The 230,686-nt window shown below is 41.7% G+C and carries 220 protein-coding genes and 5 tRNA genes (2 of these 225 only partly in view); 81 read left to right on the forward strand and 144 right to left on the reverse strand.

Annotated features, from left to right (window positions below; all coding sequences use genetic code 11):
• Together GM182_RS06395 and GM182_RS06400 are read right to left on the reverse strand one after the other, a co-directional pair.
• Positions 1 to 2,319, reverse strand: the 5' portion of a protein-coding gene (locus tag GM182_RS06395; protein WP_449186276.1) for an HD domain-containing phosphohydrolase. It extends 234 nt beyond the left edge of the window; the window shows 2,319 of its 2,553 coding nt (coding positions 1–2,319); its start codon is at positions 2,317 to 2,319; its stop codon lies beyond the left edge, outside the window.
• Positions 2,283 to 3,401 (reverse strand): ABC transporter substrate-binding protein, encoded by a 1,119-nt coding sequence (locus GM182_RS06400; protein WP_449186277.1) that lies wholly within the window; start codon positions 3,399 to 3,401, stop codon positions 2,283 to 2,285. Before GM182_RS06400 ends, GM182_RS06395 begins: the two co-directional genes overlap by 37 nt.
• 89 nt (positions 3,402 to 3,490) lie before the next feature.
• Here GM182_RS06400 and GM182_RS06405 point away from each other — a divergent pair, with 89 nt between their 5' ends.
• Both GM182_RS06405 and GM182_RS06410 read left to right on the forward strand, forming a co-directional pair.
• Positions 3,491 to 3,979 carry a hypothetical protein gene (locus GM182_RS06405; protein ID WP_449186278.1) on the forward strand — a complete coding sequence of 163 codons (489 nt, stop codon included), beginning with the start codon at positions 3,491 to 3,493 and terminating at the stop codon, positions 3,977 to 3,979.
• Positions 3,903 to 5,651 carry a peptidoglycan D,D-transpeptidase FtsI family protein gene (locus tag GM182_RS06410; RefSeq protein ID WP_449186279.1) on the forward strand — a complete coding sequence of 583 codons (1,749 nt, stop codon included), beginning with the start codon at positions 3,903 to 3,905 and terminating at the stop codon, positions 5,649 to 5,651. Before GM182_RS06405 ends, GM182_RS06410 begins: the two co-directional genes overlap by 77 nt.
• Before the next feature lie 162 nt (positions 5,652 to 5,813).
• Here GM182_RS06410 and GM182_RS06415 read toward each other — a convergent pair whose 3' ends face one another.
• Positions 5,814 to 7,610: a DUF505 domain-containing protein gene (locus tag GM182_RS06415; protein ID WP_449186280.1), complete on the reverse strand. Its 1,797-nt coding sequence runs from the start codon at positions 7,608 to 7,610 to the stop codon at positions 5,814 to 5,816.
• Positions 7,611 to 7,680: 70 nt separating this feature from the next.
• Positions 7,681 to 8,292 (reverse strand): glycerol-3-phosphate 1-O-acyltransferase PlsY, encoded by a 612-nt coding sequence (plsY, locus tag GM182_RS06420; RefSeq protein WP_449186281.1) that lies wholly within the window; start codon positions 8,290 to 8,292, stop codon positions 7,681 to 7,683.
• A 94-nt stretch (positions 8,293 to 8,386) separates the two neighbouring features.
• On the opposite strand from plsY, the gene GM182_RS06425 reads away from it, so the two are divergent.
• Entirely contained in the window at positions 8,387 to 8,974 is a 588-nt protein-coding gene (locus GM182_RS06425) for a hypothetical protein (RefSeq protein ID WP_449186282.1), read from the forward strand.
• A gap of 3 nt (positions 8,975 to 8,977) precedes the next feature.
• Complete coding sequence (nadA, locus tag GM182_RS06430; RefSeq protein WP_449186283.1) at positions 8,978 to 9,886, forward strand: quinolinate synthase NadA; 909 nt, start codon at positions 8,978 to 8,980, stop codon at positions 9,884 to 9,886.
• On the opposite strand, the gene GM182_RS06435 is transcribed toward nadA, so the two are convergent.
• From GM182_RS06435 to GM182_RS06470, 8 genes are read right to left on the reverse strand one after another with little or no spacing between them, the layout of a single operon-like run.
• Positions 9,883 to 10,233 carry a putative PII-like signaling protein gene (locus GM182_RS06435; protein ID WP_449186284.1) on the reverse strand — a complete coding sequence of 117 codons (351 nt, stop codon included), beginning with the start codon at positions 10,231 to 10,233 and terminating at the stop codon, positions 9,883 to 9,885. The genes nadA and GM182_RS06435 overlap by 4 nt on opposite strands.
• Positions 10,230 to 10,592, reverse strand: coding sequence for a fluoride efflux transporter CrcB (gene crcB / locus GM182_RS06440; protein WP_449186285.1), 363 nt, complete (start codon positions 10,590 to 10,592; stop codon positions 10,230 to 10,232). The genes GM182_RS06435 and crcB overlap by 4 nt, the downstream gene beginning before the upstream one ends.
• Positions 10,589 to 11,437, reverse strand: coding sequence for a carboxylating nicotinate-nucleotide diphosphorylase (nadC, locus tag GM182_RS06445; protein ID WP_449186286.1), 849 nt, complete (start codon positions 11,435 to 11,437; stop codon positions 10,589 to 10,591). Before nadC ends, crcB begins: the two co-directional genes overlap by 4 nt.
• Position 11,438: 1 nt before the next feature.
• On the reverse strand, positions 11,439 to 12,956 hold the full coding sequence (gene nadB, locus GM182_RS06450) for an L-aspartate oxidase (RefSeq protein ID WP_449186287.1): 1,518 nt from the start codon (positions 12,954 to 12,956) through the stop codon (positions 11,439 to 11,441).
• A gap of 12 nt (positions 12,957 to 12,968) precedes the next feature.
• Entirely contained in the window at positions 12,969 to 14,228 is a 1,260-nt protein-coding gene (locus GM182_RS06455; protein ID WP_449186288.1) for an alpha-amylase family glycosyl hydrolase, read from the reverse strand.
• Positions 14,229 to 14,240: 12 nt separating this feature from the next.
• On the reverse strand, positions 14,241 to 15,413 hold the full coding sequence (locus tag GM182_RS06460; RefSeq protein WP_449186289.1) for a tRNA sulfurtransferase: 1,173 nt from the start codon (positions 15,411 to 15,413) through the stop codon (positions 14,241 to 14,243).
• Positions 15,404 to 16,255, reverse strand: coding sequence for a TIM barrel protein (locus tag GM182_RS06465; protein ID WP_449186290.1), 852 nt, complete (start codon positions 16,253 to 16,255; stop codon positions 15,404 to 15,406). Before GM182_RS06465 ends, GM182_RS06460 begins: the two co-directional genes overlap by 10 nt.
• 15 nt (positions 16,256 to 16,270) lie before the next feature.
• On the reverse strand, positions 16,271 to 17,551 hold the full coding sequence (locus GM182_RS06470; RefSeq protein ID WP_449186291.1) for an MFS transporter: 1,281 nt from the start codon (positions 17,549 to 17,551) through the stop codon (positions 16,271 to 16,273).
• Positions 17,552 to 17,821: 270 nt separating this feature from the next.
• Here GM182_RS06470 and GM182_RS06475 point away from each other — a divergent pair, with 270 nt between their 5' ends.
• Positions 17,822 to 19,627 carry an aldehyde ferredoxin oxidoreductase family protein gene (locus GM182_RS06475; RefSeq protein ID WP_449186292.1) on the forward strand — a complete coding sequence of 602 codons (1,806 nt, stop codon included), beginning with the start codon at positions 17,822 to 17,824 and terminating at the stop codon, positions 19,625 to 19,627.
• Positions 19,628 to 19,685: 58 nt separating this feature from the next.
• Positions 19,686 to 20,228 carry a DUF402 domain-containing protein gene (locus GM182_RS06480; protein ID WP_449186293.1) on the forward strand — a complete coding sequence of 181 codons (543 nt, stop codon included), beginning with the start codon at positions 19,686 to 19,688 and terminating at the stop codon, positions 20,226 to 20,228.
• Here the strand turns inward: GM182_RS06480 and GM182_RS06485 are convergent, their stop codons facing one another.
• The 8 genes from GM182_RS06485 to GM182_RS06520 all read right to left on the reverse strand — a co-directional run bounded on the left by GM182_RS06485 (position 20,229) and on the right by GM182_RS06520 (position 26,212).
• Complete coding sequence (locus tag GM182_RS06485) at positions 20,229 to 20,408, reverse strand: hypothetical protein (RefSeq protein WP_449186294.1); 180 nt, start codon at positions 20,406 to 20,408, stop codon at positions 20,229 to 20,231.
• A 183-nt stretch (positions 20,409 to 20,591) separates the two neighbouring features.
• Positions 20,592 to 20,668, reverse strand: a tRNA-Arg gene (locus tag GM182_RS06490).
• Between the two features lie 88 nt (positions 20,669 to 20,756).
• A complete protein-coding gene (locus GM182_RS06495) occupies positions 20,757 to 20,888 on the reverse strand; it encodes a hypothetical protein (RefSeq protein WP_449186295.1) in 132 nt (43 codons plus the stop codon).
• 5 nt (positions 20,889 to 20,893) lie between these two features.
• Entirely contained in the window at positions 20,894 to 21,814 is a 921-nt protein-coding gene (locus GM182_RS06500) for a dipeptidase (protein WP_449186296.1), read from the reverse strand.
• A 1-nt stretch (position 21,815) separates the two neighbouring features.
• On the reverse strand, positions 21,816 to 23,567 hold the full coding sequence (locus GM182_RS06505) for a phosphoenolpyruvate carboxykinase (ATP) (protein WP_449186297.1): 1,752 nt from the start codon (positions 23,565 to 23,567) through the stop codon (positions 21,816 to 21,818).
• 92 nt (positions 23,568 to 23,659) lie between these two features.
• Positions 23,660 to 24,559 carry a hypothetical protein gene (locus GM182_RS06510; RefSeq protein WP_449186298.1) on the reverse strand — a complete coding sequence of 300 codons (900 nt, stop codon included), beginning with the start codon at positions 24,557 to 24,559 and terminating at the stop codon, positions 23,660 to 23,662.
• Positions 24,546 to 25,478 carry an ABC transporter ATP-binding protein gene (locus GM182_RS06515; RefSeq protein ID WP_449186299.1) on the reverse strand — a complete coding sequence of 311 codons (933 nt, stop codon included), beginning with the start codon at positions 25,476 to 25,478 and terminating at the stop codon, positions 24,546 to 24,548. Before GM182_RS06515 ends, GM182_RS06510 begins: the two co-directional genes overlap by 14 nt.
• Positions 25,475 to 26,212, reverse strand: a complete 738-nt coding sequence (locus GM182_RS06520) for an ATP-binding cassette domain-containing protein (protein WP_449186300.1) — start codon at positions 26,210 to 26,212, stop codon at positions 25,475 to 25,477. The genes GM182_RS06515 and GM182_RS06520 overlap by 4 nt, the downstream gene beginning before the upstream one ends.
• 58 nt (positions 26,213 to 26,270) lie before the next feature.
• Here GM182_RS06520 and GM182_RS06525 point away from each other — a divergent pair, with 58 nt between their 5' ends.
• Entirely contained in the window at positions 26,271 to 26,981 is a 711-nt protein-coding gene (locus tag GM182_RS06525; protein WP_449186301.1) for a lamin tail domain-containing protein, read from the forward strand.
• A gap of 48 nt (positions 26,982 to 27,029) precedes the next feature.
• The gene (locus GM182_RS06530; protein WP_449186302.1) at positions 27,030 to 27,758 is read left to right on the forward strand and encodes a lamin tail domain-containing protein; all 729 of its coding nucleotides are present in this window, start codon (positions 27,030 to 27,032) and stop codon (positions 27,756 to 27,758) included.
• Between the two features lie 167 nt (positions 27,759 to 27,925).
• Here GM182_RS06530 and gltA read toward each other — a convergent pair whose 3' ends face one another.
• Entirely contained in the window at positions 27,926 to 29,341 is a 1,416-nt protein-coding gene (gene gltA / locus GM182_RS06535) for an NADPH-dependent glutamate synthase (RefSeq protein WP_449186303.1), read from the reverse strand.
• A complete protein-coding gene (locus GM182_RS06540) occupies positions 29,341 to 30,192 on the reverse strand; it encodes a sulfide/dihydroorotate dehydrogenase-like FAD/NAD-binding protein (RefSeq protein WP_449186304.1) in 852 nt (283 codons plus the stop codon). Before GM182_RS06540 ends, gltA begins: the two co-directional genes overlap by 1 nt.
• Positions 30,193 to 30,408: 216 nt before the next feature.
• Here GM182_RS06540 and GM182_RS06545 point away from each other — a divergent pair, with 216 nt between their 5' ends.
• From GM182_RS06545 to GM182_RS06555, 3 genes are read left to right on the forward strand one after another with little or no spacing between them, the layout of a single operon-like run.
• Entirely contained in the window at positions 30,409 to 30,624 is a 216-nt protein-coding gene (locus tag GM182_RS06545) for a DUF3783 domain-containing protein (RefSeq protein WP_449186305.1), read from the forward strand.
• A complete protein-coding gene (locus GM182_RS06550) occupies positions 30,614 to 31,711 on the forward strand; it encodes a hypothetical protein (protein WP_449186306.1) in 1,098 nt (365 codons plus the stop codon). Before GM182_RS06545 ends, GM182_RS06550 begins: the two co-directional genes overlap by 11 nt.
• Before the next feature lie 2 nt (positions 31,712 to 31,713).
• The gene (locus GM182_RS06555; protein ID WP_449186307.1) at positions 31,714 to 32,169 is read left to right on the forward strand and encodes a PH domain-containing protein; all 456 of its coding nucleotides are present in this window, start codon (positions 31,714 to 31,716) and stop codon (positions 32,167 to 32,169) included.
• Here GM182_RS06555 and GM182_RS06560 read toward each other — a convergent pair.
• Genes GM182_RS06560 through mazG form a run of 3 tightly spaced genes read right to left on the reverse strand, consistent with a single transcriptional unit; the run spans position 32,166 to position 34,919 of the window.
• Complete coding sequence (locus GM182_RS06560; protein ID WP_449186308.1) at positions 32,166 to 33,437, reverse strand: M16 family metallopeptidase; 1,272 nt, start codon at positions 33,435 to 33,437, stop codon at positions 32,166 to 32,168. The genes GM182_RS06555 and GM182_RS06560 overlap by 4 nt on opposite strands.
• Positions 33,431 to 33,691: an RNA-binding S4 domain-containing protein gene (locus GM182_RS06565; RefSeq protein WP_449186309.1), complete on the reverse strand. Its 261-nt coding sequence runs from the start codon at positions 33,689 to 33,691 to the stop codon at positions 33,431 to 33,433. The genes GM182_RS06560 and GM182_RS06565 overlap by 7 nt, the downstream gene beginning before the upstream one ends.
• Complete coding sequence (gene mazG, locus GM182_RS06570) at positions 33,678 to 34,919, reverse strand: nucleoside triphosphate pyrophosphohydrolase (protein ID WP_449186310.1); 1,242 nt, start codon at positions 34,917 to 34,919, stop codon at positions 33,678 to 33,680. The genes GM182_RS06565 and mazG overlap by 14 nt, the downstream gene beginning before the upstream one ends.
• Positions 34,920 to 35,042: 123 nt before the next feature.
• Between mazG and GM182_RS06575 the strand changes: the two genes are divergently transcribed.
• On the forward strand, positions 35,043 to 37,055 hold the full coding sequence (locus tag GM182_RS06575; protein ID WP_449186311.1) for a sodium-translocating pyrophosphatase: 2,013 nt from the start codon (positions 35,043 to 35,045) through the stop codon (positions 37,053 to 37,055).
• A 326-nt stretch (positions 37,056 to 37,381) separates the two neighbouring features.
• Here GM182_RS06575 and GM182_RS06580 read toward each other — a convergent pair whose 3' ends face one another.
• From GM182_RS06580 to GM182_RS06615, 8 genes are all read right to left on the reverse strand, one after another.
• Positions 37,382 to 37,708 carry an HU family DNA-binding protein gene (locus GM182_RS06580; protein ID WP_449186312.1) on the reverse strand — a complete coding sequence of 109 codons (327 nt, stop codon included), beginning with the start codon at positions 37,706 to 37,708 and terminating at the stop codon, positions 37,382 to 37,384.
• 205 nt (positions 37,709 to 37,913) lie between these two features.
• Positions 37,914 to 38,002, reverse strand: a tRNA-Leu gene (locus GM182_RS06585).
• Between the two features lie 27 nt (positions 38,003 to 38,029).
• Positions 38,030 to 38,287: a hypothetical protein gene (locus GM182_RS06590; protein WP_449186313.1), complete on the reverse strand. Its 258-nt coding sequence runs from the start codon at positions 38,285 to 38,287 to the stop codon at positions 38,030 to 38,032.
• A gap of 23 nt (positions 38,288 to 38,310) precedes the next feature.
• Positions 38,311 to 39,390 (reverse strand): S-methyl-5-thioribose-1-phosphate isomerase, encoded by a 1,080-nt coding sequence (mtnA, locus tag GM182_RS06595; protein WP_449186314.1) that lies wholly within the window; start codon positions 39,388 to 39,390, stop codon positions 38,311 to 38,313.
• A gap of 1 nt (position 39,391) precedes the next feature.
• On the reverse strand, positions 39,392 to 40,369 hold the full coding sequence (locus GM182_RS06600; RefSeq protein WP_449186315.1) for an L-threonylcarbamoyladenylate synthase: 978 nt from the start codon (positions 40,367 to 40,369) through the stop codon (positions 39,392 to 39,394).
• A gap of 3 nt (positions 40,370 to 40,372) precedes the next feature.
• Positions 40,373 to 42,250 carry an LVIVD repeat-containing protein gene (locus GM182_RS06605; protein ID WP_449186316.1) on the reverse strand — a complete coding sequence of 626 codons (1,878 nt, stop codon included), beginning with the start codon at positions 42,248 to 42,250 and terminating at the stop codon, positions 40,373 to 40,375.
• 153 nt (positions 42,251 to 42,403) lie between these two features.
• A complete protein-coding gene (fba, locus tag GM182_RS06610; RefSeq protein ID WP_449186317.1) occupies positions 42,404 to 43,342 on the reverse strand; it encodes a class II fructose-1,6-bisphosphate aldolase in 939 nt (312 codons plus the stop codon).
• A 146-nt stretch (positions 43,343 to 43,488) separates the two neighbouring features.
• A complete protein-coding gene (locus GM182_RS06615; protein WP_449186318.1) occupies positions 43,489 to 43,701 on the reverse strand; it encodes a hypothetical protein in 213 nt (70 codons plus the stop codon).
• 79 nt (positions 43,702 to 43,780) lie between these two features.
• On the opposite strand from GM182_RS06615, the gene alaS reads away from it, so the two are divergent.
• A complete protein-coding gene (alaS, locus tag GM182_RS06620) occupies positions 43,781 to 46,432 on the forward strand; it encodes an alanine--tRNA ligase (protein WP_449186319.1) in 2,652 nt (883 codons plus the stop codon).
• A gap of 86 nt (positions 46,433 to 46,518) precedes the next feature.
• On the forward strand, positions 46,519 to 46,881 hold the full coding sequence (locus GM182_RS06625) for a hypothetical protein (RefSeq protein ID WP_449186320.1): 363 nt from the start codon (positions 46,519 to 46,521) through the stop codon (positions 46,879 to 46,881).
• On the opposite strand, the gene rgy is transcribed toward GM182_RS06625, so the two are convergent.
• The 3 genes from rgy to GM182_RS06640 form a co-directional block, all read right to left on the reverse strand.
• The gene (gene rgy, locus GM182_RS06630; RefSeq protein ID WP_449186321.1) at positions 46,872 to 48,692 is read right to left on the reverse strand and encodes a reverse gyrase; all 1,821 of its coding nucleotides are present in this window, start codon (positions 48,690 to 48,692) and stop codon (positions 46,872 to 46,874) included. The two genes, GM182_RS06625 and rgy, sit on opposite strands and share 10 nt — an antisense overlap.
• Positions 48,658 to 49,992, reverse strand: a complete 1,335-nt coding sequence (locus GM182_RS06635; protein ID WP_449186322.1) for a DEAD/DEAH box helicase — start codon at positions 49,990 to 49,992, stop codon at positions 48,658 to 48,660. The genes rgy and GM182_RS06635 overlap by 35 nt, the downstream gene beginning before the upstream one ends.
• Before the next feature lie 110 nt (positions 49,993 to 50,102).
• Positions 50,103 to 50,606: a rubrerythrin family protein gene (locus GM182_RS06640; RefSeq protein ID WP_449186323.1), complete on the reverse strand. Its 504-nt coding sequence runs from the start codon at positions 50,604 to 50,606 to the stop codon at positions 50,103 to 50,105.
• Between the two features lie 118 nt (positions 50,607 to 50,724).
• On the opposite strand from GM182_RS06640, the gene GM182_RS06645 reads away from it, so the two are divergent.
• The 3 genes from GM182_RS06645 to GM182_RS06655 are packed head-to-tail and all read left to right on the forward strand — an operon-like array spanning position 50,725 to position 54,267.
• Positions 50,725 to 51,831 (forward strand): MFS transporter, encoded by a 1,107-nt coding sequence (locus GM182_RS06645; RefSeq protein WP_449186324.1) that lies wholly within the window; start codon positions 50,725 to 50,727, stop codon positions 51,829 to 51,831.
• Between the two features lie 14 nt (positions 51,832 to 51,845).
• On the forward strand, positions 51,846 to 53,072 hold the full coding sequence (locus tag GM182_RS06650; RefSeq protein WP_449186325.1) for an alpha/beta hydrolase: 1,227 nt from the start codon (positions 51,846 to 51,848) through the stop codon (positions 53,070 to 53,072).
• Complete coding sequence (locus GM182_RS06655) at positions 53,065 to 54,267, forward strand: esterase/lipase family protein (protein ID WP_449186326.1); 1,203 nt, start codon at positions 53,065 to 53,067, stop codon at positions 54,265 to 54,267. Before GM182_RS06650 ends, GM182_RS06655 begins: the two co-directional genes overlap by 8 nt.
• 11 nt (positions 54,268 to 54,278) lie before the next feature.
• Here GM182_RS06655 and GM182_RS06660 read toward each other — a convergent pair whose 3' ends face one another.
• The gene (locus GM182_RS06660) at positions 54,279 to 54,512 is read right to left on the reverse strand and encodes a hypothetical protein (protein WP_449186327.1); all 234 of its coding nucleotides are present in this window, start codon (positions 54,510 to 54,512) and stop codon (positions 54,279 to 54,281) included.
• Positions 54,513 to 54,582: 70 nt separating this feature from the next.
• Between GM182_RS06660 and GM182_RS06665 the strand changes: the two genes are divergently transcribed.
• Positions 54,583 to 55,380: a ZIP family metal transporter gene (locus tag GM182_RS06665; protein ID WP_449186328.1), complete on the forward strand. Its 798-nt coding sequence runs from the start codon at positions 54,583 to 54,585 to the stop codon at positions 55,378 to 55,380.
• Positions 55,381 to 55,437: 57 nt separating this feature from the next.
• Here the strand turns inward: GM182_RS06665 and GM182_RS06670 are convergent, their stop codons facing one another.
• Positions 55,438 to 56,286 (reverse strand): methyl-accepting chemotaxis protein, encoded by an 849-nt coding sequence (locus tag GM182_RS06670; protein WP_449186329.1) that lies wholly within the window; start codon positions 56,284 to 56,286, stop codon positions 55,438 to 55,440.
• A gap of 10 nt (positions 56,287 to 56,296) precedes the next feature.
• On the reverse strand, positions 56,297 to 57,064 hold the full coding sequence (locus GM182_RS06675; protein WP_449187300.1) for an oxygen-binding di-iron domain-containing protein: 768 nt from the start codon (positions 57,062 to 57,064) through the stop codon (positions 56,297 to 56,299).
• Positions 57,065 to 57,154: 90 nt separating this feature from the next.
• Here GM182_RS06675 and sfsA point away from each other — a divergent pair, with 90 nt between their 5' ends.
• The 3 genes from sfsA to GM182_RS06690 all read left to right on the forward strand — a co-directional run bounded on the left by sfsA (position 57,155) and on the right by GM182_RS06690 (position 60,030).
• Positions 57,155 to 57,847, forward strand: a complete 693-nt coding sequence (sfsA, locus tag GM182_RS06680) for a DNA/RNA nuclease SfsA (protein ID WP_449186330.1) — start codon at positions 57,155 to 57,157, stop codon at positions 57,845 to 57,847.
• Positions 57,848 to 57,945: 98 nt separating this feature from the next.
• Positions 57,946 to 59,262: an NCS2 family permease gene (locus GM182_RS06685; RefSeq protein WP_449186331.1), complete on the forward strand. Its 1,317-nt coding sequence runs from the start codon at positions 57,946 to 57,948 to the stop codon at positions 59,260 to 59,262.
• A gap of 102 nt (positions 59,263 to 59,364) precedes the next feature.
• Positions 59,365 to 60,030, forward strand: coding sequence for a hypothetical protein (locus GM182_RS06690; RefSeq protein ID WP_449186332.1), 666 nt, complete (start codon positions 59,365 to 59,367; stop codon positions 60,028 to 60,030).
• Here GM182_RS06690 and GM182_RS06695 read toward each other — a convergent pair.
• Both GM182_RS06695 and GM182_RS06700 read right to left on the reverse strand, forming a co-directional pair.
• Complete coding sequence (locus GM182_RS06695) at positions 60,027 to 61,817, reverse strand: molybdopterin-dependent oxidoreductase (protein ID WP_449186333.1); 1,791 nt, start codon at positions 61,815 to 61,817, stop codon at positions 60,027 to 60,029. The two genes, GM182_RS06690 and GM182_RS06695, sit on opposite strands and share 4 nt — an antisense overlap.
• Positions 61,814 to 62,248, reverse strand: coding sequence for a hypothetical protein (locus GM182_RS06700; RefSeq protein ID WP_449186334.1), 435 nt, complete (start codon positions 62,246 to 62,248; stop codon positions 61,814 to 61,816). The genes GM182_RS06695 and GM182_RS06700 overlap by 4 nt, the downstream gene beginning before the upstream one ends.
• 61 nt (positions 62,249 to 62,309) lie before the next feature.
• On the opposite strand from GM182_RS06700, the gene gltX reads away from it, so the two are divergent.
• Together gltX and GM182_RS06710 are read left to right on the forward strand one after the other, a co-directional pair.
• On the forward strand, positions 62,310 to 63,725 hold the full coding sequence (gene gltX / locus GM182_RS06705) for a glutamate--tRNA ligase (RefSeq protein WP_449186335.1): 1,416 nt from the start codon (positions 62,310 to 62,312) through the stop codon (positions 63,723 to 63,725).
• Positions 63,726 to 63,953: 228 nt separating this feature from the next.
• Complete coding sequence (locus GM182_RS06710) at positions 63,954 to 64,415, forward strand: YbhB/YbcL family Raf kinase inhibitor-like protein (protein WP_449186336.1); 462 nt, start codon at positions 63,954 to 63,956, stop codon at positions 64,413 to 64,415.
• A 96-nt stretch (positions 64,416 to 64,511) separates the two neighbouring features.
• Here the strand turns inward: GM182_RS06710 and GM182_RS06715 are convergent, their stop codons facing one another.
• From GM182_RS06715 to GM182_RS06760, 10 genes are all read right to left on the reverse strand, one after another.
• Positions 64,512 to 64,847, reverse strand: coding sequence for a hypothetical protein (locus GM182_RS06715; RefSeq protein WP_449186337.1), 336 nt, complete (start codon positions 64,845 to 64,847; stop codon positions 64,512 to 64,514).
• A gap of 18 nt (positions 64,848 to 64,865) precedes the next feature.
• Positions 64,866 to 65,768 carry a nitronate monooxygenase gene (locus GM182_RS06720; protein ID WP_449186338.1) on the reverse strand — a complete coding sequence of 301 codons (903 nt, stop codon included), beginning with the start codon at positions 65,766 to 65,768 and terminating at the stop codon, positions 64,866 to 64,868.
• Positions 65,769 to 66,185 (reverse strand): 3-hydroxyacyl-ACP dehydratase FabZ family protein, encoded by a 417-nt coding sequence (locus GM182_RS06725; protein WP_449186339.1) that lies wholly within the window; start codon positions 66,183 to 66,185, stop codon positions 65,769 to 65,771.
• 3 nt (positions 66,186 to 66,188) lie between these two features.
• On the reverse strand, positions 66,189 to 66,503 hold the full coding sequence (locus GM182_RS06730) for a hypothetical protein (protein WP_449186340.1): 315 nt from the start codon (positions 66,501 to 66,503) through the stop codon (positions 66,189 to 66,191).
• Entirely contained in the window at positions 66,500 to 67,003 is a 504-nt protein-coding gene (locus tag GM182_RS06735; RefSeq protein WP_449186341.1) for an RNA polymerase sigma factor, read from the reverse strand. Before GM182_RS06735 ends, GM182_RS06730 begins: the two co-directional genes overlap by 4 nt.
• The gene (gene fabF, locus GM182_RS06740; protein ID WP_449186342.1) at positions 67,000 to 68,229 is read right to left on the reverse strand and encodes a beta-ketoacyl-ACP synthase II; all 1,230 of its coding nucleotides are present in this window, start codon (positions 68,227 to 68,229) and stop codon (positions 67,000 to 67,002) included. The genes GM182_RS06735 and fabF overlap by 4 nt, the downstream gene beginning before the upstream one ends.
• 5 nt (positions 68,230 to 68,234) lie before the next feature.
• On the reverse strand, positions 68,235 to 68,474 hold the full coding sequence (locus GM182_RS06745) for an acyl carrier protein (RefSeq protein ID WP_449186343.1): 240 nt from the start codon (positions 68,472 to 68,474) through the stop codon (positions 68,235 to 68,237).
• A 22-nt stretch (positions 68,475 to 68,496) separates the two neighbouring features.
• Positions 68,497 to 69,219, reverse strand: coding sequence for an SDR family oxidoreductase (locus GM182_RS06750; protein ID WP_449186344.1), 723 nt, complete (start codon positions 69,217 to 69,219; stop codon positions 68,497 to 68,499).
• Positions 69,200 to 70,087 (reverse strand): ACP S-malonyltransferase, encoded by an 888-nt coding sequence (locus tag GM182_RS06755; RefSeq protein WP_449186345.1) that lies wholly within the window; start codon positions 70,085 to 70,087, stop codon positions 69,200 to 69,202. Before GM182_RS06755 ends, GM182_RS06750 begins: the two co-directional genes overlap by 20 nt.
• Positions 70,088 to 70,150: 63 nt before the next feature.
• Complete coding sequence (locus GM182_RS06760) at positions 70,151 to 70,777, reverse strand: GerMN domain-containing protein (RefSeq protein WP_449186346.1); 627 nt, start codon at positions 70,775 to 70,777, stop codon at positions 70,151 to 70,153.
• A gap of 85 nt (positions 70,778 to 70,862) precedes the next feature.
• On the opposite strand from GM182_RS06760, the gene GM182_RS06765 reads away from it, so the two are divergent.
• Positions 70,863 to 71,609, forward strand: a complete 747-nt coding sequence (locus tag GM182_RS06765) for a pseudouridine synthase (RefSeq protein ID WP_449186347.1) — start codon at positions 70,863 to 70,865, stop codon at positions 71,607 to 71,609.
• A 23-nt stretch (positions 71,610 to 71,632) separates the two neighbouring features.
• Here the strand turns inward: GM182_RS06765 and GM182_RS06770 are convergent, their stop codons facing one another.
• The 7 genes from GM182_RS06770 to GM182_RS06800 form a co-directional block, all read right to left on the reverse strand.
• On the reverse strand, positions 71,633 to 72,037 hold the full coding sequence (locus GM182_RS06770; RefSeq protein ID WP_449186348.1) for a hypothetical protein: 405 nt from the start codon (positions 72,035 to 72,037) through the stop codon (positions 71,633 to 71,635).
• A 1-nt stretch (position 72,038) separates the two neighbouring features.
• Entirely contained in the window at positions 72,039 to 73,367 is a 1,329-nt protein-coding gene (locus GM182_RS06775; protein ID WP_449186349.1) for a hypothetical protein, read from the reverse strand.
• A 167-nt stretch (positions 73,368 to 73,534) separates the two neighbouring features.
• A complete protein-coding gene (locus GM182_RS06780; protein WP_449186350.1) occupies positions 73,535 to 74,323 on the reverse strand; it encodes a hypothetical protein in 789 nt (262 codons plus the stop codon).
• Positions 74,323 to 75,492, reverse strand: a complete 1,170-nt coding sequence (gene kbl, locus GM182_RS06785; RefSeq protein WP_528085274.1) for a glycine C-acetyltransferase — start codon at positions 75,490 to 75,492, stop codon at positions 74,323 to 74,325. The genes GM182_RS06780 and kbl overlap by 1 nt, the downstream gene beginning before the upstream one ends.
• A gap of 76 nt (positions 75,493 to 75,568) precedes the next feature.
• Entirely contained in the window at positions 75,569 to 76,588 is a 1,020-nt protein-coding gene (locus tag GM182_RS06790) for a hypothetical protein (RefSeq protein ID WP_449186351.1), read from the reverse strand.
• Positions 76,589 to 76,592: 4 nt separating this feature from the next.
• On the reverse strand, positions 76,593 to 77,030 hold the full coding sequence (locus GM182_RS06795) for a hypothetical protein (RefSeq protein WP_449186352.1): 438 nt from the start codon (positions 77,028 to 77,030) through the stop codon (positions 76,593 to 76,595).
• Entirely contained in the window at positions 77,027 to 78,220 is a 1,194-nt protein-coding gene (locus GM182_RS06800; protein WP_449186353.1) for a hypothetical protein, read from the reverse strand. Before GM182_RS06800 ends, GM182_RS06795 begins: the two co-directional genes overlap by 4 nt.
• Before the next feature lie 153 nt (positions 78,221 to 78,373).
• On the opposite strand from GM182_RS06800, the gene GM182_RS06805 reads away from it, so the two are divergent.
• Positions 78,374 to 78,802 (forward strand): PPC domain-containing DNA-binding protein, encoded by a 429-nt coding sequence (locus tag GM182_RS06805; protein ID WP_449186354.1) that lies wholly within the window; start codon positions 78,374 to 78,376, stop codon positions 78,800 to 78,802.
• Between the two features lie 53 nt (positions 78,803 to 78,855).
• Positions 78,856 to 79,695 (forward strand): prolipoprotein diacylglyceryl transferase, encoded by an 840-nt coding sequence (gene lgt, locus GM182_RS06810; protein WP_449186355.1) that lies wholly within the window; start codon positions 78,856 to 78,858, stop codon positions 79,693 to 79,695.
• A 27-nt stretch (positions 79,696 to 79,722) separates the two neighbouring features.
• Here the strand turns inward: lgt and GM182_RS06815 are convergent, their stop codons facing one another.
• The 14 genes from GM182_RS06815 to GM182_RS06880 form a co-directional block, all read right to left on the reverse strand.
• Positions 79,723 to 80,118, reverse strand: a complete 396-nt coding sequence (locus GM182_RS06815; RefSeq protein WP_449186356.1) for a hypothetical protein — start codon at positions 80,116 to 80,118, stop codon at positions 79,723 to 79,725.
• Between the two features lie 16 nt (positions 80,119 to 80,134).
• Entirely contained in the window at positions 80,135 to 81,463 is a 1,329-nt protein-coding gene (locus tag GM182_RS06820; RefSeq protein ID WP_449186357.1) for a hypothetical protein, read from the reverse strand.
• Positions 81,464 to 81,630: 167 nt separating this feature from the next.
• Complete coding sequence (locus GM182_RS06825; RefSeq protein WP_449186358.1) at positions 81,631 to 84,297, reverse strand: adenosylcobalamin-dependent ribonucleoside-diphosphate reductase; 2,667 nt, start codon at positions 84,295 to 84,297, stop codon at positions 81,631 to 81,633.
• A gap of 46 nt (positions 84,298 to 84,343) precedes the next feature.
• Positions 84,344 to 85,141 carry a carotenoid biosynthesis protein gene (locus GM182_RS06830; RefSeq protein WP_449186359.1) on the reverse strand — a complete coding sequence of 266 codons (798 nt, stop codon included), beginning with the start codon at positions 85,139 to 85,141 and terminating at the stop codon, positions 84,344 to 84,346.
• A gap of 440 nt (positions 85,142 to 85,581) precedes the next feature.
• A complete protein-coding gene (locus GM182_RS06835; protein WP_449186360.1) occupies positions 85,582 to 86,481 on the reverse strand; it encodes a histone deacetylase family protein in 900 nt (299 codons plus the stop codon).
• A 169-nt stretch (positions 86,482 to 86,650) separates the two neighbouring features.
• Complete coding sequence (gene recO, locus GM182_RS06840; RefSeq protein WP_449186361.1) at positions 86,651 to 87,409, reverse strand: DNA repair protein RecO; 759 nt, start codon at positions 87,407 to 87,409, stop codon at positions 86,651 to 86,653.
• A gap of 30 nt (positions 87,410 to 87,439) precedes the next feature.
• Complete coding sequence (gene deoC, locus GM182_RS06845) at positions 87,440 to 88,279, reverse strand: deoxyribose-phosphate aldolase (RefSeq protein WP_449186362.1); 840 nt, start codon at positions 88,277 to 88,279, stop codon at positions 87,440 to 87,442.
• 1 nt (position 88,280) lies between these two features.
• Complete coding sequence (locus GM182_RS06850; RefSeq protein WP_449186363.1) at positions 88,281 to 88,952, reverse strand: endonuclease V; 672 nt, start codon at positions 88,950 to 88,952, stop codon at positions 88,281 to 88,283.
• Entirely contained in the window at positions 88,909 to 89,826 is a 918-nt protein-coding gene (gene era / locus GM182_RS06855; RefSeq protein WP_449186364.1) for a GTPase Era, read from the reverse strand. The genes GM182_RS06850 and era overlap by 44 nt, the downstream gene beginning before the upstream one ends.
• Positions 89,827 to 89,879: 53 nt before the next feature.
• Positions 89,880 to 90,293 (reverse strand): cytidine deaminase, encoded by a 414-nt coding sequence (locus GM182_RS06860; protein ID WP_449186365.1) that lies wholly within the window; start codon positions 90,291 to 90,293, stop codon positions 89,880 to 89,882.
• Between the two features lie 4 nt (positions 90,294 to 90,297).
• Positions 90,298 to 90,729, reverse strand: coding sequence for a diacylglycerol kinase (locus GM182_RS06865; protein ID WP_449186366.1), 432 nt, complete (start codon positions 90,727 to 90,729; stop codon positions 90,298 to 90,300).
• Positions 90,698 to 91,144 (reverse strand): rRNA maturation RNase YbeY, encoded by a 447-nt coding sequence (ybeY, locus tag GM182_RS06870; protein WP_449187302.1) that lies wholly within the window; start codon positions 91,142 to 91,144, stop codon positions 90,698 to 90,700. The genes GM182_RS06865 and ybeY overlap by 32 nt, the downstream gene beginning before the upstream one ends.
• On the reverse strand, positions 91,110 to 93,239 hold the full coding sequence (locus GM182_RS06875; RefSeq protein WP_449186367.1) for an HD family phosphohydrolase: 2,130 nt from the start codon (positions 93,237 to 93,239) through the stop codon (positions 91,110 to 91,112). Before GM182_RS06875 ends, ybeY begins: the two co-directional genes overlap by 35 nt.
• Positions 93,226 to 94,221, reverse strand: a complete 996-nt coding sequence (locus GM182_RS06880) for a PhoH family protein (RefSeq protein WP_449186368.1) — start codon at positions 94,219 to 94,221, stop codon at positions 93,226 to 93,228. Before GM182_RS06880 ends, GM182_RS06875 begins: the two co-directional genes overlap by 14 nt.
• Before the next feature lie 65 nt (positions 94,222 to 94,286).
• On the opposite strand from GM182_RS06880, the gene GM182_RS06885 reads away from it, so the two are divergent.
• Entirely contained in the window at positions 94,287 to 95,246 is a 960-nt protein-coding gene (locus GM182_RS06885; RefSeq protein WP_449186369.1) for an AEC family transporter, read from the forward strand.
• Here GM182_RS06885 and GM182_RS06890 read toward each other — a convergent pair.
• A complete protein-coding gene (locus GM182_RS06890) occupies positions 95,230 to 96,678 on the reverse strand; it encodes an NAD(P)H-hydrate dehydratase (protein WP_449186370.1) in 1,449 nt (482 codons plus the stop codon). The two genes, GM182_RS06885 and GM182_RS06890, sit on opposite strands and share 17 nt — an antisense overlap.
• A 47-nt stretch (positions 96,679 to 96,725) precedes the next feature.
• On the opposite strand from GM182_RS06890, the gene GM182_RS06895 reads away from it, so the two are divergent.
• From GM182_RS06895 to GM182_RS06905, 3 genes are all read left to right on the forward strand, one after another.
• A complete protein-coding gene (locus tag GM182_RS06895) occupies positions 96,726 to 97,673 on the forward strand; it encodes a DEAD/DEAH box helicase family protein (protein WP_449186371.1) in 948 nt (315 codons plus the stop codon).
• 30 nt (positions 97,674 to 97,703) lie between these two features.
• Positions 97,704 to 97,967 (forward strand): stage V sporulation protein S, encoded by a 264-nt coding sequence (locus GM182_RS06900; protein WP_449187303.1) that lies wholly within the window; start codon positions 97,704 to 97,706, stop codon positions 97,965 to 97,967.
• A 109-nt stretch (positions 97,968 to 98,076) separates the two neighbouring features.
• On the forward strand, positions 98,077 to 98,706 hold the full coding sequence (locus GM182_RS06905; protein WP_449186372.1) for a chemotaxis protein CheC: 630 nt from the start codon (positions 98,077 to 98,079) through the stop codon (positions 98,704 to 98,706).
• Positions 98,707 to 98,889: 183 nt separating this feature from the next.
• Here the strand turns inward: GM182_RS06905 and GM182_RS06910 are convergent, their stop codons facing one another.
• The 10 genes from GM182_RS06910 to GM182_RS06955 form a co-directional block, all read right to left on the reverse strand.
• Positions 98,890 to 99,963, reverse strand: a complete 1,074-nt coding sequence (locus GM182_RS06910; RefSeq protein ID WP_449186373.1) for a methyl-accepting chemotaxis protein — start codon at positions 99,961 to 99,963, stop codon at positions 98,890 to 98,892.
• A gap of 47 nt (positions 99,964 to 100,010) precedes the next feature.
• Positions 100,011 to 100,943 (reverse strand): radical SAM protein, encoded by a 933-nt coding sequence (locus tag GM182_RS06915; RefSeq protein ID WP_449186374.1) that lies wholly within the window; start codon positions 100,941 to 100,943, stop codon positions 100,011 to 100,013.
• Positions 100,944 to 100,986: 43 nt separating this feature from the next.
• Positions 100,987 to 101,868, reverse strand: coding sequence for a nucleotide-binding protein (locus tag GM182_RS06920; protein WP_449186375.1), 882 nt, complete (start codon positions 101,866 to 101,868; stop codon positions 100,987 to 100,989).
• Positions 101,865 to 102,722 (reverse strand): nucleotide-binding protein, encoded by an 858-nt coding sequence (locus GM182_RS06925; RefSeq protein ID WP_449186376.1) that lies wholly within the window; start codon positions 102,720 to 102,722, stop codon positions 101,865 to 101,867. Before GM182_RS06925 ends, GM182_RS06920 begins: the two co-directional genes overlap by 4 nt.
• 20 nt (positions 102,723 to 102,742) lie before the next feature.
• A complete protein-coding gene (locus GM182_RS06930) occupies positions 102,743 to 103,099 on the reverse strand; it encodes a NifB/NifX family molybdenum-iron cluster-binding protein (RefSeq protein ID WP_449186377.1) in 357 nt (118 codons plus the stop codon).
• A complete protein-coding gene (locus GM182_RS06935) occupies positions 103,089 to 103,613 on the reverse strand; it encodes a NifB/NifX family molybdenum-iron cluster-binding protein (RefSeq protein ID WP_449186378.1) in 525 nt (174 codons plus the stop codon). The genes GM182_RS06930 and GM182_RS06935 overlap by 11 nt, the downstream gene beginning before the upstream one ends.
• Before the next feature lie 177 nt (positions 103,614 to 103,790).
• On the reverse strand, positions 103,791 to 104,144 hold the full coding sequence (locus tag GM182_RS06940) for a hypothetical protein (RefSeq protein WP_449186379.1): 354 nt from the start codon (positions 104,142 to 104,144) through the stop codon (positions 103,791 to 103,793).
• Between the two features lie 18 nt (positions 104,145 to 104,162).
• Positions 104,163 to 104,390 (reverse strand): DUF5320 domain-containing protein, encoded by a 228-nt coding sequence (locus GM182_RS06945; protein ID WP_449186380.1) that lies wholly within the window; start codon positions 104,388 to 104,390, stop codon positions 104,163 to 104,165.
• Positions 104,391 to 104,523: 133 nt separating this feature from the next.
• Positions 104,524 to 107,061: a S8 family serine peptidase gene (locus tag GM182_RS06950; RefSeq protein ID WP_449186381.1), complete on the reverse strand. Its 2,538-nt coding sequence runs from the start codon at positions 107,059 to 107,061 to the stop codon at positions 104,524 to 104,526.
• Between the two features lie 504 nt (positions 107,062 to 107,565).
• Positions 107,566 to 109,761 carry a methyl-accepting chemotaxis protein gene (locus tag GM182_RS06955; RefSeq protein WP_449186382.1) on the reverse strand — a complete coding sequence of 732 codons (2,196 nt, stop codon included), beginning with the start codon at positions 109,759 to 109,761 and terminating at the stop codon, positions 107,566 to 107,568.
• A gap of 157 nt (positions 109,762 to 109,918) precedes the next feature.
• Between GM182_RS06955 and GM182_RS06960 the strand changes: the two genes are divergently transcribed.
• The 4 genes from GM182_RS06960 to GM182_RS06975 are packed head-to-tail and all read left to right on the forward strand — an operon-like array spanning position 109,919 to position 113,347.
• On the forward strand, positions 109,919 to 110,989 hold the full coding sequence (locus GM182_RS06960; protein ID WP_449186383.1) for a pyridoxal phosphate-dependent aminotransferase: 1,071 nt from the start codon (positions 109,919 to 109,921) through the stop codon (positions 110,987 to 110,989).
• 3 nt (positions 110,990 to 110,992) lie between these two features.
• Positions 110,993 to 111,676 carry a phosphocholine cytidylyltransferase family protein gene (locus GM182_RS06965; protein WP_449186384.1) on the forward strand — a complete coding sequence of 228 codons (684 nt, stop codon included), beginning with the start codon at positions 110,993 to 110,995 and terminating at the stop codon, positions 111,674 to 111,676.
• Positions 111,598 to 112,323 (forward strand): CDP-alcohol phosphatidyltransferase family protein, encoded by a 726-nt coding sequence (locus GM182_RS06970; protein ID WP_449186385.1) that lies wholly within the window; start codon positions 111,598 to 111,600, stop codon positions 112,321 to 112,323. The genes GM182_RS06965 and GM182_RS06970 overlap by 79 nt, the downstream gene beginning before the upstream one ends.
• Positions 112,313 to 113,347 carry a lysylphosphatidylglycerol synthase transmembrane domain-containing protein gene (locus GM182_RS06975; RefSeq protein ID WP_449186386.1) on the forward strand — a complete coding sequence of 345 codons (1,035 nt, stop codon included), beginning with the start codon at positions 112,313 to 112,315 and terminating at the stop codon, positions 113,345 to 113,347. The genes GM182_RS06970 and GM182_RS06975 overlap by 11 nt, the downstream gene beginning before the upstream one ends.
• Here the strand turns inward: GM182_RS06975 and GM182_RS06980 are convergent.
• From GM182_RS06980 to GM182_RS06990, 3 genes are all read right to left on the reverse strand, one after another.
• Complete coding sequence (locus tag GM182_RS06980; RefSeq protein ID WP_449186387.1) at positions 113,295 to 113,699, reverse strand: bactofilin family protein; 405 nt, start codon at positions 113,697 to 113,699, stop codon at positions 113,295 to 113,297. The two genes, GM182_RS06975 and GM182_RS06980, sit on opposite strands and share 53 nt — an antisense overlap.
• Positions 113,699 to 114,409 (reverse strand): anaerobic ribonucleoside-triphosphate reductase activating protein, encoded by a 711-nt coding sequence (locus GM182_RS06985; RefSeq protein WP_449186388.1) that lies wholly within the window; start codon positions 114,407 to 114,409, stop codon positions 113,699 to 113,701. Before GM182_RS06985 ends, GM182_RS06980 begins: the two co-directional genes overlap by 1 nt.
• A 62-nt stretch (positions 114,410 to 114,471) precedes the next feature.
• On the reverse strand, positions 114,472 to 115,935 hold the full coding sequence (locus tag GM182_RS06990) for a glycogen/starch synthase (RefSeq protein ID WP_449186389.1): 1,464 nt from the start codon (positions 115,933 to 115,935) through the stop codon (positions 114,472 to 114,474).
• Between the two features lie 69 nt (positions 115,936 to 116,004).
• Here GM182_RS06990 and cobB point away from each other — a divergent pair, with 69 nt between their 5' ends.
• Both cobB and GM182_RS07000 read left to right on the forward strand, forming a co-directional pair.
• Positions 116,005 to 116,742, forward strand: coding sequence for an NAD-dependent protein deacetylase (gene cobB, locus GM182_RS06995; protein WP_449186390.1), 738 nt, complete (start codon positions 116,005 to 116,007; stop codon positions 116,740 to 116,742).
• Positions 116,743 to 116,831: 89 nt separating this feature from the next.
• A complete protein-coding gene (locus tag GM182_RS07000; RefSeq protein ID WP_449186391.1) occupies positions 116,832 to 117,041 on the forward strand; it encodes a cold-shock protein in 210 nt (69 codons plus the stop codon).
• Positions 117,042 to 117,109: 68 nt separating this feature from the next.
• On the opposite strand, the gene GM182_RS07005 is transcribed toward GM182_RS07000, so the two are convergent.
• Entirely contained in the window at positions 117,110 to 117,535 is a 426-nt protein-coding gene (locus GM182_RS07005) for a bacteriohemerythrin (RefSeq protein WP_449186392.1), read from the reverse strand.
• A gap of 60 nt (positions 117,536 to 117,595) precedes the next feature.
• Here GM182_RS07005 and GM182_RS07010 point away from each other — a divergent pair, with 60 nt between their 5' ends.
• A complete protein-coding gene (locus tag GM182_RS07010; protein WP_449186393.1) occupies positions 117,596 to 118,684 on the forward strand; it encodes a VIT1/CCC1 transporter family protein in 1,089 nt (362 codons plus the stop codon).
• A 117-nt stretch (positions 118,685 to 118,801) separates the two neighbouring features.
• Here the strand turns inward: GM182_RS07010 and GM182_RS07015 are convergent, their stop codons facing one another.
• Positions 118,802 to 119,416 carry a TetR/AcrR family transcriptional regulator gene (locus GM182_RS07015; RefSeq protein ID WP_449186394.1) on the reverse strand — a complete coding sequence of 205 codons (615 nt, stop codon included), beginning with the start codon at positions 119,414 to 119,416 and terminating at the stop codon, positions 118,802 to 118,804.
• Positions 119,417 to 119,751: 335 nt separating this feature from the next.
• On the opposite strand from GM182_RS07015, the gene GM182_RS07020 reads away from it, so the two are divergent.
• The 6 genes from GM182_RS07020 (at position 119,752) to GM182_RS07045 (ending at position 122,890) form a co-directional block, all read left to right on the forward strand.
• Positions 119,752 to 120,114, forward strand: coding sequence for a class II SORL domain-containing protein (locus GM182_RS07020; protein WP_449186395.1), 363 nt, complete (start codon positions 119,752 to 119,754; stop codon positions 120,112 to 120,114).
• 47 nt (positions 120,115 to 120,161) lie between these two features.
• On the forward strand, positions 120,162 to 120,806 hold the full coding sequence (locus GM182_RS07025; protein WP_449186396.1) for a peroxiredoxin: 645 nt from the start codon (positions 120,162 to 120,164) through the stop codon (positions 120,804 to 120,806).
• A 68-nt stretch (positions 120,807 to 120,874) separates the two neighbouring features.
• Positions 120,875 to 121,381, forward strand: coding sequence for a thioredoxin-dependent thiol peroxidase (gene bcp, locus GM182_RS07030; protein WP_449186397.1), 507 nt, complete (start codon positions 120,875 to 120,877; stop codon positions 121,379 to 121,381).
• Positions 121,371 to 121,571 (forward strand): DUF3783 domain-containing protein, encoded by a 201-nt coding sequence (locus GM182_RS07035; RefSeq protein WP_449186398.1) that lies wholly within the window; start codon positions 121,371 to 121,373, stop codon positions 121,569 to 121,571. Before bcp ends, GM182_RS07035 begins: the two co-directional genes overlap by 11 nt.
• Before the next feature lie 51 nt (positions 121,572 to 121,622).
• Entirely contained in the window at positions 121,623 to 122,357 is a 735-nt protein-coding gene (locus GM182_RS07040) for a copper amine oxidase N-terminal domain-containing protein (protein WP_449186399.1), read from the forward strand.
• Positions 122,357 to 122,890: a hypothetical protein gene (locus GM182_RS07045; RefSeq protein WP_449186400.1), complete on the forward strand. Its 534-nt coding sequence runs from the start codon at positions 122,357 to 122,359 to the stop codon at positions 122,888 to 122,890. Before GM182_RS07040 ends, GM182_RS07045 begins: the two co-directional genes overlap by 1 nt.
• Positions 122,891 to 122,898: 8 nt before the next feature.
• Here GM182_RS07045 and GM182_RS07050 read toward each other — a convergent pair whose 3' ends face one another.
• Together GM182_RS07050 and GM182_RS07055 are read right to left on the reverse strand one after the other, a co-directional pair.
• Entirely contained in the window at positions 122,899 to 123,174 is a 276-nt protein-coding gene (locus GM182_RS07050) for a hypothetical protein (RefSeq protein ID WP_449186401.1), read from the reverse strand.
• 12 nt (positions 123,175 to 123,186) lie between these two features.
• Positions 123,187 to 123,873 carry a GAP family protein gene (locus tag GM182_RS07055; RefSeq protein ID WP_449186402.1) on the reverse strand — a complete coding sequence of 229 codons (687 nt, stop codon included), beginning with the start codon at positions 123,871 to 123,873 and terminating at the stop codon, positions 123,187 to 123,189.
• A gap of 133 nt (positions 123,874 to 124,006) precedes the next feature.
• Here GM182_RS07055 and GM182_RS07060 point away from each other — a divergent pair, with 133 nt between their 5' ends.
• Complete coding sequence (locus tag GM182_RS07060) at positions 124,007 to 124,441, forward strand: OsmC family protein (RefSeq protein ID WP_449186403.1); 435 nt, start codon at positions 124,007 to 124,009, stop codon at positions 124,439 to 124,441.
• A 127-nt stretch (positions 124,442 to 124,568) separates the two neighbouring features.
• Here the strand turns inward: GM182_RS07060 and GM182_RS07065 are convergent, their stop codons facing one another.
• The 7 genes from GM182_RS07065 to GM182_RS07095 all read right to left on the reverse strand — a co-directional run bounded on the left by GM182_RS07065 (position 124,569) and on the right by GM182_RS07095 (position 132,803).
• Complete coding sequence (locus GM182_RS07065; protein WP_449186404.1) at positions 124,569 to 125,042, reverse strand: hydrogenase maturation protease; 474 nt, start codon at positions 125,040 to 125,042, stop codon at positions 124,569 to 124,571.
• Between the two features lie 2 nt (positions 125,043 to 125,044).
• Positions 125,045 to 126,352 carry a Ni/Fe hydrogenase subunit alpha gene (locus GM182_RS07070; protein ID WP_449186405.1) on the reverse strand — a complete coding sequence of 436 codons (1,308 nt, stop codon included), beginning with the start codon at positions 126,350 to 126,352 and terminating at the stop codon, positions 125,045 to 125,047.
• Position 126,353: 1 nt separating this feature from the next.
• Positions 126,354 to 127,151: an NADH-quinone oxidoreductase subunit B family protein gene (locus tag GM182_RS07075; RefSeq protein ID WP_449186406.1), complete on the reverse strand. Its 798-nt coding sequence runs from the start codon at positions 127,149 to 127,151 to the stop codon at positions 126,354 to 126,356.
• A gap of 13 nt (positions 127,152 to 127,164) precedes the next feature.
• A complete protein-coding gene (locus GM182_RS07080; protein ID WP_449186407.1) occupies positions 127,165 to 128,025 on the reverse strand; it encodes an iron-sulfur cluster-binding protein in 861 nt (286 codons plus the stop codon).
• Entirely contained in the window at positions 128,015 to 129,040 is a 1,026-nt protein-coding gene (locus GM182_RS07085; RefSeq protein ID WP_449186408.1) for a 4Fe-4S dicluster domain-containing protein, read from the reverse strand. The genes GM182_RS07080 and GM182_RS07085 overlap by 11 nt, the downstream gene beginning before the upstream one ends.
• Positions 129,041 to 129,186: 146 nt before the next feature.
• The gene (locus GM182_RS07090) at positions 129,187 to 130,191 is read right to left on the reverse strand and encodes a TDT family transporter (RefSeq protein WP_449186409.1); all 1,005 of its coding nucleotides are present in this window, start codon (positions 130,189 to 130,191) and stop codon (positions 129,187 to 129,189) included.
• Between the two features lie 206 nt (positions 130,192 to 130,397).
• Positions 130,398 to 132,803: a PEP/pyruvate-binding domain-containing protein gene (locus tag GM182_RS07095; protein WP_449186410.1), complete on the reverse strand. Its 2,406-nt coding sequence runs from the start codon at positions 132,801 to 132,803 to the stop codon at positions 130,398 to 130,400.
• Between the two features lie 130 nt (positions 132,804 to 132,933).
• Here GM182_RS07095 and GM182_RS07100 point away from each other — a divergent pair, with 130 nt between their 5' ends.
• Positions 132,934 to 138,555 (forward strand): hypothetical protein, encoded by a 5,622-nt coding sequence (locus GM182_RS07100; protein ID WP_449186411.1) that lies wholly within the window; start codon positions 132,934 to 132,936, stop codon positions 138,553 to 138,555.
• Positions 138,556 to 138,624: 69 nt separating this feature from the next.
• On the opposite strand, the gene GM182_RS07105 is transcribed toward GM182_RS07100, so the two are convergent.
• The 3 genes from GM182_RS07105 to hypF all read right to left on the reverse strand — a co-directional run bounded on the left by GM182_RS07105 (position 138,625) and on the right by hypF (position 142,158).
• Positions 138,625 to 139,071, reverse strand: coding sequence for a CGGC domain-containing protein (locus tag GM182_RS07105; RefSeq protein ID WP_449186412.1), 447 nt, complete (start codon positions 139,069 to 139,071; stop codon positions 138,625 to 138,627).
• Between the two features lie 144 nt (positions 139,072 to 139,215).
• Positions 139,216 to 139,941 (reverse strand): hydrogenase nickel incorporation protein HypB, encoded by a 726-nt coding sequence (gene hypB, locus GM182_RS07110; RefSeq protein ID WP_449186413.1) that lies wholly within the window; start codon positions 139,939 to 139,941, stop codon positions 139,216 to 139,218.
• Positions 139,942 to 139,956: 15 nt separating this feature from the next.
• The gene (gene hypF / locus GM182_RS07115) at positions 139,957 to 142,158 is read right to left on the reverse strand and encodes a carbamoyltransferase HypF (RefSeq protein ID WP_449186414.1); all 2,202 of its coding nucleotides are present in this window, start codon (positions 142,156 to 142,158) and stop codon (positions 139,957 to 139,959) included.
• A 122-nt stretch (positions 142,159 to 142,280) separates the two neighbouring features.
• Here hypF and GM182_RS07120 point away from each other — a divergent pair, with 122 nt between their 5' ends.
• The 8 genes from GM182_RS07120 to GM182_RS07155 all read left to right on the forward strand — a co-directional run bounded on the left by GM182_RS07120 (position 142,281) and on the right by GM182_RS07155 (position 147,352).
• Positions 142,281 to 142,511, forward strand: a complete 231-nt coding sequence (locus GM182_RS07120; protein ID WP_449186415.1) for a HypC/HybG/HupF family hydrogenase formation chaperone — start codon at positions 142,281 to 142,283, stop codon at positions 142,509 to 142,511.
• On the forward strand, positions 142,475 to 143,545 hold the full coding sequence (gene hypD / locus GM182_RS07125) for a hydrogenase formation protein HypD (protein WP_449186416.1): 1,071 nt from the start codon (positions 142,475 to 142,477) through the stop codon (positions 143,543 to 143,545). The genes GM182_RS07120 and hypD overlap by 37 nt, the downstream gene beginning before the upstream one ends.
• 3 nt (positions 143,546 to 143,548) lie before the next feature.
• The gene (hypE, locus tag GM182_RS07130; protein WP_449186417.1) at positions 143,549 to 144,547 is read left to right on the forward strand and encodes a hydrogenase expression/formation protein HypE; all 999 of its coding nucleotides are present in this window, start codon (positions 143,549 to 143,551) and stop codon (positions 144,545 to 144,547) included.
• A gap of 10 nt (positions 144,548 to 144,557) precedes the next feature.
• Positions 144,558 to 144,899, forward strand: coding sequence for a hydrogenase maturation nickel metallochaperone HypA/HybF (locus GM182_RS07135; protein WP_449186418.1), 342 nt, complete (start codon positions 144,558 to 144,560; stop codon positions 144,897 to 144,899).
• A gap of 192 nt (positions 144,900 to 145,091) precedes the next feature.
• The gene (locus tag GM182_RS07140) at positions 145,092 to 145,712 is read left to right on the forward strand and encodes an energy-coupling factor ABC transporter permease (RefSeq protein WP_449186419.1); all 621 of its coding nucleotides are present in this window, start codon (positions 145,092 to 145,094) and stop codon (positions 145,710 to 145,712) included.
• A 1-nt stretch (position 145,713) separates the two neighbouring features.
• On the forward strand, positions 145,714 to 145,965 hold the full coding sequence (locus GM182_RS07145; protein WP_449186420.1) for a PDGLE domain-containing protein: 252 nt from the start codon (positions 145,714 to 145,716) through the stop codon (positions 145,963 to 145,965).
• On the forward strand, positions 145,965 to 146,654 hold the full coding sequence (locus GM182_RS07150; RefSeq protein ID WP_449186421.1) for an energy-coupling factor transporter transmembrane component T family protein: 690 nt from the start codon (positions 145,965 to 145,967) through the stop codon (positions 146,652 to 146,654). The genes GM182_RS07145 and GM182_RS07150 overlap by 1 nt, the downstream gene beginning before the upstream one ends.
• Positions 146,642 to 147,352, forward strand: a complete 711-nt coding sequence (locus tag GM182_RS07155) for an energy-coupling factor ABC transporter ATP-binding protein (RefSeq protein ID WP_449186422.1) — start codon at positions 146,642 to 146,644, stop codon at positions 147,350 to 147,352. Before GM182_RS07150 ends, GM182_RS07155 begins: the two co-directional genes overlap by 13 nt.
• A 272-nt stretch (positions 147,353 to 147,624) precedes the next feature.
• Here the strand turns inward: GM182_RS07155 and GM182_RS07160 are convergent, their stop codons facing one another.
• The 18 genes from GM182_RS07160 to GM182_RS07245 all read right to left on the reverse strand — a co-directional run bounded on the left by GM182_RS07160 (position 147,625) and on the right by GM182_RS07245 (position 161,855).
• Positions 147,625 to 148,971, reverse strand: a complete 1,347-nt coding sequence (locus tag GM182_RS07160) for a stalk domain-containing protein (RefSeq protein WP_449186423.1) — start codon at positions 148,969 to 148,971, stop codon at positions 147,625 to 147,627.
• Complete coding sequence (locus GM182_RS07165; protein WP_449186424.1) at positions 148,968 to 150,152, reverse strand: phosphodiester glycosidase family protein; 1,185 nt, start codon at positions 150,150 to 150,152, stop codon at positions 148,968 to 148,970. Before GM182_RS07165 ends, GM182_RS07160 begins: the two co-directional genes overlap by 4 nt.
• Before the next feature lie 101 nt (positions 150,153 to 150,253).
• Positions 150,254 to 150,832, reverse strand: coding sequence for a 4Fe-4S dicluster domain-containing protein (locus GM182_RS07170; protein ID WP_449186425.1), 579 nt, complete (start codon positions 150,830 to 150,832; stop codon positions 150,254 to 150,256).
• Positions 150,829 to 151,320: an NADH-quinone oxidoreductase subunit B family protein gene (locus GM182_RS07175; RefSeq protein ID WP_449186426.1), complete on the reverse strand. Its 492-nt coding sequence runs from the start codon at positions 151,318 to 151,320 to the stop codon at positions 150,829 to 150,831. The genes GM182_RS07170 and GM182_RS07175 overlap by 4 nt, the downstream gene beginning before the upstream one ends.
• Complete coding sequence (locus tag GM182_RS07180) at positions 151,317 to 152,219, reverse strand: respiratory chain complex I subunit 1 family protein (protein ID WP_449186427.1); 903 nt, start codon at positions 152,217 to 152,219, stop codon at positions 151,317 to 151,319. The genes GM182_RS07175 and GM182_RS07180 overlap by 4 nt, the downstream gene beginning before the upstream one ends.
• 19 nt (positions 152,220 to 152,238) lie before the next feature.
• Positions 152,239 to 155,385 (reverse strand): proton-conducting transporter transmembrane domain-containing protein, encoded by a 3,147-nt coding sequence (locus tag GM182_RS07185; protein ID WP_449186428.1) that lies wholly within the window; start codon positions 155,383 to 155,385, stop codon positions 152,239 to 152,241.
• Entirely contained in the window at positions 155,382 to 155,729 is a 348-nt protein-coding gene (locus GM182_RS07190; RefSeq protein WP_449186429.1) for a sodium:proton antiporter, read from the reverse strand. The genes GM182_RS07185 and GM182_RS07190 overlap by 4 nt, the downstream gene beginning before the upstream one ends.
• Positions 155,722 to 156,156 (reverse strand): MnhB domain-containing protein, encoded by a 435-nt coding sequence (locus GM182_RS07195; protein WP_449186430.1) that lies wholly within the window; start codon positions 156,154 to 156,156, stop codon positions 155,722 to 155,724. Before GM182_RS07195 ends, GM182_RS07190 begins: the two co-directional genes overlap by 8 nt.
• Positions 156,140 to 156,433, reverse strand: a complete 294-nt coding sequence (gene mbhE, locus GM182_RS07200) for a hydrogen gas-evolving membrane-bound hydrogenase subunit E (RefSeq protein ID WP_449186431.1) — start codon at positions 156,431 to 156,433, stop codon at positions 156,140 to 156,142. Before mbhE ends, GM182_RS07195 begins: the two co-directional genes overlap by 17 nt.
• A complete protein-coding gene (locus GM182_RS07205) occupies positions 156,433 to 156,675 on the reverse strand; it encodes a Na(+)/H(+) antiporter subunit B (protein ID WP_449186432.1) in 243 nt (80 codons plus the stop codon). The genes mbhE and GM182_RS07205 overlap by 1 nt, the downstream gene beginning before the upstream one ends.
• Complete coding sequence (locus GM182_RS07210) at positions 156,672 to 156,995, reverse strand: cation:proton antiporter (RefSeq protein WP_449186433.1); 324 nt, start codon at positions 156,993 to 156,995, stop codon at positions 156,672 to 156,674. The genes GM182_RS07205 and GM182_RS07210 overlap by 4 nt, the downstream gene beginning before the upstream one ends.
• Entirely contained in the window at positions 156,995 to 157,252 is a 258-nt protein-coding gene (locus tag GM182_RS07215; RefSeq protein ID WP_449186434.1) for a monovalent cation/H+ antiporter complex subunit F, read from the reverse strand. Before GM182_RS07215 ends, GM182_RS07210 begins: the two co-directional genes overlap by 1 nt.
• Positions 157,249 to 157,752 (reverse strand): Na+/H+ antiporter subunit E, encoded by a 504-nt coding sequence (locus GM182_RS07220; protein WP_449186435.1) that lies wholly within the window; start codon positions 157,750 to 157,752, stop codon positions 157,249 to 157,251. The genes GM182_RS07215 and GM182_RS07220 overlap by 4 nt, the downstream gene beginning before the upstream one ends.
• Before the next feature lie 12 nt (positions 157,753 to 157,764).
• Complete coding sequence (locus GM182_RS07225) at positions 157,765 to 158,841, reverse strand: hydrogenase large subunit (protein WP_449186436.1); 1,077 nt, start codon at positions 158,839 to 158,841, stop codon at positions 157,765 to 157,767.
• A 15-nt stretch (positions 158,842 to 158,856) separates the two neighbouring features.
• Positions 158,857 to 159,267: an NADH-quinone oxidoreductase subunit C gene (locus tag GM182_RS07230; protein WP_449186437.1), complete on the reverse strand. Its 411-nt coding sequence runs from the start codon at positions 159,265 to 159,267 to the stop codon at positions 158,857 to 158,859.
• A 167-nt stretch (positions 159,268 to 159,434) separates the two neighbouring features.
• Positions 159,435 to 160,439, reverse strand: coding sequence for a YbbN family protein (locus tag GM182_RS07235; RefSeq protein WP_449186438.1), 1,005 nt, complete (start codon positions 160,437 to 160,439; stop codon positions 159,435 to 159,437).
• Positions 160,436 to 160,789 carry a cupin domain-containing protein gene (locus GM182_RS07240; protein ID WP_449186439.1) on the reverse strand — a complete coding sequence of 118 codons (354 nt, stop codon included), beginning with the start codon at positions 160,787 to 160,789 and terminating at the stop codon, positions 160,436 to 160,438. Before GM182_RS07240 ends, GM182_RS07235 begins: the two co-directional genes overlap by 4 nt.
• On the reverse strand, positions 160,767 to 161,855 hold the full coding sequence (locus tag GM182_RS07245; RefSeq protein WP_449186440.1) for a mechanosensitive ion channel family protein: 1,089 nt from the start codon (positions 161,853 to 161,855) through the stop codon (positions 160,767 to 160,769). Before GM182_RS07245 ends, GM182_RS07240 begins: the two co-directional genes overlap by 23 nt.
• Before the next feature lie 63 nt (positions 161,856 to 161,918).
• On the opposite strand from GM182_RS07245, the gene GM182_RS07250 reads away from it, so the two are divergent.
• Positions 161,919 to 162,755, forward strand: coding sequence for a hypothetical protein (locus tag GM182_RS07250; RefSeq protein WP_449186441.1), 837 nt, complete (start codon positions 161,919 to 161,921; stop codon positions 162,753 to 162,755).
• Positions 162,756 to 162,771: 16 nt separating this feature from the next.
• Here the strand turns inward: GM182_RS07250 and GM182_RS07255 are convergent, their stop codons facing one another.
• From GM182_RS07255 to GM182_RS07270, 4 genes are all read right to left on the reverse strand, one after another.
• A complete protein-coding gene (locus GM182_RS07255; RefSeq protein WP_449186442.1) occupies positions 162,772 to 165,228 on the reverse strand; it encodes a copper amine oxidase N-terminal domain-containing protein in 2,457 nt (818 codons plus the stop codon).
• 161 nt (positions 165,229 to 165,389) lie between these two features.
• Entirely contained in the window at positions 165,390 to 167,834 is a 2,445-nt protein-coding gene (locus GM182_RS07260) for a copper amine oxidase N-terminal domain-containing protein (protein ID WP_449186443.1), read from the reverse strand.
• Positions 167,835 to 168,026: 192 nt separating this feature from the next.
• Entirely contained in the window at positions 168,027 to 170,510 is a 2,484-nt protein-coding gene (locus GM182_RS07265) for a copper amine oxidase N-terminal domain-containing protein (protein ID WP_449186444.1), read from the reverse strand.
• Between the two features lie 187 nt (positions 170,511 to 170,697).
• A complete protein-coding gene (locus tag GM182_RS07270) occupies positions 170,698 to 171,702 on the reverse strand; it encodes a P1 family peptidase (protein WP_449186445.1) in 1,005 nt (334 codons plus the stop codon).
• A 131-nt stretch (positions 171,703 to 171,833) separates the two neighbouring features.
• Between GM182_RS07270 and GM182_RS07275 the strand changes: the two genes are divergently transcribed.
• The 5 genes from GM182_RS07275 (at position 171,834) to GM182_RS07295 (ending at position 173,795) form a co-directional block, all read left to right on the forward strand.
• Positions 171,834 to 171,921: transfer RNA gene (locus GM182_RS07275), tRNA-Leu, on the forward strand.
• 6 nt (positions 171,922 to 171,927) lie between these two features.
• Positions 171,928 to 172,004: transfer RNA gene (locus tag GM182_RS07280), tRNA-Asp, on the forward strand.
• Between the two features lie 14 nt (positions 172,005 to 172,018).
• Positions 172,019 to 172,094 (forward strand) — tRNA-Phe (locus GM182_RS07285).
• Positions 172,095 to 172,605: 511 nt separating this feature from the next.
• The gene (gene udk / locus GM182_RS07290; protein ID WP_449186446.1) at positions 172,606 to 173,223 is read left to right on the forward strand and encodes a uridine kinase; all 618 of its coding nucleotides are present in this window, start codon (positions 172,606 to 172,608) and stop codon (positions 173,221 to 173,223) included.
• 164 nt (positions 173,224 to 173,387) lie between these two features.
• On the forward strand, positions 173,388 to 173,795 hold the full coding sequence (locus GM182_RS07295; RefSeq protein ID WP_449186447.1) for a hypothetical protein: 408 nt from the start codon (positions 173,388 to 173,390) through the stop codon (positions 173,793 to 173,795).
• Between the two features lie 429 nt (positions 173,796 to 174,224).
• Here the strand turns inward: GM182_RS07295 and GM182_RS07300 are convergent, their stop codons facing one another.
• Both GM182_RS07300 and GM182_RS07305 read right to left on the reverse strand, forming a co-directional pair.
• Positions 174,225 to 175,559, reverse strand: coding sequence for a hypothetical protein (locus GM182_RS07300; protein WP_449186448.1), 1,335 nt, complete (start codon positions 175,557 to 175,559; stop codon positions 174,225 to 174,227).
• Positions 175,560 to 175,710: 151 nt separating this feature from the next.
• Complete coding sequence (locus GM182_RS07305) at positions 175,711 to 176,103, reverse strand: hypothetical protein (RefSeq protein WP_449186449.1); 393 nt, start codon at positions 176,101 to 176,103, stop codon at positions 175,711 to 175,713.
• A 349-nt stretch (positions 176,104 to 176,452) separates the two neighbouring features.
• Here GM182_RS07305 and GM182_RS07310 point away from each other — a divergent pair, with 349 nt between their 5' ends.
• Complete coding sequence (locus GM182_RS07310; protein WP_449186450.1) at positions 176,453 to 180,988, forward strand: C1 family peptidase; 4,536 nt, start codon at positions 176,453 to 176,455, stop codon at positions 180,986 to 180,988.
• A gap of 747 nt (positions 180,989 to 181,735) precedes the next feature.
• On the opposite strand, the gene GM182_RS07315 is transcribed toward GM182_RS07310, so the two are convergent.
• The 5 genes from GM182_RS07315 to pfdA all read right to left on the reverse strand — a co-directional run bounded on the left by GM182_RS07315 (position 181,736) and on the right by pfdA (position 184,916).
• The gene (locus tag GM182_RS07315) at positions 181,736 to 181,996 is read right to left on the reverse strand and encodes a hypothetical protein (protein WP_449186451.1); all 261 of its coding nucleotides are present in this window, start codon (positions 181,994 to 181,996) and stop codon (positions 181,736 to 181,738) included.
• 108 nt (positions 181,997 to 182,104) lie between these two features.
• Positions 182,105 to 182,242 carry a hypothetical protein gene (locus GM182_RS07320; protein ID WP_449186452.1) on the reverse strand — a complete coding sequence of 46 codons (138 nt, stop codon included), beginning with the start codon at positions 182,240 to 182,242 and terminating at the stop codon, positions 182,105 to 182,107.
• A 329-nt stretch (positions 182,243 to 182,571) separates the two neighbouring features.
• Positions 182,572 to 184,152 carry a methyl-accepting chemotaxis protein gene (locus tag GM182_RS07325; RefSeq protein ID WP_449186453.1) on the reverse strand — a complete coding sequence of 527 codons (1,581 nt, stop codon included), beginning with the start codon at positions 184,150 to 184,152 and terminating at the stop codon, positions 182,572 to 182,574.
• Positions 184,153 to 184,301: 149 nt separating this feature from the next.
• Complete coding sequence (locus tag GM182_RS07330) at positions 184,302 to 184,469, reverse strand: hypothetical protein (protein WP_449186454.1); 168 nt, start codon at positions 184,467 to 184,469, stop codon at positions 184,302 to 184,304.
• 6 nt (positions 184,470 to 184,475) lie between these two features.
• Positions 184,476 to 184,916, reverse strand: coding sequence for a prefoldin subunit alpha (gene pfdA, locus GM182_RS07335; RefSeq protein WP_449186455.1), 441 nt, complete (start codon positions 184,914 to 184,916; stop codon positions 184,476 to 184,478).
• Positions 184,917 to 185,068: 152 nt separating this feature from the next.
• Here pfdA and GM182_RS07340 point away from each other — a divergent pair, with 152 nt between their 5' ends.
• Positions 185,069 to 186,676, forward strand: coding sequence for a FapA family protein (locus tag GM182_RS07340; RefSeq protein ID WP_449186456.1), 1,608 nt, complete (start codon positions 185,069 to 185,071; stop codon positions 186,674 to 186,676).
• Between the two features lies 1 nt (position 186,677).
• Here GM182_RS07340 and GM182_RS07345 read toward each other — a convergent pair whose 3' ends face one another.
• Positions 186,678 to 187,997, reverse strand: a complete 1,320-nt coding sequence (locus GM182_RS07345) for an EAL domain-containing protein (protein ID WP_449186457.1) — start codon at positions 187,995 to 187,997, stop codon at positions 186,678 to 186,680.
• Between the two features lie 15 nt (positions 187,998 to 188,012).
• Positions 188,013 to 191,273, reverse strand: coding sequence for a GGDEF domain-containing protein (locus tag GM182_RS07350; RefSeq protein ID WP_449186458.1), 3,261 nt, complete (start codon positions 191,271 to 191,273; stop codon positions 188,013 to 188,015).
• A gap of 83 nt (positions 191,274 to 191,356) precedes the next feature.
• Here GM182_RS07350 and GM182_RS07355 point away from each other — a divergent pair, with 83 nt between their 5' ends.
• The 3 genes from GM182_RS07355 to GM182_RS07365 all read left to right on the forward strand — a co-directional run bounded on the left by GM182_RS07355 (position 191,357) and on the right by GM182_RS07365 (position 195,286).
• Entirely contained in the window at positions 191,357 to 192,019 is a 663-nt protein-coding gene (locus GM182_RS07355; RefSeq protein ID WP_449186459.1) for a hypothetical protein, read from the forward strand.
• 11 nt (positions 192,020 to 192,030) lie between these two features.
• Positions 192,031 to 193,050 carry a mechanosensitive ion channel family protein gene (locus tag GM182_RS07360; protein WP_449186460.1) on the forward strand — a complete coding sequence of 340 codons (1,020 nt, stop codon included), beginning with the start codon at positions 192,031 to 192,033 and terminating at the stop codon, positions 193,048 to 193,050.
• A gap of 316 nt (positions 193,051 to 193,366) precedes the next feature.
• Positions 193,367 to 195,286, forward strand: a complete 1,920-nt coding sequence (locus GM182_RS07365; RefSeq protein WP_449186461.1) for an S-layer homology domain-containing protein — start codon at positions 193,367 to 193,369, stop codon at positions 195,284 to 195,286.
• Positions 195,287 to 195,476: 190 nt separating this feature from the next.
• On the opposite strand, the gene GM182_RS07370 is transcribed toward GM182_RS07365, so the two are convergent.
• Positions 195,477 to 196,928, reverse strand: coding sequence for a sodium-dependent transporter (locus GM182_RS07370; protein WP_449186462.1), 1,452 nt, complete (start codon positions 196,926 to 196,928; stop codon positions 195,477 to 195,479).
• 139 nt (positions 196,929 to 197,067) lie between these two features.
• Between GM182_RS07370 and GM182_RS07375 the strand changes: the two genes are divergently transcribed.
• From GM182_RS07375 to GM182_RS07415, 9 genes are all read left to right on the forward strand, one after another.
• The gene (locus GM182_RS07375; RefSeq protein WP_449186463.1) at positions 197,068 to 197,985 is read left to right on the forward strand and encodes a cation diffusion facilitator family transporter; all 918 of its coding nucleotides are present in this window, start codon (positions 197,068 to 197,070) and stop codon (positions 197,983 to 197,985) included.
• Positions 197,982 to 198,461 carry a TetR/AcrR family transcriptional regulator gene (locus GM182_RS07380; RefSeq protein ID WP_449186464.1) on the forward strand — a complete coding sequence of 160 codons (480 nt, stop codon included), beginning with the start codon at positions 197,982 to 197,984 and terminating at the stop codon, positions 198,459 to 198,461. Before GM182_RS07375 ends, GM182_RS07380 begins: the two co-directional genes overlap by 4 nt.
• Before the next feature lie 35 nt (positions 198,462 to 198,496).
• The gene (locus GM182_RS07385) at positions 198,497 to 200,689 is read left to right on the forward strand and encodes a hypothetical protein (RefSeq protein WP_449186465.1); all 2,193 of its coding nucleotides are present in this window, start codon (positions 198,497 to 198,499) and stop codon (positions 200,687 to 200,689) included.
• 72 nt (positions 200,690 to 200,761) lie between these two features.
• Positions 200,762 to 201,607 (forward strand): DegV family protein, encoded by an 846-nt coding sequence (locus tag GM182_RS07390; protein WP_449186466.1) that lies wholly within the window; start codon positions 200,762 to 200,764, stop codon positions 201,605 to 201,607.
• Entirely contained in the window at positions 201,595 to 203,727 is a 2,133-nt protein-coding gene (locus GM182_RS07395; protein ID WP_449186467.1) for a DUF2207 domain-containing protein, read from the forward strand. The genes GM182_RS07390 and GM182_RS07395 overlap by 13 nt, the downstream gene beginning before the upstream one ends.
• A 138-nt stretch (positions 203,728 to 203,865) precedes the next feature.
• On the forward strand, positions 203,866 to 205,227 hold the full coding sequence (gene gdhA / locus GM182_RS07400) for an NADP-specific glutamate dehydrogenase (RefSeq protein WP_449186468.1): 1,362 nt from the start codon (positions 203,866 to 203,868) through the stop codon (positions 205,225 to 205,227).
• A 226-nt stretch (positions 205,228 to 205,453) separates the two neighbouring features.
• Positions 205,454 to 206,083, forward strand: coding sequence for a hypothetical protein (locus tag GM182_RS07405; protein WP_449186469.1), 630 nt, complete (start codon positions 205,454 to 205,456; stop codon positions 206,081 to 206,083).
• Complete coding sequence (locus GM182_RS07410; protein ID WP_449186470.1) at positions 206,076 to 206,738, forward strand: hypothetical protein; 663 nt, start codon at positions 206,076 to 206,078, stop codon at positions 206,736 to 206,738. Before GM182_RS07405 ends, GM182_RS07410 begins: the two co-directional genes overlap by 8 nt.
• A 47-nt stretch (positions 206,739 to 206,785) precedes the next feature.
• Positions 206,786 to 207,490, forward strand: a complete 705-nt coding sequence (locus GM182_RS07415; protein ID WP_449186471.1) for a hypothetical protein — start codon at positions 206,786 to 206,788, stop codon at positions 207,488 to 207,490.
• Between the two features lie 92 nt (positions 207,491 to 207,582).
• On the opposite strand, the gene GM182_RS07420 is transcribed toward GM182_RS07415, so the two are convergent.
• Both GM182_RS07420 and GM182_RS07425 read right to left on the reverse strand, forming a co-directional pair.
• A complete protein-coding gene (locus GM182_RS07420; RefSeq protein ID WP_449186472.1) occupies positions 207,583 to 207,729 on the reverse strand; it encodes a hypothetical protein in 147 nt (48 codons plus the stop codon).
• A gap of 73 nt (positions 207,730 to 207,802) precedes the next feature.
• Complete coding sequence (locus GM182_RS07425) at positions 207,803 to 208,681, reverse strand: AEC family transporter (protein ID WP_449186473.1); 879 nt, start codon at positions 208,679 to 208,681, stop codon at positions 207,803 to 207,805.
• Between the two features lie 68 nt (positions 208,682 to 208,749).
• Here GM182_RS07425 and GM182_RS07430 point away from each other — a divergent pair, with 68 nt between their 5' ends.
• Together GM182_RS07430 and GM182_RS07435 are read left to right on the forward strand one after the other, a co-directional pair.
• Positions 208,750 to 209,430: a DUF554 domain-containing protein gene (locus tag GM182_RS07430; protein WP_449186474.1), complete on the forward strand. Its 681-nt coding sequence runs from the start codon at positions 208,750 to 208,752 to the stop codon at positions 209,428 to 209,430.
• Between the two features lie 112 nt (positions 209,431 to 209,542).
• Complete coding sequence (locus tag GM182_RS07435; RefSeq protein ID WP_449186475.1) at positions 209,543 to 210,301, forward strand: hypothetical protein; 759 nt, start codon at positions 209,543 to 209,545, stop codon at positions 210,299 to 210,301.
• A gap of 85 nt (positions 210,302 to 210,386) precedes the next feature.
• Here the strand turns inward: GM182_RS07435 and GM182_RS07440 are convergent, their stop codons facing one another.
• A complete protein-coding gene (locus tag GM182_RS07440) occupies positions 210,387 to 211,835 on the reverse strand; it encodes a hypothetical protein (RefSeq protein ID WP_449186476.1) in 1,449 nt (482 codons plus the stop codon).
• A 361-nt stretch (positions 211,836 to 212,196) separates the two neighbouring features.
• Between GM182_RS07440 and GM182_RS07445 the strand changes: the two genes are divergently transcribed.
• Entirely contained in the window at positions 212,197 to 214,197 is a 2,001-nt protein-coding gene (locus GM182_RS07445) for an McrB family protein (protein WP_449186477.1), read from the forward strand.
• Entirely contained in the window at positions 214,175 to 215,302 is a 1,128-nt protein-coding gene (locus GM182_RS07450) for a 5-methylcytosine restriction system specificity protein McrC (protein WP_449186478.1), read from the forward strand. Before GM182_RS07445 ends, GM182_RS07450 begins: the two co-directional genes overlap by 23 nt.
• Here the strand turns inward: GM182_RS07450 and GM182_RS07455 are convergent.
• From GM182_RS07455 to GM182_RS07480, 6 genes are read right to left on the reverse strand one after another with little or no spacing between them, the layout of a single operon-like run.
• On the reverse strand, positions 215,289 to 216,857 hold the full coding sequence (locus tag GM182_RS07455; RefSeq protein WP_449186479.1) for a stalk domain-containing protein: 1,569 nt from the start codon (positions 216,855 to 216,857) through the stop codon (positions 215,289 to 215,291). The two genes, GM182_RS07450 and GM182_RS07455, sit on opposite strands and share 14 nt — an antisense overlap.
• An 18-nt stretch (positions 216,858 to 216,875) precedes the next feature.
• Positions 216,876 to 217,163, reverse strand: coding sequence for a ferritin family protein (locus tag GM182_RS07460; protein WP_449186480.1), 288 nt, complete (start codon positions 217,161 to 217,163; stop codon positions 216,876 to 216,878).
• Positions 217,091 to 217,885 carry an amidase domain-containing protein gene (locus tag GM182_RS07465; protein WP_449186481.1) on the reverse strand — a complete coding sequence of 265 codons (795 nt, stop codon included), beginning with the start codon at positions 217,883 to 217,885 and terminating at the stop codon, positions 217,091 to 217,093. Before GM182_RS07465 ends, GM182_RS07460 begins: the two co-directional genes overlap by 73 nt.
• 58 nt (positions 217,886 to 217,943) lie before the next feature.
• On the reverse strand, positions 217,944 to 218,639 hold the full coding sequence (locus tag GM182_RS07470; protein ID WP_449186482.1) for an aspartate/glutamate racemase family protein: 696 nt from the start codon (positions 218,637 to 218,639) through the stop codon (positions 217,944 to 217,946).
• A 26-nt stretch (positions 218,640 to 218,665) separates the two neighbouring features.
• Positions 218,666 to 219,022, reverse strand: a complete 357-nt coding sequence (locus GM182_RS07475) for a DUF302 domain-containing protein (RefSeq protein ID WP_449186483.1) — start codon at positions 219,020 to 219,022, stop codon at positions 218,666 to 218,668.
• Positions 219,015 to 219,902: a DMT family transporter gene (locus GM182_RS07480; RefSeq protein ID WP_449186484.1), complete on the reverse strand. Its 888-nt coding sequence runs from the start codon at positions 219,900 to 219,902 to the stop codon at positions 219,015 to 219,017. Before GM182_RS07480 ends, GM182_RS07475 begins: the two co-directional genes overlap by 8 nt.
• Positions 219,903 to 220,044: 142 nt before the next feature.
• Between GM182_RS07480 and GM182_RS07485 the strand changes: the two genes are divergently transcribed.
• The 3 genes from GM182_RS07485 (at position 220,045) to GM182_RS07495 (ending at position 224,895) form a co-directional block, all read left to right on the forward strand.
• Positions 220,045 to 220,743, forward strand: a complete 699-nt coding sequence (locus GM182_RS07485) for a DUF2202 domain-containing protein (protein ID WP_449186485.1) — start codon at positions 220,045 to 220,047, stop codon at positions 220,741 to 220,743.
• 151 nt (positions 220,744 to 220,894) lie between these two features.
• Positions 220,895 to 222,499, forward strand: coding sequence for a methyl-accepting chemotaxis protein (locus GM182_RS07490; RefSeq protein WP_449186486.1), 1,605 nt, complete (start codon positions 220,895 to 220,897; stop codon positions 222,497 to 222,499).
• Between the two features lie 113 nt (positions 222,500 to 222,612).
• Positions 222,613 to 224,895, forward strand: coding sequence for a methyl-accepting chemotaxis protein (locus GM182_RS07495; protein WP_449186487.1), 2,283 nt, complete (start codon positions 222,613 to 222,615; stop codon positions 224,893 to 224,895).
• A gap of 35 nt (positions 224,896 to 224,930) precedes the next feature.
• Here GM182_RS07495 and GM182_RS07500 read toward each other — a convergent pair whose 3' ends face one another.
• Positions 224,931 to 225,248 (reverse strand): YbjQ family protein, encoded by a 318-nt coding sequence (locus tag GM182_RS07500; RefSeq protein ID WP_449186488.1) that lies wholly within the window; start codon positions 225,246 to 225,248, stop codon positions 224,931 to 224,933.
• A 56-nt stretch (positions 225,249 to 225,304) separates the two neighbouring features.
• Entirely contained in the window at positions 225,305 to 226,300 is a 996-nt protein-coding gene (locus GM182_RS07505; protein ID WP_449186489.1) for an AF_0692 family protein, read from the reverse strand.
• An 83-nt stretch (positions 226,301 to 226,383) separates the two neighbouring features.
• On the opposite strand from GM182_RS07505, the gene GM182_RS07510 reads away from it, so the two are divergent.
• Positions 226,384 to 226,911, forward strand: coding sequence for a DUF998 domain-containing protein (locus tag GM182_RS07510; protein ID WP_449186490.1), 528 nt, complete (start codon positions 226,384 to 226,386; stop codon positions 226,909 to 226,911).
• A gap of 3 nt (positions 226,912 to 226,914) precedes the next feature.
• Here the strand turns inward: GM182_RS07510 and GM182_RS07515 are convergent, their stop codons facing one another.
• Positions 226,915 to 230,686: the 3' portion of a PDDEXK-like endonuclease domain-containing protein gene (locus GM182_RS07515; protein ID WP_449186491.1), read on the reverse strand. It continues 935 nt past the right edge of the window; only the last 3,772 of its 4,707 coding nucleotides appear in the window; its start codon lies off the right edge, out of view; it ends in the stop codon at positions 226,915 to 226,917.

Consider the following 230,686-nt stretch of genomic DNA (forward strand, 5'->3'; position numbering starts at 1 on the left):
GTCTTTGTCAAATAGCACGGCAATATGATCACCATCAAGTCGTCCCACATCTGCTCTGGAACCATATGCCTCTTTGAGCATAGATTCTGCAATATCCAAAATCTTGTCGCCAATATGCTTTCCATACTTAGTGTTGATATAAAACATGCCATTGACATCAACAATCATAAACATATATTTATTAAGCGTTCGGAAGACCTTTTCCATAATTTCAGGAGAACGGAAAGATAGAGGTGAAGGCACCTGTTCTTTAACTTCGGCAACCTTCCCGTCTTTATATAGCTCAATAAAGGCATCGACAATATCGGGATCAAACTGCTTACCCTTACCCTTAATAAGCTCATTTATCGCCACATCCTCTGGTAAGGCATGTCTATATGGTCTATCAGTTGTCATAGCATCATAGGCATCGACAACGGCAATAATACGGGCAATGAGAGGAAGGTCTTTTCCCTTTAAGCCACCGGGATACCCCATACCATCATAACGGGTATGGTGATGCAGGATACCGGGAATAAGGTCGGTAAATCTACCAAGCTTTTCAATGATAGATGCCGATATAATAGGATGTTTTTTCATATACTCCCACTCATCATCGCTCAAGGGTGCAGGTTTCAAAAGGACCCTATCAGGCACGCCCTCTTTTCCCATATCGTGGAGTAAGGCCGCTTTATATACCTTATCAATGTCTTCCGATGAAAGATTGAGCTTCTCGGCAAGTAGCTTGCCATATAAAGCTACTCGACTACTATGACCAGCCGTATATGGATCTTTAACCTCCAGAGCGCTGAGAAGGGCGAGTAAAGAATTAAGAACGATCTCATCAGAAGAGGCCTTCAGCCTAGAGAGCATAATACGGACGGTAAGCATATATGAAACAATGCTAACAAGATCCTCAAGAAGCCTGATATCTTTGCTCCTCTCATCTCTTATCAAAACCACCAGTAAACCCTCTATCATATCCCCGAAACCCAATGTTGAGATTATAGCCCTATCAAATGTAGATATAAAATTCACACCTGTCATAATTGTATCTTTAACATTCGCACCCTTTTTTATTTCCTCCACATAGGTACCTGTCATTCCCCTAAAGTATTTGTCCCAATAATTGCTATATACCCTCATGCCAGTGGCAGTTCCACCTAAAGGAACAACACCAGCATATGCTTTTATACGATATGCATCTCCCTCTTTTACCATCATGAAAACCGCATCAACATCAAGAACATCACGCACACTATCCATAATCTTATTAAGATAGGTTGTATCATTCTCATCAAATTCCCCGCCAAGCCGCGAAAACAAACTGTAAATACCAGAAAGGGTAGTTTCAACACCGGCAAACTTATCAAGTTCATAGGCAAGATTATCAAGGAGAACATAGATAATATTAGCCGGATATAGGTAAGAGTAACTCCGCCTACGATGTTTCGTAATGATAGTCCTATCAAGCATCTGGGATCTAACATAGGTTGTATATACATGTTGGAGATCATCAAGGGGTAAAAAGTACCGATACTCTAAGAAATGGTATATTCCATACAAAATATACGCAACTAAGGCAAAGAAAATGTAATACCGCAATACAAAATGTCCAAAGGGAAATACCTGCTCGTCAAAGACAAGTGCCATAGATAAAAATCTACCGCGGGCATATGAAATAGCCCTATTGCCACTCACAAGAACATTTTCGTCATCCTTTTTAACTAAGAATGCCGACATATCAAAGACCTCACCCAGTGCAATAGGCATTCCCTCAGCGGTAAAGAGCATGACATTGACCTTGTCGGTATTTATCGTAGAACTCAAAATTCTATAGACACTACTTTCCAGATAACGAGCTGGAAATACAACAACAATAAGCTTATTTTTATCCCAAGACGGAACAAAGCCTACTACCATACCATAATAGGTCAAATACATTCGGGGAATGACTTTAACAGGTTCATCATCCATATACCGCTTAATCTTTGGATATATGACCATGGCACTATACTTTGAAATACCATCTAAATTGGTAGACCACAATTGTCCATTGTCATATGCTATGTAACCAACATCTTTTATGGAAGCAGCTGCATTTTTATCTCCATATACAACAGAGGCAAACACCGATATATCACGGAGCATATGAGATTCAACAGATTCAAGCAGAACTTTTGTTGTAGTAATATATTTATCTTTGAGGTGGTCATTGTATTTTTGCCACTGAGTATAAACAAAGATGGTATAGAATGTCAGCAATAGAAATAATATAACAACAACAGCAAGAAACCGCCTTTTCATTCCGATAGATTCTGCTTGGTAACTATATGCCATGTTTCTCCCTCTGCTTTCAAAATGGTAATTGTCTTAAAGTCTCTTTCATATACATTATCTCTTTCTACAAAGGATATCGTCCCCGTTCTCCCCGAAAATTTCATATTCAAGAGCGCTTTCACAACGGCATCGGGAGAACGAGCCCCTGAAGTAACAACAGAAAGCACACTTGCAAGTGCATCATATGAAAGATCATAGTCATAATCTAACATGCCTACTTGCTTGATAGGAAGATAGTACACATAAAGATTTAAGCCATCTGGAAACCAACGGGTAAACATATATTTAACAGCACTATCTGTCATAAGAAAATTCCTGTAATCACCACTAAGTGCCAAAACAGTCTTATACAAATCGGCAAGCTTATAATCAACTACAAACACATACACATCATCTTTATTTAGCCGATATTCATTGACAATAGCATCTACCGTGTTTTTTACACTTACAGGATCAGACATATTTACAACCTCTTCATCGACAACAACAGAAGAGGCTGTTTCTTTAAAAACACGGGCCACCTCTCCAGACCATGTAATATTTTCTGAGTCCACCAATACAATAACAGGTTTATTAGGACCACTCTCTGTATACCAGCGGGCAAAAGCACTAACAACAGGCTCGTCGTTGTAGATAATTCTAAAAAATCTATAATACAGATTTTTCAGCTCTGGAGATGAGGAACTTTGAGAAATAACAGGTATTTTCATACCATGTCTTGTCATTGCCGACAATAGTAATTTGGTCTCGGACGAGATATCCGTACCAACAATGGCGACAATTCTTCTACCATAGGCCATATCCTGCTGTATACGGTTGATAAACGCATCTATATCCGCTTCCGTGTTTTTAGGTGTAAAATCAACAACCCTCACAGGCATGATACTCCGAGAATATCGCTCATAAGCATCGCTAAAACCATTAATCATGGCAGGGCCAACATAAGGTGATGACACGACATAGACATACACAGGGGTAAAGAAGTAGTAGAAAACATATATGGCAACAAAGACAATGACAAATATGAGCCATGAAATCCAATGTCCTTTTATCTCTTCAAATATCTCTCTCAACATATCCATGCTGTAAACATTTTACAATGAATCCATGCCTCTGAAAAACCTTTTAGTGCTTTATAATATAGTAAATAACTCTCCTAGGAGGCGGTCATATGAATATAATAAGCATGATAATCGTTATCTTAATGTTAATCATAACAGCCATTGCTGCAATACCCATGATGGGAATGGAACCAATCACTTACGGTATACCACCATATACTGTTAGCTTAACACCGGGGATTATTGTAATTATTCTCTCCACCCTATATCTTGTTTTTATACTGATAACTATACTTATTGCACAAAGCATTTCAAAACACAGTGAAAGGTCTATATCAGGGCTTGCACAAAAACTTGCAGATTGCCAATATGAAAAGAACAAACTTGTAGATGAAAACAGGCAGCTCATTAACGCCAAACAAGATTTAGAAAAGAAGGTACAGGAACTGGAAGAAGAACTAAAGAATCTTAGAGAAATGTATAATAAACAACTAGCTGTTATAGAAAGGCTGACACAAAACAATGAGGAAGAAAAGACGGAAACTTCTGAGAAATCAGAAAAGCACTCAACAGATCAACCCGACGGAACAGAGCAGTAAGCCGAGAAGTACACCACAAGCTGATGGTGGAAAGCCCTGTTATGCAGGACAGGGCTTTCTTGTTATTGTAATACTGCTTTTTATAGCGTTTCTTATGTTCATTAGTATTCATATGACCATTATCTTCGGCTACAGTCCCACACTCTTAAAGCTATATTCCCCATTTGGAATCAACATAGGTAAGGGAGTTAGAGGGGCTATTATAGAAGGAGGAAAATACAATCTGCCACTGGCATACTCTATTCCCACCTATACATTATGGGTAAACCCCAATGAGCCTTCAACAGAAGGACAATACCTAATGATTGCTTACAGATTAGGACTTATCAGTCCATCTGCTCCCCGTGAAAAAAAGGAAAATGTTATCAGAGAGGTAGCAAACATTATCAAAGGGAAGATTCCACCAGACATGCCTATTAAAGTAAAACATACCAATTATAAATATTGGTGGGTAGACGACACAGAAGAACGCATATACCCCCATCACACTGCATCGTACACAATAGCAGCTCCTATCATAGGATTCACCACACCAAATGGCACTGGTATAGATGGTCTTGAACTAACACTTAATGATATACTGCGCACCAAATACATACCATATAAGAGTTTTCTTCTAAGAAATCCGGACATAGCCGTTAAAACCACAATAGACTTAGGTATACAGTACAAAGCAGAAACCCTGCTCGATAAGATAGATGAAGAAATCAAGCCCATGTCATCGTGGATTGTTGTTATGACCCCTACAGGGGCTATTAAAGCCATGGCCATTAGACCAACCACACGACTTGATAAAAACCGAAAGCCCGTTTATAATCCCGTCATTAGCGGACGTTTCGAGATGGGCTCTGTTTTAAAACCGCTCACACTTATGTGGGCAATGGAAAAAATCGGATTAAAACTCACAGACACTTTTGATGACCCCGGTAGCTTTCAGGTAGGTAAGTATACCATCAAATCTGTTATACCTGCTGGAAAAAATGCAACAGTACTGAAGGGACTAAAATTATCGGCAAATGTTGTGTTTGCACAAATAGCACTGAAATTAGGCTATGAAAACTATATATCAGAAGCTAAACTTTTCGGACTGGACAAACCAACAGGTATAGAGCTTCCCGGTGAGGTATCCGGTATACTTCCCCCTAAAGGCGATGTTTACCTTGCAGTATCGGGCTTTGGATATGGCATCTACATAACCCCCATTGAACTTCTTAGAGCATATACCCCTATTGCAACAGGAGGGTTATTATATAATCCTACCCTACTAGAGGGTGTGTATATTGGAGATAAATACATACCTGCCCCGCACAAGCCCCCCAAGAGGGTTATATCGGAAAAGGTCGCCGATACAGTTAGGAAGGCACTAACCGAAGTAGTACAGGACTCTATTGTCAGGGCAAGGGTGTTTGTCTCCGGAAAAGAGATCAAAGTTGCAGGAAAAACAGGAACAGCAGAAATTGCCATGCATGGAGAATATTCCTCTAAACAGCGTATGTTTACATTTATTGGTATGTTTCCAGCAGACAATCCTGAGTATATTATTATGACGAGTGTATACAGACCAGAGCATCTTCCTAAAGGTGTACGCTTTGCATCCCAAGTAGCAGCCCCCATATTCCGAGAAATAGCCACATTTATTGCAACAAGAGAGGGTATGCTTCCCAACAAATAAAATGCTTTTCTTAGATACACAGAAACCCGATAGAAGCCACGATATAACCTAATAATCAACTTCTATTTTGTGTCCGCATATTTTCACCATGAAGTTTGTTTCAAACGATAAGCAAAAAGGGGAGGTTCACACCTCCCCTCTATCAAACGCTTACATGCTTCTTTACACTTCTACAAGAACCTCTACCCAGTCGTGCTCTTTCTTGTTGATCTCATCAACAGCCTTAAGCAGATACTGACCTGCCTCAGACAGGCTGTTTGTCAGAATAAACTTAGCCTCACGGGCAAGAACAAGTATCTTGTTAAAGGTATCTGGGTCTACACCCACAGCCTTTTCTACATACTTCCAGTTTTCTGGTTTAATTCTCACCTTGTGCTCCTTGACATAGAGAGAACCAACCTCTCTAACTGCCTCAAGCAACCTGATAACAAGTGGTGTAACAGGTGTTGCCAAGCCTGTTGGTGTTCCAGAAAGAGCTCTCTTCATGTACTGACCAGCCTGTGTGAGAACAACAACACCTGTGGGTAGCAGATTGACAAGCCCCTTAGCCTCGAGTTTCTGCAAACCAACACGTGCATCTTCCTCTTCGCCCTTGAAATATGGCTGAATAAGCTCTTCTTCTACAAAGAGGCCTCTTGTAAATGGTATACGGCCCAACAGCTTGGCCTCAACTTTGGTAATCAGTGGTCTCTTGCGAACCTCTGTTGCCAGTCTTGCAAACATCAAACCAGCCTTGGTAGGATATGCGTCAGATACAAGACCTTCCTCACGGGCAAGGTTATACCACTCTACATTTGGTGCTGCAAACTCAAGACGGGTAATGGTAATGGCCTTAACTGCCTCGGAGTTTACATCCTTACCTGTACGATTCTCCATAACTTCTTTACCATAAGGTGTTATCTCATAGACAAGGTATTTACCACTACCCTTGCGGTGCTCGCGAGATGTAATAAGGTCAAAAGCCTCAAGGTTAAACAGTGCCAGAGGTACATCATACTCTTTAAACTCCCAGTTCTCCTTGACATATTTCTTAATCTGGTCTACTGTGGGGAATATCTCAGGATTCTGCTCAAACTTCTCCCACAGAGTTTCAATAACATCCATGAGCTTAATCTCAAGGTCGTCAACATGGAATGTTGGAATCTTCTTGTAAACACCCTTGCGATAAATCTTATAGGCAAGATAGAGATGCTCACCGGCTGGAAGTATCTCCTCACTCATACCCATAAAACCACGAATCATGAGTATCTCTTTTTCAGATTCAGAAAGCATATCGCCCCTCATAGCACGGGCAATAAGCTCCAAGATGCTCTCATCGATGACAACATCCATAAATGTTGCTGCACCCTTCTTAAGGGCCATGCGAATCTGCTGACCAAGTCCTGTAAGGGCATAAATGTCAGATGTTGGAACAGAGAATGCGATAAGTCTCATAGACTCAAGCTCAAGAAGCTTATCCCCACCAACAGGGAGTCTTCCCCTCTCACCGGGACCTGGTGGCATATCTTTAATATACTCTGCAAGCTCTTTGGTAATAACCAGTCTGGGGTGGCTTGCATCGTAAACATCAGAGAGTGCCTCTGCCTCTGGTGTTAACTTACCATCTTCGGCAAACCCTCTCTTTGTGAGCTCATCGGCAACCCTACCTTTCACCCTGCTTTGAGCCTGACGACTATATCTAATCATGGATATCACTTCACTGCCAATCCACCTAAAGGAGTCTTCCCACTCCTCAGGTTTAGGCAGTTTACCTGCCTCAATGAGGTTCTCCATAATCTCTGCAAGCATATTACCTGCAAATGTCAGTTCATACTCATCAATACCAGCTAGACGGACAAGTCCGGCAAGCTCAAGCTGCCACAGTGTTTCACGCTGGGCATCGCTATAAGAGCTAACATCTACTTCGCCCTTTCTATAAAGATTTTGAATCATCAGTGCATGATCTTTCAGTATAACCATGCCATTCACCTCCGCCAAAGATTTTTATGATACACCCTCCACATGAGGGATTACCAGATAATAAAAGTTTTTATACATCCCTCTTCTTCTGCCAAGGCATACGTGTTTTTCGCTCTGTTCCATTTATAAGCCTGACAACATTGCTGCGATGTGCAAATACTATAAGCAAAAACATAAAAAGAAATGTCAAAGTAACAGGCATAGGGGCGTAAAAATAGGCACACAAAGTGCCAAATAAAAATGCCATCATAGATGCCAACGAAACATAGTTGGTAATTGAGGCCACAGCAACCCATACTAAAAATGCAAACAGAGCACAACCTGTACAAAGTCCAAGTCCCACCCCAAATGAAGTGGCTATTCCCTTTCCACCTCTAAACTTCAAATAGACAGAAAATATATGCCCAACAACAGCAGCTGCACCTGTTAGAGCCCACACCTTAGGGTCACTGAAGAACATACGGGCAACAACAACGGGAATCAAACCTTTAGAGATATCCAGAAGAGCCGTAAGGCCACCGGCCTTGGCACCAAGCACCCTGTAAACATTGGTTGCCCCCGTGTTTCCGCTACCTTCTTTCCGCACATCAACACCATACATATATTTACCAATAAGATATCCAAATGGTATTGCCCCCAAAAAATAGGCAAACAAAACAGGTAGCCACCAACCTGTTTCCACAGACACCCCTCCATTCTTTCCTTTCTGTTAGCATTCTAACATAGGCACCCTCATAGTAGAATATAAATACAACAGATAAGGGAGGGGACCACAGATGGCAGAAAACGAGAATGCAAATGGCCAAGAAACACAAGAAAAGAAAAAGGATAGCCCTCTTGTATGGCTCATCATACTTGTTATCAATATTGCCCTCATATTCTTTATGTGGAACTATTATCAGAAGCTAAAAACACAGGTGGTACAGGAAACCATAGGCACAGCAACAGTAACCAGAACAGCGACGACAACAGTACAGGAGAAAGCCATTGTAGGGTATGACCTTGCAGAGGTATTATACGATGACCTGAAAACGGCCCACGACCAGATGTTAGAGCAAGATTTTACAACAGCCCAAGAGACACTGACCCATGCCGTCAATGTAGCAGGCTTAACCTTAAAAATTATTTCTGTTGAAAGTGGTAATGAGACTATTGATGCAAAACTCAAAGAATTTCGCACCCAGCTATCATCTGTGGCCTATTATCTCAGTCAAACCCTTGAACTTCTATACAAAGAACAAAATGATAAGGCCATGGCCTACTTTACCAAGAATATCGACCTTGAAAAACTAAAAACGATGATAAATGATGGAAAGCAATACTACATTAAATTACTCATAGAAGCCAGTATAAAGGAGGAATAAAGCGTGTCGATAAAAGAAGAGATACTGAAACTCAAAAAAGAAAAAGACATCGTTATTGTGGCCCATAATTATCAACCACCCATTGTGCAGGATGTTGCAGACTTCTTAGGGGACTCTCTGGCACTGGCACGGCAGATTACGCAGATACCGCAGAAAAAGATTATATTTGCCGGTGTGAGGTTTATGGCAGAAACTGCCAAGATACTAGCCCCAGAGAAAACGATACTTCACCCTGTACCCAGTGCAGGGTGTGGTATGGCATGGATGATAGAACCTGAAGATGTAAGAAAACTAAAAGCCCAGCATCCAGATGCACTGGTGGCATGTTACATTAATACAACAGCAGCGGTCAAAGCAGAGTGTGATGTTGTTGTTACATCTGCTAGTGCACTAAAAATCATAGAAAAAGTAGATACCAAGAAAATCATATTTCTACCAGACAAAAATTTAGGCAGGTGGGTGGCAAACCACTTTCCCGATAAAGAGTTTATCTTCTACGATGGTTTTTGCTATGTTCACAACTACCTCAAACCAGAAGATATACTGGATGTAAAAAAGGAACACCCTGAGGCACATGTGATGGTGCACGCTGAAACTCCACCTGAAGTATGGGAATATGCAGATATCGTAACATCCACAAGTGGAATGATTCGCTATGTTGAAGAACATCCGGAGGTCAAAGAGTTCATTGTCGGTACAGAAGTGGGTATGATATACAGGCTGAAAACACTCTTTCCAGATAAAGATTTTTACGCTGTGAAACGGCCTATGGTATGTAGAAACATGAAAGCCATCACAGCAGAAGATATACTAAGAAGTCTCAAAGAAGAAACATATCCAGTACATGTACCAGAGCATATAGCCCAGAGGGCAAGAGCAGGTATTGAAAAGATGCTTGAGCTAACCCGTTAGCCTTTGGTGTATCTATAAACCATAACCTTTTCCATGGTGATAAGCCCCTCCACCATCACCTCATCAAGCCACTCAAGGAGGGGCTTTATTTTTTCCATCTTATCGACAATTTCTATAACAACAGGCATATCCTCAGAGAGTCTCAGCACAGATACCGTATGAACCCTACTAGCACCTCCAAAACCCATAATTCCTCTTAGCACCGTAGCACCGGCAAGTCCCATTTCTTTGGCCTTGAGAACAATAGCTTCATACATATGTTTACCCTTGTATCTATTACATTTCTTGCACCTATCACTATCCCCTATAAATATTCTTAGCAATACATCTTCCTCTACTATTTTCATACAATCCACCTCCCCACAATAATACCGGCATAGACGCTAATAAGCCCTACACCCACCTGTCCCACGACATTGAGCCAAAATTGAGGCAATGGTATAAGATTGACACTCTCAAGCATGAACGATGAAAATGTCGTAAATCCTCCAAGGAAGCCAACCATGAGGAGAAGACGACTCTCATAGGATAGAAAACCAAACCCTTCAAGGGAAAAGAGAAAACCTATAAGAAATGAACCAATAATATTTACGGCAAATGTACCAACGGGAAAATCTCCACCATACATATTTTGTACAAGACCACCAATAATAAAGCGAGACAATGCCCCAAATCCACCGCCAATAAACACAATAACGTACTTCAAACCTTCATCACCTCAAACGAGATATCAAGCCATGTGCTCTTTGTAATAGTAGAAGATGAAGACACATATACCCCAAGCACACCTTTTTCTGCAAGAGATTTCACCCTATCGACAGTAATCCCTCCTGATATCTCTATGGCGGTGGTGGGTGAAATATCACGAATAATCTTAATAGATTTCACAATATCATCGTCATTCATGTTGTCAAGCATTATGATATCTACCCCAAGTCCAGCTGCCTCAAGCACCATATCCACATTTTCACATTCAACTTCTATCTTTGCCGTATACGGGGCTGTCTTCCTTACGGCCTCTACTGCCCCAGTAATAGAGCCAAAGACCATAATATGGTTATCTTTTACCATCACGGCATCCATAAGTGTATACCGGTGATTCACACTGCCACCTACCCATGAGGCATATTTCTCAAACAATCTAAGCCCCGGAGTCGTTTTACGTGTATCAAGAAGGGTAAATCCCTCCGGTAAAGATGCAACAAACCTGCGGGCAGAAGTGGCTATACCACTAAGCCTTTGCAGAAGATTAAGATATGTGCGTTCTACCATCAAAAGGGCATAGGCTGGACCCTCTACATATCCAAGTACATCACCTATACGAAAACTCTCACCATCTTCCTTATACCAATGTATATCTACAGGGGCAATCTCATCATAAAAATAGGAGGCAAAGATACTACCGGCAAGCACCCCTTCATCTTTGGCAATAAACTCACCACGAACGGGTATTTTCATCTGCGGTACATCGGGAATAGAGATATCGCCAAAGTGTAAATCTTCAGACAGAAATCTCTTCACACTCTCTCTTATATAGGTAGGATTTAACATATTACACTCCTCCCATTCTCTCAAGACATTGCCTGATTTCTTTCAGTGTAATATGGCTATGCTTTTTTTCCTTCCACTTTTCGGGGTAGTCTTCACGGTAGTGAGCCCCTCTGCTTTCCGTACGCCACCATCCACTACATATAGTGGCACCGGATAGCATGATCTGGGCCCATCGTTGAGAACCAAGTGGTAGATTACCATTTTCCATGTGTGATAGCAGTTTTCTGGCAACCTTTCTCAGTCCATAACCATTACGGATAATACCTGCATGACGACTCATCTGCCCCTTGAGGTGGCCATCGGAAGAGAGATTCTCATACTCTTTAGATTCAAATTTGGGAACCTCTCTATGGGGTTCTTGGGTGGCATACCACCACGCCCTGAATGTTGAGCGATAGCCCATAACCACACACTCAAGCAGTGAATTAGATGCCAACCTGTTTGCACCGTGAAGCCCCGTTGAGGCTGCCTCCCCTATCACCATAAGCCTCTTTATATCACTCTGACCCCACCAGTCCACCTTTATACCACCAATATAGTAATGGGCAGCAGGATATACAGGCACAAGTTCCCTTAGTGGATCTATACCCTCTTTGCGAAGCACCTCTACAATATGTGGAAATCTCTCTTCTATATCAATACCTTTTTCTTGAATGGGACGAAAATCTAGATATGCACCACCACGCCGATGAATGGCTCGGGCAACGATATCTCGAGGGGCAAGCTCTGCCATGGGATGCTCTTCTACCATAAATCTTTCACCTTTACTATCAAGTAAAATAGCCCCTTCACCTCTCACTGCTTCGGTGATGAGAAATGCCTTACCTCCACCAAAAAACACTGTAGGGTGAAATTGTATAAACTCTGTATCTCGAAGCACAGCCCCATAATGGGCTGCCAGAGCAATACCCACCCCATCTTGATCGGCATTACCTGTGGAGTGGATATACATACCTGTATACCCACCTGTTGCCAGTATCACAGCTGAGGCATATATATCCTCTGTGTGTCCATTTGTCTTCACCCTGACACCGTATGCTTCGCCATCTTCTACGAGAAGATCAACAAGCCTACCCCTTACTTTCTCCACACCTGATACAAACTTGAAAAGATAGTGCATCATGCCTTTACCTGTCTCATCTTTGATATGGAGAATACGCCTCCGAGAGTGAGCACCTTCTCTGGTCATATCGAGAGTGCCATCAGGATTTTTATCAAACGGCACTCCGAGATGTACAAGATGTGAGACAATCTGTGCTCCTTCAGAAATAATTCCTCGGGCTACATCCTCCTCCACAAGTCCGTCCCCGGCAATAACGGTATCCTGTAAGTGAGCATCCACACTATCTTCAGGAGATAGGGCTGCGGCAATACCACCTTGAGCAAGAACACTATTGGAACGGTCTACTCCACCACCAATAACCCATATTGTAGGTATACCAAGAGCCTTCAGTCTATACGCAGCCATAAGTCCCGAGAGCCCTGCACCAACGACAACAACATCCCTTACAGACGGCATACAACCACCTTCTTATAACTTAGGAAGATATAGGAGCTTTGGAGTATCGATAGGAACATAGGCGTAGCCATCACCTAAACCTCTGATTTCAACATCTTTGCCAGAAAGGATATCGCGGGCCTTTTGAACCCCACTATCCCACTGTGTCCCCAGCTCCACCCTCACACCATCTACTGATACACCTGAGAGGTTAAAAATACCAAGAAGATATTCCTCATCGCTATAACGAAGCAATGCAAATATACCATCGGGGGCATCAACCCTTAAGGGGACGGCATCTCCTTCCTGCCATACACCAAGGCTATGGCGAAGTCTATTTAACCCTTTAAAGAGGTTAAACCATCGCACATCTCTATCCTTTGTTGTCCATGTGCCATATGAAGAAAAAATATCCATCTTCTCAGTCTCTCCATACTCCTGCCCCTGCGAAATCATAGGTACACCGGGAAGGAAATACATAAACACTGTCCAGTGAAGAAGTCTCTCTGGCTCCTTTATCATGGCTGCGGCACGTGGCCAATCATGATTTTCAAGGAAATTGACAAGCACACATTTTTCTGAATAGATATCATTCATCATCCATACCTTTTCATACATCTTGTCGTATGTGCCAGTACCTGTCCATATAGCATACATGGTCTTATAAAGCTCGTAGTTGTATATGGCATCAAACACCTGACACAGTTCATACTGAGGAGATTCTGAAAGCCATATGAGTTTCCCCTCGGGATCTACTTGGTCTTTGACAAATGTCCAGAAATCTGTGCGTATGAGACCGGCAACATCTGCCCTAAAACCATCAAATCCAAAGTTCTTCCAGTAGGCAAGAACATCGGCAAGATAATACCAAACATCGCCTACATCAAAGTCATAATCGTAGACATCCCACCAATCTTCTATTTGCCTGGTAAAATTACCCTCTTCATCTTTTAAAATCCACTCAGGATGGTCTCTAACAATATTGCTATCTGTAGCCGTATGATGAAGTACAGCATCGTAGATAACCCTAAATCCCATAGCATGTGCCTCTGAGATAAACACGGCAAGGTCTCTTTCCGTGCCAAGCATGGAATCAATGGCAAAGTAATCTTTTATGGCATACGGAGAACCATATGCACCTTTTCTGTCTTCCTCACCAGTAGGATGAAAGGGCATGAGATAAAGCACATCGACACCGAGATTTTTAAGCCTCTCAAGGTCCTCAGTCATAGCCCTAAAACTGCCATAGTACCTTGGAAACATCTGATATATGGTCCACGATGTATCAAACATATCTACCCCTCCCTAAAACTGCCACAGTTTCTGGGCATCTATCTTTTCTACTTTATAATCCTTCGGAAATTTCAGTTTTCTGAGATCATGAACGCTAATACGCGGTTTGGAAACAACCTTGGGCGGTACAAACTCACAACCGGGAGCAGCCTTTTCAACAGCTTTTCGCATACCAAAACGGGCCAGATGGTCAAATATCTCTTCTTTGGCATAGCCGGCTACTGGGTGCATTACTGGCACAAAAGCCCCACGTTCTGTGAAAGTAAGAGCATAAGGCGTTTGACTGGCCTGCTCACCAACTATAGTACCCATAGCAATAAACTGGTATCCACGCTTTTTAGCTATAAATGAGGCAACCTTAAGCATACTATATTTGCAAACCATACATGTGTTTTTCTTAAACTCCTTCGTTACCTGTGTTAGAAATTCCCTCCAAGGCACAATGATGAGGTTGATTTTACCTTCAGGATAAACATCGGCAAGACCAGAGGCCAGATGTCTTACACGATCAGTCATAGCATTTACACCTTGGTCCATGTAAATAAGTTCTACATCAACCCCACGTCTCATAAGAAGCAGTGCTGCCAGCACAGAATCGGGTCCACCGGAGAACAGCACACCAGCCTTTGCCTCTTCAACATGTATAGGGAGCCCTTGCATACCCTGTGCCTCTCCATTCATATCCCACATAATAAACTGACCATTTTTCAGCTCTGCACCTATGCTGACAGGAGACACCTCTAAAGGCTCAAGACCATCGTATGATTCTGCCGCAAGAAACCTTTGTTTCTGCAAAGATGTAAGATAGGAAAGTATCTCCTTCTTGTACTGCCTTGCCTTATCAACATTATCGGTCTTATAAATAAAGAAGTATGGAGCTATGGGACCTTCTTGGGGTACAAAACTGTCAAGCATATCTTTCCACTCTTCCTCTTTCCCAACAAGAGCCTTCGATACACGAGAAACACCGGGGGTTGTACGAAGAAGGAGTATGATATCGTCTATCTGCTCTGACGAGACATCTATCCACCATTTACCCATCTTCTGGTAAGGTTTGACAGGAATACCCCAACGCTTACTTCTCTTTACGATATTCTTCATCAAAACCTCTATCATACGCTCACGGGTACCCTGTGCCTTTATGCCAATTTCACCACCAAGGCGGAACATCACCTTTATCTCCAAGTGCTGATCCCCCTTTCAAGGACAACATATCGATTTTTTAGCATCATTGCATCATCTTCAAGGATAGGACTTTCAACAACAACAACACCCTCTATCTCCCTATCTACCATAAGAGATAGCCAACCGTCAACATCGATAGTAGCCTCGGCAAACGGTAGATGTCGTATCTCACCCTTCGCCCCAAACTCTATACCGGAAAAGTGGATGTGCATATCCTTTAGTATCTCTGGCCCCATAGTTTTCTCCAGTTTCGTAAGAACATAATCCCAATCGTTATAGCCATTGACCTTGCCTATGGTGCGAGCCTGTAGATGGGCAAAGTCGATACAAGGTTTCAACCTACCACCAGACATCTTATACAGCTTGATAAGCTCATCAAGAGAACCAAACTGGGACGTCTTTCCCATTAACTCTGGTCTAATATCTATGTGTATTCCTTCTCTATCCAAGTCTTCAAGAACCATCTCCAACTCATGCCACACAATATCAAGCACCTTATCAGATGGCCTTCCTTGATACCATGCAGGATGAAAGACAACAGATGTTGCCCCAGCAAGGTAACCAATATATGCTGAGTTAAATAGATACTTCCTACTCCGAATACGTTTTTCTTCATCAAGAGAAGCAAAGTTGATCCAGTACGGAGCATGAACAGTTAATGTGAGACCTAACTTCTCAGCTGTATACCTAACCTTTTCAGCCATAGCAGGCTTGAGGTATACACCCCTAACAAATTCAAGCTCCATACCATCAAGTCCCAGTGATGCTAAATATTCAAGTCCCCCTATCACACTCCTATCTGGAGCCGATAGGGGGATACCGGCCGTGCTTATTTTCAACATATAGATACTTCCTTTCTATTTTCGGGCTATAATCTCCTCATATCTATTCTGTGCCCCTGTTTCATATGTCAGCAAAGCACCGACAAACGCAATGAGGGCAAGGAAGAATAAGAACCAGAACCCTTTTATATATCCATCTATACTATACACCTTTACACCATCAACAACCTTCAGCACACAACCATCTAGAATTTTTCCAAACCATGGGCGGGCTATAGCAGAACCAAGGAAACCACCCATATTAACGATAGAAGTGGCAATACCAGAAAATCTTGGCATATTAACCTCTTTAGACGCAGTATAAGAAATAATCAGACCGGCAGATGTAAAACCTATAAGGAAGAACATAATATAAAGTGCCAGTCCCACAGTAAGCCAACCGGCCCTTATACCCCATATCATGATGGGATACAAAGATGCGTATATACCAACAACGGTGGCCATATACCATCTTCTACTGCGTAGCATATCGGACATGCTACCATGGGTAACAGCACCAAGCATGTGTCCTACAATCGATGCCATAACATAATTAGCTGCAGCGGTCTTAGATATATGATAGACATCTTGGAGAAATTTATTACCCCACTGGGCCGAAAATGCTATAAATGAGGCATATATACCAAAGAACACAAGCATTGGGAACCATGTATATTTGTTCTTCAGGGCTGATACAAGCCCCTTCCATATACTGACATCACTATGTTCATACTTGTCACCCTGTGGTGTATTTCTAACAAACAAGAAGATGAGAATGGCAATAATCAAAGAAGTAACACCAATAATGACACTAGTGTTCCGCCAGCCATATTTTTCTATCATGATAACAAGAGGTGTCTCTGCAATGAGGGCACCGATTTTTCCCATAAACACCGTAAGGCCCGACATACGGGTAAACTCTGTAGGAGAAAACCATGATGCCTGTATCCTCAGCGTCGATATAAATATCACACTAACACCTATACCGATGATGAATCGTCCCAACATGACAACATGCACACTAGGTGCATAGGCAAATATCAGTGAACCAAGAAAAGTCACAAGCATACCAGTAGCCGCAGTATATCTTGGCCCTATAGAATCTGCAAGCATACCAGCAGGCAGTTGCATAAGCATATAAGCCCATGAATACATGGCACCAATCATACCTATCACAGCGGCAGTGGTGCCAAACTCCTTCATAATAAAGTCTCCCATGCTACCCATTGAATAACGATGGAAGAAAACAAGCATGTAAGCTGTTACCATCACACCCCATACAAGCCATTTTTTATAACCAGTGGATGTCTCATTCATAATACCCCGCACCTCCCATTAATATGCCAATAGTCAAGAAATTATAACACTTCATGTGAAAGCACTTGGGATTGTAAACACCACCACACCAATTACTACATAATGCAAATTTATATATGCAATTTGCATGTCTTTGCTATATAATGTTAAATAGAAAATCACCCTCTCCGAGTCTATACGACCCTCTGGGCCGTATAGACCGATAGGGCACGCCCGGCAACGGACGTACCTGCTGTTGCAAAGGGGAGGAATAAAGGGAGGGTGATATTTATGAACTACGGCGGATGGGCCGGAAAAATTCTTCGTGTCAATCTCACCACAGGAGAGATTTCTGTTGAGCCACTGAACATGAAGTGGGCCAAGGACTATGTTGGTGGCAGAGGACTTGCTACCAAATACTTCTTTGAAGAGGTACCCCACAATGTTGATCCTCTATCCCCAGAAAACAAGCTAATATTTGCCACAGGTCCCGCTACAGGTACTAACGCACCAACTGGTGGCCGTTATATGGTCGTCACCAGAGGTCCACTAACAGGTACCATTGCATCTTCTAACTCTGGTGGCTTCTTCGGTGCAGAGCTGAAGAAAGCCGGTTGGGACATGATTATCTTTGAGGGCAAGGCAGAAAAGCCCGTGTATCTCTACATCAACGACGATAAAGTCGAACTGAGAGATGCCTCTCATCTATGGGGTAAAGGCGTATCTGCAACAACACGCACCCTGAAAGAGGAAATTGGCGACGACAAGATAGAGGTTGCCGCCATAGGTCCCGCTGGTGAAAACCTCGTAAAATTTGCAGCCGTTGTCAATGACGAGCACCGTGCTGCCGGTCGTACCGGCGTAGGTGCCGTAATGGGTTCTAAGAACCTTAAAGCCGTTGTCGTCAGAGGACACGGCGATGTAAAGGTTGCAGATCCAGAGAAATTCAGAGATGCCCTTGTCAAATCTATGCAGAAGATTAAAGAGAATGGTATTACAGGTCAGGGTCTGCCAAACTATGGTACTGCCGTTCTCGTCAACATCATCAACAAGGCGGGTATCTTCCCCGTTAAGAACTTCCAGACAGGTGTATTTGAAAAAGCCGAAGAAATCTCCGGTGAAGCACTGGCAGAGAAGTACCTTGTTACCAACAAAGGTTGCTTCGCATGTCCTATTGCTTGTGGCCGTGTAACAAAGATTAACGGTGAAGAGGGAGAAGGTCCTGAGTATGAATCTATCTGGGCACTGGGTGCCGATTGTGGTATCGGAGACCTCAAAGCCATCGTAAAGGCCAACTATATATGCGATGATATGGGTCTTGATACCATTTCTGCCGGTGCAACCATAGCAGCAGCCATGGAAATGTATGAAAAGGGCATTATACCTAAAGAAGACATTGGCGAAGGTCCTGAGCTAAAGTTCGGAAATGCAGAGGCTTTACTCTACTGGCTCGAGAAATTGGCCAAGAGAGAGGGCTTTGGAGACAAGCTGGCAGAAGGTTCATACAGACTTGGTGAGATGTATGGACATCCCGAGTACTCCATGAGCGTGAAAAAGCAGGAGCTTCCTGCATATGACCCAAGAGGTGTTCAGGGTCATGCACTAGCATATGCCACCAACAACCGTGGTGGTTGTCACGTTAGAGCTTACCTCATATCCCCTGAGGTACTGGCCACTCCAGAGGCAATTGACAGATTTGCCCTTGAAGGCAAAGCCCAGTGGGTTAAGATATTCCAGGATCTCACAGGCTTTATAGACTCCTCCGGTTTGTGTCTGTTTACATCTTTCGCACTGGGTGCTGAAGACTACGCAGCACTTGTCAGTGCTATCACCGGTGTCGAGTACACAGCAGATAAAGCACTCGAGGTTGGAGAGAGAATATGGAATCTTGAGAGACTCTACAACCTTGATGTAGGCTTCACCAAAGAAGACGACACTCTTCCTAAGAGACTCCTTGAGGAGCCCATGCCCGAAGGTCCATCTAAAGGATGGGTTGCCAAAGTACCAGAACTTCTACCAGAGTACTATAAAGTCAGAGGATGGGACGAGGAAGGTCGTCCTACATTCGAGACACTACAGCGTTTGGGTATTATATAAAACATCAAAAGGGGGCCCCTGGCCCCCTTTTTCCATTCTATAAAAGGGTTGTGATAGGGTGATTGAAAAAGTCTTCAGAATATATACAGATAAATACGCAAGGGAAGAGGTATATAGGGAAGGAATAAAGAAAATTTCTGCTCCAATAAAAAAGCTTATTACAGGACATGATTTTATATACTATGAAAGGCCATTCATTAAAGCATTCAAGAAAACCCCTATTATTTATAAACAGGCTCTTGTTATACCTTCTTTATCTGTAAGAATCAGTAAATTGTACACTGAAGGGTTTAAACCTTACAACAATTATAATTTCTACATAGATATAGGCAAAGTAGAAAAACACGATGGCTATATACTCTTCAAAGACCTATTCCTTGACATCATAGAGTTCACAGACGGCAGCAAGATTATCGAAGACAAAGAAGAGCTGGAAGAGGCACTAAAAAGAGGTTGGATAACAGAAGATGAATACAACCATGCAAAGGCCATATGCCAGAACATATGGGAAGAGGTTAAAGACATTCCTGTGGAAGAGCTTGTAAAAAGATACATAGACACCAAACCCAAAGCACTATTTACACCACCAATAGAGAGGTAGTTAGCAATCATGTTCTATGATTTTCCACATACCCTTATCGTCATATAACCTGACATAATATGAAGTGGTAGCCAGCACAATCCACATGCCAAGGCTGTTTATAGAACCCCAAACACTATTTATTATTGCTAACAAGAGCATATCCAAACTAACACGAAGAGCGTAATCAAGTATTAACACAACGTAACTACAATCTTATAAACACATATTTTCATTATGCACAAATATATATATCTTGGCAAATCTCACAGAAGTAAAAAGTGAAAACAGACTATCTTTCTCGGTAGATGTCTTTTATATGCCTGTATAAAGCTAAATTCAGAGGTCAAAAAGCAAACAGGGGAGGCATAAACCTCCCCTGTTTGGTGAGCCCGGAGGGATTCGAACCCCCAACCTGTGGATCCGTAGTCCACTGCTCTATCCAGTTGAGCTACGGGCCCAGCAAAGGGTATTTTACCATAGATGCCCTATATAGTCAAGAATAGAACAATTTGATATAAACGTGATAACAAAAACGATTTCTTTTAACTACTCTTCTTCGCCCTCATCTTCATCTATATCCCAGTCGTCGTCTTCCTCCTCTTCCCATACGAGCTCTTCCTCTTCTTCATCGTCATCATCGTGAAAGATATTCTCTCTTATCCAATCATAAAAGCCCATAGATATCACTCCTCGGGCAGATTTTCATTCATTACCCTCAACCAGTTTTTATATGCTATCTTGGCAGCCACCTCTTCACCAAATGCCTCTATAAGGTGGTTACCAAGCAGCGGCATCATATCGGCACCATCAAGATTTTCAGGGTATTTAGATAAACCATCAAAATCTGAACCCAGTGCTACATGATCTTCACCCATAACCTTCATCATATGTTCAGCATGCCTGACAATATCGATAGGTGTTGCCTTATCTTCACACGTTAGGAACATGGGAGCAAAGTTGATGCCCACAACACCACCACGACGGGCAATCTCTTCCATAAACTCATCAGGCAGATTGCGGGGTATATCGCACAGACTACGGGCACAAGAATGGGTGGCAACAACAGTACCATCAAAGTGTTTAAAGACATCTTCTACTCCCTCATCGTTGAGGTGGCTAATATCAAGCACCCAACCAAGGTCCCCAATTATGGCCAGAGCCTCTTTGCCAAGAGTAGAAAGTCCTCTTCCTGTTTGGGGTTTGCCAAATAAACTGCCATCGGCAAAGGTGTTAATGCGGCTCCACACCAAAGATGCCATCCTCACACCAAGCATATGAAATACCCTGAGAAGTTCAGGATAACCATCAATGGGAATAAGCCCTTCAAATGCAAGCATAACATGGGGCTCTTCTGCATCCCCTGATGGCAAATCGTGTTTTGTAAATACCCTCTTTACCTCTTCAAGCCTATGAAACAGCTCTATCTGCCTCAGTGCCTGCTTTGTAGCATCTTCGCCACCACCAATATAGATGGCATATGTTTGAAAAATGACATTACCCTCTTTTAGTTTGGCAGGACTGGATACAAGGCTATCTATATCTCTTGTCTTGATGGCCTTACTGAGAAAGTCACTGTGGCCATCGGCAAACTTTAGCCCACCCATCTTAAAGCGCCTCCACAATACGTTTTGGCACACCCATCTTTTCAAGGTATGCCTTTCTCTCTTCACGCATTCTCTTTACCCAGTTCATATATATATCCATCTTACCCATCTTCTCAAAGAAGAGCTTGGGCTGTAGAATCTCAGCAGGCACTATCTTCAAAAGCTCGGCATTTTCAGGGGCATTTACATCAACAACATAATAGCCCATATCGGGGTCTTCAACCCATTTAATAGTGCCCCTAAACAGGTGTTCAAGCATGGCAGAAGAGTGGCGAATCTTTACCTTAAGGGCTTTACCCTCTTTCTCCGCCTTGGCATCACCACCAACATAACCTGTATTCATCATAAATGTAATGATGTCTGAAAATCTCTCAAGAAGCTCGGCAAATCTTTCAGCCTGCAGAGAGTCTTTCTCTGGGAAAAATGGATTGGTAAATGGTGAACGCACTTTGCCACGCTCTTTACCGGCAGCAGATGTCTTTGTTGTCTCGCCAAGCATAAAGTAGGCAGCAGCCTGATATGGGTCTTTAAACAGCACAATACCAGGAGTTGCTGCATCTTCACCCTCGTCTCTATTGAGAATGCCCATGAACTTCAGTGGGGGAATATCTTTAAGACCATAGGCATCAGGTATAAGGTTCATGGGGATAACAGACCTGCCGTTCTGAGTCCAGACGACAAAGTCCCAGCCATCTTCGGGCACACCATATTCATTCACAACATCTTCGGCCTTTACCCTACCCTCAATATAGGCATCAACATTTTCTGCAGGGTTACCTGTCATAATGAAGATATCTCTATATCTCTTTACATCTTCTGGTGAGAGAATTGTTTTAGAAAAGTCATATGTGCCATCTTCATTTATGTACACATTTTCTACCCATGCATCAGGATGTACAGTGCCATTGTAGATAATGGGCTCATTTTCTGGATTCAGTCCAAATGTCTTTGCAAAACAACCATTCTCCGTAATACCTATTCTGCCATCAGACCACAACACTATCATATCGTCCTGTATAGGCTTTGTCACATCACCCTGCTTGGAGAATGTCGTTGTGGTCTTACCTGTACCAGAAAGACCCAATATGGCAACTGTATAAAGTTCATCTCCTACCTGAACGGCCTTGGCACCGGCGTGGAACACAAGACCTCCCTTGCGGTATACATATTCATTGAGCATTCTCAGAGCACCTTTTTTGCTCTCGCCAAAATAGTCAGAACCTATAACATATGTCACAAAGTTGTCAAGGTCTACAAACACACCCATCTGACCGGGTAGCTCATCGATAAGAAGACCGGGGGTCATAACAAGGGTAAAGGTAGGGTTAAACGGCTTTTTTAGGCTCTCTTCATCTTCTACCATCTCACGTGGCACAGCTAAAATCTGCTGCATAGCGGCAATGTTGGCACCATCGGGTGTGTATATCCACCTTACAGGCACAGCCCTATCATCGGCACCAATATAGCCATCTATGAATATAACCTTGCCCTGTTTTCTTATATAGTCTTTCTGCATGTCAATATACCTCTGTGCTTCTTCTCTTGGCATAACATTTCCAGAATATTTTTCCTTATCGGCATATGGGGCAAGCACATAGGTGTACTTTGCCATGCGGGCTTTCCTCATGGTAATACGGTCAAGGTTACCATAAGCAGACTTCAAAACTGTGGGAATCTCTGAGGCCATCTGTCTCAACTCTTCTTGAGAAGGATTGACTATCACCTCTACATCATCAAAATTCATATCAAACATCTCCCCTGCACCTCCGCACAAAATATATAAATAAAAATACAATAGGTATAGTACTACAAAAAGTGAATTTAGGCATCAAATTTTAGAAGGAGTTAAGACATTCCCTTTAGTACCTTATCTATCTTCTTACCTGCATTAAATGCCTCCCTGAGGGTATCTATAACACCATATATCTCAGGAACAACCTGTCCAAGCATAACAACATATACAAACAACGTACCGAGCACCGCAGCAGACATCGAAGAAGCCCCTACATAGATAGCATATATGGCAAACATAAGATAGGCAATATGGCTAACAAGTGTGCCAACAAAGAAATCAAGAATTAAAAGCCTTTTATATCTATCAAAAAGAGAATACACGATATGGCGTATACCTAGCCTTTCCTTTTCCAGTATTCCTAGTAGATGGATATCCTCTTTGCCGTCAAGGGTATCAGCCAGATACTCTTTTTTCTTTCTTCTCTCATCGTCTATTTCATAGTCTTTCTTCGTATACCAAGCTGTTTCCCATACAAGATAAAGCATAGTAAAGAGAGCATATACCCCGGCAGCTATTGCCACCTTATGAGACAGGCTCCACATGGCAAAGATAATAAAGAAAATACGTACAAAATACACAAATCCCCAACTGGCCTCTGTGTTAATCACAGAGACAAATTCATAAACATCTGATACACAAACCGATGCCATCTCACCTGGCAGGCCTTTCCCACTCTTCACGGCACTCATCAGTACCATTGGAGAAAGATATCGGATAATAATAGCCTTGACATAGGTAGAAAGATACGTTGCAATTTCAGAGATCAAAGCGCCAGCAAGAAGCATACCAGCCATAATAAGAGCTGCAACAATACCCTCTCGGCTCAGCTGATGAGAAAGTACATCTTCCATCTTCTTAAAACCAAGTACCCACAACATTTGGCCAGTTATAGCCAAAAGAGAAAGAAGCAGAACATGTGGAATAAACCTCATCATCTTACGGAGAAGCATTGTCTTCTACCTCCATAAGCATACGACAGCCACCTACGATATCGGCAAAATAATCTATATCCTCTGCCATTGAAACAAGTGCACTCGTTGCCGTTTGGGAAAGCCAGTAAAACATCAGTGCCATGCCCGGACGTGAGAGAAGAACCATGCCTACAAACATTAGAGCTCTACCCATTACCATGCCCACCTTATTTTCAAGGGCAGATAGCAATCTCACCCTTGCAAACACGAGCATACTTTCTGTAAAATCCTTTACACCACTACTGAACCACTTTACATATCTGTTTGTACCCAATAGGAGTATATCCTCTCTACCTACAAGAATATCCCTTGCCATACCTTCGGCATAAGCCCTTTTTTCACGAACGGATTTAGATATATCTCCCATGTGAGAGGTATGCCTCATAACAAACAGTGATATAGCACCAGATAGTAAAGCACCAATACCTATCAATGGTGCTTTCCAAAGAACAAACAGCATTACAAGAAAAGCTATAGATATTCTCATAAAGGAAAAACCAAAATATGTCCACAATGACAAACTACATTCATGGCCACTGGAAAAGGCGCTATCCACAACCTCACCAGAAGACTTGACACTACGATGTAAATCCACAAGGTATCTTTCTATATACGATGCCACCATTCTCATACGACCACGATACATAAGGTCAGTAAACAGCACAAACACAGCACCACCAAAAACCACATCTGATGTTTGAAGGGCAACATATAGGTGAACATACCTCATAAGAAGTGAATCCACCACCAAGCCAAATGCCACAGGTATGGCATATAACATGGCAATATGAAAAATATATATAATCACACCTATGGCAAAGACTTTTCTCTCCCTAGTGGTTAAAAAGCTCCATGCCGCTTGTAGCGTAGAAAAATAATCGCGAAAGAATTTATTCATCGCCAAAACTTCTCTGTCATCTGTTTCTCTGCAGATATATACTTTTTCAGCAGACTATCTTTTTCATGTTCTTCAAGCTTACCCACCTTGGTAATCTTGCCATTTTCCAATGTGGCAAATATATCGGCCATAGCAAGAATAGACAAACGATGGGACACAACAATCAGCGTCTTATCTTTGGCAAATGCCTTTATCCTATCCACGACCTCCTTTTCAGACTCTTTGTCTACCCCCTCTAGGGGCTCATCAAGGATAAGCACCTGAGGATTTCTCAGCACTCCACGGGCAAGCAGTAAACGGCTTTTTTCTCCACCTGATGGCTGAAAGTCTTCATATGCCACCTTATCGATACCGCCCCACTGAAGCACCCTCTCCCACATACCAACAAATTTTAGAGCATACTCGATATCCCCTTCGGTGGCATCCTCCTTAGCCATGAGAAGATTTTCTCTAATACTTCTCCGAAATAGATGACTTCTTTGGGATAACATAAACGATATACCTCTCCACTCATTAAGGATACTTCGAAGTGGCATGTCGTTGATAATCACGCTACCTGAGAGGGGTTCCACAAGTCCCATAAGAACCCTGAGCAGTGTTGATTTACCCTCACCAGAAGGGCCAAGCAACGCTATCTTATCACCTGCATTTATACGCAGTGTCACACCATCAAGGATTACCCTCTCATGAAATCTCACCTTGATATTGTTTAACAAAGCATATATAAAGTTCACATAGCATCACCAAGGCTGATTATAACATATCTAAAACATGGGATGATATTATAAAAATATGGAAGGCAGAAAAAATGGTTTTACTTTAATAGAGTTGCTTGTCGTTATTATCATCTTAGGTATACTTGTTGCTATTGCTATTCCTCTATACGCAGATGCTATAGAACAAGGAAAAAGTACCACCAGACTTGCCAACCTTAAGAGCATTCAGAAGCTCATAGAAGTTAAACATCCTAAACCAGCAGAGGACACATGGCAAAGTTATATTGAAAGCGACATAGGAAATACACCTGTGTGTCCTTACACTGGACAACCATTTCAAATGCTGACAGGTACACTGGATGTTACAAATCCTGAGAATATATGCAAAGTTGCCTACCACAAAATAGATGACATGAAATATATACTTACCTCCTATCATTTCATAGCCGGATGGTATGAAAGAACTCCTGTTATCATTAAAACGATTAACTACAGGCATGGTTGTTCAGATGAATCAGTAATTATAGAAAATTATGGAAGCCAATCCATAAATATAGGTGGCTGGACCCTTAGTGATACTCTTGGAAGCTATAGATATACATTTACATTTTCAACCAACACTATAATTGCCCCCTTTTCACAGATAAAAGTACCTAGTAACCCCAAATATCAAGATATAGGTCATTGGAACAGAGGTTGCACCGGTGGTATTTGGAACGACACAGGAGATACTGCTGTGTTGAAAAATGCCAAGGGCGACATAATAGATACCTATACCTACCCTTAGAACTCAATAAATTAAAATAATTCCCATAAATTGGGGTATCATGAAAACATGAAGAAATATGAGCGGGGTTTCACATTGATAGAATTGGTGGTTGTTATCATCATACTTGGCATACTTATTGCTGTAGCCATACCTCTCTATACCGATGCTATAAGTGCCAGTAAAAAAACTGTCAGATTAGCCAACCTTAAAGCAATACAAAAAGAAATAGAAGTCAAATACCCTAAACCCGAAGAAAATCAGTGGGTTAGCTATATAGAAAAAGAAATAGGAAATATTCCTCTTTGCCCCTACTCTGGTAAACCATTCGAAATGCTAACAGGAACACTGGATATTAGCGATCCAGAAAATATATGCAAAGTGGCGTACCACAAGATAAACGACCAAGAATATACTTTGACGTCCTACAATTTCTGGGTTGGATTATTGAAAAGGGTTCCAATATACATCTCTCACATAGCTTATGTAGGACCATGTAAAGATGAATATATCACAATACGAAACTATGGCGAAAACGATGTAAGTTTAAACCGCTGGAAAATAAGCAATTCCCAAGGAGCTAGCTTCATCTTCCGTAAAAATACTGTCCTTCCTGCTTTTTCCTCGATGTCAATCCCTAGCTACCCTAGAGTTTACAGACCTATAGGGTGGTGGAGACAAGCAGATTGGAATGCAGCCTGCAACTCAAATAATCCCAATGGCATATGGAAAGACAGCGGAGATACTGGCACATTATACGACAATAGCGGAAACATTATAGACATATATTCTTATTAGTATAGTCGTAATAGACAATGGTAAAGTTGTGGCAGAGGGAACACATGAAGAGCTTATAAACAGCTGTGACATCTACAGAAACCTTATTCAAAACCAGATTATGAAAGACTAACTAATAAAAAAGGGCTCCCTATCGGGAGCCCTTAATATCTATACAGAGATAATGCTTACTGTTTGTTTTGAAGATACTCGTCAATGGCAAGGGCTGCTTTTCTACCATCACCCATTGCCAATATAACAGTTGCCTCACCGCGAATAGCGTCTCCACCGGCAAAGACACCGGGAATGGATGTCATGAGGTTCTCATCAACAACGATGGTGCCCCTCTTATCAACTTCTAGGCCAGGTGTTGTCTGGAAGATAATCTTACCGGCTGTCTTACCAATGGCAATAACGACAGTATCGGCCTCAAGCTCTACATACTCACCGGTACCGCGAATCTTTCTCTTACCGCGGGAGTCTCTCTCATCAAGGGCCTCCATCTTCTCAAACTTCACCTTGACAACACGACCTTTTTCATCACCAATAAACTCAACAGGGTTAAGGAGAAGCTCAAAGTGGATACCCTCTTCTCTGGCGTGATGTACCTCTTCTTCTCTTGCAGAGATATCCTCTTCACCACGACGATATGTAATATACACATCGGCACCCAGTCTTCTGGCTGTTCTGGCTGCATCCATGGCTGTATTACCAGCACCGATAATAACAACCTTCTTACCTACATGAACAGGGGTATCGTATTCTGGGAACTTGTAGGCCTTCATAAGGTTGACACGGGTCAGGAACTCATTGGCAGTGTAGACACCACCAAGGTTGACACCGGGTATATTCAGCAGCCTTGGAGTACCGGCACCACTTGCTATAAACACGGCATCGTACTCCTCCATAAGCTCAGGAATGGTAACAGTACGACCGACTACATAGTTGAGCTTAAACTCAACACCCATTCTCTTCAGCTTCTCCACCTCATGCTCAACAAGGTCGTTGGGCAAACGGAACTCAGGAATACCGTAGACAAGAACACCACCCACTTCGTGAAGTGCCTCAAATACAGTAACCTGATAACCCTTCTTGGCAAGCTCAGATGCAGCTGTAAGACCGGCAGGACCACTACCAATAATGGCAACCTTCTGGTCCTTCTTCTCTATGCTCTGAATCATCTCTTCAAGAAGCTCTTCCTCTATACCGGTCTTGCGGGCATAGTCGGCAACAAATCTCTCAAGCTTACCAATGTTGATCTTGTCACCAATCTTACCCATAACACAGTCTTTTTCACACTGGTCTTCCTGAGGACATACACGACCTGTGATAGCGGGCAGTGTGTTGTTCATCCATATGATACGAAGGGCTTCTTTGATATTGCCCTCCTCAACCTGCTTGATAAATAGAGGTATCTTGATGTGTACAGGACAACCCTTAATACAGGGGGCATACTCTTCAGGACACTTTACACATCTGAATGCCTCCTGCTGTGCACTGTCAAGGTCATATCCATAGTTAACCTCTAAGAAGTTATGTATTCTCTCCTCCGGAGCCTGCTCCGGGGTGGGTATTCTCTTTAGTTTCTTAGGATCAATTCCCATTACTGAGCACCCCCCTGAATAGATTCCAAATAGAGCTTCATAGAGAACTGCTCTTTATCAAGGTAGAAGTTATTTCTGCTGATAAGCTCCTCAAAGTCCACCTTATAAGCATCAAATGATGGACCATCTACACAGGCAAACTTAACCTCTCCACCAACAGTTACACGGCAGGCACCGCACATACCTGTTCCATCTACCATGATAGGATGCAGATCAACCTCCATCTCCACTCCGTACTCTTTAACAACATTAAATACGGCATACTGAACCTCTGTTGGACCAACAATAAATACCATGTCTGGCTTATCTTCCTCCATAATTTTCTTGACAGAATCAACCGCGTGAACCCCTAAATCAGGAATCCATGTCTCTGTCATAGGATAGGCATCGATGATATGTTTGTCAGAGAAAGACTCAAACTCTTCCTGCATAAACAGCAGTGGCTCAGGGGTAACATGAAGGGTAATCAGTGTATTCCCTTCTTCTTTCCACATCTTTGCAATGGGATAAACCTCAACAAGGCCTGTCATAATACCTATGGCAAGAATCTTTTTGCCACTAAAATGCTCTGCAGGATTACCCAAAGGACCGGCGATATCAAGCAGATATCCGCCCTCTTGCAGTTCTACTTCCATTCTCTTGGTGGTTTTACCTCTTGTAAGAACAATGAGGTCTACCCAACCCTCTTCTTTACTCCATCTGACAGGAGTAACAGGAATGCGCTCACCATTCTCAAATGCTCTGATAATGACGAACTGTCCAGGCTGAACCTTCTCAGCCACATGAGGGGCCTCTACCTTATACAGGGTCTGATTAACGGTCAGCCCCTTCTTCTCAAGAATTTTATACACCCTCTACACCTCCCAAGGCTTTTTCACATATTTACTCTTTTCCAAACAAAGGGTCTATCTAATAAACTTTTGAGTATTATACACGACAATTGTGAAAATAGGCACATTTATGTAGTGCATACTCTTTTGCTTTATGCACTGATATTTTCGCACCATATCTATCATCATATTTACTGAGCTAAAATATATTAAAAGACATAAAAGGTGGTGAAAAGCATGGATAAATACCCCATATTCATCATGCACGGTGTACCCAGAGATAAATTATCTGAAGTTATGCAGGCTGTTCGCTCAGTGCTCGGTAAGGATGTCATCTTTAGCATAACAACAGAAACCAATCTACAGTGGAAAGTTCATGATTTAATAGAAGAGTTAATTTCAGAACATGAGCACATGAAAAAGTTTAGAAGCAAAAATGACGATGAAAATTAAACTGGCAGACACAAGCAAATTAAACTTGGGCATTGCCGGTATATCCATGCTCCCATTCTTGTATATAGCCTCGATGGCCCACCGGTGGAGCGCCGAGAGCGATGTGCCAACATATATCCTCAAAAATATACACAATGTCATGCTATGGGGTTTAGGATTTTATATATTCCTCATTGTGGTAAAGGCTATATACGAAAGAGGCATACCACTACGCTCTGTCATCATAGCCGGTAGTATAGCATTTATCTACAAATTTACAGGCAACACTATGCTTGCATGGATACCGGCATTTATTATTGTTCTCTACGACATTGAGCTTATTATGACAGGTGAAGGCAAAAACATTGTGTCATTCTCGGTTGTAGGTAGTGTGATACTGACATTTGCAGTATATGCAACAACAGAAATTGTTAGATATGAAATGATAGGTATAGGTGGAACGATACTTCTACTTTCTGAGCTATTGCTATCTCCACCAATGCAAAGCGTTCCTAAGGTGAAAAACGCACAAGCTATAGATTTTATAAGGAAACTCGTTAGTAAGGAAGTGCTGGCGGTGTTCCTTCCTTTTATTCCACTAATGTTCATATATGAAATATCTAAAGGATTCCAGGCTCCTGTGGAGTTTCTCAATATTACTATATATGCGTATACAGCAGTCATCATTATCTATACGATCACCTTTATTTACAGCATAACAAGATACTGTCCACTTTGTGGTTTTTACAGTATTATAGGTACGTTGCTTTATATATTCGCATGGTATTACAAGGTTCTACTTAACGGACATTCGCTTGTCGCATTTGGAGTAGGAGTATTAGGCATTAGCCTATTACATATAGGACTGTCGTTTTTCGCAGAGGTAACAACCCGCATAGTTATAGCCGGTATTGATATCATTGCCATAGGTCTACTCATACTGGCAGGAAGGTTCATGCTCTTTGCAGGTGATTTTATGAATAACCTACTACAGCAAATGCCCATTGAAACAATATTTATTACAGGAATCTCTGATATAGTAGGTATAGGAATGGTGCTTTCGGGCTTAAACACCATTAGGGAAAAACTTGCCGAGTGGAGGCGATAAGCATGGAGGAAAAGAAAAAAGAAGAAAAACCCAGAGAGAAACGCTTTCGTATCTCTTGGTTTAACTACACATGGCACATACTGCTGGCCCTGTGGCTTCTGTTCTTGGGAATATATCCCAATGAAGCTTTAAGGCAGTATGGTCTTATCTCAACAGCCATATTTATCATACTCATTGTTATTATTGCCCGTATAAGGTTAGAGGTTATTATAAAAGATGATAAGCTTGTTATCGTTGAGGGTATCATATCCAAACATGTTAGAGAAGTGTTTCTCCGAGACATTCGCACCATAGATATCAGGCAAAATATCATAGAACGCATATTTGGTTTCGGCGATGTCATGATCGCCACATCGGCTACATCTGGTTATGAAATCATCTTAGAAAACATAGGTGCTCCTTATAAACTCAAACAGGAAATAGAAAAGGCTAGGGCTAAAATGGCTCAGAGGGATTAATTTCCCTCTGAGCCATATACAACTTCAGAAGGCTTTTCCTTACCAATAAGGTATGAAAACTCTTCCGCTACATCGCCAAGAGTTAATGATTCTAATTTCTTTACATCTTTGACTGGATCCCATAAACTCCCATTAAATGCCACATTCATAAGATGTGCAAGAGCTGTGCTATACATACTATCTGAAGACATCATTGTAGATCCAATAACATAGGTCTTTACCCGGTCAAATTCCTCCTCGGATATTTCACCGTTTTTCAAGCGGGATACCTCTTTCTGCCAGATTTCTTTTACATTACTAAGTACACCGGGCATAATATCCATATACCACACAAGGCTCGTACCTGCAACAGATCCCGACACAGTAGCACCTATAGAATAGGCCCATCCCTTTTTATCTCTAATTTCTTGCACAAGATGAGAAAACGATGTGCCACCTAAAATGGCAGAGATAAGAGATATGTGATATTTCTTCTCTCGCCACTGCTCGGTTCTGTAAGGATATAGCTCTATACCAACCCTATAATATGTCTGATTGGTATCCTGCTTTTTATATATCTGCTCAGACACAAACTTAGCCATATCAACATCAGACCAAGGAGCTTTTTTCTCTTGATACCACCAAGAAGGCATATCCATATGTCTAATATATGCCTTTATATCCTCATATGGAACACTGCCAATTGTGGTGAAATATATTGGATACTGGAAAAACTTTTCTTTCCAAAAAGACACAAGTCCTTCACGGGAGATACTCTTTACAACATTAGGAAACCCTATAACATCGTATCCCAACCTATGTTCTCCCCACATCGCTTTTTGGAACAAGACAGCGGCCTTTTCGGAGGGATCATCATCTATCATGGCCATCTCTCTTAAGACAACTTCTTTCTCTACCTCCAGATCCTCTTCTCTAAATAGAGGGAAAAATGCCAGTTCAAATAGCAGCTGCAGTGATAGTTGCCACTTCGTTGTGGGCATCTGCACCAAAAACACCATGTAATCATAGGTTGTATAGGCATTAATACGCCCACCACTACCCTCTGCAGCCATCATAATAGCCCTAGCATCGGGGAAACTTTTAGTACCTCTAAACACCATATGCTCTATGAGATGTGCCAGGCCTTCCCTTCCCTTATCTTCCGCTAAAGCCCCCACAGGTACAAGAAGGGCAGACACCTGGGTAAGTGTATCCCTCTCCTCATAGGAAACAACAAAGCCGTCTATGATTTCCTCAAGTATGTGATTTCTCTTGGGAAAGACTACCACTCCCGGCTCACCTCTTCTTTGGATATGAGTTTGACATAATCGGGAGATATACGCTTATTTGTAGGAACCTCAACAACCTCATACTCAAGTAGCCATCGCCCTAATCTCACCTTTATCTTATCTCCTACCTTTACACGATAAGAAGGCTTGGCAACCTTTCCATTTACCCACACAAGCCCTTCACGGCATAATGCCTCTGCTAAGGTTCTCCTTTTGACAATTCGAGACAGTTGCATAAATTTATCCAGTCTCATTTTTCTTTACCTCCTGATACAACTTTTCCATTTCATCAAGTGTCATATCTCTTAGATCAAGCCCTCGTTCTTCTGCTAACTTCTTCATAGCTCTAAAACGTCTACGGAACTTTTCTGTAGTATAACTGAGAGCACCTTCAGGGTCAATACCTGCCAGCCTTGCAAGGTTAACGGCAACAAACAAGAGGTCTCCTATTTCCTCTCTAAGATTTTTTCTGTCGTTTTTCTTTATGGCTTCCCATACCTCTCTAACCTCTTCTTCTACCTTATCCATAACCTCTTCAAGACGTGTCCAGTCAAATCCATATTGGGCCGCTTCATCTTGAACCCTAAATGCCCATATAAGGGCAGAAGGACGGGGCTTTTTCTTTTCCTCACCTTTCTTCTCCTTCTTTTTCCATTTCTCCCACTTAGAGAGGACAGCAGCTGCATCGTCGCTCTCTTCAAGGGCAAACACATGAGGGTGGCGACCTATCATCTTGTATGTTTCCTTTTTAATAACCTCCACCATGTCAAATTGTTTTTTCTCTTCGGCAATAGTTACATGAAGAAGCAGATGTAGAAGAATATCTCCTACTTCACCGGCATATTCATCTATATCACCCTCCGCAATAGCATTCATAAGCTCAATAAGCTCTTCTTGAGAGAGTGCCACAAGCATCTGAGGCGTTAGCTTTCTATCCCATGGACATTCTTTCCTAAGAATATGCACAATACTGCGTATACGTAGATACCAATATGGTTCTGGGGCATCATTCCAAAACTCTTCAACTTCAATCTTTCTAACAAACTCTTCCTGTGCTGGCGTCTCTATACTACCGGGTCTTTTTTTTCTCACTTCCATTATTGCCCTCTCACCTGTATACCCAAGACTCTTTAGATAAAAGGCAAGCATTGTTCCTGTACGTCCCACACCTGCACCACAGTGCACAAGCACAGGAGCTCCCTGAGAACGTTTGCGCCATACAAATTCAAGAAACTCCCATACCTGATATTCCTCAGGCACAGACATATCCTTTATGGGTAGATGGAGATAATTGCGTGGTGACATTCCCATCTGAGAAAGGGCATAACTATCCAGTGGCTTCTCAGTCAAAGAAACAATGGCTTTTATGCCCTGCTGTTTGATGTATTCCCAATGACTGGGAAGAGATGGCTTGGCACTACCGGCTATCACACCATCCTCCAACCATGAAAAGTTTAGTAAATCTATATCAAATTTATTCATCTATATTCACCTCCGTATAACACTACGTTCTATGCCATTATATACCAGTAGCGAATGACATAATATGCAAATATTTGTGCATTTTTGGTAGAATGTTCATATACTATATGCACATGGAGGTGAATGTTTATGAACCTTGGTCTCATCGGCCTCATCACGGCAATTGTCGGACTATCGTTCGCACTTTACATGGCCGTATACATCACCCGAATCAAGGTAGAAAATGAAAGAATTAAAGAACTACAAAATGCCATTCGTGAAGGAGCTATGGCATTTCTCACACAGGAATACATGGTAGTTTTGCCATGGGCTCTTGTTGTCTTCGGACTGTTGTGGTGGATATTAAACATTAAGGTAGCATTGGCATTTTTATTTGGTGCATCTTTATCACTTCTTGCAGGATATACAGGCATGTATATAGCAACTGAGGCAAATGGTAAAACAACAGAGGCAGCCAAGAAGGGTATAGGTCAGGCCCTTAGGGTTGCATTCACAGGTGGCTCAGTTATGGGACTAATGGTATCAAGTTTTGGTATCTTGGGTATATCTATCATTCTTCTTTTATATGGACCATATCTGCAAAATGACTTTCTCAAAGAGGCCGCCAAGGTTATCAGTGGTTTCTCCATGGGGGCTTCCTTTGTTGCCCTGTTTGCCCGTGTTGGTGGCGGTATCTACACCAAGGCAGCCGATGTGGGCGCCGACCTTGTGGGTAAAGTAGAGGCTGGTATTCCTGAGGATGATCCAAGAAATCCAGCCGTTATTGCAGACAATGTCGGTGATAATGTCGGTGATATAGCAGGCATGGGAGCAGACCTTTATGAATCTTATGTTGGTGCTACAGTGGCATCTCTACTCCTCGGATATTCCTATTACGCATCTCAAGGTGGAGACGCCATGAAAGGACTGTCGTTTCCTATATTTGTTGTTGTCATCGGTCTCATCTCCGCTCTCATAACTGTTCTCACCGTTAGATATCTGGCAAAATCTGAAAAATACCATCCGGCCATCATATTCCATATAGGTAATGGTATTGTGGCAGTATTATTTATTGGACTCATATTCTGGGTAAAGTCATATCTGAATGTATCGATGAATGAGGTATGGGCTACAATCATAGGACTCCTCACTGGTATCTTTATAGGCATAGTGACAGACTACTACACAATGCGTACCCCTGTAAAGAAGATTGCAGAGGCATCACAAACCGGCCCTGCTACAAATATCCTTATGGGTCTTGCTGTAGGAATGGAATCAACTCTGCTTTCCACTCTGGCTATAGCAGTAGCGGTACTGTGGACATATAACCTTACGGGCCTCTATGGAATAGCACTGGCCGGTATTGGTATGCTATCCACACTAGGTTTCTCTCTGTCTGTTGATGCATATGGTCCTATCGCCGACAATGCCGGTGGTATTGCCGAAATGTCTCACCAGCCACCAGAAGTTAGAGAGCGCACAGATATGCTAGACAGCTTAGGTAACACAACAGCAGCTATTGGTAAAGGGTTTGCTATAGGCTCCGCTGCCCTGACAGCACTTGCCCTATTCTCCGCCTACCAGGAGGCCGTGAATATAAAGGTGCTCAACCTCGTTGACCCTAAGATTGTATTTGGTTTCTTCGTCGGTGGCGTACTTCCCTTCTTCTTCTCGGCCCTAGTTATCAATGCCGTATCTAAGGCCGCAGAAGAAATGGTCGAAGAGGTTAGAAGGCAGTTTAGAGAGATACCCGGTATCATGGAAGGCACCGGTAAACCTGATTATGCCTCCTGTGTACGTATTAGCACCAAAGGGGCCCTTAAGGCAATGGTTGTACCAGCTCTTATTGCCGTCGTCGTCCCATTCCTTATATTCTTTACCATAGGTAAAGAGGCCCTTGGTGGAGCACTTGCGGGTCAGACACTAACGGCCTTCCTTCTTGCCCTGTTTATGGCAAACTCCGGTGGTGCATGGGATAACGCCAAGAAACTCATTGAATCGGGCTTTTTGGGTGGTAAAGGCTCAGATGCCCATAAAGCAGCCGTTGTTGGAGATACAGTTGGTGATCCACTAAAGGACACAGCAGGACCATCTCTTAATATCCTTATGAAGCTGACAACCATCATTTCCCTCGTATTTATTGCTGCACTTGTGTAAAAGCATTTCAGACTTGACTATAAGGGGGCTCGTATGAGCCCCCTTTATCTTTTCTATACTTCTAAGAAAGCAGACATAAAATCATACTATGTAGAAATACAAAAACTTTCAAATGACATGCTACTTGTGGGAGTACCTCACCAACTTACCTTATGAAATAAAAATCCGTTAGCAAGCATTATGCACTACATATTGGCATAAAAACTATCTGCAATCTAATCTACTCATCGTTTATATCCATATCAGAAGAAGGCACAAATTCCAACGCAAAAAAACAAAAAGGGGAAAGCTAACGCCTTCCCCTCAGGTAGAAACCACCCACCTATTTATTTCTTCTTTTTCTTCTTGCAGGGCTTTTTCTTCTTTGTCTTCTTGGCCTCTTCCATAACGGCAGCTTTCAGCTTAGAACCTACACGGAACACAGGAACAATTCTCTTTGGAACCTTAATAGGTTCTTTGGTCTGGGGATTGATGTAAGTTCTCTCTTTACGCTCTGCTACAGTGAATGTACCAAAACCTGTGAGTTTAACTTCCTCTTTCTTCTTCAAAGTCTCCATAACTACCTCGGTAAATGCATCGATAACAGCCTTAACCTGTTTCTGAGGAAGTCCTGTCTTCTCAGCAATGGCCTTGACGAGAGTCTTCTTGTCCATACACATACCCTCCTTTCTGAAGCGGGATTATTAACAATTTTCTTTTACACAAGATATATTACAACATTAACTGCGATTTTTTCGCATCAGATAGAGGTATCTATAAGTATTTGGGGTATATTTTATAAAGTTCCTGTAAAGAACATCATATATATGGGGTTAATTTAAAACAAAGAGGGCCGATGTACCATCGGCCCTCTCTATCTGGTGCCGAGGGCGGGATTCGAACCCGCACGGGCTTTAGGGCCCAGAGGATTTTGAGTCCCCTGCGTCTTCCAGTTCCGCCACCTCGGCACACTGCAAGGTTTATTTTACCATCTTTTAGGCATATGTATCAAGTCTTCTACGGTAATAGTATTGTCTTGTATTAGATTCCTGCACTCTATTGTCAACATCCTTACTACGGCTATTTCTCACACTTCTATATGGAGCATATGTCTGCACCCTCATGGCCTCATAGCGGGCATTCCTTGCCAGCCTTGCATTTTCAGAACGACCCACAGAGGCTGACCTCACTGGTACAGCCTTTCTTATTGGGTCTACTGGCACAAACCTGTATGCCGATATTCCACTAAGCATGGTCCATCACCTCTATATATATTCTACTCAATATCTACATCGGAATGCCTGCTGAAAAATTCTCTTATAGCCTCCTCATTAGGATGCCATATGGTACCAAGCTCGGTGATAATACCGGTAATAAGATGGTGAGGTGTCACATCAAATACAGGATTATATACATCTATATCTTCCGGTGTAATAGGACAACCACCACACAGCATAACCTCTTCTTTAGACCTTTCTTCAATGGGTATATCTTCACCGGTAACAGTATCAAAGTCGAATGTAGACACGGGAGCAGCAACAAAGAAAGGTATCCCCATAGAGTGGGCAACAGTGGCAAGCATAAATGTACCTATCTTGTTGGCTGTATCTCCATTTCTGGCAATGCGATCGGCACCAACAATAATAGCCCTTACCCTTTTCTCTTTCATGGTGATGGCAGAGGCACCATCGGCTATCAGTGAAAATGGTATACCCTCTTTCTTCAGCTCATAGGCCGTCAGTCTTGCTCCTTGTAGAAAAGGCCGTGTCTCCAGAGGATATACGTGCATCTTCTTACCAGCCCAGTATATAGCCCTAATGACACCAAGAGCTGTACCTATACCACCTGTAGCCAGTGCACCTGTATTACAAATAGTCATGATACGGATATCGTCCATACTCTGGAATATCTCCAGCCCATGCCGTGCTATGGCCATATCTTCTTCTTGCTGTCTTTTGAGTAGCTTTCTGGCTCTCTCTATAAGCAAAGTCCGTATCTCAAAGGGCATGGCATCACCAAGAGGTAAATCCTCCAGTGCCCTATCTATCTCTTTGGCAAGATTAACGGCTGTTGGTCTAGCACTTTTCAGCTTCTGGGCAATCTCCAAAAACTTCTCAGGGGTATATGAAGAGGAGGCTTCAAGGTCGGTAATGGCGAGCACAAGCCCAAAGACACCCACAATACCAAGCAAAGGTGCTCCCCTAACAATCATCTCCTTGATGGCGTTGTATATATCTTCTGCTGTTTTACCCTCTACCCATACCTCTTCACGGGGTAGTTTCCTTTGGTCAAGCATCTTTAAAACACCATATGTTTCATCCCATATAATGGGTTTTACTCCCGGAGCTACATTCATATCACTCACCTCCATGGATATATGTGGCCGCACGACTCATTCGCTCGTTAACAGCCATTCCAACCCCTTCATTTTCTACCATAAGTGCGGCAATAACTTCCCCTTCCATTCTATCAGCATCTCTCAATGCCATATACAGCCTAGCAGCTGCATCCTTCTCATCACTGCCCAGCGATATAAATCTGTCTGTAATATCCCTATATTTTTCCAATGCTATGGCGATAGCACCATGCTCCTCAACAAATCTCATAAACGCCTCTTCATCTTTAAAAACATGTAGCGGTTTTTCAGGGGCATAGTGCCTATAGGCATGGCCCGGTGAAAGGGGTCTACCATCTTTGGGTTTTACATGTATCTCTACAGGTTTACCGGTAACCTTCTGTATATCTTCAGGTGTAATAGCACCCAACCTGTATATCTTTAGTGGCACATCGGTGGCATCTACCACCGTAGACTCTACTCCTACGGCCACAGATCCACCATCTATGATAAACACCTTGTCACCAAAATCTTCAAAGACATGCTGTGCCGATGTGGGACTGGGTCTTCCAGATAAGTTGGCACTGGGAGCGGCAATAGGTGTACCGGCATACTCAATAAGCTTTAGGGCATATGGATGTGCAGGCATTCTCACCGCCACAGTAGGAAGACCACCTCTAACAACAGATGGTACAGAACCTTTAGCAGGAAGAATAATAGATAGAGGACCGGGCCACAAATTTTCCATCATTGCCCTTGCATAATCTGGTATATATTCATAGAGAAAATCAAGCCAGTAAAGGGTATCTATATGTACAATAAGCGGATTATCTGCCGGTCTACCCTTTAGTGCAAAGATCTGCCTTACGGCATCAGGATTAAAGGCATCGGCACCAAGCCCATAAACGGTCTCTGTGGGAAAAGAGACAACCCCACCGTTTCTAATAATATTAGCCCCTTTTTTCACACATACGAGGGAACCACTCTCACGGCAAACCACCAGCTATACCTCCAAGATGGCAACACCACGCCTGCCATCTAAGAAATACATATAATCGCCAACCCACATGGCGTAGTTGAAGATATCACCCATATCTTCAATACGTTCAACTTCCTTTAAGCCCCTTGAAACATCATATTTCACTATGTCCCACTCTTTACCGCCCACCTGCGCTGATGCATAAAGATAACCATCTCTATACAGAAGATTTTTCAGATGGGGAACTTCATATTCCTCCACATTACTACCATCAATAATCCATAGCTTGTGCTTATCTTCATGATAGGACGATACATATAGTCTTCTACCATCGGTAATGCCATCTTCTACCATGCCAACATCTAACCCACCGATAATCTTCAGACCTTCGTCTGATGTGGAAATATATCTGACACCACTTCTACCACCGAAGGCCTTATACCCAATCTTAATATACCCTACATCGTGAACCATTTGAACCTCTTGTATGTCATCACCCGATATATGAAACACTATAACATCGCCTGACGGATACAAGTGTATATATGCCGTATCATCCTCAAACCAAACATATTTCACATGTATCCCTCTTTTCTCATATACAACCTTAGGTTCTTCAGGTGTTGAGATATCCATAACTATCATACCGGCATCAGATACGGCAAATAACAGGTTATCTTTGATGTAAACATCATATGTGGTAAAAGATGATTTTGTTTCTGGCAGTCTAATTCTGCTTACCTCTGTCAAAACATCATTGTTCTTCTTCAAAATGACAATACCCTTATAGAGTATGCGACCTTTGAAAAACTCTTTAATAATGTTCTCTCCGCCCCGAGAAGACCAAATACCACCGACATATATGTAATCGTCTTTTTTTTCAAGATGCCATGCCCAGAAGCCTTTAACACGGGATATCTCTGATGGTTTTTCCGGCTTGGATATATCCAGCTCAACAGCCCCTTCAACCGCCCCTAAAAGGAGTCTATCATTTTCTTTAATCGCCCCATACCACGGACTAAAGGATTTCACCCACCGTTGTTTACTATCACGCCACAGTAATAACCCCTCATTTTCAAAGCCAACAAGAATCACTCCGTCATGTTCATAAACCGTGGTGGGAAAACCGTCAACCTTAAAGAGACATCTGTCATCGCCGGGAGAAAATTTCATTATTTCCCCTGTATTCTTTAAAACATAGAGACTATAACCATCAATAAACGATGAAACGACATCACCTATATCTTTTACCATACCCAAATACTTTTTTTCAGGAAGCTTATACAACTTGAGGCTGTTGTCTTTTTTCAAAACGGCAATACCGGGAGATTGAGAAGCAAGTAAGATGCCGGCATCATCGTATCTATCTACCTGTCTAATATTAGAAGGATCAGATATATCAAGAATGATAACATCACTACCCGAACGTACAGCAACATAAGTATCACCTATAACAAATAAACCGGACATGTTCTCATCAAAGAAAATACCCACATCTTCTACCCCATGAGGTGTAATTTCATATACCACAAGGTAGGTACTAAAGACACTTCCTACAACAGCTAAAACAAGATTACCTACAAGTTTGACATCAACCACTAGGGTACCAATTTCCTCTTTTAATGGAATAAACTCATCTCCCCTACGGGCATATATCCATAAACCTGTACCAGAAAGCACAAGATATTCATTGGATATCTCCACCTTATATGCCTCTTTACCACTAAGAAGATACTCTATCTCTGTGGATAAATCCTTCTCTACATGTAGTCTTACAAGTCCTGAGCGCATACTCTCTCCATCAACAGGATCACGCCAAGAAGCAGCAAGGTAAAAATACCCGTCATGATATTTGATATCAAAGACATCCTTAAGAAGGCCCCTACGCCCTACAACTTTCATATGCCACGCTCCCTGATACAAGTTTTTTATTTCATATCACATATATTTTACCGCTTAAACACTGTTTCTAAACATTATGCAGAGTTTTAACAGAAAAAGGAGGCACAACATAGTTGTGCCTCCCTATCATATATAAATGGCGGCGAGGAGGTGTTAAGCCTTACCAGAAGCACCCAAAAGTCTCAGTCTGGCTCTAACAACCTCTGTTACATATTTTTTGCCCTCACCAAGGTACTTACGAGGATCAAACTGTGCAGGATTCTCTACAAGATATTTACGGAGCCCTGCAAGGAATGAGATACGCAAATCTGTATCAGTATTAACCTTATTAATACCACCCTTAACAGTTTCCACCAGTAGATCGCTAGGCACACCTTTGACACCTTCCAGCTTGGCACCGTACCTATTGGCAAGCTCTACCATATCCTGAGGGACAGAAGAAGCACCATGAAGTACCAGAGGAATGCCTGTGCGTTTCTTGACCTCTTTCAATCTCTCTATATCAAGCTTGGGCTCGCCCTTAAACTTAAATGCACCATGAGATGTACCAATAGCTGGAGCAAGAAAATCAACACCTGTTTCCTTAACAAACTGTTCTGCTTCCTCAGGATTGACAAGTATGCTCTCGGCACTCTGAACATTGTCCTCAATACCAGCCAAAGTACCCAGCTCTGCCTCCACAGATACACCTGCGGCATGGGCAATTTCCACAATTTTCTTTGTAATAGCCATGTTTTCTTCAAAGGGCTTATCAGAGGCATCTATCATGACAGAACCATAACCTGCCTTAATGGCAGCCATAATGTACTCAAGACGCTTGCCGTGGTCAAGGTGCAGGGATACAGGTATAGGCAACCTCTCAGCGTAACGTCTTACCATTTCCACAAATATCTCAGCACCAAGATATGGATCACCATTACCTGCATACTTAATGGCACCCTCACTGGTCTCAATAATGACAGGTGCATTCTCTGCTACTGCACCGTCTAAAATGGCCTGCAAGAATTCAAGATTATTTATGTTAAATGCAGGCACAGCATAATACTCCTTATTGGCCTTATCTAAAATGACTTTGGTGTTTACATATGGCATATATACCACCTCCCAAATTTATATTACCACCGCTACCTCACCGTAGCAGTTAAGTATATCAAACAAACAGTATATAGGGATATGTTTATTGCATACCAAAGCCAGCATTTGCATAATTCGCAGGCATCTAACAAGCAAGTTATAGCTTATTTATTATCAGATTGTTCTTTCTCAGAAACTTTATCAATATACAAGTACATCAGATAGGCAATAATTGTAGGAACAACAACAAATGATGTAAATGTAGCCAACTGGAGTCCAGACTTACCAGATGGAGTAGCACCACCTAAAAAGTCTACAGCAAGGGGATACAAAACAATGAGAAACAAGATAACAAGAATATTCTGCCAGTACTTCATAATATGTCGCCTCCTTATCAGAGGAAATCTATATCTGTATTATACTATAGTAAACGCCGCACTTTAGGAGGTGACACATATGAAACCACTCAGTGGTGATGAGATACGCGAATCTTTCCTTGAATTCTTTGAGAAAAACGGACACAAGAGGCTTCCATCTAGTAGTCTGATACCTGATGACCCTACGCTACTGTTCACAACAGCCGGTATGGTACAGTTTAAACCATATTTTTTAGGGAAAAAAGAACCACCATTTGACAGTGCAACAACAGTACAAAAATCTTTCCGCACATCAGACCTAGAAAATGTAGGCCGCACAACGAGACACCACACATTCTTTGAGATGCTTGGCAACTTCTCATTTGGTAGATACTTTAAAGAAGGTGCTATCACATTTGCATGGCAGCTCATTACAGAGGTATGGAAACTTCCAGTAGATAGACTGTGGGTTTCTATATACGAAGAAGATGAAGAGGCATATGAAATATGGAGCAAGAAGATAGGTGTGCCAGACAGCAGAATAGTAAGAATGGGCAAAGACGACAACTTCTGGGGACCACCAGGCCCCACAGGCCCTTGTGGACCATGTACAGAAATTCACTTTGATATGGGTGAGGATTGGCCATGTGACCATCCCGAACTGGGACCTGCCTCTGAATGTGAGAGATTTAGAGAGTTTTGGAACCTCGTGTTTATGCAGTATCATCAAGACGAAGAAGGCAATCTACACCCACTAAAGAGAAAAGGTATAGACACAGGAATGGGGCTTGAGCGCATGGCATCTATCATGCAGGGCACCATTTCTAACTTTGAAACAGACCTCTTTGCACCTATTCTTGCCTACCTAAAAGACCTTACAGGCAAACCATACGACCCCAAAGGCGGTGAGTACACAACAGCCTACCGTGTCGTCATGGACCATATCAGAGCCCTGACATTTGTCATAGCCGATGGTGCATATCCTTCCAATGAGGGTAGAGGCTATGTTGTCAGAAGGGTTATCAGAAGAGCATTAAGATTTGGTAAGAAACTGGGACTGGAAAAACCATTCTTATACGATGTTGTACCCGTCGTTGTAGATAGATATAAACATGTCTATCCCGAGATAGAGGAAAAGATGAAGATTACCATGTCCATCCTCAAGGCAGAGGAGGAAAACTTCTTCCGCACCATCGGACAAGGACTGAATATCCTCGAGAATTATGTGGAACAGGCCAAGAAAGAAGGCAGAAACTTCCTCACAGGCAAAGAGGCGTTTAAGCTGTATGACACATACGGTGTGCCTGTAGACTTTATCAAAGACACTCTGGAGGAAATGGGCTTTACCATTAAAGAAGAAGAGCTGGAAGAAGAGCTGGAAAAGGCAAGGGAGAGAAGCCGCAAATCTTGGAAAGGTGGTCAAAAAGAACTTATAGACAATGAACTGAAGAAAGCACTACCCGAGAACTTCTCCTCTACCTTTGTCGGGTATGAGAAAGAGGAAGAAGATACCAAGATTATGGCAATCCTGAAAGATGGTAAAGCCGTAGAGGAAGCGGGAGAGGGAGAAGAAATATCGTTTGTTCTTGAGAAAACACCATTCTATGCAGAAAGTGGTGGCCAGATACCCGACCATGGTTATGTGGAAACAGAAACAGGTAGAGTGGAAGTGTATGATGTTCAGAAGCACCTTGATGGCAAAGTTTTCCTACATACAGGTAAGGTTGTAAAAGGTACTGTTAAGGTAGGACAAGAGGCCCATGCAGAGATAGATCACGAAAGAAGGGCAGCTATAAGAAGGGCCCACACAGGCACACATATTATGTACAAGGTCATGAGAGATGTGCTCGGTAGCCATGTATCTCAGGCAGGTTCTATGGTTGGACCCGACTACATACGCTTCGACTTTACACACTTTGAAGCACTGAAACCAGAAGAGAAGAAAGAGATAGAGAAGCGTGTAATGGAGGCAATACTTGCCAATATGCCCGTAACAGTACATCATCTTACACTGGAAGAGGCACTATCCCGTGGTGCTGTAGCAGAATTTATGGACAAGTATCAGGAAAAGGTCAGAGTTGTTGAGATAGGTAATGGCTGGACATTGGACCTGTGCGGTGGTACCCACGCATCGGCTACAGGTGATATAGGCATACTGAAGATAATCTATGAAGGATCGGTCTCTACTGGCGTACGTCGTATAGAAGCATACACCGGCATGAAGGCACTCGAAAGGTATCAGGAGCTGGAAGACACTGTAACAACACTGGCACGTAAGCTATCCACTTCGCCTGAACGTATAGATGAAATCATAGAGAAGATGAAAACAGAGCTGAAAGAGACCCAGAAAGAGCTGGAAAGAACCAAAGAGAAGCTTACCGTTGCCATGATACCAGCCATTGACGCCGAGGGTGAAATGATGGGAGACATATACATACTGGCTAAGGTTCTATCCGATGTGAGTGCCGATGACCTGAGAATGATATCCGACCAGATTCGTTCAAGGCATGAAAAAGCCGTCGTCATACTCGGTGGTATTAAAGACGACAGGCCTATCATGATTGCCGCGGCAACAAAGAACCTAACAGATAAACTGCATATGGGCAACATCGTTAGAGAGGCAGCCAAAGTCATGAAAGGTGGCGGTGGCGGCAGACCAGATATGGCTCAAGCAGGCGGTAAAGACGCCAGCAAACTATCAGCTGCTGTTATGCAGGCCGCCGATATGGTGAAAAAGGCATTACAAGAATGATAATTAAAAGCCGGTAGTAATATTAGGGGGCGGGAGTCCGCCCCCTGTTTTATACTGAATATATAAAGACATACGAGGTGAATATAGTGCCCGAAAAAGAAGCATTTCACACAGGATACACAAGGCCAGAACTGTGGAACCCACATGAAGACCCCAGTGGAACGCTACAGGAACGCTCTCGTATTCTTGATAAAGAGCTACAGGAGCTCCGACTAAAAAAGCAGGCACTATCATTTGCCGAACGCATAAGAATAGAACATGCCTACAAAGAAGCTGTAAAAAAACTATGGAAATATCGTATTATTAGCACGCTAGCTGTTGTTATCGCCTACTTTATACTCAATCCTTTTTCGGATATAGACTACAAAACTGTTATATTCACATGGCTTTTACTTCCCATGGTAGACGCATGGCTAAGAGAAGTAAGAGAAATAGATTTTTACAAGTAAGCATTTACTTCATCGTAAACTTCCTTTAGTAGCTCCATATATTCATATTCACCATCTTCTACACCATCCATCTTTTTATAAAGCAATGCTGTTCTATCCGGTGAAATAAATTCATGGAATTCTCTATTCAAATAATCATAGACTTGTATACCTATCTTGGTCGGTATGAGATACCCTTTGGGGGATACCCTTACATATCCTCGCTTCTTGATTGTTTCCAGTATCTTTCCATAAGTTGAAGGTCTACCTATACCTTTTTCCTTCATCTGCCTGATAACCTCTTCTTCCCTCATAGGCCATGCCAGTGGTTTCTTAACAACCTCCACATTCAAAGAAACTTGACTCCCCACTTCAGGCACATATCTTAGAGAATATATCTTAATATCCTTGAAGAATACAAGGTAACCCTCTTTTTCTACCTCCATAGGAACCTCTATATTATCAAACCCCTTTAAGAGCACGGTAAGATATTTCAAAAGTGCATTTACAGACTGCGATGCCATAAAGCGTCTAAAAATCAGGCCATATAGCCTGCCATGGTCTTTCGTATACTCATCTCTCCCCCTGACCACATCCCAAAATTCCATAACATCAATAGGTCTTGTAGGTCTGATACATTCGTGTGCCCCCTGCATGTGTTCAGATGTCTGAATGTCCCAATACTTGCCATGAAACAGCTCTTCTCCATATTTCTCAGTGATATACATCTTAGCCACCTTTATGCCATCTTCAGAAACCCTAGTACTATCTGTTCTGTGATAGGTTATAAAACCTCCCTCAAAAAGAGCCTGTGCTAAATCCATAGTGTAGGAAGCACTAAAACCCAGTATACGGGAGGCATCTGAAAGCAACAAATCGGTTGAATATGGTGGCAGAGGAGATTTCTCTCTTACCTCTACAGAAGCACTCTCTACAGTAACAATATCATCGGGCTTATCTTCTATTTCTATATAAAAATCTTCTATAAAGGGAAAAGCCACCCTGTATACATCCTTTTGCTGGCGGGACAACTGATATCTCTCTATTATCCATCCAAGCACGGGAGATTGCACTCTACCTGCAGAAAGCCCTTTTCTACCAAAGTATTTGCTGACCCGTTCAGATAAGAAGAAACCCACCCATCTGTCTTCTATACGCCTGACAAGGGCCGCCTCTACCCTACGGGTATCAATCTGACGAATATCCTCAAGTGCCTGCAACAGCGCCTTTCTAGTAATCTCTCTAAACTCCATTCGATATACAGACTTTCCATAGGGGGCAAGATACGCTCCCACTTCGTAGGCGATACGCTCACCTTCACTATCGGGGTCGGTTGCGATAAGAAGACCATCAACAGCAAGGGCGAGATTTCTATACACCCTAATAATATCCAGTTTATCCCTATACTCTATCCCGTCAGGAACGAGACTAACAGCCTGTCCCCCATCGAACATCTTGATTGTGTCCATGATAGGATAAAATCCACTGTCTTCTATACTAACACCATAAAACACTTGATGTGGCCAACGACGAGGAGATACTTCCACAATATCTGAAGTGTGTCCTATTGTAGCTCCAATAACGATAAGCATTGTACCAAATGATACCTCGGCAACCCTAACAATAAAACCTCCCGATGTTTCTATATACCGAAACACACCTCCACCAAGAAGAGAAGCTATTGTCTCCACCTTGTGAGGAGATTCAACAAGCATAAGGTAACTTCTAAATGGTATCTGTCCCTCTTTCTCTTTATGCTCTCGACTTAGGTCAACCTTTTCACGGAGAGCCTCTATATCAACCTCCATCTTTGTGCTGAAATGTAATACCATAGAGGCTAGCTCGTCTCATAAATGCCAGCATTAACTTTTCATCGGTATCGGCTACAAACGATACACCAAATGTAAAACCACTACCTGTAAACCTTGAGGTTCGACCACTGGCCTGAATATAGGTTGTAATATCTGGATATATAATCCTTATTCCGTTTTCCTCTTCAGAAACACTCCATGCCTTTCTGTCAGCCACCTCTTTGACTTTCTTCATAATTTCTTGCCAGTCTGATGGCACCGGTCCCCCTATAAATGTTGACCACCACTTGGATATATCTGCATCAGGCTTCAAAACAATCTCTCCACGGGGTACGCCAACAAATACCGTATATCTAATAACATCGGGCATATCTATACCCCTAACAAGCACACCATAAAAGGCAGCCTTACCAACAAGCACATCAAGTTTTCCCTCTGAAAGGTCTTCTAAAGTCTCCGGGGATCCAACATCTGCCCGAATACCCGCCCTTTGCAAAGTTTCCAGTAATTCACCCTCATCAGCTCCCCTTGGCAAAAAGACAATACCACCTTTACCCATAACCTGAATAAATCTCACAACATCATCAAGCATCTGATCTCGTGTCTCGTAAATGCTATAAATATCTTCTACATTTCTAAATCCGACAAATCGAGAAGAACGAAATGATATACCAAACTCTTCTCTAAGTCTTTGTCTCTGTCTGGGCGAGGCTTTAAATGTTGCAGACGATAAGATCATGCTCCCTCGTGTAACATTCATGAGCCTATCTAAATTTTTAGGATTCTTCATAAAGGCATCAACATCATCAACAATAGAAAGTCTTGACCTCCACTTTATCTCAGGATAAATCACACGAAATGCTTGAGCGGTCATAACAGCAATGTGAAAATCTCCAGAGATAATAGATTCTTTGGTTTTCTTATCATACAGAAGAATGGTCTTGCCTGTGTTTAATGTTTCATTCATAGAGAGGATTTTTTCGTACACAGTTGTAGCCAATGCCTTAGTAGGCACAATAAATATAGCCTTACCACGACACAGGAGGGCTTCTATAAGAGAAAATGTTGTCTTGCCTATACCAACAGGACCTATGGTAACAACACTACCACCTCGGTACCTTTGGTATATCCAGTATCTCTGATACGCATTGGGAACCCCAAGCCCGATACTCCTGTATGCATCTTCACGGGTCTTGTAATAGCTATAAAAATATTTATCAAGAACCTCAAGAGGAACTCTGAGTGTATACAGCTCCTCATCGGTTATCGTTTTATATCTTAAAGAGCCTCTGAGAAAGTATTCTCTCTTTTTAATCTCCATAGCATGCCCTCCTTACCCTTTCTTCATATAGCATACCAAGGACAAGCCCAAACATATTCAAATAGAAAAGGGGGCACATAGGTGCCCCCTTTCACTTCCAATAGAGACAATTAGAATTCTACAAATTTCTCGCCGGGAACACCACAAACAGGACATTTTTCCGGTACTTCGTCCTCTACGGTGTAACCACACACAGGACAGATATAAATCTTCTTTGCGGGGTAATCCTCACCCTTCTCAAGTAATTCTTTCGCTTTCTTGTACATGTCAGCGTGAATCTTCTCTGCCTCTATAGCATAGTGCATAGAACGTACTGCATCTTTCTCTTCCTGAAACTCGGCAGCATTTTCATAAACAGGATACATTTCTTCAATCTCAAATGTCTCTCCATCAATACCAGCTTGCACATTCTCCTCCAGTGAGCCTATCTTACCAAGCACCCTAAAGTGATTACGAGCATGAACAAACTCTGCATGGGCTATAGCCCTGAAAAGCTTTGCAAGACCGGATTTCCCCTTCCTCTCTGCTTCTTCGGCAAAGATAAGATACTTCATATGGGCCATAGATTCTCCGGCAAATGCTTCCTCCAAAAACTTCTTTGTCATTTCACGCATGATACCTTCCCCCTTTCTGGAATCTATTTATAAGTTTATTATACTCCAAAATAAAAACATCTCTATGTACAACATATTTTGCTACAATATCGTGAAACATTGGGGAGGGGGGATAGGTATGCTTTGGAGTGTAACGGCATTCCATTTTCTTGTGGATTTCTTTGGTGCATTTTTCAAACCGTTGGGACCATTGTTCACACAAATGCTGGGTATCCGTACACGCGATTTTGCCACGCTACTGACAACCGTTGGCGGTATAGCAGCTCTAACACAGATACTATGGGGAATACTCGCAGATAGATGTCGCCGTGAAGGGATACTCGTTACCGCTATTGTGCTATTCGAGATATTGGCTGTATCGATGATTGGATTTGTCAAATCATTTGTCATGCTAGGTGTACTTGTCCTCATAGTTCGAGTTGCCAATTCGGCATTTCATCCAGTGGGAGCCAGCATAGCAGGACATGAAAGAAAAAGCACTAAGATAGCCATCTTCTCTATCATGGGAGGATTTGGTGCCGCTATAGCACCTGCCCTTATCACATGGTATGTAGGTCAGTTTGGCATAGACAAGGTATGGATCCTCGGAGCCATAGGAGGAACATTGGCGCTACTAATATCCATACCACTGTGGACATTCACCAAAGAAACAGTTTCTCATGTTGTTATACCTCATATATCTCTATGGAAAGTATTAACTGGTGTTTTTCTTGTTGTTAGTCTTCGCTCATTTATCATGGAGATATTCCATACATATCTGCCATTTTATGTTGAGTTAAAAGGTGGCTCTATACTATTAGGCGGTATCACATTGACACTAGGCATGCTTCTTGGCACCATTACCAACTATTTTGGTGCATACTATAGAGACAAGAAGGGCATACAGTTCGTCAATCTTGTGGCATTTAGTGGCATGGCAATATTTAGCCTGCTTTTCTATATAACAAATAACGATATCGTTAGAACTGTGGCATTTATCCTCTTCGATGCATCGGCATTTTTTTCAATGTCTGCCAACCTTGTTGAAGCACAGTTTCTGCTGCCAGAGAACAAGGGCTTTGCATCCAGCATAGCCATGGGCTTTTCTTGGGCTATAGGACAGTTTCTTGCCAGTGGATATGCTTCAATATTTGGAAACAATGTTCCATTCATGATTCTTAGCATGGTAGTGCTGAGTTTTCTTATGGTGCCTATGTCTGTTATTATGAAGAAAAGGGCAGCATAAGAAGGTGAAAACATGTGCTTGACATAACACTACACGATGGTGACATAGTAGAATTTAGGGCATATTCAGAGACATTCAGAAGTGAAATTGTGCTATTTAGGGCATATATACACGGGGATATATCCCCAGAGTTCTTGACAAACAAGGTAGATATATATGCCAAGCTACCTTTATCCGGAGAGGTATCCCCTACCCCACATGTTGTTGGAAATATTAAACCTTTCAAGCCCACCCTTATTGAGGTACTACCTAACGACAAACACATGTGGCAACCGGTATCATCGCTAAAAGATAAAGTGGTCTTCGTGCTCGTTCATGGTATTAACCCGGAAGAAATACTGGCATCGTATCCTGACAAATATGACATCTGGAAAACAGCCTACAAATATCATGTATGGGATACAGCACACGAATACATTTACAAGCACATAGAAAACGTCACCATTCTCCATTACATATACCCATCAGCTATGGAAAGGTTACAAACAAATGCCAAAGCCCTTAGAGACAAGCTTCTGAATACAGACATAGAAAAGGCCAAAGGAATTTTCTTTATCGGTCATAGCATGGGAGGGCTTATCATCAGACAGATGCTGGACTGTAGCGAGTGGTTCAGAGACATTACCACACATGCCTTTACCCTTAACACTCCCCATAGAGGTAGTCCATTGGCATCGCTTATGTTCACCCCACCAGAGTTCTGGAAGTGGATAGAAGAGGGAGCCAATGAAGAGAAATTAAAAACTGTAAGAAATATCAGATTGACTGTGGCAATGACATATCACCGTGGTGGGGGAGTTATGGCACAAGGATACCTTGATTTGCGGTGGGATAGCTTAGACAAATTAGAACCATTTCCTCAAATGCTCTCACCAGAAATATACAAGCTTAACACGAGCGAACAATTTACCCGCTATACATTTACCACCTCTACCATTCCACGCCACAATCTGGCCTATCCTATACTCAAGCTTGCCGACAGAATGTATCATGAACCTCGAGACCACATAGGCCTTATCATGATGCAAAGACTCATGGAAGCCATGGGGGAGATAGTAGGGACAGGACTCTGGTATGAAGGTGATGGCCTCGTACCCATATCTAGTCAGATACCAGTGAAATATATGGAAGATGGATTCACATTTGACATATTAGGGCCAATGACAGCTGACCACATAGACATCTTTACCAGTCCCAAGGTCTGGTCGGCTGTCATTGATAGGGTGAAAACATATGTCTGATAGCGATATATATCAAGAAGGCAATATCGTAGAGTGGCAAAGAAAATTACCATTTAGTAAGAAATATATCACCATTTTCCGGGCATATATACACGGCGATATCAACGAAGATTTATTTAATAAGCTAGATATTCTTACCCATGAATATGACCGCACAGTTGTCGTAGGCAATAAAAAACCATTCACCCCAGATATAGCACTACTCGATGAAGAGAATCTTGTAGACTATCATCCCGTCAAAAAGGTTGATGGCGATGTGTTCATACTCGTGCATGGTATCAACTCATCGGAAATTACCGGAGAGGATACTACAGCCACCTTTTACACAGAGCATCGTAGAAAATTCGTACACACCTACATTAAGAAACATTTTCCAGATGCTACCATACTTCACTTTCTGTATCCATCATCCATGAGAACACTACAGGAGAATGGTAATGCCTTCATAAACACCATTAAATCCTTATCTGGCATAGAAAACAGTCGTCTATACCTTATAGGTTATAGCTTAGGAGGGCTTGTGATAAGGTATGCAATAAACCATGATAGATTCATTAGATATCTCAATCCCCCCGTGCTAACCATCAATACACCTCACAGGGGCACTCCCCTTGTATCGCTATCATTCGCACCATCTGAGTTTTGGGAATATGCAGGTAATATATCGGGAAACACAAAGGAAACTGCAACACTCATTAAAGACTTAAAGCAAGCACTGATACTTACATATATGACAGGGGCAATAATGGCACCGGGATACTTAGCACTAAGATGGGATCATGGAGAGCATTTTGATAGATTTTCCACAATGGTATCTGAAACCCTCTACAAACTCAATACCAATGATGGATATACAAACTATATGTTCTCGTCATCGGTCATACCAAGACACCACAAAGTGGAAGCATTGAAGGTACTTATTGAAAAATACAGGTACAATCCTATGGCAACCCGTATAGGGCTATTTCTCTGTCACAGGCTCATTACAGATATCGGCAAGCTCCTTAAAGTTAACAGATGGCCAGAATCAGATGGTGCCACTCCTCTGAGCAGTCAACTACCTGTAAAATATCTCGAAGAACCTATGCACTTTACACCTTTAGGGCCATTTGAGGGGGATCATATAGGAATTATCCTGAGTGACAGCATGTGGGATAAAACACTGTCTACACTAAAAGAAATCGGGGGACGATAGCCCCCCGAAAATCAGTCAATGTCTCCATACTTCTCCTTGTATTTTGCGAGCTTTGCTTTGAGCATCTGGATTTCCCTCTTTAACATGCGGTTTTCCGCCTCATAACCATCAAGGGCAATTTGCGTCTGTTGAAGAAGCCTTGAGGCCTCAAAGTATTTAAATTTATAAGACGAAGCAAGGCTCTCAAAGTCCATGGCAATTTTACGTAGGCGGGCAACTTCCTCCTCAAGTTCTTGTGTAGTCATAACACATCATCTCCTTACATCATGCTATATCTCTAAAAGTCATTATAATACTTAAAGAGGTGATGCGAAAGTGAATATCGCTGAACTTAATCCTGTTTTCTTGGCATTCCTTGCTACCCTATACACATGGTTTATGACAGCGCTGGGTGCCGGTATTGTTCTGTTTTTTAAAAGCCCCAGTAGAAAATTTCTCGATATGATGTTGGGATTTGCCGGAGGTGTAATGGTAGCTGCCAGCTTCTGGTCACTCCTCGCACCATCGATAGAGATGTCAAAGGATATGGGACTCATCCCGTGGATACCACCGGCAATAGGATTCTTACTTGGAGGAGCCACACTAAGAATCATAGACATGTTTCTTCCACACCTACATCCATTTGAAGACAACCCTGAAGGACCAAAGACTTCATGGAGACGAACAACACTCCTTATTCTCGCCATTACACTCCATAACATTCCCGAGGGTCTGGCCGTTGGTGTGGGGTTTGGAGCTGCGGGATCAGGTTTACCCGGCGCATCATTCGCCGGTGCTCTGGCACTTGCCATAGGAATTGGTATACAAAACTTTCCTGAGGGTATGGCAGTATCGATGCCACTACGCAGAGAGGGGTTATCTGTATGGAAAAGCTTTTGGTGGGGTCAGCTATCTGGTATCGTAGAAATTATCGCCGGTGTTATAGGTGCATACTGGGTTATACACATGAGAGGTTTACTCCCTTATGCATTGGCATTCGCCGCAGGTGCCATGATATATGTCGTTATCGAAGAGCTTATTCCCGAAGCTCAACGCGAAGGTTCAGATATACCCACCATAGGCTTTATGATAGGCTTCGTCATCATGATGATACTCGATGTAGCACTGGGATAACCTTATAAAAATAAGGGGGCATATGCCCCCTTTATTTCACTTATAAAATAGTCAATATCAGACTTTAAGCTCAGCTATCTTATTCTGCGCCTTGGCTATTGAAGATATAACCCTTTCTATAACCTCAGTTTCCTCTCTTACCTCTTCCATAACCTCAATAGCATCGTTGAGACTGGCAACGATAGACTGCAAATCTTTTGTGGCACCTTCCATTGTCTCCATAACGGCGGCCATGGTCTTTTTATTCTCCTCAAGGAAGACAAGCATCTTCTGGGTAGCATTGCTAAATAGCTTAAACATGCTACCAACTTTCTTTACACCCTCAAGAGACTTTTTCACTTCACTCATCATATGCTCTACTTTGGCGGAAATACGTTCACTAACCTCGGCAGTTTGCTTGGCAAGCTTCTGTATTTCATCGGCAACCACGGCAAACCCCTTACCTGCCTCACCGGCACGGGCTGCTTCAATAGCAGCATTAAGGGCAAGAAGTTTTGTTCTCTTGGCAATTTTCTGTATATCTTCAACCATCTCTGTAATTTCCATAAAACCCTCCAGGGCTTTCATGGTATCGTCTACAACAGATTCAACCTCATCGGCAATACCCTCAAGAGATGTACCATACTGTTTTATCTCCTCAAGAAGGTCTTCACCCAATTTTTCAACGGCCTCTATGTTATGAATAAGTCTATCTGTATTCTCAACAAAGCCATCTTGCAGACGTGCTATATCATTTTGTATTTCATAAAATAAATCTGTCATACGAGCCACTTTAACCTGTATCTTCTCACCACGCCTAACAAGAGCCTCGTCAAATTTTGCGGTAAACGAGTGCATAACCTCCACTTTAAACATTGCGTCGGAGAAGGTCTTTATAAGATTGTTTACCATATCCTGTCCTGGCATAGTGGCTCACCTACCTTCCGTATACTTCATCTATGATGTCAGAGCCACATCTAAGATTTTCAAACCAACTGAGGAACTTTTCTGTCATTTCTCTTGGATAAATAGCACCGTGCTGTGGAACCATCCACTCAATATCAAACCCCTTTACCATAGAAACCCACTTACGACATGCAGCATTGGATGCCATATATCTTTTGTGAAATGCCTCTACAATGGCATTCTTAAGATGCCACTCAAAATCTTCTACTTTACGAGACTTTGTACCTGGTGGCAACACAGAAGCACCAATATCTGAGCTAAATAATACTTTGGCAACAGGATCATAAAGTGTGAACTCACCCGGTGAGTGGAGATAATGGGCTGGAATAACCTTCAGAACATTTCCTGAAGAGAACCTAATTTCCATACCTTTATCTGGTATACCAACAATTCGTTTTTCATCATATACTCCAAAATGTGGTAAAAATCTTGTCCACAATTCAGAAACATATACCTTTGCACGCTCAGATACATTAAGCCACATCATGATACCAGATGTAACATCTGGATCTTGGTGGCTGTAGAAAAGACCAGTCAGCCTTGTTGGGTCTATAACCTCAGAGACATTGGCAAGAACAGTGGCAAACACATGGGCACCTCCTGGGTCAAGTAGAAAAGCCTCACTACCATCTATGATAAGAAACTGGTTTACAGGAATACCCTCCGATCCGCCAATATCGGTGCCAAGCATAATAAACTTATGCTGACCGTCATCGTAAAGTACTTCGTTATCAAATATCATGGCACCTACCCCCTTTCTTTGCTATATGGCAACCACAATATACACCGTTTCAACTATAATTTTAACACAAGGGGAGGGATTTTATTCGTGATAAAGCTCAATGCAGACATAGGAAAAAACCATACCCAAGGTACGTTTATTAAAAGGATAAACAGATTCGTAGCAGAGGTAGAAGTAAATGGTAAAAGATATCATGCTCATCTACACGATTCAGGCAGATTAGGAGAACTACTTATTCCGGGAAAACCTATCATGCTTATTCCACACAAATCTCCCAAAACCGACTTTAAAGTTATTGCCATACACAGAGATGGATATGGATGGATACTTCTAAACTCTGGCATGCATAGACGTATTATAGAAGCTATACTGAGACAAAAGCTTGTAGATGAATTTCGAGAGATAAAAGACTTCAGGGCAGAATACAGGGTGGGTAGCCATCGTATTGACTTTTTACTAACATTTAAAGATTATCAGGCACTCATGGAAGTTAAAGGTTGTACACTATTTGAAGGAAAAACTTGCCTTTTTCCAGATGCTCCAACAAAAAGAGGGGCTGATCATGTCAAACTCCTTGCCCAGCACACACCATCTTTTTTAACATTTCTTGTATGCCATCAAGATATAGAAACAGTCAAACCCAATTGTAAGGAAGATGCAATTTTTTGCAAGAATCTCAAAGAGGCGGTAAAAGCAGGTGTAAAGCCTATAGCAGTAAAAATCAGTTACCATGATGGCCATGTATATTATGCAGGAAAGGCACATGTAGAAATTCCCTAATGTTAAGAAACCTCTATTGACGAGCATTTTTCTCTTTGATAGCATAAAGGTGTATTTAGATTATTAACAAAACAAGCGGGGGAACAGGGGGGATACAAATGGAAGCTATTTCTCGTTTTTTTAAAGTTGAAGAGCATGGCTCCACAGTAAGACGTGAGATTCTAGCCGGTATCACGACATTCATGACAATGGCCTACATTCTCGTCGTTAATCCCGGTATGCTATCGGCCGCCATGGGTAAAGCAGCTATTCCTTCCATCTTAACGGCTACTGCTCTATCAGCAGGATTTGCCACTATTCTCATGGGTATTTATGCCAACAAACCATTTGCACTGGCTGCGGGCATGGGACTAAATGCCTACTTTGCGTTTACAGTTGCCCCACAGTATGGGTGGCAGGTAGCACTTGCTGCAGTCTTCGTAGAAGGTTTAATATTTATAGTGCTTAGTCTTACCAGTGTTAGAAGTGCCGTTGCCCATTCTATACCAAACTCACTAAAACATGCTATAGGCGCTGGTATAGGCATCTTCCTAACATTTATAGGCTTACAGCATATGGGTTTCATTGCACCAGATCAGGCAACAATGGTGTCACTTGGAAAATCTGCACTGGCCAAACCTGAATTCTTAATAGCCGTGTTTGGCCTTATACTTGCCAGCGTTCTTATTAAACTAAAGGTACCCGGTGCTCTACTTATAACCATTATTGTTAATACCATTATAGGCATGGTATTTGGCCTCATTGATATACCAAGCAAACTGTTCTCTCTTCCAACTCTCGACTATACATTTTTAAAACTAGATTTCCACGGTCTTATGAATGCCGGTGCGCTTGGTGTCATATTCTCGTTCTTCATGGTAGACTTCTTTGACACACTGGGCACCGTCACCGGTCTCAGTGCCAAAGCCGGTTACCTAACAGAAGATGGTAAGATACCCGATATAGATAAGGTGCTTCTTACAGACGCCGTGGGTACCACTGTAGGTGCACTACTGGGAACCTCCACTGTCACCACATATATTGAGAGCGCCTCAGGTATTGAGGAAGGTGGCCGCACTGGCCTAACAGCTGTTACTACAGGTATACTGTTCTTATTGGTTGGACTATTCATCTCTCCACTTGTTGCCGTTATAAAAGACTTTGTTACAGCACCAGTGCTCGTCCTTGTAGGATATTTCATGATGAGTACATTCTTCGAAGTAGATTTTTCAGATCCATCTGAGGCTATTCCAGCATTCTTGGTACTTGTAACAATACCCCTTACATATTCCATTGCCGATGGAATCGGTGTAGGTTTTATCACATATACACTTATAAAGCTGTTATCTGGTAAAGGCAAAGATGTTCATCCACTGATGTATGTTCTTGCCATCATATTTGTTCTCTACTTCATGTATCTTGGCGGTGTATTTTAAGACTCCTAGTGGCACACTTCCCATCAATATACACCTCTCTGCAGGGGGCTATAAGGCCCCCTATTTTTTATAATTAACATACCAATGTTTGGAGGTGATATTATGAACGAACTCACAATTGGTATTATCATCTTTGTAGTGCTTGTCTTGTTTGGCATTGCCAAGAGCATGATAGGAAGTGCGAAGAACAAGGTCGTATATTCTGATGGCTGGCAAGGCACACTACACGAATACAAACGTAGCCAGTCAATAAACAAAGGTAGTGAGACAAGTTTCTCCTCCAAAGCCCAGATTGAAGAAGTCATTGAGGCTCTACAGATGCTCAAGGAAAAGTTTGGCATAGACAACCCCGAAGAGTATATAGACCTGCACCTAAAAACACCGAAGAGAAAAATCACATTGACCGGAGATGGGCCCCTCAAAGAAAACCAGTGGACAACCAAGAAAGAAAGGATAAATATAGACTATCTCAAGTCTCTGCTTGATATACCGGGTCCCGACCTTAGCCACATAGGTTTTCATAATATCCTTATCACAGATACACTTCAGATGCTCTTCCAGACCAGTGGGGGCTGGAAAAAAGTCACATATGAGCTAACATACGACCTTTTCAATTTGCCCAGCTTTAATGGATATGAAGTCCTCTCTAAGATAGAAAAGAAACTTGAGAAAGGAAAAACTTACATCAAAGAACCGGGCAAACCTTACATCACGGATTTAGATCCCCTATTTAGCAAGGTAAAGGTAAAATATGAAGACGCCTACTAATATAGTTTCTCTATAGACACAAATGTATCAGACACCTTAGAGTTTGGTCCCATATCGGAAAGCTCTATGTTGATGAGGGAAGCCAGTTGACTTCCCCAGCTCCCATGAAACATCCTCAGTACACCGGGTACAACATCATCTGATATGCGGGCAGTGGCCACCATCTGCCCGCTTTGGTTTTTCAGCAAGACCTTGTCCCCATCTTCAATGCCCATGGCCTCTGCATCATCGGGAGAGATAAGTACTTCGTCTTCTGTCTGCCTAAACACCCAATACTGGGAGTGGATACGGTACTTATACGACGGTGTTAGAAGCATGAACTTTTCCTTTTCTATATGAGGCCCTATGTACTTTTCTATCTCCTGCCACTGTGGGGAAATGGGCTCTTTTCGTGTATGGATATCTGGTAGAGGTGCATAACCTATTTCCATAAGCATATTTATATCAACACCGGCTTTCCCAAGAACATGCTCTATAACATGCCAGTCTTCTTCATACAGCTCTGGCTGAGTAAGTCCTAACCTATGTGCAATCTCTCTTGCAAAATCCATATTGTTTATGGCATGCTCTGGAGGAGTGTATATTCTGCTGTTCAGCCCCACATACCTGTGGCCATAGGATATCATGACATCTTCATACTCTACAGATGCAGCAGCGGGAATAATAAGGTCGGCATACCGTGCCGTATCTGTCATAAACAGCTCATGAACGACGGTGAAGTTAGAAGGTCTTTCCAACACATCGGCTATAACATGACCTTTAGGCAAGGTGTTCACAGGATTGGCATTCATGACAACAAATACAGTATCTTCCATATCCTTTATATGCTCTGCCATCTGGGTGAGACTAAACACCTCACCAGTAGCAAGGTGTCTTCCACTGACATAGTCTGTGTCTATACCGTAAGCCGGCCTATCGTAGTAAAAGAGTGGCTTTCTATGAGTAATATATGGAAGGAGAGATATGAGTCTAACAGCCATACCTCCGCCTTCTCTCCTCTGGAAACCATATCCCATAAAGATAAACGGCTTCTTGGCATTTTTCATAGCATGAGCCAGCTTTCTGACATCGTCATATCCTAAACCTGATATACTCTCAAGCTCGTCTATAGAAAGGGGAATATCTACAGGTACATGATAGCCCTCATCTTTCAGCACAAGCATTATCTGAAGAGCCAGTGCTACATCTCCACCGGGGTTTATCCTGACAAGTTCAAAGTGCTTTGCCGTTTCATTGTGGAGCACATCTACAACAAATACCTTGCCCCCTGCCCGTTTTGTCTGCAAAGCATATGTAAATGCATGAATCGATGTCTGTTCTACATTGGCCCCCCAGATAATAACGAGGTCTGAACCTTTCATGTCACCAATATCCATACCATAGCCTATTTCCCACGACTGTCTAAGGCCCTCAGACCCTGCCTCGGCACATATATCCCATCTTATATCTGGAGCACCAAGAACATGAAAAAGCCTATGATGAAAACGACGAGACAGGAGCATCATATTGCCAGAATAGTCTATGCGTATGGTGCGGGTATGTCTCTCTATCTGTCTTGTCACTATATTCAGTGCCTCATCAAGAGACACTGCCCCCCAGCCATCTCCCGTTTTGAAGAGAGGCATTGTAATTCTATCTTTGTGCTTTGCGGTGTTCAGAAGAAACTGAGATTTCGGACATGTAATACCATCGGTACCGGGATGGTCCCTACGGGGAACAAGTACATCGTCTCTATACACAAACTGGCATCCATCGAAGCAGTTGCGAGGACAGGTTACATACTTCACTCCTTATGTTTCCTCCTAACAAAAACTGCCGACAAAGCATTCTGCGTATATAACATGAGAATGACAGGCAAGAAGAGAAGCACTACAATAAGTGGTATTGTGAGAAAATTCAGCGCCTTCACAGCCACAGAAAAACCCACGAGGAATATCAGGGCAACGGTGATGGCAAGTCCTGTCTTCTGCACAGATGCTATTTTTCTCTTTATCTGCTCAAATTCTCTATCAACTTCATCTATTATGGCAATACCCTCATCGCCTAGCTCTTCTTTTAAAATGGCATATGCAACAGACTTAATATCTTTCTTTCCTGCAGCGGTAAACTTATTGTATATCTTACCCATTATAAGATCAGCCTGTTTCTTGCCAAGCTTATCTTCCAACACTTCCCACAAGAGAAGCATATATGTGCGATAAAGTCTATCATCTTTCACCGCCATCACCTCTACAACCATTATAATAGTGATAAAGAAAAATCTATAAGGAGGGATTGAAGTGGAGAGGTTAAGATTTGCACCATCTCCCACAGGATACTTACATGTTGGAGGTGCCAGAACGGCACTATTTAACTATCTGTATGCCAAAAAGGTGGGAGGCACATTCATTTTAAGAATAGAAGACACAGATCCAGAGAGGTCGAAACCTGAGTACTCTGAACAGATTCTCAGGTCTATGAAATGGCTAGGTCTTCACTGGGATGAGGGGCCATATTACCAGTCTAAGCGCATGGAAAGGTATAGAGAAGTTGTGGGGTACCTTCTTGATAATGGACTTGCCTATGAGTGTTTCTGCACACCTGAGGAGCTTGAGGCTCGCAGAAAAGAGGCACAGAAACAGGGTAAACCCTACAAATATGACCGTCGATGCCTATATCTGTCTGAAGAGGAAAAGGAGAAACTGAGGGCTGAGGGTAGAAAACCTGCCATCCGTATTAAACTACCCGATGAAAATCCTGACAGAGAAATCAAGTGGCATGACCTCGTCAAAGGTGATATATCCATCAAGATATCTGAGCTTGATGACTTTATCATTGTACGTTCTGATGGAACACCAACATACAACTTTGCCGTCGTTGTAGATGACCACGACATGGGTGTCACCCTCGTTATGCGTGGAGAAGACCATATCTCCAATACACCAAAGCAGATTATCCTTTACGAGATACTGGGTTGGGATGTGCCTAAGTTTGCACACATACCCATGATTCTTGGTGAAGACAAGACAAAGCTCTCTAAGAGACATGGTGCAGTATCTGTAGAGGAGTATAAGAAGCAGGGCTACCTTGCCAAGGCCATGTTTAACTTCTTGGCACTCCTTGGTGCTTCCTACGAGGAGAACAGAGAGGTTTATGAGCCCGAAGAACTTATACAGCTTTTTGATATAAATAAGATTACATCCCACCCTGCTGTGTTCGACCACGACAAACTAAGACACATCAACAGGGAACATCTCAAGAGACTGTCTCTTGAAGAACTGAAAAAGGAACTTGAGCCATTTATGGAGGAAAAAGGCTATCAGTGGCCCGACAACTGGGAAGTTGTGCTTGAGCTTCTCAGGGAAAGGGCATATACCCTTCTTGACTTTGTTGACAAGGGAGATTTCTTCTTCACAGATGACTTCCAGTGGGATGAAAAAGCTCAGAAGCAGTGGGAAAAGGGAAAAGATATGGTGCCAGCGCTGGCAGACCTTGCCGATGCATTTGAGGCACTGCCCCAGTGGAATGCAGAAAACATCGAGCAGGCTATGAGAGATGTGGCAGCCAAAAAAGAGTTTAAGCCAAGAAAGTTCTTCCCTATTGTCAGAATAGCCGTATCTGGAAAGACCGTTGGCCCTTCTTTGTTCCATATGCTTGAGGCTATGCCCAAAGACACCGTCGTTAGAAGACTAAGAAAAGCTGCATCGCAAGTGTAAATATAGTTATCTCATCATCTTCAGGAAAGGGGTCCAGATGGGCCCCTTTTTATTTTTTGTCCCACATATCGGGACAAAGCGTTTCAAAAAGTGGGACAACATAAAAACCTTCATGAAAACCTTTGTAATACAATACTTATAGAGGTGGGGGTTATGAAAAAGCTTTTCTGGGTCATTTTCATTGTCATGTTTATTTCATTATCTGCATGTTCGCAGGGGGTGGATAATATGAAAACGCTGAGTGTATCACTTGATTTTCAGAGGTTTCCCCGTCAGTATACATGCGATGGGGCAGATATATCTCCCAAGATACATGTTGGGAATATACCGGGAGGCACAAAGGCACTGGCTATTATTATGGATGACCCAGATGCCCCGGTAGGCACATGGGTACACTGGGTAGCATGGAACATCACACCAACATCTACCATACCCGAGGCAGTGCCCAAGACAAGAAATGCCGTAAAAGATGGTATATCTTTCACGCAGGGCATCAATGATTTTCATAAGATAGGCTATGGAGGACCTTGTCCACCAAGGGGCCATGGGGACCATCACTATCACATTAAGATATACGCCCTTGACAGCACATTAAACTTATCGGGCAATGTTACCAAACAGATGCTTGAAAAAGCCATGAAAGGGCATATTCTTGCATGGGGTGAAGCTATAGCCGTATACAGCAGATAGCACTTTGTCCCCTAATCTCGGACAATGTGTCCGAAAAATCAGGACAAGAGAAAAGGGGCGGGCATATACCCGCCCCTTCTTATTACTGAAAAAATATTATTCCACCTCTTCAGCCTTTTTTATCTCTGTTTCATCTACACCCGCTTCAACCGCCTCACGACGTTTAGCGGCAATCTGGGTTTCTATATCCCTCAGTTCCTGCTCCAGTTTCAAAATTCTTTCAAGAAAGTCGTCAAGCACAGGTTCCAGTGCGTGGGCATCACGCTTATCTCTATATAAAGACATAATGGTTTCACCGGCATCTTCATATGTCTTTTTCATAAGGGTAAGCACCCTCTTTTTCTCCGCTGTAAGTTTTGCTATATCTGCAAGTACTTTCATTTTCTGACCTGCTGTTTCAGCGGTTTTCTTGATGTTGTCCATTAGCCCCATGACCACCACCTCCAAATGTTATTTTAACACCTTTGCAAAATCTTTTATAATCTCGGCCACGGGCTTTATATCCCATATACTACCTGCCGACTGCCCTATCATATACATCCCACCGTCAGGATCCCCATCCTCTACGGCTCTGCGGAGTGTGCCACGGGCAAGCTGCTCAAAAAGCTTTTCGTCACCTTTCATCTCAGCATCTAGTAGTTTGCGGGCAAGAGCATTTTTATAGAGTCGCATACCATGTCTAAACCGATAACCTACCTCTACAGTAGAACGTTCATTTGCCTTAAGTACAATTTCCCTATATGTATCACTGACAGGTGCCTCCTCAGAGGCAACAAAGCGTGTACCCATTTGGATACCAGCAGCACCAAGCACCTTCATAGCTTGGGCAGCCTCGGGCACACCAATACCACCGGCAACGATAACAGGTACCTTCTTTATCTTCTGCAGGGTAGCCGTTAGAAGCGGAAGAGTTGACACATGGCCTATATGTCCTCCTGACTCTTTGCCTTCAACAACAACACCATCTACCCCCATACGCTCCATACGAACAGCCAGAGAGGCTGAACCGACAAGGGGAAAAACCTTTACACCATGTTCCTTAAGCTCTTTAAGGAATGGCGCCGGGGAACCAGCCCCCGTGGTGACAACAGGAACCCCCTCTTCTATCACCACTTTTATCTGATCCTCTATATAGCCCATAAGAAGCATGAGATTGACACCGAAAGGTTTAGAAGTCAGTCTCTTCACCTTTCTAATCTCTTCTCTCAGCTCCTCAGGCTTCATACCGGCGCCACCTATTATGCCAAGCCCCCCCGCTTCTGACACAGCTGCCACAAGTGGAGCCTTTGCCACATGAGCCATACCACCCTGAAATATAGGGTATTCTATACCCAATAGGTCGCAGATATCCACCTACTCTCCCTCCCTCACAAGTACCCTAACTGTAGCCTTTGCACATACTTTACCATCTTTTTCTACCTGTCCATCTATAGTATAAAGACCTGCTTTTAGTGGTGTCGCCTTTGCATTTATCTGCAGCCGATCACCAGGTCTGACAATCTCTTTAAAACGTGCATTCTTTACATCTGTAAGAAGTGTAACGGGATTATGAAACTCTTTATCCATTAGATGATATACAAGAATTCCACCAACCTGAGCTATCATTTCAACAAGGAGCACCCCCGGCATAATGGGATTACCGGGAAAATGACCCTCAAATATCGGCAGCTTTTCATCTACAGTGTAGTATCCTATTATTCCATCTTCTGTTAGCTCATAGTCATCAACAAACAGCATGGGCCACTTGTGTGGTAAGGGTATCTGCTTCATGTATCATTTCCTCCTTATTGCAAGATATGTAATGGCTGCAGCCGTTGCAGCACCTCCTATAACACCTGTTATGATACCAATACCTGTAATAAGTTTTTTCTTTCTATATCGCTCTTCTTCTTCTTTTATTCTAACAGCTTCTCTCCACTGCCTGCTCTTGGGCTTATGAGTATACCGCGAAAGAAGAGCCAAGCTACCAAAGAACTCTTGCCACTCCTCATATTCCGCCCTTGCTTTAGGGTCTGTGGCGATAAGTTTCTCAATACGCATCTCTTCTTCAGGAGTCAATTCTCCCCTGATAAACTCTGCCATCTTCATGCCTTTTTCCCCCTTACCCACATGGCTTTCAGATGTTTTCTTGCCCTGTGAAGAATGACCCTCACATTACCGGGTGAAGTGCCTATCATATCGGCTATCTCTTCAAACGTGTAGTTATAGACATCTCTTAGCAGTATGACAGCCCTCTCCCTATCTGGCAACCTCATAAGCAGGTCTTCTATCTCCAGATGTATATCGGGAGACGGTGTGCTAAGATACCTCGGCAGGCTATATGTGCTTTTCCTATGCCTCAGCATACGCATAGATTCATTAACGGTAATGCGATAGAGCCATGTCCACAGGGACGATTTGCCTTTGAAACCTTTTAAATGCTCCCACATCTTGAGGGCAACATTTTGCAGCACATCTTCGGCATCTTCTTTGTTTCCTACAAAGCGATATGCCAATGTATATATATCCCTTTCAAATCGGGCAAACAGCTTCTCAAATGCCTCTACATCGCCTTTTTTAGCCCGTTTGATAAGGTCTTTTTCATTCACTCTTCCCACCTCTTAAAGATAACAGCACTATTGTGCCCACCAAATCCAAATGACTCCTTCAGTGCATATCTAATATCTTTTTTCACAGCCTCATTCGGTGTATAGTTGAGATCGCATTCTGGATCTGGTTCTTCAAAGTTAATGGTTGGTGGTACCATGTCCTCATTGATGGCAAGTATTGTGGCTATAGCCTCAATAGCACCGGCACCGCCAAGAAGGTGTCCTGTCATAGACTTAGTAGAGGATATATGCACCTTGTAAGCATACTCACCTAAAGCCTTCTTCAGCACCTTGGTCTCTGTCGTGTCATTGGCAGGTGTAGATGTACCGTGTGCATTGACATAGTCTATATCTTCGGGCTGGATACCCGCCTCCTCCATGGCAAGCTCTATGGCTTTAGCCTGGGTGTCTGCCTCAGGATTAGGTGCTGTGATGTGATATGCATCAGATGTAGCACCATAGCCCACTATCTCTGCATATATCTTGGCCCCACGCTTCATGGCATGTTCCAAAGTTTCTATAACAAGCACCGCTGCACCCTCAGCCATAACAAAACCATCGTGGTCTTTGTCAAACGGTCTGGAGGCATGCTTGGGATCATCGTTTCTACGAGACAATGCCCTTGCAGATGCAAAACCGGAAACACCCAAAGGTGTCAATCCTGCCTCTGTTCCTCCCACAACTGCTACATCGGCTGTACCAGCCTTCAGTAGCCTATAGGCAAGACCTATGGCATCAAGTGAAGAGGCACAGGCTGTAACTGGTGTAAACGATTGTCCCTTTAAACCGAGTCTCAGCGCTATATTGGCACCTGCCATGTTAGGTATCAGCATAGGTACAGAAAGGGCAGATACATAACGAGGCCCCTTCTTCAATAGAATCTCTTTGTTTTTTTCCAGTGTATCAAGACCTCCCATGCCTGTGGCAATAATGGTTGAAACCCTGTACGGATCATAGTCTTTAATATCTGCATCTTTCCAAGCCTCTTCAGCGGCAACAATGGCAAGCTTGGAAAATCTATCAAGACGGCGAGACTCCTTCCTATCGAAGAAATCTTCATCTTTATAATCCCATACTTTACCACCAAATGTTACAGGCAGGCCCCACTCCACAAGCTCGGGAATGGTATCTATACCATTGGCACCACTAAAAATTCCTTCTTTAAATTTGGCTACACCAATACCAAGAGGGCTCACGGCCCCCATACCGGTAACCACAACACGCATGGTTATCAACCTACCTTTTCTAAGATATAATCAACAACCTTACCGACAGTATCCAGTTTGGGAAGATCCTCATCTGGTATCTGGATAGAAAAGGCATCTTCAATATCCATTGTGAGGTCTACAAGGTCGAGAGAGTCAAGACCAATGTCATCGACAAGCTTGCTCTCCTCTGTAATACCATCTGTATCAAAGCCTCTGTCTTTGAGAATCTCTGTGAGTTTGTTCATGATTTCTTCTCTGGTCATGTTCATCAACCCCCTTTATGTTTTATATTCCCAGTGATGCTCCGCCATCTACGGCAATCGTTTGTCCTGTAATATAGGAAGCTTTTTCTGATAGCAAAAAGCCTATCACCGATGCAATTTCATCAGGTGTTGCTATACGTCTTAGAGGACATCTCTTAATATACTCTTCTTTAATAACATCAGGCAATACCTGTGTCATAGGTGTATCAACAAACCCCGGGGCAACAGCATTAATACGGATATTTTTTCTGCCCATCTCAAGGGCAACACTTTTAATAAATCCGCTCATTGCGGACTTTGTAGCAGCATATATAGACTGCCCTATGTTGCCAGTGATACCAACAATAGAGGACAAGAGCACAATAGAACCGCCACCTCTCCTCATCTTCAAGATGGCATATTTCGTGGCAAGTATTGCACCCTTCAGATTGACATCTACAACATCGTCTATGTACTCCTCTTTATACCTCATAAGGAGGTTATCTTTGGTAATACCTGAGGCATAAACCATGCCATGAACTTCTTTTAGCGAGTCAAAAAATGCCTTTAGAGACTGTCTGTCTCTGACATCTACTTGATACGTAAAGAGTTTGTCGCTTTCTATGTCTGCAAGTCCCTTTAGTCCACTGCGATATGTTGCGTGAACGGTAGCCCCCTCCTCAAGAAGGGCTTTAGTTGTGGCAAGTCCTATGCCACCAGAAGCACCAATAACAACAATGTGCTTGTCATTCAAGTTCAGTTTCAAGTCTCTTCACCTCGTACACCTCAGTTTTCATACTTCTATCTATACGCTTTGTCAATTTGGAAAGCACCGGTTTCGGTGCAAACTCAACAATAGTATCAACACCATACTCCTTCAGTCTCTTCACAGCTCGCACCCAATTTACAGGAGTCTGTATACCATCAAGAAGACCCAATTTCACCCTAACAGGACCAACAACAAACTCATCCTGTGCATTGCTATACAGTGGTATCTCCAGCGTCTCGCCGGGTATACGGTCCACAACCTCTGCAAATTTCTGTCTTACTGGTTCCATAAGTGGTGTATGGAATGGTATGCTGGCAGCATCAAGTTTCCTTACTTTCCAGCCCATGCCCTTGAAAAACTCATAGGCCTTCTCAAAGTCTTCTATAACACCACCAACCAGTGTCTGATTCTCCGCGTTGATATTAGACAGATAAAGGTCTACTGGAGCCATAGGAAGCATAGCCTTCACCTGCTCAAGAGGCTTAAATACAATAAGAATAAAGCCTTCTGGGGCATACCTATCCATATACTCTGCCCTGAGATAGACTGTTTCAAGCATGGTCTCAAAATCTGTTAGTCCACCTACCAAAGCAGCTGTATATTCACCAAGGGAATGACCAAGCACCACATCAGGTCTTTGTCCTTCTTTCATAGCCTGCCTGGCAGCCGCATAGGTATATGCCATTATGCCTACCTGAGCATAAATACTCTTCTTTATTTCATCTTCTGTACCATTTTCAAGCACAGAGAGAAAATCTTTACCCAGTCTCTTTTCTATAGAGGCCTTAATATCCTCTGGCAGATACTTACCTATCTGTGCTATATGACTACCTTGTCCTGCAAATGCCCATGCTACCTTACCCATCACACCCACCCCTTTCTATGTATTCACCTTATTAGATAGGAGGAAGTATGTTATTGTTACACATTACTTACACGGATGCAATGGCTGGTCACTAAGCCCAACATGTCCCCAGAAATCCTCCACATATTTACCGTCAATAGGGCCAGAGGATTTACCCTCTACGGTGATATATGTGCTATCTATGCCAAACTGGGCTGGTATACCAGCAATAGCACACAGGGCTAGGCTTTCAGAGGTGGCACTGGGGTATTTAGGAAACAAAATTTCCTTAGAAAAGTCTATATACACAACACCATCTTTAATTTCCACTTTCTTTACCTTTGTACCACTGGGCAGTACAGGATACATGCCATCAATCTTTACAGGAGGATTGGCAAGATACTCCAAAGCCACCTTTATAAGTGCTTCGGTAGATGTATCAGGAAGCGATGCAGTTAGAGTAACAGTAGCCAGTGATAAATCTTCTCCATTTTTCAGCGTTAGCATATAGAAAGTAATAGTAGCTGTTTTATATGCCTGATAGTTATTAGACTCCACAGAACCAGACGAAGTAATAGACTGTGTTCCACTTCCTGGTTTTGGATTAATCTCCCTTTCACGGGAAAAATGAACGGCAATAACAACAATCATGAGAGCAATAACAAGCAGAGTGAAATATATCCACATACGCAATTTTTTGTTTTTACTCAACTTTAGCACCTCCTTTTATACCCATTTTATTCTACTCCCATATTCCGCATATGAAACAGGTAATATATAAGTAGGAGGTGGCAGTATGCGACTAGATAAATACCTTGTATGGTCTGGATTTGGCACAAGAAAAGGTGTAAAGAAAAATCTCATACGTAAAGGGGCAGTAACAGTTAATGGCAAAGTTGTCAGAGACTCTTCATATAAACTGCAAAAGGGAGACGTTGTAGAGGTATCGGGCGAAATTGTACCTTGGCCTACAGAGCATGTATATATTATGCTTAATAAGCCCCAAGGTGTCATTACAGCCACAGAAGATGATTTCCATGGCACAGTTATGGACCTTATAGACCATCCACTGGTACATAAGATGTTTCCTGTAGGCAGATTAGATAAAAATACCGAAGGCCTACTGATCATTACAACAGACGGCATCTTGGGCCATAGGCTTATATCTCCTAAATATAGGGTGGAGAGAGAATACTATGTAGAAACTGAAGGGAAAATCAATGAAGATATGCTAAGGCAGGCCAAAGAAGAGGGCCTTGTGCTGGAAAAAAGTGGCACACTCATGAAGGTCAAAGACTATGACATCATAGAAAACGAAGAAGATGGTGCCAAACTGCATATGATACTGACAGAGGGCAAATACCACGAGGTAAAACGCATTATAGGTGCCTGCGGAAGCAGAGTTTCTTATCTCAAAAGGCTGAGATATGGGCCACTGACCCTTGATGAAGAGCTTGAACCCGGCCAGTGGCGAGAACTCACAGAAGAAGAAATAGAGGCTCTGAAAAAGGCTGTTGGTATGGCAGAGGAAGAAGAGAAATAGAGGGGGAGCGATGCTCCCCCTTTTTACTTTGACATTACCTGGGCCAGCCCTGCCAATGTAAGACTGACAAACACAGTTGTAACTACCCCATAAATGGCATGCGAAAACCACATACCTGTAAAGAAATAAACGGCAGACACTGTTAAGACATAGGGCAAGATGACATAGTATCTAAGTGTTTCTATCAGCCAAAACACGCTCAGCCACATGGCAAGGGCAAACATAAGCGATAGCCATGGAAAGAAAAACACATAGGTCATTTGGCATATACCCCAGATGGGAAATAGATGACGAAAAACGAGGTCGATAGTAAATGCCAATATTCCCATAACATACCAAGGAATGTGTTTATACCACCTTTTTACAAGTAGCACAATGATTAGCATGGCAACCAGAGTATGTGGCTTTCCCATCCATGGATAACACATCTTAGTCTACCACCCTAAATCTCATATTGACATATATTGGTGCACTAATAACTGCAGTACATGCCGAGTGGCCACTACCTTGCCAATAAATGCCACTACCTTGCCAATAAATTTTAGATGCCACATGCAACCATACGGTGCCATGTATCTGGGCCACATGGTTTTTCTCTGCTCCCATATCGTATGTAGCATAAATGGGAACAAATGATGTATCGGGAATGTAGTTCAAGTTATACCAAAGGGACTCATCTATATTTCCACTGTGCGATAACAATATCGGTAACAAACCATAAGTTTGCAGCTGCATTTCACCGGTAGAGTCTTCAGCCTGCCAGTAAACATAGCTTTTTTCTTTCCTAAGGTTATAAACCGTAGCACTACCAGATATCTTCCCGTCATCTTCAGCGCCAGAAAAAGCACTAATCCACCGAAAATGAGAGGGATTTATAAACCTTTCACTATCTCCAGCTTTGACCCATCCTGTGAAGTCAAGCAATGTATCTTTATATATGCCAAAGTGAAGATTCATACTACTAAAACCCACCAGCTGAGGAGAAAGATATGAGACACCATATGCAGAGGCATATTCAGACATTAACGCCTGGGTCATATCATCTCTGATAAATAGCCCAATACCCACAACTTTATACTCTTCTTGAGAGCTTCTTATATTTACCAGTGGCAAAACCTTTATTCCACCGCTAAAACCAATATTCTTCTCGCCTTTACATGAACTAATACTTGCATTTATATAAGGAAACACAACAGAGTATTTCTTAATAGGTCCGTACACATCATCTGCACTATACCCATGGGGGCTGAGAAAATGACCTTGACTATTTGTCAGAAGCTTATAATTTCCTCCAAGAGAAACCTGTGAAGTTGACTGGGAAGCATACATATTCGCCGATGCCAAATAACTCATTGCCTTATATACACCATTGCCATAACTATCAGAAAAAATGGGGACATAAGAATGTTTGTCTTCATCGAATTGATAGATATTCCACACATAGGAATATGTAACATCACCCAATAGTATCATCAGATTACCTGTAGTTTTGTTATCTTCACTGTAAAAATACATATCATAAAGGGTGCCATATGGGGTGTCATAATGCCATCCTTCATATCGCTTACCATCAATAGTGACACTATCTGGGGTCCCATCGTGAAAGGCTGCCATTTTTCCACTTACATATACAATCCACATATGTCCTCCAATAGAAGATTTTACATGCCTTGCAGAAACAGTAAAACCCCCAAAGAGAAAAATAGACAAGGCAAATACTACTAAACTGAGAATAACACCCCACAACTTTTTATTCATATACATACCCCCATGGGTAAACCATCACACTTCACACATCTTACATTAGTATAACAAAACTTTTACTATAACACAAGTAATTTGAGAATCCACCAATATGAGATTAAGCAGCAGTTATAAACAGCAGGGAGAAAGATTTATACCAAGAAGATAACGAAGTAAACCCCTTACAGTTCCAGCCACATCTCCAAGAGGCCTATACCTTTAACACGGTCTCCTTCTTTTACCCCCCATCGGGGAGATATCATCATGTCTAAGGTAAGGGGTCCTATATCAACAGAAGCATGAAGGTATTTACTCCCCGTAAATGGGTTAATGTCCTCTTTCACCCTTTCTACATGACCTATAAAAACATATTGATTGCGCCAGCCTGTGTACTCTATATATTTATCTATAAACTCCTCAGGCTTATATGTCTTAATAAGATTAGCAAACATCGCACTGGCACTCCCATCTTTCTCTGCCTTCCTAAACTTCTCTTCAAGCTCTTTATTCACAGGTGGCAAAACATCTACCTCTGCTGTCACTATACTCAGCACGGGTATAGAGCTGGGATGCACATGGTATGGTGTCAGAACATCTACCTTAATAGAAACAGCAGGCTCGCTAAGTACCAAAGTGCCAAGAAAAGACTTGGTAGCTTCGTCCCATGTGACATCAAGTCTTTGAGGTCTGTATACATTCCACACCTTGGTAAATGCGGGAAGCATATAGAGTATATCTTCACCCTGTCTGGGTACCACAAGGGCTATGGGATCTTCTCTAAGCACATAAAAGTATATAGGGGCAGGTCGTGCACCGGTTACAGGTAGTGCATTCCATGTATATGGACTGTCATCTCCAAACTTTACAACATGGGGCTTTTGTTTTAAAGCTTCCATTATCAAAGAGTCGGGAGAGCCTGTAAAGCCTCCCGACTCCAGTAGCCACAATAATTCACGGCTTTCGTTTGCCACTATTTAATAACCCCCAGCTCACGGCCAACCTTGGCAAACTTCTCTACTGCAAAGTCAAGGTCTTCTTTAGAGTGGGCTGCAGAAATCATAACCCTGATACGGGCTGTTCCAAGGGGCACTGTTGGATAGACAATAGCCTGTGCAAAGATATCCTCTTCAAAGAGCCTCTTAGAAAACTCCTGTGCCAGTTTTTCCTCACCGAGTATTACAGGGGTAATAGGTGTCTGGCTGATACCTGTGTCAAAGCCAAGAGCCTTCATCTTCTCTTTGAAGTACTTGGCATTGTCCCACAGTCTTTCAACAAGCTCTCCGCTCTCCATCAGCACATCAACAGCTGCCATGGCAGCACCCACATCTGCGGGAGTTGGAGCAGAGGAGAACAGGAATGGTCTTGCCTTCTGCTTGAGGTAGTCTATGATAATCTGCTTACCGGCTGCAAATCCGCCAATGATACCAAATGCCTTGGAGAGGGTACCCACCTCAATATCTACTTTGCCGTGTAGACCAAAGTGGTCAACAATACCTCTTCCTGCCTCACCAAGTACACCTTCACCATGGGCATCGTCTACCATCATAATGGCACTAAACTCGTTGGCTATCTCATACAGTTTGTCAAGTGGTGCAATGTCTCCATCCATAGAGAACACACCATCGGTGACAACAAGCATCCTCTTGCCCTTATACTCTGGAGCATATTCCTTCATCTTTTTATACAGATCATCGGGATCAATATGCTCATAGACAACAATCTTAGCCTTAGACAACCTTGCACCGTCAATGATAGATGCGTGATTCAGCCTATCAGAGAAAATAACATCTTCTTTACCAACAACAGATGGAATAACACCAAGGTTGGCATTGAAACCTGTCTGGAACAGTATGGCAGCATCGACACGCTTAAACTCTGCTAGCTTCTTCTCAAGCTCTACATGTATCTTCATAGTACCGGCAATAGTACGCACGGCACCGGGGCCCACACCCCACTCATCAATATACTTCTTGGCATTCTCCTTCAGCCTTGGGTCATTGGCAAAGCCAAGGTAGTTGTTGGAACATAGGTTGAGAACCTTCTTACCATCAACAACAATCCATGCCCCCTGTGGGCTCTCAAGGGTGCGTATGGTAACATACCTTCCCTCTTCTTTGAGACGCTCAAGCTCTTCTTCCATCCATTTCAGCTTTTCCTCCACCACATATCCCCCCTTTAAAGGTATTTTCATAGATAGTATACCGCATTGGACATACTTAAGTTGTTGCATAAGACACAGAAGGCTGTTTTTCAAACAGATAAGGATTTATATAACCCAGAAGAAGCAATATACCGACAAATACAATACCGCCACCTTCGGGAAACAAACCCATTTCAAATAACAGCAACGATAAAACAGCCACAACAGAGCATATAGGCAGTCTCTTCCAGTAGTGCCACTGAATAGACAAGACAAACAGTCCCCATATAAAGAATACATGCCACAGATAATTGGGCCGGAAATATCCATATTTATAGGCACCATACAGTGCAATAAGAGACATAACAGATGTAATAATACCCAATATAAATGGCAGTGAATACCTCCATCTAAACCACACAACACCAGTTAAACATATAGCAAGTAGAAATATCACACCTGCAACAACGACATGATAAGCCGCATCTTCGGGAAAACAGCAGGAAAATACCATGTGAGAGTGCTCGGCAAGGAGATAAAAGGCCAAGCCCGTGATGACAAACTCCGGATACGACTGAAAATCTATCTGGAAGTAATCAAGAGTAGCAGAAATGATAAATATTGCACTACCCATGTAAGGCAAAATGACAAATGGAAAAGACCAGAGACTATATTTAGTGGGCCTTTTTAGGAGATAGAGCAGAGCCAGTGATAAACCCACAAGCAAAACTCTTAAAGCCAATACCACGACAACACTACCACTAAAGTAATGAGTACCGTGGGTAAAGTCATACCATATTAAGTATAGAGATTTCTCCTGCATAAACAAACCATATGCAAATATGCCAAACACAGGAAATAAAGAACGATAACGCCATATGGCAAATACTATACCCAGCAATATAATGAGCAGAAGCACATTATACACAAGAGAAATCACAAAGAATCTTGCCCTCTGTGCCAACGGAAAAACAGCCATACGAAACCATCGATGTGTAGATAAAGAAACCCACATGCCATCGCCAAACAGAAACATAACAGCAAAACTGATAACAACAAGATTAAGAAGTAATCCTCCAAACTTCTTTTCAGACATACACTCACCCCTTAAAATGTCCCAGATCTACATACTGTTTAATGAAATACAAACCGGCCAGCGACAACCACATAGATAACATAAGGAAATGTTGAAACACAAGAACCGACAGCAAAGCCAAAACACCCAATAAAACCTTGAGACCACGGGGTAGCTTCTGCCAAACATCCATAGCTCCCCACATAAATACAGATGCAAGCAAGATAGCCAAGATTATGCTATACATTGACATAGGTGGAAAAAACACCCATATACCTATATAAGGTAAAAACCAATTGAAAAAGAGCTCCAATGCAAAGAAGGTTACCGACAGTGCAATATAGTTATGCACCTTATCCAGCCAAAAATTCTTCCACAACCATGCAAGCAGTACCAAAAACATTACCGTCTCCACTTTAAACACAAAGGGATGCATAAACACATATCCCCAATCCACCATCACTCATTCACCACCTGAATAGTCCTATCCACATAAAGGGGCATATCAAAGAAAATAGTAGTAATACTTCCATCACTTAAATAGACATCTGCCAATACTCTCAATATGACCACACCTTTTATATGAAACCAAGCCTTATCACCATAATTCCTTATGGCTCCACCTTTCACAGAAACATAGACGGGAATCTTCATATGCCCATATGGACACCTGATATGACCAGCTGGCAGTAAAAACTTCTCCCCCGTATGCAGAAATAGTTTGCCATTTTCCACTCGCCAGTGGCTATCTAAAATAGAAGCACGATATCCATCACCTGTTATCGCATGGTTAAAAATCACATTACCCGCATAGGGAGGGTTAAACATACGGAAGTCCCTTAGGGCATCTTTGTCTGTCACAAATACATCGTTTAACACTTTACCGGTAATGTCTTTGGCCAAGAAGCGAACATTGGCATACTGCAGATACACCCCTTTGACATCTTTAATCGTCTCTATATGGGTATATTTGCTGATCTCCATATTGGTATCTATGCTCATTACAATATCTGACAGTGGCACATCTACAATAAACCCTACTCTGTAGACATCTCGCCCCTTATCTTGCTCATAACCAAAGCGGACAGTAGAAACAGGAATATCAGACAGATAAAGGGAACCTGCCACATCAGCCCATACATAGGTATCATCTGAATAAGGTGGATATGTAGCCGTTGCCACAAAATGAAAATCTATATACTCCATATAATCATTAGAAAGTCTACCGTAATGCTCCGTTATATACTTTTCGGCATAGAAGAAATAATCAGGGTCACGCAGACATAAATCAGGAAGCGAACCAAAGCCACCCCACTCATATTTTCCTTTAAACATCCAATATGAAAGATCAAATTCTCCTCTTCCACATCTGTCAACAAGCACATATTGGAATTCAATGTACATCATATCTTTGTAAATACTTTCATATCTATATAGCATGCCATAGGGAGTGGAAACATACTGCCCTTCTGAGCGTCTATAGCTGTTCCAAGCTACTGCCTTTCCACCAGGATATACCATCATATGTAGTGTGCCTTCTATATCCCCGAGATAGAAGTGGGAATATACCAAAATACCAGATGCCCACCACAGACTCAAAATAATAACAAATACAGAAAGATACTCATAAACAAACAAAAATACTTTCTTCATCGCCAACCCCCATAGTATTATCTGAAACAATATTTAACAAACACTTCATACACAATATAGCATTTAATTAATATTTCTTGCTCTTACATAATATAGCATAAAACTTACACAGCAAACTTCATTGTAGTAAACTACTAAAGGGAGGTGATAGACATGAATGTACTGACAAGAACATTCAAGGAAGGAAGAACAGAGGTTGTTCGTATCGTGGGAGGGGACTTCTTTGAGGCACTTCAGAAAGTGCTAGAAGAGAAAGACATCAAGATGGGTAAGGTATCATTTATCGGCTCTTTTAAGAAGGTCAAAGTGGGATATTACGACGACAAGACACAGTCTTATGTGGGCATTGAATTTAACGAGGGACCATATGAGGTTATTGCCGGTGAGGGTAATATCTCTATGAAAGATGGCAAACCATTCCCCCACATCCATGTGGCACTGGGAGACCATCAGGGTAAGATGTTTGGTGGACATCTCATGGAGGCAGAGGTGCTTCTTGTAGAGATGTTTATAGAGGTGCTCGAGGGTCAGCCCCTTGAGAGAAAACCCGATGAGGAGACAGGACTGACCATCTGGAAATGAAAAAGCTCTGTATCTTCTCTCTCATACTGATACCGGTATTTTGGGGGGCGTATTTGGTACTCAACAGGGCGGTACCATACCCGCCCCCATTTAATCTCTACGGCATTTCTCTTGCCACAGGGGCTATAGCAGGCTATATTGTGTATGCCTACAGGGTAAGAAAACTGAAACTTGACACAAATCTTGCCGATGATCTCGCCCTGTGTGCCATTATCGGTGGTATCTTAGGGGCAAGGCTGGGGTATGTGCTATTTTACGACCCCGTATATTTCTGGCATCACCCACTCGAGATTATAGGTATTGTCGGGGGTAAATTTGTGGGTCTCAGAGGCCTATCTATCTTTGGCACTATCTTCGGAGGCCTTATAGCTGTGCTCATATGTGAAAGGGTAAAGAAAATACCGTGGCATACATTTCTTAGATATCTTGATGCCGTCGCCCCTGGCATACTACTAGGGCAGGCTATAGGCAGGTGGGGAAACTTTTTCAACAGAGAACTGTGGGGATACCCAACAAATGTACCGTGGGCACTTATTGTTCCCCCAGAAAGGCGTTTCTATGAAGGCATGAGCTTTGCTAAGTACAGCACCTTTCACCCCACATTCTTGTACGAGGGCACACTTAACCTCATTGGCATATGCCTCATGCTCTATGTGGAAAGAAAGTGGAAGGAAAAGGGCAAATACTTTCCCGGATTTACAGCCTCTTTGTGGTTCATATGGTATGGCACTGTGAGGTTCATTATAGAATTTGTCAGGGTAGAACCGAAAGTTGTATTTGGCATACTCACAGAGGGGCAGACATTTGGACTTATTGCCGTCATTATTGGAGTGCTCTTCGATATATACATGTGGAAAAAGATAAAGGTGGAAAAACCACAGACGGAAGAATAAAAGAAAGGGGGCATTATGCCCCCAATATCACTTCTTTTCCAGCACCAGCCTTTGAATAGCATATACTAAGAAAACCACCCCAGCAAAGGACAACATCATAAAAACATGGGTATGTGCTCCCCCAATAACCAACAAGACAATAAACACCGATTTTATCCATTTATCGCTATTTGCCAACCACCCTACCCACGACCACAAAGCAATGTAGAACACAAAAACTGATAGAAACAACAACACAGTATTTATAGGTGGAAAATATATCCATACCCCTATAACAGGCAAGATATACCACGAGATTATATCTAGCACCGATAATGCAAGCACGACATGCCACCATCTTACATAGTGTCTTAAAGATCTAACAGTGTATAAGACAAGCCATAGAATGAACACCGATTCGATGTTAAACAAATAGGAATGCATAAAAATAAAACTCCAGTTAGTCATTTGGCACCACCACATTAAAAATCTGTTTTACAGGAATGGGTACATCTAGCATCATTGACGTTGTAGACCCATCATTCCAGTGAACATCTGCATATACCCTAACAAGCACATTGCCCTCAATATAGAGGAGTGCCTGGGGGGTATAATTGGGAACAGTCCACGCTACACTGGCATAAATAGGAATCATAGGCAAATCGTTCGGTTTATAATTGGGCAAAGACCAGCTATAAATGTCGTAATATGATGGTGAAGCAAGCTGTAGAGGCATGGAAAACAATCCCCCTGTGGTTAGCTGCGCATGGGTTCTATCAACACTCCAATAAGAGGTATAAACAGGTGAAAAATATAAACTTTCCACAGTAGATGTTACCCCGGTAGTAGTTAAGGTAATAAAGGACACCGCTGTTTTAGCCGTTGTGAAACCTGCCATAGGCGGATTAAATAACTCACTGTTTTCTAAGTTATCACCTCCAAATAGAAATGCATTATCTATATAACTACCGAGATTTGTATCTTTGATCTTCCAAGTCATACTGATACTCTTTACATATGTGCGGGATATCTCTATATCCTTTACTAAGCTGTATGGGAAATTTTCCAAGCTATATAGTACCCTTTTCAACTTATCCTTTCTAACAATAATCCCAGAACCAACAGCCAAAGCATTAAAGTTCCCCTGATATATTTTCTGTATAGGCTGTACTCTAACGCCATCTTCCACATGTATACTTTGATAGTAATTCTCCGTACCACGAACATCGTATTGTATAAGTACATCTGTATCAGGGGCAAGTTCTGTTCCCGCCTTGATAGGTTCAACATCCTCTAAATTAGCATCCTCAGAAAAAGCAGCTTCCTTATTCATTGGAAGATAATAATCGTCATTCGAAGAGAGCAAACTCCCACCATATAATCTATCTTGCTTGGTGCCATCACCATGCAACGATAGTTCGGCCTTTTGCAGTAAATTCTCTTTCTTATGGTAGAAAGCATTTAAAATATAACTTTTTCCAGCAAACTCATATAGCTGCCATCTGTAGGCAGTTCCGTGAGGACCAACCAGAACTTCTAACCATTGAGGACTGTTAAAAGAATCATTCTGGAAGAAATACAAAGTTCCATAAGTGGTAGCAGCATATCCCCCTCGAAAGTAGATATTTCCCACAGTGGCTACAGCCTTCCCATCGTCTAAGACTGTAATGTAAATATGGTGCTTATCAATAACCAATGGAATTTTTATATCTCCAAATTCTTGAGGAATCGACACCAACAACATTAAAACAATAACGATAGATAAGATGCCCCCCATCCATTTCTTCATATAATGCAATCCCCTTTTACAATTTTCTAAAATTAGGATAGCATAAAAACCACATATAAACATAAATGTCAACAAGACTAATAGGAAAACGGAGGTTAAAAATGGGTAAATAGAGGATTAGCTCAGACATAGAAAAAGTGGGAGCCTCACGGCTCCCACTTTCCTTTTTAGCTTGATGTGCACATACTCCAGCCACACACAGGACATGTAATACAACCTGATTCATGGGATAGTTTTTCATTACCACAAACAGGACATACTGTTACTTCTCCACTATCTTCCTTTACAGGCACCAGTTTTTCTGTCATCTCTATCTCAAGCATAGGCATTGGTGCCATGCCAGAAATATCTTCTTCATCAAAGAAATCTCTTAGATAAGGATATCTGTGTACCAATCTATCTATCACCTTACGGGCATATGGGCTTGCGGGATATGGCTCATGATACTCCTTCTGGGTCTCTGCCACATACACCTGCATATCCAGACTACCATCTCTGTACACGGTTACACCCTTAGCACCAAGTCTTTCAGCAAGCACAAACGCCTTCTTCACATCGGCAACAGACACACTATTGGCCATATTGATAGTCTTAGAAATAGAATTTGTTATCCATTTCTGGAAGGTTGTTTGGGCTATAACATGGTCAGCCCAGTGTATATCCATGGCTGTAATAAATACCTCTTTCAGGTCTTCTGGTATATCTTCAAGGTCTTTGAGAGACCCACCAGCAGACGATATTTTCTCAAGAAGCACTTCATCAAACATGCCTCTCTTTCTCAATACTTCTTCAAAGACCTTGTTGGTGTAATAGTAGGTACCCACCGTTGTCACCTTCTTAAAGACCAGCGAGAACAGTGGCTCAATACCAGAAGAGGTATCAGAAATCATAGATACAGAACCCGTAGGGGGTGCTGTCGTATGGTCTACATTGCGTATACCATACTGTTTTATCTCTTCCGCAAGCTTATCCCACGGTAGCGTAGGCTCACCAGTATATACCCCGGCTACTGGCAGTTTACCTTCCTTATAATCTGTCTCTTCCCAGTAAGAGAAAGGTCCTCTCTCCTTGGCAAGCTCAAGGCTCTCCTCCATAGAATAGTATGTGAGATATTCAGCCAGTCTTTCCATAAACTTGTAGCCCTCTTCAGACGTATAAGGTATACCCAGTCTAAATAGAGCATTGGCAACTCCCATAATACCTACACCAATGTTGCGACCGGCCCTTGTGTGGTCTCTAATTTTGTCTAGAGGGAAATTATTGACATCTACGAAGTTGTCAAGAAGCCTTGCGGTTGTGCGTATAGTTTTAGCATATGCCTCCCAGTCAAAGTACGGTTTTTCCTCTTCATCATATCTTACAAATGCCTCGACATTGACAGAGGCAAGATTACAGGATTCATAGGGGTAAAGGAACTCTTCTCCACAAGGATTTGTGACTCTAATCTCCCCCAGCTTGTTTTTTCTGATGTTATACCTATTTCCGTTGTGGAAGTATAAAAATGCTGGGTCGCCCTTGGCCCATGCATACTCGGCCACTTTATCGAGAATTTCACGGGCTCTCATTTTCTGAAGTACAGCCTTATTTCTGGGGTTGATAAGGTCTATCTCCTCATCGGAGTAGACGGCTTCCCAGAAGTGCTCATCAGAACCAACGGAGAGGTTAAAAGTAGACAGGTAATTATCTCCCCTGTTTTTCTCTTTGGCCTTAATAAAGTCCATTACCTGTGGATGCCAATATTCCAGTATGGCCATACCTGCACCACGACGGACACCACCCTGAGAGATAACAGAAAGTACCCTATCGTAAAGCTCAAGGAATGATATAGGGCCAGAGGCAACACCAACAGTTCTTTTAACAATATCACCTTTTGGCCTTAGCACGCTTAGGTTAATACCCACTCCACCACCCATCTGGGCTATAATGGCCATCTCCTTGGCAGTATCCATAATGGCATCAAGGGAGTCATCTGTTGAAACAGTAAAACATGCTGAGAGCATACCCAGTGGCCTACCGGCATTGACAAGGGCTGGTGTGTTAGGCATAAACTGCTGATGTGTCATTCCCTTGAAAAATTCACGCACTTTCTGTTTAGCCTTATCAAAGTACTTGCCACTTTCAAGCATAGACAAAACTTTAGAAAGAGGATACTTCATATGTCCGTCTTGTGCAAGCAGGTCATAGAGATACAGAAACCTCTCAAAGTGATATTTATTTAGCGGAAAGCCTTCATCTATCTTGTAAAGATTATCAAACTGCTCTGGCTCTTCCTGCCACTTCTTTCTATATTCTTCAACTTCAGCCTTCATTTTATCGGTGTACTTGTGGCCACCGTCTTTATCAAATATAGCACCATCGTATAGGATTTCTGGAATAGCACCGAGCACAGCCACACGGGTAAAGAGCCCGTCAACATCTTCAAGAAATCTATCAGGATCACTGGGATCCTTCCACAGATAACGGATTGTCAGTAACCTGACAGCATTGAGAGAAAATCTTTTTTCTGCAGGGGAAAGAGTATCTTTTTTCAGTAGTTTTTTCTTCTCTTCCCTAATCTGTCTCTTACGCTCTCTGTATAGAATAAAGGCCTTGGCAACATCAAACAGGCCCCTACGCATAAATGTCAGCTCAATAACATCTTGCACCTGCTCCACCTGAGGTGTACCACTGGGATATAGGTTCTCCAGTGTTTCAACAACCTCATCGACAATATCATCTACAAGGGTGGTAGAATACATACCCACCTCTTTGAGGGCACCACCAACAGCACGGACAATTCGACTACGGTCAAATGGCACCTGTCTTCCATCACGCTTTATAACATGGGTAATCAAAGCAAAGCCCTCCTTTCATGAAAAGGGTAAGTCCCTTTTCATGTTATCAGAGGACATCGTACATAGAAGTTCCAAAAATTTCAATTAATAGAGATAAGACCACAGGCACAATGAGATAAGGTTTGGTAGCATACAGACCTGACCAGAAAAACACAATAAAAGAAGTCAAATAAAAGGCCCATCTAATCATGACTATATCTTGAGGTACAACCTCTTTTGTAAAACCATATAGTTTTACAATAATTCCAATAAATAACATTAATCCCCATAGAACATAATACATAACAAGATATGGCACATACTTCAAGGCGAACATACCACTAAGCCACAAGATAGGATATGAAAGCCCCCACATAACATATATCCACCATGCTGGTTTTCTCATATTGGATAGAAATATATAAGAAAGTCCCACCACAAATCCGGCAAGAAACCAACCCCAGAAATTGTAAAGGGGAATACCCATAAAATCAGTAGATGGCTGTAAACCTTTTTTCCATACCCAGACACCAGCATGTGCCATAACGGGGTCGAGAGCTATATCAATGATAAGTGTAAAAAAGGCAGTGGCAAATGGATATAAAACAATTGACAGATTAGAACGGCCTATAATTTGGATACTGGTAAAAATGATAATCGCCCAACCAGAGGGGATAGCCAGAGGCACACCAAATGGCATTAATAAAAATCCATGGTAATCATAGGCATGTATGTAATTAACACCGAGTACCTCCATAATAAGACCCAACAGGAAAATAGATACGATAAATGCCCAATAATCCCTGTATTGATACAACATATACAGAAACATAAAAATTAGAAGCAACTCAATAAAGATTGTCACAGCTTTCACCTCCAATCTCTATTTCATTTTACCTACAACATAATTTTCAAACATTCTTTAGAAATACCTCTTGACAATACAAAGAGTTTTATGCATAATGAATAGCCATATGCAGAATATGGTATATAGGTGTGAGGAGGTGATGCATATGCTAAGCATATACGATAGGCTGATGAAAACCCTCGTATATAAAGAGGATAAGAAGATACTACAAGGTGCAATGAATACAGCGGCATTAGGCGCCGTGGAAATGGGGCTGAGGTTCTAACCTCAGCCCTCTACCAAATTAAGAAAGGAGGTGATACATATGAAAAGGACAGAAAAGATATTTACAGTCAAACAGCAGCACAAAGAAGACAAGAACTACTTTACCGGTCTTCTGTTAGGAACACTGGAGCTTCTTGCAAAGACTGCATAAGCTCCCTCCCCTCTCCTCCGGCTCATTCTACTTTTATAAAATCTTCTACAATAGACCTCCATAGCTGGGCTGTCTTAGGAAAGTTGAACCCTCCGCCACCAAGTAGCACAACGGGAAACCCCCTCTTTCTGCTACACCGTGCGAGCACGGGAGCAACAGCATGATAGAACCGTTCTGTCAGGTTAATACCACTCATAGGATCATCTTTGTGTCCATCTACACCAATCTGTATTATGAGAAGTTCGGGCATAAACGAGGGTATGATGCGAGGAAATAATGGCACCAACCTCTGTATGACACTCTCTTCCGACTCACCGGGTTTTACAGGTATATTGATATTTCTATCGTCATTTTCATCTTCATAGCCCGACGTATAAGGATATTGGGTAGAAGGGTCTTGGTGGATAGAGATGGTAAACACATCGGGATCATCTTTAAATCCTTTCCATGTACCATCACCATGGTGGACATCCCAGTCTATAACCATAACCCTATTTAGCCCATGATGCTTTCTGGCATACTCTATGCCCACACCAATATCATTGAAAATACAAAATCCCTTTCCCCTCTTCCTCTCTGCATGGTGCCAACCACCACATACATTAACGGCTACACCACCATGTTCAAGGGCCTTATCAATGGCCGTAAGGGTAGCTCCAACAGACCACAAAGCCGGTTCATAAAGACCTGCTGTTGGAGTATCTATAGAGGCAGGGGCACCATGCTTTACAAGACCCAGATACTCTGGGGTGTGGAACAAGAGTATCTCCTCATCGGTTGCCTTGCGTGGTGGCACTATCTCAATACCATCTATCTTGGCTATCTCCTCAGCCCCCCACTTGCACCTGATAGACCTCATAGGATGCCCTTCCCCAAAGTCGTAAGACAGTAGCTCGTCAAACCAAACAAGTGTTCCTTTCACAACACTCACCTCCTATTAGTAAATAAAACTCGTATCAAATTAGAAGCAAACTAAAAAGAAACTATAGCGGCATATATCCCTATACCCGACACTGTTCCTTCATCTTCACGCTCCTAACCCCAAACAATTCAAGACCATATATAAAGCAATCCACAGTGCCAATGTATATCTATCCACTACTCTTTCCTCCAAATGAATAAAATGCATGCTTAACAGATTCTGATACAGAAATGGTGGCAAACGTTCTATCAAGTATCAAACGATAGGCATCTTCAGATATAAAATCCTCACTGTAGTGCCATGGAAGCTTTTTTAATCTCACAATTTCCTTGAGCACCTGATTGGAAATCGTATATGTACCCAGTTTTACACCGTGGATAACATTGCACTGCTCACATACAAGATAACCTTCATATGGCGTGTAGTACCACATCTCTTTTTCATCATATTCCTTACCGCATATACCACATGTGGCACCACTCATAAATACACGATAGCCCATAACCCCAATGTATTCCAGCAAGAACTTGGCAATAGCCGTTTTACCTGTCATTTTAGAGTGCAAAAACGATACCAATGTATCCCACTCAGCATATGATTCGCTATCCTTCATAACACTACTATCAACTAAAGTGGCAATCCCCATACGAAGCATAGGATATTTTCTGAGAAGTTTGGGGGGAAGAGTATCTACCTGAGCTGCTGTCAGCACATACCTATCTCCTATAGGATAGAGTATCATCTCGCCACCTTCCAAGGGTTCAAACGATGCTCCCCATTTATGGGTGTCTTTCCTGGCACCACGAACAAGAACATCAATCTTTCCCAAATCAGATGTCAAGACAACAATATAAATAGCCTTCTCATCTCTGTGAAGCCTTTTATCAAGGATAATACCGTGAGTGGAAATATACTTACTCCTGGCCATAATAAAAAGGAGGGGACCCCTCCCCTCCCATCAATATCCCTGTCCGTCGTCGGTCATATCGGCATCTTCACCGTGATACAGGGCTATATACTGCTCCATAATCTGCACCGTGCGAGATGTTCCCAGCCTATTGGCACCAGCTTCTATCATCTTCAGGGCAGCCTCTGCTGTGCGAATACCACCAGATGCCTTAACACCTTTATAAGGACCAACAACTTCTCTCAGCAACCTGACATCTTCCACAGTGGCTCCACCACCCAAGAAACCGGTAGATGTCTTTACAAAGTCGGCACCGGCTGCCATGGCTATAGCAGCGGCAACCTTCTTTTCATCTTCTGTGAGAAGGCCTGTTTCCAATATGACCTTGACAACAACGTCTCTCTCCTCTCCACCGGCAGCTCTGATAACCTCGGCAATATGCTTTTCTACCATGTAATAGTTCTTTTCCTTAAGATAGCCTATAGGAATAACCATATCTACCTCATCTACACCCATTTCTACAACCTTTTCTGTCTCATAGGCCTTCATAAGGGCTGTACCGGCACCTAGCGGAAAGTCAATAACGGCAACAACAGCAACCCCGGTATCTGTCTCCTCTTCTTCCTCGATGACCATGGGGAATTCATCGGCCACATTTTCTGGCTCAGGAATCTCCTCAATGTACTCTCCCTCAGGAATACCTGTGAGGTCACTAACCAGTTCCACAGCCAGTGGTACATGTATAGGATTGACACATACTCCGTAAAAACCATAATGATATGCCTCTTCAACAAGCTTACGTACCTGTGCTGTTGTAGCCTCAGGCTTCAGAAGCGTATGGTCAAAAAACCTTGCAAATTCTGTAGGCTTAAGCATATTCTTTTCCTCCATGTTATAAACCTCCCTCTTTCCTCAATTTATTGGCATATATGTGTGCACTGCGTATTACCTTAGGTATTTTATACCCATCGGCCATAGACTTGATGATTTCTACAGCCCTTTCCGGAGATATGCGATAACCCGGTGAGATATAAACAGGTCCTCCCCTCTTCCCCAGCTTCACCTCATAACCCAGCACCATACCATCTTCAGGGTCTATAACCTTACCATCTACAACATTACCATACAGGAGCTTCTTGGCAAAACCTATGGTCTTTTTGTCAAAGATAAAGCCCATATGTGTGGCAATACCAACACGCAGTGGATGAATAATGCCCTGTCCATCAAAGATGATAAGATCGAGGTCTCCAGCAATATCCTTCAGAAGCTCATACAAAAGAGGTCCTTCTCTAAACACAAGGTATGTGGGAATATAAGGAAATACATATTTTCCACTGTAGCCATACCAATCAAGCATCTTAAGAGATGGATACTCAAACACAGTGCATGCGGCATATGCATAAGGGGAATACATATTGGCAGACACATCGACAACACCAAAGACAAATCTATCTTTTAGGGGAGGCTCATCGTCAAGAATGAGCCTCTCCCTGATATAACGCTGAACTTCTCTTGCCTGCTTAAGATTCTTTGGGTAGAGTAAATCCGAGATCGGTAAGGACACCGAGCTTTCCTCTCCAATCCTCTTTAACCTTCACCCACAGTTCAAGGTAGACCTTCTTACCCAAGATAAGCTCAAGCTCCTGTCTGGCCTGTGTACCTATCTCCTTAATACGCCTACCACCTTTGCCTATAATAATGGGCTTCTGGCTATCTTTTTCCACATATATAGTGGCATATATAACTACAATATCCCCCTTATCCTCTAGCTTGTCTATAATAACAGCCGTGCTGTGGGGCACCTCTTCATGGGTTAGATATAGTATCTTCTCTCTGATAATATCAGATATACGTATGGCAAGGTCTACATCGGTACCCATCTCTGGTGGGAAAAATAGCGGTCCCTCTGGAAGGTATTTTGCCAAGGTTTTCTCTAAAGCATCAATATTCCATCCTTTCAGTGCAGATACGGCAACAACATCACCAAACTCTGCAGGAAGACCTTCCACAAACGCAGATACAATATCGTCTACCTCGTTTCTATCAACAAGGTCTATCTTATTGACAACAAGTACACGGGGGACACTGAGAGACTGAAGATACTCGGCAATGTAAATATCACCCTTACCGGGTTTTCTTGTACTGGCATCAACAATCATGACATTGACATCCATATCTTTAGCATACTTCAGGGCCGTCTTTGTCATAATCTCACCCAGCTTGTGAAACGGTTTGTGAATGCCGGGCAAATCTACCATAATCAGTTGATAGTCCTCTGTCGTCTTCACACCTCTGATAACATAGCGCGTTGTCTGTGGTTTGGGAGAAACAATTGACAGTTTCCAACCCAAGATTGTGTTCATAAGTGTGGATTTTCCTACATTAGGTCTTCCGATAAAGCCGGCAAATCCCGACCTAAATCCTTCTTTTACCTCCACGGCTATACCTCCTAAGCATTTGTTTTATATGTATACATTACCAAAACATCCCACTATTTAGTCTCTATCATATCCTCAGAAAAGGCATATGGCAAAAGCTCCTGCATAGACTTCACATCAACACCATCTTTGTGGGGCAGAATAATCCACTCTACACCAAAGTCAAATAGTATCTGCCTACAGGCACCACAGGGTGGTGTAGCATTTCCTGTTGGTCCAACAATACATACGACAACAAACTTTCTCACACCTTCAGATATACCTTTGTAGATAGCCAACCGCTCGGCACAAATACCAAGATTCATCACCGGTGGCTCAACATTAGTACCGGTAAAAATACGGCCATCTTCTGCAAGCACGGCTGCTCCCACATGAAAGTGTGAAAATGGTGCATACGAATGTTTTTGGGCCTCACGGGCTTTCTCAATTAAAACAGGTATATATTCCTGCAGTGCATCTCTGGTCATAGTATCACCCCCATATGGAGAAAATTATAAATATCACTGCGATGGCAACCGCCCATAGTCCTATACCGTATAAGGGACCCCATAATTTTATAAATTCCCATAACCCTATAACAGATGCTATGGCAACGGCAACAACAGTATTCCCTGCTGCCATATCCTTGATTCTACCTATCACAGGATGATGATCTTCATGAACAAAGTCGCACAAAGCTTCTATAGCAGAGTTTGTTCCCTCAGACACAAGAACCACGGCAGACATAACAAGAAATATAGGCAAAAACGACCTATCAAGCCAAAGAAACAACAGGCCACCTGCAGTGGTGACATATATGGCTATTCTATAATTGCGTTGACTTAGTAGAAAACGAATACCCCTCAGACCATAGATAAAAGACTTGTAAAGTCTATTGCCCGAAGGTGTTTCTGAGGTGTTCATAGACCTTTGCCTCCAGCGATTTTTGAACCTTCATCATCTTCTCGTACTCCTCTTCTGTCTCATCATCATAACCCATAAGATGCAAAATGCCATGTATAAGCATACGAAAGACCTCTTCTTCAAATGGTACTTTATGTTCTTCTGCTTGAAGTGCTACTGTATCCAGTGAAATAATAACTTCTCCCAATATTTTCTTAGAACGAACTTTGGTATTCATCTCAAACGACAAGACATCTGTAGGCTTATCTATTCCCCTGTATTCCTTATTAAGCTTGTGAATAACATCATCGGTGGTGAAATATACATGCACCTCATTGTATCGTGGTGAATACCCCATATTGGAAAGAACAAGGTTAACAACTTCCTTGACCTTTGCCTCACTAATCTTTATTGACGGATGGTCGCTTGTCATCATTACTCCCACTGTCTGTTCCCTCCCCGCTCTCCTGTTTATCCTTAGGCTCCTTAGATTCTTTCTTCTGCTTATTTTTCTTACCATATATTTCTTCTACATTGTCATACCGTATTCTGCCATGATACATATCCCTCAGTACATCGCAGAATACCTCTTTGATCTTATTCATCTCTTCAAATGACAGCCTTGAACGGTCAAGTTGTCCATCTTCGAGACGTTCCTTAAATATCTCCTCTACCTTGGCACATATAGCCTCTCGTGAATGGTCAGGCATAGATCTTACCGCCGCCTCAATAGAATCAGCAAGCATAAGAATTGTTGTTTCCTTACTTGATGGTAGAGGACCATCATAGCGAAAGTCTTTTTCATAAACTTCCTCACCAAGAGCCTTGGCCTTCTTATAGAAATATTTTATAAGCATAGTGCCATGATGGGTTGTAACAAAATCTTCAAGAATGGTAGGAAGTTTATATTTTCTTATAAGCTTAACTCCCTCTTTGACATGGGCTTTGATACGCTGTGCACTGACATATGGAGGAGACTCATCATGTGGATTTGGCATACCGGGCTTAAGGTTTTCTATAAAATACTCAGGATGATAGAGTTTACCCACATCATGATACAGTGCTCCAACATATGCAAGCAATGAATCTGCTCCAATGGCCTCAGCTGCCTTCTGACAGAGTATTGCCACAGCATACGAATGCTGATATGTACCCGGTGCCTCCATAGATAGTCTCTTCAGTAGTGGATGAGTTGGTTGCATCAATCTGATAAGATTGAGCGGCGTAATAATGCGCCAGCGTCTTTCTAAAAATGGTATGAGGAAAAACACAACAATAACAGAACCGGGGACCATGACAGCGGTCCAAATAGCCTCAAGTAATGCTGCCTTCATATTACTCACCACTACATAAGAAGCTATACCTGTAGACACAGCAGAATATGCCATGAGCCCAATCATTGTCGATAGCATATATTTACCCATGCGCATGAGTCTAAACGGATATATGGAACCAAACAAGAGTATTAGAGCCGATGCAATGAGTATAGTTGGCACAGAAAAGCGCCATATTAAAATAGCCAATACGGCTATCGATGTTGCAATGGTAATACGGGTGCCAAGGACAGCATACATCAGAACAAGCCCCAATGTCCATGCCACCCAGAACCCTACCCTTTCATAGGGGAAATACCACATAAGCACAAAAAACAGGCCATACCACACAGCCATAATATAGGGAAGCATAAATACCGTACGTCCATATCTCTGTCTCCGCCACAGGTAAAGACCATATATACCCAATGCAATAAGAGCAGTTAGAACTAAACCTTCTGCCAACTTAGAGTAGAAACCAGTGGTTGTATAGCCTACCATATTGAGAATATGGATATCAGCCGGGGCGACAATCTGCCCCTTTTTCAATATGAGGTCTCCTTTAGAAACAAATTTTACAGGAGTAGACAAGGTCAGAGATTGGGACACCAATTTGCTTTCAACATAAGCCTCATCTACATCATCTGTAACACCGGGAATAAGCAGCTTGAGAATTCCCTTAACTACTTCCCTATATTCAGAAAAGACACCTTCGTCTGACAGAGCTCTTTCTATATCTTTGTCTATATCATCAGGGCTTGTGATTCCGTTATATATAAGGCGATTTCCAACCTTATAGATCAGCCCCGAAAGGATAGGATAGTCATCAGGGCTAACACTCAGCAGCAACTTTACCAACTTATCTGCTCTATCGGCTCCAAACACATCTTTATACCTAACCACGTCTCCGGGAGAAAAGTCGTCATAGTTCATAAGGGTCGTTAATACATCTATTCTTGTAGAAAACAGGTTGATTACCGATACTAAACGATATCGAGGTGGCAAAAGGGCATTGTATATCTCAGCTTTCATGAGTTTAATAGCATCTTGATCTACCACAATAGCAGTCTTACGGGCATAGATATCTGACGGTGCAGGTTTCCCTACGGAGACGGGAACATATGTAATAAAAATAGAGCCGGCAATAGTCGCAAACAAGATAATAGAACCAATTATCAGGTGGAGTAGCCTAGATTTACGCTTTTTACTCTTCGCCACCGCTCAACCTACCTCTCAATCGGTCATAGTCTGTCTCTTTTTCATATACCTTATATGCCCTGATAATCTTCTGAACAAGATCATGTCTGACATTGTCAGTCTCATCAAGAAATACCATGGCAATACCCCTGACATCCTTCAGTACCTCAAGGGCATGGAGTAAGCCACTTCTACCGGGGTGCTCCAAGTCTATCTGCATAATATCACCGGTGATGACCAGCTTCGAACCCCAACCTAATCTTGTCAACGCCATCTTCATCTGTTCTATCGTTGTATTCTGGGCTTCGTCCATGATAATAAACGAGTCGTTGAATGTACGCCCTCTCATGTATGCAAGGGGAGCTATCTCTATAATGTTTTTCTGTATATATTTATTTACCCTATCAAATCCCATCATGTCATATAAAGCGTCGTAAAGGGGTCGAAAATATGGATCAACCTTTTGAAGAATATCTCCGGGCAAAAAGCCAAGTTTCTCTCCAGCCTCTATAACAGGTCTTGTTAAGACGATACGGGAAACCTTGTGTGCCTTAAAATACGCCACAGCCATAGCAACACTAATGTAAGTTTTACCTGTGCCTGCCGGTCCTATAACAAATACCACATCGTTTTCCTGTATGGCCTTTACTATACGCCTCTGACCTGCAGTTTTAGGCTTAATAACCTTACCCCTATACGTCTTGACAATAGCATCGGGGGCAAGATCGGCTCCTTTTACTTTTCCATGGACAAAGTCATTGGCAACACGAATCATGTCTTCAGGGGAATAATCCATATGGTCACCTTCCAAAAGTCCTTTGATAAACTGATAGGCCATATCGACGGCCTCTTTTTCTCCTATGATGTATATTTCATCGCCCGATAGCGTTATACTCACCTCAAAAACAGACTCAATAGCCTTGAGATTGTCCGATGACACACCGCTCAGTTCCGCTGCATGCCTCTCACCGATACGCATCTGTTTAATATCCGACAACAACATACACCTCCTTATCACCATTATAATGAGTGTCGTGGCATAATATAACACAAAAAGGGAGGGTAGCCATGGAAAAGGGTTTAATATTGGCTATACATAAGGTGCTAATATTCGCTGGTATTATGCTCCTTGCATACCTATACAAGGTATTATCTCCAAGTATTAATGAAAAAGACGGAGACAGACTCACTAAGATTGTCTACAACATCACGCTTCCTTTACTTCTTCTGTATGTTTCATATACAGCCAATATTCCCAAAGATATGTGGCTGGTGCCCATTATTGCCTTTATAGCCATAATGCTAACATGGGTTATTATCAAACTCCTGTTTGCGGAATTTGTCCCTCCAGATGAAGGGAAACTGCTGGAAATTACTGCCACCATGGGTAATACCGCATATATGGGCTATCCTATAGTAGAAAGTTTGCTGGGTGTTTCTGCATTGACATATGCCGTGGCATATAACATAACCCAGACAACAACATTTCTCACCATCATATACCCTACACTGGGAGGCAAAGGTAAAAAGAAAAAGATTCTATCTCCTCCACTTATAGGCTTTATTATTGGTTTCCTTTTGAGATTTATCATACCAATGACCCCACCCTCATGGGCCAGTGGCTGGGATATTGTTATTTCAATAGCAGAAACAGTGGGAAAAACATCAAGTCCCCTTATCATGCTCAGTCTTGGTCTTATTACCAGCTTCAGAGGGATATTTCAATACATACGATTCCTATTCTTTACATTCATTGGAAAATTCGTTATTACACCTGTCGTTCACTTGGGTGTTGTACTTGTAGCCTTGTACCTCTTGCCACTGATACCCAATATCACCCATCTCAGTTATTTAGCGGCTATGGCTATAATGCTTCAAGCAACAATGCCCGTTATGATGGCCAGTGTCATATACGCATCAGGTGCAGGGCTCGACAGTAAAAAGGCCGCCGCAGCGGTTACACTGACCACTGTGGCAAGCCTTATGCTCATTCCTGTTTTTTACTGGATTATCAGGACGATCTTTTAAAAATTTCTGTAAAGAAATCTATATTGATAACCTTATGGGGCAGTAACATACCACCCTTTTCTTTCATATAATCTGCCCACCAACCGTGCATATACACACCAGCCCACGATGCTGTGGCTACGTCAAGTCCTCTGGCAATAAGGCCTCCTATCATACCTGAAAGCACATCACCTGAACCTCCAACAGCCAGCAGCTCATTGCCCGATGTATTAATCCACCTCACAGAGCCTGAAGCCGTAATCGTGCGTCTACCTTTGAGCACAGCAACAGGGGCATAGTTAAGAAGTTCCTGAGTGGTACGCAGTCTATTGTTTTTCACCTTCTCTACATCAGTGCCAAGCAACCGTGCCGCCTCACCAGGATGAGGTGTAATGACATAACTACCTTTCATGCCAATAAGAATATCCCTGCGTATAGCGGAGGCATCAACAACACGGGGTATAGGGATATCTAAGATATTGTCTATAAAAGGTGGTAACTCCTTCATACCCGGTCCCAAGACAATGGCATCAATCTTGTCAAGCAATGCCGTATCGAACTCGTTCCATCCTATAACAATAAGCTCTGGATATCTACCAGCCACATAAGATTTTATCTTATCGGGTACAGCAACATAGATAAGCCCTGTACGCATAGCCATGGCACCAAGAGCTGCCATGAGTGGTGCCCCACTGTAGATGTCCCCACCACCGACAATAAGAAGTCTTCCCGCCTCACCTTTATGACTAGGAGACACTAGCGATGCCAGAGCTACCTGAACATCCTCTTTTACCACGGCCCAATGTGTTACAGATATGCCAGATAGCCATACAGACAGGGGTACTCCAATAGAATCGACTCTTATCTTGCCAGAAAACATAAAGCCCGGCTCAAGAAATAGTCCCAGCTTAGGTAGTCCAAATGTGATAGTATAATCAGCTGGAAACACACTCCCCATAGGCATACCCGTATCAGCAGAAAGTCCCGATGGCATATCTACAGCAATATTTACACGGGTGGATACCTCAGACATATAGCTAACAACATCGGCATATATCCCATCTAAAGGTCGTTTCAGTCCCACACCAAACAGGGCATCAACAGCAACATCCATACTCTCAACGGCAAAGATATCCTTAAGAGGAAAAACTCTTCCACCAGAGCGCGTAAACAAACGCCTTTGCATAATAGCCAGCTGTGACTTTGGTTCAGATGCATATACCTTTACAGGTATATTCCACGACAATAGATATCTGGCAACGGCATAACCATCACCACCATTATTCCCCGGTCCAACAAGGATAGTTACCTCTGCCGGGTCCAATGTGGTCAGTATAAATTCACCAACACTTCTGCCAGCACTCTCCATAAGAACAGAACCGGGAATACCAAGAGCTTCTTGCACCAGTGCATCTTGCAGTGACATTTCACCTGCTCCCACAAGTGGCAACATACAATATCACCCCCACAAGGTATATATTAATAGAAGAGGTGATAGATATGAAAGAAATTATTAGGGACGCATTTTCATATTGGTTAAAGGCCAATGTAGAAGATGCCAATATGAGACAAATTTTAGCCCGTAGCATGGGCTGGGAGTACACAGAAGTGAATGGGCTACCTGAAACAGAACTCGTTGATATCTATCTTATTACCAACAAGAAGATGATATCACCAGCGATTGATTACATTCCTGTGCACCGTAGCAGCCATCTTGTACACACATTCGACTTTGATGACATCAAAGATAGATTTATCAGAAAGGGCAGACTAACAATAGGAGGGAACCCGGGGACAGGAAAAACAGCACTTGCATATCTTCTTATTCGTTCACTGCCAAGACCATTCTGGTTTATCAAGCTTAAAGGAAATGTGCACATAGAGGCTGAGGACATCGAAAAGCTGGCACTGGCAACTGATACACCTGTGCTTTTATTTGCCGATAAAGATATGTACGATGTCCATATTGGGGGCATTAAACCCAGTGATACAACAATCACACTTATGCTTGACAGACATGGAGATATCAATCTTGGCGCCCACAGTCCCGATGCAGCACGTTATATGGTAGAAGAGATATTAAAGGCACCGGCAGAGAAACCGAAAGGCAAACGCATATGGTTAGAGATAGCACTATATATTAGAAACAAGGTGAGAAATCCAGAATTTGCAAAAGACATATGGGAATCGGGACTTGATACAGCATGGCAAAACCTTATAAACAGTCTTCCGGAACCTGCTCTCTTTCTTCTAAAAGTTGTAGCCACTGAGGGCGAAGTTGTTGCACCCAAAAAACTTATTAAGCTAAAGTATCCCAAAGTAAAAAAGTTAGACTTTATAGAAAAACTTGTCTCTGTCGGTATACTCCATAGAAATAAAAATGGACACTTTACACTCCTTCACCCATATTGGAAGAAAAAGATAAATGGTATAATAAATATCGGGTAAAAACCCATTAGAAAAGGAGGGGATCAAGTGATGGAAGTTCTGAAGATCTCTGCTAAGACTGACCCTAAGAAGGCCGCCGGTGCTCTCGCCGAGGTTATCCGTAAGAGCGGTGAGGCCGAGCTGCAGGCAATTGGTGCTGGTGCTGTAAACCAGGCTGTTAAGGCAATCGCTATCGCTCGTGGTTATCTTGCACCAAATGGTATTGATTTGGTGTGCATCCCCGGTTTTACCGATGTCAAGATCGGTGAGGAGGAGCGCACAGCTATTAAGTTTATCGTTGAGCCCAAAGAGTAAGTAGACAATGGGGGTAACATGGCCCACCGCCTGAGGCGGTGGGTTTTTTCATTGCAAGACACATAGGATATAATAGAGTGATGAGTGAATACAAAGACAGGTGGTAAAAATGCCCGAAGAAAGTGCAGTTAACAGCGATGCCCTAATGTCCATGCTGGGTGAAATTGGTAGTATTGCCATGGGTGCTGCCTCTATCTCGTTATCGGAACTCACAGGTAGGAAAATTCAGTTTACCTCACCAAAGGTATGGCTTGGTGACAAGCCCGTGGTAGAAAATCCCGGTGATATGAAAATCCTCATATCTGTTAACTATAAGGGCGACATCACAGGCTCATCACTGATGACACTGAGAGAGGGCATGGCTATCAAAATAGCCAACCTCATGCTTGCCCCTATGGGCATGGAAGTTTCAGAGCTTGACGATCTCGCGTCTTCAGCTCTTATGGAGGCCATGAATCAAATGATGGGTGCCGCTGCAAGGGCACTATCTGAGCTAACAGGAGCTTTTATAGACATTACAACCCCCACTTTCCTTCTACTGGAAAACGGTCTTACCGAAGACATGCTTGAAGATATCAAGAAAAATATGAAAGGCAAAGTGGCCTCTGTCCAGTTTACGGTGTGGATTGATGGCGAGGAGCAAGAAGGTCATATGTACATTTTCTATCCCCTTTCCCTCGCCGCTAAACTCGTTATTAACACACTGAAGAATATGAATAGCATGAAGAAAAAGAAATGACATAGTCTTTGAATCCCGCTACTTGGATCAATTACAGAACACAGAGCCTTGTAACTAAAATCAACAAAATAAACTACCAGAGACTCTATTCCACACAATAAGCAAAAAGCTTTACAGAGCTTTTTTCTTTAAAAATCAAAGGGGATGGTATACCATCCCCTTTGATATCAACAATATAATCAGTTACTGTATGCTCTCAAGCAAATCTTCTATAGACTTATCTATCCTCTCTATCTCATTCTCAACATATGCCATTTCCTTAATAGACTCAACAAGCCTATCCATAGTAGAGGCTATACGCTTGATAGAGTCAGAAACCTCTGTCACAGAAGCAGATAGTTCTTCAGACACGGCGGCAAGGTCTGACCCCATAATATCTACTTTTTCTATGGCATCCATAATAACCCGTACCTTATTGTTGGTCTCCGCTACCAGCTTCTGAAGATTTTTCACATCTTCTATACGGGTAAGACTATTATCGTATGCCTCATGAATAAGCTTTACAAGATTTTTCACCGTTTGCCTTACCTCTTCTGCTGCTTCTCGAGAACTATCAGCCAGATCCCTTATTTCCATGGCAACCACAGAAAAACCTTTGCCTGCCTCACCAGCACGGGCAGCCTCTATAGAGGCGTTGAGAGATAGCAGTTTCGTCTTGTTTGCAATAGACTCAATATGACTCGTAATATTCTCAATATCACCAACAGCTCTCTCCAGTTCCTTAAGTCGCCGAGAATCCGAATGTATATTCTCCACCTCTTTACCAATAGAAGCCTCCACATGCACAAGGCTATGCTCAGCATCAGTAGTAGAAGCCTCTATGGTGCTAATAGTCTGAGACAGAAGTTCAACACTACTAGCCAAAGACTGGGCCGCGACATCGAGTTGGGAAGAAATACTTTCCACATTGCTAAGAGAATCCGACACAACTTTAGACGACTCTTCAATAAGCTCCATAGCCTTTCTCAGGCTCTCCCTCTGCATACCAAGAGCCTCAGATGTATCGCTTATGGAACTGGAAATACCATGCACCCGACTTTTTAGCATCTGAACTTCATTATGAAGGTCTTTGAGAGCCTGTATAAACTTCGTGAGCATATCTCCCTCGTATCCTGCCACATGGGACTCATACACTTCCTTATGCTCCTCCAGTACCTTCTTGGCATGAGCCACATCTCTAAACAATTTCCAGTTTATAAGGTATGCCACTCCAAAACCTATGGCAAAAAATAAAATAGCCACTAAAACATACCACATAAAATAAACCTCCCTCACTAAAAAAGATATCCACCCCTGTATATCTATTATATCCTCCACACCTTGTATCGGTAGAAATATGTACCGTGGGCTGGCACTATCTCAACATCATCTCGGGAGGCAAGGTCTTCCAGCAACTTTTCTACATCCCAACCTTTACATTCTGCCACTTTACGTATTTGCTCTTCTCGCATAGGATGCCTTTTAATAATCCGCAGTATCCCTTCTACGGGGTTATCTCCAGCCACATAAAATGTACCCTCTTCCATACTACCCAGTGGTATAGCACCCAGTATCTGAGTAGCCCTTTCCAGCGTCTCTTTATCAGGCATTTCTACCCACTTTTCAGCCGGTGGTCTAATAGGCACATTGATATATACCCTCTGGGGTTTTAGCCTATCTATGACTTCCTTCATCCTATAAAGGGTATCCTCCTCATCGTTTATGCCTTTTACAAGCATAACCTCTAACCACATCTCGCCTTCCATCTCCTGTCTCATGGCAAACAAGCCATCAATAACCTTTTCAAATTTGAGGTCTCTATGGGGCCTATTAATTCTTCTCCATGTATCCTCATCGGGTGCATCAAAGGTTGGCATAAGAACAGATACGGGTTTTAGGTCTCTTCTCACATCTTTGTCGTATAAAAGGGCACCATTGGTAATAACAGACAGTGGAAGGGGACTATAGTCTTTTATCATGCGGATGACCTCACCTATTCCCAAATACAGGGTGGGCTCTCCCTCGCCTACCAATGTGATAAAGTCCACATCGGTATATTTATTTAAGGCATCTTTGACCTCTGCAAAGATGTCTTCTGGTGGAAAGAACATCTGCCGCGTATTGGTAAATGTCTTTGTGCGTCCCAGCTGACAGTAGACACATGAGTAGTTGCATGTTTTCGGGGGAATAGGGCTAATACCAAGGCTCTGCCCAAGTCTGCGAGAAGGCACAGGACCAAACACATATCTATACTCCACAGATAACCACCTCCAATGAAAAATGGGGAGGTTTCCCTCCCCACTATATCTGGAACTTTTCTTCTATGGTCTTGATAATACCCATAATGGCCTTTGCCGACGGACTATCGGGAAACACCTCTATAATAGGCTTTGCCATACGGGTAGCCTCTACCACCTGGGGGTCAAATGGTATCTTGCCAAGAAAATCTACACCATTTTCACGGCACCAGTTTTCTATCTCGGCAGTCTTCTCTTCAGACAGATCATATTTATTGACAACAACACCAAAGGGTATACCAAAGTGATCTATCATCTCTGCAGCCCTTTCAAGGTCGTGAAGACCTGATACTGTAGGCTCAGTAACGACGATAACATAGTTTGTGCCTGTAATAGAAGATGTGGCAGGACATGCTACACCGGGGGCACCATCTATGATGATAGATGGCTTCTCAGGATTTTCAAGGGCCTTTTGAAGTGCAATACGCCTTACCTCGGCCACAAGACCACCACTTGTCTCTTCACCGGGAAACAACCTTGCATAGGCAATGGGCCCACGCTCTGACTCACCCCAATAGTACTCACCAGATTTTTCATCGTACATATCAATCACCTTAACAGGACATGCATAGTAACAGTAGGCACATCCTTCACATGCAAAGGTATTGATGTAGTAATTACCTTCTTTATCTATACGCACGGCATCAAAGATACATACATCTTTACAGATACCACATTTTATACACCCTTCATTGTTAATAACGGCCTTTTTAGAAGCTACATAGTCGTACTTCTCTTTCATTTCGGGGTCAAAAAGCATATAGAGGTTAGAGGCATCAACATCACCATCTACGGCAATCCTACCCTTAAAGTATGTAGCCAGAGAACCTGTCAGTGTCGTTTTACCTGTACCACCTTTTCCACTGATAACGGCTATCTGTATCATCCGTGCTTCACCACCTTCTGGTAGACATCCTCAAATATATCCTTGACAAATGGCAGATGCTCTGCAAGAATACCACCACGAGAATAAACGCTGGCAATCTCCCTGCTAAATGGTATGCGGGCAAGTACTGGTAGCTCTCTGTCTTTTATAAAGTTTTCAAGGGGCTCGAATGGATTATCTTTATCATCTCTGTTGATGATAACACCGGCACGAAGCCCCAGCTCACGCACAATATCGTGGGCCACCTCAAGATCGTGAAGTCCAAACGGGGTTGGCTCTGTCACCAGTATGACATAATCTGCCCCATCTATGGCCTCAACAACAGGACATGATGCACCAGGCGCACCATCGGCAATGATGAGCCTATCACCAGGCACCTTGTGTTTGGCCTGGCGCACTACAGGTGTTGCAGACAACTCACCAATATTCATAAGTCCCATATAGTAATCAAGGGTATCTGAAACCTTACCCCATCTGACATAGCCAATAGGTTTCAACTCCTCTGTGATAGCCCCCTTTTCAGGGCACACATACTGACATAGCATACATCCATGACAGAGATTATCAAAGACCATAACAGTCTTTTTTCCAACGACAATGGCACCCTTTTGACATGCCTTCTGGCACTCACCACAGAAAGTGCATATATCTAAGTTGACACGGGGAAGTTTCTTATAAACTGTTTCTTCTCCCTGCCACTCTATCTTATCTTTAAAAAATAAGTGACCATTAGGCTCTTCTGCATCGAGGTCTACAAGATAAACTGGTTCATGCTGGCTGGCAACATATGCAAGATTGACAGATACCGTAGTCTTACCTGTACCACCTTTACCACTGATAACAGCTATGTACACAGGGCTTCACCACCTTTCTGTTATCTGCAATCACCTTTGGGAAATCCGTCTTTTACAGGCACAAGTTTGCCATTTCTGTAGGCATCTATAGCATCTTTTACTGTTCCGTCATATTTATATGCGGTAATACCGGCACGCTCTAGTATGGGAAACACACCGGCACCCGGGGCATCGCCAGAGACAATCTCGGTAATACCCTTGTCAAGTAAAAATTTCAGAAAAATAGAGGCAACACCACTATCTTCCACAAAGGGGTTTTCTATCCATACAATCTCATCGCCCTCAACAAATCCAATAAACGGCACCTTACAAAAACCTTTGAATAGCTTAGCATTTTCAGAGGGAGAGGTGGCAAAGACGCAGAAATTACCAGCCACCTCTGCCACCTCCAAATCCTCCTCTGCCACGGCCCATACCACGACCGCCGCCAAAGCCTCGGCCGCCACCCATTCCACGGCCACCACCGAAACCTCCGCCCATGCCTCTACCACGGCCTCCACCGAAGCCGCCTCCGAAACCTCCACCCATGCCAGGACCCATGCCACCACCAGGGCGACCGGCTACTGGCGTAGGCTGAAGGGCACCATTCCTAAAAGCCTCAAGGGCCTGTGCTACTGTCATACCAGATGCATCCCACATATTGATACCCACTTCCATGAGGGCTGTCATGGCATTGGTACCAGGTACTGCACCAGATATAACATCGGTAACACCGGCCTCAGAAAGCATCATGACAAATCTTGGACCGGCACCGTGTGCCTCGTTCAGCATTGGGTTCGGTTCAAACTGAACAGAACCATCTGGCTGCACCCAACCTATATATGGAGCACGGGCAAATCTGCTTGCTACCGGGCTATTAATATCTGGACCTTCAGATAGTATAACTACCATACTAACCACCTCCCAAAAAGTTTATATATATTCACACTTTCAAGTATACCACATATATAAAAAGTGTATACATCTCATATGAATATCACAACGTATTTTCACACCAACATCTGTAAACTTTTCTACAAAGAAAAAGGGGCGGACACCCCGCCCCTTGTGCTTAAAGGATAAGGGGTATTACCAACCCCATCCACCGCGTCCTCTTCCACGGCCAAAACCGCCACGACCGCCAAAGCCTCTTCCGCCTCTACGGCCAAAACCACGGCCATATCCCATACCGTATCCCATACCACGGCCCCAGCCACGACCTCTTCCACGGCCAAAGCCCATGCCGTATCCACCAAAGAAGCCACCGAACCATCTACCAAGGCCACGGCCAAGGGCATAACCCCAGTTATAGTAAGGGGCAAACCATCCATAAGGTCTTCTATATCCTCCAGCATAGTTTACCGGTGTAGCAGGATAACCATATCCTCCTCTGGCCCATACTGGACCAAGTCCATCTGGTCCTGTGCAATCTCCATAAGGCATACTACTCACCTCCCTTTATTACACTTCAGGTTCGGCAGGTGGTGCAGGAGGCACCCTGCCCTCTAGTTGAGCAAGTCTTTCTCTAACAAGTCTCAGCTCTGCCTCAAGATAGGCCTCATACTGTCTAAGCCACTGTTTTTCCATCTCTGCAGCATACTGAGGATCGACATAGCCGTATGGGCCATATCCCCAAGCAGCCCATCCACGGCGCCATCCCCATCCTGATCCTCTACCCCAGAACCACATTCTGACCACCTCCCATGTTTTTTCTCTATGTAGATTATACCATATACATACAAAATGTATACACTATATTTCAAAACATACAAAATAAGGGGCGAGAGTAGTCTCGCCCCTATTTAAAACTATTTTTGTTGTTTTATCTTCCCAACTTATAGATACTAATAGAATCCTCCCCAACATTACCAGCTGCATCATATGCCTTAACAGTTATAGTATGCCATCCTCTTGTAAGAGATAGTGCAACATAATAATCTCCGTCAGATACCTCCTCACTAGTATATAAGGATCCATCAACATATACCTCTACAGATTTAACCCCAACATTATCGGAAACACTGAAATAGACATAAACTGCACTACCTCTAACAGAACTACCATCATCAGGAGAAGTTATCGTAACTGATGGGGCTACATTATCCTCTTCCGTATCGCTGCTATTGGAGAATGTTACTTTAATAGATGATTCTGCCGAATTACCAGCAGAATCATAGGCTTTAGCCGTAATAGTATATTCTCCATCATCGTACTTAGATGTATCTATAACAAATTCGTAAGGTGAGGTAGTATCTGTAGCATACAAGTCATCATTAACATAAAGCTCAACTTTAGAAACACCTACATTATCAGATGCACTAACGGTGACAGTAACATTACCGCTAAGAGTACTACCATCTTCTGGAGATGTAATGCTAACGCTTGGAGCCTGTGTATCATCTTCTCCACTGTTATCATCATCAGATGAAGAGGAACCAGCAGATGCTCCAGAAACTACTATAGCAAATGGCTGGGGACCCTCTGGAACATTATATCCTGTCACCTTAATCGTATAGGTTCCAACAGCCGCATCCGGCAAATATACAACTTCTACATTGTTTATCCTATCTGGAGAATCATAAAGCATATAGTTTCCATAGTAAGAGGTACCATTAGGAGTTGTTACTTGAAGGTCAAGATCATTGACCAGATACTTAGAGGCTTCTGGAGAACCAGGATAATCTCTCCACACAAGCACAACTTTGACATTCCCAGATTCCTTTACATCAAAGGTATAAGTCCAACTATCACCTGTGTTCAGAGAAGTTGTATCACTCTCATCAAGTAGCAGGTTATTTCCATTAAGTATATTATCCATACTAATCCTACCCCAACCATAATCCTTAGAAACAACAGCATCACCTAATGGTTTAGCAGTAGCTATTAGAAGTGCCTTGATTAAAGAAGAAGATGGATCTTTGATACCAACAATATCTTGTAGATACTGCCTAACCACTGCAACAAAACCAGCGGTTATAGGAGTAGCCATAGAGGTGCCACCCATCCATGCATAATCTCCACCGTCACCTTCAACCGTATCACCAGGCCAAAATTCACTATCATCTGCAACTTGAGACTTTACTGACAATATCCAGGTACCGGGAGCAACAACATCGGGCTTGATTCTACCATCAGATGTCCAACCACGGGAAGAGAACAATGCTATTTCATTTATATTATCTGCATAAAATTCGTAATCATCTGGAATATAAGGATTACCAACTCTATAACTTTCAGACGCACCAACAGTTATACAATTCTTGGCCGTAGACGGAGGAGTAACAGAATCATATACAACCTTGTTATTATCATAATCATAACCATCATTACCCGCTGCAAACAGAATAGTCATATCGGAGTAATTCCACGTAAACTCATCAACTTGCTGTGACTCTGTATCATATGCGTTACCACAATATTCCAATGGACATCCCCAAGAGTTTGTATGAATACGAGCACCATCTTGATAAGGAGTAATAAAGAGATCATTCAAATCATTTGGCAAACCTCCAAGTCCACCACGAGAATCTAGAACAGACTGAAAAACAACCTGGGCCTCTGGAGCCATACCTTTAATCTTTCCATCTGATGCCACACCCCTGCCGGCAACTGAACCAAAAACGTGTGTGCCGTGTGCAGCAGGATCCGACCAATCATTGGTTCTACCCAAAGCGTAAACTTTCAGCAGAGCGTCTTTCAAATCGGGGTGCAAGGTATCCATGTCACCAGTATCAACACCAGTATCTGCAATACCAACAATCTGGCCTTTTCCTGTTAAACTCTCTGCGGAATAAGACCAAGCGGTTGGATCAACTTCTATAATCTGTGCCGCCACATCATTGTAAAGCTTTCTCACGGGAACAGCTTCAACCCATGAAACAAACGGATCCATTTTAAATACATCTTCGGCTTTCTTGCCCTTAATTCTGTAGGTCTTTCCTTTCCCTTGAGCCAAGGTTTTTACTAGAAGGTCGTTAGCCCCTCTAGCCTTTTTAGAAATTCTATACTCATAAGGATATTCATAGACAGCACTAACATAAGGCAATTTAGAAATCTCCTTTAACTGATTCCCATTAGCCTTAACAATGAATGCATAATCAGGTACATAGTCACCAATAGATACCCCTATCTTAGCAAGAGTAGACTTCCATTCGGCCTTTACTGGAGCCTTAAATTGAACAATATAAAGCCCATCCTCATAGCTTTTACCCGGTTTAATCTTGGGTGGCGTACCATTCTTAAGATATAACTGAGGCTTTACTTGAGCGTTTATTGTCTTCACTGAGCCTGGAACAACTGGAACTGATAGAAGGGATAAGGTTAAGGCCAGCAAAGTAAACACAATTAGTACTTTCTTCATAGTACTACCTCCTTTCAAAAGTGATGCAAATTTATTTTACAAACACACCCTTCAAAAATTACATTCTTTCTCATATATTAGAAATATAAATGCAAAAACATGCTCATAGAAACATTTTGAATGCAAAGCTTTAATGCATACACTTAGTCATGTAGCGATCACACAAACAGACAAAAACCGTATCCTATCAGCACATAAAATATGCACCTACATATACCATTTATCTGCATACATATATAAAACAAAATTCGCAAGGAACATCCCTATATTCACTATCATACAGATACATATCAGTATCATATGATAAAATCAACAATGCATAAATTAAATATGTAAAGAAACTTCACATCAATACACAAGATAAATATTTATTTTTACTGTCATCATGAATCTTTTTGAAAACAATCTGCTTAGCTATGCTTTTCAAAAAAAACTATTCTTTTTCAAAAAAAGAGGAGGGAGCCCTATCGGGCTCCCTAGTATCAAGTGCTGTAGGGGGGTGTCCTACAACTTGAAGGCTTTTATTTTGTCGTTCAGTGCTGCCACAATCTGAGTCAGTTCTTCACCACTGCGGGCTACAAGTTCCGCAGATTGGGCCTGCTGCCTAATAGCATCAGCTATATTCTCAACACTCATCTTTACCCGCTCAAGAGACTGCCTGACAGTGGTTACAGACTCTGTAATCTCTCTAGCAGCGGCACTCTGCTCCTGGGCTGCTGCCGCTGTATTTTCTATCATGGCAGACATATCACGAATCATATCAACAATATGAACAAACTTTTCACCAACATTGGTGGCAAGTTGTGCTGTCTTGTCAACAGCCTCAACAACCTCTGCCGTCGTTTTTTCAACATCTTTCGTAGACATCTGTATATGCCTGAGCATCTGTGCAATGTTTTCTGTAGCCTCTTTGGACTGTTCGGCCAATTTTCTAATCTCATCGGCAACAACGGCAAAACCTCTTCCTGCCTCTCCCGCACGAGCTGCCTCTATAGCGGCGTTAAGGGCAAGAAGATTTGTCTGCTCAGCGATGTCTGAAATGGTTTTCACAATCTGGCCAATATTGCTAGCCGCCTCTACTAGCTCTGCTATTTTCTGAGACTCAAGGTGTGTAGCATCCTTAATGCCGGCAACAGCGGTGATAACTTCTTCTATCATCTTCTGACCTTCTTCGGCACCATTTGCCACACCCTCAGCCTGTGTAGCAAGATTTGTTGCGGCATCGGCAACAGACGCCGCTGCTGCTGCAACCTGAGTAATACCATCTTCAACGGCCACTACACCTTCCATAGATTCGTTAGTAACAGTCTTAACATCTTCTGCCTGTGCGGCAACCTCTTCGGTAGAAGCCATCGTTTCCTCAGAAATAGCAGCAAGATCTTCTGCCTTATGTGCAAGCTTATTGGCAGATTCGTGAACATCACCTATAAGATTCCTAAAGGACTTCTCAGCATGATCCATAGCCCTATATATCTGACCAACCTCATCATTTGCCTTATAGTCGGTAAAGTCCACTGTCAAATCTCCACTGGCAAATTGCAGTATCTTTTTCTGAAGAGTACCAAGAGGTGCAAGCATCTTGGACACAAAGACTGCAGACATAAGAGCTGCAATAACCAAGACAATAACGGTGGCAATAATAATGGCATTTCTCAGATTGCCTACAGGGGCAAGAATTTCTGACATATCCTTCTGGGCTATAATACCCCACTTGATTTCATGATGTTCAAATGGCATATAGGCAACAAGCACCTTGTGCCCTCGGTAATCTATATCTTCTTCAACACCTGTAGCATGATTCTTGAATATCTCATCAAGTGCATCCATCTTTATCTTTTGCTTCAAAATGGCATCTTTATCAAACCGGGTAGCACTTCTGAGGTACCCATCTGGGCCAACAATGTATGTCTGCCCAGTGTCACCCATACCTGCCGTATTGGTCATAATGGAGTTGATATCATCAATATTAATTTGTACGGCCAAGAAGCCAACAACTTGCCCATATTCATCGGCAAGGGCAATACCCGCAAATGCAGCAGGAATACCGCCACTGGGAGCATACTTGGCAAAATCTACATAGTGAACACCGGTTGTAGCCGTTTTCAACAGCTTGTATAACTTGGCCAGATTAGAATCCTTCCATGGACCATCTACAAGATTAGTGGCAAAATCTTTTTCCTTGTAGGCTGTATATACGACATTACCATCGGTATCAATGAGAAATATATCGTAAAACTTATTGGCCTCTCTAAGCTTTTCAAGAATAGGATGATAATAGGAATGATAATCATCATAAGAATACAGTTTAGAAACAAGATCATCAGGAATTCCATCTATAGAGCGGATTGTTACAAGTTTATTTTTCTGTCCCGGTGGATTAGGATTCAGCTCTATATATGCCTTCTGCAAAAGTTCCATACGCTCAGTAGCTGTATCAGCTATTTCATAAAAAGCTGTAGAGAAACTTGTAACAGCAGAAACAATATCATTATTTTGAGAAAGTGCATAAAGCACCCTATCCAACTGATTAAAATACTGATGGAGAGTAATAGTCCTATTATCCCTTGCAACAATAAGTTTACCCTTCTCGCTGGCCAAAAGGCTCTTAGAAGAATAAGAAATAGACAACCAAGCAATAACTATCGCTGCCACAATCACTATCGCCACTGTGGCAACAATAGTTTTCATTTTTATACTCAACACTCCTCACCTCCACACTTAGTATCCCCACACTATGATATCAAAAAAGTTAAAACTCGAGTGTTTATTAAGGACATACCAGCAACTACTCTAATATATTCTTTCCCCGTTAAATGCTGTATAATTTATCAGAATATTCTTGGAGGCGTGGTGTGCTGTGAAAATAAACAAGTATATAGCGTCGGCAGAGGCCTACTCATCGCCGGGATGGCCTGACAATATAGAAGATATAATCAGACTCGGTATGAACGAAGGTGATTTTATATCACCCCATGTTATAGAATACATAAAGTCCCTTAGCATAGATCTCATCGCAAGGCATTATCCACCGGGAGAAGTTCCACAGCTTATAGAAACCATTAAGCAAGTGCATGACATGGGAGAAAATGTTGAGGTTCTACTCTATCCCGGCTCAGACAATGGTATAGACAACCTTATAAGGACATTTTCCGAACCGGGAGATACTATCATCATGAGGCTACCCGAATATGGAAATACTGTCTTGTTTGCCCAGACACACGGTCTAAATATACAATACATAGAGGTTGACCCTATTAATAACCTTAGCGTAGACACCCTACTACAGGCATACTATAAATATCATCCCGCTATTATATATTTCTCCAATCCACACAATCCATCAGGACAATTTATACCACCATCTGAACTAAACAGACTAGCCGAAGAAGCCCAAGACTCTCTCATCATCATCGATGAGGCATATATACATTTTGCCGACATCACATTTACAGGGGCACTACCCTTGGTAGAAAAATACCCCAATATTGCGGTTACGCGCACATTCTCTAAACTATTTGGCCTTGCCGGTCTGCGTATAGGGTTTACCACCGTCAACAAGACAATAGCCCACCATCTCCGTATACTCCAGCGTATCAAAGACCTAACATTTATATCTCAGATGGCAGCATTGAAAAGTTTAGAACACATAGAAGAGTATCGCCAAGCTGCTAGAGACATCATGGAAAGCAGGGCATATGTGGAAAATAGTCTCAGAGAATTAGGTTTTCATGTGATAGGTCCTTCATATGGAAACTTTGTATTATTTAAGCCAACAATCGATCCCAAAGTGCTTTATGAGAGACTGCACGAGCGAGGTTATATTACACGCTTCTATACCGACCCACGTATGGCGAAGTATATGAGGGTATCTATCTGGAAAAAAACCATTATGGAAGGCTTTATTAGAACATTGAAGGAAGTGTTGTAAAAGATGTGGACAGTGATACTTGCAGCAGGTCTGGGAACAAGACTTGAGAGAGAAGACACAGATAAACCTAAGCCTCTTGTATCCATAGGAAACGAAACATTCCTTGACAGGCTCTATCGCATGCTGAAGCCTTATACAGACATGTTTGTTATCGTAGGAGGACACGGATATCACTATGTAGAATCATGGGCAGAGGATAAAGATGATGTTATGACCATTCAGAATCCAGAATACGCCGATACAGGTAACAGCCTCTCGGCACTGCTGGGCCTTATGGTTGTACCAGAAAAACAAGATGTCATTCTTACCGACGGGGATGTTGTCATAAAAAAAGAGTACGTAGAAAAACTTGCAGGCATAGGGGGCAGCGCGTTTCTTGTCAGCAAGACAGAACTTGACGAAGAGGCAATGAAGGCAAAGATAGAAGATGGTTGCATTGTAAGGCTCGGTAAAGGTATAAACGGTGATGGTGAGACAGTAGGCATGCAAAAACTGTCTGCTAAAATGGTAGATAATTATATATGGCACTTTGACAGAGAAAAACATATTATGGGTTATTATGAAGATGTGCTAACAGAAATTTTAACGAAGGAGTGCGTCAAACCTATATGGGTAGAGAAAATACACTGGGCAGAGATAGACACAAGGGAGGATCTACAGCGAGCCAAAGAGATTGGCCTCATCTGACATATAAAGAAGTACTGGATAATCTTGGAAAACCTCTTCCTATATGGGAATACTTCTTTCTCAGATACATCTATGGCTTTCTTGTGTATATCAACATAAACTGGCTGCACCTCCACCCCAATACTATCTCTCTGCTTTCTATGGCATCGGCTATCGGAGGGGTATATGCATTCTGGCAAGGCAGTTTTTTATGGGGAGCACTTCTCTTTGAGCTGGCATTTATACTCGACTGTGTTGATGGTCCCACCGCTCGCATTGCAAAGAAGACATCGAAATTAGGGGTTGCACTTGAAGTATGGACAGATAGCATAAGGCTCATAGGTAGTATGTGGGGCCTTGTTCATGGGCTTGGTGGAAATAGTACCACCATGTTACTGGGTATGATTTATAGCATTTCCTTTGGAGCCGGTGTATGGCTATATACCAAGAGTGTAGAAAGTGCCATGAAAGGTGGAGAAAGCATCAACCAGTGGATATCTTCAGGGCCTTTCTGGAAAATACCCACATGGATTGAGCTGGAAACAGTGGGCTTCTTTATACTCCCACTCATAGGCAAACCCTTATGGGGACTATGGATTTTGGCAATTTTTCACCCTATTATGACACTCATCATGACAATCCATGGAGTGATAACAGGTGAAGAATAAGCACCTTGTCAGGAACATATTCATAGCAATCGTCTTATCTCTATCGGCATTTATCATAGTAGGAGATAAGGACATATTTACAGCTTTAAAGCTACTTCACACAATACCCGCCTACATATGGCTCATAGGTGCATCACTTATTGTCATCAAGTGGTTCATTGAGGGGCTAATATTCTATATACTGATAAGAGAAAAAGGGTACAAACCCAAGTATCTATCCCTTGTAAAATTCACTATCGCCAGTTACTTATTCCACTACATTACACCTTTCCAGAGTGGTGGACAGGCATTTCAAATCTACTATCTATCTCTTATGGAAATGCCTCCCGGAGTAGCCACTGGCGTTATTGTTATACGTAGTTTCATGTTTCAGATAGCTATCATCATGGCTATAGCATTGGGTATTCCTGCTATAAACCGCGTAGGACACATGAGGATAGGTCACTTTGCATGGTTGGCCTTTGGACTTGTGCTTCTACTGATACTCACATATTTTCTTATGGCCTCACGAAAGATATGGCGTAGTGGTCCCATGAAAGGATTGCGAAATCTTATATACAAGAAGTACCAAAAGTTCTATAGAAAATTAGCGGGAGAGCTCATACTCTTTAGAAAAATCTGGCGAACAACAAAGCATTCTACACTTATCATAGGGGCTATTCTATCCTTCATCCAAATGGTGCTATTTATCTCTCCTCTTATTGTTGTGCTTTATTATCTTGAGCCCACCATCAATGTCATTAGCACTTTTGAGCTAGCCCTGATATCCGATATCATCGGAGGGCTTATGCCAACCCCCGGTGGCAGTGGTGGTGTAGAGGGTGCCATGACAATTATTCTCACAGCCTCCGGCATAGCCAAAACAGATGCCCTACTTGCCGTAGGCATCTGGAGATTACTGGCATACTATATGCCCATTGGAGCAGGCATGATAGCCTTACTCCTATCGGGCATCGATAACCCAGAGGATTTTATAGGAAAGAAAGAGCATACCCAAGAAGAAGACCAAAACTCAGAAATGTAAATGGATCATTTTTAATGGCAATATTTTTCACCTTAGCTGGCCTCAGCACATCACCCCAAGATGCCATAATGGCGATATTATCGTAATGTCCCCCATCCACAATAAGCTCTGAATACAAGATAGCCACATTTTTCACATAACCAGAAAGGATAACTTTACTATAGAGGGCTGCAAGAGAACCATCAATATGCCCACTTATTTTTACTTTGCCACGAAGAGATGCTACATTACCTTTAATAGTGCCCTTGACAAGAAGAACACCACCCATAACAACAATATCTCCTTCGTAGACCTCTCCTTCAGGCACAATAAATACATCCTCTTTTCCCACAACCGCCTTATTCTTTTCCACTACCATCTCACCTCCACTTTACCCACATGGGGTTTTACAATATCCGCAAACTTTTCAAGTGCTTCTCTACTGTATGTATCATCGGGAGATGCACTCCCATCAAGCACCTTATCTTTATGGTATCGTTGAATGGCATAGTAGGGTGCTCCCTTTATCCACTGGGCTATATCGTAAAAATCTTCTTCATCCACATATGTGGGTACTGCCGTTGTTCTTAGTTCAAATGGTATATCAGAAGACATGAGTATATCTAAAGACTCAGAGACAGCCTTTACCATATTTCTACCTTCCTCTTCTGACAAACCAATGGCCCTATAATAGTTTTGCCTCGACGTCTTGATATCCATAGCTACATAGTCTACAAGCCCCTCTTCAATATAACCATTTAGCATATCAGGATTACTACCGTTGGTATCGAGTTTAAGCTTATATCCCAGAGACTTTACCTTTTCCATAAAACTGGTAAGACTTTTACCGTGAAGTGTTGGCTCTCCACCGGTAATACATAGCCCCTTTAGCATGCCTTTTCTTTTTTTCAGAAAATCAAGCACATCTTTTTCTTCATAAATACCCTCTACAAGGGGGGGCACAACAAGCTCTGGGTTATGACAGAAAGGACAGCGGAAATTACAACCAATGGTAAAAACGGTGGCACTAATGGTGCCCGGGAAGTCCACCATCGTAAGCTTCTGCAAATATGCAAATTTCATATATAACCCCTCCTATCTCAGACTTCCCAGACCCGCTCACCGATTAGTAGTATATCAAACCCTCACAGCGGTCTTCTATATTTAATAAATGGTAAATAAGTGGCAAACATATCGTTGTAAATACGCTTATACCGCTTTATGGCCTTATCCCATGTAAAGTGAGAAACAACATGCTCCCTACCATTGCGACCAATGAGTCTAAGAAACTTGGGGGTTGAAACAGCAAGATTGCCCATGCTGATAATAGCATCGGCAAGGGCACCGGGGTCAGACGGTGGTACCAGCTTACCTGTACCTCTATCACCATAAGAGACAATGTCAAGAATAATATCCTTCAGGCCCCCTACCCTTGATGCTATGGGAACAGCCTCCATAGCCATGGCCTCAAGAGCCACGAGACCAAAGGGCTCAAACTTAGAAGGCACGACTACAAAGTCAGATGCCCCATATAGCTCTCTCACCTCATCACGGGCTAAAAACCTTCCAAAGTAGTAGACATTATCAGGATATTGCGAGGAAAGATTATACACAAGTTCTTTCAGCCCCGGATCTCCATCTCCACCAATGATAAATCTCATCTCCGCCTTGTTGGGGCTGTCTTTACTACCGTCAAGCACCATACGTATAGCATCGGCCAGTATATCAAGCCCTTTTTGGGCCCTGTCAAACCTACCTACAAAGAGATACATAATGCCATCTTTCATACCAATATCTTCAAGGATAATGCGCCTTCTCTCTTCCCTGGGTTTTGTATTCCACTTGATATTGTCAAGATTCCAGTATTCCGTATCAGCACCATTCCACACGTATGTCACCTTACCATCAAATAAATGAAAATACTTATCCCATTCTTCGTGTAGATAGGAGTACGATACCGTTGTGAGGAAGTCACTGTTGTAAGCACCAAACTTTTCAAGGTCAAACCCCTCACCATAGAGCCAACGACCATCTACAAATTCCCCATATCCCATCTCATACATCTTGCGTATCGTTGTAGAACCATAGCAAATACGATTTATGGTAAGCACAATAGGAATACGAAAATATTTCTTTATAAGGGCTCCGGCAAGTGTTGTATGCCAGTCGTGTATGTGAAACACTTTAGGCTTTCTACCCTCATGTGCTATAAGGTAGTTCATAAGTCCTGGAACCGCTGCGGCAAAGTGAAATATCTTATCAACAACATCTTCATCTGTTGGCCCATATACATGGGGATTATCCATAACAGGGTCAGATAGGGCAAACACCCTAACACCATCACGCCAACCTTCCCACACATCTATAGTCTGCCAAGAAGAACCCACTCTGGCCTCATATGTAAGAAACTTTCTAAATCTCAGAGGGTAAGCCTCTGGCATATGCTGAATACCATGAGATGGCATAAACATCCATACATCATCACCACTACGCTGAAGATACGTTGCAATAGAAGTTACGGCTTCACCTAATCCACCAATCTTCACAGGTAAAAATTCAAACGATGCCTTGGCAACAAGCATAGTATCGCCTCCCATCTGGTACCCCATAGGAGGATACCCCGTAAGTTTATTATAAGCCGAAGAGTACTTCTGTAGAATGTAAAGGGAGGTGGTCATATGGAGAGTATAAAAAAACTGGCAGATATGATACTTGAAAGCCAGTATGCCATAGCATTTACAGGAGCCGGTGCCAGCACAGAAAGCGGTATACCAGATTTCAGAGGTCCAAATGGTTTATGGAAACAGTATAGGGCAGAAGAAATAGCCTCACGTTGGGCCCTTGAGAACAACACCCATGATTTTTTTGAGTTTTACCGTATGAGACTGGCAGCTATGGAAAACATAAAACCCAATAGGGTGCACTATGGCTTAGCAGAACTAGAGAATATGGGACTGCTAAAGGCTGTCATCACTCAAAACATAGATGGCCTTCATAAGAAAGCCGGTAGCAAGAGAGTATATGAGATACACGGTAACATTAGAGAAGCATACTGTGACAGGTGTGGTAAAAAGTACCCAGCAGAAAAGCTCCTTGAAGAAGACATACCTACCTGCGATGTCTGTGGAGGCATTGTCAGGCCTAATGTTGTGCTCTTTGGCGAGGGACTACCACAGGACCAGTGGATAGGTGCAGTAAGAGAAGCAGAAGCGGCCGACCTTGTCTTGTCTATAGGCTCATCTCTCACTGTATACCCTGCAGCCATGATACCCATAACTGTCAAAGAAGCCGGTGGCAAACTCGTTATTATCAACCTGGAACCAACTGGTTATGACAGCATGGCAGATCTTGTCATTCACGAGAAAGCTGGAGATGTTATAGAAGCACTACTTGAGGAGATAAAAAACAGGGGTTGACTTTTATTACGGGGCATGTTATAGTTAGTTATCTCCTCAGAGAGAAAAGAAATTTTCCCTGAGAGAAGAAATTAAGCTTTAGGAGGAACATGATTATGTTAGAAGGAAGAGTTAAATGGTTTAACGAGAAGAAGGGTTACGGTTTCATCACCAGAAATGACGGCGGAGAGGATGTTTTCGTACATTACTCTGGCATCAATGGTGACGGTTTTAAGACACTAGAAGAGGGCGACCTCGTGGAGTTCGAGATTAAGGATACTCCTAAGGGACCTCAGGCTGTCAATGTTAGCGTAAAGTAATAACTTAGACAGGAAAGAAAACGATATAAAGGGGAGGCTTACACCTCCCCTTTTTTCTTTAGAGAAAATTACTCCTCTGGGGCAACAACGCCCTTCTCCATAAGATAGGCACCCAGCTTTTTGTCTGTACCGGTGATGTGTCCTACAAGCCAGTCGATAAGCACCCTCTGAATATCCGCAAGTAGTTTCTCACTAACACCATTTATCATGTACTCCTTAATAAGCTCATTAACTTCATTCATGAACCATAGATGCTGCTGTCTATGAGCCTCATATTCTGGATAATCTGTCTGAATCATCATCTTTTCCTCTGTGCTGAAGTGCTCATCGGTGTAGTCTGCAATAAAACCTAGCACATCCACCATCTGCTCATTGGTAATACTTCCAGAATTGATAAGTTCGATAAGCTTGGCAATACGTCTAACAAGTTCCTTATGCTGGCTATCTATTGTTGGGTGCCCTACACTGAGACTGTCTGACCACTTAATCTCCATACAAAATTCCTCCTTACTGTTGGTATTATCATTATATATAAGAAAGGAGGGAAATAATATATGCAAGAATACCTGAAAACAGCGTACAGCTTTTATATAGATGAGAGCACCGACTCAGTTGTATATAAGTACCTTGCAGATATAGAAACAGATGAGAAGCTAAAAGAGGAGTTTCTCAGACTGGCCAAAGTAGAGGCAGACCATGCACTATTCTGGAGAAAATTCTTAGAAAAAAGAGGGGTATCTGTCAAACCACCTAAAGTATCAAAGGGAAAACTCCTTTATGCCAAACTACTCCGTAAAATACTGGGGGCTGGTGCCACCGTTTCTATATTAGAGCTAGGTGAATCTCAAGCTGTCAATAAATATTATGAATATCTCAAAGCCAATCAAGACCTTACAGAAGATGAAGTCAGTGCCATTAAACAGATTATCTTTGAAGAGCTGGAGCATGAAAAGATATTTGCCGAGGAGAAAAAGCGTTTCCACACAGAAAATGTTAGAGACTTTGTTCTTGGTATGAACGACGGGCTAGTAGAAATACTTGGTGCCGTCTTTGGTCTATCTGCTGTCTATCCTGATAAGCCATTTCTTGTGGGTTTTAGTGGCCTTATTGTCGGTGTAGCCGGGTCTCTATCCATGGCAGTAGGCACTTTTATCTCTGTCAGGTCCCAAAGACAGGTCAATGAGAGTATAAGGAAAAACATGGAGATACTTCTCGATGTTGCACCAGACATAGCAGCCGAAAAAGAAATAGAGAAACTTGTAGAAAACGGCATTCCCGAAAATGTCGCTAAGGAAATTGTGGAAAAACTAAGAGAAGAAGGCCTCCTAAAAGCCCTTCTCCCTGAAGAAGAAGACGAAAACGAGATAAGGGCAGCACTCTATACCGGCCTTGCCTATCTATTTGGCGTATCGTTCTCTGTTATTCCCTTCTTCCTTGCACCAACATCATTTACCGCACTCATTTTCTCTGTGATACTGGCCAGTTTGGCACTAGCCAGTGTTGGCACCCTTGTTGCCATGTTCTCTGGCATAGATACCAAGAAAAAGGCCACAGAGATGGTAACAACAGGACTGGGAGCAGCCCTTATATCCTATGGATTTGGTACATTGATGGATAAGGTCTTTGGCATAGGGGCATTGTAAAACAGACTATCAGCCGGGGGAGGATATTCCTCCCCCTTTTTATAAAGCCAAAGAGGAGTGTTTTATGCTATCCCACAGCTATAAGATATAAAACACTGTCATCTTTCCACTACAACTTTAACCCTCGGCGTTCGCCACACTTTTTATTCCATCCCAGATAACATCGGCAATATCATCGGGGTTAGGAAGCTTAATAAGATCAGGGGTCAGTTTAAAGAGGGAATAAGCACCCAAAGCACTAATCAGCACAATACCACTACCCTTAGGCATACCCTTGATACCAAGCTCTTTTTCAATAAACTCATATATAATCTTCCAAAACTCGGAAACATATTTCTCTCGCAGCGGAGTGCCCGGTGTAAATATCACACGCATAAAGACAACAAGCATATAAGGTAAATCCTCATGTTCTCTATGTTTTTGCTCAACATAGCGGAAAATCTGTCTAATCTTTTCTTTCGGTGACAGATTAAGGCCAGCAAGGGCATTATATGCCTGCTTCACTTCACTCATATATGTATCAAGCATTTCACGGAGCAAATCTTCTTTGCTCTTCCAGTAATGGAAAAAAGCCCCCTTGCTAACACCAGCCTCACGAACAATAGTATTAACAGAGGTATCACTATAGCCCTTTTCGGCAAACAACTTCATAGCAACCTTAACGATTTTTTCCTTCGTTGTCTCTTTACCCTCTTTGTCTACCTTAGAAAGTATTTTCTTGATATGTCTCATAGTTTTTCACCTCATGTATTATAACACAAACCGACCAGTCAGTTGCTAATATACCCATAACTCGATATTTATGAATATATATTACCTTATTAGAGGGACCTCAACACATGCCTATAGTCATATAAAGTAAATCGCATCAACCAGATAATTTTATGAATAAACTAACACCCACTATAGTAAAATATAAATGTAGGGGGTCTGACATCACAATAAATAGATACAAAAATACACCATGCAAATGCTTGACATCGCACAAAAGTTATGGTACACTAACATTAGAAAAGTTCCAAAAGTTGAGGAGACCACCTAAAAACAAAAAGAAGGAGGGGATAGGGATGTTTGGAAACACCATTAAGACCGGAGACTTCAAGGGAGAAAAGCATGTACCAACAATCAAGCTTCTTGGAGAACTGAAAAAGGGCAAACCTGTAGACATTGAGGTAAAGGTTGGAGAAGAGATTGCCCACCCCAACACTCCAGAACATCACATATCTTGGATAGAGCTCTACTTTGTAGATGAGACAAATAGGGCTATCCTTATTGGCAGAGTAGCATTCACAGAGCACGGAGCACAGGGTATCACCGTAGAGCCAAGAGCTGTATTTACTGCCAAGTTTGACAAACCCGGTACACTTGTTGCACTGTCTTACTGCAACCTGCACGGTGTTTGGGAAAACACACTGAAACTCGAGTTTTAATCACAAAGACCAAAAACAACAAAAAATAAAATAGGAGGTGACCGATTATGATCGTAATCGGACAGAAGTTTCCAGAAGTAGAGGTAAAAACAACACACGGAATGATGAAACTGCCTGAGGCATTTAAGGGCAAATGGTTCATACTCTTCAGTCACCCAGCTGATTTTACACCTGTTTGTACAACTGAGTTCTACGCCATGCAGAAGAGACTTGACGAGTTCAAGAAGCTCGGTGTTGAGGTTATCGGTCTCAGTGTAGACCAGGTATTCTCCCACCTCAAGTGGATGGAGTGGATTGAGGAGAAGCTCGGTGAGAAAATTGAGTTCCCCGTCATCGCAGATGACAGAGGTAACGTTGCCGAGGCACTTGGCATGATTCCAGAGGGTGCCACAATCACAGCCCGTGCAGTCTTTGTAGTAGATCCCAATGGTGTCATCAGGGCTATCGTTTACTACCCAGCAGAGGTAGGCCGTGACTGGGACGAGATTATCCGACTCGTTAAGGCATTGCAGACATCTGATGCCAAGGGTGTTGCCCTACCACACAAGTGGCCCAACAACGAGCTCATCGGCGACAAGGCTATTGTTCCTCCTGCAGGCACAGTTGACCAGATCAAAGAGCGTGAAGAGGCAAAGGCCAAAGGCGAGATTGAGTGCTACGACTGGTGGTTCTGCTATAAAGAGCTTAAATAACATACTCCACATACAAAACATGTTAGGGGGCTTGATGCCCCCTTTTTTCACAAAGGGAGGGGATAGATATGCCTTGCAAGAAGAAAAGTCCAAAGCAGCAGAAACCTTGGAAAGCACCAGAGTTTTGCTTACCTGATAGCGAAAGCAATACCCACTGTCTAAAAGATTATCTCAAGAAAGGCTGGGTTGTTCTATATTTTTATCCCAAGGCCAATACAAGCGGATGTACCAAAGAGGCTATAGGATTTACAGAGCTAAAAGACGAGTTTGAAAAACTCGGTGCCACCATTATAGGGATCAGCCCCGATAAGCCCGAAAAGATAAAGAAGTTTATAGAAGACCATGACCTAAAGATACTACTGCTTTCAGACACTGAAAAAGAAGTGCTGAAGGCATACGGAGCATGGGGTAAGAAGAAAAACTATGGAAGGGAATATGAAGGTGTTATTAGAAGCACTTTTATCATAAATCCTGATGGCATGGTAGTAAAGTCGTGGAAAAATGTCAGGGTCAAAGGACATATGGAAAAAGTACTTGAGACACTGAAGAAACTGGTGGAGGAATATGAAGGATAAAAACTACAAGGTTGTTATACTTGATGGATTCACAAATGAAGAAATCTCTCAGATTGTAAAAGCCATAAAACCCATGTTTCAGGGGCGGGATATCATCTTTGCCCGCCCCACATTTCACACAAAGAAGTGGACAGTTGAGAAACTTATAGAGGTATTACACGAGGAGATAGAAGAGCATAAGTGTAATTAGATGTCACAAACTTATCTTCACCTCCGTATATATACATGGAGGTGAAGATATATGAAGACAATTAAACAATTTGGATTATTCGTATTAATAACGGCAACTATTCTCATGATTATGCCTTCAACTAGTTTCGGTTTTACCTCAACCTCAGGTTGGTTAGACTGTCCTTTTGGAGAACATAACGACCATTATCCAGGAAAGTGCAGAAGATATATAGACACAGACCATGATGGTATATGTGACCACTCAGAAGCTCCACCTGAAATTAGAGGATATACATACCCTGATACAGGAATATTTCTACTATTAAAGATAGAAACATCTACCATATGGAATGCTCAATTCTCAAACGGCAAACTAGTAGCATATTCTAGTATTTCAACTGATGTACCACCATTCATAGATCCTACCGTAAACAGAACAATGGTTCCTCTAAGATTTGTAGCAGAAAACCTCAACCTTAAAGTAGACTGGAACAACAAAACCAGAGAAATAGTTATCACATCCTCTATAGAAAATATCAAGATCATTATTCATATGCCCATTTCAGAGGCACAACAACATGGCCCATACCTTGTGTATCCAGGCAGTCCCATAGTAGAACTATATCAAAATGGAAATATATCCAAATTGAATCTTACAAATCTAAATGGTAAAAACATGGGAATTCCATTTATATACCAATCTAGAACATTTGTGCCCTTAAGATTCGTATCAGAAATTTTTGGAGCAAATATTCAGTGGTATCCAGACACCCGATCTATAACAATAGTAAGGGGGGAACAATAATGAATTTAGGAAGATGGCTACCCTCTTTTACCCTCATAATCGCAATTTTAACAATAACCATTTTATTCATCCAACCAACATTTGCATGGGATGACTGCCCATTTGGCGAGACTAATGACACATATCCTGGGAAATGCCCTCATTATATAGACACCAACCACAACGGTATATGCGATCATTCGGAACCAGCCCCTGCTAACAATATCGGTACCCAGGACACAAATGTAAGCCAAAGTAAATCCGCATCCTCTTCAAGCGTTAACTTCTTTATTGCAACAATTATAGGAATCTTCATAGTAGCTACCGCAGAAATATTAAGAAAAAAGAACAACAGAATCGTATGCTGGTGTCTTAATGTAATATTAGCAATAGGTTTTCTACTATCCGGTATATCCGGCCTTATGCTGTTAATATCTCCATCACGAATATACGGTAATGCACATATTGCATCATCGACTATCATCTTCGTCGTAGGAATATATCATATTTATAGACACCTATCTTACTACCGAAATATTCCCAAGGTGCCATGAGCTAGGGCTTATGGCACCTCTATTCCCCATTTATTAACAGGAATATTGATATCTGCTCCTCTATCTTTGAGACATCTAATCAAGAAAAAGAAAAAATCATCAGGTAATCTTGTTCTTATACGCACAAGATACCTATCCCCCTCTACATGCTCTATGAACTCAACAATATCCCTTACACTACCCACAATCTCTTTACGAATCTCTACACCGCCCCTGTATGCCCTCACACTGCCAATACCACCCTGAGAGCATCCACATGTTGTCAGTTCAAAGTCTACACGCATATATACCACCTCCTACTTGAAGATGGCTATAAACCCCTCCTTCAGTAGTGGAAAGGCAATAATAACAAGAAGAATACTGGCAACCACTTCAAGATATGGCAGCATCTTACCCTTTGCCTTTTTCACAAATCTAATGTTGCCAACGATGTAGGCAAGTATAGAAAGTCCCCAGAATGGAACAGAGAAGATAATGTTGTAAAGAAGAAGGAGCAAAAACTGAAGCACAGGAGAAGAGGTGTACGAAGCAAGTTTCAAACTAAAAACAATATACGGCCCCATAGAGCACGGAAGCAGAAGAAAAGATAGAATAACACCCACTACATAGCTACTACCCGGTGATGTGGCTTTTTCTAAATATGCCCTAATGGTGCTCTTTTCACTTTCTGGTGTAAGCCCTCTGCTACCACGAAACGCATCAAGAATGGCAAGCACGGCCAATATACAACCGGCACCACCTATTATCAGATTGAGCCACGGGATAACACCTGGTGGCAAGAGTCGGTATCCCCACAAGAGAGCCCCACCAAGAGTCATATAACCTGTAATAATACCCAGTGTAAAGGCCAATCCACTTTTCAGTGCCTGAACAGGACTACCCTTAATAATGTTCAATGTAAGCATAACCAGTAAAGCATTAATGCAACACGGATTAACAGAATCGGCCAGCGCAAGACCCCAGAGTGATAGCCAGAAATCCATAACATCCACCACCTTGTTTATATAAAAGCATGTTTCTTAACTCACTTTGAGTATACCCGATTTGGGTAAAGTAGGATAGACTAAAGTTAGGAGATAATATATCTCCTAAACTACTAACTTGGAGGTGCCTAAGATGGCAGAAGTAAAATTTAGAGTATCGGCAAATTTAATTGGTAAGTTTACAGTGGAGGGAAAAATCAGAAAACACACACTAACACTTGATGAACCTGCAGATCTTGGCGGAGACGACAAAGGACCCAATCCTGTAGAGCTAATACTCCTTGCACAGGCTGGATGTATTCTCATGGTAGGAAGAGTTGTGGCAATGGAAATGGGCATTACCATCAACAGCTTCAAAGTTGATGTTGTAGGTGTACTGAACCCTGAGAAATTCATGGGCAAACCCACCGAAGACAGGGCAGGATTCAAAGAAATCACATTAAAGGTATATATAGATGCCGACGCAGACAGAGATACACTCAAGAAATGGTTAGAAATAGTAGAAGAAAGATGTCCGGTAAAAGATAATCTTGTCAATCATACACCTGTAAAAGTAGAACTTGCATAGCAACCTTCCCTTAGGCAGAACCGCAAATGCGGTTCTGCCTTTTGTCAACCAAACCAGTGATAGCCAAAACAAAAAGTGGGGGCATCATGCCCCCCGAATAAAAAACAAGAACCTTAGAGGTGATGCCTCAGCAGGTATAGTGCAGGTGATGAAGCAGTTTCAAAAGCTCTGCACTTAGCACATGGAGGTTTTTCCGCAAACATTGAGATAGCTCTGTAGATGGTTTTATGTTGTCTTCATCTACCCCTATAAGATAAAACACTTTTCTGGCACCGGCAATCTCCGGCATGGTTTTTTCAAGCAGCTCAAGACTGTCAATAACACCTATCATATGAGCATGTTTCATAGAAGCCTCAAGTTTTTTCACATCTTTAGCCGACATGGACTTTGCTTTCCCACATGGGAAGTTTTCACCTACCACGGCATCAACAAACACTAGTGTGTCCTCACCGCTGTAGAAATGCGGAAGCCGTAGAACATCAGTATGTAAAAAAACTCCTTTGGCATACTCAGGCATAAGCCCATCCATATACTTGTACAAATGATAGCCTATGCCCTCATCACCCATTACGTCGTTACCCAAGAACACAACAAGAATCATGCCTATTCCTCCCTGATAAGATGAACACTACAAGAGATACATGGGTCATATGCCCTTGGCACCATTTCAAGATACTTTACAAGCTCGTCATCGTCTATATCAGGATTTTCTAAAAGAACCCCCTCTGCCATCTTCTGGGTATCCCTATGCATAATATTGAAGTTGTAGGCAGTAGGAGTAACAAGGTCGGCAAACACAACATTACCATCATCGTCATACTCTACAGTGTAGGAGATAATACCTCTGGGTGCCTCTGTAATAGCTACTCCTCTACCGGCCTTTGGTTTAACCTCTACCCTGTCATTGTCAAGGGGCATGTCAAGAAGTTTTCTCAGCACCTCCAGAGAGGCATCGACAAAGTAAAGAAGCTCTATGGCCTGTGAGAGGTTGTTATAGAAAGCGTTGTTAAAGCGCAGCTTTCCACTCTCCACAAGCTCTTTATAAATCTTCAAAGATTCACCCCAAAGTGTATCACCATTTAGTGCCAAACGGGACAAGGCACCTACCATGAACTCCTTACCCTCAAGATATGCAAACTTGGCAAACGAATGGGAGACTGGTTTTTCTATAAGATATTCTCTATACTCCTCTACAGGAAATTCCACCCCACTTGTAGAGGTAACAATCTCGCCAAAGGTGTCAAACTCATCTGTTTGTTTTAGTGCCACATGGTTGTACTCACCATCAAGATACTTCGGCATCTGGAGCGAAGCCAGTATATCTATGGCAACCTTGGCAGTATCTCTAATCTCTTCAAGTTGTCTATATGCCTTATCCATTTCTTCCCTGGTGGGTATCCTTCCAAAGCCACCTACTACAGCATTTTCCTGATGAATCTCTCTACCGCCAACCATAGCCTGAATGTAGTTGGCAACCTTCTTCATCATAAGCCCTTTTGTAACTTCTGTTCCATACTTATCGGCCATAGCTATGGCATCAGGATAACCCAAGAAATCAGGCAAGGCAAGTAAAAACACATGAAGAGAATGGCTCTCAATAAAAGAAGCATACACAAGGAGCTTTCTGAGCAGTTTGGTAAGCGTGCCAACCTCGATATCAAATGCCCTCTCTGTAGCCATGATAGATGTCAGCTTATGAGAGGCCGAGCATATGGCACATATACGGCTATACATATCAGTGGCAACATCATAGGGTTTACCTCTGGTGATATATTCAAAGAACCTTGGTCCCTCAACAAGCCTTAAAACTGCCTTGACATTTGTTCCCTCTCTGTATACCTCTATCATACCCCTACCCTCTACACGGGCAAGGTGTTCAACAGTTATTATTTTCTTCTGTATCTTCCCCACTTTACTCACCTCTCACCAGAGATTTAAACTTCTCAAGAATCTCCTGACTATGTCCACCAAATACCTTCATACGCTTTATGGCCTCAAGTGGATCTACCCCATTTTTCTCCATCATCTTTGCCATGGCATCTACACGCTGAATCTCCCTAATAGGACCACGACAACCCATGCAAGGAAGCCCCAAAGATGGACATCTTGCCCCACAACCGGCAACGGTGAATGGACCAAGACAAGGTTTACCCTCCTCTATGACAACACAGGGATTACCCTTTTGCCTACACTCTTGACATACGGGAAAATCTTTCTGCTCGGGCCAAGTAGACCATATAAATGTTGCAAGGAAATAGAGAAACTCATCTTTTTCTATAGGACAGCCAGGCAGGTAAAAATCTACATCAATAACCTTATCAAGTGGTCTTGGCGGCATAACCTTCATATCAAATGTAGTACCCTCACCATAGACGGCCTTAATAGCCTCATTTAAGTCAAACCCCGCTCCAATATCGACACTTTGCACACCACCATGGCATGCACATGTGCCCATGGCAACCACATATTTGGCCTTCTCTCTAACCTTCCTCACAAGATGCTCATCATCTTCGGTAACAACAGCGCCCTCTATAAATGCAACATCAACAGATTCCTCTATCTTAGAGGCCGAAGTTGCCATGTGGAAACAGACAATCTCCACCTCTGTAAATATGTCAATCAGTTTATCTTCTATATTGAGAACATTGAGCTGGCACCCGTAACATGATGTTGTAGGATAAAAACCCACTCTTAGTTTTTTCTTCTCCATGACAGCCCCTCCTTTACTCCATGAGTTCTGGGTGCCTCTGCACCTGTCTGTAGGAAAATACTGGCCCATCTTTGCATACGTAAAGCATGCTGTCAGAGCTTCCCACATTACAGTGCCCGCACTTACCGATACCGCACTTCATTCTTCTCTCAAATGTGGCATATATGTAATCAGGGTCAAAACCACGCTCAATAACCTCATCAAATATGCTCTGATACATACGAGGAGGTCCACACATAATAACAACACTATTTTTCGGATCAACATTGGCCTGTGGAATAAACAGATGGCACCTACCTTTGCATACGCCCTCTACCTCTTCTCTTGTCACCGTCTGTATAACCTTAACACCATCACCCTTATATGTACGGGCTATAGCCTCAAGTTCGTTGTAATATAAGAGGTCTCTCTTGGTTCGTGCAGAGTTAATAAGTGTGATATTGCCATAATCCCAGCGGTTATCAAGGGCATAGAGAAATACACTTCTCAGTGGTGCCATACCAAGCCCCGCTGATAAAAACAAAAGGTCTTTGCCCTTCCACTCATCTATAGGAAAACCATTACCATAAGGTCCACGAATCCATACATAATCTCCCTCGTGCAAATTATGTATAACCGTTGTCACCCTTCCGATACGCCTTATCGTCAAGGCGAAAAATCCTTTCTGGGTAGGAGGAGAACATAAAGATATAGGTACCTCTCCTATGCCCGGCAAATTAACCTGCACGAATTTTGCCGGCCTATCATAATTTCTTTCAAACTCCTCTTGGTCTTTCGGATCTACAAACGATATAACAAACATCTTTTCCGTCGGTGTTACCTTAAATATCTTCTTTATCACAGCCTTTTTTGGCTGAAGAGGATTACTTAGCATGCTCGCTCACCTCACTGAGTTTCTGAAGGTTTTTCCAGAAGCTAATACCTGCAGGGCAGAAAGCTGTGCATCTACCACAGCCTACACAGTAAGATAGAGTGGTTCCATAAGCAGGTGAAATCTTACAGTTGTATCTGTTTTTCATTCTGTCGGCCACCGTAGGGCGGAAATTATGACCACCGGCAACAAGGGCATGATGCTCAAACTGACAAGAATCCCATACCCTCTCCTGAATAGCATGTACACCATCTATAGAAGGAACATCTCTTACCTCATAACACCTACAAGTAGGACATGTGGTATTGCAGTTTCCACATGCAAGACACTCTTCAGACAACTCTTCCCATATATCAGAATATCTGTGCATCTCAAGCACTCCACGAAGAACATATGCATCCATATCCCACTTAAAGCCCTTTCTTCTATCTTCCTGATACCTTTCAAATGCCTTGAAGTCATCAGTACTAGCCTCTTTCAAGCCCACCTTATCTGCCAAAGCTTGTCCCTTCTCTGACAACACCCTAACCAGCCATCCATCTGGTAGCGGATGAAGGAAAATATCAAAACCATCGGTAGAAAAAGATGTATGGGTTACATTACATGCACAAAATTCATCGGGCTTACAATCATAGCCTACAATAAACAGATGCTTTCTTCTGCGGCTGTAGTAAAAATCTGCGGGATACCCCATAAACACGCTGTCAAGCCTTTTGAGTCCCTCTATATCACAGTGATGAAGGCCAAAGAGAACAATAGGTCCCATGTCTTCCTCGGGAATAGAAACCTTGCCCTTTTCTCTATCAATCTCGAACATAACCTCATGTGGTGGATATACAAACTTCTTCGGTGGCGAAATAGTGCGAACATATCTCAGATCCATGTCATCAAAGCGGGAAACCTTCCTGAAATCATGGGTCTTCTTGCTAATCTTCACAGGACCGTATATCTCTCCATAGTCCTTCAGTGCCTCAAAGAACCGGTCCCTGTCTTCATACCTCAGTTTTAGGTATCGCACCGCTGTCCCTCCTCTACCAGTTTATTATTAAATATGACTATGAACTTTTCACTTCCACCTTCATTATATAGGAAATATAAGATGTAGGAGAAAAGTGAACTTTCGAGGAGGGAAAATTAGGAGATAATGATAAAATCCTCAGGGGATTAACCCCTGAGGATAAACTTTGCCGTATTGTAGCTCACAACAATAAAGAAGTATATCAGTGTGACATACAGTAGCCAGGCTATCCACTGAAAAATAGATATTTGGAATGTCTTGTAAAGCATGATTGTCGATATGGTGTAGGCTCCAAGCGGGAATGTATATGCCCACCACCCCAGTCCATATGGTATCTCTGTGTTTTTGCGGTAGTGGTATGTAACAAGCACAGATATCACATAGCTCCACAGGCCAAAGCCCCACATGAAGATAGAAGCAGGGGCCAAGTTTAGAGAAACACCCAGCGCACCGAGTGATGCCTTCATACTCATGAGACCTATTGTGCCTACCCCTATGGGACCTAAAGATATCCACACGGTTGGGGCAACCTTTGCATGGGGTAGTGAATGCTTTACCATGCGGAAAAATATGATATTTCCAAAGAATATAAACAGGAAAAATCCTATAGACCACATGGCAATATTAATCACCGCCACAAGAGAAGCATATGCACCAGCACTTTTCACAAGGACATTACCGAGCATCGGCACAACAATAGCACCTACAGGGGGGATAAGCCATGAATAATTGGCATGCTCAAGGTCTACCCCATCTTCTGTAAACATCACATAACCCATAATGCAGGCAAAGCCAAACACAAGAAAAGCTCCAATAACATACATAATCCACGCAAATGTCTGGTATCCGTCAAACGGCTTCATTAGCATAGCCCCACTACCAAGTACCAAACATGCCACAGGCATAGTGGGAAAGAAACTAATCTTATACGGAGAGAGTAGGTCAGTTATAACATCTTTCCAGTACAAAATCCACCTTAGTGTCCACGGTATAAGAAGCAATGCTGCCATAACAAGGTTTATATAGTAAATCACTCTGCCTACTATGGGAAACCCTATAAGATATGTGGCATTTGCCACTGCACCTGTGCCCATTACTGCAGCAAACCATGCCGGTGGAAACGTTTTTATAGCAAAAGCTTTTCTATTCATATAAACCACCTCCAGAAGAGTATTTTTAATATTTGTGAAAAGCAGATTACAAGAGGAAAAGCATAGAATGAGGCGGTATTATGTACCCCTCCACCAGCACGGACATCTCTTTGTTCCAAATCGTTTTATCACCATAGAGTTCACCTATAAGAAGGATAACAAACTTTGGTGAAGTAGGAAGAATCTATATGAAAAGAGGGGAGATATTACTCTCCCCTCCTCACCACACCATTACTGCCATCTACTTCTACATACATGCCATCTTTTAGCACTTTGGTAGCCTCTCCTGTTCCCATCACTGCTGGTATGCCATACTCACGGGCAACAATAGCAGCATGGGACAGGGGCCCTCCAGTATCTACAACAACACCACTGGCAAGGGCAAACAGTGGTGTCCACGCAGGTGTTGTATATGGTGCCACCAATATGGCCCCCTCTTCCATCTTGTCAAACTCATCTTGAGATCTGATAACACACACCTTTCCCCTTCCAATACCGGGGCTACCGGGTATGCCGGTAATAATAACATTGTCATCGGCAGTGGTCTCTTGTTTCAAAGGAGAGATATCTATAAACGGCAGTTTTTCCAGCTTGTACCACAGCTTTTTTCTATCTTTGATAATTTTCGCCATAGTCTTTTCATCTTTTACAACCTCATGAAATCTTATAAAGAAAATATCTTCAGGAGATGAAATAAATCCTTTGTCATACAAAGACTTACCCATATCCAGATACATGCGCCTTAAGAAATGTGAGGGTATCATTGCCATATACCTTGTATCCTCTCTAAGCACCTGAAACTGCCTTGCATTCATTAGCGTATGAACAAATCTCTTCCTAAAAAACGGCACTTTCATAAGAGGATGTGACATGACCTCCATAAGAGCATTTTCATATATTGTGTTGTCTTCTACGCTCCTGTCACCTATTACCAGTCCTTTAATAATCTGCAACGGTACCTCTGGCCTATCTATCCACATACCATCAGACATATACAAGACACTTCCAGCCTCTCTGTAGCCATATTCCCTAAGAAACTTATCAAACGCCCTTCTGAAATCTTTTGCCCGTTTATCGGTGTTTATAATGGAGACAAGCTCCTGAGCAGTATGTTTTTCAAACAGTTCTCTTAAATACTCGTTTTTTCTTATCATATCTGCAAGTTTCTCAAGTTCGCGGTTAGAGCGGGTAATAACCGTGTCAAGCCCTGTAAATGCCAGTGTACCCAAATGGTGCTCTTTTTTCATCACCTTTAGCCACACACGAAGCAGTGCAAAATGTAGCATTGAACTATAAAGATATTTGCTCCTGAGTTTGCCTGCGATAGTTGTCATCTGCATAGCTTTCTTAATGTAAAAAAGCCTTTCTTTAGGTGTTTTCGGCACATACCTTTCTATATCTGCCTTTACATCTTCGGTCTTTTTCACCATCGGGTCTTTCTTCCAGTCCTTGGCATTGGCAATCAGCCCCTTTACAATAAGTGTCAGTGGTGCCAAAGGTAACATTGGGGTAACTATAAACTCAGCTACACCGTGCGGTGTTGTCCACAGGAAATAATCCAGAACAGCTGGCATGCCGTTTTTCCATATAAGCATGTTCTTTCTCACGCCACCAACCCTGATACCCAGCGGGGCAAAGGGGTTTATCACAGCATCGCGAAAGACAATATTCATAAAATCACCCTCGGCTGGATAAGGCCTTCGTGTCAGCATTTCGGATATAATGCGAAATGCATTTAGCTTGGCTATATTCATCTTCAGTTTGGGAATAGGTAGTGTAGTGATAGGACGCGACTGAAGTATATAAAGCTTGTCATTTTTTATAGCCCACTCAACATCTTGATATGCACCAAAGTAATCTTCAAGCTTCTGTCCCATAGTGGCAAGTCTATAAGCCCACTTCGGGGATAGTATATCCCCATCGTCACCCACAGTATGCTCAACAACACTCATGCGAAGCCAACCGTGACGAATAACATAGACCTCTGGTGTCTTCAAACCCGAAACCATCAGCTCACCTATACCCTTTATGACGTTGATAACCGTTTCATTGCGTCTGCCCGATATGGGGTTCGCCGTAAACATCACACCGGATATATCGGGATGCACCATCTCTTGGACCAAAACAGCCATCTTTACTTCGTTATGGGATATTCCCCTCTTCTCGCGATAGTCTACCACCCTATCACCCCATACGGAGGCGTAGCAGATCTTCACAGCACGAATAACATCGTCTACACCTTTCACATCAAGCACCGTTTCATACTGCCCCGCAAAGGCGGCGGCTGATGTATCTTCCACCGTGGCAGATGAGCGAACGGCAACAGGCACACCGCCAAGCTTTTCATAGGCAAGCTTCAACTCTTCTTTTATCTCATCTGGCAAATCACAGCTTTTTATGGCCTCTCTTATCTCCCGTGGAGATGCACCAGATTTTATGAGCCCATCTATCCCACACATGGTGATAACCCGCTCATAAGCCTCTGAGGACAGCACAAACCCCTTAGGCACGGGCATACCGGCAGATACAAGATGCCCCAAAGAAGCAGCCTTACCACCTACAAGAGAAACATCTGTAGAACCCTCCTCACCAAGCCATACAATGTAACCCAACCCCACCATCTCCCTCTTAGTATTAACATCGTTTATAGATATTATAGACAGGGATTACTTACGTTTTTATCATATAAGTGATAATTAATTGATATAATATATTACAACCATAAAAAGGATTAGAAAAAAAATGTCCACAAGCGAATTTTTGGCGCTATATAAATCTGGAGAAATAAGTATTGAGGAACTAATCATATCTCTTGGTAAGGCAGGTATACCCCCTTCAACAATAGCAGATATTATTCTCAAATACACACCTATTACCATAGAACAAGTTGCATACCTGCTACATGAATCCCAAACATGGAATGACGAAGACATTGCATCGTGGTTATACTCCAAAACAAGCAACGATATTTCAAGAACCGCAAAATGGTTGTCCGATAAAATTAGATGGAATAAAGAAAGAATAATAGAATGGATTGCATCTTATCTTAAAAGTAGTGATATCCCCCAACTGGCTACTTTAATCATGGATACACTTGATTTAACCCCATATGACACAGCATACACCCTCATTTCCCAAAACATAGCATCAAAAGAAATGGTACTCAGTTGGTTAATGTCATATAGTTATACTCCTCCCCTTGAGATGGCTACGTGGCTTGTCAAAAACAATTACAAAACATTAGAAGAAATAACCAACTGGCTATTAAACGAAAAACAACTAGGAATAAAAGCTATAGCCAGCTGGCTAAAAAGAAACAATTTTCTAACTACTAGTGAAATAGTGAAATGGATACAAGAACATTCCTCTAACAAATATATCGTTGCTTCATGGATATCGGCACAAAGTGATAATATAGATATCACTATATCATGGCTGTTAGAAAACTCTAATTCATCGATAAATAGAATTCTATATTGGTTACGATATACAGAAAAAGTTCCTTTAGAAGACATAGCAGAATGGCTTGCAAACCATCCGAAATACATGGCCATGTCCCCTGTTAAAGCCAGACTACTAAAATTCTTAAATGCTTTCTCAGAAAAAATAGCAAATTGGCTATATAAAAAGGCTAATTTTAGACTATACGATATTGCAAGCTGGTTACTTCAACAAAGAAAATGGTCCTTCAACAAAACAGCAATTTGGGTTAGAAATATAAGCCAAATGGATGAGTTCAAAGTAGCTACATGGGCTATAAAATATCTAAAGGTACCAATATCGGAAATTCTTAACTGGTTAACACATCAAACAAACAATAAAGACAAAGTGGCTCGCTGGATTATAACACATACCCAAACTACCCCCCAAATTTCATATTCGCTAATGGTTAACTTCCTAGAATGGGATGCCATTCAAGCCATAAATTTTTTAATATCATTTAACAAAGACACCAAATTAGATATACTAAGTTGGTTAGAAATTAATAATCGAAATTGGAAAGCATTAGCAACTCTACTAGTAGAAAAAGGCCAAGTAAATCCTATAGAAGTGGCTAACTGGCTGGTTAACAAGAAACTCTTTCCATTAGACAATATTATCTATTGGTTATATTCATATGAAAATAACACATGTAGAATTGTTCAGTGGCTTCAATATGAGGTAAAAGTAAAAGACAACAAATGTTTCTCACTATTAGCAAGTACCAAACAATCAGAAATTTTTACCATAGCATCTTGTATATACAAAACATACAACACCTCTCCACTAAAACTAGCAAACTGGATACGAGAAACAAACAATACTCCCATACCACACATTATTAACTGGTTGTTCTATAAAACGCATATCAATATACCTACACTCTCTTCCTGGAAATATTTTCCACAATATAGCAGTGCATACCAAACAGCCATATGGCTATTTACCCAAGTCAAACTTAATATTGAAGATATTGTGGATTGGCTATACTCAACCAAACAATGCTCAATGAAGAATATAGGGCACTGGCTCGTATACGAAGCACATTTTTCTCCTATACAAGCTGCTAACATTCTTATGTTAGTAACCAAAGAACCCATCAAGATAGCCAACTGGCTAAAATACGACATCCATGAAAACAATGACAGAATAAAAAATTGGTTACTAGAAAAAGAATCAATCCATATCATGGAATCCATATTGTGGCTAAAAGAACATTCAATTATTTCGTGCTCTGAAATAATTGAATATCTTCAAATTTCAACACAGAAAATCGATCCCATGATTTCTACACTATTAAGACAGAATCTTTGCTCAAAAGAAGAAATTGCCCATGCACTAGGCACCCAAAAACCTATCATACTATTCAAAATCTCAGAGTGGTTACTTACACATAAACAGACAAACATTTCAGAAATCATAAAATGGCTATATACCAATGACCTACCAATAGATACAATCTTAGAATGGCTATCCAAACAAGGAGTAGTAACCAATGAAAGAATATACGAGATAGGTAATTGCCTCATCGAAGAATTAGATTTTCCTGTCTTAGAATCATTAAAATACTTACTTCAATACTTTTCCACAACAAAAGAAGTCATTGTCAAATGGCTAACTCAAAACAAAAAGTATATATTCGCTCTTCTTAACTCCAATATAGATATAACCCAACAAGAAGCCTTACATATAGCTCAAATACTTATAGACACCAATGCAGTACCAATTGAAGATATAGCCACATGGTTAGTAGAGAAATGTGGGTTGAATTTTTTCAAGGTAGCAACATGGTTAAAAGAACGAACAAACACATCATTAACAACAATAGCACTGTGGCTAAAAACTATACTCCATAACAATATAGATGAACTCCTAGACGTAGTTCAAAACCTATATGCCCCTCGCTTTCAATACCGTGACAAACTATTGTTATTTTTAGTAAGTAAGTCGATATTTTCATACAAAGAAATCTCTTCTTGGCTATTCACAAATCGTACGACTGAGGCTATCATTAAACTTCTCAAGGATAGTTCACCGTTATCTGCTGAAGAAATTGTTTTATATCTTACAAACAACCAAAGGATAGAATCATACACCATTAAATGGCTGGCTATACAAACTAACAGGAATATAGAAGAAGCAATCATATGGATCATAGAAAATACGAATATTGATCCAGCATACTTAATAAATATAGCCCTTTATAAGTTAAATCTGAACTTTGATCAAATTTACAACATACTAACTCATCATCCATCAATACCTCAAAAGGACGCCAAAGAACTAATACAATGGGTATTAGAAAAATCCAAGTGGAAAATATCTGATGCAATAAAGTTTATTACAATGTATTACTATATTGATTCATACAGTCTGGCTAATGCTCTCCTAAAAATAACTAAAAAATCCCCAGAAAGTATCATTAAAATAACTTTTCGGCAAATAAATTGGTCATTACAAGAGTTGTTTACCTGGTTAAACCAAACTACACATCTTAGCGCAAGCGATATTGCAGAGTGGATTCTAAACAATGGATATTATAGTGGAACCGAAATAGCAACATACTTGTGGGAAAACAAATTACTATCAGCTGAAGAAATTTCTATATTTCTACACAAGAAAAACGGATACAACATCCAACAAGTTTATAATTGGCTAACAACAAAAGGAAATATGACGCCGGAACAGGCCTTTCACTACCTTTTTACTTTAGACAATACCACCATTGAAGATATATTTAAATCTATTAGTAATAGAATACACAACAAGGAAGATATTAGGAACATATTTAAATCGATACTAAAACTAGCTGATGATACCCCAGAAAACATCATAAAAATAAGCTTTAAATATATAAAATGGCCTATACAAGATTTAGTATCATGGTTAATAAAAGAAGGAAACTATAATGTAACAGACGCAATTAAATGGATAGTAAACAACAATCTCTATACCCTTGAAGAACTATCTATATATTTATTAGAAAAACAATTACTGTCATTAGATGAAATCTATATATTATTACAAGAAAATAAGCGTTTTGAAGTAGAACAAGGCTATAAATGGTTAACCAACATAGCCCAAATGTCCCCAAAACAAGCTATCAACTGGATAATCACCCATGATAATGTTTCTATTCAAGACATTGCATCTCTTGTAGCAAATATATATGAGACTAATGATCCCAAGCATATAGCATCATGGATATTAAAGAACACCAATGTTCCACTATCAGAAATAATAAACTGGCTAAAAGAAAATACCAATGCTATATATACTGCAAATTGGCAGATAGAAGAAGCCAAATTAGATTTCTCTGATACCATCAAATGGCTAATAGATAAAGAAAAGATCACGCTGCACTCCGCTATAAAATGGATAATGCATACTAAAAAGGTTAACGCAAGGGATGGAAGTATACTTCTCTCACACTACATAAATGTAGATATAATATCTATCATTGATACACTTAAGACCTACTTTGATATCAGCGCAAACGATATATACCACATTTTAGAGGCTAAGGAAAAAATCACCGTAACTACCCCGGATGAATTGGCCAGTTGGTTGTATCAAAACAGTTCATGGAACATTGTTGAAATTATAACGCTAATAAAACAAAGTACCAACTGGGAAGCAGAGAAAATTATCATATGGCTTGAAAAAAATTACACCACAAATAAAACTCATATAGCAAATATTCTTATAGATGCTGCTATATGGCATCCGAAAGACGCTATCAGTTGGCTTTACAAAAACAACTACAACCCAGACGCAATATCTCAATGGTTTTCTAAATATATCACGACAGAATTTTCAACTTTTCCTAACGACTTGACCCAATGGCTATGGTTTAATGACAAATGGAAACCAATAGATATTATTGCATTCCTTACAAACATGGGGATTAATCCATCAGACATTGCCACATGGATAGTCAATAATACATCATTGGAACCAAATCAAATTGTGAATTTAATTACTCAAACAGTATCATGGTCAGAATACACAATAACTGATTGGTTAGTCAAAATTAGCAACAACAACATTTACCAGGCAACAAGTTGGATCAGTAAAACACTTAAAATGGATTTTAAATCTATTATTAGGCTATATATCCATAGAAAGTATTTTGAATACGGAGATATCATAGATTTTATAGCTAACACATTAGGATTATCGTACTTAGGAACCATATCATGGCTAAAAAATGTAAGCTCATATTGTAACTTTGCCAACTTCATATTCTCAATACCCCAAATAAAACAAGATACATACAAAGCACTAACGCTAGCACTGGATAATACAACTACTCCCTCCAAACTCTTTAACCAAGTCAAATGCCTAATGAAGTATCACTCTATAAAGCTAGAAACTTTAGTAGATTACATAACTAATCAAATAAAACTACCTCTAAGCCAAATAATTAATTTTTTATACAGAAAAGAAATCTATCCTCCTGAAGAATTACTCTCATTCATTCAGATAAAGCTAAAAAACCAATCCATTAAAGGGGTTGTTTTTTGGGCAAAAAAGCACACAGATATTAACGAAAAAGACATCATGAAGTGGATAATAGGTAAACATTCATATAAAGAGATATATCACATGTTTTCTAAAGTAGATACAAATTATAAACGATGGGGCAGAGTGGCCGTATATTTGAAAACCAAACTAGGTTACTCCATTGAAGAAATTATGAATATATTTGAAACACGAAACAAGAATACAATAGAAAATATTGAAGATCTTCGTGAATTCCTGGTTTGGCTTTACAACGAAACAGTTCTAGAAAAAGAAGATATACTAAGGTGGTTAACCGAGAAACTATATTTTCCAGAAGAAGAGGTAAATATCTTTTTAAATAAGAAATTGCATATCTAGAACTTCCTATATCCCTTCAAATACGCCAAAGTTGTTTACATATCAATTTATTTACATTATCTAATCGTTCTAGTCGTATGCCTTGCGTGTCTCCTCGTCGCAGAGAGTTGGGGCTATAATCTCTTCCCATTCTGGAGAGTCCCATGTGCCCAGTTTCTTGTGCATGTCATAGTATTTCTGGGGTATCGGGTGAGTCCCTATTACCACCTTTAACCCAAATCGCTTCTCTATATAACCCTTAAAATACTGAATATACGGGCATGGTGGATAACCTACCACAAAGCCTGTTGCCAGATGTATAACCTCGGCACCGTTCTTCTTCATCTCTTCTGGTGCATACTCTATGTTGCCACCGGGACAGCCACCACATGTCGTGTAGCCCACTACTTCTACTTCCTTGTCTTTATAAATGCTAAATGCACCTTCACGATTTCTAAGAGCCCTAAAGCATTTTCCCCCTGCACATGTTCTGTACCTATCACAGATGATAATACCAATCTTGACCTTCTCAGACATTTCCCCTTCCCCCTCTCTGGTTGACAGTTATATAGTGTTATTTTAATACTTTTTTGAAACAGTGGTATCAACCTTCTTCTATCACAAAATAGCCCCCGCATATGCGGGGGCTGTGGGGAAGGAGCCCCTAGTATGGGGAAAACCTTACTCGCCAAAGTGCTCTTTATACAAGCTCACTATATAGTCTGCTATCTCTTTGGCATCGGCTTCAGATTTGCCAAATGTGAATATCTTGGCATGGCCATTTACCTGCCTGACATACTCTTTCATCTTCTCTACATCGGCACCTACGGCATCTGCTATATCAACTTTAGAGATGATAACTACATCGGCTATGTTGAACATCTTGGGGTATTTAATGGGTTTATCTTCGCCCTCTGTGGTAGAAACCATAACCCACTTATAGTGAGTACCAAGCTCAAAAGAGGCAGGACATACAAGGTTACCAACATCTTCAACAAAGAGCACATCTATATCATTCAGTGGTATCTCCTTCAGTGCCTCATTGACCCATGGGGCTTCAAGGTGACATGTGCCACCCCACTTTGATGTGCGTATCTGGTAGGCATAGGCACCCTTGGCCCTCACCCTATCGGCATCGTTTTCTGTCTCAAGGTCGCCCTCTACAACACCGATTTTCAGAGGAAGCACATCAATGAGATACTCTATCAGCGTTGTCTTACCTGCTCCCGGTGAGCCCATGAGGTTGATACTGAGCACCTTTGCAAAGTCAAATATGCCCCTATTCCTCTCTGCATACACATCGTTAGACTCAAGGGCTTTTCTCATTACCTTAATTGTCTTCTTTTCTTCATGCTCATGTTCATGTTCGTGATGATGGTGATGTTCGTGGTCATGTCCACCGCACATAAATAGTCCCCCTTTCTATAGTCTGCTTCCGTAATATAAAAATCCCAGTGATATACCCTCATCAGAGGGAGATACCTGCCTATGTATAAGGGGTGTTAGCCCATTATCTCTAAGTCCTTTTACAACCTTCTCAAGTAGGAGCATGTTTTGCCACACACCACCTGAGAGGGCAATATCCTTTATACCTGTCTGTCTACTCATATCCACAGCCACATTCACCATGATGTCGGCTATGGTGTTGTGAAACCGCCTTGCCACAACCTCGCGGGGCACACCGCTTCTGTAGTCATCAAGGGCTTGCCTCAGAATATATGTTGTGGAAATAGTGCCATCTTTGATAGACACATCATAGATGCCCTCATCGTCTGCCCTTTCTGCATACTGTTGGAGCATGATAGCGGGCTCTGCCTCATATGTTGCCTCCTTCACAATATCAAGAAGTGCTGACATGGTGTCAAAGATACGCCCCATACCACGGCTATGTGGAGTATAAGAAGAGGCAATAATACGCACCCACTCATCATCTTCACCTATCACATTGAGAAACGCCTTCTTCAGCCTCCACACCTGACGTGCTGCCTTATCGCCACCAACAAGGGGAATAGGCTCAAAGTGGTAAAGAATATCAAAGTCTTTTAGACCAAATACACCCATTTCACTGCCCCAAATGGTGCCATCTTTGCCGTAGCCTGTGCCGTCCATAATGAGACCAAGTGCTTTCTCTTTACCATACTCTGCCATGACAGATAGGGCATGCCCGTGGTGATGGTATATCTCTACCACAGCATCTGCCTCTACAGCCTCAATGGCATACTGACGGCTAAAGTACATAGGATGTTTATCAAGAACAAGGGTATCTATGTGGTCTACCTGAAAGAGTTTCAAGAAATGTCTCATCATAAAGCGATAACCTTCACCGTTGGAGACAGCCTCAAGATCACCAAGATACTGGGACAATATGGCATAGTTATCTTTCAGGATACCAAAAGCACCTTTCATGTCGGCACCGGCAGAGACAACAACTTTCCCCTTAGGATTTTCAAGGAGTGTTGGGAACGGCACAAAGCCCCTGGCACGGCGTATGTGATAATACTCACCTTCAAATATTGTCCCCACACTATCGTCAATAAAGGCATATATCTCCCTTTCACCAACAAGTATAAAATCGGCTATATCGTGAAGCTTGGCATATGCCTCGTCATCTTTATAGATAATGCGCTCACCAGACACATTGGCACTGGTCATGACAAGGTAAGGGGGTGCACCTTCGGCAAATATCAGGTGGTGCATTGGGGTATAAGGAAGGAAAACCCCAAGCCTGTTTTGCCCCGGTGCCACCTCATCGACTATAGGTGTATCTTCATACTTCCACAGCAAGAGTATGGGAGCCTGTGGCGATGTTAGCCACTTTTCAGCCTCTGGTGATACCTTTACAATGTTCTTCACATGCTCTATATCTTTCACCATGATGGCAAAGGGTTTCGTAGGTCTATGTTTTCTCTTTCTCAGTTTCCTAACGGCCTCACCATTTGTGGCATCTACGGCAAGGTTATAGCCTCCCAACCCCTTGATAGCAACAACATACCCCTCTCTAAGGAGCTTTGCCACCATCTGAAATGGATCACCGGGCACCCTGTTTCCATCCATATCTGTGAGATAGTAGGTGGGACCGCATTCAGGACATGCCACAGGCTGGGCATGAAAGCGTCTATCTGCTGGGTTTTCATATTCTCTACGACAATCGTCGCACATGGGCCACCTATCCATTGTCGTCTTGTCCCTGTCATAGGGCACATCTTTTATGATGGTAAATCTGGGCCCGCAGTTTGTGCAGTTGATATATGGATATCTATACCTTCTATCTGCTGGGTCAAACATCTCCCTGAGGCAGTCATCGCACACCGCCACATCAGGTGGAATAATGGTGATAGATGAGCTTTGTTTTTCAGACTTCAGTATTTCAAAGGCATGCTCTCCTTCTACTTCGGGAATCTCATATGTGTCTACATGGGTAATAAGGGCAAGAGGTGGCTTCTTGGCTGTTATGTCGTCTATAAAGGCCTTGATAGCATCGGGTTTTCCTTGCACCTCTATAACAACACCACTGCTGGTATTTTTCACCCAGCCAATAAGTCCGTGCTCATTTGCTATACGCCAGATAAAGGGCCTAAATCCTACACCCTGAACAATGCCTCTTACCTGAATGCGATATCTCACACATGCTCACTCTCCAAAGTTGTATTATTGCTTCTCACTATTAACATAGCATATGTTTAGAAAGTAGGATTATCCTACATCATAAACTTTTGATACTATGAACTTGAAAGGAGTGAATGCGTATGTGCTTAGGTGTACCCATGAAAATCGTGAAGAAGATAGATGATAAACATGCCCTCGCCGAGGCACTCGGTGCACGTCGTGAAATAAACATTATGGCAACCCCAGAGGTAAAAGAGGGGCAGTATGTCATGGTCCACGCTGGTATGGCTATATCCATAGTTGAAGACAAAGAGGCAGAGGAGGCTTTAGAAATATGGGAAGAACTGATGAACGTCTGGCAAGACTCGTAGACTATATAAAAAACTATAAGAAACCTGCAAAGATCATGGAAGTATGTGGCACCCACACATTTCAATACTTTGCCACAGGTATTAGAGACATGCTTCCGGAAAATATCAGGCTACTGTCTGGCCCCGGATGCCCTGTGTGTGTCACCCCAAACAGCTACATTGACAGGGTTATAAAAATCGTAGAGACATATCCACAGGTCATCATTACAACATTTGGCGACATGCTAAAGGTACCGGGCTCAGATATGAAAAGCCTATCCCATATGAAAGCAGAAGGGGCCGATATCAGGGTGGTATATGCCCCAGAAGATGCCGTTAAAATAGCTAAAGACACAGATAGACCGGTAATATTCCTATCTGTGGGATTTGAAACAACTATCCCTACAGCAGCTGCTGCATTGAAGATAGCAGAAGAAGAAAACATCACAAACTTTTACATGCTCCTTTCACACAAGCTTGTTATACCGGCACTAAAGGCACTGCTGAGCGATCCAGAAGCAGACATAGATGGGTTTATACTGCCGGGTCATGTCAGTGCCATAATAGGCAGAAAGGTTTATGAGCCTGTGTTAAAAGCATATGGTCGCCCCGGCGTTATTGCAGGCTTTGAGGCACATCACCTCATTGTTGGAACTGCTACACTCCTTAAGCTCATAGAAGACGGTAAGGTAGAGGTAATAAATGCATACCCCGAGGTTGTTAGAGAAGAGGGAAATCCGAGGGCATGGGCGCTTGTAGAAACATTCTTTGAAGAGGCCGATGAAGAGTGGCGAGGATTTGGCACAATACCCATGAGTGGACACAAGTTTAAAAAAGAGTATATGCACAGAGACGCCAAAGGGGCTTTTCCTGTAGAAGTGCCACCCGAAAGGGAAACACCGGGATGCAGATGTCCCGATGTTGTCAAAGGAAAAGCCATACCAACAGATTGCCCACACTTTGGAAAGGGATGCACTCCACTGCACCCACTGGGACCATGTATGGTCTCATCTGAAGGGGCATGTGCTGCATATTACAAGTACAGGAGGTCATAAAAGATGGAAGATAAAATTCTGCTGGGACACGGGTCAGGAGGGCTTCTCACCCATCAGCTTATAGAAGAGGTGTTTATGCCTGCATTTGGCGATAGCCCACTAAAGACCATGGACGATGCCACCCTTTTAAATGTTGAAGGTCATATTGTCGTATCTACAGACACATTTACGGTAACCCCCCTATTTTTCCCCGGCGGAGATATAGGCAAGTTGGCAGTCAATGGCACCGTCAACGATGTAGCAGTCTCTACAGGTAAACCTTTATATCTCACGGTGGGCTTTGTCATAGAAGAGGGCTTCCCTATAGCAGATTTGAAGAAAATCGTCATGAGCATGAAAGAAGCGGCCGAGCGGGTCGGTGTGAAGATTGTGGCAGGAGACACCAAGGTTGTAGAAAAGGGGAAAGCCGATGGTGTATATATAAACACCACAGGCATAGGAATATATGAAGGGCTTGGGAAACTCTCTAGGGAGCCCATCAAACCCGGCGATAAGGTCATTGTCAGTGGACCCATTGGTGACCATGCGGCAACAATCATGATAAACAGAGAAAATCTTGGCATCACAGCAGACATACAAAGCGACTGTGGCCCCGTGGTAGATATAGTGAAAAAAGCACTTGAAGTGGGCGGTGTCAAGTGGATGAGAGACCCCACAAGAGGTGGTGTTGGCACCACACTCAATGAACTTGTGTGGGGTAGAGACTTTGGCGTTCTTCTATTTGAAGAGAACATACCTATAAGAGATGAGGTCAGGGGTATATCTGAGCTACTGGGTATAGACCCGCTGTATATGGCATGTGAGGGAAGAGTGCTTCTTGTCGTAGAAGAAAACATGGCAGATAGAGTACTGGAGGCTATAAAAGGTCTACCAGAGGCAAAAGATAGTGCCATTATAGGTGAAATAGAAAGCAAGCATCCCGGCAAGGTCAGGTTGAAAACCCGATGGGCAGAGAGATTTGTGCCTATGCTACCGGGCCAGCAGCTGCCACGCATATGTTGAGGTGAGAAGAATGCACGAGCTATCGGTAGCAGAAAGCATATGGAATATACTGGAAGACGAGCTAAAGAAAATAGGAGGCGGTAAGCTCCTCAGTGTGAAAATTGTTATAGGTGAACTCAGCGGTGTTGTACCCGATGCCCTGGACTTTTACCTCAACCTTCTCAAAGACGATAAGGGACAACCCGATGTCACATTTCACTACACACATGTACCTGTTAAGTTTCAGTGTGGGTCTTGTGGACATACATTCACCGTAGACCGGCCCATGTTTGCATGCCCCCAGTGTGGAAGTGTAGATGTCAAAATCATATCAGGCAACGAGTTTTATATAGAGGAAATAGAGGTGGAGTAAAAAACCTCCACATATATCACTGCCCCACCTTGTGAGGTGGGGCAGTTTTTCTTTCACAATCCTCAACAGTTTATATTAAGCAGTCATTCCGAACTTTGTATGAAGTTTCACAAAATGGTAATACCTACACTTTCATTTTCTGATAGCATAGAAGTGTGAAGAAAATAAAAAAGTTCATATGGAGGTGGGAAAATGCACATTCCTGACGGACTACTGTCTACGCCGGTTATCGCCGGAACCTATCTTATCACTGCAGGTACTGTACTATACGCTTCAAAAAAGGCCAAAGACATCCCAGAGGAAAAACTTCCTCTGCTGGGCCTCACCGCAGCCGCAATATTTGTGGCCCAGATGGTAAATTTCCCCGTAATGGCAGGAGTATCAGGTCATCTACTGGGAGCTGCACTTGTGGCAATATTATTCGGTCCGTACGCCTCGGTTCTGGTGATGACGGCGGTGCTTATCATTCAAACTTTCCTCTTTGGTGATGGAGGAGTTACGGCACTCGGTGCCAACATCTTCAACATGGGTATCATAGGGGCTTTTGTCGGGTACTACACCTATCATTACTTAAAGAAAATTAATACTTATTTGGCATCTTTCCTCGCTGGTTGGATTTCTGTCATGTTGGGAGCACTGGCAGCTTCTATAGAGATAGGAATATCTGGCATTGTCCCATTCGTGCCGTTCTTAACACTTATGCTCACATACCATAGTGTCATTGGTGTCATAGAGGGTGTATTGACAATGGTACTTGTCAAGGCACTACAGGGAGAGGTAGAAAAAGAATCTCTGCCAAGTGAGGTGAACTAATATGAAGAAGGCATACATAGTATTCGGTGCTTTTATACTGGTTTTTATACTGCTTATACCATTTGCCTCAACATCTCCCGATGGACTGGAAAATGCCATGGAACACTTTTCTGTGGCAGAACATGCCATTTATAATGCCCCACTTTCTTATGGGGATTCTTTTATAACCGGTGTTATTGCCGCCATTATAGGCATGGCACTCGTTAGCTGCATCTTATATATATACATCAAACTGACAAAGAAGGTGGCATAGTGTACACAGCCCTGATACTGCTGTTCACCTTTTTATCAAGTCAAATCAGGAGTTTAGCAGAGGGCTTATTTATAGCAGCCATATGGGCTGTATTAATGGTATATTTTGGTCTCAGCAGGAAAACACTAAAAGCACTGTCTGTCTTGGGGGTCGTGGAGATGATGATGTTTATTCTCATTCTCCTGACCCCCGGTCCTCCTCTTTTTAGTATCGGTCCCATTGTTATCACGACAACAGGCCTCTACCTATTCTTTAGGGCCATTGTCCGCTGGTTCTTTGCCGTGTCTTTAACCCTCCAGATTACAGAAACAGTAGGTATCGAAACACTAATGACAGAGTGGGAGAAGATAGGGATACCAGAAATACTGATAAAAATCATTCTCCTTACATATAGATATCTATTTATCTTCTTAGATACACTGAAGAATCTTCTCGTAGCCATCAAGATGAGGGATATATCCTTAAACCCACTAAGAAAAGAGGGAAGATATATAGGTAGTAGTGTTGTTAAACAGCTACTTTTAGAGAGCTTTCACAGATATAAATTTGTCAGCCTTGCCATATCAATGAGAGGTGGCATGTATATCAGTGGATATTCTCCTCATCTGAAAAGCAGAAAGATAAAACCGCAGTTTATACATATAGCTTTACTATGCCTTATAGGGGGAAGCATTTTATGGTTACTCTAAAGAACCTTACAGCAGGATATGAAAATGCCCCCATTATCCAAAACATCAATATGGACATAAAAGAAGGAGAGATTGTTGGGCTACTGGGACATAATGGTTCAGGAAAAACAACACTTGCATTAACACTGCTGGGATTTACAAAGATATTTAGTGGAAAAGCGGAGATAGACGGTATAGATGTGAAGAAAGAAAAAAGAGAAATCAGAAAGCTCGTCTCCATGCTCATGCAAGTGCCTGACAACCAGCTATTTGCAAGAACAATATATGAAGAGCTGGCTATAGCACCCTACAAACGGGGCCTATCACAAACAGAGATAGAGGACATAGTAAACACAATAGCCACGCAAATAGGCATGAAAGATAAACTCCATCATCCCGTTCACAAGCTCAGCTTTGGTCAAAAGAAAAAGGTGGCAATGGGTGTGCTTTTATCTATAGACCCAAAGTATTACATACTTGATGAACCTATGGCAGGACTTGACTTTGAAGGTAGGTCTTTCATGGAAAAGACCATAAAAGAGCTGAAAGAGAGAGGCAAAGGAATACTTCTCATATCTCACGATGTATTATCGCTAACACTATGCCACAAAATATACATCATGAAAAACGGAAAGGTTGTAGAAGTAGTAGATAGAAAAAACATCAAAGATATCATTCCAGACCTTCCACAGTGGGGTCTCTACATGCCAACATTGTAAAAACCCTCAATGTTTACAAAATAAATTACGATATCAACAATTTATATTATAATAACTACAAACAGGGCAAAGAAGTGTTCTCCCTCCCCCTTTCGGAAGAACCCCCTCAATAAGGCTCCCTCTCAGGGGGCCTTTTTAGGATAATTTACAAGTATGAAATAATAGCAAATTAATCATACCCTATTTTCACATTTGGGTATATAATACATACCGCAACTTCCGATAAATCCCCCTTTCGGAAGTGGTGCGTCCCGTCCCTTCGGGGACGGGGTTTATCTATGTATCACAGCCACTCTACCGTCCCCGTCCCAATCTGCCTTCCAACCTGTCATTTCACCGATAAATCTCAGAGGCACATACGTACGGGAATATATAATCTGGGGTGGAACATCTGAGGGCATATCGTATACACTACCATTTACACGGGCACGGGCATAACCTATCCACATTTCTATCTTTGTAACGCTTTCCCAATAGCGATAAGAATCCGTCTCATCTGGTTTCTGGGGTATTACCACAACAACCTTTTTATCCTTAGGCACCCACCACAATTTAGCGCCCAATGCCTCAAGGAAAAACCTCATGGGAACAAGGGTTCTTCCATTTCTAATAGTGGCAGGGGCATCGGTAGTCACACACTTATAGTTTATACCGTCATACACAATTAGCACCTTTTCACCTATTGGTGCTGCTACAAATTTCGTATTGTTATCGGCAAGAAAATCCAGAAGCCCCGACTTCACAGAGCCACACCATGTACGCACAGGCTCACCATAACTATCGAGTTTACAATCACCGTTTTGACAAACTTTCAGTGTAATCTTGAGAGGATATTGATACTTATCAAATATAGTGACATAACCGATATCCACCTGTTTAGTTCCCTTACCATACTTCTGGGCAATCTTATAAGCCTCACCATACAGGCTATTACCTATGTCCAGCGAGACCCAACCCTCAGGATAAAGCTTATATTTAGGGGCATTGTAATTAACATAACGCTTGGCTTTGATGAAGATATCAAAGGAAAAGACCAAGTCAAATGTAGATTGATTATAAATAGTAACTGTGGCATTATTTAGTGTGAGGTTGCCACCACTGTTTTCATAAACAACATCACCTTGGGTATACACAGAATGAGACTGGAAGATATCGGTTAGAATATCACCTGGAACCTTTTTTAGAACTATCCGTTTGGCTATAGGTCTCCAGAAGCTCACAAGTTTATGTTCAGAGGAGTGCATCTGTATTTGCTCATAAACCAACGGTAATATGGGATCTCCTTTGGGTAAAGTAGAACGGGCAATAACAGAGTAGGCAAAATCTTTGTCCTTATAAAAACGGTCTGACACGGTAGCCTTTACATGCCATGTGTCACTGTCAGAAGAGAAGACATAACTATCATCACCGGACAATGGAACAAGCCACGGGGCCAATCTAACAGCTTCACCCTCTTCACCAGATACAGTAATATCGAACACCGGCGTATCTCCCCAATATATAACACGGGGACCATCCACAGAGATAGATGCACCGGCATTCACATTAGGTAATACCAAACCAACAAGCATACCGATAAATAGGACAAATATAACGGCAACTATGAAGTATCTTCTCATGGTCTATCACTCCCACATGTACTTTTCCAGCCTATACCCACAGGCATTGGCCTTGGCCTGCCATCAGATGGCCTATTAACAACTTTGACATCATCACCTATGCGCTCTACCATCACTGTAGAACCACCGCTATCAAGGGCAAGAAGATACACAAAGCCGTTTTTCATAGCCCAATCAATAACCTCACTGGTTAAAACACCGTTTGAGTACCCATTTTGTCTACCATCAAAGACAAGCATGGTAAGTTTGAAGTCATTTGTCATTCCAATAAAGGAGAAAGGATGTCTCTTCGTGTGGTAATCATCTGTCCAGAAATCGGCCTTATCGCCCTTATATATCAGCATAGGACCACCTGAAAAGATAACAGATACATCTTCTATGGGAACATATTCATCTGGGGTATTATCGCCAAACCACTCACCCCACGGCACCCTTACATAAGAACGAATAGATACATCATCACCACTGCAAAGTTCTCCATCTTTTAGCACTACCATCATGCCACCAGCCTCATGTGGGTTGGTTGGTGATGTCAGTCTGCCCACCACCTTGCCATCTCTGACAAGGTAGGCATTGCCCCACGAAGCATCAATATACTCATTGACATCTTCAGTGTAAATCACAACCTTAACTTTACTCCAGTCGTGCTGACCGTTCTCAGGATTAAAAAGTATCCACCTATCTCCTTTACCCCATGGACCATTATCGGTATAGCAAGAGGATTCTAAAAATGTGTATATATAGGGCTGACCACGCATCCACATATATCTTCCATCTTTCAACCCTATAAAGCTACCTCGGGTGGAAGCACCCACATAGTGGTAAATATGGCCATCGGCAACATATGTGCCAATAGGAGCTTTGAAATACATATTGGTGCGATTAAACAAATCACCGTTTATGGCAACATAGACATCACTTCTTGCCTCTACCATCTTGTCAAGACCCACACCATCCTGCGAAAAACCATCGGGAGGTGTCAGCACAGTAAGACATGTGGGAGATATGGGAAACTTTGCCATATAGCCAACAAGTGGACCTGCTGGCGTTTTGCCTTTTAGGGTATAAATAGGCCCCTTGCCATACACTTTGATATAAAATGTACTGCCAAAGGCACTAAAAGAAATAATAAACAAAGAAACAACCACTATCCCAAGGAGGAAAATTTTAACTTTCTTCACATATACCACCTCATACATCATTTTTCATTAATATACCATAGACTTATGGCAAAACAAAAAGGGGAGCCGAAGCTCCCCACACACCACCTACAGCATGATACTTACCTTAAACCCTCTTTACCCAGAAGCTTATCCATATCGGGATAAGAGCCTTCTTCAAGTATCTTATCTATGATGGCATCTATCTCTTCAGGTTTATGATCTTTCTTGCACTGAGGGCATACCGCTGCCTTTAAAAGGTTCCTTGGTGTAACCTCTTTCATCATACGCTTTACCATGGTATTAGAGGGTCTTGGCACCTTCTTACCACATACAGGACAAGACACCATAGGTACCTTTCCTGTCTCTATGGCACTTATCCTGTCAGATGTCACCCTAAACGGTTCTTTGTCATCGTTGTAAAGGGCCTCTACAGGACACACCTCTACACATATCATGCAGTTTATACACCTATCGTAGTGTAGTGTCCAACGTTTACCATCCTCTTCAGGTTTAATCTCTATAGCATTTGCCGGGCAGTTCAGCACGCACATATTACACATAATGCAGTTTTCGGGTATATAGCCAACCCTTCCCCTAAAACCCTCCGGCAACTGCACTGGTTCCTTAGGAAACTTTTTTGTCATAGGCTCTGTAAACAGATTTTCCCATATGTGCTTCAGTATTACACCGACCTTCATCGTCCCATCACCATCCCTGCAGGATCAACCACAAGGGGTTTCTCCTGATACTGACCTTTTCTCTTTGCCTTTAGTATCTTCTTTGCCTCAAGAAGGGCTGTGAGTATACCCTCAGGTTTGGGTGGACAACCAAGTACATAAAGGTCAACAGGATACAAGTTATCAAGGGGACCCTCAAGGGCATAACTTCCCCTGAATACACCACCAGACACACCACACGAGCCAACAGCAATGACAACATGGGGATCGGGTACCTGAGAGAGAACCTCCATAACGCTCTCTTTGGCAACAGCGGTAACAGGACCGGTAACAAGAACAACATCGGCATGTCTCGGTGTGCCTACCCACTTGATACCGAATCTCTCGGCATCATATCGTGGGGTAAACAGCGGTGTTATCTCTATCTCACAACCGTTACATGAACCGGCATTGATACGATATACCCAAATAGAATTTTCTGGGTCAAACAGCAGGCTCCACAAACTCACATTCCCCACCCCCTCATGAGGTATACAATGACAAGTCCTATGATACCTATGGCAAGCGGTACTGTGGCGTAAAACTTCACCGCCTGATCTATCTTTATTCTACTGGCAGCATTTCTTACCACAGATATGGTGAAGAATACAAGTACACCATCTATTACAAGAGAGGCTATCCAGTACCATACACCTGTGACGCCTGCAGGAAGCAGATACAAGAGTGTTATCAGCTGCATAAGGGCAAGCATCTTCATGTTCTTTGAGAGCTTGGCTATGGCAAGATACCTTCCACCAATCTCCACAAAGGGACCTTCTGCTATCTCACTCTCTGCCTCACCAATATCCACAGGGACAACACCTACTTTGGCGGGAGCCACAAACAGGAATAAAATAAATGGAATAAGCAGTAGTGGCCATTTTATTAGCGGTATAGAAGAAGCACTGCAAGCCTCAAGTGTGCGACAGCCCGTTACCATAATAGTAATGACAATGGCAAATATGAAGGATATTTCATAGGCAAATGCCATCTGCATCTCACGAGACACACCCACACGGCTATAGGGACTATGAAAGGCAAGACCGGTAAGGAGTATTCCCAGAGTTCCACCAACCATTAAATACATGAGCAGTATCAGGTCGCCTTTTCTCATGAACACCATAATAAGCGGTATAAATGCCCCTGCAAACATCAGCACAAGTCCACTGAAGAGCATAAGCATATTCGTGTCTTCAGGCAATTTCACCTTCTTGGTAAGAAGCTTGACAAAGTCAAGCCAAGACTGGGTAATAGGAGGTCCTACCCTACCCTGAATGCGAGCTGTCATCTTTCTCTCTATACCATCATATAGAAGGGCAACCAGCGGAAGCAGTAGCCCCAATACGATGTATGTTATATATATGTTCACCATCACCACCCCTTTCCCCTCATATGTGTGCAAGTTTTAGCACTACTGCCAGGGTGATAGAGACATATAGTGCATAGTCCGGTAGATATCCCGTGTAAACACCCCTAAGCACATCGGCAACTGTTTGTGTAAGAAATGCCACACCTTGATGCCATGTATCAAAGTAGGAAATATACTGACCTACATGTCCCATAGGCCAGAGCATATCACTAAGAGCTGGTAGATTCTCATCTGTAGGTTCGTAGAAAGTACCACCCCTAAATACTTTACCTTTTCTCTCTGCTGGAGCAGATAGCCCGTAGAATATCAGGAACAAGATAAATGACAGCACAAACAGGGTAATAATCATCAGCGCTGTATACTTTCCACCACCAGATGTGCCAAGCACAAGCTCTTTCCATGTCAGCGGAACAGTTACTTTAAATGGTGCAAGGGCAGTAGATAACTTCTCAAAGAAAGGCCACGGATAGATACCAAGTCCCAATGTGATAAGAGAATATATAGCCAGAGGCACGATAGAAAGCTCTCCACCTTTCTGGGGCTTGCCAGATAGGGCAATGATAAACCTCAGACCATACATCATAGACATGGCAGAACCAATCATCATGAGCACTGCCACAATGCCAAAGCCACCATCAAGGGCTCCTTGATACATAAGCCATTTGGACACGAAGCCAGACAGTGGTGGCACACCGGCAAGAGACATAAACAAGACTATGGCAAGGTAGAATATGGCAGGATGTACCCCACCTTTACCTTTCAGCTCATCTATCTTTGTGGTTCCATAGACAAGAAGTATCACATAGGCAACAATAAACAAACCCGTTTCAAATACGGCATGGCCCAGTGCATGAAGCCATGCACCACTGAGTGCTGCACCGCCAATAAGCACACCGGCAAGGACATAAGACATCTGACTGATAGAAGAATATGCCAGTATCCCCATGAGGTCATCGGCAACAATAGCCCTGTAGCCAGCCCATACAACCGTAATACCGGCAAGTAGTATAAGAATATAGTTCAGCTTAGCCGGCAGTGTAGCATAGGCAGCAGCTATAAACAGCAAGAAGAATGCCACCTTAGAAACAGCACCAGATAGATAACCGGCAACCACAGGATGTGCGTCTCTATACCCATACTCTGCCCAGACATGAAGTGGAAACATACCAAGCTTGAGGGCCATTGCCACACCTACAAGAGCTGCGGCAAATACATAGGAAAGACTGCTCATAGCGTAGCTACCAGTACCGACATATAGGGCAACAATACCTACCATGAAGATGTAAGAAAGAACAGTCATCATGGTGGAGTAGTAAACGCCACTCATAGCCCTGCGGGACTCTGTAAGGAACATGAAGAATGCCATCACACTCATGAGTTCCCAGAAATATAGAAGCACAAACATGCTGCTTGTGTTCAGCACAGCGAGGAGTGATGCAAAAGCCACAAACAAGAGGGCATCTTTTACGCCATCTGCCTTGCCATCACCTTGTATATGAATAAACGCAACGCCAAACACGGCAAGATAGGCAAGCACAGAAACAACTGCAGGCACCGTGGCACCAAGCATAGTATATACACCATAGCCACCGGCACCAATTCCAAGCAATATGCCAACAACCCTAAGTCCGGGTATAAGGCATATCACCGCAGAACCAAGAAGCAATCCCAGTGCTATAAGAAAGCTACCCGATGGCATAAGAGAGGCATATGGTAGCACCGATGATAGTGTATCTTTGCCGGCAGTGGCAATATGCTCAAGCACATGGGGCATAAAGCCAAGTACCACTACTGTGATACCAAGCAATAGAGCAGAAAGTAAGATATAACCATTTTCCTTTATCTTCTCACCGACATCAAAGAGCACGGCTGTAAGCCTGAGGTAATAGAAGATTTCTACAGCTGCAGCAAGAAGAATGAATATTACAGGGGGCAGTCCCCATTTCTGATATACAGATACAAGGATAAGAAACTTAGAGAAGAAACCGGGCAGTGGTGGAAGTCCCATAAGAGAAAGTGCACCTACAGCATACATAGCACCGGAGAGATTCCTTCCACTACCCTTGAGCCCCTCTATGTCCCTTGTATGTCTACCCTCTATCAGACTACCGGTAGACATAAACAGAAGGGCCTTAGATAAAGCGTGCACCAGCATGTGCATCAGTGCTGCGGCAATACCAATAGGTGTAAATGTAGAAAGGGCTGCCACGATGTAGCCCATCTGGGCAGATGAAGAATGGGCAAGCATTCTCTTTACATCTTTCTGCCTAAGGGCAGAAAGCTCTCCCCATAAGGAGGTGAGAATACCCCACACAAGTAGAATCAGAAGTATTCTGTCAAAGTAAGGAGTATTTTTCACTATAATTAAGACCCTGACAATTCCCACCAGTCCTATTTTAATAAGAGTACCTGAAAGCATAGCAGATATGGGAGATGGAGCAGATGGGTGCGCATCGGGAAGCCAGCTGTTTAGTGGGAACATAGCACCCTCAACACCGAGACCAACAAGAAGAAGTGCTATAGCGGTAATATCAAGCATAGGATGAGCTCCTATTTTAGAGGCGATATCGTAAATATTCAGTGTATGATATGCACCATACAGTATGGCAATACCCAGCAGTATGAAAGAGGTTGCCATACTACCAAGCACAAGATATTTAAATGATGCCTCAAGCGTAGAAGCCTCAGCCTCCGTAGATACAAGAATATATGCGGCAATAGATGCCACCTCTAAGAATACAAACATGTTAAACAGGTCACCTGTCATCGCCACACCTACTGCACCGGCAATCATAACCTGCATAGTGGCAAAGTACTGAACCCATTTATCTTCTTTCACATAACCTATAGAGTAGATAGTGGCAAGGAAGCCTATGAAGTATATAAGCGTTGTGAGAAGGGCTCCCCATATATCTATTCTCCAGTTGATACCCATAGGTGGTATGTAGCCACCCATAATAACCTCTATGGTATGACCACCAAGCACCTTCATAAGTGTATCTATCGCCACTATAAGACCGGCACCTGTGGTCAGTATGGCTATCCATGCAGATACCTTTTTATTTTTCACAAAGGCATATACAAACGGTATGAGAAAGGCACCAAGCAAAGGAAATACTATAAGCAGTGATGCCCACTGGTCACCAAGTCCTAAGAACCCCATCATCCCCTCAACCTCCTCATATCACGAAGATCTACAGATCCTGTCTTCTTAAATAGATACACAGCAAAACCCAGTGCCAAAGCTGTCAGCGCTATATCAATAACAATAGATGTCAGTGTAAGGGCCTGAGGAATAGGATCAGCAGCCTTTGTCGTGAAACTTACATCAAAGAATATAGGAGCAGTACCACCTTTAACATAGCCAAGGGACACAAGAAACACATTTAAAGCTGTTGTCATCACGGCAAGGCCCATAACGGCTTTGATGGCATTTTTAGACAGTAGCAAAACGGCCAGTCCCAAGAGGAACATCACCATGAGTATGCCGTAAAAGATAACACTAAGCATCGGCCCCCACCCCCTTTACAAGTCCGACAACAATTTCGCCGGCACCACCAAGCACCTTGATACCAACGGAGATATTCATCAAGGCTATAACACCACTACTGAGCAAGCTTCTAAATGTCCCATCGCCCCAGAGTTTACCTACAAAATCACCAAAGAAATAGCCAGTGTATACAAGTCCCAGAAATGCCCATAGCAGGAATAGAAGGGCTCCCAAACTATCGGCAATGGTTAGGCTTCGGAGCGATACATATTGGTAGACGGCCTTTATTCCCATGGCAAGGTATACAAGGGCAAGAGCTCCTATAATTGCCACACCACCTTGAAAACCTCCACCCGGTGTAAGATGTCCGTGTATGATGACATAAGCACCAAAGACCAGTATGAAAGGATACAGCAGTCTTGCTGTCTTATCAGCTACTATGGTCACTCTTCTTACCCCCTTTCATGCGGGAGATTGTCCAGTAGAAACCAAGAACCGCAACAAAGAATATGGTTGCCTCACCCAGCGTGTCATATCCTCTGTATCCAAACACGATAGAAGTTACTATGTTAGAGGCATGTGTTCTTCCTATAGCATCTTTGAGGATATGCATACCCACATATGTGGCACCCATTGGGTCACCAAATGTCCTTACACTATAGACGCTAAGGCCGAGGTAGAAGAAAATACCTATAAGTACCACGGCAACAATGATTTTTCTCATCATCTCTCCTCACCTCGCTTTGTGAGGCGTATGGCAACAAGAAACACAAATGGGCTAAGAACTGCCCCAACAGCGGCCTCTGCAATGGCAACATCGGGAGCATGAAGAAGCAGAAACTCTAGCACAGCAAGAACACCAATAACCTCAAGGGCAACAACATTGTAAAGATTGTTATTGCTAAACAGTATATATATGGCGGCAAGTGCCATCAGAGTTACAACACCTATATGTACATAAATCACTGCTCATCACCGCCTTCTGTAAAGAGGTTGATTTTACCCTCCACTTTAATACCAGCCTCAAGAGAAGCCCTAACAACCATATTGGAAGACACGGCAGATGTGATTAGCATAAAGAGATACACAAGAAGTGCCTTCACAGCCGTGGTTATATCCATGCTGTAGAGGGCAACACCAAGTGCAAACCAGAACATTGACATACTTGTTGCAATGGTAACAGCCTGCATTTTTTGATAACCGTCTTTAAAGCGAAATACTCCAACAACAGACCCTATAAGAAACAAGAAGGCAAAGCCAAACGAGATATAGGCATATATGTCCATTAGTCCCACCTCCCTGCAATAAAGCGGGCAAAGGCAAGGTTGCCAAGGAAATCAAGCAGAGCCAGTGTTAGGGCTATATCCATATATATATTTCTTCCGGCATAAGCGGAAAACATCATAAGAGCAGCAATTCCCATAGCCCCTATGGTATCCAGAGCTGCAAGTTTTTCCAGTATGGTCTTACCGGTAAACACAATATATAGCATGGGAATGGAAAGTAGTATAAGTCCTACAAACATGTAAACCCACACACTCATGGCAAAACCCTCCTTACACCGCGATTGAGAGCAGCGGCAATATCCTCGTACCACTTCTCTTTATCGCCAATGGCAATCCAGTGAATATATAGCGTCTTTTTCTCTGGTTCTATCTTTGCCGTGATAGTTCCCGGCGTCAGTGTTATAGAATTTGCCAGCATCACCATAGACTCAACAGACTGGTTAGGCACCTGTATGGCAACCACACCGGCGTCTACATCGGGCTTTTTTAGTCCCATGGCCCTCATCCAAACATCTATAGATGCCTTCACAATCTCTATCCACAGCACACCTAGGTAGGCAATGAAACCAAGCCACTTAGCAGGGTTTACCAGCACATCTACCCACTTTGTTTCAGCAAGCATAGAAGCACCGGCAAATGCCGCAAATAGGGCAACAAGCACACCTGTGACAAGCTCCCACACATTCAAAGACATGGTCAACAGGAGCCACAGGACAAATGCCCAGATGAAAATTCCTATAAATGCCTTCCCTTTCACAGTCATCCCCCCTTATCTATCCATACAAGACATACATGGGTCAACATGAAGCACAAGTAGTGGTGCATCGGCAATAGAAGCACCCTTCATCATCTCAGCAAGGGCCGGCAAGTTCATAATGGTAGGTGTTCTTATCTTCAACCTGTGGGGCTTATTAGTACCGTTAGAGATAAGGTGATAAATCAGCTCACCACGGGGTGCTTCAACCCTTGCTATGGTCTCAGCTGGAGCCACAACAGGTGGTACCCTTGGAATTCTGTATGGTCCAGATGGCATTTTCTTCAGAGCCTGCCTAATAATCTTGATTGACTCAAGCACTTCAAGGGCTCTGACAACAGCACGGGCAAAGATATCTCCACCATCTACCACAGGCACTTCAAATTCTATTTCAGGGTACACGCTATAAGGGGCATCTCTTCTTATATCTGTATCAATGCCGGTACCTCTGGCAACAGGACCAAGCACACCCCACTCATATGCCTGCTGGGGTGTCATCTTACCTACACCTTCGGTCCTCATACGGAAAGTCTTATCATTGATAACAACATCAACGGCCTTGGCAACATTCTTTTCAAGCTCATCAAGCATCTTTAGTATCATGTCAGGATCTTTGATATCTCTCCTCGTTCCACCAATGGTATTGATGGCATAGTTGACACGGTTGCCTGATATGGCCTCAAGTACATCCATAACAGCCTCTCTTATACCAAATAGGAACATGAATAGAGAGTCAAAGCCAATAGCATGGGCACCAAGACCAAACCACAAAATGTGTGAATGAATTCTCTCAAGCTCACCAACAACGACCCTAATATACTCGCCACGCTCGGGCACCTGCAAGCCCAAGGCCTTCTCTACAGCCTGCACATATGCCCATGTGTGGTGCATAGAACATATACCACAAACACGCTCAACAAGACCCAAGTTCTGCATGTAGTTTTTCTTTGTGGCAAGCTTTTCTATACCACGGTGCGATACACCAATACGCATTTTGACCTCTTTGATAACCTCACCCTCTATCTCCAGCTCAAAGTACTCTCCCTCTTCAAGGGAAGGATGAAAAGGACCAAGTGGAAATTTATAAGACATCTGCAGTTCCCCCCTTTAAGACCTTAGATAAACGCCACGTTCCATATGCTCTGGAATAAGCAGCCTTGCCGGGTTGGGATGACCTTCAAACTCCACGGCAAATAGGTCCATAATCTCCCTTTCAGCCCAACCAGCAGCGGGAAGTTTAGGCGTAAGCGATGGTACTTTCTTATCGTCAGGCACCTGAATCTTCAAAGAAATGACGCTGGGACCATCGGCAAAGTGATACTCCAAAAATAATCTGTCTCCCTTCGGCTCTGGATAACAGGTAATAGTGACAAGTCTTACCTTATTTACAATAAAACTGTCAATAATGGCAAACAATTCAGAGATACTCTCTATCTCTACAACAAAGTCTTTCTCACTCCCCTTTCGGGGCACCATTTTTTCTTTATAGGTATCTAAAAATTCCATCGGAAATCCCACATCTATCACCCCGCAATGTTTTATTTCTAGTGATATTTTAAACTAAAAGTGTAATGTTGGGTAATAATACAAACAAACAACTTGTTGCTTCCTTCTGACGGCAAAAATGAAAAAGGGCGGTGACTTTTCACCGCCCCCATCAGTTTCATAGCAATTAAACTTTTATATTATCTCTGGAGCATATCATCAATGATTTTCAAAGATTTCTCGGCAATATCTTCTTCCACTCTCTGAAAGGCATCTTCTTTCCACACATAAAAACCATCTTGGTATGTCTCCAGATAAGACTTTATATACGATGGTGGCCTAAATCCTATCCATGCGAGCACCGGTCTGCCACCTCTAAATGCCATAACAAGAGGAATACCCTCTGCCTCCTTACCAAATAGTACGCTTGTCAGCTTTCCATACTCATCAGAATACCGAGAAACATCTATAAACCTCACATGGTCTTCTCCATAGATCTTCTTAAGCCAGAGATACATACCTTTGGTATAGGGACACGATGTTGTACCAAATACAAGAAAGCCATCCTTCACTGTATCGGTAGCTGAAGGCATCTGCAAATTTTCAATTTCTACATAAACATCTTGCATTTGCTTTAGCGTTGGCTTTTTCACCCTTTGCCACTGCCCAACAAGGTTTTCTACAGCCTGCATCTGTGTAGATGTTATCTTCACCGTGGCATTTTTCATATACAGATAAGGTGAAGTATTCTCCAGCGCCTTCTTATATATATCTATGATCTTTGCGGGTTCTACTATACCTATAGACACTCCCTTGATGCTACCTGTATCTGAAAAATACAGAGCTATAGGAAGTTTGGGGTTCTCTGGAGGATTTAAAGCCCTTAACACCTTAATCAGCACATCGTAAGACTCATATGCTGTAGTTGGAGAGATAATAGGGTTAATTTCCCAAAGCTGAAATGGTATACCATTATCATTTAGTTCCTTTTCTACCTTCGCACACTTCTCCGCACATGTAACACTACCCCAGAAAGCAATGCTACCTTTAGGAATGTTATCTACACTTGTGGTAGCTGAAACACTACCTGTAGATGTCTGGGACACTGTAGCAGTAGGACCCGATGTATTACCACAACCAGCCAAAAGCAAAGTCATGGAAAGTAAAAAGACCATAAATACAAATAGAGATTTTCTAATCTTCACCCTCTCTTCACCTCGTTGATAACGGCAAGAAGTTTCAAGGTATCTTCCCCTATATTTTCAACGCCATGACCGGTGCCCTCAGGGGTTATGGTAATAGTTCCCCCAGTAATAACAACTTCTTTATCCCCATCTATGTACTTTGCCTTACCAGAAAGCACATAATACACCTCTTCTGTACCTTCATGGACATGGAAACCAACAGAGGCCCCCGGGGGCACCTCAACCAAGGCAATCTTTCTCAGCGGACTACCATTATAGGGCATATCCTCTACAAACCATGTGATATATATTGTTCCCTTACCACCTCTAAAGTTCTCATAAGCCTGTCTATTGCCTGTCTGTATAACCATGCTTGCTTCCCCCTTTTCCCATAAGCTTTTCCAGCTGCGCGGTATTGATATCTCTTATATGTATATCATGCTGAGAGAATGGTATCTCAACTCCGGCCTCGTCAAAGGCCTTTTTCACCTCTTTAACAAACATATCTGTTACCTTCCATCGTGCAAGTGGAGCGGGATTGTGCATGCGAAATAGTACATTGATATTAATAGAAGAGTTCCCAAACTCTTGATAGGCCACTATAGGAGGATATTGCTTATTGACATCTGGCACATTTTCGGCTATCTTCATAGCCACATCGGAAATAATTTTATATGCCTTCATAAGGTCTGAGCCATAAGAAACACCTACAGATACGACAATACCAAACTTACCACTACCTGCAGAAGAAGATTTAACAACACTTTGAGCCATCTTATTGTTAGGCACAATAACATCTACCCCCTGCATAGGAGCATAGAGGACAGTATTTCTCCATGTAATATCTTTGACAAACCCCTCTATCTCATCACCAACAATGACATAGTCTCCGGGCTTAATCTGATGGGCAACAATCATGGTAAAACCTGAAAAGATATTAGAAAGCACATCCTGAACAGCAAGCGCCACTGCCACACCACCAACACCTAAAGTGGTAATCAGAGGGGTTATCGGCACACCTATGGCATCAAGGGCTACAAGTATACCTATAGATAAGATTGTCCACCTCAGTATTGACCATAAAAGCCCTGTGATGGGCATATTTTTAAAGAAAACCTCACTGTAAAGACCCAGCACAAACTCCACAAATACACCAATGGCCCAGAATATCAGGAAAAAGAGAAGAAACACATCTGTTTTATGGGCAAGACTACGCATATAAGGCGACAAGGGAAGATAGGGTATAATCAGATAAAAGGCAGAAAGAAAGATAAAGAGTATGCTATAAAGCTTTAGCGATGGCAAAATTTCGGCAAAGCGATAGCTTTTTTTCTTTAGCCAAGCTTCAAATTTTGTCATAACAAACCACACAATAAGTGACAGCAGAGCTGCCCCGAATAAGTACTCAGCTATATAGAGCCATGCCAGTGTCTTCATATTTACTATGATACAACTTATATTTCATATAGCTATATAATTAACCAAAGGGGAGACAGACAGATGGCGCTAATAAGAATAAGAAATAAAGACGATATACTGGCCGAGGATATACTTGTGCTTATAGAGCCATCGGCTGAAGAGATAGCTCCTCTTGTTTTGGAAAAGGTTTCTCAGATGCTCTCTAATCTACATATAAACTATGACGTAGACACCTTAAAAGAACTCATAGAAATGACCATTCCTCCCAAATGCTTGCTATGGCCAATAAAACCGGCTTTATCTAAATACCATAACAGAAAGCCCCTAATAATAACATTCTGGGTAGAAGATAACAACTTAACGGATTATATAACGATCGATTATTCTTATTACCAGTCCATATACAGATTTGACTTCTTAAATGTGGAAATTACACTGGATAATTATGTAGAAAGAGAATCGCACCGTCGGTATAACGAGCAAATATCGTATGAAGCTACTTGGAATAACAGAAAGGATATATTCGACATCTGGTATACCATACAGAGCAATATAAAGACTGTAGCTGCCAAAATATCGAAAAGATCAAACTCTGTCATTCTTACAGAAACTACAGAAAGTGAGTTTCGTAACTATAAAATCACCCACTTTTACGCGGCAACAACAGAATACACCATCAACTACACAGAAGAAACACACTATACAGGCAAACGTCTTAAAAGGGTAAAGAAACTAAAAAGAGAACTATTTATAGAAACGGACACTATGGAGCTAGATACCAAAGAATATGTATATGATGAAGAATTTTGGGAACAATTTGGAAAAATACTATCACAATTAGAAAAAGAACAGTTGCCAGATCACAAAGAAATTCATAGAATCCTAAAAAGGTACGGCAAGGTTAAAAGGAGGGGATAACCCCCTCCTATGTACCCTATCGTTCTATAGTAACCTTACGCTCTGCTCCATCCCAACCAACTTTGGCCTCAAATATCTCACTGATAAATCTTACAGGAACAAATGTACGGCTATTGTATATAAACGGCACTCCCATATTTTGGCCTTGGTAATTCTTCATATCTATTACATGGGTACCTGATGAGTCGGTAACAACAACTGTTGTACTGCCAGGATAAACTTTATATCTCCCTCTCATCTCGGCACTGGACTTGGGCATGCTCACAATAACTGTTCGTGTTCCAGAAGATACCTTACCCTTAATCGTTATAGTTCTCTCGGTACCATTCCACTTGACCTCAAAGCTCAGCCCCTCAAGTATGAATCTCAGTGGAACAACTGTTCTACTTACCGATGGGTCTATAAACGGAGCTGTGTCCATTGTTGCAGACGAACCATTGAGCATATAACTCTTTCTATCTATCCACATTTCTATATAGTCGTAAAGCTCAACATTGTAAGATTTCCAACTGGAACAGTTACCTGAAACACATAGTCTAACTTGAATAGTATGAGTACCTCTATTCTTTAGTGGTACAGTTATTTGATTATCACCAGCTGACACTTTAAATGTATACAGTTTGCTTCCCTCTTTAACCTCGAGGGTACCTGTTTTAGCAACATGAACCTTCATCACATGAGAACGCATATAAGTACGTGTGGCTGTATTCACCGTAGGATTATTAATTGTCACATACCGTGTAACATTCACGGAGTTGGAATAACCGCTATTCACAGTATATGGACCAGATTTTACCAGTGCATATGCTACGACTGTATAGTTTCCTGCCTTAGGTAAATTTAAATATATGGTCCTAACACCGCCTTGCGACAATGTCACAGATGTTGTATAAGTACTAGCACCAGAAACACGTACAACTATCTTATGCTTTGATGGAATATAGGAAGATACACGCAGTTTCACCCGATTGGCAGTAGTCCTTGTAGGATACACACTGATTGCAGGTGGTTTTGCCTCTGTATATAAAAGACATATAGAACTTGAAGAGTATCCTTTCCACGATGTCGTTGTGCTACCTAAAAGTTTGTAGTAACGCAGAGAAACACTATTGGCAAACCCTAACACATATCTTTTACGAGATGACAGGTGAAGATTTAAATAGCGAACTTGCCCATCACCATGCAACATAAAGCCACCCATAACAGTATTGCTATTGGTACGATCAATGACTTGCAGTAATCCCAACACATTGTCAAAAACCCGAAGTGACACTCTGTTTATATAGGTGTAATAGCAACCATCAGAGCGCCTAGCATAAGTACTTACATCTTTCAAACTTACAGAAGGCACGGAAATACGTCCTTTATGCCACTGTACAATATAGCCATTGTATCTTTGTAACCCAAGCGGTATAAATATACCATTAGGGATACCATATCCCGTATCTACCTGAACTCTTCCCCTTATGCTATAGGAATACGTGGAAGATTTTAAATAATAGTAGCTTCCATCATTCCAGAGGGCAATGTAGGTACCACCACTCCCTCCAAAAACAGAAACAACATAATTACCTCTCATAGCCATTCCCCACAGAAGAGAAATGCCGGATGAGGCAAAGGTTTTTGATCTAAGAGCTCCACTTGTCATATTAACAGATATAAAAGAAGCACCAGATGATTGAATAGTCGTGATATAGGCTCTTTCATTCCCTTTCATTTCCATATCAGCATCATTGATAAGGCCGATGGAAAATCCTCTACCAGTATAACTAACAGAAAGATCATTAGGGTTAAGCTTGTAAATTTTCATCTTATGAGATACTTTTCCATAATACAGTAAATACATATAGGATGAGAACAAGCTAGGACTATCCACAGCGTAAATTCCCGTAAAAAGTCTATTCCTTTTAATAGCCAGAGTATTACCTGATGGACCAGCTTCCACAAGCACTAAACTACTTTTATCACTACTAGGAAATCTCATCAATACTATGACTCTATGAATTTCTGTTTTTAAAGGAGAGGTACTAATGATTTTTCCCAAAAACTCAATATCTATCCTTTTGGGTTCCTCGTTCACTGCAAATTTATAGCTAACATAGCGAAGCATACGCATAGTTCTCTTGTCAACGAGAATAACATACAGATACTTCTGAGAATTTCTCGTGATCTTAGCAACAACCCAGAGTTTATCCGGTCCGTGTGGATATACACGAAGAACATAATATGACGAAGTTAGGTTATATGTACCTTTCAGAACACCATTCACATATTTATAAACAGCATGTGTAGAGGCAATATATTCTGTATTCCCCTCTTTGGCAACATCCACCATATACTGAACATTTCGATACGTCTTTATATTGCCATAGAAGGCCATACCAGTAGTAGCCTCGGCATATGGTAAAGACCCAATAACCAAGACCGACAAAAACAATACAAATACAAGAATGAAAACAAGCAGTCTTTTCATTTTTTACACCCCCAATTTAATAAACAGCAGGAAAACTCCCTAAGAGGAAATAAGGAGGTTCCATAAATAGTGTAGACCCGTCAGGTAAATTTCCAATAAAAATTATCCCTTGTCTAATACTAAATGCAAAAGGGAGGGCATAGTAGCCCTCCCTTTAGATCCTATCTCTCTATGGTAACCTTCCGCTCTGCTCCATCCCAACCTACTTTCCCTTCAAATATTTCACTGATGAATCTCACCGGCACATATGTCCTGTTTTCATAGATAAACGGTATCCCCATGTCTTGCCCTTTGTAGTTCCTCATGTCTACCACGTATGTCCCTTTCCTATCCTTTACCTCAACCTTCGGATTTCCCATATACACCGTGTATCTCCCTCTCTTGCTAGGCTTTACCTTCGGCATATTGATAATTACTGTCCGATTCCCTCTACTTACACTCCCTTTTACCGTTATCGTCCTTGCACTTCCATCCCACTTCACCTGAAAACTCAGACCTTCCAATATGAACCTCAGTGGCACCACAGTGCGAGATGCTACGGGATCTATAAACGGTGCTGCATCCATGGCCTTGTCTTCACCATTCAGTTTGTAAGCCCTCTTACCTATCCACATCTCTATGTAGTCGTAGAGCTCAATGTTATACGTTTGCCAAGCAGTGCATATCCCTTCAGAACACAAACGCACCTTTATCGTATGCCGTCCTCTACCTTTCATATTTATAGTTACTGTATTATCACCAACCCTAGCTCTCATCTTATAAACCATGTTTCCCTCTTGGACTTCTAAAGTACCCGTCACAGCAACCTTAACATTGAAAGAAAATGTTCGTTTATATGTTCTCGAATCCATAGTTACAATAGGAAGCGGTACTTCCTTTGTTCTCTGAATCTGAAGTGTATTACTTGATAGGGCAACCGTAGGGCTTAATCCAGATTGCATATATTCTTTGACATATATAAGATATTTTCCTGGTGTGGGAAGCTCAACATTAAAATACCTTACATCATTCTTCGATAGACGATAAGTTGTAAATTGCCTTGGTTGTTCTCCTTCCTTTTTAACAAAAATCGATAGTGTTCGCTTCACATATTTATTCTGTGATGATACTTTGACTTTAATATACCTACTCTTACCATCATAAGATATGGAGGAAAGAACAGGAGCCTTTGGTTGTATATAATCGAAGCATACCTGCTGTATATCAATTTTACGCCACTCAGTTCTACCACCGCTCGTATATCCATTCATTCTTACATAGAAATAGGTCTTAAAGTGGTTTTCTCCTTTTTTAGGTAATGTAATAGCAAGGGTCTTATAACCCTTATTCTTCAGTATGCGATGATACAACTCGATTCCCCTTTCTTTGCTATAGACGATTAAATCCCCGTATAAGGTGTCATTGATACCTAAGAAAATATCGGATGAAAATGTAATATCACATCCTGACGGATTTTTCTGATAGGCGGAATCTTTGTAGGCCTTCAGGGTGATGGATGGTAAAGAATCATAAAAACGGAAAATCATACCGGAATATCCAGTCCTATTCGTAGGCAAGAAAAATCCTCCTGGAACGATATATCCGTTTTCAGGAGAAGAATAATCCCCTATAGTGAAAGTATGACTTATTGAATACCATCTTCTAACTTTTGCATCCTTTATAGAGAAAACATATGTGCGGTTATCGCCTTTTACAACTGCAATAGCCCTATCTCCGATAAATGTCATCCCAACAATGCGAGGTACTCCATCAATTCTGAAGAAACCTAAAAAAGTCTGCTGCTTTCGGACAAGGTCAACAAGATACATATATACATAAGGAACCCTTGCCAGCACAACATACGCTTTATTGCCTTTGACCTCCAAATCTCCAGCATATATTCCGGGCAAGTTAGAAGTATATATTTGCTGAGAGAAAGTGTATGTAGAAGCATTACCTGAATACAGTTTCCAATTACTGGAAGAATCTATACCAAGAGCATATATCTTTGTTGCAATAGCCCCTTCACTATCAATAGCTTTCAAATAAGAAAAATAGTGCCTCGTCTCCCTTACTATACCGGTAGAAAGATTTACAGTAAATTGAATAGAAACAGCATTTATAGATTTGTCTTGCCACATAACCGCTACATTGACTTTATCTACAACAACTTTTGGGGGAGACACAGAAACAAGTCTACCAACCGGAACAACATCTATTCTATCAATGGTTTTAGTACTATTCAGGGCAAAGCTAGTATAGCTAATTGTCTGAAATGTTTCTTTGTCAATAATAGAAGCTCTCAAATACCACTTGTTATAACCCTTGAGAACCGAAATAAGCCACAAGTATTTATCGTTAACAGATAAAATTCTATAAAGCTGATAGTTTGAAGAAACATGCATTGATTTAACCAATCGATTATTCTCTATTTGTTGTAAATTTCCATCGGACGAAAGAATATAAAATGTATTGCCATCCTTGATGACATCGACAACAAGTTTTGAAGTGTAAATAGTATCTACAAAAATATTGACAATTTGTTCATAAACCGCATCGGCTATGGGTGTTAGAAAAATAGCTCCAATAACAAAACCTATAATAACAACTATAAACCACCTTTTCATTGAGAACACCCCCATGTAAATACAAAAATTTAGAACTTTCCCCCGGTGGTTAAAGGAGAGGTTCTATAATTATTATACAACGGAAACAAAATGTTTTTCTAATAAGATGATTTACATTGAAGTTAATAAACTAAATAATATTAGCCTTACGACAATACCAAAAGGAGGGCATAGTAGCCCTCCCTTTAGATCCTATCTCTCTATGGTAACCTTCCGCTCTGCTCCATCCCAACCTACTTTCCCTTCAAATATTTCACTGATGAATCTCACCGGCACATATGTCCTGTTTTCATAGATAAACGGTATCCCCATGTCTTGCCCTTTGTAGTTCCTCATGTCTATCGTATGTGTTCCCCCACTATCTTTTACAACAACTTTAGGACTACCCATATATACTGTATATCTACCCCTCTTTGTGGGCTTTGCAATAGGCATACTAATAACAACAGACCGCTTATCACTACTGACACTGCCATCTACTGTTATTGTGCGAGCCTTCCCATCCCACTTTACCTGAAAGCTCAGACCTTCCAATATAAACCTCAGTGGCACCACAGTGCGAGATGCTACGGGATCTATAAACGGTGCTGCATCCATGGTCTTACTTTCACCATTCAGTTTGTAAGCCCTCTTACCTATCCACATCTCTATGTAGTCGTAGAGCTCTACCTCATAGGTTTTCCAGTCGCTACAAACTGAAGATACACAGTACTTCATCTGCACACTGTGCTTGCCCCTTTCATTTAGCGGAATGGTAAAGCTGTTACTTCCCACTTCTACGGCAAATTTATAGTCCGATGTTCCTTCCTTGACATAAAGTGTGCCTGCCTTATCGGCATAAACCCCAAAGACATACTGGCGACTAAAGTCTCTGTCTTTCCAGCTGATATTGGGAAAATATGCCTCCGTAGGACTATTTTTTATACCTATCTTCTCAGTGCCACTTCTTAGGATTGTGCTATCTGGTCCCGATACTATAGTTTCTTTGGCCACAAAGGCATATGTACCTGTAGACTGAGGTGTCACTTTGGCAGTATAGAAGCCCTTTCCCTTTATGTTCTCAGTGTATACCTCACTGGTAGAGCCGTCGGGCTTTGTCATGTATATCTTCAAAACGCCATGTGTGTCGTTATATGTGGTCACGCCAACCCATATGTCTTTGCCATCTTGTTTGACACTTATCATAGGTTTTTTCAGTTCAACATAGTGAAAACATGTATCAATATCCTTTGTTGACACAAACGATGCTCCATTCTCATAAGCATTGTCTCTTAGCAAACTATAATAACCTATTAGCTCGGCGCTGGTCTCTGCATAAAGCCGGGAAACTCCATGCTCTTTTAAATCGTAAAACAGTGGAATATGCTCGCCACTTTGTGTTAGATAAACATATTGACCTTCAGGACCTGTCTTCTTTGGCATAATGCGAACACGGGCATAAAGGTTATCAAGAACAGTAAACGACAAATGCCCTGTAAGGGTATAAATGCAACCATCGGCAGACTTCTGATACTTGTCTTTGTCTACAAGTGATACCTTGGCATCAGGCATATAGTCAAATACCTGCCATACCATTCCTGTATATCTCTCATTATTCAGGGGCAAGAAAAAGCCACCCTTGACACTATAGCCATTGTCAATAACCGTAGTATAGCCATCAATACGGTAGGCATTATTGGTATCATCTGACACCAGGAGATCTGACCTACCCTCTTGCCAAATAGCCACATATGTATCTGAGTCAACTTTGAATATAGCAGCAGATCTATCATCAAAAGCCTTGATATCCAGTAATTTTATAGGTCCCCACAGCGTGGAAGCAACATTATACAGTATCTTTCCTGCACCTACATCTACAACAAGGTATAGAATCTTTCTTGTCTTTTTAGGGTCCGTGCCATTGACACCGATAATATATGCTTTACCATCTTTTACGTCAATGAGAGCACTATCAAGTTCACTAAAGGGTAACTCTGTCTTATTCCCACTAAACACTAAACTTCCCATTGTAGTCTTTGCCAGATACCACTTATCACCTGACTTGATAATTCCATATACCTCGTTTGTCAGCTCAGATGGAGAGGCTATAGCCCATATATTGTCTTCCTTGTCAACCTCCCACTCTATCTTGCCTGTATTTAAGTTGGCATGAAGCTGGACAATATCTGACTTGTCTAAAGTGTGAAGAAGTGCAACGACAATCCTATCAGTATCGTATCTTACAGGTGACATGGAAACCATCCTACCCTTGGCAATAACATCAACATCCACCACAACAGCGCTCATATATATGCTCTGCTCATCGTATACATGCAGGTCTTTGGCATCAAGCAACAATGCATTCACGATGGTGCCCGATGTAAAACGGCTTCGTGTCGTTATTAGCCACAGATATTTATCATTGATAGGAATAACACGAACAGGAGAGTAACCATCACCTAGTTTATACGTTTTCTGCAATCTGCCCTTCTGGCAGTAGTAAAGGATATCTTTGCCATTTATGAGATATGTAGCATCACCTAATTTAGCCACATCACTAATATTTCGTAGTCCACAAATATCTGTTACGACTGTGCTGATGGTATAAGGATTTTCCCTACTCCATGCCAACGGAATAGACATAAAAACAACACTCAATATCAAGAATAACACTATGAAATAACCCCACCTTCTCATTGTAGAACACCCCCATATATAAATTAAGGCCTTGTCCTCGGTGGAAAAAGGAGAGGTCTTACTATTAGTATACGACCATTAAGAAAAATTGTTTAATAAAAAGAAGCAATATCTCCATAAAACAAGAAAATATAGCAGGAAAATCCCCACTACATCAGACAAACCCCATTTGGACAGAAATAAACTCTTATATACACCGAACCTTTTTCAAAATGACATCAGGATCTACTGCCTTCCACACTTTGCCATCTCTTCCAACCATATCTTCAGATGCCAAAAGTGCATCGTATATAGCCTCCCAAACAACCTCAACAGATGCATCAAGGAGTTTCTGAAAGAGCTTCGTATCGTCGGGTATAACCTTGATATCTATAGGTGCCTCTGCCTTACGGGGTATTCGGTGGGCTGTAGAAAAGGCAAGCACTATATCTCCACTGCCATGGGTAGCATAGCCACCAGCCTTAGCTATACCCAAGGCACCACGCCTAGCTATCCTCTTTAGCTGGCGGGCTGTTAGTGGGGCATCTGTAGCTATCACCACAATAATAGAACCAATCTCAGCCTGCCCCTCTACCACACCCAGTAGGTCTTCCTTCCTACCAAAGTTTGACACCACCAAAGCCCCCACAGTGTAGTCCTCTACAATACGGGAAGCACTACCAAGACCCCCTTTAAAACCAAATGTCACCATGCCAGTACCTGCACCAACATTGCCAAGCGAAAAATTTTCAGAGGCACCTTCTATGGCCAAGAACACCTCTTTCTCACCAAGAGGTCTATACTCTGCCTCGTTTACCCTACCATCGTTACACTCCATGACAACGGGGTTGATACTCTTTGCATCAGGTACATGGCCCAGCACATAAGAGATAAGCCCATCCCACACCTTCCCAACATTCAGCGTAGAGGTGATAAGTATGGGCGTTTCGATAAGCCCCAATTCCTCTACTTGAACAAGACCTGTAGATTTGCCATAGCCATTGAGAACAAACGAAGATGCCACAACACGATCATTGTAAATACATCCCTCGTGGGGTAGTATCGCAGTTATACCTGTACGATACACATGAGGTGTATCACTTATCAGCGTACAGTTCCCCACCTTTACACCGGGGACATCGGAAATAAGATTTCTCTTTCCCCTTGAAAACCTCCCTATATGTACTCCATAGTCCATAAGCCTTTTACGCATATGCACCCCTCCCCTCACTGGTAAACACATTTATAGTATCCTACAATACAGGTGTGAAACAAAATAGGGAAGTCTTGACACTCACACATTTTATCGGTATAATACTTGTGCTAATGTAGGTCCGCCGAGGTGCGGAGGTGGCGGAATAGGAAGACGCGCTAGATTGAGGGTCTAGTGGCCATATCGGCCGTGCGGGTTCAAGTCCCGCCCTCCGCACCACGAGGTGGGGACGTGGTGTAGGGGCCTAACACGCCGGCCTGTCAAGCCGGAGATCGCGGGTTCAAATCCCGTCGTCCCCGCCAGTTTTTTAAACGGTGGCGAGGTAGCTCAGTTGGTAGAGCAGGGGACTGAAAATCCCCGTGTCGGCGGTTCGATTCCGTCCCTCGCCACCATTTTTTGTTTTGAAGAAAAACTATCAGTAGTCAGAGAGAAAACTGAAAACTACCGTGTCGGCCGCTGTATCCGTCCCTCGCCACCATTCTCATTTTGAAAGAAACTTTGATGGAAAAACTACCATTATTCTTTATTGGCTGCTGCGTTCTTTCAGAGCCCATGTTTTATCTTAAGGACAGTTCTGCAAGTCCACGCCGGCTGTCTATATGTTTTCCACTACAGAGCTTTTTTGAAATGTTCATTCTCTTAGAAAAATGATCGTATGCTATCACAGCCTACTTTCTTATCACCTTTCCATCCCAACCATGAAGTTTTACACCGTTAAAAATGTTCCTGTGGCTATTGAAAGAATATGAGGAAAAATTATTTACCCACCAAGGATATATAAACCCAAAGATTTTCCTCATCTCTAGCCCACAATCAACCATATAACCAGTAAATGCATCCTGCGAGCTACACATACCTTATGCTAAAATGAAAAATTAGAAATGCTACAAGGGGGAATGCATAATGTTTATCATAGGTATAGGCGGGGGAACAGGCTCTGGTAAAACAACAGTTGCTAAGAAAATCGCAGAATATATCGGTGAGGATATATGTGGCATACTTCCCATGGACAACTATTATAGAGACATGAGCCACATACCACTGGAAGAGAGAAGAAAATACAATTATGACCACCCAGACATGATCGAGCATACCCTTCTTCTTGAACATCTTAAACAGTTAAGAGAAGGCAAAACAATAAAACTGCCAGAATATGACTTTGCTACTTATACCAGAACTGGTAATTTCATCGAATTTCAACCATATCCTGTTGTTCTTGTAGAAGGCATCTTCGCCCTTTACTATCCCGAACTGCGGGATATGTACGACCTTGCCGTATATGTCGATACAGAAAACGATGTGAGATTTATTAGAAGATTGGAAAGAGATATCAAAGAGAGAGGACGCACATTAGACTCTGTGGTAAACCAGTATCTAAATACTGTGAAACCCATGCACGACGCCTATGTAGAACCCACCAAAAAATACGCTGACATCATCATACCCAGAGGTGGTTTCAACGAGAAGGCTATCAGGGTTATTGTGGAGTATATATTTAGGAAAATGGGAGAAGAAAAATAAAAGGCGGCTCATAAGAGCCGCCTTCCCTCTCATAGATTATTTTCAACACAGGTATTGTAAATCAATACATACAGAAAAACCAAATTAGTGCTTATTTTTTCTCTTGACGCATTTAAGTTGATGTATTTTAATATAACAAAAACTAGCAAAAGGAGGGAATAAGCATGTCTAAGATTAGAAGGAAGTTAGCTGTTCTAGGCGCTTTGCTAATAGCTGCTGGCCCATTCTTGCCAGTGTTTGTCGTCAAAGGAACTGGTAAGGATATTACAGGTAACCAGTATTGGCAGCAAGATGGGCTGTTCATTCTTATTATCGGTGGAGTGTTACTGCTCGTCACTCTTCTAATGTCCCATCGTATTGTAGTTCCTACATTGCAGATCTTGGGCAGTGTAGGAGTTGCTTATATATTGCAGACAGACATGCAGTCTGTGCCTAAGCAATTTGTAACGTTCGGCATAGGCTTTTTCTCCATTTCACTTGGCATCGTGTTAACTATTATAGCCGCTATGCTCACGGTTATATTTGAGAAAAAACCGGCAACTTCTAAAACAAATAGAGAACAAGAGGAATAATAACAAAAGCAAAACATTATCAAACATATATAGAGTGGAGGTATCCTCACTTTTTATAGTTAAGATTTTGGATTCTATAAAATACAAATTGTCACCATCATAAAGGAGGGAGTAGCATAAAAATATGAATAACCATATTGTTAGTGGCCGTTGTTACCATACCTGTTATTGCTTACATTCCCTACTACCAGGACATGACATTACCAGCAAACTACTTGACATCTAGGGGTTTGGGGAAGCTAAAGAATGGTTGCTGACACATATATTTACACTCTTCATGGGTAGAAAATCCCTATGCATTCTCCCCATGCAGCCAACACAACGAGCGGTAAGCATATCATTGGATGCTTTTTAATGGTAAGCTCTCAACAGCATATTGTCAGCAAAACATAATTAACTATAAAAGGGGGCATATAAGCCCCCAACTCATCATATATCCGACCTATTAATAAAGCTCAACTCAAACAATCGTAGACGCCACTGGGTACTTTGGATATCGGTTTTTTCATTGCCTACCAGCTTGTTTTCTATTTCACCGCTATACACCTCATTCCATTTTCCTGTAAAAATATTCTCCTTAAATGACGGAGCTTGGAACAGGAAAGTTCTAGGGTAAGAGTATGCAGGGAATAGATTAAAACTCCACCACTCCCATCCGCTTTGTCCAGAATCGGTGTTTCTTAGGAAGTTATAATACACAGCATCTCTCAAAGAAAGTTTTTTGTCTTTTTCATAAGGTGCAGGTATGTTGGTTTTCTGCATGAAATACTTTTCAATCTCCTCTTTGTCTTTAAAGTTTTCAGGACACGTGGCTGCTACCCCAATACGTCTACCTGTAATAGGGGTATGCTTGTACACAAAACCGAAATAGAGAAGGTTCTTGTTACACTTGTTATATCCTTTAGGAAATGATTTTTTCCAATCTGTGTAAATGGGACCGAAATATTTTTGCAAAATAGGTATCTCTTTTATCATCTCTTCAACTGTTTTAACCCTGATGGAATGACCTTTTGTATAGCCTTTATTATATTCTTTCAGCAATTTTTCCAGTAGTGGCCAAGCAAGCTGAGAATATTCTTCATTGGGGTCTTTATGAAATTCTACAATAACTTCCCATTCCACCGAGAGTAGCTGCCAAGTAATATAGGAAAGATGCACTTTGATAAGATATTCTCCCTCAGGATATACAATGAGATTACCAGCATTCCCCGCAAGTGCTCCTTGGAGTTTCACATAAGTATCATAATCATCCATTATTGGTCTGTACCTACCTCTAAATGTCAGATAAATGTCTCCTTGCAGGTGCTTGACCTTGTTGGCATTATCATCCCACAGTTCATACCACAATGCTCTTCCTTTATATGCAAACCCCAAAGAACCATCACTGCCATCATCGTCATATGCTAGAATTTGAAAACCACCTTGCCCAAAGGGCTTTTGAACAAGGTTATGTTTGAGAACAAGAGACATAAAAGGTGCAGGGTCAAATCCATAAAAGGTAAGAATGGGATTTTCTTCATAATACATATAATGTGTCTTCAACCAGCCATACAGAAGTTCATATTTTTCTTCATCTATCTGACCCGTTTTCTTTAAATTATTAAGCCAATTAATCATTTTCTTTTCTCTTACTTTCCAGTTAACGGCTGGCATACGCACTTTGACATCGGTACCTATGACAATATCTCTATATCCGTTAGGTCCTGCAATACCCCACAACATAGAGACGGCAGGATGTGTGGCGGACTCGCCAGACTCATCCAACCCTTCAGTGGATACATACCAGTTGAACTGAGAAGTGGTGCTATGGATAGGTATCAGCAAGGTATTATCAGGTGTATAAAACTCTTCCCACAAATTATAGGAAATGGGGGCAAGGCTTTTATCGTAAGTACCGTTAAAGAGGTAAATAGCATCAGAAAGTTTTTTTTACCTGCCTTATACCCTGCTCTACAGCGGTTTTATCCTTGGGAAGCAAAATAATATCCGTCATTTCTGTATCGTTCTCAATATTGGACTGAGTAGCTTCTTTTTCCTTTACTGTTGTAGATGTAGCAACCTCTTCTGTGCTGGTGGCCAAGACTGTAGGATTAACTTCTACGGCCCCCTCTACCTCTGTAGCAGTTTCCACATAGGTGTGTGTCCCTTGATCTGCATGTTCTACAACCACATCATTAAAGTTGTCTGCTGTTTTATGCTTGAAACAGCCTTTAAAGCCCCAAAGGAAAAGAATTATCAATAAAACAAGAATGACAACTCCAATAATTAGGTAGATTTTCCCTTTACTTTTGTCTATATTTTGTGCCATTGTTATCAAACCCCCTTATATTCTGTCAATGATTTTATTCATAATATATTTACAGCAAACCAACCTATAGACAACAATAAATATCATGGTAGCTGCTACCAAGCTCCTTGGTATTAACTACGGATAGGCTGAAACCCGTTTTTTTCTATTCATAAACCAACCTCCTTTCCACATTATTGAAAATTATTATAAATGTTGCCTTACCATAATGTATCTATGGTTATTATACGATATCCGTTAATATTTTATAAAATATGCAGGATTATTAGCATCCCATCAAAACCCAAGGCATCTACAGTACAATAATAACAAAGTTATTCATTAACCAGAGAAAAGGAGGGGATATCACATGTGGTATAAAACAGCAAAAACCATTCTTATCATCATACTTGTCATTATCTCTGTGAATGCGTCACTTATTGCTCCCACCTCGCTCATAAGACAAGTATCGGCTCAACCGAACACCAGACAATCTTTCAATTTTCATCGAAGCTGGCTAGCCAATGCAGCTACTGACTTACAAATCGACGCCACAGATTACAGTGATATACTTGCCAGCAAAACATGGCTAGACAAACTGCTAATAGGTAATACCGCTACCTTTGTTTTGTATAACACCAAATACATTCCCACAAATGCTGGTCAGCAACCAACTGGCGGATGTATGGCTTGGAGCTCTATTTATGTAGCAGGCAGTTATGTATGGAACAGGAAGCTGCATCGTATAGCCACTTTTGATAACACATTCGCCCCCGAGGTATACTTCGCTTTTAACGACAGGGATGGCACAGGCAGAGCAATGGAAGGCAGCTATCCGCAACATCTTGCGAAGGCTATCGATGACATGGGCTTAATTCCATCCGACCTAGTGCCTATAACAGCATATAATCAAATGACAGATATGTATACCTACCAACCAGATAGAAAAGAACTTTTGGTAGGTGATAAGCCATACCCTGTAGAAGTAAAGTTGTATATGCGAGAAAACAACGATGAAAATTTGTTGCCTTACATTAAGGCAGCCGCATCTAAACATTATGGCGTTGTTATCTTCATTGACACCGCCATAGAAAAAGACAAGTGGCAGAGCTGGTGGAATTTGCCTTCTAGTAGGCGTACTCCCATTACTGCAACCTCTCCCCTTAATATGGCAGATATGAAAAAACCACACGCTATAGCTGTTATGGGGTATGATGACCAACAAAAAGTTGTATTCCTTAAAAACACTTGGGGAGGAAATTCTGGTATCAATGGCATCGTTCCTGTCACGTATGATTATATCAAAAATATTGCGGCAGGCATATTGATTATGATTCCTAAACAAGTTAGTGGCTTTGTACCCGATATAAATATTTATAACTACCAGATTGCTATTCAAACATATGGAGCCTACACCGGTACTATTACCATCTCCCTATCTAACAATGTTAACATTCTTGATGATGAACATTTCATCGTACATACCGCCACTACTATAACAGCTACTACACTATCCGTTCATACAGCATCAAAAATCGTTATCGCACAGTTGTTTCCAGACAATGCAGATATGTTATATCATTACAAATACATCATCATTTCAGATGGCAAGCAGCAATACTTAACGTATGTAGACACCTCAATGCTACCAATGCACGCCACATGGTTAGAAGGATTTTCTATAATGTCCTCTTCCACAATCGTAAAGACCAGCACCAATGTCACTACATCTTCTAATAATACCTCCACTACAAGTAGCACTACTACAAGCAACACTACTCCCATATTAGGCAGTGGTGGACGCTGGGTTATGAGATATATGGACAGTGGCTTTCAAAATATGCGTCATCATAATACAACCTTATTGCAAAAAACTTCACTGCATTACAATCAACAATATTTTTACCCAGCAAATTATATACCTATAGATAAGCACTTTTTCCTTATAGCCAATTTTGATAAAGATAATAGCTCACGAACTTATTCTTTGTATTATCGAACATCAACCGACAAAATTTACAAAGTATGGGATGAAATTACAGATATCGATAAAATTATTGCTAACGATGATTATATTGTTTTTCCAGTTGAAAGGTCTGCTTTTATTGTTCTTAACAAGCACACACTTGCCCCACAAACTGTACCACTCCGTCTTTCAAATGTTGTAACAGGCTACTATGTAGATTTCTTTATAGGTAATAAACTTATCTTTTATCCCACAATACACAGCGATAGTGATAATTATCAATTGCCGACTTATATTATCGACTTACAAACCGGTTGGTATCACACTATTGACGATGCAGTGCTATCTAATTTACAACAATATCTGGATATACATTCTGTTAAGTTCTCAGGTATTAATATAGACACCAATACACTCCATGTTATGTATGCTGCTTCAGATAATAATAGCTCCACTTTGTATAGGAGAGGAAACAACTATCTGGTATATACTGCTATACAGCTACCAACTACCGATTCTATACTTGAAAACTTATCATTTGTAAATCATTACACATGGCCTTCTGCTGAGGTTCACCTCCTACAAAACATCAAAGTGCCAGATAACCATGATTTTGACTGGGGACAGTTGATTTTCAATTCTGCAAACACTCCATATCCTATATTTGAAGATGAGAAATATCTGTACTGGAAACACTGGATCATACCTAAAACAGTCAGTTCCTTAAATGAGGCATTGTTTGCTTACACATACTATGATAACAAAATGAAACCTATTATGGCTTTAGATACTGATGATAGCTATGATACAACAAAATTCAACACATCACATTATACTCCTGTGATTATCGGATATCAAAACAACAATATATATTTTGTTCTTGCAGAAAAGGATGACTATTATTCTACCGCTATAAGAAATCAAAAAGCCATAGCAGGATATGTTATAGTGTCCACTGCTCAAGTTGACAATGGCTTGTCTAAAGAATATTTAAATTGGGGAGAACATCGTATACTGCTACCAGTTAACACATGGAAAAACATGCCTAAGCTATGGTACAACAGTGACTGGTATGTCGATATATCCACTGAAAAAATACATATATTCTATTCTCCTGTTAACGATTTTGAAATACATTATATACCAGAATTTACCGCATCAGACATTGCGCTCTACTTGTGGGATTCTGCTCTTACAGATATACATATTCTGGACAATAGACCAAATGTTTTAATTTCTACTTCACAGAATACCCCACAAGATATTAATAAGGACAGGACCAATTATGTGAGACCCTACAGTTATGTTGATATTCGTTCATACCTTGCAACGAAAACGCTATATAGCATTCAAAAACTTACAAATAGCAGTACCATTACACATGTGTATTTATCCTATTACTCTTACAATAGCCGACTCATTATAACTACTGCTACCACGATATATAACATCGACTATAGCCTCAATCCTATAGCTCATACAGCTACATCCGTGCAATTTGATATCTCTACACATACTAGAACACTATTACTCAAAACAGCCACTTCAGTAAATGTTGTAAGCATTACTTATTATAGTCCCGCGACAGCCTTTGAGTATGCTGCATATGATGGCTATAAAGCAGGAATTGAATCACAAATAGTAGACAAATATGCCATACAATCTACCTCTACCGACTGTCTCCAGTACCAAAAAGCATTTGTCAATATTACACCTATAGATGTTTTTGTTTCAGATATAGTAGCATATGCCACTACACATTATCATTTACTACATAATGTACAATCTGAAACCTTAACAGGCTTCATTAACTATCTCCATACTTACTACAATACTTTTAATACCATATGGCAAAAAACAGCTACATATCCCCTCACAATCCCATCAGCTTACACTGTACACATATACAATCACGTGTATATATGGTATCCAATATCTCAATTCACTGTCGTTTCTGCTATAGTGGATCCTCAAACGATACCCCCGAACAGATGTGCAAGCACAGAATACGATTCATCAAGACAGGTTGTATTCAATGGATATGCGGTGTACTATTATCATAATGATATACATCTATTAACAATAGCTGCTACTCATTGGCCAAACAATTTTTTCAATGGACAACTCTCCAACGGATTAAGTTTCTCATCCTACGACAATAAATACACACTAACTGATATTAACCTCCATACAGCGACCTATCGAATGTATACACATCAAGAACTTGCTAATACATCAATTACTATTACAAACAATCAAAAACTGTACATTTATGAACCCCTAGATATGATTCTGTATGTCTTTAGCTGGAACAATAATCCACACATTATGATACTAGCAAGTGTAGAAACCACCAACGATCAACAAAATACATGGCTTCACCATACCAGCTGGGCAATGTTTAATTTACACACTGGCAAATATGAGTTGTGGAATACTGACATAGCTGGCTATCTATATCAATATCTGAGCAATCCCGCACAATATCATGTATACATAGCTCCACTATTATCATTTTTAGGAGAACGATACGTGCTACTGGCCCAAAAAGATTTCAATACCTATGGAGTATACAATGGAGCCTATTTATATAATCCACATCTACCCACAGGTATTATGAGCATTGAAGCAATAAATGCCCAATATCTACCACTTGCCACCATTTTCCCCACAGGTAACAACAATGTCCCCAGTGCAGTGTTTGATTACAACTTATTTGCTGGTACTGTTCGGTTTTGTCCTATATATAACGCCCATACAAAAGTTATTGATAACCACCTATTACTGGCAGGCAATGGAAAATATATTGATATTGATTGGAACAACCTTGATGTTTCTATCACGTCCCCAGCATGGTTACAGAAGAGCCAGTATTATCAGAACATAGCAAACAAGGTGGGGCAGTTGTTTAATACGTATTTTATCAAAGAAAAACGATAAGTATCAAATATACTACGAATACAAAATGGGGGCAGTATGGCCCCCATTCTTCTTATTGTATGTTTTTGGTTACCTGTTACAAAAACCACTTTTCGCTGGCATTTCTAGGAACTGTAACCTCCCTATGTGTTATCTCGTCTGGTATTAGAATGGTCGGCACACCAACGTCGTTCTTAAGTGCCCCGTAGTTGTACCCCACTACTCTCAGCAGTAGTGTAACAGTTTTAATTACATCTACTGTGAAGAGAGTGCTTCGGTTAAGAACAACACATTTCTGTTGTCTATAAACCACTTCCAATATTTTACTAGCTTGTCATGATTGTTCCCAATCTATTCAAAGCAATTCGCATCAAATGCACACACAAAAGTTTCTATCAACACCTATGTCTTTGTACATGCAGCTATCTTCTTAAAAGCAGTATTAAGAAGCTGATAGAATCTACCTTTATCAGGCACATCATATACCTCCCCGTGAGTGCGGGAACCCTGCTGAGATGTTTCTTTAAGCCATACGTCCCATCTGAAGAACCTTAAACAGAGAAGCATATCTGAATATGCCACTGCCCGATACCCCCACAACCTTACCCATATCTACAAGAGCTTCTAAAAACCCCAAATGCATCACCCCCTAAGAGTCGCCATGAAGAACCTGCAAAACCTCATATACGACATGATCTGTAAATTATTCCTTTTTATCCTTAAGTATCTGATATAAATAGTATACACCGGTAGATGCATATCTTTAGGCTATATATACAGCCTTGTTAAAGGTATCTGCCTTATCTCCTGCAACGGCAATAATGACAGCAAGGACCCCGTCGGGAAAAAGAATAGCTTTACCGATATCATACTTATTCGGCTGTTCAGGGGCCTTTCCCCCCTGACTTTGCCAAGCACAGCTGAGAGCCCCCAGAGTAGCGTAACAGGTACTCCCAACTGCTTGTTTATCTCTTCAAGATACCTTTTTCCATCTTCGGTTATCTTGACACTAATAGAGGGAAGATCCATAGAAATACCTCCTAAGCAATCTTCTTTGCCACAGTGTTACTGGTGGCGTCGTCGTGCTCCAATATCCAAATGGTAGAAGCCCTATTTTCAACACACTTTCTTACCTGCTCACATTAGCCCCTTATCGTCAAGCACCTGAACCTCAAAATCATCGGTAATCTTTACCTCTTTAAAGGCATTTTCTTTCCATATCATCTTTCTAAACCAGTATGCGGCACGCTGAGACAACTTACGGGTACTAATCACCCTATTCTTCAGTTTCTCGAAATCATCACGAATGCAATGCTATAAATTGGTTAGTTTTTCACCATGTCTAAATATCAATTGCTCTGATATCGTTTCTTTATGAAAGAGGAGATAGTGGGAAGATATAATCTTCTGAAGATTGTAAAAACATCCAATCACTTTTATGTCAGTTTCCACTGCAATCACATTATCAACACGACAACATGCAAATGATTTAGAAATATAGCCATGACAAACATATAACAAAACACGACATCATCTGCAACCTATTAAAAAATAGCCCCAACATGTTAGGGGCTATAAAAACCATGGAAATAATATCCGATTTTCTACACTTTAAAGAACTCTACCTTTTGCCTGAGGTCGTCGGAGAGATATGCCAGTTTGTCGGATATATCCTTGATTTTCTCTGCTATCTCACTTATAGACCTGACACCACTGGATATGGTTTCAACGCTTGATGTAAAGCTGTGGGCAAGTTGACGCACATTATCAAGCTCGCTAGAGATATTCTGGGCGGCGGCTGTCTGCTCTTCGGCAAGGGCAGCCATAGACTCGGCTCCCTCGCTAACATCTATAGCCCCTTCTGCAATTTTAGAGAGCACTCCGTTCATGGCATCTTCTGCCTGACCTGACACTTCCACAGCTTTTGATACGATCTCCATCTCCTGAGTAGCCTTCTTTATGTTAGAGGCAACGGTTTTCAGCACATCAGCTATCTCATCGGCTGCCTGCCTACTACCTTCTGCCAGTTTTCTAATCTCTTCGGCAACAACGGCAAAGCCCTTCCCTGCCTCGCCAGCACGGGCAGCCTCAATGGCGGCATTGAGGGCCAGTAGGTTAGTCTGTTCGGCAATATCACCAACAGTTTTTACTATTTCATTGATACGCTCTGTCCACTTTTCCAGTTCCTTAATACGCTCTGTAGCACTACCAGTACTGGAGACAACTCTACCCATTGCCTCATCAAGTGCCATCATGCTACGTTTACCCTCTTCTACTATTTGGTTAAGCATCTCTGCCACTTGAGAAAGTTCCACAGCGGCGTTGGCCACACTTTCTGTTCCACCAAGAACCTCAGAGACAGAGGCAAGAGCACTATCTATGGCATCGCGGATGTCATCAGACTGAGCGGCAATTTGCTCCGCCTGCATGCGAAATTCGGAAACCGTATCCGCCATAACATCGGAGGACTTGTCAAGGTTATCAATAAGGGTATCTAGTTGCCTTGTGCTCTCCACAACACTACTAACAAGTGGTACAAGCTTACCATCAATAACCTCCATCAAGCGTATAAGGGCTTTACCGACCTCTGTTTGTCCTCTAACATTGACATCGATACTAAGTTTGCCTTTTTCCATCTCATTGGCAAGTTTCTCAAGTTTATAAACGGCATCGAGAACAGATTTTGTGAGATACATGGCATATAAGAGGGAGAGCATCATGATAACACCCAAGACAATGGATATAACAAGAAGTGTAAGAATAGATGAGTGGGTAGTTCCAATGGCTTTTACCTCAATATCATGCAAATCATCCAAAATGGCTTCGACTTTCGCGTTAATATCATGGATATCTGTGGCATCGTTATTAAACAATTTTTCAAGTTCTCTCACCTCTCCAATAACACGTTTTGCATCTTCCTCCATTGATTTAGGCACATTCATATTCTGAGTATATTGGTTAAAGTCGCTAAGCCTTTTCTCATACAGCGACTTTATGGCTTCATCTTTGGCAATAGCATATTCTGTAGCATACAAGACAACCCTTGTTAGGCTGTTATTAAAACCTGATACATTCTCAATCGTCTGGACAGACTGGAAGATAACATAAGACTTGTAGAACATGTATACTGCAAACAATGAGGCTACAATAGCTAAAATAATCATGAGATTCATTAGTTTTTTCACATCACCCACCTCCTACAGCACCTTATCAGCAGAAGTAACCCTTAAGAATACAAGCTTATACAAAAATTATATCGCTCACCGAGCCTAACATTATAAGCAATCTCTCGTATAGGAAGCTAATAAATGGGAACAAAAAGAGAAGGGAGCACCTATTCGGTGCTCCCTTCTTCGGAGGTGGCATCTTCCCTGAGCCTTTGGCGGAGGTGTTCTTCGGCAGTTTGTCTGTCTACCTCCACTAGTATGCCGCCCAGGTCCAGATAGAAGGAGCGGGCTCCTTCTAGTATCTTCTGATACCATTCCCACTCCTTCCGTACCATGGCGAATCACTCCTCTTCCGTTGGGCCTGTCTCCCTCACCTTAGGCAGAATCTCCTTAAGTTCTTGAACAGTACTCTCAAGCTCCGTGACAAGGGAGTCCCTCAAAGCCCTTAAGAGAGCTACCTGTTCTTCGATCTTTTTCTCGACATCCTCATAGGAGAACTCTGCATAAATGTCAGAGCCCACGTTCATGATGACAGTGTCAATCTCCTCCAGTTTGACTTTGACCTTGATATCGGGACCAACGGGTATGTGCACCACTTTACCGCTACCCATAGACTTCAAAGTCTTTAGGGTATTCAGCGTGGCACCCCACTGCACAATGGCAGCGTCGATACCCCTAATCTGGTCCCTCAGGCCCTCAGCCTTAGCCAACAAGACGTTGAACTTCTCCTGGAGATCGGTGTACATCTGCTCCTTCTCCTGACGAGTGAGTTTCTTCACCATGGTACACCACCTCCTTCCCTCGGTTTTTTACCTCGGGCAATATATAAATACCAGAAATCACATCAAAACATTCACCAAACATACTGACAACAATCTCACAAGTACTTATTTACACAAGGGTTTATAATGATAAGGAGGGGGAGGTGAACATCTTGTCTGGAGATAGCATCAAAGTCGTTAGAGTCGGTCGCGTATCTATAAAAACAGAACCTCGTGGCACTTTTATCAAATTACACAACACAATAGAACCCAACAAACTATCATCCCTACTGTCTAAACTGCACCTTCCCAAGATAGATAATATTCTCATTAAGAATATCAACAAGCACCAGGGTAAATGGATAAAAATTAGTGATGAAATCATAAACAGCAATGGGTACTTTGAACTTATCACTTCTCCCGACGGTCTCATTGGCCGTATTGTGTACTATCCGGCGATAGGTAATGGTACGGATATGACAGCAGATGACATATACAACGAGCTTATATCTAAGCACCATGTAAGTCCCAAATACATAGATAAATCGGCTATACAGACGGCCATTCAGAAGCCCGGTATACCCCAAGTTGTAGCAAGAGGCATACCCCCCATTCATGGCAAAAATGCATATATTAAGGTAATTCCCGAGGAAAAAAAAGTTGTACCATCCTTGAAAAAAGGCAAAATAGACTGGCACGAAATCAGTAGCCTCATATATGTGGACGAAGGTGACATCGTGATAGAAAAAATTCCACCCACAAAGGGTAAACCTGGTAGAGATATATTTGACAGGGAAATACCACCTATACCCGGCAAGGATATAGAACTTCAGTCTGTTATCGGCGAAGGATTAAAAGTAGAAGGCAACAAGGTTATAGCAACAACCAGTGGTATTCTTACCAAAGAAGAAGGGAAGTATAAGGTAGAAGAGGTATATATCGTAGATGGTGATCTCGATTATGAAGTGGGCAACATTAAAAATGTGAAACATGTAGAGGTGCGGGGCAGCGTGCTACCCGGTTTTTCTATCGAGGCCAAGGGAAATGTGATTATCAGAGGCACACTTGACAATGGCTACATTATTGCCGGAGGAAATGTGTACATAGAGGGAATAGCCACAGGAGATAAAGATGGCTATATTAAAGCCGGTGGTTTTATATATGCACGAGAATTCATAGAAATGACAGTGGAGGCCGGCGGCAGTGTGTATTCAAATGGAGGATTTAGACACAGCGACATACTCTCCGGAGAAAACATCATAGCCGTTAATACCCGTGCAATAGCCGTGGGGGGCAACCTTATGGCACGAAAATACATATATGCACCCATTGTTGGTAATATGCATGGTACACGCACTGAAGTCCATGCAGGGTACATTGAGGACCTAAAAGAGAAACTTCAAACAATCAAAGAACAAATGGAACAGTGGAGTTCCTCTATAGAAAAGGCTATTGAAAACCTCAAAAAAACAAATAGCCCAAATATGAAACAACTTCTCATGAGTAAGATAAATTCTGTAAGAGATAAATTAAGAAACTTTGAAAAAGAGAAGAAACAATTAGAGGAAACCATACGAAAGGCATCTTCATATGCTATTTACATAGCCAAAGAGGCACATCCCGGTAGCGTGTTTAAACTGGCGGGATGGTATACATATAAGCCCCGTGAAAAGATCAATACATGCGTACTCAGGTTGGTAGACGGTAACTTAAAACCCGACAAGTGGACTAGACCACCATTCAAAGTCAAAATACCTGTGGCAAAAATTAAGAAGAAATAACCTATGAAAGGAAATAACCGGGAAACCTCATACTAGGAATGTCATACTCAACATCCTTCAATAAATTCTTGACTTTTTCATCGTCTACTAGTTCGGGCGCAGGGCGAAACATATAGTAGCCCTGATAGTAACGATAACCAATGTGAAGAAGAGCCTGAAACTCCTTTTCAGTTTCTACCCCTTCTATAAACAGCAAGGTATCAGGTTGATAAAGACAACCTATCAATCTTTCTAAAAACATCTGCTTGGTGACATCTTGGCTAACGTTTTCTATAAAACTACGATCTATTTTCACAATACGTGTATTGATTGAGAATATCAGTTTAAATGTTGTTGCACCGGCACCAAAGTCATCAACAGCCACCTGATAACCTTCTGACACAAGAAGGTCTATAACACGGGCAAATGCTGCAAAGTCATCTATGTATGTCTTTTCAGATACCTCCCAGATGATATTCTCCTTGGGTATTCCGGCATATTTTAGATCTTTCTCTATATCATCTATAAACATTGGTGTAAAAGGGCCAAGATTAATAGACAAGAGGGCATTTTTGTTCTCCTTGACATAATTCTTAAATGTCTCTATATGCTTACGTCTAACAATACGGTCAAGATCCATCTCCATACCATTGTAATGGGCTATTTTAAATAAGAGAGCCGGACTCCTTAGAAGAGAGCCTTCCGGCCCTCTTACCAATGCCTCATGGGCATAAATCTTCTTCTCCTTCACATCAATAATGGGTTGAAAGTAGGTATACACACTACCAGTATCCAAAATATGATATAGCTCACGACTTAACTCATCTATTTTTATACGCCTACGCATGTCAGCTCTACCAAGAGCCAACTTCACTGCCTCCACAATATCATCAGTATCGGCAGAACGCAGGAAAGCATAGCCTACAGCAAACTCTACAAATGTGCGAAACGGATTTCTAAAGATATCTACCTGTTTTTGAATTCTACGAATAGACACATCACTGAGAAAAACAGCTATGAGATCATCCTCCAGAGACTCCACTTTATTTTTCAATGCTTCTGAATCACTGACATCAGCCCCAAACTTGGGTAGTACAATAGCGAACAAATCTATACCACTAGTAGAACCAACATAAATAACATCAAAGTAACGGGATAAAGTCTTATGAAAATCACCCTTAATTGCCTCAACATCGAGAATGTATGTAAGATAATCTATCCACTCTTCGTCTTTGAAAAAGCTGCGTACAACAATGAGAATAGGTGAGATTCCTGCAGATAAATAAGGCTCTAACCTATCGGACAAATCTTCTTCTATAAGAGTAAGTGATATATTTCTCATAATAGCCCCCTGTAGTTATTCTACCAGGTCACTAGAATTCCACACAACCGTACGATTCTTACCCATACGCTTAGCCATATACATAGCCATATCTGCCCTTCTAATAAGCTCTCTATCTCCAACCACCTCTCCATCTTTCAATGTTGCCACACCAATAGAGACGGAAAGTGTGATATCATGGTCGATGTATCTCAGAATAGCCTTTCTTATACGCTCTGCAACAAGAAAAGCTCCTTCTTCGTCGGTGTCAGGAAGGATAACGATAAACTCTTCACCACCATATCTACCGGCCATATCAACGATACGTATACTGTCTTTAATAATTTGTCCCACTTTAGCAAGTACACTATCACCCACATCATGTCCATATGTATCATTGATACGCTTAAAATCATCAATATCTATAAATAGAAGTGATAAAGGACTTTTGTTGCGTAGATATCTGCTAATCTCTTTTCTTAGCATGCCAAGAATATACCAGCGGGAATATAATCCTGTAAGACTATCGACAATAGCACGCTCACTGACTTTCATCTTGAGAAGCAAACCTATAACATTATCAGCGTATACCTTCAAACTTGTGATAGTATCTTCTGAAAAGATACCCTCTACATAACGATTTTCTGCATACATAATAAGCTTGGCATCTTTCACATGAGATACCACATAGACATAAGAGGGTGATTTGTTAACTTTATACGGTACATCACCATAGATATCCGATGGAGACATATAAAAATCACTAAATTTATGAGTTATTCCCCGGGTAATATCAACCCCAACAAAGTCTGTAAAGTTCTGCCACTGAAGCAACATCCACATGCCAGTGGCCGGAATAATAATACGAGAAAGGATACTAATCATAACATCTTCTATAGTATTCTCAAGGGCTATCTCTGAAAACAGATATGTAAGCATCATACGATTGACATATATATCAAACATATCTGGTGGTACCTCACTAAGAGATATATCAAGTTTTTCCTGTATATGAGACATACGAGCAGACTCAAGAACATAGTACATAGCCATTGCATCGTATAAATGCTCTCTCATAGAGGGAATATCACCAAGCATCTCATAAAAGTAAGCCATAAATTCTTTGGCCTGAGCCATCTCAAGAAGATTACCTATTCTACCTGAAACCTGTAATGTTCTCTTCAGATGCTCTATACCATCTTCAGGCATATTCCTAGATAGATAATACCTATATATGTGAATAGGAGGAGAATTATCCCCGGGTTCAATCTCACCCCTCATTATTTTGATACCGTCTCTTACGACTTTGCTCTTTATATAACCTTCGCCATATAGTCCTATACTTTCCATCCACTGTTCCAGTGTCTCCTCAGCTTCCGAAAGGTAACCCTCTAACATAAGGTTATATGCCCTGGCATGATAATACTTCATCTTCAAGTCATACGGAACCTTATCCCATCCTATGGCATCCATAATCTTTTTCATCTTCTCTACATAATACATAGATCTATCATGATACCCATAATCTTGGGCTACAAAACTCATGGCATAGTACATATCAAGCACTACATTCTTACCAAGAAGAAGCTCGGCAATAGGTATAAAATCTTTAAGCATAGTTTCCAGAGAACTATAAGGTTCTGAAGCTTGTGAACCTATTAGCAAATAATTAGAAAAGGCCACCGTTGAACGGGATACTCCATACAATAGAGCAGACTGATAAGCCTTAAATAGCAGAGGAACCAAGCGAGTATATGGATATGCGATATTATCCCGATATAGTGAAACAAAAAGATTATTAAATATACCAGAGGCCAAAAACCATAGCATCCGGTCTTCTATAATATCTTTCGCAACATCCAAAAGTTCTCGAGCCTCTTTATAACGCTCAGAGAGAATAAGGAGTCTTGCATATCCATTATAAAGGTGCACCTTAAGATACGGATCCCCTACATCGGGACATGTAACAATCCTTCGTATACTCTCCATCTGCTCATGAGTAATCCTATGGGAACGCCACAAATATTCAAATGCACTTAGTATGAGTACGTTACGCTGAAGAGATGGAGATATTTTCTTAGAATACTGCAACATTTCCTGCCAATATGAAACATACTTTTCCTCATGTGGGCTTACGATAGCCATATACATGTAAACAGAAAAGGGCAACTTTTCCTCTTCCATCAATTTATCTACAATATATCTAACCAATGACTTATCGTAGTCATCTCTAGCAGAAGCCAACTTGAGGAAAAAGCCCATCTGTGGCTTACTAAGATTTGCTCTGTACTTAAAATAGTAAGGATACAAATCATCATAAGCTTTACGAAATCTACCACTTTTAACCATAAGTCGGGCATATAAGGTTATCGATGCAAGTGCTTTGCGAATATCACCCTTTTTCTCACTAAGCATGGCAACGAAATACATATTGCCATATAGATTCCGCCTCATTAGGCTAAGAGCCATATTCTCAACCTCGACATCTACCCAGTTGCGCAAGGCATAGTCTTTCATGGCAATATTGGTAAAGCTATAGAAAAAATCTCCATGATGCTCTAGTACACCCCAGTGCAAAAGATCACGAAAAGCCTCTTCTGCCCACGGATAATGGTTGATAAGTCGAGCTATAAACGATACGGTTAGATGGGCACTGGTATTATCGGATATTAGGGCAAGCATCCCCAATAACTTCCTATGTTTTCCTGTAAATGGCAAAGATAAGAGTTTTTCAAGGGAATATCGAGAGTTAATTTCCACATCATTCAGCTCGGGAAAATCCAAATCCTTGGCAGTAGCATCGGCTACAACGCATAGATGGACTGCCCCAGCATCAAGTTTCTCTTGCTTCCCAAGAAACTCAATAAATCTTCTATAGCGATAATCTCGAGAAAAATCTATCCTACCAAATACCCATAACACCTTTTTTGTCTGATATTTATGGGCTATGTAATCCATAGCCCTATAAAGGGCATAGAATACTACCCGCTCATGGATATCTGGATAGACATCATATTCACCAGGCAACTCTTCAGATGGCAAAAGAGACTGAAACACAGTGCCCATTAAACCACCAAGGGTAAGATAAAACTCTTCATCAAGATAAGGTAGTAGTGCATAGGCTATAGCAGCCACAGATACATAACGGTTCAGATAATCGGGCAAATATATTATGGGAATATTAATATCTCTCTTTTTGAAATATTCAAGCACATCTTCAGCTCTGACATCGTTTTGCGATATCTTTGCCACGTGGAATCCGGGCTCATTAAGTGATAAAAATTTCTCAACCTTCATACATACTCACCATTTGCCTAATAATACCACCTTAGAGTGTAAAATTAATATATAGAAGGCCCTATCAAGAAGGAGGGGGTATCATGAAGAAATTTTTAAGCGTATTTATCTCCCTGTTTATCGTGATTTTTCTTATATCATGCGGTGGTAGCCCGTCCCAAAAACCTGTGACCGAAACCCAAAACACAGAAAACACAGATCACATAAAACCCGGCGTCGTATCATTTATTTCTAATTTATCGAAAACTGCCAGTATTCCCAATTATGTTATAGAAAATCTCAAAGCTACAGACAACTACACGCTCAATGTCAATAAATCAGGTGGAGGCACATTTTTCCACCTTGTTATCCACGCTAAAAAATCTATACAACCATCGGAAGCACAAGGAGAAGATATCAATATCGTTGTAGAGGGAAACACCATAACTATTGAAGGTTCTGCTCCTATAACATTTGAAGACGCAGCTACTATAGTCTTCTCCGATAGTGCTATTCAGTGGGTATTGCATCTCTTCTACGATAAGACATCAATGTTTACTGTAGGAAAAGACCTACCACACGGAGCAACATTATTTGTGCTTTCCGTCAATGAAAACTCACCTTGGGATACATATATTTCCCTAAAAAGTATGGGAGTAGCGAAAGAAGACCCAACAGAAAAAGATGATGTTTACACATTGACGCTGAGTGATGGCCATAAGGTCTACATAATTTCAACCCAAGATGGTGTAGATATTTATAAATAGGAGGTGTTTTTATGGGTAGTCTATGGTATTCAATTATTACCGCGATTGTTGGTATTATTGTCATCTATGCCGTGCTGAACAGACTATCTTCTTATCTGTGCAACAAGGGCTTCAAACACCTATGTCATCTCGGTGACATCACCATGAAAGTAGGTGCTATACTGGGTGCACTGTATCTTGCATATGTCATACTACCTTATGCACCACTGAGTGCCTTTGCGCTCAGATCACTCAACAAGGTTATAGCTTTTACCGCTATCATCGTCATTACCTGGTATGTTGTCATACTCCTTGAAAAGGGCATAAGAGAGTATCTTGAAAGAAAACACACAGCAGTACTGGCAACAGGCTTAACTATTACCATTATGAAGATTCTTATACTGTCTCTGGGCATACTTATAGCCCTTGAAAGTGTGGGAATATCTATCACTCCCATTATTACCACTTTAGGTATCGGTGGTTTAGCAGTAGCCCTTGCACTACAAGATATTCTGGCAAACCTATTCTCTGGCATGCTATTGGTTATATCTAAAGACATCAATGTGGGAGACTTTATAAAGATAGATGACGAAACTCAGGGTTTCATAGAAGATATCAGTCTAAGAAACACAGTTATACGCAGAGCATTTGATGGAGCCAATGTCATAGTACCAAACTCTAAAGTTGTCAATGCCGCCATTGTAAACTTCCAGAAAGGAAACGATGGATCATATGGACTCGCCATACCGGTGGGCGTATCGTACGATGCCAACCTGAAAAAAGTTAGAGAAATCACCCTACAGGTAGCCAAAGAAGTGGTTAATGAAGTTGAAGACGCCGATAAGAGCTTTGAACCTATAGTGAGATTTGATTCATTCGGCGATAGCGCTATAAACTTCAAAGTGTTATTCAAATCAAAGACTTTATTGGGTAGATTTGCCATCATAGACAAATTCATTGAGAAACTAAAAGAAGTTTATGACAAGGAAGATATAGAGATACCCTATCCCAAACAAGATATCTATATCAAAGAAATGCCTAAAGAACAGTAGAAAGGTGGGGGATCCCCCCCACCTTTTTTTTGAAGGCGAAGAAATTTTCCTGTCATACCTCCAAATAGAAATCTCTTTCCCACCCCAAAAGATTTCACATTACCGTGACGCTTGTTCTAATCTATCCTATCTATATACAGGCGGATTTCTTACAAAATCATTTCACAAAATCAGGCGCTACTTACCTTACCAACACACAAAATCAGCATATTAAACAATAAAACACCATGTTTTTTTGGTATTTCATAAATACCCAGTGAGCAATGTCACAAAAGAAATTTCTTCTGCGTATATATAGGTGAGGAGGTGATCAAAGATGATCAAAAGGAGAACGATCGCCACATTGCTGGTTGTTGTAACAATGCTGATTACAAGTATTATTTATCCAACGGCATTCGCATCAAAAGGCGGTTCTACACCAGGAACAGCTAAGTTAGAAGGATACATGAAAGTTGAAACAGATGGCGGGAAAATAGAAACAGCAGTATTTCTCAAAAACACAGGAGATAGTGCAGCTGAGATTACATTCAACAACAAAAACTATACATTCAACGTGATTGTTTTAGCATCCGATGGTGATGAGGTGTATAACCTTGGAAAAGAGAAACTATCCGAAGGTATCGATATCTATGCAACTGATCCAATAACCATCACGATAAACCCCGGAGAAACATACAAGTTAGGAGAGGTAGAGATTAAAGATCTTGAAGAGGGTACATACAAAATCCAGGCAGAAATATTTACCAATCCGATAATCAAATTAACCGAAAGTGTAAAAATACAAAATGACAAAGACGATAACAATAAAGGCAATGACAACAGTAATGGAAAGGTTGAATTAAGTATTGCCATTACAAGTGCCTCTTTCTCTGACAACCTACTGAACGGATCTGTCGCTATCATCAACAAAGAAGACAAAGACCAGGCACTTACTTTCTCTAATAAAGATTTCCTATTCAATGTCACCATACTTCAAGATGATACCCAAATCTTTAACTTAGCCGATGTACTTAAAGATCAAGGAATTGACATCTACGCCAAAACTCCTACTACCATTACCTTCCCAGCCAATTCAACCACTACACTTGGATCTTTCTCTGCCTCTATCACACCGGGCGATTACAAGATTACAGTCCGCTCCGTTTCTCAACCATCTATCACATGGTCTGGGTATCTCTCCATCTCCGCGTCGGGTACTGTAACAATATCCGACAAAGCACAACAAAAAAAAGAAGACAATAATGGTAAGCAGGAAGGTAAAACTGAAAAAGAAGAGCACAGAATCCAACATCACGCTGGTGATATCTCCGTAATCATAAAGACAAAATCTGCAATGCTTGTAAATACCAATACAGCAACCTTTACCGTCTATTTCCGTAATAACTCCACAGCAACACTGAACCTTGATCTGTCACAGGCAAAGTATGAGGTTGCCGTTTATCTTGACAAAAATAAAGAAGAAGAGGAAGTAACAGCAACATGGAACTTCACAGCATCACTACCAGAAACCATTACTATCAATCCTAAAGAGGTAGTAAATGCTGGTTTACTTACTGTTGTCCTACCAAAGAAAGATGAAAATGCTGAGTACACATTAGAATTCAAATTAGAAAACATCAAGACAACCGATGGCACATTGCTAAAAGATGTAGGTGTAAAAATTCAGATTAGGTATTTCTATGAGAAACCTAAAGTAGAGGCACCATCTTGGGCTGATGATTACTTTAGCAAGGCCATAGAATATGGATTAATATACATACCCGAGAACGGTGAGGTTAACGGAAATCAGCCAGCACTAAGAAGAGATGTTATATATGCTGCAGCAGCCATAGCAGGAGTAGAAGCGGTGGATGTTGCAACAACAACACCTTGGAGTGATGTTACAGCTACCGATCCTATGGCTGGTATATTCCTGTCCCTATACGAAAAGGGCCTTCTCAAAGGTTATCCAGATGGTACTCTTAGACCTGACCAGCCTGTCACACGTGCAGAGGCTATAACATTATTCCTAAGAATCATTGCCCCAGATAAAATCAGCGATGAAAACATTCAATACAAAGGAGAATTCAAAGACGTTAGCAGCAAAGATTGGTATGCCAAGTATGTAGAAATAGCCTATAGAATGGGTCTTGTTAAGGGTGATGGTAAAGGTCACTTTATGCCAAACAAGAAAATAAACCTTAGCGAACTAGCCGTTATAGCAGTAAGAGCATATGATAAGTACAACGGCGACTAATGAAGGACATGCCTCACACATAAAAACAGGGCTCCCGCATCTGGGAGCCCTTATTCATTATGGTGAAGGGTGAGGGAGTGTTATTAAGCTTTTTTCTCCTCCGCTTTTAGCACGCGATATAGGAAGTAGATAAAACCTCCCCACTCAAATAAGCCTATTAGTATAAACCATATCCAGCCCTTCATAACAATCACCTCTTTCTACTGGTGATGGCCGTGCTACCAAGCATGGCCGTCATAAGGGCAAATATCCACCATACAAGTATGGTGCCAAGGTTGTATCCTGTGCCGTTGAAGGACAAAATCTTCACAAAGTCAAAGTCATACCACTGGAAGGACTGCCAAATCCACCAACCGAACAGGACTACAAACATGATAGGAATGGCATATTTAATGGAGAAGTCGTACCATTTACCTATCTTGATATCGCTAACCTCGTTGATATACTCTCTGGCCTTATCCACACCAAACTGGATAATGGCATAGGTAATAAACATACCACTAATCCAGAGGCCCAAGCCCCAAACAAAGTCTTGGGAATCCTGGAAACCTATATTAAGCGCAGATGGAATACCTGCAAAGATGGCAAATACAAAGAGTATTAGGGCTATCTTATTACGAGAATAGCCGGCATCAACAAAGTTTGTCAGGGCTATCTCATACATAGGTATGAGTGATGTAAATGCCGCAAAGAAGAACGCAAGGAAGAAGAAAACAGATACTATATAGCTCATAGGCATGTTTGCCATAAGCTTTGTCAGGTAGATAAATGCAAGACCAGAGTTTCCAGAACCCAGTGCCTCATTTGCCTTATCTACAGGTAGGAATGTAAATACTGTAACGGCAATAGCTGTTGCAGCAAGGAAAGAGGCTGACATGTTGCCCCACACTGTGGTAAAGGCATTAAGAGCGATATCTTCTTTCTTCTTGGCATAGGCGGCAAACGTCAAAAGGAAACCCCAACCGGCACCAGTAGACCATGCCACCTGCGTAAGGGCTTCAAGCCATGTTCGCGAGTTGGTAAAATACTCCCACTTTGGCACAAACATATACTCAAGACCCTTGGTAACACCAGGCAATGTCAAGGCAACAGCGGCGACAATACCGAGTAGAACAATAAGTGATGGAACCAATATCTTTGCAACAACTTCAAAGACTTTGACACCACCATACAAGACGATAAAGGCAAGAATGATAACAACAAAGAAATAACCCAATTTTTCGGCTGGCGATGCCATGAAATTGTCCCAAATAGCCTGAGTATCCACACCTGCCTTAGCAAATGTGCCTTGTAAAGCCAATACAAGATACTTAAGAATCCACGATGTTACAACGGCATACTCAAAGCCTATGGCCAATGTAACCCAAGCAAGCCATGCACCCATCCATGAGAACTTCTCATCTAAGAAATCAGAAAATGCCTGTACTGTACCCTTCTCTGTCTTTTTACCAAGAATCATCTCGGACATTAGCAAAGGAACAGCCCAGAGAAGATTAAACAGAAGATAGATAAGGATAAATGTGCCACCGCCCCACTGGGCAGCCTTACGGGGGAAACGCCAGATATTTCCCGCGCCAATAGCCTGACCTAGTGCAGCGGCAATAAGACCCCATCGTGAGGCCCATTGAACCTTTCTACTCATATGCCGCCCCCCTTTCGGAAGTTAAATAATTTGTGAAAATTATAGCATATATACCCATACACTTGGCATATTTATACCCCCACATGTTAATAATTGTATGTTATCCTTGAAACACAAAGCATGTAGGGAGGGAGATGTTTTGAATAAACGCACCGTTGCACTCATAGCAACTTTTCTCAACGGTCTTATTGCCATACTAAAAATTACGGTTGGTATAATCTTTGGCTCCATGGCAGTACTTGCCGATGGTATAGACTCTTCAACAGACATTTTAACATCGCTAACGATGCTTGTCAGTATACATATAGCCTCCAAACCACCAGATAAAGAACATCCCTACGGACATGAGAGGGCAGAAACTATCGGGGCAAAGATTATATCATTCATTATCTTCTATGCCGGTGTCTCACTACTTATAGAAAGCACCAAACGGCTTGTACTGCACGAGTATCACACGATAGACAGTTTGCTTCCCCTCATTGTTATGGCACTATCTGTTGTCATCAAGACTCTTCTATTTTTACTTGAATACTATGTAGGCAAAAAGGAACACTCTAAGGCCATGCTATCTGAAGCCATGAATATGCGAAATGACATACTCATGTCTACTATGGTATTCATTGGCATATGGCTAAACAAGATAGGGTTTGCCATACTGGACCCAATATTGGGAATACTACTATCTCTTTTTATTATCAAGACAGCATTTGAAATCTTCAGAGACAGCGTCTATGAACTCATGGAAGGTCTTCCACCAGAGGAACTAGATATATACGAACACATACAAGAAGCTGTATCACAATGCAAACAGGTTAAAGAAGTCAGTCGCATTAGGGTGCGTAAAATGGGCAAGTGGTACATTGTTGATATAGACCTAAAGATGAATGGCAACTTAACACTATATGAGATAAATGCCATCAAAGAAAAGATTCAAGGTTTTATCAGAGAAAAAGATCCACACATCAGAGAGATTAACATTGTGGTATATCCAAGCGATACGAAGAGCGTTGATGTGGGCTGTAACACTGATACAATGGATATAGGTGAAGAAAAATGAAGAGAAAATCACTTAAAGATTACAAAGAAGCACTATTAAGAGAGACGGCACTTCTTCTTGCCACCGAAGGACCCGATGGCATATCCATGCGCAAAGTGGCAAAGCGGGTTGGCATATCTGCAGCCGGTATATACAAGCTATTTAGAGACAAAGAAGACCTAATGATAGAAGCCTCTAGATACGCCTCTCTGGAGTTTAAAAATCGTGTCCTTCAAATGGATGACATAAAGGAGATTCTTCGTGCCACTATAGAACACTCTGAGAAAAACAAGTGGATTATCCGCTATCTTGCCATGAAAGATCCATCTTTTACTAAGTCTATCTTCAAAGACATCATAGAGCATCTTGAAAACCTTGTTGGAGACAGACCCAAGGCCCGTGTTATGTTCAGGCTGGCATCTATGCAGGGCATGATTGGGGGTAAAGAAGAGGAAGCCGTTATCTGGGACCTTATAGATTACTTGCTAAATAAATAATATCAAGTTGCCAATTTGGTTAGGGGGGTAAAGAAATGAAAAAATTGTTTGTTATTGTTTTCATCGGTATTTTGCTCTCATCTTTCGTTTTTATTCCTATATCTCATGCTGCTTCTTACGAAATGCCTACAGCATGGCAGATTGTGTATCTTAACAGAGACGGTAGTATAGATGTATACGACTACAGAGAATACTCATTTGAGAGCGGTCCTCCCAGCACTACGCTACCATACTACCTGAATACAGACTCGCCACCATACAACCGCACACTGAGCTATCCTCTATTTGAGGCATACCTTGTAGACATACCTCTGGAAAATATCACAGATCCCACAGATATCAGGGAAAAGTGGCAAAGCATTCAACCACACCTGAAAAAACTTGAGATACAAGGAAGTAATCCTAAATTTAAGGTATCTGTACCCGATGAAAACACACTGCTTATACTGGTACACTACAAGGTCAGCCCCGCTGTTACCGTCGTTGGCAGAGATTTTGCCCGCACATACTATGTTCTTCCCACATTGGGCAAAAGCGATGTCAATGTAGACCAGTATTATACAGCTTTCATACTGCCAGAAAAACCTGTGTGCAAAGATGCTATTGTATACGATAAAGAAGACCATAAATGTCCCTGTTTCATGGTTCACAGGTTCATTGTCAAGGGAAGCTCCAGTAGCATAGGCAGATATTTCAAGGGTTGTGACTTCGTGCTGTTCGATGCGAAAAACCTACCAGTTAATACCGTTCAAGAACTTGATGCCGTATACCCTCCAAGCATACTCTCACAACAAGCCATCTCTGCTTTGAAGGTAGACCAGACATATGAAGATGTCAGAAAATGGCAAGAGGCACACTCCCAAAACCCCGGTGAGATGGCAAAGGGCATGTGGTTTTCCATCATTGGCACAGTAGTGGCATTTTTATTTGCAGGTGTAGCTGGTGGACGTAAGATATCGGCATATAAAAAGTATTATCTTAATCAACTGAAACATCTACCACCGGGCATGGATATGCCATCTGATGATGTATATCGCTCATTTTTCTTTACATTAGAAGATTTGAAACTGGCGTTACAGGGTCAAAACCCCTATGACATACCTACTAGCATTAACGACACCATCAAGCCCGAAGATATCAAGATGTACATCAACAAAGGTGGTAACGCATTTAGAGCTATATTCTTCAGCCTTATGCAGAAAGAATACATTGTGCCTATCACAGACGGCGACAAACTTTTGGGCTTCAGACTCCAAGATTCAAGTAAGCCCCTTGAGGAACATGAGGCTTTTGTGTTGGAAAAGATCAAAGAGGCAGCCCGCATGGATGTAGAAAACAAAGGTGGCCTGTTTAGCAAACTCTTTGGGAGAAAACATGAAGACCTTGCCACTGTTATGAATGAAAGAGACCCAGAAAATATACTACTGCCCCAAGAGTTTGAGGCATATCTGAAAAGGGATATGAATACTATCAACCTCGGCAACGGTGTCAGTGCCTCTATACCCGTGCTTGTAGACATATGCCTAGGCATTATGAACAAGATGAAAGAAACAAGGAACATACCCAACCCACTGGGTGGCAATGTACCAGAAGATGCCCCATCATCAATAAAGATGTGGGACAAGATATCCAAGATATTCATTATGACAGGTTTAGGACTTATGATGGCAGCAGGCCTGTATTTCCTATTTGGTAAAATCTTCGCTACCCTCATAGGCATATCTGCCAACACAACTTTTTGGCTCATAATTCCCCTAATACTACCTGTGATGATGTTTATTATTGGGCTGTTTATGAAAGGTTCTTTACCCAGCAGGTGGCTAAATGGAAAGTGGTGGCAAGAATTTCTCGCATGGTATAAGGTAGAAAAGTGGGTTAAGGAATTCACCCGCATAGCCAAGAAGGAGATATCCGCATATGAAACACTGAACTGGGATAAATATTATATGTTTGCAGCACTGAGAGGCATAGAGACATTACTTATAAAAGCGCTAAAGATATCGGGCATTATCAAGCAAAGAGAAGACCTAAGACATATGTATACATATTGGCTGGTATCCGATTACATGTATCGATCCAGTTGGGGCTCCGCCTCCCGCTCATTTGTTTCCACATATGAAAGCACATATCACAAAGCCCATTCCAGCGGCACATCGTCCGGCGGTTCATCTACAGGCTCTTCGTTTGGCGGTGGAGGAGGTGCCGGCGGAGGTTCTACAGGCTGGTAATCTGTAACATAGCGGTCATACAGCGTATCTAATATTAGGGTTTTATCACAAGTGAGCGGGAGGGATATAGATATGAAAATAGGATTTATGGCAGATTCTGGTGCAGATATTATGTCCGATGAAATATCACTTTTAGATATACGATGGATGCCAGTTGAGATTGTATTCCCCTCTGGCACCCATATAAGAGATACTGCAGATATTAATATACTGGCCTTTTATGAAGAGATGCAAAAGGAACCCGATGGAAAATTTGTCAGTGTACAGATAAAGCCAGAAGAAATCATAGCCGCAGCCGAAGACATGTTAAAGACATATGATTATGTAGTGTATATTGTCATGTCCTCCAGGATGAGCGGTACATATCTTAATGCCATGAAAGCGAGAGAAGAAATAGGTCCCCGTCTCATAATATTCGACTCAAGAAGCATATCTACAGGTCAGGCAACCTTAACGCTCAAGGCATTTACAGACATAGCCAAAGGTGATGTCAATGTTGAACACATCACAGATTATTTAGAAGTGCTAAGGAATCGCCTAAAGTTTTACTTTGTTCTGGAATCTCTTGAGTATCTCCGCAAAGGCGGACGCATAGGTAAAGCCAGCTATATGGTTGGAAATATGCTAAAAATCAAACCTGCCCTATCTATAGACGATAGCGGAGAGATATATTCTGTGGGAAAAATTAGAGGGGGCAAAAAACGTATTATGAAATTCTTTGCCGACCTGCTGAAAAAAGAACCACCTAACACCGACTTCTTTCCTCTGCAGTTTGTATATGGCATTCCCACAGAGTGGGATATTGCCATGCAAGAGTGGCTTGATGAAAGTGGAATACCATATCAGCTACGAAAAAGTAGACCCACCACTACAATACACGGTGGCCCATACTCGTTGGGAATGGCATGGTTCGTTTAAATCCAAAAATCTCACCAATAATTGGCTGGCTACTCATCGGGGCAATGCTTCTTGTCCTTGGCATTATCTCTTTTCTCCATCTGCCCAAGTCTCCATACTACCTAAATCAGGGCATATACATCATTAAGGCCAATGCCGATGGCAGTGCAGACATATACGACTATCGAGAATACACGTTCCCCAGAGGACATGCTCCCACCTCTCAAATGCCATATCACTTGGCAGGAAAGGGGATAACATATACAGACTTCGAAGCACAGCAAGTGTCATTTAACATCACAGAAAACACACCACTGAGGAAGATATGGGATATATTTACCAAGGCCCAAGGCCCCTCTTTACCTGTATCTGGAGAAAAGGGCAACTACACCATAGACATACCCAATAAGGAGCATTTACAGATACTAATACACTACCGAGTATCTGGCATTACCACTGTAGGCAAAGACTTTGCCCGCACATATATCCGTGTTCCCAGTTTAGGACAAACAGAGGGTGTATATATGAAAAACTTTATGCTGGGTTTCATGCTGCCAAGTTCCATAAATTCATGCAGAGAACTTCCCGCATACGAAAGCAGTAGCACCCTACCATGCATAAGTATAAACAGATACTTTGCAGGGGGTACATTGTATATCCCACCAAGCGTATGGGGAAAAGAAAAAACATATTCAGAAGGAACACTGTGGATAGAAAATCATGTACCTGTGAAGCTTATCCACATTGTAGATGCTGTTTACCCCAGAAGTCTAACTACCGGCAAACATATAAGCATATACTTTAGCGACATTGCCGGCGATAGAGACGACATGTTCATGGCATCATATGAGATATATAAAAAAGGTAATGAGTTTTACAGACGGTATAGGCTCAAGCTCAACATGGCATTTGCAGGAACAAGTTTACTAATAGGTGGCGGTCTTTTGATATTCCTTGGTCTACTACTTATATACATAAGACAAAGACATATTGAAACATACTATGTAGACAGACTTAGAAAAACCCCAGCGAGCATGGATATGCCCAGCAACGAAGTTTATCGCTCATTTTTCTTTACCAAAGACGACCTTGATATGGCTCTACAGGGGAGAAATCCCTACAACTACCCTGCCCTAATAGCAGATGGTAGCAGCGTAGGGGATATCATCAGGTATGTAGAAAAGGGGGAGAATGCCTTTAAAGGTATTTTTCTTTCACTAGTGCAGAAAGAATACCTTATACCGGCAGTAGAAGACGGCAAGCCTGTAGGATTTTATATCACAGACAAAGATGAAGGAAGGCTACCTCCCCATGAGAGGATTGTTCTAAAACACATGAAAAAGGCGGCAACCACTAAGGTCAAGCATAAGCTGACAGACCTATTTAGGCAGAAAAGTGCTATAGAGATAGCCAACCAGATGGATAAGGCCTCTATTTTGCTTCCCGAAGAATTTCAGGCATATGTAGAAAAACATGTATACCCTATTAAAGTTGGAAAACACGAGGTCCTTATCCCCATGTTCCTTACAACTATTCTCAGTAGCATGACAGCATTAAAGAATACAATGAATATTCCTCCCGCCATCAAACTCAGAAGTAAAGGACTAGGTAGATGGTTTATCATACTCGGTGTGTTTTTTGGAATTTTGGGTTTCTTTATGGCAGACAGACGTATAGCTTCCTTGCTCTTTATATCAGGCACAACAGGTACAGTACTGCTACTGGGAACATTTGCCATACTTATCACTGCCATGATAATAAAAAATATGTATATCCCAACCCCATCATATTTGCACCCGACATGGTTTGACGAGTATGTAGGATGGCACAGTGTAGAAAAGTGGATTATAAACTACACACGGCTACCCCACGATATAGACACATATTCAGGACTAAATTGGGACAAATACCTCATATTTGCAGCCTTGAGGGGCAAAGAAAAGCTACCTTTAGATGCATTAAACATGTCACCTCACTATACAGGTAATCTGGCCGATAGCCTTATACTCACCGGTATATTCCTCGGTGGCATGCACTCCTATATATCTTCTATTACCTCATCTATCGTTGGTGCAGCAGGGGTAAATATTGGAACACTAAGTGGCTTCGGAGGAAATGGTGGAGGTTCTACCGGGTGGTAATGAATAAAACTCTGCATATTTGTAGCACCTACAAAATGCATATACCCTACAATATGTTTTAGTAGTATCATATAGTTGAGCGTGTTAGGAATACACTTAACACGCATCAAAAAACGCATGTATGTGGAGGTGTAAGCCATGTCTTACATTGATGAAGTTATTAAAAGTGTAGAGGAAAGATACCACTATCAGCCAGAGTTCATCCAGGCTGTTAGAGAGGTTCTTACCTCCCTCAAACCCACAGAAGAGAAGTATCCAGAGTTTGTTAAGGCAAAGATTTACGAGAGAATCGTTGAGCCCGACAGAATAATCAAGTTCCGCGTCGTCTGGGAAGATGACAACGGTGAAATTCATGTTAACCGTGGTTACAGAGTACAGTTCAACATGGCCATAGGTCCATACAAAGGTGGTCTTAGATGGCATCCATCTGTTAACGAGTCTATCATCAAGTTCCTCGGTTTTGAGCAGATATTCAAGAACTCCCTCACAGGTCTCCCAATGGGCGGCGGTAAAGGTGGTTCTGACTTTGACCCACACGGCAAATCTGACAGAGAGATCATGAGATTTGCATATGCATTCATGAGCGAGCTCTTCAGACACATAGGCCCTGACACCGATGTTCCCGCCGGTGATATCGGTGTTGGTGGAAGAGAGATTGGCTTCCTCTATGGCTTCTACAAGAGAATCCGCAACGAGCACACTGGTGTTCTCACCGGTAAGGGTCTCGAGTACGGTGGTTCTCTTATCAGACCTGAGGCAACAGGTTATGGTGTTACATACTTCGCAGCCAACATGCTTGCAACAAAGGGAGAGGACTTCAACGGTAAGGTTGTCGCCATCTCTGGTGCAGGTAATGTTGCCCAGTATGCCATCGAGAAAGTCATGGAGCTTGGTGGAAAGGTTATCTCCTTCTCCGACTCCAAGGGTACCATCATCATTGAAGAGGGTATGGACAGAGAGAAATGGGAGTACCTCATGTGGCTCAAGAATGTTAAGAGAGGCCGCGTAAGAGAGTTTGCCGAGAAGTACCCACAGGCCAAGTATTATGAGGGCAAATCCGTATGGGATGTTCTCAGAGATGAGAATATCAAGGTCGATGTTGCACTTCCATGTGCTACCCAGAACGAGATCCACAAGGATCACGCCGAGGCCATGGTTAAGAATGGTCTCATCGCCATTGCAGAAGGTGCAAACATGCCTTCTACACTTGAGGCCATTGAGGTCTTCATCAACAGTGGTGTCCTCTTCGGACCTGCAAAGGCAGCCAACGCCGGTGGTGTCGCCGTATCTGGTCTCGAGATGGCCCAGAACAGCATGAGACTTTCCTGGACACGCGAAGAGGTAGACCGCAAGCTTCAGGAGATCATGAAGAACATCCACGACACATCCCTGAAGACAGCCGAAGAGTTCGGTTATCCCGGAAACTACCTTGTAGGTGCAAACATTGCCGGTTTCCTTAAGGTCGCCAAGGCAATGATGGCCTACGGTATCGTATATTAATAACAAACTCATATAGTAATAGAAGGGGCGACTTAGTCGCCCCTTTTTCTTTTGATAGAGATTTACCCTCCAAGTATTAATCTCCCTCTGTCTTCCTTCATCCAACTTTCGATAATGCTTAGAGAACTATTTATAAAAATCTCTTATGCAGCATTTCGTGTACCTTATCAGCATTTAGAAATTATGTATAATATAAAGGACACATAAAGAGCCAAAGGGGATGTTTATGAGCAAATATGATATATGTGACTTACTAAAAGATGCTATCACCAGTAGAAGAGTTTATCTCTATGGACTTTACCTTTCCATAATGGCTACTTCTATATTTTTACTTTCTCCTTATCTATTCATCTTCTCCGCTATCCTCCTTATAGGAGGTATTGCCTTGACAGTAGCCGGTTTCTTCCTCCATAGTGAGCTTCTATACAACATTTCGAAGATGTCAGCCTATAACCCCTTCCATTGGCTCGTTGCCCTCGCCGTAGTAAACACAGTAGGTATAGCCATAGAGATAGCAATCTATATCATGGGAGGAACACGGTGGTTTTTGATAACAACAATCATACTCTTTGTTCTTGGCATTATTGTGTTTCTCACCATTTACAAACAAATGTATCGAGAAATAGAAAAAGCCCTGCTTGTTGACCTGAGTGATAGCTATATCCGTGGCCTGATAATGTATATAGTAGTAAGCGTGGCAATCATCACCAGAAACCATATATTTAAAGATGAAGGAACATCTATTATAGCCTATCTCCCCATGATGTTTTTAATCTACCTACATCTTGATGCCTTTCACACGGCATATGTCACTGCCAAACACAACATATGTAGAGGTGAAATCATCAATGGATAAACAAACACCATGCGACATTATCAAAATGGGTATAGAGGCAAGAAAGCAGTACATACAAGGCTGGTATTGGCTGGCAGGTGGGGTATTTGCGTCAATACTGGGATTACTTCTACCACCATTGCTTGTATTAGCAATCATCCTTGTCATTATAGGACTTGTTATAACCGCTATTGCATTTCTATCACATCTTGATGTACTTAAACGCATCAGGTTAGAAACCCCTTATGATCCCCATACCCCGGTACTACTGGCTATCGCCCTTCAAATAGCGACAGGGCTAATATCCCTTATCGTTATCATATCGGCAGGTGATTTTCAACATCCCCCTATAACCGCCAATCTATTCTCCGCCATAGCAAACCTTATTATATTCATCACATTATATAGACAGATGTATATTCAAATTGAAAAGGCCCTTAACATCTCCCTTGACATCGCTTATAACCTTGGCGTATTCGAATCAATCTTTGTTAGCATTAAAATGCTTATCTCAGAACCAGCAGCAGGTTTGGTTATTGGGTTTTTTATCTTGGCAGCCATGTACTTCCAGCTATCCGAGTTTTTAGGAGCTTATAAAGATGCTTGGAAAAATCAATGTAACGATGAAACAGCGCCACCACCTCAAAACACGTATAACACCAATCGAACACCTTAACACAAACATGTTAGAATGGAGTAAATCATTTATGGGGAGTGAATAACATGCTAGAAACACCTGTGCTGCATGAAGAGTTCAAAAAGGCTCTTAAAACAGGTGCTGAGATAAGAAACCTGTATCTTAAGGGGTTTTATGTATTCGTTGCGTATGTAGTCATAGCACTGGGCACTGCATATGTTGCCCATATATCTACTAATCCTCTCCTAAACTTTATAATAGCCATCGTAGTACTAGGGGCACAGGGCATTTTGCTATACAGCCTCTTCGTTTTTAGAGAAGCGCTGAAAGACCATCGTGAGCTTATAAAGGAGATGGAAGCCTACCAGCACAGCTTCATACATGTCTCTTTCATGTCAGACTTGGGCATCACAGCTAATGTCATACTTACTATCCTGTACGGTCTTAGTCGCATGGTCACTTATGCGGGTCGTATCAACTCATACATTTACGATATGATATTTCTCATAGCATTGGAACTGTCTTTTATTATCTTCTTTTCACTAATGTATCTAGCCCTTTTCAAATCCACTAAAAACGTATTATTTATATTGGCATATATAGGTTTTCTCCCAATATTTCCCACAGAGGCATATATCAGACATCTCGTACATATCGGAAAACTATCCATAACAAATGGCACATTAGTGGGACTTGCCATAGGGCTTGCTCTGTGGTGGCTCAACTTGGTGTTTTGGAAGTATGCATATATCACAGCATATAAGACATATAAGGGAGAAGGCACTAAATAGAATAGGTCATTTATACCTCAATACTCCCTACCCCATATACAGAAACCACAACATATATCTATGTCTTTTCAAACTAAGTTCTTTTGGTCATTTCATAGATAGTAGGATTCAACATCAGTCTTTACCCCATCAGCCCTTATCATTTTCTGGGCCGTATGAGTAGATACTCTATAGCCAATAAAGATAAAAACACCACACACAAGCAGAAAAAGAGTGAGTCCCCCAATCCACTTTTTCATGTTTTCGTCCCCGGTATTAATCATATAATGATGTTTTAATTTTATCACAAACAACACTGTATTAAATTTTATCTCACCCCAGCAACCAGCCAATAAGTGGCAAAGCCAGTAGAAAAACACCTGTTACAACGGCCACTATGCGGGCAGCCTCCTCTTCCGACAAACCCGCCATACCAGCCCATATAGGGGCAGCCATGAGCGTTGGGGTAGAAGCCTCAAGCACGGCGGCTTTTAGTGGCACTGGGGCAACAAGTTTGACAAGCACTATATAAAATATAGCGGGCATGACTACAAGCTTTAAGAGAATGATGTATATATCATATGTTTTAAACTGTATGGCCTTCAGAGATGAACCTATAATGAGCATGACAAGGGGACCAGAGGCACTACCAAGCATAGAAAATGTATCAACAAACACCTGCCACATATCATGAGGTATGATAGGAGACACACCTCGGAGGGCAAATCCCACAAGCATACCTATCATGGGAGGAGACAGGAGCTTTTTCCAGCTAAACTGTCCTCCAAGAGATGGATACACAGCTGCCATAAGCACTATAGACTGACCTATGGAGAAGGCAACGGCATATGGCATAGCGTTTTCCCCTATCATACGGGCAACAAGGGGAAAGCCAAGAAAACCTGTATTACCCATTGTTGTCACCATGGCAAGTAGTGATGCCGTCTTTTTATCGTAAAAAAGCATGAAGATTCTCAGAAGCACATACCATATAGCAAGGGACATAAGAATGGCAAGAATAAATATATACAGCGTATCTTTCTCAAGGGGCGATTTCATTACACCACCACCAACAAGAGCTGGTAGAAGTATGTAAAACAGCACCTTGGTAAGGTGAGATCTTCCATCATCTGTGATGATTTCATATCTGCCCGCAAACCAGCCTACAAGTGCCACCAGTATAAACACAAGTCCTGACAATATTGGATTCACTCCAACCCCTCCCCTTCACACAATTTCTTCTTTTATAATACCAATAGGAAGGGGAAGGAGGGATAGGGATGGTTATTACAGGACTCATTGCCACCGCTGTCAATGCCACTGCCGTTGTTATTGGCAGCTTGACAGGATTTTTCCTGAAAAAGGGATTACCCGACAATGTCAAAGAAATTTTATTTTTCGGCGCTGGTCTCACCACACTGGGTATTGGCATGAGCATGATTATGAAGGTCAACAATTTTCTCATTGTACTGGCATCGATGGCTATTGGTGGCGTTATCGGAGAGCTACTCAACATTGAGGGATTTCTGAAAAAACTAGGAGACAATATGCAGGAGGGCGATTTTTCTACAGGATTCATGATGTCATCTCTACTATTTCTCGTTGGTCCCATGACTATTGTAGGCTCTATCAACGCAGGGCTAACAGGTGATGCATCACTTATATACCTCAAGTCACTCCTTGATGGTATATCTTCATTTATACTAGGCTCTATGTACGGACTAGGTGTTACTGTATCAGCCCTATCGGTGCTTATCGTTCAAGGATCTATAGTGCTTCTGTCTTCATATCTGGGCTTTCTCACACAGCCTATGTATCTCAATGACCTTGTGGCTGTTGGTGGTGTTATGATTCTGGGTATAGGCCTAAAGGTACTCGACATCAAGGACACCCGCGTAGGTAACTTTCTACCTGCCCTTGTTGTGGAACCACTACTTGTGTTTATTATCTCTCTCTTTTAAAGAATAGGGGGGATTTCCCCCTCTTTTTATTACCTACCAAATACCCCCTTCAAAAATGTTAAATCTACTTATAATATCTTTAGAGAACATCAGTGCTTAGGGGGGGATCTATATGAAGATTTATATTTCTCAAAACATCTCCGAACCTATCCGCATGCTTATTCTTGAAAAGGTGAGAAAGCACATAGCACATGCCACCGGTGAAGAGGTATCAGTGGAAATCAGAAAAGACTATGCCGATTATATCATTGAGCAAGGAAACTCCTTTAAGACTAAAGGAAATATCATCTACATTCCTGCCTCTGATGCCAGCACAACCCAGAATTTCATTGTGCCACTGGTATCTTACATAACCGGCAATGCCATAGGACAGAAGACACTGCAGGGTAGAGAAGATATCCGCTTCCCATCACAAACACCTATTCCATCCATTGTCGTGTTATGGGGAGAGGCAGATGAACCTACATATATACTCCCAAAGAGCCCATACTATATTATTCTCACCATTGCCGAAAATCTGGCACTATACCATCTTCTAAATCACTCACCTATTAAAGATAAGGTTAGCTATCTTATGGGAAGCGTAGAGAAGGCTATAGGACCATACTTTTTTGTGCTTACAGATAAGCTGTCACCATCGGCGGTGGGTATTGTATCCTACGATAAAGCCTTTAACAAGATGTGGGAAGACATACAGAAGGGTAAAGGAAAGAAGTATCTTTTTATCAAAGGACTATCTAAAGAGCTAACCCACATTATCACGCCATATGTTAAAGAGATGGGCTACAAGGTTGTGTCTTTGGTACAGGAAATAGACGGCACCGTTGATGATATTGCCCACATCGTGGAGTATAAAAAGGAGGGGGCATAAGCCCCTCCTTTACACAGCATAAAGTTAGGAGAAAATTCTGTTTCGCATGGGAATATGCCTTTTGCGATTATACATCCAATGCCATCTACGGCATCACATAAAAAGTGCTGTCTCCCGCCTCTACAACATAGCCATTACCAGATGGATAAAGGTCTTTAATATGGACATCTGAAGACACAGGTATATCCCATACCACCTTACCTGCATTGTCAAGAAGCAAGACACCATTGTTATCTGGTCCTGCATATGCTACAGGGTGAATATCATCTCTGCGACTGTATGACGGATACAGGGCATATAGCTTATCACTCTTGTAGTCAAATATCTTTTTCCCATCCGGAGATAACAGCACCACATGCATATAGCCATCTGCACCTATGTATCCCACTATGGTGTTATTTATGCTATCTATATTAAGCAGCTTGGCATACCTCTTTATATCACCTTCATACTGCCACTTTGCATTAAGAGAGCCATCAAGGGCTACAACCGTGTAGCCCTGTGTGTGCTGGTAATACAACACCACGGGCATATCATCGTCTTTACTACCTACCACTGCTATCATCTTGACAGGACCTTTTAGCTCATACTGGGCTTCTTTGCCGCCCTCTCCATACAGCTCTACATAGAAATTCTTCTGTCTATCATCTGCCAACAGTATTCCCTTTCTGTCTATCCAGCGGGCATAAACCCGTGTACCCTCACGGTCTAATGTAAAGTCACCTTTTATATGCCCTGAGAGGGTGTCTATCACCACAAGATGTTGTTTAAAAACATTTTCAGCATATATACCGTGTATTGTATCTTCTGCATAAATGGCCGCGAGGGCATCTTGAGCATGCTTAGGCTTGGCATACCATAGCACTTTGCCATCCAGAAGCACAGAGACGAATGTACCATCTTTTACGGCTATAAAAACAGCCTTGTGTCCCTCCACATCTCCCATAGACAATGAAGATATGAATAGAGGACCTGGCTCCGGAGCCCAGTCAAGCACCTTGTTTCCATCCCCATCAACTACAAGAACCCTCTGAAAACTGTTTCTTCCCTTCGTAAGGTAATATGTGGCTATATATCCCTCATAGTAAACAGCACGCCTCCACATATTGAATGGCTCTTTTTCTGTATCTATAACCTTGTCAAATACCACCTCACCATTCCACTTGATAAGGTGAAGTTTCTCCTCTTTCAGCACAAACAGATATATATACCTTCCCTGAGATATGGCACTCATGAGTGTGCCATCTGTGGAAAATGACTCACCGCCTCTGCCCTCTATAACAACCTTTTCCCCTTTCTGGAAAACGGCAAACGGTGTGCCCGTATACTTTGGCAAATTTATAGAAGTATCTGCACCGCTACCACCCCCAGTGGTGGAAGTCTCCGTTCCTGAGATCCCCGTTTGGGTAGATGTATTTCCCTGGCCCGCCCCCGTAGACTCTTCGGGCTTATGAGTTGCCGAGCCACACCCCATAAACACTATAGATAAAACAAGCATAAAGACAATAATATATAAAAACCTTCTGTACTTCATAGTGGTTCCCCCCTTTCATAGGTATTGTACCGCTGAGAGGGACAAACACGACATATCAGAGATGTTTTTCCAAGAACGACTGTTATTTTACAATCTCGGCCGAGATTATAAAACGCATTTTATGAATAAGTCCGAAGGAGCAAGAGTGAAAACTAAAGAGTACAATAAAAGAAAAAGAGGTGTGACACCCATGGATAAATATAGTTTACTGAGAAAACGCATTGAAAAATACACGGAAATAGCCAGGGAAAAGGGAACATATATTCCTCCTAAAATCAAACAATAGATGAGAGAACTGTTTTTAAGCAAGTGGTCTCCTGAAAATTTAATGAAACTACAGGGGAAAGAGTTACTATACAAGATGTTTGGAAACAAGGAATACGATAGCTTCGCATATTGGATAGAACAACTAAATATGTCTAGTTATAGTGCTAACGCCTTTGGTAGCATTTGGGGCGGAAATGCAGACAAGTTCATTCTATTTCAATATTCTGAGATAAACGGTAGATGGACATCTAAAACCATAGGGAAAAATCTCTCTCCCATAGAAAAAGAACAGGCAAAACAAGATATAGAAATTCCTGAAGAATCTGCTATTTGGCTTGCAACCCTTATAAGGAATGCAATAATAAAAGGTGCAGAAGAAGTAGAGAAAGTATATAAAGGGGTTCAAACCTATGAAGAACTAGAAAAACAATTCCTCCAAATACACGAAGAGTTTTTAGCATCTATCCCAGACGAGTTAAAATCTAAACTGCCTACAATAAAAAACATCTTTTATAGAGCTTGGGTACATAAGTACTATCATATTTTATTTCCCCAAACAATCTCTAGTATACACACGCGAACTGCCATATACTCTGTTCCCATAACAATGACCTACAAACCATTTCTAGAAAACTACCTAAATGACAAACAACTAAAAGATCTACAAGAAAAAACAGGATATCAATCTTTCTTAGAAATGGAACTACTCCATCCGAGATATGGTATTAACTACAAACATCCATATGTGAAACTACCCACATCGTTAGAAAATATTTACAAATTACTAAAAACAGGTGTTTTTATTTGGGATAAAGAAAATATCCCTCCTGCAATCAAAAACTCTCGCCCAGGGACTCGTATATATATAACAGATGACAATTGCCATTTAGTGGCATATGGATATTCTCTAGAATCATTTACCGACAATAGCTTACCTATTGATTTCCTATCAACAAACATCGACAAAAAAGTATTCTGTCAAACAGACAACACCATAAAACAATTCTATGGCAAAGGTCTCATTCGCTATAGTAAAGAACTCATCTCTGTTGAAGAAGCCATATTAGACATAGAAGTATCCAAATTAGAAGGTAAAACAACACATATAATCACCGGCTATCCAGCCACATTACCAGAAGACATAAAAGACATATGGGCAACCCTGCGAAGAAAAAAACAAATCATATTCTACGGACCACCGGGAACAGGAAAAACATATATGGCTTTAAAAAGTGCACGCTACATAGTAGCGAGGGAGAACTTTGGTGACACATATTCAGATGGCATAAAGGAAAAAGTAGATAATTTTATAGAGATGGTAACTTTTCACCCTTCATATTCATACGATGACTTTATAGAAGGAATAAAAACCACCATAAAAAATGGTCATATACACTATGAAATTAAAGATGGCATATTGAAAAGCCTTGCACAGAAAGCACAAGCTGATAAAGACAACATTTATATTCTCATTATTGATGAGATAAACAGAGGAGATACAGCTCGCATATTTGGAGAACTACTTACATTACTTGAAAAAGACAAAAGAGAGAGCATATATATTACTCTTCCGCTCAGTGGAGAGAAATTCACTCTTCCTAACAACCTTTACATCATAGGAACTATGAACACATCAGATAGGTCTATTGCAATGGTAGATGCGGCACTAAGGAGAAGATTTGCGTTTTACAGAATGTGGCCCAATTACGAAGTAATAAAGAGCCATATAGAAGGACTTCCACTACACAAATGGCTGGAGCATATCAACAAAAAACTTGTAGAGGTATTGGGACAAGAAGCATATGACCTACTCATAGGTCACTCCTATCTTATGGAAGGCAATGAACCCATAAAAGACATAATCCAATTAAGACGAAGACTTGTTAGTGAAATTATCCCTCTACTTGAGGAATACTTCAGAGGAGATTTTCAGTCTGTCAAGCAAGTTTTAGGAACTAACATTTTATCAGAAGATGGAAAACTATTACCCAAAACCGATGAAGAACTTATATCAGCTCTTATAGAAAATCTGCCAGAAAACTACAAAGAAGACATCATAGAGCAAGAGAACAATGAAGACTTTGACACTGACTGAATGGACACCCCATCCTTATCCCAAAAAGGATAACCTGGCTCAAGCTATAGAATATCTTGTCAGCGAAAATATTATTAAAGTTATATATACAGCATCGGAAAAATATATAATCTCTGAGGGTAAGGTAGGAACGGCGAAAATAGGAGATACAACCATACACATTAAGCCCCATCTGGAAAATGCAGAGCTTATCTCCATGATTGCATACGCCCTATATATGCCCCCAAAATGGTATGAAGAAACCAAAGGAAGCACACTACAAACATATTTATCATTGCCAGACATCATAGCAATGATATTTTGTGAAAAAACCCGCCATCTTATAAGAAGAGGCCTACAAAAACAATATATCAGACAAATTGCTGAATCAAACACAATATCAGGAAGACCTCAAATGAGGCATATAACAAGATACATACCCTTTACCGGGAAACTGCCTACCATCAAGTGGTACAGAAAGGAAAACACTATATTAAACATGCTTACACTATCAACGGCATATTTTCTTTATAGATACACACAGTCGGCAAGTGCCAAAGAAAAACTATCTGAAATCATAGATACGCTAGAAAATTTGCATATAGATATACATCCACTAAGAAAGTCTCTACTGAGCGATGCCAAAAAGGTTGTCAATAGAAACACCATGCACTACTTACCAATAATTAGAATAGCCGAACTATTACTAAGGGGTATTCCCCAAACCTCTTCAGGCAATACTTCATTTTCTGGATTTTTTCTAGACATGGCAAAGTTATTCGAACTTGCCACATTAAGATATCTCAAAGCCACACATTCCCATGTAGAATATCAAAAACGCATAAACATTAGGAGTGGTATTAAGGCAGAATCTATACGCCCCGATTTTGTCATAGATAAAAAGAACCCAGCCGACGCCAAATATAGACCATTTGACAAGATGGGAAAAGAGGTTATATATCAAGTATTAACATATGCCATGGCATTAGGCAGCAAAAAGGCCTTTGTATACTACCCCGGAGATACAACAGAATATACACAGGTACATCTACAAAATCAAACAGTAGACATAAATTGGATAGGAATAAGATTTCAAAATCTCCTTCATTCCTCTACTTCAGCATGATCATGACAGAGCGGGACCCCGGATACCACCAGACCTGACCGCCTAAACCTTCTACAACAAAGCGGATGGGCACCATGGTGCGGTTGTCTCTTATAAATGGAGCTGTATCCATGGTCTTTTTCTCACCGTTTACCTCATATGTGTCTTTATCTATCCACAGGGCTATATGATTATCTTTCAGATAGATATCAACTTTTCTGTCTGTCCCGTCCCAATACACTTCTCCATCAAGGGCTTCTACAACAAATCTCAAAGGCACAAAGGTGCGGTCATCTTTGATAATGGGCACCGTGTCCATAGTGTAGCGTGAAACACCATGAGAAGAGGGATAGTCATAAAACGACACAGAGTAGTTTTTATCACCAATATATAGAAGCACAGCCCTAATAGATGTATAGCACCTTTTCATGGCACCACGCACCTCATAAACAGGAGATGTTATGGGATATATCTTGTCACCCACATAGAAAGCCACGGCATCTGACGATGTCACAGCCACTGTAGAAGATATATCAGATGATTTCCACTCCACACCGGGTGCATTCCACATACCGGTAGGTGCAAACCCCACATATAGAATATACTCTCCACTACCACCTGTCGCAGTAACAGACAAGATATTATCCTTTAATGTATAAGTGGCAGATAGCATAGAGGGAATATATTTATCGCCAGAAAGCCCAAGGAGCATGGGGCTAATAGTTTTATAGAGAAACTCATCACTCTCTACCCCGAATGTGTAATGCACTTTATACTTTTCAGACATCTTTTTTACAAAGTGTCCCTCAGCCACTCCCAGTGGAAAATACTCTCCATCGTGCTCACCATATGTGCCCCTCTGGGATACTGTCCATATGGTAAGGTCGTATCTGTCAGAAGCAGACATGACATAGGTTTTAGCATCTACATAGGGCATCAGACCTTTCAGCTCAAGGGCAACAAGGGCCGGTAGCATGTTTTCAGGATTTGCACTAACATATGGATTGATATAGTTATTATCACATCCCCATTGACTTTGGGCTTCAAGCACACCACCCCACAAATCTTCCATCTTAAACAGCCCGGGGACAATGTATTTGACGCGGTTATCATCAACAAGGAAATAGCCCACCCATCCCTCTTTAGAGGCACCCACCACGGCAATAGGAACATCTGTATACTGGGACACAATGTCTACCATATCTCTACGGGCATTTATAAGGTGCAGAAGATAATTGGAAGATACACCATCACCGGGCTCATTTTCATATGCCATATGAAAAATGGCATCACCAAGCAGCTTGTTTCTGTCGGCATCTGTATCCTGTCCATATATAAGTACAGCAGCGTTTAAAGACAATGCAAGGTAATATGCTCCTTCCTTGGCACTATCTACTGCACGAGCAGTGTGAAGGGCATAGATGTATGCCATCTTTGGACTGTCGGGCACAAAGAGATACCACACATGATCGCCTTTTTTACCACTGTAAACTGCAATAGAGCTATTCAGTGCATAAACGGGTGCACTAACCAACATCAAGACAAGCACCAATATCAAAACCAGCCACTTTTTCAAATAAAACCCCTCCAAGTGCTAACTGTTTTCTATATCTATGAGACTACCTTCTGTAAAGAGATACTCTTTTAGTTCCTTGGCAAATGCCGGGTCCTTTCTCCTGAGCCACTCTATGAGCATAGCGGCATGCTCTTTTTCTTCATCTCTGTGGTGCTCCATAATAGCCTTAAGTTCAGGGTCAGCGGTGGCCTCTGCCCTCTGGTTGTAATAATCTACCGCCTCTAGCTCTTCAATTAGTGAGGAAATAGCCCTATGGATATCAAGGGCATCCGGGGAAAGACTTTTCTCATAAAGATTTCCTGCCATATATATCGCCTCCTATTGGCATTATACTCCTCCGGGTGGGTAACATTGTGAATGCGTATCAGCCACACTTTCTTGGCAAATATAAATGGAGTCCAGAGTCGGGATATCGTATCGTTCATGTCTGGAGAGTGTGCTGCTATATACCAGTGGCCATCTTGTTTATATACAAACACATTGTGGTCAGGGCCACGCACACCATTTAAGTCTACTTGCAAAATGGCAACACCATTTTTCACATATTCATTAAGGTAGTCTTCAAATACCACGGGGGTATGCCACCTATCCATAGGAACACCGATATAAGTGGCATCGGACATTTTCACCCTTTTCACTATCCACTCCCTAAAATCGTCAACAAAGGTCCATGAGCGGGACACATACCATCGTCTGCACCGGTGCTCTATACCTGTGATACTACCCAGCCCACATATCTCATATCTGCTGTAGTGATACCAAGCTTTTCCCGGCACCTTTATCATAGGCAGACCACCGGCATAAAGTATCTGCGATGTGAATGTGTAGTGATAAAACTGGGGATTCCTACTATGGGCCCACTTCTGGGCATAGTGAATCATGGCTGGAGCAGAAAGTGCAATGTCCTTACTATAATCTTCCCCATCATATGACACAAGCCTCTCCCCTGCGTGTCTCCACATTGCAAAGGATATCACCGCAGATAAGACAAGAACAGTAGCTACAGACAGGATATGCTTAAACCTCACCATCAATCCTCCCAGATATGCAAAGAGGCGGGGGATACCCCGCCTCGCTGACACATTCCTACTCTACATCTATACCTGTTGCCTTGCGGAAGATAGCTTTGGCATGCAGATGTGTTGTATCAAGAGTGTTATACTCACCCTCGGGTACAACAAGGGGTAGCTCTGTACAACCAAGTATGATGGCATCGGCGGCATCTTTATATTTCTCTACATACTTCATAGCCTCTGCCCTTGTCTCATCATTAATCTCACCGTTGCCCAGTCTGAATATGAGCTTATCAATGGCGATAGCATCTTCCTCTTCGGGGTATATAACCTCTATGCCCCTTTTACCGAGCATCTCCTTGTAAAGGCCACTGTCAAGGAGTCTCTTGGTGCCAAAGAGCATAAGCTTCTTATAACCGTGCTTCTCTGCCTCATCGCCTACAACATCAACAATATGGACAACTTCCATGTCATATGTGTTGAGATAAGGAAGATGTATATGCATGGTGTTGCATGCAATAGCAAACACCTCTACACCCATGTCATTGAAATGGTCAAGAACTTTCTGGAAAAGATCTCTGACCTTGTCGGCGTTGCCACTACGCATATTGGCTACAACCTCACCGAAGTTGACACTGTAGATAACAATCTCCGGATACACAAGCTCGGGCAAATGCTTTGCACTGAGGTCTACCAGATACTGATAATACGGAATAGTAGACTCAGGGCTCAAACCTCCCAAGATACCAATCTTTTTCAGTTTCTCCATACTCAACCCCTCCCCCTACAAAGTTTTTACACTGCCATTATAGCCTCTTTGACCTTTTCAAAGGGCTCTTTTAATATATCTACAACCTCTTCACACACGCTAAGGGAGATGTATGCCTTACCATCTTTTTCGTAGATGAGCACAGGACATGGGGCAAATGAGCCTATATCGTAATCAACTTTTGTCATATTGTAGAAATCTTTGGGATTGCAGATATACAAAATGCGATAAATGGGCATATCTTCCCTTAGTTTGTCCTTAACGATGTCGCTCGGTGTTAGTTCGAGCACTGCCTTATATCCGCGAGAAGCCAGTTCCTCCTTCAGCTTCTCCTCTACCTCTTTCACACTCATGTTCTCAAACTCTCTTCTCACACTAATCATTGTTTTCACCTCCAACATCTTTTTCTGCAATATATGTACCGAGCACCGTAAGAATACCACCAACAATGGTATAGATATTGGGACTATTTCCCAATATGAAAAACTCCGCTATGGCCGTGACAAGTGGAATAAAATAGAGCCCATTGGTCACTGTTTTGCCACCGGCAAGGGCTATGGCCTTATTCCACATGAGATAACCAAGGGCAGAGCAAAACACACCAAGATATATAAGGGCTATCCACGCAGACGGGGTAAACCATTTAGAAAATTCTACCGGTGTCCTCATTAGCTCATAGAGTGTAAAAGGTATGAAGAAGATAAGACCCCACAGACTGATATCCCTTGTTAGTGGCAGTTCATCGTAACCCGAAAGCTTTTCAACAAATACCGTATAGAAAATCCACGCAAACGCTGCACCAAACATGAGCGTATCACCCAGTGGGTTGAGTTTCAACACAAACCTACCATTGAATACAATAATAGCCACACCGATAAATGCCATGATGGTACCTATGTATCTGATAAGTGCAGATGGCTTTCTGTCAATTAGATCACGCACTACCAGATACCATACCGGGGTTGATGACACGATAAGGGAACCATTGGTGGCTGTTGTAAACTTTAACCCTGTGTTCTCAAAGACGAAGTACATAGTGACCCCAAAGAAACCGGCAAGCATGGCATAGTATTTATCTTTTCCACGATACTGTATGGGGATACGCACAAGTGCATACAAGATGGCCACAGCAAGAACAAATCTTAGAAAACCGGCGGTAAATGGGGGCACAGTACCCACAAGAACCTTTGTGGCAACAAAAGACACTCCCCACAATACAACAGTAAAAGCCATATATAAAAGACCTTTGGCTCGTGCAGTCATCCCTCTCCTCCCCCAAGTTTATTTTTCACATTATACAGTATGCCATAGTGTCACAATGAGAAGCCTCGTGCGTATATATTTGTGAAAACAATTTGACAAGTATAAAATATTTATAGGAAAACCTTGACAAGGAGGGGGATGTATGATGAAAAAATTATTTAGTAGCTTAGTAGTAATCATGTTAATTGTCACAGTAGCATTTTCTTTTGCCGGTTGTGGAACCACTAACAACAATACAAGTAACACTAACACAAGCACAACAACCCAACAAACCACTACTACCAGTGAAAACACTACAAACACCACAGCCTTAACACCACAGGAAAAAGAGGAACTTCTTTATATGGCTGAGGAAGAAAAACTGGCAAGAGATGTATACACAAAACTCTATGATATATGGAAAGATGAGGTCTTCTTAAACATTAGCAAGGCCGAACAAACCCATATGGACCAAGTTAGGGGCCTTATAGAGAAATATGGACTGGAGGATCCCACAGCAGACATGAAACCGGGAGAATTTAAAAATCCAGATCTTCAGAAACTCTACAACGACCTTGTGGCAAGAGGTAGAGAATCTCTTGTAGAGGCACTAAAAGTAGGTGCTCTTATTGAAGAGGTAGACATTATAGACCTTGATAAGGCTATAGAGGGTACTGACAAGGCAGACATAAAGCAGGTATACGAAAATATTAGAAGTGGTTCCTATAACCACCTTAGGGCATTTGTCAGTGCACTTGAAAAACAGGGTATTACCTATACTCCACAAAAACTATCACCAGAAAGATACAATGAAATTATCTCTGGTTCTCAGGGGCACGGTAAAGGAAACGGCGGAAACTAAGAACATAATGCCGAGGGACCCTGTCAGGGTCCCTTTTTATATATCCTCTTTAACATAACTCCCTCCCCCTTAAGTCGTTTCTTTTTCTCTGTTGTTTAGCATGCTAAAATATCCCACAGGCTCAAAAGTTTAACTTGGGGAGGGAGTAAATGTGTCGCTAAAAACCAAAGTCACACTGTGGACAGCTGGCATTATAACACTAGGTGGAATTGTTGCATTGGCTCTCATATGGCCTGCACCGCCAAAGATATTGTGGACCATCATATTGGCTGTCATTGGTGTAATAATTGCCAACTTTTTCATATTACACATATCTCTAAAACCCCTTGATACATTGACAGAAACTGTGTCCTATATCACCAAGAACAAAGACTTCACCATAGAAATAAAGATGAATAGAAAAGATGAAATCGGCATGGTGGCTCAGATGCTCAAAGACATATTAGGAGTTGCCAGAAGTATTATGTTTTCTCTGGCTAGCGCCCTAAAAACCCTCTCCACATATTCAAGCAGAACAGCAAGCAGTTTAGAAACGGGTATAGAGAGTGTAAAATCTGTTTCACATCTACTTGAAAGCATAGACCACACGGCATCGGAAACAGCCCACTCTGCCACAGTTATAGCATCTAATATGAATAGTCTTTCAGAAACAGGAGAAAAGCTGGCGGAGAGTGCCGAGGTATTTAGACAAGCCGCAGAAAATATAGGCTCTCTATCTATAAATAATCTTGAAATCTCAGATAAGACACTGAAGAGCATGCAGGAAACACTGAGAGCTATGAGTCAGCTAAAGAATGCAGCCGAAGAGCTGGTCAAAAAGGCCGCTGTGATATCTGATATTGTTAAGACCATTTCAGACATAGCAGAGCAAACAAACCTCCTTGCCCTTAACGCCGCTATTGAGGCAGCAAGAGCCGGTGAGGCAGGAAAGGGATTTGCCGTTGTTGCCGATGAGGTCAGAAAACTGGCAGAGCTGTCCCGTGAGTCCGCCGATGAGATAGCCAAAAACCTGAAAGACATAACCAACAGCATTGATACCTTAAACAAGCTTGCCAGCGATGTACAGATTAAAACACGAGATACACTTGTTCTCAATACCAAGACTAAACAATCGGCAGAAGCCATAGCCCACGAGGCAGATAACATTGGCGGACAGGCAATAGAGCTGTCAGGTATAGCAGAAAAGATATATGCATCTATTGAGGAGATGAACGCATCTGTCCAAAACATCAGCGGTAGCATGGAAGAAGTTAGTGCAGAAATAGCCAATGCCACACGCTTATATGAACAGGCAATACGAGAGTTGGAAGTTTCTCTACGCAATTCTCAAATTCTTATCAACACAGCCAAAGAAGAACTCTCAAATATATCTCAGTTTAAAATACTGGGAAAGGAAGAAATTATATCTCTTCTCAAAGAAGCTATTGATAGTCACAGGCAATGGGTAAGAATTCTAACGGATATCGTAGAGGGTAGACAACCCATATCAGCCCTTGAAACCAATCCTGAGAGATGTTCCTTTGGGCTTAGTCTTCTCATGTTAGGAGGCAACATACCTGGGTGCGAAGGTTTCATGGACAAAATTGACACATTACACAGAGAAATACATAACATAGGAAAAGAGGTTATCTCTCTGATAAGAAATGGAGAAAAAGTTCCCCCCTCTTACATCGACAAAGCTAAGCTTATAAGCAAAGAGCTATCAGAAACGCTATCGTCGTGCATAGAGAAAATTAACAAGCAATCCGCACTATAAATGTTTTATTTATGAAAACAGCAGATGTCTTTCACATATTCTCTTAAGCTATAGACATATAATATGTTTAGAAGCTAAATATCTTAGCAACAACACCTAAGGGGGGAATCTTTATGGCTGCTAAAAAGTCTTCTGGTAATTTGCGAATGCAAATGTTTGTCTTAGCACTTATTCTTGCCTTACTTATTCCAGCTCTTATTGGATGGTTTTCTTTGGAAAAATTCAAAACATTCGCCGATGGGACCTTATATGGACAGGTTAACATGGTAGAGAATGCCATGGAAAAAGATATTACCAACTGGCTAAAAGCCAGTGGTGAAACACCTCTGAAAAACCTTGTCAAGCAGGTCTCAGATGTTGGTCTTACCGACCCTTTACAGGCAAGAGAAATTATCATGAAAGCGGCACAAGAACTTAATGTGCCAGAACTTACACAGTGGCAAAATGTCATCAACAGCGACGAAAACCTTGCCAAGGCCGATGAGCTGATTTCTAAAGCGTGTAGAGAAAATATTATTACACAGGACGAATGCAGTACAGCCAAGAAATATCTGGAGATTACCCATTTATTCAGACATGCTCAGAAAACAATAGGGGGAGCTAATGTTCAGAATGTATATATGGGTTGGCAAGATGGATTTATGCTACTTGGCACCCTTCAAATACTAAGTCCAGATGAATACGACCCAAGGGTAAGACCATGGTACAAGCTAGCCATGGAGCATCCCGGAACACTTGTTTACACGGATCCTTACATAGATTTCACCACGGGCAATATCATAGTAACACTGGCCCAGACGGTATCCGTCGATGGTCAAATTGTTGGCGTCGTTGGTATAGACTTTAACCTCCAAACGCTTGTGAATATGGTAAAAACCTATGTCACCAAGCAAGGTGACAAGGTATTAGGTATACCCATTTTGTGGGGCGAAAACTCTATCGTTATAGCCCACCCAGATGAGAGATTTGTAGGGCTTGCCTTTGACCCAGATAAATACGGCCTTCTTAAAGACACAGGATATCAGAAGATATACAACGAAAAAATTCAGCAACTTGGCCTTACCAAGGAAGAAATAGAATTTCATAAACAGCTGTGGGAAAATGGCATATTGAAAGCCAAAGATGGAGAATGGATAAAGGGCAAAGATAAAATGGGAGACTTCCAAATCAGAATAACACACCTTCCCAACGGCTGGATACTCGGATATAAGGTGTGGGATGCATACTTTGCCGGATTCTATAGCACCCGTAACAGCATAGCTATAACCATTATTGTGATAGCCCTGCTTACGCTTATCGTCACATCTATTTATGTTCAGAGGCTACTGGGTAGTTTGGGAGAAATAGCAAAGGCCGCAATAAAAGCCTCTGAGGGAGACCTCACCGTAGAACTACCACATTATCCCTTCAAAAACGAAATTGGATACCTTGTATCTGCTCTACAGCACCTGCTACAATCGCTAAAAGAGTTTGTATTAAACATATTCAAGGCCACCAACTCTCTGCAAAGCTCTTCACAGCAACTTGCTGAGGCAGCCGAGTATATGAACGATAGCATAGCCCAGCTGACCGATGCTGTGGCCCAGCTTGCAGAAGCGGCAACCCAGCAGGCTAATGAGGCAACCAATGCCGCGGAAAGTGCCTCGCAGATAATGGAGAGTGCCGAGCAGATGGCAGCCTCTGCGAAAGCATCACAGGAAGTCGTTGACGCCACCATATCTGCCCTTGCCGACAACGCAGAAAATGTTGTAAAGATTGCCACAGAGCTGGGATCCCAAGTGGAAAGCCTTGGCACACTGGTGCAGTCTGCTATGGAACTGAACCAGATGGCAGAAAACATATCTTCTATAGTAGATACCGTTACCGAAATAGCCGAGCAAACGAACCTTCTTGCCCTCAATGCAGCTATAGAGGCAGCAAGGGCTGGAGAGGCAGGAAGAGGTTTTGCCGTTGTTGCCGATGAGATTAGAAAACTGGCAGAGAGATCTGAGGAGAGCGCTTCTGATATTAGAAACATACTCAGAGGGCTACTTACCAAGATTGAGGACATTGTCAAAGAGATAGAAACGAAGTTTAGAGTGCTTGAGGAAGAGGGTCAGAGGCTGATGCAGGTTGCAGACAACACAGCCAAGCTTGGAGAAGATACCCAGCAGATTGTCGTAAAGATCAACGAGATTATAGATGGTGTAGAGTCCATCAGAAACCAGGTGGGTGTTATCTCCAGTGCCATAGAGCAAATTGCCGCAGTAGCCGAAGAGAACAGTGCCACAGCAGAAGAGATATCTGCCTCTACCCAGAGCATGGAAGAGGTTACCAGACAGCTTAGAGATGCCGTAGAAAAGATAGAAGACGAGGTTTCCGTGTTCCAAACCCTGCTAAGTAAGTTTAAAGTGTAAAGATGTTGTGAGGGCGCCCCTTCGGGGCGCCCTTTTTACTCTACTATCACAGCCGTACCAGAAACCGACACCATCATCATATTGCTTTGCCCAATGCTTTCGTAATCTATATCTACCCCCACAACAGCATTGGCCCCCATATTCTGTGCCTCTTCTATCATTTTCTTCATAGCGGCGTCACGAGCAGCTCTAACAACATCTTCATACTCTGAAGATCGCCCATCAAAGATATCTGTTAGGCTGGCAAGAATGTCCCTTCCTATACTTGTACCCACTATAGTCTCCCCACATACCACCCCAAGATACTTTACGATTTTTCTTCCTTCTACCGTAGGTGTTGTAGTTACAATCACACTTAGCACCTCCTAATAAGACTGTAATATTTACGGTTATCATATATTTTTATCATTTATTTTATATATACTAAAGCACATCCGACAAATAGTAGAGACAATACTGCCATACCCAACCAAACAACAAGTCTCAAAGCAAACACTACAGATGGAAAATATGCAGCTATAACATCTGTAAGTAAGGCAGTTGCCATTACACCAAGCCCAAAAATCATTACCTTTAACAGTAACACTCTTGTATACACTTGAACACTATTATCAAGATCCTCATATTGCCGAATATTCCTATACAACAACCATCCAAAGAATATATACAAGCACCAGACAAACATCTGGGCATATATACCGGAGAGTGCTTCAGGCCTCCACAAGAAACCAAGCACGATATATAGCAGTAGCAACATAATAGCCAACACACTTATTTCCTTACCTTGTGGCATCAGAGCTTTCATATCATATCTATCTCCGTGCAGAACAAATATCCATACACCTAAGACAACAAAAACCACTAAGAAACCGCTAAGAAGAGAGACAACGGAAACCCCTATGTTTTGTGTCCCCATCGCCTCAATAACTCCACAGAAAACAGCAAACACCAAGGGATGCTCAAAGACAAATCTAAGAAATACCTTCCTATCCTTGGTGAACATCTGAGCCACCTGAAGAGGCACCATAAAAGACATGAGAGGATGCCAGAACATGGCTATGGTAAGAACTTCAAACACAGATATACCCCCAATATTCAAAGCTGCATGCCACCATGGGTGAAAAAGAACTTTGGTAATATATGCCTCATAAAGTCCAAACAGTACTCCAGCAGGATACAGAGTTTTAAAACTTGGCTCTCCATAGGCATATACGATACCACCTAGCACCAGAATATGAAGCCCATATATAAGAGACAATGTGATGAAGTCGGAAAATTTCAAGAAAGCATAGGGGGTTGAGGCAGAAATCACTTCGGCAAAGAATATAGACAAGATTGTTAGCATAAACCAGAAGTAATACCGAACATATTTCGGAATACTACTGTTATTTGAATCAAATATCATATTGATCATCTACTTTCCTATGCATCCCTTTATATTATCCTATCCTATAAATAGGGATATTCACCAGCTCGGAGGTGATGATGGTGAAAAGATGGATAAAGTGGACAGGTATATCGGCAGTTATCCTCTTCTTTGTTATCGCATATGTATCCAGCCTATACAACCCATGGTTCTCAATATGGCACAATGCCTATAGCGATTTGGGCACAACACACGCTAAGAACATGTGGATATTCAACTACGGACTAATGTTTATTGTGTCTCCTCTCATGCTGATATTTGCCATATATCTCATCTACAAATCAGAAAACAAATTGCAGACTGTAGGAGGATCTTTCATCACCATGGCAGCTATATTCATATTCTTCATCGGCCTATTTCATAAAGGCACAAAACCCCACGACTTTGTAGCACTATGGTTTTTCTGGCAATATTTCATAGGCATACCGCTCTACTGTATAGGCAGAGGAAAAACATGGCTCGGCATAACACTATTTGCCCTCTTTATAGCAGGTTTCTTGATACCCTTCCCATCCATTGCACTGGCAGAAACCTATGCACTGGTGCTGATAGGGGTATTTAATATGTGGGAGGGGATAAGCATCACATAGATCCTATCCCCTTTTTCTTATCTCTGCATCTACAAGCTTTTTCAAACGGGATATCTCTGCTTCTTTATTCCTCCACCAGTGGCGACTCCACACCCTTATAATCTTCCATCCTTTAGTCTCTAAAAAGCGCTGTCTAAAGATATCTCTCTCTTTCGCCGAAGGCAAGCTATGGTATAGCTCGCCGTCACATTCTATACCCACAACATAATAATCGTTGGTTGGGTGCTTTACAGCTAGATCTATACGATAGCCGGATACACCAACCTGCGTATCTACCCTATATCCCAACTTGACAAGTGCATCATACACTTCCTTCTCAAATGGACTGTCAAAGCGCACCTTACTAACAGATATTTGCTCGGATACAGAAGTTAAGCCTTTTAATATCTCTTCAGCCTCTAGTTTATTTCCCCTTGCATATGCTCTGACATACTTAAGATACTCTTTTAGCAATTTAGAACCTCTACCTTTAACTGATTCAACCCTCAGATCCTCTGGTTCTATAGATGCAACAACTATGATCTTTTCTTTTGCACGGGTAATGGCTACATTAAGGCGATTTTCACCACCCGATTGACTTAAAGGTCCAAATCTCATATACATCTTGCCATCTGGTGTAGGAGCATAACCTATAGAGAATATAATAATATCTCTTTCATCGCCCTGCACATTCTCTAAATTGCGAACAAAGAAACTCATATCTTCTCCGTCTTGCACAAGATTTTGTGCCTTTTCATACAATCCAGAAAAATATGAGTCCCTGCTGGCTTTGGATTCCAAAATGTCGTATATAAGATCCGCCTGTTTTTTATTAAATGTAATAACACCAATAGATTTCGTTGGTTCTGTCTTCCATATACCCTCCACTATTTCCACTACTTTTTCCGCTTCTGCTCTATTATTATTATTCACCCACACACCTCTAACTTTAATATATTCAAAAGGATTACCTAGTGTATAGTCTGGAACTATGGCTATCTTGCCATCATAAAAAGCATAATTAGAAAATGCTATAAGTGCCTCATACCTTGAACGATAATGGAAACCTAAGAGAACTGTAGAGAATTTCATCTTGGCAAGACTAAGTAACGACTTTACTTCTATCTCATCTGATTTTTCATCTATCCCATCTTCATCATCGTCCACCGAAACTTTAAAGAAGGAGGACGGCGGCAACTGCTTTTCATCACCTGCCACAACCATTTTAGATGCTCTGTATAAAGATGGAATAGCATTTTCTATGGGTATTTGTGAAGCTTCATCGTATATAACAACATCAAATATTCCTTTAATCAGAGAAAATGTACTAGAAACAGATTCAGGGGTCATAAGCCATATAGGAACAGTCTCCAATATATTTGAAACAGCAACATTATCTTCATACAACTGCATAAGCTCTCTTAGATGTATCTTTCTACGCTTCTTATTAGCTTCACGGTCTATCTTCTTAGCCAATTTAGGTTCTACATAGAACATTTCTAACCTGGATCCAACATATTGGCGCACCATACCTTGTTTTTCTTCTAGTACTTGAAGCGCCTTTTGGCGCAATGCAGGATATTCATCTATTTTCTTTAGGTAAGAAAACTTCTTCTTGCTTCTCTCTATACGGCCAATATGCACACTAATATAAGTTTTCCATATACTGCCAACTTCGTATCTCTTTAAATATTCCAATAGCAATTTATCACTATTTGACATTTCCGACAGCTTAATATCTAAGTATCTTAGGTCATCAAAGTGTGCCAACAATTCCTGTAAATCTTTAATCTCCTTATGCGAAAAGTCTATCCGACTAAAGTACTTCCCAAGAGCAGATGTATAACCCATATATTCTTTGTATTTATCGCTATAACGCTCTATAGCTTCCCCACTCTCTCTAAAAATATCATCTATCTCATTGGATGGTGTTTCAGATAGACCATAAATAGGGGCAATACGATAGTAATCTTCCCAAAATTCTACCTGACGCTTTTTCTTTTCAATATATTCCCTCCAAGATTTTTTATCAATTACTTCCGGCAAATCTGACAAGAGTAAGCTCTCTATATACAGAAGAAAATCTTTCAGTGTTATATTTTTTAACTTGAAAAATGCAATAACATTTTGCTCCATACCCCTATATGCTGCCATTTTATCCAGTGCAACATTGTCAGAAAAATCCACATCCTTAAAATATTCATTAATAATATCCTTAACCTCGTAAATTTCTACAAGACCTACAGCATAATCGTAAATAACATGGAGTTTTCGCTTCATGTCATCAAGACTAATTGCCATTAAACCGGGAATATGCTCACGAAGTTTATAGTAAGTATCCCATGCTTCAAGAAGAAATTTCTTGTCTTGAATAAACTCTCTTAGCGAATCTTTTGTTAATTCATTGGGAATATCCTCAAAGAAATAATGTTTCAGCTGTAAGATACTGTCGGCTATGGCTACAATATCGTGTTCTTTAACATTCATAGATTGTGCTATCTCAGAAACAATAGACTTTACACGCTTTATCTTCTTATCTGTCAAAGAAGACCATATCTTACTAAACATACCACGAGATACATATTCCCTATAAGCATCTACAATATCACTATTTTCAACAATGGACTGCCATTTAATAACCTCAACAGAGCCAATTTCTACCTCCAACTTATGAAATAACTTTTCATATCTATCAATGAGTTCTTCTACTACATCAATATCTTCTTTTTTCAACATAACAGTTGTTCTTTGCAATCTACGATGCACGAGTTCTATATCTCCACTAATGTTCATAACTATGTCATCTATAGTACCAAATAGTTTTCTACCTTTAGAGACAAGAGGAGCATATTGAAATAGTGTAATTAGAGGTTTTATAAGTGGTTTAATCTTCTTTCCTTTCTGAAACTTATATGCCCTTTCTTCCCAAGGGAAATGGGCAAGCTCCAAAAGCTCGTCACGGGCAAAAGTATACCTTTGCCAATCTACGCTTTCTAATATATTAGACAATTTTATTAATTCTTGTAAATCATCTCTATGAACAACAAATGTCACAACTTCTTGCACAAGCATGTCATACAGTCTCTTCAATAAAGGATAGTGTAGTAAAATCTTCTCCATATTCTTCTGTTGAAATATGCCGTCTATCTCATTTAAAACACTCTCTATAACCACTTTATCTTCATCACCAAGGTCTTTCCAAGACAATCTATCGGTAATAGGCTTAATATCATAGCGAGCATATTGAAGAAGAGAGGTTAGTTTATTCACTGTTTTAACAAAAATATCATAGGAATATTCTTGTAATACCCTGGCAAGATCTTGATCATCAATATTTTCATATTCTTCATATTTTAAATACAGACTATATAACATTCTTAATGGTATACCAGTTATTTTATCTTTTTCTGTCAGTACCTTGTGAATATTATTGAAAACCTGTATATACTGCATAAAACTTTCTGCCTGTTTCTCTAGAATAGCTCTATATTTTTCACCCCTTGTAGAAGCACCACCCTCTGTATTAGAAATCAACAAATTCATTTTCTTTAACACAGGATCTCTATCTTTGTCTACATCATGAACGAGCACAAAGTTACGAATACCTGACGCATCAAGACGCTTGGCAACAATATCTAAGGCTGTTTTCTTTTCACATACCATTAAAACCTTTTTTCTCATAGAAGAAAGCTGTGATATCAAGTTTACTATTGTCTGAGACTTACCAGTACCAGGAGGACCATGAATAACAATACCCTTGGCATCAGACTCAACAAAAGACATAATCACTCTCTCT

Source organism: Zhurongbacter thermophilus, assembly GCF_026184435.1.
Lineage (GTDB): Bacteria > Coprothermobacterota > Coprothermobacteria > Coprothermobacterales > JAADFF01 > JAADFF01.

Bases quoted from the DNA above. Each gene is read 5' to 3' on its own strand.
- GM182_RS06990 (WP_449186389.1), bottom strand. From the start codon at position 115,935: ATGGGGTACCAGATGGGAGGCGATACTATGCTTGTTGCCAAGGCATCG.
- udk (WP_449186446.1), top strand. From the start codon at position 172,606: ATGTTTATCATAGGTATAGGCGGGGGAACAGGCTCTGGTAAAACAACA.
- GM182_RS07450 (WP_449186478.1), top strand. From the start codon at position 214,175: ATGAAGACTTTGACACTGACTGAATGGACACCCCATCCTTATCCCAAA.
- GM182_RS07065 (WP_449186404.1), bottom strand. From the start codon at position 125,042: ATGATTCTTGTTGTGTTCTTGGGTAACGACGTAATGGGTGATGAGGGC.
- nadB (WP_449186287.1), bottom strand. From the start codon at position 12,956: ATGCCGTCTGTAAGGGATGTTGTTGTCGTTGGTGCAGGGCTCTCGGGA.
- gdhA (WP_449186468.1), top strand. From the start codon at position 203,866: ATGTCTTACATTGATGAAGTTATTAAAAGTGTAGAGGAAAGATACCAC.
- GM182_RS06935 (WP_449186378.1), bottom strand. From the start codon at position 103,613: ATGGTAGTTATACTATCTGAAGGTCCAGATATTAATAGCCCGGTAGCA.
- GM182_RS07215 (WP_449186434.1), bottom strand. From the start codon at position 157,252: ATGAGTGTGTGGGTTTACATGTTTGTAGGACTTATACTACTTTCCATT.
- bcp (WP_449186397.1), top strand. From the start codon at position 120,875: ATGCCTTGCAAGAAGAAAAGTCCAAAGCAGCAGAAACCTTGGAAAGCA.
- GM182_RS06545 (WP_449186305.1), top strand. From the start codon at position 30,409: ATGGATAAATACCCCATATTCATCATGCACGGTGTACCCAGAGATAAA.
- GM182_RS07000 (WP_449186391.1), top strand. From the start codon at position 116,832: ATGATTATGTTAGAAGGAAGAGTTAAATGGTTTAACGAGAAGAAGGGT.
- GM182_RS07265 (WP_449186444.1), bottom strand. From the start codon at position 170,510: ATGAGAAGGTGGGGTTATTTCATAGTGTTATTCTTGATATTGAGTGTT.
- cobB (WP_449186390.1), top strand. From the start codon at position 116,005: ATGGAGAGTATAAAAAAACTGGCAGATATGATACTTGAAAGCCAGTAT.
- GM182_RS07415 (WP_449186471.1), top strand. From the start codon at position 206,786: ATGCTAGAAACACCTGTGCTGCATGAAGAGTTCAAAAAGGCTCTTAAA.
- GM182_RS07310 (WP_449186450.1), top strand. From the start codon at position 176,453: ATGTGGTATAAAACAGCAAAAACCATTCTTATCATCATACTTGTCATT.
- GM182_RS07435 (WP_449186475.1), top strand. From the start codon at position 209,543: ATGAAGATTTATATTTCTCAAAACATCTCCGAACCTATCCGCATGCTT.
- GM182_RS06900 (WP_449187303.1), top strand. From the start codon at position 97,704: ATGGAAGTTCTGAAGATCTCTGCTAAGACTGACCCTAAGAAGGCCGCC.
- kbl (WP_528085274.1), bottom strand. From the start codon at position 75,492: ATGGAAGAAGAGCTTGAGCGTCTCAAAGAAGAGGGAAGGTATGTTACC.
- GM182_RS07350 (WP_449186458.1), bottom strand. From the start codon at position 191,273: ATGAAGGTTGAGAAATTTTTATCACTTAATGAGCCCGGATTCCACGTG.
- GM182_RS06945 (WP_449186380.1), bottom strand. From the start codon at position 104,390: ATGTGGTTCTGGGGTAGAGGATCAGGATGGGGATGGCGCCGTGGATGG.
- GM182_RS07470 (WP_449186482.1), bottom strand. From the start codon at position 218,639: ATGGAGAAACTGAAAAAGATTGGTATCTTGGGAGGTTTGAGCCCTGAG.
- GM182_RS06970 (WP_449186385.1), top strand. From the start codon at position 111,598: ATGGGTAGAGAAAATACACTGGGCAGAGATAGACACAAGGGAGGATCT.
- GM182_RS06455 (WP_449186288.1), bottom strand. From the start codon at position 14,228: ATGTTTGATACATCGTGGACCATATATCAGATGTTTCCAAGGTACTAT.
- GM182_RS07405 (WP_449186469.1), top strand. From the start codon at position 205,454: ATGAGCAAATATGATATATGTGACTTACTAAAAGATGCTATCACCAGT.
- GM182_RS06770 (WP_449186348.1), bottom strand. From the start codon at position 72,037: ATGTGTTATCCATGGATGGGAAAGCCACATACTCTGGTTGCCATGCTA.
- GM182_RS06820 (WP_449186357.1), bottom strand. From the start codon at position 81,463: ATGAAGAAATGGATGGGGGGCATCTTATCTATCGTTATTGTTTTAATG.
- recO (WP_449186361.1), bottom strand. From the start codon at position 87,409: ATGGCCAGGAGTAAGTATATTTCCACTCACGGTATTATCCTTGATAAA.
- GM182_RS07005 (WP_449186392.1), bottom strand. From the start codon at position 117,535: ATGGAGATTAAGTGGTCAGACAGTCTCAGTGTAGGGCACCCAACAATA.
- nadC (WP_449186286.1), bottom strand. From the start codon at position 11,437: ATGTTAAATCCTACCTATATAAGAGAGAGTGTGAAGAGATTTCTGTCT.
- GM182_RS07160 (WP_449186423.1), bottom strand. From the start codon at position 148,971: ATGAGAAGATACTTCATAGTTGCCGTTATATTTGTCCTATTTATCGGT.
- hypB (WP_449186413.1), bottom strand. From the start codon at position 139,941: ATGTGCGGTGGACATGACCACGAACATCACCATCATCACGAACATGAA.
- GM182_RS07270 (WP_449186445.1), bottom strand. From the start codon at position 171,702: ATGCGTAAAAGGCTTATGGACTATGGAGTACATATAGGGAGGTTTTCA.
- mtnA (WP_449186314.1), bottom strand. From the start codon at position 39,390: ATGAATGTAGCTCCGGGAGTAAAACCCATTATATGGGATGAAACATAT.
- GM182_RS07505 (WP_449186489.1), bottom strand. From the start codon at position 226,300: ATGATATTTGATTCAAATAACAGTAGTATTCCGAAATATGTTCGGTAT.
- GM182_RS06950 (WP_449186381.1), bottom strand. From the start codon at position 107,061: ATGAAGAAAGTACTAATTGTGTTTACTTTGCTGGCCTTAACCTTATCC.
- GM182_RS07495 (WP_449186487.1), top strand. From the start codon at position 222,613: ATGGCTGCTAAAAAGTCTTCTGGTAATTTGCGAATGCAAATGTTTGTC.
- GM182_RS07060 (WP_449186403.1), top strand. From the start codon at position 124,007: ATGGCAGAAGTAAAATTTAGAGTATCGGCAAATTTAATTGGTAAGTTT.
- GM182_RS06905 (WP_449186372.1), top strand. From the start codon at position 98,077: ATGCCCGAAGAAAGTGCAGTTAACAGCGATGCCCTAATGTCCATGCTG.
- GM182_RS06670 (WP_449186329.1), bottom strand. From the start codon at position 56,286: ATGCCAGGACAGGATATGGTAAACAATCTTATAAAGACCTTCTCCGAC.
- GM182_RS06605 (WP_449186316.1), bottom strand. From the start codon at position 42,250: ATGAAAGTTGTAGGGCGTAGGGGCCTTCTTAAGGATGTCTTTGATATC.
- pfdA (WP_449186455.1), bottom strand. From the start codon at position 184,916: ATGGTGAAGAAACTCACTCGTCAGGAGAAGGAGCAGATGTACACCGAT.
- GM182_RS06510 (WP_449186298.1), bottom strand. From the start codon at position 24,559: ATGCTTCTCCGTAAGATGATGAGGTTTATTCCACATGTTCTGCTTCTT.
- GM182_RS07015 (WP_449186394.1), bottom strand. From the start codon at position 119,416: ATGAGACATATCAAGAAAATACTTTCTAAGGTAGACAAAGAGGGTAAA.
- GM182_RS06550 (WP_449186306.1), top strand. From the start codon at position 30,614: ATGAAAATTAAACTGGCAGACACAAGCAAATTAAACTTGGGCATTGCC.
- GM182_RS06405 (WP_449186278.1), top strand. From the start codon at position 3,491: ATGAATATAATAAGCATGATAATCGTTATCTTAATGTTAATCATAACA.
- GM182_RS06690 (WP_449186332.1), top strand. From the start codon at position 59,365: ATGAACGAACTCACAATTGGTATTATCATCTTTGTAGTGCTTGTCTTG.
- GM182_RS06475 (WP_449186292.1), top strand. From the start codon at position 17,822: ATGAACTACGGCGGATGGGCCGGAAAAATTCTTCGTGTCAATCTCACC.
- GM182_RS07370 (WP_449186462.1), bottom strand. From the start codon at position 196,928: ATGAGTAGAAAGGTTCAATGGGCCTCACGATGGGGTCTTATTGCCGCT.
- GM182_RS06865 (WP_449186366.1), bottom strand. From the start codon at position 90,729: ATGAACACCTCAGAAACACCTTCGGGCAATAGACTTTACAAGTCTTTT.
- GM182_RS06685 (WP_449186331.1), top strand. From the start codon at position 57,946: ATGGAAGCTATTTCTCGTTTTTTTAAAGTTGAAGAGCATGGCTCCACA.
- GM182_RS07395 (WP_449186467.1), top strand. From the start codon at position 201,595: ATGGTTCGTTTAAATCCAAAAATCTCACCAATAATTGGCTGGCTACTC.
- GM182_RS07315 (WP_449186451.1), bottom strand. From the start codon at position 181,996: ATGGATCTTCCCTCTATTAGTGTCAAGATAACCGAAGATGGAAAAAGG.
- GM182_RS07090 (WP_449186409.1), bottom strand. From the start codon at position 130,191: ATGAATAGAAAAGCTTTTGCTATAAAAACGTTTCCACCGGCATGGTTT.
- GM182_RS06920 (WP_449186375.1), bottom strand. From the start codon at position 101,868: ATGATACAGATAGCCGTTATCAGTGGAAAAGGTGGTACAGGTAAAACG.
- GM182_RS06800 (WP_449186353.1), bottom strand. From the start codon at position 78,220: ATGAAGAAAGTATTTTTGTTTGTTTATGAGTATCTTTCTGTATTTGTT.
- GM182_RS06745 (WP_449186343.1), bottom strand. From the start codon at position 68,474: ATGACCAGAGAAGAAATCATGAACAAACTCACAGAGATTCTCAAAGAC.
- GM182_RS07105 (WP_449186412.1), bottom strand. From the start codon at position 139,071: ATGTCTGAGAAGGTCAAGATTGGTATTATCATCTGTGATAGGTACAGA.
- GM182_RS06410 (WP_449186279.1), top strand. From the start codon at position 3,903: ATGAGGAAGAAAAGACGGAAACTTCTGAGAAATCAGAAAAGCACTCAA.
- GM182_RS06465 (WP_449186290.1), bottom strand. From the start codon at position 16,255: ATGTTGAAAATAAGCACGGCCGGTATCCCCCTATCGGCTCCAGATAGG.
- GM182_RS06580 (WP_449186312.1), bottom strand. From the start codon at position 37,708: ATGGACAAGAAGACTCTCGTCAAGGCCATTGCTGAGAAGACAGGACTT.
- GM182_RS06590 (WP_449186313.1), bottom strand. From the start codon at position 38,287: ATGCTTAGTGGAATATCGGCATACAGGTTTGTGCCAGTAGACCCAATA.
- GM182_RS06640 (WP_449186323.1), bottom strand. From the start codon at position 50,606: ATGCGTGAAATGACAAAGAAGTTTTTGGAGGAAGCATTTGCCGGAGAA.
- deoC (WP_449186362.1), bottom strand. From the start codon at position 88,279: ATGGAGGAAAAGAATATGCTTAAGCCTACAGAATTTGCAAGGTTTTTT.
- GM182_RS07050 (WP_449186401.1), bottom strand. From the start codon at position 123,174: ATGCGTGTAGACTTTGAACTGACAACATGTGGATGCTCTCAGGGTGGT.
- GM182_RS07185 (WP_449186428.1), bottom strand. From the start codon at position 155,385: ATGATGGGGTTCTTAGGACTTGGTGACCAGTGGGCATCACTGCTTATA.
- GM182_RS06425 (WP_449186282.1), top strand. From the start codon at position 8,387: ATGGCAGAAAACGAGAATGCAAATGGCCAAGAAACACAAGAAAAGAAA.
- GM182_RS07145 (WP_449186420.1), top strand. From the start codon at position 145,714: ATGAAGAAGGCATACATAGTATTCGGTGCTTTTATACTGGTTTTTATA.
- rgy (WP_449186321.1), bottom strand. From the start codon at position 48,692: ATGGTATTACATTTCAGCACAAAGATGGAGGTTGATATAGAGGCTCTC.
- GM182_RS07460 (WP_449186480.1), bottom strand. From the start codon at position 217,163: ATGGCAGGAAATCTTTATGAGAAAAGTCTTTCCCCGGATGCCCTTGAT.
- GM182_RS07475 (WP_449186483.1), bottom strand. From the start codon at position 219,022: ATGATTAGTGTGAGAAGAGAGTTTGAGAACATGAGTGTGAAAGAGGTA.
- GM182_RS07025 (WP_449186396.1), top strand. From the start codon at position 120,162: ATGATCGTAATCGGACAGAAGTTTCCAGAAGTAGAGGTAAAAACAACA.
- GM182_RS07075 (WP_449186406.1), bottom strand. From the start codon at position 127,151: ATGGAGAAGAAAAAACTAAGAGTGGGTTTTTATCCTACAACATCATGT.
- GM182_RS06655 (WP_449186326.1), top strand. From the start codon at position 53,065: ATGTCTGATAGCGATATATATCAAGAAGGCAATATCGTAGAGTGGCAA.
- fba (WP_449186317.1), bottom strand. From the start codon at position 43,342: ATGCCATATGTAAACACCAAAGTCATTTTAGATAAGGCCAATAAGGAG.
- GM182_RS07045 (WP_449186400.1), top strand. From the start codon at position 122,357: ATGAATTTAGGAAGATGGCTACCCTCTTTTACCCTCATAATCGCAATT.
- GM182_RS06895 (WP_449186371.1), top strand. From the start codon at position 96,726: ATGAAAGAAATTATTAGGGACGCATTTTCATATTGGTTAAAGGCCAAT.
- GM182_RS07010 (WP_449186393.1), top strand. From the start codon at position 117,596: ATGCAAGAATACCTGAAAACAGCGTACAGCTTTTATATAGATGAGAGC.
- GM182_RS06765 (WP_449186347.1), top strand. From the start codon at position 70,863: ATGCGACTAGATAAATACCTTGTATGGTCTGGATTTGGCACAAGAAAA.
- GM182_RS07365 (WP_449186461.1), top strand. From the start codon at position 193,367: ATGATCAAAAGGAGAACGATCGCCACATTGCTGGTTGTTGTAACAATG.
- GM182_RS07055 (WP_449186402.1), bottom strand. From the start codon at position 123,873: ATGGATTTCTGGCTATCACTCTGGGGTCTTGCGCTGGCCGATTCTGTT.
- GM182_RS07140 (WP_449186419.1), top strand. From the start codon at position 145,092: ATGCACATTCCTGACGGACTACTGTCTACGCCGGTTATCGCCGGAACC.
- GM182_RS07155 (WP_449186422.1), top strand. From the start codon at position 146,642: ATGGTTACTCTAAAGAACCTTACAGCAGGATATGAAAATGCCCCCATT.
- GM182_RS07355 (WP_449186459.1), top strand. From the start codon at position 191,357: ATGAAGAAATTTTTAAGCGTATTTATCTCCCTGTTTATCGTGATTTTT.
- GM182_RS07260 (WP_449186443.1), bottom strand. From the start codon at position 167,834: ATGAAAAGGTGGTTTATAGTTGTTATTATAGGTTTTGTTATTGGAGCT.
- GM182_RS06805 (WP_449186354.1), top strand. From the start codon at position 78,374: ATGAATGTACTGACAAGAACATTCAAGGAAGGAAGAACAGAGGTTGTT.
- GM182_RS06615 (WP_449186318.1), bottom strand. From the start codon at position 43,701: ATGAAGTACTGGCAGAATATTCTTGTTATCTTGTTTCTCATTGTTTTG.
- GM182_RS07410 (WP_449186470.1), top strand. From the start codon at position 206,076: ATGGATAAACAAACACCATGCGACATTATCAAAATGGGTATAGAGGCA.
- GM182_RS06755 (WP_449186345.1), bottom strand. From the start codon at position 70,087: ATGGGTAAGGTAGCATGGGCATTTGCAGGACAAGGTAGTCATATAGCA.
- GM182_RS07100 (WP_449186411.1), top strand. From the start codon at position 132,934: ATGTCCACAAGCGAATTTTTGGCGCTATATAAATCTGGAGAAATAAGT.
- GM182_RS06985 (WP_449186388.1), bottom strand. From the start codon at position 114,409: ATGAAATTTGCATATTTGCAGAAGCTTACGATGGTGGACTTCCCGGGC.
- GM182_RS06415 (WP_449186280.1), bottom strand. From the start codon at position 7,610: ATGGTTATACTGAAAGATCATGCACTGATGATTCAAAATCTTTATAGA.
- GM182_RS07120 (WP_449186415.1), top strand. From the start codon at position 142,281: ATGTGCTTAGGTGTACCCATGAAAATCGTGAAGAAGATAGATGATAAA.
- GM182_RS07345 (WP_449186457.1), bottom strand. From the start codon at position 187,997: ATGAGAAATATATCACTTACTCTTATAGAAGAAGATTTGTCCGATAGG.
- GM182_RS07305 (WP_449186449.1), bottom strand. From the start codon at position 176,103: ATGGCACAAAATATAGACAAAAGTAAAGGGAAAATCTACCTAATTATT.
- GM182_RS06505 (WP_449186297.1), bottom strand. From the start codon at position 23,567: ATGTTTGATATGAATTTTGATGATGTAGAGGTGATAGTCAATCCTTCT.
- GM182_RS07440 (WP_449186476.1), bottom strand. From the start codon at position 211,835: ATGAAGTACAGAAGGTTTTTATATATTATTGTCTTTATGCTTGTTTTA.
- GM182_RS06635 (WP_449186322.1), bottom strand. From the start codon at position 49,992: ATGGAGATTAAAAAGAGAGAATACTTTCTCAGAGGCTCTTTAAGATAT.
- GM182_RS07210 (WP_449186433.1), bottom strand. From the start codon at position 156,995: ATGGACATATATGCCTATATCTCGTTTGGCTTTGCCTTCTTGTTTCTT.
- hypE (WP_449186417.1), top strand. From the start codon at position 143,549: ATGGAAGATAAAATTCTGCTGGGACACGGGTCAGGAGGGCTTCTCACC.
- GM182_RS07445 (WP_449186477.1), top strand. From the start codon at position 212,197: ATGTTTGGAAACAAGGAATACGATAGCTTCGCATATTGGATAGAACAA.
- fabF (WP_449186342.1), bottom strand. From the start codon at position 68,229: ATGCGTGTTGTGGTTACCGGTATGGGGGCCGTGAGCCCTCTTGGTATT.
- GM182_RS07380 (WP_449186464.1), top strand. From the start codon at position 197,982: ATGAAGAGAAAATCACTTAAAGATTACAAAGAAGCACTATTAAGAGAG.
- GM182_RS06500 (WP_449186296.1), bottom strand. From the start codon at position 21,814: ATGGGTGGGCTAAAGTTTGCCGATGGCCACAGTGACTTTCTCAGTAAG.
- alaS (WP_449186319.1), top strand. From the start codon at position 43,781: ATGAAACCACTCAGTGGTGATGAGATACGCGAATCTTTCCTTGAATTC.
- GM182_RS06885 (WP_449186369.1), top strand. From the start codon at position 94,287: ATGGAAAAGGGTTTAATATTGGCTATACATAAGGTGCTAATATTCGCT.
- GM182_RS07225 (WP_449186436.1), bottom strand. From the start codon at position 158,841: ATGTCTTATAAATTTCCACTTGGTCCTTTTCATCCTTCCCTTGAAGAG.
- gltA (WP_449186303.1), bottom strand. From the start codon at position 29,341: ATGGGAATTGATCCTAAGAAACTAAAGAGAATACCCACCCCGGAGCAG.
- GM182_RS06575 (WP_449186311.1), top strand. From the start codon at position 35,043: ATGTTTATGAACCTTGGTCTCATCGGCCTCATCACGGCAATTGTCGGA.
- GM182_RS06965 (WP_449186384.1), top strand. From the start codon at position 110,993: ATGTGGACAGTGATACTTGCAGCAGGTCTGGGAACAAGACTTGAGAGA.
- GM182_RS06555 (WP_449186307.1), top strand. From the start codon at position 31,714: ATGGAGGAAAAGAAAAAAGAAGAAAAACCCAGAGAGAAACGCTTTCGT.
- GM182_RS07080 (WP_449186407.1), bottom strand. From the start codon at position 128,025: ATGCTAAGTAATCCTCTTCAGCCAAAAAAGGCTGTGATAAAGAAGATA.
- GM182_RS07420 (WP_449186472.1), bottom strand. From the start codon at position 207,729: ATGAAAAAGTGGATTGGGGGACTCACTCTTTTTCTGCTTGTGTGTGGT.
- GM182_RS07255 (WP_449186442.1), bottom strand. From the start codon at position 165,228: ATGAAAAGACTGCTTGTTTTCATTCTTGTATTTGTATTGTTTTTGTCG.
- GM182_RS07485 (WP_449186485.1), top strand. From the start codon at position 220,045: ATGATGAAAAAATTATTTAGTAGCTTAGTAGTAATCATGTTAATTGTC.
- GM182_RS06525 (WP_449186301.1), top strand. From the start codon at position 26,271: ATGGAAGGCAGAAAAAATGGTTTTACTTTAATAGAGTTGCTTGTCGTT.
- mbhE (WP_449186431.1), bottom strand. From the start codon at position 156,433: ATGAGAAAAATCATTGTTGCCGTGGTACTTATAGGTATTTTCTTCTAC.
- GM182_RS07240 (WP_449186439.1), bottom strand. From the start codon at position 160,789: ATGGTTATACAGACAGGCAATAGACAGGCTTATGAGAACTTTAGAGGT.
- GM182_RS06710 (WP_449186336.1), top strand. From the start codon at position 63,954: ATGAAAACGCTGAGTGTATCACTTGATTTTCAGAGGTTTCCCCGTCAG.
- GM182_RS06880 (WP_449186368.1), bottom strand. From the start codon at position 94,221: ATGTTGTTGTCGGATATTAAACAGATGCGTATCGGTGAGAGGCATGCA.
- GM182_RS07020 (WP_449186395.1), top strand. From the start codon at position 119,752: ATGTTTGGAAACACCATTAAGACCGGAGACTTCAAGGGAGAAAAGCAT.
- GM182_RS06815 (WP_449186356.1), bottom strand. From the start codon at position 80,118: ATGCATTCCTATTTGTTTAACATCGAATCGGTGTTCATTCTATGGCTT.
- GM182_RS07135 (WP_449186418.1), top strand. From the start codon at position 144,558: ATGCACGAGCTATCGGTAGCAGAAAGCATATGGAATATACTGGAAGAC.
- GM182_RS06435 (WP_449186284.1), bottom strand. From the start codon at position 10,233: ATGAAAATAGTAGAGGAAGATGTATTGCTAAGAATATTTATAGGGGAT.
- GM182_RS06725 (WP_449186339.1), bottom strand. From the start codon at position 66,185: ATGAAGCAGATACCCTTACCACACAAGTGGCCCATGCTGTTTGTTGAT.
- GM182_RS07035 (WP_449186398.1), top strand. From the start codon at position 121,371: ATGAAGGATAAAAACTACAAGGTTGTTATACTTGATGGATTCACAAAT.
- GM182_RS06790 (WP_449186351.1), bottom strand. From the start codon at position 76,588: ATGTCTGAAAAGAAGTTTGGAGGATTACTTCTTAATCTTGTTGTTATC.
- GM182_RS06470 (WP_449186291.1), bottom strand. From the start codon at position 17,551: ATGAATGAGACATCCACTGGTTATAAAAAATGGCTTGTATGGGGTGTG.
- GM182_RS07170 (WP_449186425.1), bottom strand. From the start codon at position 150,832: ATGAAGGTCGGTGTAATACTGAAGCACATATGGGAAAATCTGTTTACA.
- GM182_RS06645 (WP_449186324.1), top strand. From the start codon at position 50,725: ATGCTTTGGAGTGTAACGGCATTCCATTTTCTTGTGGATTTCTTTGGT.
- GM182_RS07360 (WP_449186460.1), top strand. From the start codon at position 192,031: ATGGGTAGTCTATGGTATTCAATTATTACCGCGATTGTTGGTATTATT.
- GM182_RS07295 (WP_449186447.1), top strand. From the start codon at position 173,388: ATGTCTAAGATTAGAAGGAAGTTAGCTGTTCTAGGCGCTTTGCTAATA.
- GM182_RS06660 (WP_449186327.1), bottom strand. From the start codon at position 54,512: ATGACTACACAAGAACTTGAGGAGGAAGTTGCCCGCCTACGTAAAATT.
- GM182_RS07250 (WP_449186441.1), top strand. From the start codon at position 161,919: ATGGCGCTAATAAGAATAAGAAATAAAGACGATATACTGGCCGAGGAT.
- GM182_RS07040 (WP_449186399.1), top strand. From the start codon at position 121,623: ATGAAGACAATTAAACAATTTGGATTATTCGTATTAATAACGGCAACT.
- GM182_RS07330 (WP_449186454.1), bottom strand. From the start codon at position 184,469: ATGGTACGGAAGGAGTGGGAATGGTATCAGAAGATACTAGAAGGAGCC.
- GM182_RS07385 (WP_449186465.1), top strand. From the start codon at position 198,497: ATGAAAAAATTGTTTGTTATTGTTTTCATCGGTATTTTGCTCTCATCT.
- GM182_RS06775 (WP_449186349.1), bottom strand. From the start codon at position 73,367: ATGAATAAAAAGTTGTGGGGTGTTATTCTCAGTTTAGTAGTATTTGCC.
- GM182_RS06400 (WP_449186277.1), bottom strand. From the start codon at position 3,401: ATGGATATGTTGAGAGAGATATTTGAAGAGATAAAAGGACATTGGATT.
- GM182_RS07480 (WP_449186484.1), bottom strand. From the start codon at position 219,902: ATGACTGCACGAGCCAAAGGTCTTTTATATATGGCTTTTACTGTTGTA.
- GM182_RS06515 (WP_449186299.1), bottom strand. From the start codon at position 25,478: ATGAATAAATTCTTTCGCGATTATTTTTCTACGCTACAAGCGGCATGG.
- GM182_RS06495 (WP_449186295.1), bottom strand. From the start codon at position 20,888: ATGGGCTTTTATGATTGGATAAGAGAGAATATCTTTCACGATGATGAC.
- hypD (WP_449186416.1), top strand. From the start codon at position 142,475: ATGGGAAGAACTGATGAACGTCTGGCAAGACTCGTAGACTATATAAAA.
- GM182_RS06565 (WP_449186309.1), bottom strand. From the start codon at position 33,691: ATGAGACTGGATAAATTTATGCAACTGTCTCGAATTGTCAAAAGGAGA.
- GM182_RS06940 (WP_449186379.1), bottom strand. From the start codon at position 104,144: ATGCCTTATGGAGATTGCACAGGACCAGATGGACTTGGTCCAGTATGG.
- GM182_RS06530 (WP_449186302.1), top strand. From the start codon at position 27,030: ATGAAGAAATATGAGCGGGGTTTCACATTGATAGAATTGGTGGTTGTT.
- GM182_RS07430 (WP_449186474.1), top strand. From the start codon at position 208,750: ATGGTTATTACAGGACTCATTGCCACCGCTGTCAATGCCACTGCCGTT.
- GM182_RS06890 (WP_449186370.1), bottom strand. From the start codon at position 96,678: ATGTTGCCACTTGTGGGAGCAGGTGAAATGTCACTGCAAGATGCACTG.
- GM182_RS06730 (WP_449186340.1), bottom strand. From the start codon at position 66,503: ATGAAGATGGCAGAGTTTATCAGGGGAGAATTGACTCCTGAAGAAGAG.
- GM182_RS06910 (WP_449186373.1), bottom strand. From the start codon at position 99,963: ATGTGGTATGTTTTAGTGGCTATTTTATTTTTTGCCATAGGTTTTGGA.
- mazG (WP_449186310.1), bottom strand. From the start codon at position 34,919: ATGAATAAATTTGATATAGATTTACTAAACTTTTCATGGTTGGAGGAT.
- GM182_RS07190 (WP_449186429.1), bottom strand. From the start codon at position 155,729: ATGCTTAGTGTTATCTTTTACGGCATACTCATGGTGATGTTCCTCTTG.
- GM182_RS07245 (WP_449186440.1), bottom strand. From the start codon at position 161,855: ATGAAGACACTGGCATGGCTCTATATAGCTGAGTACTTATTCGGGGCA.
- GM182_RS06715 (WP_449186337.1), bottom strand. From the start codon at position 64,847: ATGGGGCTAATGGACAACATCAAGAAAACCGCTGAAACAGCAGGTCAG.
- ybeY (WP_449187302.1), bottom strand. From the start codon at position 91,144: ATGATGACAAGCGACCATCCGTCAATAAAGATTAGTGAGGCAAAGGTC.
- GM182_RS07390 (WP_449186466.1), top strand. From the start codon at position 200,762: ATGAAAATAGGATTTATGGCAGATTCTGGTGCAGATATTATGTCCGAT.
- GM182_RS06860 (WP_449186365.1), bottom strand. From the start codon at position 90,293: ATGACCAGAGATGCACTGCAGGAATATATACCTGTTTTAATTGAGAAA.